Annotated in this window: 188 protein-coding genes and 3 tRNA genes (2 of these 191 only partly in view); 104 read left to right on the top strand and 87 right to left on the bottom strand. The window is 58.2% G+C overall.

Annotated features, from left to right (window positions below; translation table 11 throughout):
* The 13 genes from ilvA to F1C16_RS10945 all read left to right on the top strand — a co-directional run.
* Positions 1-566 carry the final stretch of a threonine ammonia-lyase IlvA gene (gene ilvA / locus F1C16_RS11005; protein ID WP_185280708.1) on the top strand. 709 nt of this gene lie to the left of the window's left edge, so the window shows 566 of its 1,275 coding nt (coding positions 710-1,275); its start codon lies beyond the left edge, outside the window; the stop codon is at positions 564-566.
* A 234-nt stretch (positions 567-800) separates the two neighbouring features.
* Positions 801-3,383 carry a M1 family aminopeptidase gene (locus F1C16_RS11000; protein WP_185280707.1) on the top strand — a complete coding sequence of 861 codons (2,583 nt, stop codon included), beginning with the start codon at positions 801-803 and terminating at the stop codon, positions 3,381-3,383.
* A 177-nt stretch (positions 3,384-3,560) separates the two neighbouring features.
* On the top strand, positions 3,561-5,006 hold the full coding sequence (locus F1C16_RS10995; protein WP_185280706.1) for an alpha-L-fucosidase: 1,446 nt from the start codon (positions 3,561-3,563) through the stop codon (positions 5,004-5,006).
* Between the two features lie 206 nt (positions 5,007-5,212).
* Positions 5,213-7,099, top strand: coding sequence for a beta-galactosidase (locus F1C16_RS10990; RefSeq protein ID WP_185280705.1), 1,887 nt, complete (start codon positions 5,213-5,215; stop codon positions 7,097-7,099).
* A gap of 150 nt (positions 7,100-7,249) precedes the next feature.
* Complete coding sequence (locus F1C16_RS10985; RefSeq protein WP_185280704.1) at positions 7,250-9,637, top strand: glycoside hydrolase family 3 N-terminal domain-containing protein; 2,388 nt, start codon at positions 7,250-7,252, stop codon at positions 9,635-9,637.
* Between the two features lie 55 nt (positions 9,638-9,692).
* Positions 9,693-10,730 carry an exo-alpha-sialidase gene (locus F1C16_RS10980; protein ID WP_185280702.1) on the top strand — a complete coding sequence of 346 codons (1,038 nt, stop codon included), beginning with the start codon at positions 9,693-9,695 and terminating at the stop codon, positions 10,728-10,730.
* A 319-nt stretch (positions 10,731-11,049) separates the two neighbouring features.
* On the top strand, positions 11,050-12,300 hold the full coding sequence (locus F1C16_RS10975; RefSeq protein WP_185280701.1) for an ROK family protein: 1,251 nt from the start codon (positions 11,050-11,052) through the stop codon (positions 12,298-12,300).
* Between the two features lie 110 nt (positions 12,301-12,410).
* The gene (nagB, locus tag F1C16_RS10970; RefSeq protein ID WP_185280699.1) at positions 12,411-14,330 is read left to right on the top strand and encodes a glucosamine-6-phosphate deaminase; all 1,920 of its coding nucleotides are present in this window, start codon (positions 12,411-12,413) and stop codon (positions 14,328-14,330) included.
* A gap of 213 nt (positions 14,331-14,543) precedes the next feature.
* Complete coding sequence (locus tag F1C16_RS10965) at positions 14,544-15,431, top strand: ROK family protein (protein ID WP_185280698.1); 888 nt, start codon at positions 14,544-14,546, stop codon at positions 15,429-15,431.
* Between the two features lie 35 nt (positions 15,432-15,466).
* Positions 15,467-16,753, top strand: a complete 1,287-nt coding sequence (locus F1C16_RS10960) for a sugar MFS transporter (protein WP_185280696.1) — start codon at positions 15,467-15,469, stop codon at positions 16,751-16,753.
* Between the two features lie 58 nt (positions 16,754-16,811).
* Entirely contained in the window at positions 16,812-19,454 is a 2,643-nt protein-coding gene (locus F1C16_RS10955; protein WP_185280694.1) for a glycoside hydrolase family 2 TIM barrel-domain containing protein, read from the top strand.
* 184 nt (positions 19,455-19,638) lie between these two features.
* The gene (locus tag F1C16_RS10950; RefSeq protein WP_185280693.1) at positions 19,639-21,930 is read left to right on the top strand and encodes a family 20 glycosylhydrolase; all 2,292 of its coding nucleotides are present in this window, start codon (positions 19,639-19,641) and stop codon (positions 21,928-21,930) included.
* 32 nt (positions 21,931-21,962) lie between these two features.
* Positions 21,963-24,284: a GH92 family glycosyl hydrolase gene (locus tag F1C16_RS10945; protein ID WP_185280692.1), complete on the top strand. Its 2,322-nt coding sequence runs from the start codon at positions 21,963-21,965 to the stop codon at positions 24,282-24,284.
* Between the two features lie 149 nt (positions 24,285-24,433).
* Here the strand turns inward: F1C16_RS10945 and F1C16_RS10940 are convergent, their stop codons facing one another.
* Positions 24,434-25,498 (bottom strand): LacI family DNA-binding transcriptional regulator, encoded by a 1,065-nt coding sequence (locus F1C16_RS10940; protein WP_185280691.1) that lies wholly within the window; start codon positions 25,496-25,498, stop codon positions 24,434-24,436.
* 1,145 nt (positions 25,499-26,643) lie between these two features.
* Here F1C16_RS10940 and F1C16_RS10935 point away from each other — a divergent pair.
* From F1C16_RS10935 to F1C16_RS10925, 3 genes are all read left to right on the top strand, one after another.
* Complete coding sequence (locus tag F1C16_RS10935) at positions 26,644-29,745, top strand: SusC/RagA family TonB-linked outer membrane protein (protein WP_185280690.1); 3,102 nt, start codon at positions 26,644-26,646, stop codon at positions 29,743-29,745.
* 9 nt (positions 29,746-29,754) lie between these two features.
* Positions 29,755-31,356, top strand: coding sequence for a SusD/RagB family nutrient-binding outer membrane lipoprotein (locus F1C16_RS10930; RefSeq protein ID WP_185280689.1), 1,602 nt, complete (start codon positions 29,755-29,757; stop codon positions 31,354-31,356).
* Positions 31,357-31,464: 108 nt separating this feature from the next.
* The gene (locus F1C16_RS10925; protein ID WP_185280687.1) at positions 31,465-32,577 is read left to right on the top strand and encodes a carbohydrate-binding family 9-like protein; all 1,113 of its coding nucleotides are present in this window, start codon (positions 31,465-31,467) and stop codon (positions 32,575-32,577) included.
* A gap of 164 nt (positions 32,578-32,741) precedes the next feature.
* Here F1C16_RS10925 and F1C16_RS10920 read toward each other — a convergent pair whose 3' ends face one another.
* The 3 genes from F1C16_RS10920 to F1C16_RS10910 form a co-directional block, all read right to left on the bottom strand.
* Positions 32,742-34,076, bottom strand: coding sequence for a vanadium-dependent haloperoxidase (locus tag F1C16_RS10920; protein ID WP_185280686.1), 1,335 nt, complete (start codon positions 34,074-34,076; stop codon positions 32,742-32,744).
* Positions 34,073-37,336 (bottom strand): VCBS repeat-containing protein, encoded by a 3,264-nt coding sequence (locus F1C16_RS10915; RefSeq protein WP_258048876.1) that lies wholly within the window; start codon positions 37,334-37,336, stop codon positions 34,073-34,075. The genes F1C16_RS10920 and F1C16_RS10915 overlap by 4 nt, the downstream gene beginning before the upstream one ends.
* 196 nt (positions 37,337-37,532) lie before the next feature.
* Positions 37,533-37,865 (bottom strand): hypothetical protein, encoded by a 333-nt coding sequence (locus F1C16_RS10910; protein WP_185280684.1) that lies wholly within the window; start codon positions 37,863-37,865, stop codon positions 37,533-37,535.
* 283 nt (positions 37,866-38,148) lie between these two features.
* Between F1C16_RS10910 and F1C16_RS10905 the strand changes: the two genes are divergently transcribed.
* From F1C16_RS10905 to F1C16_RS10880, 6 genes are all read left to right on the top strand, one after another.
* Entirely contained in the window at positions 38,149-38,823 is a 675-nt protein-coding gene (locus F1C16_RS10905; protein ID WP_185280682.1) for a hypothetical protein, read from the top strand.
* Between the two features lie 78 nt (positions 38,824-38,901).
* Entirely contained in the window at positions 38,902-39,282 is a 381-nt protein-coding gene (locus tag F1C16_RS10900) for a hypothetical protein (protein WP_185280681.1), read from the top strand.
* Between the two features lie 85 nt (positions 39,283-39,367).
* On the top strand, positions 39,368-41,662 hold the full coding sequence (locus F1C16_RS10895) for a GH92 family glycosyl hydrolase (RefSeq protein ID WP_185280680.1): 2,295 nt from the start codon (positions 39,368-39,370) through the stop codon (positions 41,660-41,662).
* 21 nt (positions 41,663-41,683) lie between these two features.
* Positions 41,684-42,196 (top strand): hypothetical protein, encoded by a 513-nt coding sequence (locus tag F1C16_RS10890; RefSeq protein WP_185280679.1) that lies wholly within the window; start codon positions 41,684-41,686, stop codon positions 42,194-42,196.
* Between the two features lie 281 nt (positions 42,197-42,477).
* The gene (locus tag F1C16_RS10885) at positions 42,478-42,957 is read left to right on the top strand and encodes a hypothetical protein (RefSeq protein WP_185280678.1); all 480 of its coding nucleotides are present in this window, start codon (positions 42,478-42,480) and stop codon (positions 42,955-42,957) included.
* Between the two features lie 217 nt (positions 42,958-43,174).
* Complete coding sequence (locus tag F1C16_RS10880) at positions 43,175-44,011, top strand: bacteriorhodopsin (RefSeq protein ID WP_185280677.1); 837 nt, start codon at positions 43,175-43,177, stop codon at positions 44,009-44,011.
* Between the two features lie 76 nt (positions 44,012-44,087).
* On the opposite strand, the gene F1C16_RS10875 is transcribed toward F1C16_RS10880, so the two are convergent.
* Complete coding sequence (locus tag F1C16_RS10875; protein WP_185280676.1) at positions 44,088-44,894, bottom strand: thioredoxin family protein; 807 nt, start codon at positions 44,892-44,894, stop codon at positions 44,088-44,090.
* Between the two features lie 219 nt (positions 44,895-45,113).
* On the opposite strand from F1C16_RS10875, the gene F1C16_RS10870 reads away from it, so the two are divergent.
* The 5 genes from F1C16_RS10870 (at position 45,114) to F1C16_RS10850 (ending at position 55,903) form a co-directional block, all read left to right on the top strand.
* A complete protein-coding gene (locus F1C16_RS10870; protein WP_185280675.1) occupies positions 45,114-46,343 on the top strand; it encodes a PQQ-dependent sugar dehydrogenase in 1,230 nt (409 codons plus the stop codon).
* A gap of 616 nt (positions 46,344-46,959) precedes the next feature.
* The gene (locus F1C16_RS10865; protein ID WP_185280674.1) at positions 46,960-50,034 is read left to right on the top strand and encodes a TonB-dependent receptor; all 3,075 of its coding nucleotides are present in this window, start codon (positions 46,960-46,962) and stop codon (positions 50,032-50,034) included.
* A gap of 126 nt (positions 50,035-50,160) precedes the next feature.
* On the top strand, positions 50,161-51,705 hold the full coding sequence (locus F1C16_RS10860) for a RagB/SusD family nutrient uptake outer membrane protein (RefSeq protein WP_185280673.1): 1,545 nt from the start codon (positions 50,161-50,163) through the stop codon (positions 51,703-51,705).
* A gap of 175 nt (positions 51,706-51,880) precedes the next feature.
* Positions 51,881-53,455: a glycoside hydrolase gene (locus F1C16_RS10855; RefSeq protein ID WP_185280672.1), complete on the top strand. Its 1,575-nt coding sequence runs from the start codon at positions 51,881-51,883 to the stop codon at positions 53,453-53,455.
* Positions 53,456-53,488: 33 nt separating this feature from the next.
* Entirely contained in the window at positions 53,489-55,903 is a 2,415-nt protein-coding gene (locus F1C16_RS10850) for a sugar-binding domain-containing protein (protein ID WP_185280671.1), read from the top strand.
* Between the two features lie 90 nt (positions 55,904-55,993).
* On the opposite strand, the gene F1C16_RS10845 is transcribed toward F1C16_RS10850, so the two are convergent.
* Positions 55,994-56,527, bottom strand: a complete 534-nt coding sequence (locus tag F1C16_RS10845; RefSeq protein WP_185280670.1) for a fasciclin domain-containing protein — start codon at positions 56,525-56,527, stop codon at positions 55,994-55,996.
* A 402-nt stretch (positions 56,528-56,929) separates the two neighbouring features.
* Between F1C16_RS10845 and F1C16_RS10840 the strand changes: the two genes are divergently transcribed.
* Positions 56,930-58,204, top strand: coding sequence for a glycoside hydrolase family 2 TIM barrel-domain containing protein (locus tag F1C16_RS10840; protein WP_185280669.1), 1,275 nt, complete (start codon positions 56,930-56,932; stop codon positions 58,202-58,204).
* A gap of 198 nt (positions 58,205-58,402) precedes the next feature.
* Here the strand turns inward: F1C16_RS10840 and F1C16_RS10835 are convergent, their stop codons facing one another.
* The 11 genes from F1C16_RS10835 to F1C16_RS10785 form a co-directional block, all read right to left on the bottom strand.
* Positions 58,403-59,512 carry an efflux RND transporter periplasmic adaptor subunit gene (locus F1C16_RS10835; protein ID WP_185280668.1) on the bottom strand — a complete coding sequence of 370 codons (1,110 nt, stop codon included), beginning with the start codon at positions 59,510-59,512 and terminating at the stop codon, positions 58,403-58,405.
* A 61-nt stretch (positions 59,513-59,573) separates the two neighbouring features.
* Entirely contained in the window at positions 59,574-62,831 is a 3,258-nt protein-coding gene (locus F1C16_RS10830; protein WP_185280667.1) for an efflux RND transporter permease subunit, read from the bottom strand.
* A gap of 131 nt (positions 62,832-62,962) precedes the next feature.
* On the bottom strand, positions 62,963-64,417 hold the full coding sequence (locus F1C16_RS10825) for a TolC family protein (protein ID WP_185280666.1): 1,455 nt from the start codon (positions 64,415-64,417) through the stop codon (positions 62,963-62,965).
* A gap of 218 nt (positions 64,418-64,635) precedes the next feature.
* Positions 64,636-66,021 carry a sensor histidine kinase KdpD gene (locus F1C16_RS10820; protein WP_185280665.1) on the bottom strand — a complete coding sequence of 462 codons (1,386 nt, stop codon included), beginning with the start codon at positions 66,019-66,021 and terminating at the stop codon, positions 64,636-64,638.
* The gene (locus tag F1C16_RS10815; RefSeq protein WP_185280664.1) at positions 66,021-66,695 is read right to left on the bottom strand and encodes a response regulator transcription factor; all 675 of its coding nucleotides are present in this window, start codon (positions 66,693-66,695) and stop codon (positions 66,021-66,023) included. Before F1C16_RS10815 ends, F1C16_RS10820 begins: the two co-directional genes overlap by 1 nt.
* Before the next feature lie 121 nt (positions 66,696-66,816).
* Positions 66,817-68,277, bottom strand: a complete 1,461-nt coding sequence (locus F1C16_RS10810) for an alpha-L-fucosidase (protein ID WP_185280663.1) — start codon at positions 68,275-68,277, stop codon at positions 66,817-66,819.
* 284 nt (positions 68,278-68,561) lie between these two features.
* Positions 68,562-69,437 carry a DNA/RNA non-specific endonuclease gene (locus F1C16_RS10805; protein WP_258048875.1) on the bottom strand — a complete coding sequence of 292 codons (876 nt, stop codon included), beginning with the start codon at positions 69,435-69,437 and terminating at the stop codon, positions 68,562-68,564.
* A 241-nt stretch (positions 69,438-69,678) separates the two neighbouring features.
* Entirely contained in the window at positions 69,679-71,322 is a 1,644-nt protein-coding gene (locus F1C16_RS10800) for a M28 family peptidase (RefSeq protein WP_185280662.1), read from the bottom strand.
* Between the two features lie 65 nt (positions 71,323-71,387).
* Positions 71,388-71,750, bottom strand: coding sequence for a hypothetical protein (locus F1C16_RS10795; protein WP_185280661.1), 363 nt, complete (start codon positions 71,748-71,750; stop codon positions 71,388-71,390).
* 81 nt (positions 71,751-71,831) lie between these two features.
* On the bottom strand, positions 71,832-73,106 hold the full coding sequence (locus F1C16_RS10790) for a PAS domain-containing protein (RefSeq protein WP_185280660.1): 1,275 nt from the start codon (positions 73,104-73,106) through the stop codon (positions 71,832-71,834).
* 141 nt (positions 73,107-73,247) lie between these two features.
* The gene (locus F1C16_RS10785; protein ID WP_185280659.1) at positions 73,248-74,390 is read right to left on the bottom strand and encodes a Gfo/Idh/MocA family protein; all 1,143 of its coding nucleotides are present in this window, start codon (positions 74,388-74,390) and stop codon (positions 73,248-73,250) included.
* A gap of 370 nt (positions 74,391-74,760) precedes the next feature.
* Between F1C16_RS10785 and F1C16_RS10780 the strand changes: the two genes are divergently transcribed.
* The gene (locus F1C16_RS10780) at positions 74,761-76,428 is read left to right on the top strand and encodes a M28 family metallopeptidase (RefSeq protein ID WP_185280658.1); all 1,668 of its coding nucleotides are present in this window, start codon (positions 74,761-74,763) and stop codon (positions 76,426-76,428) included.
* A 188-nt stretch (positions 76,429-76,616) separates the two neighbouring features.
* On the opposite strand, the gene F1C16_RS10775 is transcribed toward F1C16_RS10780, so the two are convergent.
* Positions 76,617-78,161, bottom strand: coding sequence for a hypothetical protein (locus F1C16_RS10775; RefSeq protein ID WP_185280657.1), 1,545 nt, complete (start codon positions 78,159-78,161; stop codon positions 76,617-76,619).
* Positions 78,162-78,316: 155 nt separating this feature from the next.
* Between F1C16_RS10775 and F1C16_RS10770 the strand changes: the two genes are divergently transcribed.
* The 5 genes from F1C16_RS10770 to F1C16_RS10750 all read left to right on the top strand — a co-directional run bounded on the left by F1C16_RS10770 (position 78,317) and on the right by F1C16_RS10750 (position 83,684).
* Positions 78,317-79,483, top strand: a complete 1,167-nt coding sequence (locus F1C16_RS10770) for a 2-isopropylmalate synthase (RefSeq protein ID WP_185280656.1) — start codon at positions 78,317-78,319, stop codon at positions 79,481-79,483.
* Between the two features lie 185 nt (positions 79,484-79,668).
* The gene (leuC, locus tag F1C16_RS10765; protein WP_185280655.1) at positions 79,669-81,078 is read left to right on the top strand and encodes a 3-isopropylmalate dehydratase large subunit; all 1,410 of its coding nucleotides are present in this window, start codon (positions 79,669-79,671) and stop codon (positions 81,076-81,078) included.
* A 190-nt stretch (positions 81,079-81,268) separates the two neighbouring features.
* Positions 81,269-81,865 carry a 3-isopropylmalate dehydratase small subunit gene (gene leuD / locus F1C16_RS10760; RefSeq protein ID WP_185280654.1) on the top strand — a complete coding sequence of 199 codons (597 nt, stop codon included), beginning with the start codon at positions 81,269-81,271 and terminating at the stop codon, positions 81,863-81,865.
* Entirely contained in the window at positions 81,853-82,977 is a 1,125-nt protein-coding gene (gene leuB, locus F1C16_RS10755) for a 3-isopropylmalate dehydrogenase (RefSeq protein ID WP_185280653.1), read from the top strand. Before leuD ends, leuB begins: the two co-directional genes overlap by 13 nt.
* Positions 82,978-83,255: 278 nt before the next feature.
* The gene (locus F1C16_RS10750) at positions 83,256-83,684 is read left to right on the top strand and encodes an EamA family transporter (protein WP_185280652.1); all 429 of its coding nucleotides are present in this window, start codon (positions 83,256-83,258) and stop codon (positions 83,682-83,684) included.
* A gap of 12 nt (positions 83,685-83,696) precedes the next feature.
* On the opposite strand, the gene F1C16_RS10745 is transcribed toward F1C16_RS10750, so the two are convergent.
* The 3 genes from F1C16_RS10745 to F1C16_RS10735 form a co-directional block, all read right to left on the bottom strand.
* A complete protein-coding gene (locus tag F1C16_RS10745; RefSeq protein ID WP_185280651.1) occupies positions 83,697-84,134 on the bottom strand; it encodes a hypothetical protein in 438 nt (145 codons plus the stop codon).
* A 98-nt stretch (positions 84,135-84,232) separates the two neighbouring features.
* Positions 84,233-84,952, bottom strand: a complete 720-nt coding sequence (locus tag F1C16_RS10740; RefSeq protein WP_185280650.1) for a haloacid dehalogenase type II — start codon at positions 84,950-84,952, stop codon at positions 84,233-84,235.
* Between the two features lie 35 nt (positions 84,953-84,987).
* Positions 84,988-85,437 carry a GNAT family N-acetyltransferase gene (locus F1C16_RS10735; protein WP_185280649.1) on the bottom strand — a complete coding sequence of 150 codons (450 nt, stop codon included), beginning with the start codon at positions 85,435-85,437 and terminating at the stop codon, positions 84,988-84,990.
* Positions 85,438-85,540: 103 nt separating this feature from the next.
* Here F1C16_RS10735 and F1C16_RS10730 point away from each other — a divergent pair, with 103 nt between their 5' ends.
* From F1C16_RS10730 to F1C16_RS10720, 3 genes are all read left to right on the top strand, one after another.
* The gene (locus F1C16_RS10730; protein ID WP_185280648.1) at positions 85,541-86,521 is read left to right on the top strand and encodes an aldo/keto reductase; all 981 of its coding nucleotides are present in this window, start codon (positions 85,541-85,543) and stop codon (positions 86,519-86,521) included.
* A 134-nt stretch (positions 86,522-86,655) separates the two neighbouring features.
* Entirely contained in the window at positions 86,656-87,972 is a 1,317-nt protein-coding gene (locus F1C16_RS10725; RefSeq protein ID WP_185280647.1) for a cytochrome P450, read from the top strand.
* 358 nt (positions 87,973-88,330) lie between these two features.
* Complete coding sequence (locus F1C16_RS10720) at positions 88,331-89,095, top strand: SDR family NAD(P)-dependent oxidoreductase (RefSeq protein WP_185280646.1); 765 nt, start codon at positions 88,331-88,333, stop codon at positions 89,093-89,095.
* 197 nt (positions 89,096-89,292) lie between these two features.
* On the opposite strand, the gene F1C16_RS10715 is transcribed toward F1C16_RS10720, so the two are convergent.
* The 7 genes from F1C16_RS10715 to F1C16_RS10685 form a co-directional block, all read right to left on the bottom strand.
* Complete coding sequence (locus F1C16_RS10715; RefSeq protein ID WP_185280645.1) at positions 89,293-89,862, bottom strand: LUD domain-containing protein; 570 nt, start codon at positions 89,860-89,862, stop codon at positions 89,293-89,295.
* A 107-nt stretch (positions 89,863-89,969) separates the two neighbouring features.
* Positions 89,970-91,337, bottom strand: coding sequence for a lactate utilization protein B (locus tag F1C16_RS10710; protein ID WP_185280644.1), 1,368 nt, complete (start codon positions 91,335-91,337; stop codon positions 89,970-89,972).
* Positions 91,334-92,074, bottom strand: coding sequence for a (Fe-S)-binding protein (locus F1C16_RS10705; RefSeq protein WP_185280643.1), 741 nt, complete (start codon positions 92,072-92,074; stop codon positions 91,334-91,336). Before F1C16_RS10705 ends, F1C16_RS10710 begins: the two co-directional genes overlap by 4 nt.
* Before the next feature lie 182 nt (positions 92,075-92,256).
* A complete protein-coding gene (locus F1C16_RS10700) occupies positions 92,257-93,150 on the bottom strand; it encodes a rhamnogalacturonan acetylesterase (RefSeq protein WP_258048874.1) in 894 nt (297 codons plus the stop codon).
* A gap of 374 nt (positions 93,151-93,524) precedes the next feature.
* Entirely contained in the window at positions 93,525-93,734 is a 210-nt protein-coding gene (locus tag F1C16_RS10695; protein WP_185280642.1) for a zinc ribbon domain-containing protein YjdM, read from the bottom strand.
* Positions 93,735-93,807: 73 nt separating this feature from the next.
* Complete coding sequence (ychF, locus tag F1C16_RS10690; RefSeq protein WP_185280641.1) at positions 93,808-94,908, bottom strand: redox-regulated ATPase YchF; 1,101 nt, start codon at positions 94,906-94,908, stop codon at positions 93,808-93,810.
* Positions 94,909-95,166: 258 nt separating this feature from the next.
* A complete protein-coding gene (locus tag F1C16_RS10685) occupies positions 95,167-95,502 on the bottom strand; it encodes a DUF3276 family protein (RefSeq protein WP_185280640.1) in 336 nt (111 codons plus the stop codon).
* A gap of 239 nt (positions 95,503-95,741) precedes the next feature.
* Here F1C16_RS10685 and F1C16_RS10680 point away from each other — a divergent pair, with 239 nt between their 5' ends.
* Entirely contained in the window at positions 95,742-96,653 is a 912-nt protein-coding gene (locus F1C16_RS10680) for a DUF58 domain-containing protein (RefSeq protein ID WP_185280639.1), read from the top strand.
* A gap of 176 nt (positions 96,654-96,829) precedes the next feature.
* Here F1C16_RS10680 and F1C16_RS10675 read toward each other — a convergent pair whose 3' ends face one another.
* The 4 genes from F1C16_RS10675 to ltaE form a co-directional block, all read right to left on the bottom strand.
* Positions 96,830-97,456 carry a DNA-3-methyladenine glycosylase gene (locus F1C16_RS10675; RefSeq protein WP_185280638.1) on the bottom strand — a complete coding sequence of 209 codons (627 nt, stop codon included), beginning with the start codon at positions 97,454-97,456 and terminating at the stop codon, positions 96,830-96,832.
* A complete protein-coding gene (locus F1C16_RS10670; RefSeq protein ID WP_185280637.1) occupies positions 97,443-98,099 on the bottom strand; it encodes a metallophosphoesterase in 657 nt (218 codons plus the stop codon). The genes F1C16_RS10675 and F1C16_RS10670 overlap by 14 nt, the downstream gene beginning before the upstream one ends.
* 89 nt (positions 98,100-98,188) lie before the next feature.
* The gene (locus F1C16_RS10665) at positions 98,189-99,469 is read right to left on the bottom strand and encodes a sodium:proton antiporter (RefSeq protein ID WP_185280636.1); all 1,281 of its coding nucleotides are present in this window, start codon (positions 99,467-99,469) and stop codon (positions 98,189-98,191) included.
* 80 nt (positions 99,470-99,549) lie between these two features.
* Complete coding sequence (gene ltaE / locus F1C16_RS10660; RefSeq protein ID WP_185280635.1) at positions 99,550-100,596, bottom strand: low-specificity L-threonine aldolase; 1,047 nt, start codon at positions 100,594-100,596, stop codon at positions 99,550-99,552.
* Positions 100,597-100,682: 86 nt separating this feature from the next.
* On the opposite strand from ltaE, the gene F1C16_RS10655 reads away from it, so the two are divergent.
* Positions 100,683-100,985: a hypothetical protein gene (locus tag F1C16_RS10655; protein ID WP_185284418.1), complete on the top strand. Its 303-nt coding sequence runs from the start codon at positions 100,683-100,685 to the stop codon at positions 100,983-100,985.
* A 280-nt stretch (positions 100,986-101,265) separates the two neighbouring features.
* Here F1C16_RS10655 and F1C16_RS10650 read toward each other — a convergent pair whose 3' ends face one another.
* Entirely contained in the window at positions 101,266-101,772 is a 507-nt protein-coding gene (locus F1C16_RS10650) for a metallophosphoesterase (RefSeq protein WP_185280634.1), read from the bottom strand.
* Between the two features lie 239 nt (positions 101,773-102,011).
* Here F1C16_RS10650 and F1C16_RS10645 point away from each other — a divergent pair, with 239 nt between their 5' ends.
* Complete coding sequence (locus F1C16_RS10645; RefSeq protein ID WP_185280633.1) at positions 102,012-102,701, top strand: NUDIX hydrolase; 690 nt, start codon at positions 102,012-102,014, stop codon at positions 102,699-102,701.
* Between the two features lie 175 nt (positions 102,702-102,876).
* Here F1C16_RS10645 and coaD read toward each other — a convergent pair whose 3' ends face one another.
* The 3 genes from coaD to F1C16_RS10630 all read right to left on the bottom strand — a co-directional run bounded on the left by coaD (position 102,877) and on the right by F1C16_RS10630 (position 104,995).
* Positions 102,877-103,341: a pantetheine-phosphate adenylyltransferase gene (coaD, locus tag F1C16_RS10640; RefSeq protein WP_185280632.1), complete on the bottom strand. Its 465-nt coding sequence runs from the start codon at positions 103,339-103,341 to the stop codon at positions 102,877-102,879.
* Between the two features lie 180 nt (positions 103,342-103,521).
* Positions 103,522-104,406 (bottom strand): DUF3822 family protein, encoded by an 885-nt coding sequence (locus F1C16_RS10635; protein WP_185280631.1) that lies wholly within the window; start codon positions 104,404-104,406, stop codon positions 103,522-103,524.
* A gap of 82 nt (positions 104,407-104,488) precedes the next feature.
* A complete protein-coding gene (locus tag F1C16_RS10630; RefSeq protein WP_185280630.1) occupies positions 104,489-104,995 on the bottom strand; it encodes an NUDIX domain-containing protein in 507 nt (168 codons plus the stop codon).
* An 85-nt stretch (positions 104,996-105,080) separates the two neighbouring features.
* Here F1C16_RS10630 and F1C16_RS10625 point away from each other — a divergent pair, with 85 nt between their 5' ends.
* Together F1C16_RS10625 and F1C16_RS10620 are read left to right on the top strand one after the other, a co-directional pair.
* Complete coding sequence (locus F1C16_RS10625; protein WP_185280629.1) at positions 105,081-105,509, top strand: PaaI family thioesterase; 429 nt, start codon at positions 105,081-105,083, stop codon at positions 105,507-105,509.
* A gap of 121 nt (positions 105,510-105,630) precedes the next feature.
* Entirely contained in the window at positions 105,631-106,641 is a 1,011-nt protein-coding gene (locus F1C16_RS10620; protein ID WP_185280628.1) for a pectinesterase family protein, read from the top strand.
* Positions 106,642-106,685: 44 nt separating this feature from the next.
* Here F1C16_RS10620 and F1C16_RS10615 read toward each other — a convergent pair whose 3' ends face one another.
* Complete coding sequence (locus F1C16_RS10615) at positions 106,686-107,636, bottom strand: MBL fold metallo-hydrolase (RefSeq protein WP_185280627.1); 951 nt, start codon at positions 107,634-107,636, stop codon at positions 106,686-106,688.
* A 92-nt stretch (positions 107,637-107,728) separates the two neighbouring features.
* Between F1C16_RS10615 and F1C16_RS10610 the strand changes: the two genes are divergently transcribed.
* On the top strand, positions 107,729-108,352 hold the full coding sequence (locus F1C16_RS10610) for a DUF4202 domain-containing protein (RefSeq protein ID WP_258048873.1): 624 nt from the start codon (positions 107,729-107,731) through the stop codon (positions 108,350-108,352).
* A gap of 62 nt (positions 108,353-108,414) precedes the next feature.
* Here the strand turns inward: F1C16_RS10610 and F1C16_RS10605 are convergent, their stop codons facing one another.
* The 9 genes from F1C16_RS10605 to F1C16_RS10565 all read right to left on the bottom strand — a co-directional run bounded on the left by F1C16_RS10605 (position 108,415) and on the right by F1C16_RS10565 (position 116,742).
* On the bottom strand, positions 108,415-108,918 hold the full coding sequence (locus F1C16_RS10605; protein ID WP_185280626.1) for a hypothetical protein: 504 nt from the start codon (positions 108,916-108,918) through the stop codon (positions 108,415-108,417).
* Positions 108,919-109,030: 112 nt separating this feature from the next.
* Positions 109,031-110,392 (bottom strand): M28 family metallopeptidase, encoded by a 1,362-nt coding sequence (locus F1C16_RS10600; RefSeq protein ID WP_219733328.1) that lies wholly within the window; start codon positions 110,390-110,392, stop codon positions 109,031-109,033.
* A gap of 124 nt (positions 110,393-110,516) precedes the next feature.
* Positions 110,517-111,812 (bottom strand): beta-ketoacyl synthase N-terminal-like domain-containing protein, encoded by a 1,296-nt coding sequence (locus tag F1C16_RS10595; protein ID WP_185280625.1) that lies wholly within the window; start codon positions 111,810-111,812, stop codon positions 110,517-110,519.
* The gene (bioA, locus tag F1C16_RS10590; protein WP_185280624.1) at positions 111,805-113,127 is read right to left on the bottom strand and encodes an adenosylmethionine--8-amino-7-oxononanoate transaminase; all 1,323 of its coding nucleotides are present in this window, start codon (positions 113,125-113,127) and stop codon (positions 111,805-111,807) included. Before bioA ends, F1C16_RS10595 begins: the two co-directional genes overlap by 8 nt.
* Positions 113,128-113,362: 235 nt before the next feature.
* Positions 113,363-113,992: a dethiobiotin synthase gene (gene bioD / locus F1C16_RS10585; protein WP_185280623.1), complete on the bottom strand. Its 630-nt coding sequence runs from the start codon at positions 113,990-113,992 to the stop codon at positions 113,363-113,365.
* Positions 113,993-113,996: 4 nt separating this feature from the next.
* Positions 113,997-115,154 carry an 8-amino-7-oxononanoate synthase gene (locus F1C16_RS10580; RefSeq protein ID WP_308461631.1) on the bottom strand — a complete coding sequence of 386 codons (1,158 nt, stop codon included), beginning with the start codon at positions 115,152-115,154 and terminating at the stop codon, positions 113,997-113,999.
* A gap of 155 nt (positions 115,155-115,309) precedes the next feature.
* Positions 115,310-116,314 (bottom strand): biotin synthase BioB, encoded by a 1,005-nt coding sequence (gene bioB / locus F1C16_RS10575; RefSeq protein ID WP_185280622.1) that lies wholly within the window; start codon positions 116,312-116,314, stop codon positions 115,310-115,312.
* A gap of 191 nt (positions 116,315-116,505) precedes the next feature.
* Positions 116,506-116,578: transfer RNA gene (locus tag F1C16_RS10570), tRNA-Lys, on the bottom strand.
* 91 nt (positions 116,579-116,669) lie between these two features.
* A tRNA-Lys gene (locus F1C16_RS10565) sits at positions 116,670-116,742 on the bottom strand.
* A 78-nt stretch (positions 116,743-116,820) separates the two neighbouring features.
* On the opposite strand from F1C16_RS10565, the gene F1C16_RS10560 reads away from it, so the two are divergent.
* Positions 116,821-117,531, top strand: a complete 711-nt coding sequence (locus F1C16_RS10560) for an SH3 domain-containing protein (RefSeq protein ID WP_185280621.1) — start codon at positions 116,821-116,823, stop codon at positions 117,529-117,531.
* A gap of 134 nt (positions 117,532-117,665) precedes the next feature.
* Here F1C16_RS10560 and F1C16_RS10555 read toward each other — a convergent pair whose 3' ends face one another.
* Positions 117,666-118,472 (bottom strand): SDR family oxidoreductase, encoded by an 807-nt coding sequence (locus F1C16_RS10555; protein WP_185280620.1) that lies wholly within the window; start codon positions 118,470-118,472, stop codon positions 117,666-117,668.
* Positions 118,473-118,655: 183 nt separating this feature from the next.
* Here F1C16_RS10555 and F1C16_RS10550 point away from each other — a divergent pair, with 183 nt between their 5' ends.
* The 3 genes from F1C16_RS10550 to F1C16_RS10540 all read left to right on the top strand — a co-directional run bounded on the left by F1C16_RS10550 (position 118,656) and on the right by F1C16_RS10540 (position 124,502).
* Positions 118,656-122,054, top strand: a complete 3,399-nt coding sequence (locus F1C16_RS10550) for a gliding motility-associated C-terminal domain-containing protein (RefSeq protein ID WP_185280619.1) — start codon at positions 118,656-118,658, stop codon at positions 122,052-122,054.
* Positions 122,055-122,270: 216 nt separating this feature from the next.
* Positions 122,271-123,683 carry a 23S rRNA (uracil(1939)-C(5))-methyltransferase RlmD gene (gene rlmD, locus F1C16_RS10545; protein WP_258048872.1) on the top strand — a complete coding sequence of 471 codons (1,413 nt, stop codon included), beginning with the start codon at positions 122,271-122,273 and terminating at the stop codon, positions 123,681-123,683.
* 444 nt (positions 123,684-124,127) lie between these two features.
* On the top strand, positions 124,128-124,502 hold the full coding sequence (locus F1C16_RS10540; RefSeq protein WP_185280618.1) for a hypothetical protein: 375 nt from the start codon (positions 124,128-124,130) through the stop codon (positions 124,500-124,502).
* Positions 124,503-124,649: 147 nt separating this feature from the next.
* Here the strand turns inward: F1C16_RS10540 and F1C16_RS10535 are convergent, their stop codons facing one another.
* The 4 genes from F1C16_RS10535 to F1C16_RS10520 form a co-directional block, all read right to left on the bottom strand.
* Positions 124,650-125,201: a sugar O-acetyltransferase gene (locus tag F1C16_RS10535; RefSeq protein WP_185280617.1), complete on the bottom strand. Its 552-nt coding sequence runs from the start codon at positions 125,199-125,201 to the stop codon at positions 124,650-124,652.
* A gap of 81 nt (positions 125,202-125,282) precedes the next feature.
* A complete protein-coding gene (locus tag F1C16_RS10530; protein WP_185280616.1) occupies positions 125,283-126,017 on the bottom strand; it encodes a YebC/PmpR family DNA-binding transcriptional regulator in 735 nt (244 codons plus the stop codon).
* A 260-nt stretch (positions 126,018-126,277) separates the two neighbouring features.
* The gene (locus F1C16_RS10525) at positions 126,278-127,273 is read right to left on the bottom strand and encodes an MBL fold metallo-hydrolase (protein WP_185280615.1); all 996 of its coding nucleotides are present in this window, start codon (positions 127,271-127,273) and stop codon (positions 126,278-126,280) included.
* Positions 127,274-127,468: 195 nt separating this feature from the next.
* Positions 127,469-128,977 carry a malate:quinone oxidoreductase gene (locus F1C16_RS10520; RefSeq protein ID WP_185280614.1) on the bottom strand — a complete coding sequence of 503 codons (1,509 nt, stop codon included), beginning with the start codon at positions 128,975-128,977 and terminating at the stop codon, positions 127,469-127,471.
* Positions 128,978-129,192: 215 nt separating this feature from the next.
* Between F1C16_RS10520 and F1C16_RS10515 the strand changes: the two genes are divergently transcribed.
* Both F1C16_RS10515 and F1C16_RS10510 read left to right on the top strand, forming a co-directional pair.
* Entirely contained in the window at positions 129,193-129,624 is a 432-nt protein-coding gene (locus F1C16_RS10515) for a BLUF domain-containing protein (RefSeq protein WP_185280613.1), read from the top strand.
* 116 nt (positions 129,625-129,740) lie between these two features.
* Entirely contained in the window at positions 129,741-130,832 is a 1,092-nt protein-coding gene (locus F1C16_RS10510; RefSeq protein WP_258048871.1) for a spore photoproduct lyase family protein, read from the top strand.
* 192 nt (positions 130,833-131,024) lie between these two features.
* On the opposite strand, the gene F1C16_RS10505 is transcribed toward F1C16_RS10510, so the two are convergent.
* Both F1C16_RS10505 and pncA read right to left on the bottom strand, forming a co-directional pair.
* Positions 131,025-131,531, bottom strand: coding sequence for a 2'-5' RNA ligase family protein (locus F1C16_RS10505; protein WP_185280612.1), 507 nt, complete (start codon positions 131,529-131,531; stop codon positions 131,025-131,027).
* A gap of 11 nt (positions 131,532-131,542) precedes the next feature.
* Positions 131,543-132,154 carry a bifunctional nicotinamidase/pyrazinamidase gene (gene pncA, locus F1C16_RS10500; protein ID WP_185280611.1) on the bottom strand — a complete coding sequence of 204 codons (612 nt, stop codon included), beginning with the start codon at positions 132,152-132,154 and terminating at the stop codon, positions 131,543-131,545.
* A gap of 247 nt (positions 132,155-132,401) precedes the next feature.
* Between pncA and F1C16_RS10495 the strand changes: the two genes are divergently transcribed.
* Positions 132,402-133,388: a hypothetical protein gene (locus F1C16_RS10495; RefSeq protein WP_185280610.1), complete on the top strand. Its 987-nt coding sequence runs from the start codon at positions 132,402-132,404 to the stop codon at positions 133,386-133,388.
* Between the two features lie 14 nt (positions 133,389-133,402).
* Here the strand turns inward: F1C16_RS10495 and F1C16_RS10490 are convergent, their stop codons facing one another.
* The 5 genes from F1C16_RS10490 to F1C16_RS10470 form a co-directional block, all read right to left on the bottom strand.
* Complete coding sequence (locus F1C16_RS10490) at positions 133,403-134,377, bottom strand: hypothetical protein (RefSeq protein WP_185280609.1); 975 nt, start codon at positions 134,375-134,377, stop codon at positions 133,403-133,405.
* Positions 134,378-134,460: 83 nt separating this feature from the next.
* On the bottom strand, positions 134,461-134,943 hold the full coding sequence (locus F1C16_RS10485; RefSeq protein WP_185280608.1) for a hypothetical protein: 483 nt from the start codon (positions 134,941-134,943) through the stop codon (positions 134,461-134,463).
* Between the two features lie 479 nt (positions 134,944-135,422).
* Entirely contained in the window at positions 135,423-136,142 is a 720-nt protein-coding gene (locus F1C16_RS10480; RefSeq protein ID WP_185280607.1) for an outer membrane beta-barrel protein, read from the bottom strand.
* A 182-nt stretch (positions 136,143-136,324) separates the two neighbouring features.
* Positions 136,325-136,549, bottom strand: coding sequence for a hypothetical protein (locus F1C16_RS10475; protein ID WP_185280606.1), 225 nt, complete (start codon positions 136,547-136,549; stop codon positions 136,325-136,327).
* Between the two features lie 266 nt (positions 136,550-136,815).
* A complete protein-coding gene (locus F1C16_RS10470) occupies positions 136,816-137,367 on the bottom strand; it encodes an RNA polymerase sigma factor (RefSeq protein WP_185280605.1) in 552 nt (183 codons plus the stop codon).
* Between the two features lie 147 nt (positions 137,368-137,514).
* Between F1C16_RS10470 and F1C16_RS10465 the strand changes: the two genes are divergently transcribed.
* Together F1C16_RS10465 and F1C16_RS10460 are read left to right on the top strand one after the other, a co-directional pair.
* Positions 137,515-138,315 carry a PhzF family phenazine biosynthesis protein gene (locus F1C16_RS10465; RefSeq protein WP_185280604.1) on the top strand — a complete coding sequence of 267 codons (801 nt, stop codon included), beginning with the start codon at positions 137,515-137,517 and terminating at the stop codon, positions 138,313-138,315.
* An 85-nt stretch (positions 138,316-138,400) separates the two neighbouring features.
* Positions 138,401-140,068, top strand: coding sequence for a PNGase F N-terminal domain-containing protein (locus F1C16_RS10460; protein WP_185280603.1), 1,668 nt, complete (start codon positions 138,401-138,403; stop codon positions 140,066-140,068).
* Between the two features lie 84 nt (positions 140,069-140,152).
* Here the strand turns inward: F1C16_RS10460 and F1C16_RS10455 are convergent, their stop codons facing one another.
* The 3 genes from F1C16_RS10455 to ruvC all read right to left on the bottom strand — a co-directional run bounded on the left by F1C16_RS10455 (position 140,153) and on the right by ruvC (position 142,993).
* Positions 140,153-140,773 (bottom strand): hypothetical protein, encoded by a 621-nt coding sequence (locus F1C16_RS10455; protein WP_185280602.1) that lies wholly within the window; start codon positions 140,771-140,773, stop codon positions 140,153-140,155.
* An 80-nt stretch (positions 140,774-140,853) separates the two neighbouring features.
* The gene (locus tag F1C16_RS10450; protein ID WP_185280601.1) at positions 140,854-142,146 is read right to left on the bottom strand and encodes an LVIVD repeat-containing protein; all 1,293 of its coding nucleotides are present in this window, start codon (positions 142,144-142,146) and stop codon (positions 140,854-140,856) included.
* Positions 142,147-142,372: 226 nt separating this feature from the next.
* Positions 142,373-142,993, bottom strand: a complete 621-nt coding sequence (gene ruvC / locus F1C16_RS10445) for a crossover junction endodeoxyribonuclease RuvC (protein WP_185280600.1) — start codon at positions 142,991-142,993, stop codon at positions 142,373-142,375.
* 147 nt (positions 142,994-143,140) lie between these two features.
* Here ruvC and F1C16_RS10440 point away from each other — a divergent pair, with 147 nt between their 5' ends.
* The 6 genes from F1C16_RS10440 (at position 143,141) to F1C16_RS10415 (ending at position 148,723) form a co-directional block, all read left to right on the top strand.
* Positions 143,141-144,181, top strand: coding sequence for a lysylphosphatidylglycerol synthase transmembrane domain-containing protein (locus F1C16_RS10440; protein WP_185280599.1), 1,041 nt, complete (start codon positions 143,141-143,143; stop codon positions 144,179-144,181).
* Entirely contained in the window at positions 144,178-145,368 is a 1,191-nt protein-coding gene (locus tag F1C16_RS10435) for a glycosyltransferase (RefSeq protein WP_185280598.1), read from the top strand. The genes F1C16_RS10440 and F1C16_RS10435 overlap by 4 nt, the downstream gene beginning before the upstream one ends.
* A gap of 86 nt (positions 145,369-145,454) precedes the next feature.
* The gene (locus tag F1C16_RS10430; protein WP_185280597.1) at positions 145,455-145,970 is read left to right on the top strand and encodes a cytochrome c; all 516 of its coding nucleotides are present in this window, start codon (positions 145,455-145,457) and stop codon (positions 145,968-145,970) included.
* A gap of 44 nt (positions 145,971-146,014) precedes the next feature.
* The gene (locus tag F1C16_RS10425; RefSeq protein WP_185280596.1) at positions 146,015-146,302 is read left to right on the top strand and encodes a hypothetical protein; all 288 of its coding nucleotides are present in this window, start codon (positions 146,015-146,017) and stop codon (positions 146,300-146,302) included.
* A gap of 2 nt (positions 146,303-146,304) precedes the next feature.
* Entirely contained in the window at positions 146,305-147,498 is a 1,194-nt protein-coding gene (locus F1C16_RS10420; RefSeq protein WP_258048870.1) for an ABC transporter permease, read from the top strand.
* Positions 147,491-148,723 carry a PP2C family protein-serine/threonine phosphatase gene (locus F1C16_RS10415; RefSeq protein ID WP_185280595.1) on the top strand — a complete coding sequence of 411 codons (1,233 nt, stop codon included), beginning with the start codon at positions 147,491-147,493 and terminating at the stop codon, positions 148,721-148,723. The genes F1C16_RS10420 and F1C16_RS10415 overlap by 8 nt, the downstream gene beginning before the upstream one ends.
* Positions 148,724-148,862: 139 nt before the next feature.
* Here the strand turns inward: F1C16_RS10415 and F1C16_RS10410 are convergent, their stop codons facing one another.
* Together F1C16_RS10410 and F1C16_RS10405 are read right to left on the bottom strand one after the other, a co-directional pair.
* Positions 148,863-150,335, bottom strand: a complete 1,473-nt coding sequence (locus F1C16_RS10410) for an O-antigen ligase (protein WP_185280594.1) — start codon at positions 150,333-150,335, stop codon at positions 148,863-148,865.
* 2 nt (positions 150,336-150,337) lie between these two features.
* A complete protein-coding gene (locus tag F1C16_RS10405; RefSeq protein WP_185280593.1) occupies positions 150,338-151,414 on the bottom strand; it encodes a hypothetical protein in 1,077 nt (358 codons plus the stop codon).
* Between the two features lie 166 nt (positions 151,415-151,580).
* Between F1C16_RS10405 and F1C16_RS10400 the strand changes: the two genes are divergently transcribed.
* The 9 genes from F1C16_RS10400 (at position 151,581) to F1C16_RS10360 (ending at position 160,525) form a co-directional block, all read left to right on the top strand.
* Positions 151,581-153,008 (top strand): oligosaccharide flippase family protein, encoded by a 1,428-nt coding sequence (locus tag F1C16_RS10400; protein WP_308461659.1) that lies wholly within the window; start codon positions 151,581-151,583, stop codon positions 153,006-153,008.
* A 90-nt stretch (positions 153,009-153,098) separates the two neighbouring features.
* Positions 153,099-154,229 (top strand): glycosyltransferase family 1 protein, encoded by a 1,131-nt coding sequence (locus F1C16_RS10395; protein WP_185280591.1) that lies wholly within the window; start codon positions 153,099-153,101, stop codon positions 154,227-154,229.
* 163 nt (positions 154,230-154,392) lie between these two features.
* The gene (locus F1C16_RS10390; RefSeq protein WP_258048869.1) at positions 154,393-155,037 is read left to right on the top strand and encodes a polysaccharide deacetylase family protein; all 645 of its coding nucleotides are present in this window, start codon (positions 154,393-154,395) and stop codon (positions 155,035-155,037) included.
* Positions 155,038-155,179: 142 nt separating this feature from the next.
* A complete protein-coding gene (locus F1C16_RS10385) occupies positions 155,180-156,277 on the top strand; it encodes a glycosyltransferase (RefSeq protein ID WP_185280590.1) in 1,098 nt (365 codons plus the stop codon).
* Between the two features lie 126 nt (positions 156,278-156,403).
* Positions 156,404-157,219 carry a RagB/SusD family nutrient uptake outer membrane protein gene (locus F1C16_RS10380; RefSeq protein WP_185284295.1) on the top strand — a complete coding sequence of 272 codons (816 nt, stop codon included), beginning with the start codon at positions 156,404-156,406 and terminating at the stop codon, positions 157,217-157,219.
* Between the two features lie 275 nt (positions 157,220-157,494).
* The gene (locus tag F1C16_RS10375; RefSeq protein WP_185280589.1) at positions 157,495-158,208 is read left to right on the top strand and encodes a GAF domain-containing protein; all 714 of its coding nucleotides are present in this window, start codon (positions 157,495-157,497) and stop codon (positions 158,206-158,208) included.
* Positions 158,209-158,306: 98 nt separating this feature from the next.
* The gene (locus F1C16_RS10370) at positions 158,307-159,074 is read left to right on the top strand and encodes a TatD family hydrolase (protein WP_185280588.1); all 768 of its coding nucleotides are present in this window, start codon (positions 158,307-158,309) and stop codon (positions 159,072-159,074) included.
* A 143-nt stretch (positions 159,075-159,217) separates the two neighbouring features.
* On the top strand, positions 159,218-160,297 hold the full coding sequence (locus F1C16_RS10365; RefSeq protein WP_243900201.1) for an asparaginase: 1,080 nt from the start codon (positions 159,218-159,220) through the stop codon (positions 160,295-160,297).
* Between the two features lie 140 nt (positions 160,298-160,437).
* A tRNA-Ser gene (locus F1C16_RS10360) sits at positions 160,438-160,525 on the top strand.
* A gap of 270 nt (positions 160,526-160,795) precedes the next feature.
* On the opposite strand, the gene F1C16_RS10355 is transcribed toward F1C16_RS10360, so the two are convergent.
* The 5 genes from F1C16_RS10355 to F1C16_RS10335 all read right to left on the bottom strand — a co-directional run bounded on the left by F1C16_RS10355 (position 160,796) and on the right by F1C16_RS10335 (position 164,507).
* The gene (locus tag F1C16_RS10355; RefSeq protein WP_219733327.1) at positions 160,796-161,653 is read right to left on the bottom strand and encodes a CPBP family intramembrane glutamic endopeptidase; all 858 of its coding nucleotides are present in this window, start codon (positions 161,651-161,653) and stop codon (positions 160,796-160,798) included.
* 164 nt (positions 161,654-161,817) lie between these two features.
* Complete coding sequence (locus F1C16_RS10350) at positions 161,818-162,087, bottom strand: BPTI/Kunitz domain-containing protein (RefSeq protein WP_185280587.1); 270 nt, start codon at positions 162,085-162,087, stop codon at positions 161,818-161,820.
* Between the two features lie 168 nt (positions 162,088-162,255).
* Complete coding sequence (locus F1C16_RS10345) at positions 162,256-162,582, bottom strand: iron-sulfur cluster assembly accessory protein (RefSeq protein WP_185280586.1); 327 nt, start codon at positions 162,580-162,582, stop codon at positions 162,256-162,258.
* A gap of 179 nt (positions 162,583-162,761) precedes the next feature.
* Entirely contained in the window at positions 162,762-163,178 is a 417-nt protein-coding gene (iscU, locus tag F1C16_RS10340; RefSeq protein WP_185280585.1) for a Fe-S cluster assembly scaffold IscU, read from the bottom strand.
* A 114-nt stretch (positions 163,179-163,292) separates the two neighbouring features.
* Positions 163,293-164,507 carry an IscS subfamily cysteine desulfurase gene (locus F1C16_RS10335; RefSeq protein WP_185280584.1) on the bottom strand — a complete coding sequence of 405 codons (1,215 nt, stop codon included), beginning with the start codon at positions 164,505-164,507 and terminating at the stop codon, positions 163,293-163,295.
* A gap of 145 nt (positions 164,508-164,652) precedes the next feature.
* On the opposite strand from F1C16_RS10335, the gene mce reads away from it, so the two are divergent.
* From mce to F1C16_RS10315, 4 genes are all read left to right on the top strand, one after another.
* Positions 164,653-165,090: a methylmalonyl-CoA epimerase gene (gene mce / locus F1C16_RS10330; protein ID WP_185280583.1), complete on the top strand. Its 438-nt coding sequence runs from the start codon at positions 164,653-164,655 to the stop codon at positions 165,088-165,090.
* Positions 165,091-165,259: 169 nt separating this feature from the next.
* Positions 165,260-165,832 carry an L-threonylcarbamoyladenylate synthase gene (locus tag F1C16_RS10325; RefSeq protein ID WP_185280582.1) on the top strand — a complete coding sequence of 191 codons (573 nt, stop codon included), beginning with the start codon at positions 165,260-165,262 and terminating at the stop codon, positions 165,830-165,832.
* 95 nt (positions 165,833-165,927) lie between these two features.
* Entirely contained in the window at positions 165,928-166,197 is a 270-nt protein-coding gene (locus tag F1C16_RS10320; protein ID WP_185280581.1) for a hypothetical protein, read from the top strand.
* Positions 166,198-166,323: 126 nt separating this feature from the next.
* Positions 166,324-167,739 (top strand): CCA tRNA nucleotidyltransferase, encoded by a 1,416-nt coding sequence (locus F1C16_RS10315; RefSeq protein WP_185280580.1) that lies wholly within the window; start codon positions 166,324-166,326, stop codon positions 167,737-167,739.
* A 341-nt stretch (positions 167,740-168,080) separates the two neighbouring features.
* On the opposite strand, the gene F1C16_RS10310 is transcribed toward F1C16_RS10315, so the two are convergent.
* The gene (locus tag F1C16_RS10310) at positions 168,081-170,774 is read right to left on the bottom strand and encodes a GIN domain-containing protein (protein ID WP_185280579.1); all 2,694 of its coding nucleotides are present in this window, start codon (positions 170,772-170,774) and stop codon (positions 168,081-168,083) included.
* 51 nt (positions 170,775-170,825) lie between these two features.
* The gene (locus tag F1C16_RS10305; protein WP_185280578.1) at positions 170,826-171,179 is read right to left on the bottom strand and encodes a PadR family transcriptional regulator; all 354 of its coding nucleotides are present in this window, start codon (positions 171,177-171,179) and stop codon (positions 170,826-170,828) included.
* Positions 171,180-171,484: 305 nt separating this feature from the next.
* On the opposite strand from F1C16_RS10305, the gene F1C16_RS10300 reads away from it, so the two are divergent.
* Complete coding sequence (locus F1C16_RS10300; protein ID WP_185280577.1) at positions 171,485-172,588, top strand: PorV/PorQ family protein; 1,104 nt, start codon at positions 171,485-171,487, stop codon at positions 172,586-172,588.
* A gap of 44 nt (positions 172,589-172,632) precedes the next feature.
* Positions 172,633-177,147: a C25 family cysteine peptidase gene (locus tag F1C16_RS10295; RefSeq protein ID WP_185280576.1), complete on the top strand. Its 4,515-nt coding sequence runs from the start codon at positions 172,633-172,635 to the stop codon at positions 177,145-177,147.
* Positions 177,148-177,320: 173 nt separating this feature from the next.
* On the opposite strand, the gene F1C16_RS10290 is transcribed toward F1C16_RS10295, so the two are convergent.
* The 3 genes from F1C16_RS10290 to F1C16_RS10280 all read right to left on the bottom strand — a co-directional run bounded on the left by F1C16_RS10290 (position 177,321) and on the right by F1C16_RS10280 (position 180,212).
* Positions 177,321-177,806: a dihydrofolate reductase gene (locus F1C16_RS10290; RefSeq protein ID WP_185280575.1), complete on the bottom strand. Its 486-nt coding sequence runs from the start codon at positions 177,804-177,806 to the stop codon at positions 177,321-177,323.
* A gap of 127 nt (positions 177,807-177,933) precedes the next feature.
* Entirely contained in the window at positions 177,934-178,896 is a 963-nt protein-coding gene (fmt, locus tag F1C16_RS10285; protein ID WP_185280574.1) for a methionyl-tRNA formyltransferase, read from the bottom strand.
* A gap of 95 nt (positions 178,897-178,991) precedes the next feature.
* On the bottom strand, positions 178,992-180,212 hold the full coding sequence (locus F1C16_RS10280) for an exo-beta-N-acetylmuramidase NamZ domain-containing protein (RefSeq protein WP_185280573.1): 1,221 nt from the start codon (positions 180,210-180,212) through the stop codon (positions 178,992-178,994).
* Positions 180,213-180,262: 50 nt separating this feature from the next.
* Here F1C16_RS10280 and F1C16_RS10275 point away from each other — a divergent pair, with 50 nt between their 5' ends.
* The gene (locus tag F1C16_RS10275; RefSeq protein ID WP_185280572.1) at positions 180,263-181,480 is read left to right on the top strand and encodes an FtsX-like permease family protein; all 1,218 of its coding nucleotides are present in this window, start codon (positions 180,263-180,265) and stop codon (positions 181,478-181,480) included.
* A 157-nt stretch (positions 181,481-181,637) separates the two neighbouring features.
* Here the strand turns inward: F1C16_RS10275 and F1C16_RS10270 are convergent, their stop codons facing one another.
* Positions 181,638-182,333: a peptidoglycan DD-metalloendopeptidase family protein gene (locus F1C16_RS10270; RefSeq protein ID WP_185280571.1), complete on the bottom strand. Its 696-nt coding sequence runs from the start codon at positions 182,331-182,333 to the stop codon at positions 181,638-181,640.
* 197 nt (positions 182,334-182,530) lie between these two features.
* Here F1C16_RS10270 and F1C16_RS10265 point away from each other — a divergent pair, with 197 nt between their 5' ends.
* From F1C16_RS10265 to thiL, 11 genes are all read left to right on the top strand, one after another.
* The gene (locus F1C16_RS10265) at positions 182,531-183,640 is read left to right on the top strand and encodes a ferredoxin--NADP reductase (protein WP_185280570.1); all 1,110 of its coding nucleotides are present in this window, start codon (positions 182,531-182,533) and stop codon (positions 183,638-183,640) included.
* 31 nt (positions 183,641-183,671) lie between these two features.
* The gene (locus tag F1C16_RS10260) at positions 183,672-184,310 is read left to right on the top strand and encodes an NUDIX hydrolase N-terminal domain-containing protein (RefSeq protein WP_185280569.1); all 639 of its coding nucleotides are present in this window, start codon (positions 183,672-183,674) and stop codon (positions 184,308-184,310) included.
* A gap of 92 nt (positions 184,311-184,402) precedes the next feature.
* A complete protein-coding gene (locus tag F1C16_RS10255; protein ID WP_185280568.1) occupies positions 184,403-186,145 on the top strand; it encodes a M3 family oligoendopeptidase in 1,743 nt (580 codons plus the stop codon).
* Between the two features lie 267 nt (positions 186,146-186,412).
* A complete protein-coding gene (locus tag F1C16_RS10250) occupies positions 186,413-187,087 on the top strand; it encodes an LEA type 2 family protein (protein ID WP_185280567.1) in 675 nt (224 codons plus the stop codon).
* Between the two features lie 243 nt (positions 187,088-187,330).
* Positions 187,331-189,463, top strand: coding sequence for a TonB-dependent siderophore receptor (locus F1C16_RS10245; RefSeq protein ID WP_185280566.1), 2,133 nt, complete (start codon positions 187,331-187,333; stop codon positions 189,461-189,463).
* Positions 189,464-189,511: 48 nt separating this feature from the next.
* Positions 189,512-190,147 (top strand): HmuY family protein, encoded by a 636-nt coding sequence (locus tag F1C16_RS10240; protein WP_185280565.1) that lies wholly within the window; start codon positions 189,512-189,514, stop codon positions 190,145-190,147.
* A 98-nt stretch (positions 190,148-190,245) separates the two neighbouring features.
* Positions 190,246-191,076: a hemin ABC transporter substrate-binding protein gene (locus tag F1C16_RS10235; protein ID WP_185280564.1), complete on the top strand. Its 831-nt coding sequence runs from the start codon at positions 190,246-190,248 to the stop codon at positions 191,074-191,076.
* A gap of 214 nt (positions 191,077-191,290) precedes the next feature.
* The gene (locus F1C16_RS10230) at positions 191,291-192,385 is read left to right on the top strand and encodes an iron ABC transporter permease (RefSeq protein WP_185280563.1); all 1,095 of its coding nucleotides are present in this window, start codon (positions 191,291-191,293) and stop codon (positions 192,383-192,385) included.
* 190 nt (positions 192,386-192,575) lie between these two features.
* Complete coding sequence (locus F1C16_RS10225) at positions 192,576-193,376, top strand: heme ABC transporter ATP-binding protein (protein ID WP_258048868.1); 801 nt, start codon at positions 192,576-192,578, stop codon at positions 193,374-193,376.
* A 115-nt stretch (positions 193,377-193,491) separates the two neighbouring features.
* Complete coding sequence (locus tag F1C16_RS10220; protein ID WP_185280562.1) at positions 193,492-194,535, top strand: hemin-degrading factor; 1,044 nt, start codon at positions 193,492-193,494, stop codon at positions 194,533-194,535.
* A gap of 153 nt (positions 194,536-194,688) precedes the next feature.
* Positions 194,689-195,717, top strand: a complete 1,029-nt coding sequence (gene thiL, locus F1C16_RS10215) for a thiamine-phosphate kinase (RefSeq protein ID WP_185280561.1) — start codon at positions 194,689-194,691, stop codon at positions 195,715-195,717.
* Between the two features lie 189 nt (positions 195,718-195,906).
* On the opposite strand, the gene F1C16_RS10210 is transcribed toward thiL, so the two are convergent.
* The 3 genes from F1C16_RS10210 to F1C16_RS10200 form a co-directional block, all read right to left on the bottom strand.
* Complete coding sequence (locus F1C16_RS10210) at positions 195,907-196,881, bottom strand: transglutaminase family protein (protein ID WP_185280560.1); 975 nt, start codon at positions 196,879-196,881, stop codon at positions 195,907-195,909.
* Positions 196,882-197,043: 162 nt separating this feature from the next.
* Positions 197,044-197,979 carry an alpha-E domain-containing protein gene (locus tag F1C16_RS10205; RefSeq protein ID WP_185280559.1) on the bottom strand — a complete coding sequence of 312 codons (936 nt, stop codon included), beginning with the start codon at positions 197,977-197,979 and terminating at the stop codon, positions 197,044-197,046.
* A 101-nt stretch (positions 197,980-198,080) separates the two neighbouring features.
* The gene (locus F1C16_RS10200) at positions 198,081-199,589 is read right to left on the bottom strand and encodes a circularly permuted type 2 ATP-grasp protein (RefSeq protein WP_258048867.1); all 1,509 of its coding nucleotides are present in this window, start codon (positions 199,587-199,589) and stop codon (positions 198,081-198,083) included.
* Positions 199,590-199,790: 201 nt separating this feature from the next.
* On the opposite strand from F1C16_RS10200, the gene F1C16_RS10195 reads away from it, so the two are divergent.
* Positions 199,791-200,855, top strand: coding sequence for a putative zinc-binding metallopeptidase (locus F1C16_RS10195; protein ID WP_185280558.1), 1,065 nt, complete (start codon positions 199,791-199,793; stop codon positions 200,853-200,855).
* Positions 200,856-201,010: 155 nt separating this feature from the next.
* On the opposite strand, the gene F1C16_RS10190 is transcribed toward F1C16_RS10195, so the two are convergent.
* Positions 201,011-203,203: an ATP-binding protein gene (locus F1C16_RS10190; protein ID WP_185280557.1), complete on the bottom strand. Its 2,193-nt coding sequence runs from the start codon at positions 203,201-203,203 to the stop codon at positions 201,011-201,013.
* A 182-nt stretch (positions 203,204-203,385) separates the two neighbouring features.
* Here F1C16_RS10190 and F1C16_RS10185 point away from each other — a divergent pair, with 182 nt between their 5' ends.
* From F1C16_RS10185 to F1C16_RS10150, 8 genes are all read left to right on the top strand, one after another.
* On the top strand, positions 203,386-204,045 hold the full coding sequence (locus tag F1C16_RS10185; RefSeq protein WP_185280556.1) for an MBL fold metallo-hydrolase: 660 nt from the start codon (positions 203,386-203,388) through the stop codon (positions 204,043-204,045).
* 159 nt (positions 204,046-204,204) lie between these two features.
* Complete coding sequence (locus F1C16_RS10180) at positions 204,205-205,803, top strand: YdiU family protein (RefSeq protein ID WP_185280555.1); 1,599 nt, start codon at positions 204,205-204,207, stop codon at positions 205,801-205,803.
* A gap of 351 nt (positions 205,804-206,154) precedes the next feature.
* Complete coding sequence (locus F1C16_RS10175; RefSeq protein ID WP_185280554.1) at positions 206,155-206,955, top strand: HipA family kinase; 801 nt, start codon at positions 206,155-206,157, stop codon at positions 206,953-206,955.
* A complete protein-coding gene (locus F1C16_RS10170; RefSeq protein ID WP_185280553.1) occupies positions 206,933-207,319 on the top strand; it encodes a DUF3037 domain-containing protein in 387 nt (128 codons plus the stop codon). Before F1C16_RS10175 ends, F1C16_RS10170 begins: the two co-directional genes overlap by 23 nt.
* A 27-nt stretch (positions 207,320-207,346) precedes the next feature.
* On the top strand, positions 207,347-208,672 hold the full coding sequence (locus tag F1C16_RS10165; protein WP_185280552.1) for a leucine-rich repeat-containing protein kinase family protein: 1,326 nt from the start codon (positions 207,347-207,349) through the stop codon (positions 208,670-208,672).
* Between the two features lie 123 nt (positions 208,673-208,795).
* Positions 208,796-209,710 (top strand): AraC family transcriptional regulator, encoded by a 915-nt coding sequence (locus F1C16_RS10160; RefSeq protein ID WP_185280551.1) that lies wholly within the window; start codon positions 208,796-208,798, stop codon positions 209,708-209,710.
* A gap of 71 nt (positions 209,711-209,781) precedes the next feature.
* Complete coding sequence (locus F1C16_RS10155; protein ID WP_185280550.1) at positions 209,782-210,243, top strand: hypothetical protein; 462 nt, start codon at positions 209,782-209,784, stop codon at positions 210,241-210,243.
* A 12-nt stretch (positions 210,244-210,255) separates the two neighbouring features.
* Positions 210,256-210,576, top strand: a complete 321-nt coding sequence (locus F1C16_RS10150) for a DUF3817 domain-containing protein (protein ID WP_185280549.1) — start codon at positions 210,256-210,258, stop codon at positions 210,574-210,576.
* Between the two features lie 2 nt (positions 210,577-210,578).
* On the opposite strand, the gene F1C16_RS10145 is transcribed toward F1C16_RS10150, so the two are convergent.
* Positions 210,579-211,283, bottom strand: a complete 705-nt coding sequence (locus F1C16_RS10145) for an SGNH/GDSL hydrolase family protein (RefSeq protein ID WP_185280548.1) — start codon at positions 211,281-211,283, stop codon at positions 210,579-210,581.
* Positions 211,284-211,524: 241 nt separating this feature from the next.
* Between F1C16_RS10145 and F1C16_RS10140 the strand changes: the two genes are divergently transcribed.
* The 3 genes from F1C16_RS10140 (at position 211,525) to msrB (ending at position 213,282) form a co-directional block, all read left to right on the top strand.
* Positions 211,525-212,514, top strand: a complete 990-nt coding sequence (locus tag F1C16_RS10140; RefSeq protein ID WP_185280547.1) for an ATP-binding cassette domain-containing protein — start codon at positions 211,525-211,527, stop codon at positions 212,512-212,514.
* Positions 212,515-212,617: 103 nt separating this feature from the next.
* Positions 212,618-212,758 (top strand): hypothetical protein, encoded by a 141-nt coding sequence (locus F1C16_RS10135; RefSeq protein ID WP_185280546.1) that lies wholly within the window; start codon positions 212,618-212,620, stop codon positions 212,756-212,758.
* 14 nt (positions 212,759-212,772) lie between these two features.
* The gene (msrB, locus tag F1C16_RS10130; protein WP_185280545.1) at positions 212,773-213,282 is read left to right on the top strand and encodes a peptide-methionine (R)-S-oxide reductase MsrB; all 510 of its coding nucleotides are present in this window, start codon (positions 212,773-212,775) and stop codon (positions 213,280-213,282) included.
* Here the strand turns inward: msrB and F1C16_RS10125 are convergent.
* Both F1C16_RS10125 and F1C16_RS10120 read right to left on the bottom strand, forming a co-directional pair.
* Positions 213,230-213,757, bottom strand: coding sequence for a DUF421 domain-containing protein (locus F1C16_RS10125; protein WP_185280544.1), 528 nt, complete (start codon positions 213,755-213,757; stop codon positions 213,230-213,232). The genes msrB and F1C16_RS10125 overlap by 53 nt on opposite strands.
* Positions 213,758-213,853: 96 nt before the next feature.
* Positions 213,854-214,414 carry an O-acetyl-ADP-ribose deacetylase gene (locus tag F1C16_RS10120; protein ID WP_185280543.1) on the bottom strand — a complete coding sequence of 187 codons (561 nt, stop codon included), beginning with the start codon at positions 214,412-214,414 and terminating at the stop codon, positions 213,854-213,856.
* Positions 214,415-214,570: 156 nt separating this feature from the next.
* Here F1C16_RS10120 and F1C16_RS10115 point away from each other — a divergent pair, with 156 nt between their 5' ends.
* From F1C16_RS10115 to F1C16_RS10090, 6 genes are all read left to right on the top strand, one after another.
* Entirely contained in the window at positions 214,571-214,852 is a 282-nt protein-coding gene (locus tag F1C16_RS10115; protein WP_185280542.1) for a 2TM domain-containing protein, read from the top strand.
* 175 nt (positions 214,853-215,027) lie between these two features.
* Positions 215,028-215,498: a RimK/LysX family protein gene (locus F1C16_RS10110; RefSeq protein WP_185280541.1), complete on the top strand. Its 471-nt coding sequence runs from the start codon at positions 215,028-215,030 to the stop codon at positions 215,496-215,498.
* Positions 215,499-215,576: 78 nt separating this feature from the next.
* Positions 215,577-216,509, top strand: coding sequence for a 30S ribosomal protein S6--L-glutamate ligase (gene rimK, locus F1C16_RS10105; protein WP_185280540.1), 933 nt, complete (start codon positions 215,577-215,579; stop codon positions 216,507-216,509).
* 233 nt (positions 216,510-216,742) lie between these two features.
* Positions 216,743-217,726, top strand: a complete 984-nt coding sequence (locus tag F1C16_RS10100) for a succinylglutamate desuccinylase/aspartoacylase family protein (RefSeq protein ID WP_258048866.1) — start codon at positions 216,743-216,745, stop codon at positions 217,724-217,726.
* Positions 217,727-217,964: 238 nt separating this feature from the next.
* Positions 217,965-218,612, top strand: a complete 648-nt coding sequence (locus F1C16_RS10095) for an OmpH family outer membrane protein (protein WP_185280539.1) — start codon at positions 217,965-217,967, stop codon at positions 218,610-218,612.
* Between the two features lie 178 nt (positions 218,613-218,790).
* Positions 218,791-219,180, top strand: a complete 390-nt coding sequence (locus F1C16_RS10090) for a hypothetical protein (RefSeq protein WP_185280538.1) — start codon at positions 218,791-218,793, stop codon at positions 219,178-219,180.
* Between the two features lie 74 nt (positions 219,181-219,254).
* On the opposite strand, the gene F1C16_RS10085 is transcribed toward F1C16_RS10090, so the two are convergent.
* The 6 genes from F1C16_RS10085 to F1C16_RS10060 form a co-directional block, all read right to left on the bottom strand.
* Positions 219,255-220,271 (bottom strand): LacI family DNA-binding transcriptional regulator, encoded by a 1,017-nt coding sequence (locus tag F1C16_RS10085; protein ID WP_185280537.1) that lies wholly within the window; start codon positions 220,269-220,271, stop codon positions 219,255-219,257.
* A 193-nt stretch (positions 220,272-220,464) separates the two neighbouring features.
* Positions 220,465-221,487 carry a PmoA family protein gene (locus F1C16_RS10080; RefSeq protein ID WP_219733326.1) on the bottom strand — a complete coding sequence of 341 codons (1,023 nt, stop codon included), beginning with the start codon at positions 221,485-221,487 and terminating at the stop codon, positions 220,465-220,467.
* A 196-nt stretch (positions 221,488-221,683) separates the two neighbouring features.
* Positions 221,684-223,039: a Gfo/Idh/MocA family protein gene (locus tag F1C16_RS10075; RefSeq protein WP_185280535.1), complete on the bottom strand. Its 1,356-nt coding sequence runs from the start codon at positions 223,037-223,039 to the stop codon at positions 221,684-221,686.
* A 151-nt stretch (positions 223,040-223,190) separates the two neighbouring features.
* On the bottom strand, positions 223,191-224,570 hold the full coding sequence (locus tag F1C16_RS10070; protein ID WP_219733325.1) for a DUF1080 domain-containing protein: 1,380 nt from the start codon (positions 224,568-224,570) through the stop codon (positions 223,191-223,193).
* Between the two features lie 108 nt (positions 224,571-224,678).
* Entirely contained in the window at positions 224,679-226,289 is a 1,611-nt protein-coding gene (locus F1C16_RS10065) for a RagB/SusD family nutrient uptake outer membrane protein (RefSeq protein ID WP_258048865.1), read from the bottom strand.
* Positions 226,290-226,401: 112 nt separating this feature from the next.
* Positions 226,402-229,446 (bottom strand): TonB-dependent receptor, encoded by a 3,045-nt coding sequence (locus tag F1C16_RS10060; RefSeq protein WP_185280533.1) that lies wholly within the window; start codon positions 229,444-229,446, stop codon positions 226,402-226,404.
* 335 nt (positions 229,447-229,781) lie between these two features.
* Between F1C16_RS10060 and F1C16_RS10055 the strand changes: the two genes are divergently transcribed.
* Positions 229,782-230,686 carry the 5' portion of an FAD:protein FMN transferase gene (locus F1C16_RS10055; protein ID WP_185280532.1) on the top strand. Its footprint extends 100 nt past the window's final position, so 905 of the gene's 1,005 nt are visible here — the first part of the coding sequence; it begins with the start codon at positions 229,782-229,784; its stop codon lies off the right edge, out of view.

Raw genomic sequence — 230,686 nt, 5'->3', positions numbered from 1 at the left:
ACACTATCGAGAGCTTCGTGGACGGCGCGGCTGTGAAGTGCCCCGGCGAGCTAACCTACCAGCTCTGCCGCGAGCTGCTCGACGACGTGGTATTGGTACCCGAGGGCCAAGTGTGTGCCGATTTGCTGAAGATGTACAACGAGGAAGGCATTGTGTTGGAGCTTGCCGGTACGCTCAGCATCTCGGCCCTGCGCCAGTACGCCGATGAAATCAAAGGCAAAAACGTAGTGTGTGTCATCAGCGGCTCCAACAACGACATCACCCGTATGGAGGACATCAAGGAGCGCGCCCTGCGTTTCCAGGGTCTCAAGCACTACTTCATGGTGACCTTCAACCAGCAGCCCGGCGCCTTGCGCACCTTCGTCAACAACGTGCTGCAACCCGAGCAGGACATCATCCACTTTCAGTACATCAAGAAAAACAACAAGGAAAAAGGTCCGGTCTTCGTGGGTATCGAAGTGCGGCAATCCGGTGATGAAGAGCTGATTAAGGCCCGCATGGTGGAAGAAGGCTTCAGCTACGAATACCTCAACGGCAAGCCCGATTTCTTGGCCCTACTGGTGTAGGGGCGGCTTGCAGCCGCCCATCGTTGCTGAGGCTGGGGGTAGGGTAGATGAGCATTTGTTATAACTGTCATCCTGAGCTTGCGAAGGACCTTCTCACGCGAGAACGATTATCGAAACAACGACTCGTTCTCGCGTGAGAAGGTCCTTCGCAAGCTCAGGACGACAGTATGTTTGTCTACCCTAACGTCACTCTTCACTAGCCCTATCGTACTTTCGGCGGAAACCACACCCGCTATGCTCTCCGCGAAACACCTGCTGCTATTGCTTCCTTTTCTCCCCACCCTCGGCCACGCGCAAACGCCAGCCATTACCACCGGCGTTTCACAGGAACTGGCGCAGCACCGCGCACAAGTGTTGCGGCAGGTGGCGTACAAGCTGCATTTCAACGTTCCGCCGCAGGTGACGGAGCCGATTCCGGCCACGGAGGAAATCACGTTTCAGCTGCTCGACAACGCGGCGCCGCTGCAACTCGATTTCAAGGAGAAGCCCGACCATGTGGGCCGCATCACCGTGAACGGCCAGCCGCAGCCACTGACGGTGCAGCAGGAGCACCTGGTCATCCCCGCATCGGCGTTGCGGGTAGGGGAGAACCGCGTGGCCATCGACTTCACGGCCGGTGACTTGTCGCTGAACCGCAACCCGGAGTATCTCTACACGCTGCTCGTGCCCGACCGCGCCCGCACGGTGTTTCCCTGCTTCGATCAGCCCGACGTAAAGGCCGTGTTTCACCTCACGCTCACGGTACCCGCCGAGTGGCAGGCCGTAGCCAATGGTCCGGTGGCCGATTCGAGCAGGGTAGGGGCACGGCAGACCTACCGCTTTCAGCCCTCCGATACCATCAGTACCTACCTGTTTGCCTTTGTGGCGGGCAAGTTCCGGCGCACGGTGCGCCAGCCGGAGGGCCGCCCGATGCACCTCTATTACCGCGAAACTGACCAGGATAAAATCAGCCGCAGCCTGGGGCCAATCTTCGATATCCAGGCCGGGGCATTAAAGTTTCTGACGGACTACACCCAGATTCCTTATCCCTTCCGCAAGTTTGATTTCGCGGCCCTGCCCGATTTCCAGTACGGCGGCATGGAGCACGCGGGCGCCATCGACTACAAAGCCAGCACGCTGTTTCTAGACGAGGGCGCCACCCGCGACCAGCTGAACGCCCGCGCCAACCTCCTGGCCCACGAAACGGCCCACATGTGGTTTGGCGATTTGGTGACCATGCGGTGGTTCAATGATGTGTGGACCAAGGAGGTGTTTGCCAACTTCATGGCCGACAAAATCAGCGAGGTGACCCAGCCCGATGGCAATTTCGACCTGAAATTCCTCACCGACCACTACCCTGCTGCCTACGCCGTAGACCGCACGGCTGGTGCCAACCCCATCCGGCAACCACTGGATAACCTGCAGGATGCGGGCTCGCTCTACGGCAACATCATCTACCACAAAGCGCCCATTATGATGCGGCAGCTGGAGCGGCTAATGGGCCAGGAGGCCTTCCGCGACGGCCTGCGCACCTACCTCAAACGCTACGCCTACCACAACGCCACCTGGCCTGACCTCATCCAGATCCTCGACGAGCGCACGCCCACCGACCTGCAAGCCTGGAACAAGGTGTGGGTGAACGAGCCCGGCCGCCCGCAGTTCGATTACTGGCTACGCGTGCAGAACGGTAAAATCAAGCGCTTCAACATCGACCAAAAAGGCGAGGAAGGCAGCCGCCGCGTGTGGCCGCAGCAGTTTGAGGTAGCGCTGGTCTACGCCGACCACGTGGAGGAACTGACCGTGGACATGCGCGCCGATAAGGTGCGCGTGCGCGAAGCCGAGGGCAAGGCTGCGCCGCGCTTTATCGTGTTCAACTCGTCGGGGCAGGGCTATGGGCTGTTTCCGGTGGATGAGCAAAGCCTGTCCTACCTGGGGCAGCTGCAAAGCCCGGTGATGCGCGCCGCCGTGTATATCAACCTCACGGAGAACATGTTATCCGGCCGGGCTGTGTCGCCTGCGCAACTGCTGGCGCTGGTGCGGCCATTGCTGGCGCAGGAATCGGAAGAGCTGAACCTGAACCTGTTGCTTGACCAGCTCACCACGGTGTTCTGGCGCTTCACGCCGCCGGCCCAGCGCCCTACCCTGGCCGCTACCCTGGAGCCGGAGCTGTGGCAGGCTATGCAGCAGGTAGGGGCTCCGAACAAGAAAAAGCAGCTGTTCAAGACCTACGCCAGCATTGCCCTGAGCCAGGCCGCGCAGGACCGGCTGCACACTATTTGGCAAACCAAGCAGCCGCCTGCCGGCGTGAAGCTCTCCGAAGACGACTACACCGACCTGGCGGCCGTGTTGGCCCTGCGCGCCTACCCCGGCCACCAGCAAATCCTGCAAACGCAACTCCAACGCATCCAAAATCCCGACCGGCGCCTGCGCTTGCAGTATCTGTTGCCGGCGCTGTCGGATGACGTAGCCACGCGGGATGGCTTTTTTGCGGGCCTGGCTGAGGAGAAAAACCGCGAGAAGGAAGCCTGGGTGCTCTCGGCGCTGGGCTACCTGCACCACCCGCTGCGCGCCGCTACGTCCGAAAAATACCTGCCGCAAAGCTTGGCGCTACTCGAAACCATTCAGCGCACCGGCGACATTTTCTTCCCGCAAAGCTGGTTGCAGGCCACGTTTCGGTGGTACCAAACGCCGACCGCTGCTACCATCATTCGCGACTTTTTGCAGGGAAACCCTACCTACAATCCGAAGCTGAAAGCGAAGGTGTTGCAGGCGGCTGATAACGTGTTTCGGGCAGAGAAACTAGTAGGCGAAAAGGGCGGTACTGCAGCTGGTCAGTAACAGCATTTTATGGATTGCTGATTTAGGGTTGTTTGCACACAGATGCGGTGCGTTTGCGCGCACATTTTTGATTTTGGCAATACTTTGTTGCAATGCTTTGCTATATTGGAAGCAAGTAGGCGAAACCTATAAGTTTCGCTTCACCACTTTTTGCCCGCAATTCAACCGCCCTTCCCTATGAATCTGTTTACTCGTACGCTGGCTTTGGCCTCTCTTTCTGTGCTCTGTGCCCGTGCCGGGCAAGCGCAGGAACAAGGCATTCACCAGCAGTCAACGCTGTACGAAGCGCCCACCGATCCGCTGGTCAAGAAGAAGCTAGACAAGTGGCAGGACCAGAAGTTTGGGCTGATTCTGCACTGGGGGTTGTACGCGGTGCCGGGCATTATTGAATCGTGGCAGCTGTGCTCCGAGGATTGGGTGGAGCGCGACAGCACCGTTGCCTACAACGACTACAAAAAGTGGTACTGGGGCCTGAACAAGGACTTCAACCCGGTGAACTTCAACCCCGAGGAGTGGGCCAGCGTGGCCAAAAAAGCCGGGATGCGCTACCTGGTGTTCACCACCAAGCACCACGACGGCTTCAACATGTTCGACACCCAGCAGTCGGATTTCAAGATTACCAACGGCCCGTTCAAGGACAATCCCAAGGCCAACGTGGCCAAGTATATCTTCGACGCCTTCCGGAAGCAGGACTTCATGATTGGCGCCTACTTCTCGAAGCCCGACTGGCACTCGCAGGACTTCTGGTGGTCGAAGTACGCCACGCCCAACCGCAACGTGAACTACGATATCAAGAAGTTTCCGTGGCGCTGGAAAAACTATCAGGACTTCACTTACAATCAGATAAGCGAGCTGATGCACGACTACGGCGCCATGGATATTCTGTGGCTGGATGGCGGCTGGGTGCGCCCCCGCGAAACCGTGACCGACGAGGTGCGCGCCTGGGGTGCCCCCATTCCCGAGTTCAGCCAGGAGGTGAACATGCCCCGCATTGCCACTATGGCCCGCCAGGCCCAACCCGGCCTGCTGATGGTAGACCGCACCGTGCACGGCCCCTACGAGAATTACCAGACGCCCGAACAGCGCGTGCCCGACCATAAAATCGACAACCCCTGGGAAAGCTGCCTGACGCTGGCTAACAACTGGGGCTATGTGCCGAACGACCAGTATAAGTCGCCCACCAAAGTCATTCACTCGCTGGTAGAGGTGGTTGCCAAAGGCGGCAGCCTGCTGCTAGGGGTAGGCCCCAAGCCCGACGGCACCCTGGACAACGAAGCCGTGACGCGCCTCACGGCCATTGGCAAGTGGCTGGACGTGAACGGTGACGCCATCTACAGCACTCGCGCCACCGACCGCTACCAGGACGGTAGCACCTACTTCACCCAGGGTAAAAAAGGCACGCGCTACGCCATTGCCCTCCTACCCGAAACGCAAGCAGCCCCCACCACCATCGCCTGGACCGGCAACCTGCCTAAGAAGGGTAGCAAAATGACCTTGTTGCAAACCGGCAAATCGGTGAAATGGACCCGCGCCGGCGATAAGGTGAGCGTGACACTACCCGCTTCACTTGCCAAGCAAGCGGGCGCCTACCCGGCGCTGGCGTTTGCCTACGCGGCGGAATAAACAACGATTCACCCCACCCCCCCGGCCCCCTCCCCTCCGGGAGAGGGGGAGCCTTTACCGGAGCTGTTAGCTGGCTACTAGCCGATAGCTCGGTTCTAGAAAAAGCTAACAGCCAACAGCTACTAGCTAACAGCTAAATCATCAGGCTCCCCCTCTCCCGGAGGGGAGGGGGCCGGGGGGTGGGGTCTCACACTAGAACAATCGCCATGACCATCCTCACCCGCTCCCTGCTCGCCCTGCTGCTGCTTGCCAGCCTACCCACCCAGGCGCAGAAGAAACACACGTTTATTATCAAAGACGGGCAGTTTCTCTACGACGGCAAGCCTACCCAGATTCATTCTGGGGAGATGCACTACGCTCGCGTGCCGCAGCCGTACTGGCGGCACCGGCTGAAGATGATGAAGGCGCTGGGCCTCAATACAGTAGCCACCTACGTATTTTGGAATTATCACAACACCGCGCCCGGCGTGTGGGACTTCAAAACCGGCAACCACAACGTGGCGCAGTTCGTCAAAACGGCGCAAGAAGAGGGACTGTTTGTGATACTGCGGCCGGGACCGTACGCCTGCGCCGAGTGGGAGTTTGGAGGATACCCGTGGTGGTTGCAGAAAAACAAAGATTTGGTGATTCGGGCCAACAACCAGCCGTTTCTGGATTCGTGCAAGGTCTATATCAACAAGCTGGCCGGGCAGGTGAAGGACTTGCAAGTGAGCAAGGGCGGCCCCATCATTATGACGCAAGTGGAGAATGAGTTTGGCTCTTATGTGGACCAGCGTAAGGATATTCCGCTGGAAGAGCACCGCAAGTACAACGCCGCCATCAAGCAGCAACTCATCGAAGCTGGGTTTGAGGGTCCATTTTTCACCTCCGATGCGGCTGGGCTGTTTGAAGGCGGGGCCACGCCGGGCGCCCTACCCACCGCCAACGGCGAGGGAAACGTGGAGGCGCTGAAAACGGCCGTGAACCAGTACCACGGCAGCCAGGGCCCCTACATGGTGGCCGAATACTACCCCGGCTGGCTCGACCACTGGGGCGAGCCGTTTGTGCGCGTGCCTACCGAGCAGGTGACCCAGCAGGTGGAAACCTACCTGAAAAACGGCATCAACTTCAACTTCTACATGGTGCACGGCGGCACCAACTTCGGCTTCACCTCGGGGGCCAACTACAGCAAGGAGCACGACATTCAACCCGACATCACCAGCTACGACTACGACGCGCTGATTAGTGAGCCGGGCTGGGCCACACCCAAGTACACGGCCGTGCGGGCCCTGATGCAGAAGTACGTGAAGTACGCCGTGCCGGCCGTGCCCGCTCAACTTCCCGTGGTGACGATACCCGACATCATTCTGGAAAAATCAGTGGATGTGTTTGATCTGAAAAACGACATTCAGCCGGTGAGGAGCATCCAGCCGCTGTCGTTTGAGGAATTGAACCAGGGGTCTGGCTACGTGCTGTATAGCCGGCGGTTTGGGCCGGCGGCGCAGGGCCAGCTGGCGGTGCCAGGCCTGCGTGATTACGCCACAGTGTACGTGAACGGCCAACTGGTAGGGGAGCTGAACCGCCAGGACAACCGCTACACGTTACCCGTGCAAATTCCCGCCAACGGCACCCTGGAGTTGCTGGTCGAAAACATGGGCCGCATCAACTACGGCGCTGAAATCGTGCACAACGTCAAGGGTATCATTGAGCCCGTAACCCTCGATGGCTCGGTCCTCATTGGCGACTGGCAGATGTACAAAATGCCCTTCGACAAGGTGCCCGACCTGACCCGCTACATCTCCAAAAACAAGGAAGGACGCCCTGCCCTCTACACGGCTAGCTTCGACGTGATGCAGCCCGGCGACACGTTTCTGGACATGCGCGACTGGGGCAAGGGCATTGTCTTCGTGAACGGCCATAACCTGGGCCGCTACTGGAAAATTGGCCCCCAGCAAACGCTCTACGTGCCCGGCTGCTGGCTCACGAAAGGCAAGAACGAAGTAGTGGTGTTTGAACAGCAAAACAAGAAGCTGCAACAAGCCCTGAAAACCGTTGACAAGCCGATTCTGGACGAATTGCTGTCCGCGAAACCAGCAAAAACTTCCACTCCATAGCGAATGCCCGACATGGGTTTCGGGGGCTGTAGAGACGCATAGTTGCGTCTCGTCATTGAACGTCCACCGCCTGAATCGTTCAACGACGAGACGCAACTATGCGTCTCTACAGCGACCCGGCAGAATATTTCTTCTTACTTCTACCCTAACATGCTAAAACCTCTTCTCTTCAGCCTTAGCCTACTCAGCATAACCCCGGCAGTTGCGCAAAAACCGCTCTACAAAGACCGCAACGCCGCCACCGAAGCGCGGGTGAAGGACTTGCTAGGGCGTATGACGACGGAGGAGAAGGTAGGCCAACTAGGGACGCTGCTGGGCTGGGAGATGTACGAGAAAAACGGCCAGCGCGTGGGTACCAGCGCCGCCTACCGCAAGGCCATAGACGAGCGCCACATCGGTGCCCTGTGGGCCACCCTGCGCGCCGACCCCTGGACCCAGAAAACCCTAAAAACCGGCCTGAACCCGGCCCTGGCCGCCGAGGCCACCAACGCCCTGCAAAAGTACACCGTGGAGCACACCCGGCTGGGCATTCCGCTGCTGCTGGCCGAGGAGTGCCCGCACGGCCACATGGCCATTGGCACCACCGTGTTTCCTACCTCCATCGGGCAAAGCAGCACCTGGGACCCGGCTCTGATTCGGCAGATGGCGGCGGCTATTGCCAGTGAGGCACGGGCACAAGGTGCCCACATTGGCTACGGGCCGGTGCTGGACCTGGCGCGGGAGCCGCGCTGGTCGCGGGTGGAGGAAACCTACGGGGAAGACCCTGTGCTCAACGGCCAAATGGGCGTGGCCATGGTGCAGGGCTTTCAGGGCGATAATCTGAAAAGCGGTGCCAACATCGTGTCCACGCTCAAGCACTTCACGGCCTACGGCGTGCCCGAGGGCGGCCACAACGGCGGCAGCATCAGCACCGGGCAGCGCGAGCTGTACCAGAGTTTCCTACCCCCCTTTCGGGCGGCGGTAGGGGCAGGGGCGTTGTCGGTGATGGCGGCCTACAACTCCATCGACGGCGTGCCTTGTTCGGCCAATGAGTGGTTACTGACCGATTTGCTGCGTCAGCGCTGGGGCTTTCAGGGCTTCGTGGTGTCGGATTTGAACAGTGTGGTAGGGGTGATGAGCAACCACCACGTGGCGGCCACGCCCGCCGCTGCCACTGCCCTAGCCCTCAACGCTGGCCTAGATAGCGACTTGAGCAGTTACGGCTATGACAAGGCCCTGCTCGCGGCCATCGACCAAAAGCTGGTGTCGTCGGAAGTGCTGGACCGGGCCGTGGGCCGGGTGTTGCGCCTCAAATTTGACATGGGCCTGTTCGAGAATCCGTACGTCGATGCCAAGAAGGCGGCCCGGCAGGTGAAGACGGCGGCGCACGTGGCACTGGCCCGGCAGGTAGCGCGCGAGTCCATCGTTCTGTTGAAGAATGAGAACAACGCCCTACCCCTGTCGAAGTCGTTGCAGCGCATTGCCGTTATCGGCCCCAACGCCGACAACATCTACAACCAACTGGGCGACTACACCGCGCCCCAGCCCGACGAAAACATTGTGACGGTGCTGGAAGGCATCAAGGCCAAAGTAGGCAAGGGCACGCAGGTCACCTACGTGAAGGGCTGCGCCATCCGGGACACCACCACGGCCGACATTGCGGCGGCGGTAGCAGCGGCCAAACAGGCCCAGGTGGCGGTGGTGGTAGTGGGCGGCTCCAGCGCCCGCGACTTCAAAACTGAGTACCAGAGCACCGGGGCCGCCACCGTAACGGCTGCCAAGGGCAACCAGCCCATCAGCGATATGGAGAGCGGCGAGGGGTACGACCGCGCTACCCTCGATTTGCTGGGTAAGCAGCTAGAGCTAGTGCAAGCCGTGGCCGCTACCGGCACGCCGGTAGTGGTGGTGCTCATCAAAGGTAGGCCGCTGAATCTGAACTGGTTGGCTGAACACGTGCCGGCTATGGTAGACGCATGGTACCCCGGCCAAGAGGGCGGCAACGCCATTGCCGACGTGCTGTTCGGTGACTACAACCCCGCCGGCCGCCTACCCATCTCGGTGCCGAAAAGCGTGGGACAGCTGCCAGTGTACTACAACTTCAAAAGCCCCAACAAGCACGATTACGTGGAAATGGATGCTAAGCCGCTCTACAGCTTCGGGCACGGCCTGAGCTACAGCACATTTGCGTATTCTGGCTTGCAGGTGAGCCCCACGGAAAGCAACGGCGTCGTGCGCGTACAAGTGCGCTGCACTATACAAAACACCAGCACCCGCCCCGGCGACGAAGTGGTACAGCTCTACCTCAATGATAAAATAAGCTCCACCGTAACGCCCGCTAAGCAGCTCAAGAAATTCCAACGCATCACCCTGAAAGCCGGGGAGCAGCGGGAAGTGACATTCGAGCTAACTGCCGAAGACCTGAAGCTGCTCAACCCAAAGATGGAATGGGTAGTAGAGCCTGGCGCCTTCACCGCAATGGTAGGGGCTTCGTCGGAGGATATCCGGTTGAAAGCTGATTTTGAAGTGAAGCAGCCTATTAGGCTGTCGACGGCGCAGTAAGGATCTTGTTCTTGTTTTGAACGTCAGCATGACGTTCAATGACTGCTTCTACTCTATGAAACTCCCCTTTCTACTCGCCGCCACCTTCCTACCCTTGTCCGTTTCGGCCCAGTCCAATTGGGTGAAGCTGAAGGAAGAGGTGCTGTTCACGAATCCCCCGTTTCGGCAATGCCATGCCTCTACGCTAGTGGAGGTAGGGAACGGCAACCTGCTGGTGTCCTGCTTTGGCGGCTCGGGAGAAGGCAAAAAAGACGTGGCTATCTGGCTGGCTTCCATCGACAAGCAAGGTCAGGTGTCGGCGCCGCAACGCGTGGCTGAGGGGGTAGGGAATGACACAGTGCGCTACCCGACCTGGAATCCAGTACTGTTCAAGGAGCGCGGTGGCAAGCTGTTCCTGTTCTACAAGGTAGGCCCCAACCCGCGTGAATGGTGGGGCATGGTCAAAACCTCGCTGGATGATGGTAGGACGTGGACCACCGCGCACCGCCTGCCGCCCGGCATTCTGGGACCCATTAAAAACAAGCCCATCCAGCTCGCCAACGGCACCATTCTGGCGCCTTCCAGCGTGGAGGAAAGCACAGAGCGCTGGAAAGTGCACCTCGAAAAATCCACCGACCGCGGCCAGACGTGGCAGCGCATCCCCGTGGATACGTCGTCGGCCTTCGACGTAATTCAGCCCAGTATTCTTCAATACCCCGGTGGTCGGCTGCAGCTGTTGTGCCGCAGCAAGCAGGGGAGCGTGGTACAGGCCTGGTCGACGGACAATGGCAACACCTGGGGCCAGCTGTCGAAGACCGCCCTACTCAACCCCAACTCCGGTACCGACGCCGTGACGCTGCGCGACGGCTCCCAACTCATCGTCTACAACCCCGATGTGCCCGGCAAAGACTGGTTCAATGGCCGCGGCAAGCTGCGCGTGGCCCAGTCGGCAGACGGACAGAAGTGGAACGACATAGCCGTGCTCGAAAACGGCGATAAAGAGGAATACAGCTACCCCGCCATCATCCAGACCCGCGACGGCCGCGTGCACATCACCTACACCTACGACCGCAAAAACATCAAGCACGTGGTGTTGCAGGGAGGAGGGAAGTAGGCGGCTGCGTTGAAGTAGTAGACCGTCATGCTGAGCTTGTCGAAGCATCTCTACAGTTTCGATAAAACGTCATTTCGACCAACGGGAGAAATCTCGCGTGCTGATGTCTGGTTAAGGCGAGCATGGCGGAGTTGAGATATCTCTGCTGAAAGGAAGTACCATCAAGCGAGATTTCTCCCGTTGGCCAAAATGACACCCTCTACAGTTCTACTATTCTTTATATATATAAGATAGTCTTTTGTTAAAATTTTAGAAAAGTGCTTTGACTTGTTGAAAAAAGTGGGCTTCTTGAGACATCATTCAGAGAAAACCCGCTGCCATGAGTTCATTATTAGCCTTGGAGGATACGTTTCTGGCCGGGCTGAATAATGTCGAACGGCGGAAATATGTACAGAAGATAAAGATTGTCAAGCACTTGTATGTAAAGGGTGCCAAGACAAATGCTGATATCTGCGGCCGTTTTCAGATTAGCGCCCCTACCTCCACGGCCATGCTGAACGAGCTGATTGCCGAGGGCTTGGTGGAGAAACAGGGGAGGGGCAAATCCATCGGCGGCCGCAAGCCAGAGTTGTATGGATTAAAGGATAAGTCGCTGTTTGTCTTGAGTATCCACATGGAGAAGTACAAGGCGCGCCTGGCTATTTTCGATAATAACAACAGCTCCGTAACCGGCGTGCAGACCTTCCCAATTGAGGTGACGCAGGACCTACAGGCCGTGGACCAGGTGCACGAGCAGGCCATGCGCCTGATTGAGGCGGCAGGCATCGACCCGCAGAAGCTGATTGGGGTAGGCATTAATATGCCGGGCCTGGTGGCGTCTAAAGAAGGCAACAACCACACCTACCTGCGCGTGCCAGAAGGCGCGGAGTCGTTGCAACAACTGCTAGAGCACAAGTTTGGCAAGCCCGTGTATATCCAGAACGACGTGAAAAGCGCCACCCTGGCTGAGTACCGCTTCGGGCTGGCCCACGGCCGCCGCGACGTGCTAGTGCTGTCGATGGACTGGGGCGTGGGCCTGGGCATGATCCTGGACGGCAAGCTGCGCAGCGGCACCTCGGGCTTTGCTGGCGAGTTTGGGCACATTCCGTTGGTAGAGGATGGCCGCCTGTGCCACTGCGGCAAACGCGGCTGCCTGGAAACCGTGGCTTCGGGCAGCGCCCTGGTGCGCAATGCCCAGGAAGGCATCCGGGCTGGCGAGAACACCCTGCTGCAAGCCCTGTCGGAGCCTGAGATTGAACAGTTAGAGGTGGAGCAGGTCATCCGCGCCGCCCACGACGGCGACCAGTTTGCCATCAACATTCTGGCCGAGGTAGGGCTGAATCTGGGCAAAGGCATTGCCATCCTGATTCAGCTATTCAACCCCGAACTGATTATTCTGGGCGGCGAAATTGCACAGGCCAAGCCCTTTGTGCTGCCTGCCATTCAGCAGGCCATTACCATCTACTGCATGAAGCAGCTGCGCGAAAATACCCGCATTGTGGTGTCGGAGCTGGGCCGCGACGCCATGATTCTGGGCTCCGTAGCCACGGTAATGGAGAACGTATTTGAAACGCCCCTAGACCTGACCTAAACTCGACTGCCTACCTACTTTTTACTACCGCTTTCTTTCAAGATTTCCCCGCTCCGTCCCGCAAACCTCAACCGCCTAACAACCCTTTTACCCCCTCACCTACACCGCTTATGGCACGATTAAACCTACTCGAAGAAACTCGTTTTGAGAAGCTGCCGGTAACCGTTTACCCCGATAAGCAGACTGCCTCCGTGAAGGTGGCCGAGCGCATTGCGCGCCTGATCCAGCGCAAGCAGGAAGCCGGCGAACAGGCGGTACTGGGCCTAGCCACTGGCGCTACCCCGGTGGGCGTGTACGAGGAGCTGGTGCGCCTGCACCAGGAGGAGGGCCTAAGCTTCCAGAACGTGGTGACGTTCAACCTGGACGAGTACTACCCGATGTTGCCCGACGCGCCGCAGAGCTACGTCACGTTCATGAACGAAAACCTGTTCGACCACATCGACATCAAGCGGGAGAACATTCACATTCCCGACGGCACCCTGGCGCCGGAAGAGGTAGCAGCGTTTTGCTTGAATTATGAGCGGCAGATTGAGGAAGTAGGCGGGTTGGATTTACAAATTCTGGGCATTGGCCGGACGGGCCACGTGGGCTTCAACGAGCCGGGCTCGGCGCCCAACTCGGGCACTCGCCTGGTAACCCTGGACGACCTCACGCGCCGCGACGCTTCCCGCGACTTCGGCGGGAAGGAAAACGTGCCCACCAAGGCCATTACCATGGGCATCGGCACTATCTTCAAAGCCCGCGAAATTGTGCTGATGGCCTGGAGCGGCAAGAAAGCGCCCATCATCAAGAAAGCGGTGGAAGGCGAGGTATCGGGCGAGGTGCCGGCTACCTACCTGCAACTGGCCGATAACGTGGAGTTTGTGCTGGACGCCGACGCCGCTTCCGAGCTGACGCGCTTTGATACGCCCTGGCTGGTGAAGGACTGCGTGTGGGATGAAATGCTGATCAAGAAGGCCGTGATTTGGCTGTCGAATACCCTGTGTAAGCCTATTTTGAAGCTCACAGAGGAAGACTACAACAACAACGGCATGGCCCAGCTGGCCACCGAGCGCGGCCCGGCCTACAACATCAACATTCAGATTTTCAACAAGCTCCAGCACACCATCACGGGGTGGCCCGGTGGCAAGCCCGGCGCCGACGACTCGCAGCGCCCCGAGCGCGCACTTCCGGCCAAAAAGCGCGTTATCGTATTCTCGCCCCACCCCGACGACGACGTGATTTCGATGGGTGGCACCTTTATTCGCCTTATCGACCAGGGCCACGACGTGCACGTGGCCTACCAGACCTCGGGCAATACGGCGGTGTGGGACGACGACGTGCTGCGCTACATGGAGTTTGCCATTGACCTGGAAAACAGCCTGGGCCGCGACAGCAGCGAACTGCAAACGGTGTATGACAACATGCGCGAGTTTATCGAGCAGAAGCAACCCAACCAGGTAGACACGCAGGAAATCCGGAACGTGAAGAGCTACATTCGGAAGAGTGAAGCCATTGCGGGCGCCCGTTATGCCGGCCTACCCGACAGCCATATTCACTTCCAGGCCCTACCATTCTACGAGTCGGGCAAAACCTCGAAGTACCCCGTAACGGACGCCGATATTGAGCTGACGATGGAGCTCCTGCAAGAGGTGAAGCCCCAGCAGGTGTTCGTGGCCGGCGACTTTGCCGACCCCAACGGCACGCACATCGTGTGCTTCAACATTATTGCCGAGTCGTTGCGCCGCCTGAAGCAGACCGAGGAATGGGTGAAGGACTGCTGGGTGTGGATGTACCGCGGCGCGTGGCACGAGTTTAAGCCCTACGAGATTGAAATGGCTGTGCCGCTGTCGCCGTTGGAGGTGATTCGCAAGCGCAACGCTATCTTCAAGCACCAAAGCCAGAAGGACACGCCCGTGTTCCCCGGCGACGACTCCCGCGAGTTCTGGGTGCGCGCCGAGCAGCGCAACCGTGAAACCGCCCTGCAATACGACAACCTGGGCCTAGCCGACTACGAAGCAATGGAGGCTTTCGTGCGCTGGCACTTTTAGGGGGTAGGGCAGTTTTTTTCGCTGTCATCTATTTATCTGTCATCCTGAGCTTGCGAAGGACCTTATGCCAGCTGAACGAGTCGTCGGTACAGCTGTCGTTCCTGCGTGAGAAGGTCCTTCGCAAGCTCAGGATGACAGATAAATGGATGGTGAAGCTTTTCGCCACACGCATACAGCAGGCCGCTTTCGGGTAGGCACGCAGAAGCAAATAGAATGACCCAAACCAACTACATCGGCATTGACATCGGGGGCACCAAGGTGCACATCGGCGTGGTGCAGGATGGGCAAATTATAAACGAAGTTCGCTTCGAAACTTCGGCACAGGCGCCACAGGAGCAGATTCTGGGCGAGCTAGTACGGCATATTCAGCTGATGCTGGATACCGCCGACGTGGCCGGTATTGGAATTGGTGTGCCAGGGCTGGTGGATGAGCAGCAGGGCGTGGTGCACAACGTGCAGAACATACCCTCGTGGCGGGAAGTACGGCTTAAGGAACACCTGTCCGGCCACTTCGCGCAGCCCGTGTACATGACCAACGACGCCAACGCCTTTGCCGTGGGCGAGAAAATCTTCGGCCAGGGCCAGCCCTACGCCAACCTGGTGGGCATTACGCTGGGTACGGGGCTCGGTGCGGGCATCATCATCAACCACGACCTCCACGCGGGCGTGCTTTCCAGCGCCGGTGAGTTCGGCTGCATTCCCTACCTCGACAAGACCGTGGAGGATTATTGCAGCGGTAAGTTTTTCGCGCAGCACTACCAGCAGGAGGGTAGCACCCTGCACGCCCTGGCCCGTACCGGCGATGCGCGCGCCCTAGAAGCGCTGGCCAGCTACGGCCGCCACCTGGGCAATGTCATCAAGATTATCCTGCACACGCTGGCGCCGGAAGCCATTTTCCTGGGCGGGTCGGTGAGCCACTGCTACGAGTTTTTCCGGGAGGCTATGGAAGCCAGCATCCGCGAGTTTCCCTTCCGTTTGGTAACCGACCGCTTGGTGGTAGCGCCCTCTGAGTTGCGCAACGCGGCCGTGCTGGGCGCGGCCGCGCTGTGTAAAATGAAGCAGGAACTCAGCCCCGCTACTCCCCAAACATTGCCCCTCTAACTGCCTATTTCAGCCTCCTTCTCAAACCCTACACCATGACGAAAGCAGCTACCACGTCTCCGGCGACCGTGCCCACGGCCAACACGCAGCAAACCAGGTCCATTGTCATCATTGGAGCGCTGTTCTTCATTTTCGGCTTCGTGACGTGGCTGAACTCGGTGCTGGTTCCCTACTTGCGGATTGCCTGCGAGCTGAGCAACTTTCAGGCGTACTTAGTCACCTCCGCTTTCTATATTTCCTACCTCGTGATGGCCATACCATCAGCGTGGGTATTGGAAGCCACGGGTTTCAAGAAAGGCATGTCGGTAGGGTTGCTAGTGATGGCCGTGGGGGCACTGGTTTTTATTCCGGCGGCCTACACACGTACCTATGGGTTGTTTTTGCTAGGCCTGTTTATTCTGGGCTCGGGGCTAGCATTGCTGCAAACAGCTTCCAACCCTTACATCACCATTCTGGGGCCGCGCGAAAGCGCTGCCAAGCGTATTAGCGTGATGGGCATTTGCAACAAGGTAGCTGGTGCGCTAGCTCCCGTTGCCCTTGGTGCGGTGGTACTAAAAGATGCCGATTCCTTGGTGGCGCGCCTCAAAACGATGAATCTGGCCACCAAAGCCGCCGAGCTTGACGCACTGGCCGCCCGCGTGGTGACCCCCTACCTGTTGATAACGGCCGTACTGGTGCTCCTGGCTGTGCTCATCTACTTTTCTTCCCTACCCGAAATCGACACCGACCACGAGGACGAAACCGTAGCGGCTGCCAATACCAACAAAACCAGCGTGTTGCAATTTCCGCACCTGCTACTGGGGGCGCTAGCTATGTTTTTCTACGTGGGCGTGGAGGTTATTGCTGGCGATACCATCATCAGCTATGGTAACGCACAGGGTATTGCGCTGGAAACGGCCAAATTTTTCACCACGTTTACGATGGGTGCCATGATTGTGGGTTACCTCATCGGTATTGTGGCCATTCCGAAGTTCATCTCTCAGGAAAAGGCGCTGCAACTGTTTGCTGTGATAGGAGTGGCGTTTGCTTTGGGGGCGCTGTCTACCAGCGGCATCACGTCGGTACTGTTCATTGCGTTGCTCGGGCTGGCTAACTCGCTCATCTTCCCAGCCATCTGGCCGCTGGCTATTGCGGGCCTGGGCCGCTTCACCAAGATTGGCTCGTCTTTCCTGATTATGGCCATTGCCGGCGGGGCCGTGTTGCCGCCCCTCTACGGTGGTCTGGCCGATGCGTTCAGCCCCCAACAAGCGTACTGGCTGGTGATTCCCTGCTATTTGTTCATTCTCTACTACGGCCTGGCTGGGCACAAAGTCCGCCGGTAAAACCTCACCCCCGGCCCCCGCTTCCGCTTACCAACACCTACGTCTGCATCGTTCTCGCATGTCACCACACAAACTCCTACTCCCGCTTCTACTGCTTGCTACCCCGCTACTTGCGCAGCAGCGCTACGAGCTGAACACCGGCTGGCAGGCCACGCCCAAAGGTAAAGTGAGCGTAGAAGGAACCGCGCTTTCGCAGCCTACCTACGCCCTGAGCGGGTGGCAGCCCGCCGTGGTGCCCGGCACGGTGCTTACTACCCAGTTGGTTAACAAGCAAGTGCCCGACCCGTTTTACGGGATGAACAACAAGCAGATACCTGATATTTACAAGACAGGTAGGGACTACTACACCTATTGGTTTGCCAAGGATTTCACGGAAAAGGCTAGCGGCGACGAGCAAGTGTGGCTGCACCTGCGCGGCGTGAACTACAGCTGCGACGTGTTTTTGAACGGGCAGAAGCTGAACGCGCAGACCCACCACGGCATGTTTCTGCGCCAGACCTACAACGTAACACCCTACCTGGCCAAGGACGGCAAGAACCGCCTGGCCGTCATCGTGTACCCGCCCGACCCCGTGGGCAACCCCAACGGCGGCCAGGGCGGGGACGGCACCATTGCCCGCAACAACACCACGCAATACACCGCCGGCTGGGACTGGATTCAGCCCATTAGGGACCGGAATACCGGCATCTGGGACAAGGTGACGATTGAGAAAACCCAACAGATCAACGTCAAGAATCCGCACATCATCACCCGCGTGCCGGGCAAGCGCAAGCCTACCGGTCCGCAGGCGCCGGCTACCGTGCAGGTGTCGGCCGAGCTGGAAAATCCGACAGCCCAGAAGGTAGCGGGCGTGTTGCGCTACACCATTGATGGCCGCACGGTAGACCAGAAAGTCACCATTCCAGCCCGCACTACCCAGCAGGTGAGCCTCAAAGATCTCAGCCTACCCAACCCCAAGCTGTGGTGGCCCAATGGCTACGGCGACCAGCCACTGTACGAATCGAAGCTACAATTCCTGGTGAAGGGCAAAACCGTGTCGGATGAGGAAACGGTGCAGGTGGGTGTACGCGAGATTCAGCGGGAGTGGAACACCACCACCCAGAGCATGGAGGTGCACCTGAATGGGCAAAAAATCTTCATCAAGGGCGGCAACTGGATTATTTCTGATGCCATGCTGCGCTTCACGGATGCTCGCTACGACGCGGAAATCCGCTTCCACCGCGACATGAACCTGAACCTGATTCGGGTGTGGGGCGGTGCGCTGGTAGAGCGCCCCGAGTTCTACCAGGCCTGCGACAAGTACGGCATGCTGGTGATGCAGGACTTCTGGATGTCGGGCGATGCCAACGGCCGCTGGGTGGACCCCATGAAGCTGGAAGACCAGTGGACCCGCCGCAAGTACCCCAACGACCACCAATTGTTCATCAAGTCGGCGGCCGACCAGGTGAAGATGGTGCGCAACCACGCTTCGCTGGCTATCTGGTGCGGCGGCAACGAAATCACTCCGCCCAAGGACATTCTTACTGCCTTGGAGGATTCGGTTTTGCCCAAGTTGGACGGCACGCGCTGGTTTGTGCCCTACTCCAACTCGGATAGCATGTCGTACAACAACCAGGGCGGCAACGGCGACGGGCCTTACGGCATTCAGAACCTGCGCAGCTTCTGGGAGCACCGCACCTACCCCTTCAACTCGGAGGTAGGCTCGGTAGGGGTAGGCGATGAGGAGTCGCTGGCGCGGTTTGTTCCGCCGGCCAACATGGTGCCCCCGCGCTACCTCGGCGCCGATAAAAAGCCCACCGAGGCCGTGGATTCGGTGTGGCAGTACCACCTCTACATTGGCTACGAAGACCATTTGCTACCCTACGGCGCACCCAAAACCGTGCGCGACTTCGGCCTGAAAGCCCAGCTGGTAAACTACGACCAGTACCGCGCTCTGATGGAGGGCTTTAGCTCGCACATGTGGGAGTGGTACACGGGCAGCATCATCTGGAAAACCCAAAACCCTTGGACTGCCCTGCGCGGCCAGATGTACGACTACTACCTCGACCCCAACGCCTGCCTCTATGGCCTGCGCACCGGCAGCGAGCCGCTGCACGTGATGTATAATCCCGTGGATAGCGCCGTGGTATTGGTGAACAACACCTTCGAAACCAAGCGCAACCTGATGCTGGTGGTAGACGCCTACGACATGGCCGGTAAGAAAACCAGCCTGACGCAGGTAATCGTGGAAATCAACCCCTCGCAAGCCAAAAAGTACCTACCCATTGCCGGCGCGATGCGCAAGCTGGCGCGGGAGAAAGGCACGTTCCTGATGCTGCAATTGCAGGATCTGAACAAGCAGCCCGTAAGCCAGAACTTCTACTGGATACCCGATGCCAAAGGGCAGTACTCGGGCTTGCAAACCATGAACAAGGCGCCGCTGGGCCTAACCGCCCGCCAAACCGCGCCCGGTAAGGTAGAAGTAACCCTCACGAACCCCGCCAACCAACCGGTGGCTTTCTTCAACCGCGTGTCGCTGGTGAACCAGCAGACCCAGAAGCGCGTGCTCCCTACCTTCTACAGCGACAACTACGTGTCGGTGCTGCCGGGGGAACGCAAAACCGTGACGCTGGATTATACGCCCGGCGCGGAAGTCGGCACGCCGGCCGTGTCGGTGGAGGGCTGGAACGTGGCGAAGCAGGTGGTGCCGGTGGCACAGTAGGGGAGACCCCACCCCCCAACCCCCTCCCCTCCGGGAGAGGGGGAGCCGTGACAGGAACTGTTAGCTAATGGCTATTAGCCATTAGCATTATTCAAACTAGAAAGCTGTTAGCCAAATCGTCCGGCTCCCCCTCTCCCGGAGGGGAGGGGGCGGGGGGGGTGGGGTGAATCGTTGAACTACACCTATGACTAGATTTCTGTGGTTGATCTTCCTACTCCTCATCACCGGTACAGCGACTGCCCAAACCGCCCCCGAGCGCTACCCGCTGATTCCCTACCCTGCCTCTTTGACACCGGCAACGGGCACCTTCACCATTACCAAAGCCACCCAACTGGCCCTACCCAAAGAGGGCAAACATTTCGAAAAGGAAGCCGAGCAACTACAAGCGTTATTGCGCAATGGGGTAGGGGCGCCGCTGAAAACCACAAAGAAACTAGTCGCTAACGGCATTGAGCTACGCTACGATGCCTCGATAATGGCCCCAGAGGGCTACCGCCTGACCATCACACCGCAGCAGATGACGCTGGCGGCCAAGGAGCCAGCGGGTATGTTCCGGGCAGTGCAGACGGTGCGGCAGTTGCTGCCGGCTACTATCGAAAAGGCCGGTAAGAGTGCCGCGCCGATGACGCTGCCCGCCGTGCAGATTGAAGACCAGCCGGCCTACGCCTGGCGCGGTATGCACCTGGACGTGTCCCGCCATTTCTTCGATGTCGCTTACCTCAAGAAATACATGGACTTGCTGGCGCTCTACAAGTTCAACAAGCTGCACCTGCACCTCACCGACGACCAGGGCTGGCGCCTGGAAATCAAGAAGTACCCCAAGCTGACGGAGGTAGGCGCCTGGCGCACCTTCAACAACCAGGATTCGGCGTGCATCAAGAAGTCAAAGGATAACCCCGATTTTGCCCTGGAGCCCAAGCACCTACGCCAGCGCAACGGCCAAACAGAATATGGAGGCTTTTACACTCAGGATGAGATGCGCGGCATCATTGCTTATGCTATGGCGCGTCACATCGAGGTCATCCCCGAAATCGACATGCCCGGCCATATGATGGCTGCCATTCGGGCCTACCCCTTTCTTACCTGCAACGGCAAAAACGACTGGGGTAAGCTGTTTTCGACCCCCATCTGCCCCTGCAACGAAAGCACCTACGAGTTCGTGGAAAACGTGCTGACGGAGGTAGCCGCCCTGTTTCCGAGTCCCTACGTGCACATCGGTGCCGACGAGGTAGACAAAGCCAGCTGGAGCACGACGGCCTGTACCGAGCTGATGCAGAAGGAGGGCATCAAGGACGTGAACGGCTTGCAGAGCTACTTTGTGCGGCGCATTGAGCGGTTTTTGCAGAGCAAAGGCAAGAAAATGATTGGCTGGGACGACATGCTGGAAGGCGGCATCGACCCATCGGCCACCGTGATGTACTGGCGCAGCTGGGTGAAGGACGCCCCCGCCAAAGCCATCCGCAACGGCAACCCGCTCATTATGACGCCGGTGAGCACGCTCTACTTTGACAACCTGCCAGATAAGAATTCCCTGGAGAAAGTCTACGACTTCGAGGTAGTGCCCGCCGACCTAGACGCTACCACCGCGAAAAAAGCCATTCTAGGTGCCCAGGCCAACCTCTGGACCGAACAAGTGCCCTCCGAAAACCGCGCCGGCTACATGGTGATGCCCCGGATGACGGCCCTGGCCGAGGTGGTGTGGACCAACAAAAAACAGTACGCTTCCTACCTCACCCGCCTGCGCCAGCACTACCCCCGCCTGGCCCTGCTGAACGTGCACTACCGCGTGCCCGACCTGGCAGGCTTCTCCGAGGAAAGCGTTTTCACCGACAAAACGTCTTTGCAGGTCGAGAAGCCGCTCGATAATCTGATCATCCGTTACACCACCGATGGTAGCATCCCCACGGACGCTTCGCCTGTGCTGCCGGCTGCCTTACCCATCACCCAGCCTATTACCGTGAAGCTGGTGGCTTTCACGCCGGAGGGGCTGCGGGGCGATACATACGCCATCCGGTACAAGCAGCAAGCCTACGCCGCACCCGTATCGGCAAAGGCGCCGGCGCCGGGCCTCACGGCTACGTACTTCACTGGTTACTTCAAAAAATCGGCGCTGATGCAGCAGGCTAAGGCCAACGGTAGCACCACCGTAACCAGCGTGCAGGTACCCAAGCAGGCAGAGGCCGACCAGTTCGGGGTGCAGTTTCGGGGCTACCTCGACGTACCGGAAACCGGCATCTACACGTTCTACCTCACCTGCGACGACGGCGGCACCCTACGCCTCGCCGACCGCATGGTAGTCGACAACGACGGCCTGCACTCGGCCATTGAGAAAACCGGACAGGTAGCCCTCACGAAAGGGTTGCACCCTATCGCCCTCGATTTTGTAGAAGGTGGAGGCGGCTACACGCTGCTCCTCAAATACAGCAAAGACGGCAGCGAGCCGCAGCAAGTGCCAGCCAATTGGCTGAAGCACTAAAAGCACACGACAATTCTAACCTCTGTAGTTTAATGAAGATACAACCCACCCGCTCTATCTGGTCTATTGTGGCGCTGGCCGGTAGCGTTGCCGTGTTCAACGCCTGTTCTGGTACTACCAAGGTAGCCAGCGGATCTACTGCTCCCGCTGCCATTCCGGCCCCCACAGGCCTCACCCGGTTCGTAGACCCCTACATTGGTACGGGCTTCCACGGGCACGTATTCATGGGGGCCAACGTGCCCTTCGGAGCGGTGCAGCTGGGGCCGGTGAACATCTCCGAGGGCTGGGATTGGTGCTCGGGCTACCACTATTCCGATTCCACCATCATTGGCTTTTCGCACACCCACCTCAGCGGCACCGGCATCGGCGACCTGGGCGACGTGGCGGTGATGCCCACTACAGGAGAGGTGCAGGTGATGCGCGGCTCGGTGAAAAACAAGAGCCGTAGCTACGTATCGGCGTTTTCGCACGAGGACGAAACCGCCCGCCCCGGCTACTACGCCGTGCAGCTGAAGCGCTACGGCATCCGGGCCGAGCTGACGGCATCCGAGCGGGTAGGCTTTCATCAGTACACCTTCCCTCAGGCGAAAGATTCGCACCTGATTATCGACTTGCAGCAGGGCATCGGTTGGGACCAGGCCACCGATACGCACCTGGAAAAGCTCAACGATAGTACCCTGGTAGGGTACCGCTTCTCGAAAGGCTGGGCCAAGGATCAGCGCCTGTACTTCGCGGCGGTTCTCTCGAAGCCTATGCGCGAGTTTGCCAGCGTGCAGGTTGTGGATTCGTTGGGTAATACCACGCCGGCCACCAAGGGCACCCGCCTGAAAGGGGTAGTCACGTTTGCCACCAAGGCCGGCGAGCAGGTGAAACTGAAGGTAGGGATTTCGCCCGTCAGCACTGAGAATGCGCTGGCCAACATCCAGGCTGAGATTCCGCACTGGAATTTCCAGAAGACCGTGGCCGCCGCCGATGCCGCCTGGAACCAGGAGCTGGGCAAGGTGCAGATCAAAACCGAAAACCAAGACCAGCAAAAGGTTTTCTACACGGCGCTTTACCACACCATGATTGCGCCCTCGACCTTCAACGACCACAACGGCGACTACTGGGGCACCGACAAAAAAGTGCATAAAAACGCGTCCTTCACCAACCTCACTACCTTCTCGCTGTGGGATACCTACCGGGCGGCGCACCCGCTGTTCACCATCCTGCAAACCAGCCGGGTAAACGACATGGTGAACACCATGCTGGCCATCTACCAGCAGCAGGGTAAGCTGCCCGTGTGGCACCTGATGGCCAACGAAACCAACACGATGGTAGGCTACAGCGCCGTGCCAGTGGTAGTAGATGCCTACCTCAAAGGCTTCGACGGCTTCGACGCCAATCTAGCCTATGAGGCTATCAAGACCACCGCCATGCGCGACGAAAGTGGCCTGAAAGCCGTGAAAGAGCTGGGCTTCATCCCCGCCAACAGCGAGGTAGAGAACGTGTCGAAAGGCTTGGAATACGCTGTGGACGACTGGTGCATTGCCCAGATGGCCAAGAAGATGGGTAAGCAGGAGGACTACGCCTACTTCAGTAAGCGCGCCAAAAACTACCAGAACTATTTCGATAAAAGCGTGGGCTTCATGCGGGGACGCGTGTCCAAAACCGAGTGGCGCACGCCGTTCAGCCCGTTCCAGTCGGTGCACATGAAGAGCGACTTCACAGAGGGCAACGCCTGGCAATACACCTGGCTGGTACCGCAGGATGTGGAAGGCCTAGTTGGCCTGCTGGGCGGCGAGAAGCGCTTCACGCAGAAGCTCGATTCGCTGTTTACGGTGCAGGGCAACATGGGCGAAGAAGCCTCGCCCGACATTTCGGGTCTCATTGGGATGTATGCCCACGGCAACGAGCCCGGCCACCATATCACCTACCTCTACAGCTACGTGGGCCAGCCCTGGAAAACCGCCGAGAAGGTGCGCTTCATCATGGACCAGTTCTACACCACCAAGCCCGACGGCATCATCGGCAACGAGGACGTGGGGCAGATGTCGGCGTGGTACGTGCTGTCGGCTATGGGCTTCTACCCTCTGAACCCCGCTAATGGTGCCTTTGTGTTTGGCAGCCCCATGGTGCAGCAGGCCACGCTGGCCCTACCCAATGGCAAGTCGCTTTCCATTGAGGCCAAGAATAATAGCGCCACCCATAAATACATCCAGTCCGTGACCCGCAACGGCCAGCCCTACCTCAAGTCCTACATCACCCACCAAGATCTGATGCAGGGCGGCACATTGGTGCTGGAAATGGGACCTAAGCCCAGCCCTACCTGGGGCGTAGCGCCGGAAAACCGGCCGCGCTCCGTAATGCAGTAAGCCGACCTACCTCACCCTAACTTGGTGCATGCGTCTACACCTCGCGTGCCGTTCGCAAAGCCGGCTGCCTCAGGCAGCCGGTTTTCTTTTTGGGTGGTGTAGTAGGCGATAAACTGCCCGCTCATGCCCATCGCATGGGTAAGGGCCGACTATTTTTCTACGTAGTAGTGTAAATTTTCTTTTGCGATAATATCCAGCGGTAAGTACTTGAAGGGAGATACTTCCTTTTTGAAAACAAGCTGATCGGCCAGGGCATACAAGCCATAATATCCCTGTTCCTTAGGGTTCTGATTGATCAGGAAGTCAATAGTCCCTTCTTGCAGGTACTGAATGTTTTCTTCCAGCAAATCGTAGCCTACCAAGCGAATACGGTGGGCATAGGGTTGGAGGTAGGGCGCAATAGCATACGCCCTGGATGTACTGACGAAGATGCCCCGCAACTGCTGATCCTGCGCCAACAGCTCGGTGAGTTGGCAGGCAAAGGTAGACTCGGTGGGGTAGGGGAGGTCGATGCTGCGAATGGTGTTGCCGGCTGCCTGCGGGGCGGGCAGTTGGGCAAAGTAGTCGCGGAAGCCTTGTTCTTTCTGCGTTACGTGCACGGAGTTGGCAATGTCCTCGGCAATGTGGGCAATGAGGTAGGTGCCCGGCTGCATTTGCCCAAACTGAAGCAGCTTGCCAGCCAAGTAGCCACTCTGATAAGAGTCCTGCCCCACGTAGCTCAGCGGGTTAATTTCCGTGATATAGGTGTTGAACAGCACGTACGGAATCTTGGCGTGCTGCCACCGCTCAAAAAACGGCAACGATTCGCGGTAGAACAGTGGCGCAATCACAATGCCATCGGGTTGGGCCTGCGTGGCCAACTCTATCTGCTCCAGAAAAGACTCCACCCGCGACATATCGTAGGGGTATACCGTGAGCACCACGCCGTACTGCTGCAACTCCCGGGCTGCCTTGTTGATGCCCTCCCACGGGGCCTGCCAGTAGGGGTCCAGCGTGTGGCTGGGCTGAATAGCTGCTAGCCGGTACGTGCGGTTGGAGCCCAGCGTACGCGCAATCATGTTGGGCTCGTATTCCAGCTCCTCCATCATCAGCAGCACCTTTTGGCGCACGTCCTCGGCCACCCGGCCGCGGTTATGCAGCACCCGGTCTACCGTGCCCACCGAAACGTTTGCCTTCGCTGCTATATCCTTAATGCGTACCGCATTCTTACCCATAACTATACTTTATATGTAAGTGAAACCTGATGATCTGCATCATGTGAAAAAACGGCTGACAATACGAGCTGATACCGAAGTGGCCATCATGCGTGCCTACAGCTGAAACCAGCGAAGCCAGGTCTGTACGTTTGCCAGAGTGCATGGCCGTAGCCACAAAGCATGCCACCACACGAAGTAGTTGCTGCTAGAAAGGTCGGTTAAATCCAAGCGCCGTTGCAATGACACGTTGGTAAATAGTGGGTAACTCTCTACGAAGGGTAGAAAATGCAGCGTAGTACGGCTGGTTCTGCCAAAAATAGGGGGCACTGTTAAAAGAAAAAGGGCTAGATCATGTGCTATTTATCTACCATCAAGCTTCTACAATCGGCTGAGACTCGTAATAGTGAAGATTTACTAGGTTTTGTCCTAAAAAGAAGTCTAAAATACAACAATAATACATAGAAGAAATATCTTTTTGCGTGTGCGCACACTTGCTATATTCAGCTCTGCGTGTGCCCACACATTTTTATTTTATATTATTTGCTTTATAATTAAGCGATGATTACGTTTGAGTTAAGCCAACGAATTCAGCTTCTTAAAATGCAGTTCGGTATAGCTTGCCGTGTTCAGTTGGGAACCTGACTGGTAGCACAACTGCAACAACATCTGTAAACCCTCCAGCTTGTACTGGGTAAGGGAGTTGGATAGGTATGCCGCCAAATTGAAAAAGTTACATTTCAAGGCCGCAGTATGGTAACTCGCGGTATTGTGTGATACAAGTAAAAAATAGCACAGAAAGCGAAACAGTTTTCGCGTGTACGCACACATTTCTTTTCTTTGGTTTTGATTTAGTTGATGTGGTTTAGTATGTTTGAAAGGAACTAAATACTTCCTGTTGGGAAAATCTTATTTCTCAACAGGCTAAAAAGCACCTTTACTAATACGCTTTCCACTCGTTGCTGCTACACTGCCACGAAGTACAACCGATTGTGTAAGGTCCGTCTGCTGCCGTCCTTTCCCGCCCTTTCCACCAATTTTCTTTCGCTGCTATGCTGCATTACCTGATAAGGTAAGGTAGGAAGCAGCTAGTGCATTTTAGCGGGTCCGATTCGTGGGCTGCTCAACGCAAGTAACTCATCTTCATTCCTCTCACTCCATACACCATGATAAGAAAAACTCTACAATTATTTGTACTGCTCTTGCTGCTGTGTCAGGCCCAGGCCTGGGCACAGGGGACGAAGGTCTCGGGCAAGATAACCGACAACTCCAATGAGCCGCTCATTGGGGTGAGTGTAGTGGTAAGCGGTACCACGCAAGGCGCCACTTCCGATGTAGACGGCAACTACACCGTAACGGCTCCCGACGGTGCCTCGCTGGTGTTCTCTTACATTGGCTACATCAGCCAGACGGTGCCCGTGAACGGCCGCTCCTCCATCAACATTATCCTGGCCAACGACACCAAGCAGTTGGGCGAAGTAGTGGTAACGGCGCTGGGCATCAAGAAAGATGAGCGCAAGCTGGGGTATGCCGTGACAACGGTAGACGGCGAAAAGCTGAACGTAGCCCGCGAAACCAACGTGGCCAACTCCCTACAGGGCCGCGTGGCGGGCTTGAACGTGGGTGGCACCAGCGGCGGCCCCGGCTCCTCGGCTCGGCTCAACATTCGCGGCGTAACGTCCTTCTCGGGTGCTTCGCAGCCGCTGATTGTTATCAACGGTGTGCCTATGGACAACTCTGTGCGCGGTAGCTCCGGTGAGTGGGGCGGCGCCGACCTGGGCGATGGTATCAGCAACATCAACCCCGACGATATTGAGTCGATGACGGTGCTGAAAGGCTCGACTGCCTCGGCCCTGTACGGTGCCCGCGCCGCTAACGGCGTGATTCAGATTGTGACGAAAAGCGGTAACCGCGGCAAAACCACCATTGAGTACAACACCAACCTGCAATTCAGCCAGGCAGTAGACAACACCGACTTCCAGACGGTGTACGGCCAGGGCAGCCAGGGCGTGCGTCCTTCTGACCGGGCCTCGGCCATCAACTCGGGCAACACGGCCTGGGGTGAGCGGCTGGACGGTCAGCCCACCATCGGCATCGACGGTCAGGAGCATCCTTACTCGCTACAGAAGAACAACATCAGAGACTTCTACCGCGTTGCCCCGTCCTGGACCAACACGCTGGCCGTGTCGGGTGGGGGCGAAAAAGGCACCTACCGCCTGTCGGTATCGAACCTGGACGCCAAGTCGATTCTGCGCAACAGCGGCCTGGACCGCCGCACGGTGAACTTCAACACCCAGTATGACCTGACCAAGAAGCTGAGCTTCAACCTGACGGCCAACTACATCGACCAGAAGGACAACAACCGTCCGCAGCTGAGCGACTCGCCGCTGAACGCCAACAACATCACCTTCCTGGCACCCAACATCGACCAGGCTACCCTGCGCCCCGGCTACGACCCCAGTAACAACGGCCTGGAAACAGCCTGGAACAACGATAGCTACGCCTCCAACCCATGGTTTGTGGTGAACCAGTTCAAAAATGACCTCTCGCGCAAGCGTCTGATTAGCGCCCTGTCGGCCCGCTACGCTTTCACCGACTACCTGTTCCTGCAAGGCCGGGTAGGCTACGACTACTCCAGCGACCGGCGCTTCAACGTGACGCCCTACGGCACGCTGTACTCGTCTAACGGTGAGGGCGGACTGGAGAACCTGACCCTGGGCTCGCGCCTGGAACTAAACACGGACGCACTGCTGTCGTTCAGCAAAGACCTAAACCAGGATATTTCCGTGAGTGCCAGCGTAGGCAGCAACTTCCGCCGCAACAACTTTGAAGCTACGCGTTTGTATGGCGGGCAATTCATCGTGCCCTACCTGTACACGCCTTCCAACCTGCGCACTCCTTCGCAGGAGTATCAGTACAGCCTCCTAGAAACGTTCTCGGCCTACTACACCGCAGATGTTACTTATAAGTATCTGACGCTGAGCACAACCGGCCGTTACGACCAGTTCTCTACCCTGCCGCGCAACGACCGTAGCATCTTCACGCCTTCGGTAGCTGCCAGCTTCATCTTCTCGGATCTGCTGCAATCATCGGTGCTGAGCTACGGTAAGCTGCGTGCTTCCTACGCCGAAACTAGCGGCGAGCCGGCTCAGCCCTACCAGACGGGCTTCTACTACAACATCAACCGCTCCATCAACGGCATTCCGCGCGCCTCGTTTGATTCGCGTCAGCCCAACGCCAACCTGAAACCCTACAGCCTCAACGAGTATGAGGTGGGCACAGAGTTGAAGTTCTTCCAGAATCGCATTGGCTTAGACGTGGCGTACTTCCGCCGCAAAACCGATGGTGAGATTGTAGGCGCCAGCTTGTCACCGGCCACCGGTTTCAATAGCCGATCGGTGAACCTGGGCTCTACCCTGAACCGTGGCGTGGAAGCCGCCCTGACCGTGACGCCGGTGAAAACGGGTGCCTTCACCTGGACGTCGTCGTTCAACATCACCAAGCTGAAAAACGAAGTATTGGACATTGACAACGGTGCCAACAACCCGTTGCAAACGGGTACCTACCGCCCTGGTGCCAACGGTGGTGCCAACATTGCCATTGTGAAGGGGCTGCCGATTGCCCAGATCCGGGCGTACGACTTCATGCGCGATGCCAACGGCAACGTGGTGATTGGAACCGATGGCGTACCAGTACGGGGCGAGTTGAAGCCGATGGGCTCGGGCATTGCTAACCTATTCGGCGGCTGGAACAACGATTTCAACTACCACAACTTCAGCCTGTCGTTCCTGATCGACTACAAGTTCAACAACAAGGTGCTGTCGGCTACGGAATACTACTCCTACACGCGTGGTCTGAACAAAGCCACCCTGGAAGGCCGCGAAACCGGCATTGTAGCAGAAGGGGTGAAAATGAACAGTGACGGAGATGTAACAAATGAAGTCAACGACATTGTGGTGCCGGCTTATGTGTACTACCCCAAGCTGATCAACAACGTGGATGCCCTGGCTGTGCTGGATGGCAGCTTCATCAAGTTCCGTCAGCTCACGCTGGGCTATACCCTCAACCAAGCCGTACTGGCAAAAACACCTTTCCAGGCTGTGACGCTGTCGTTAGTAGGTCGTAACTTGTTCACGATTATGAAGCGCACGGATAACATAGATCCGGAAAATACAATTTCTCCTCTGGTGGCGTACGCTGGGGTAGAAGGCGGTTCCCTACCATTTGCCCGCACATACGGCTTCACGCTCAACGTAAAATTCAAGTAATACAGGAATATGAAAAAGCCATTCCTATTTATAGCACTCACTGCGGCGCTGTGGAGCAGTTCCTGTTCCGAAGACCGCTTCGACGACGTCAATACCAATCCCAACGCGGCTTCAGCTGAGAACCTCAACCCCAACTACCTGCTCACCGACGGCCAGTTGGGCTACGCCAATACGGGCTATGCACAGTTGCTGTACCAAGCTCCGGCCATTCAGGCGCTGGCCAGCACGTTCAACTACTACGGCAACGGGGATAAGTACGTTAACGCGGGTGGTTTTGGGGGCTATCAGGCCCTGACCTTCAATAACTGCTACACGGCGCTGAGCCGCTTAGAGCAGGCCATTAGGGTAGCCAACACGCAGAGCCCTGAGCGCTTTGCCAACGTCATTGCCATCAGCAATATCATGAAGGTGATGATCTATCAGCGCCTCACTGATACCTACGGGGATATTCCGTATTCGGAAGCGCTGATGGCGCAGGAGGGTATTACGGCCCCCGCCTACGACAAGCAGGAGAACATTTACCCGGCTTTGCTGACGCAGTTGGAAGCAGGCATCAATAGCTTGAACACCACGGCCCCATTGGCTACCGGCGACCTGCTGTACGGCGGTAATGTAGCGCAGTGGAAAAAGCTGGGCTACTCCCTGATGGTGCGCGTGGCCATGCGCATGACCAAGGTGAACCCTACCCTGGCAAAAACCTGGACCGAGAAAGCCGTGGCTGGCGGCACCATGACAGCTACTAGCGACAACGCCATTGCCCAAACCGACGCCTCGCAGGGCGACATCCAGAATGCGACGTCGGGCGCCCTGCTCACGACCGATGACTTCCGGGAAGTGAAGTGGAGCAAGACGCTGATTGACTACCTGCGCACCAATGATGACCCACGCCTGGGCGCTATTGCCGAGATTCCGCAGGCGGGTGCTACCAACAACGCTAACCAGGGCCTGACTGGCAACACCGACCCCGCTGTGCAGCGTGGTCTGCCGAATGGCTACGACCTGGCTGGTGGAGATTTTGATATTCGGAAGCGTGCCGACTATCCGGGGCCTACGGGCGCCGCTGGCAATATTGCCCCGTTGGGTAATTATTCCCGCCCCCGCGTGAACGTGTACATCAAGCGCAACGCTCCTAACTTCCTGTTGACCTACGCCGAAACGGAGTTCCTGCTGGCCGAAGCCGCTACCCGCGGCTGGAGCGTGGGCGCTACGGCTGCCACGCACTACGCCAATGGCCTGCGCAGCGCCATGGAATCTCTGACGCAGATGGACGCGGCGGCTACCATTCCGGCCGCTACCATCACCGCCTATGTAGCTGCTCACCCGCTGACCACAACATCGGCAACGGACGCCTACCAGCAGATCAACAACCAGTACTGGCTGGAAACGTCCACTACCTTCAACTTTATTGAAGGCTGGTTTAACTGGCGTCGTTCGGGCTATCCCATGCTGACGCCCGTGAACTACCCTGGCAACGTGACTAACGGAACCATTCCGCGTCGTCTGCCATATCCGGCCGCTGAAATCTCCAACAATCCCGCTGGGTACCGGTCTGGGGTAGCCAGCCTGAACGGCGGCGATCTGCTGACCTCGCGGGTATGGTGGGATAAGTAATAGTGTATTTTTTGCACAGGTAAAAGAGAGGCTTTATCCCGGACGATGGGGTAAAGCCTCTCTTTTTATAGAACACGGTAAATCAGTTTCTTCGGAAGAATCATACGCATGCAGCATCTTTTCAATTTCAAAACTCTCGCAACCATAACGCTCCTGCTCGGCGGGGTAGGGCTATCGGCTTCGGCACAGGACCAAAAAGCATTTCAGGGGATGGAGCACCTCTTTACCCTGCCCAAAGGCTACGTAGTGCAGCACACTGCGCAGCCCCTAACCATGGACGGCAACCTGCGGGAAAGCGCCTGGCAGCAAGCCGCTTGGACCACCGATTTTGTGGATATTGAAGGCTCGGCCAAGCCGCTGCCTACCTACCAGACGCGTGTGAAAATGCTCTGGAACGACTCCACGCTGTTCATTGCCGCTACCTTGCAGGAGCCGCACATCTGGGCCTACCAAACCCACCACGACGACATCATCTACAAGGACAACGACTTTGAGGTGTTTATCGACCCCGACGACAATACGCACCAGTATTTCGAGGTGGAGGTGAATGCCATCAATAAGATTTTCGACCTTTTCCTACCCAAGCCCTACCGCAACCACGGCGACGCCCTCATCAGCTGGGACGTGGCCGGCCTACGCTCCGGCGTAAGCATCAACGGCACGCTCAACCAACCCAAGGACCAGGACAAAAGCTGGACCGTGGAAATGGCTATTCCGCTGAAAGCCGTGCGTATGGGCTTCCCATTTAATGCCCCCACGGAGGGCACTTTGTGGCGCATCAATTTCTCCAGGGTGGAGTGGGACACGCGGGCGGCCAACGGCAACTACGTAAAGCAGCAGGACGCCGCCGGCAAAGACCTGCCCGAGCACAACTGGGTGTGGTCGCCGCAGGGCGTGATTAATATGCACTACCCCGAGCGCTGGGGATACTTGCAGTTCACGCGCCAGGCTAAGGCGCCGGCTTTCGAGCTGCCTACCTCCGAGCTGCGCCGCCGCTACCTGTGGCTGGTGTACTACCGCCAACAGCAGTACCGCGAGAAGAACGGCCGCTACGCCGCCTCGCTGGCCGAGCTGAACATCGCGCCGCAAGTAGACGTGGCCGGGAAATCCAATCAGTTGGCGCTACTGGCCACGCCCGAGCAGTTCACGGCTATCCTTGCGGCGCCGGGCACTGCTACGCTGCGCATCAATGATGAGGGGCTGGTGGAAACGGTGAAGTAGTAAGGGTAATAGAAAAACATATTGAAGATTTTCCGCTTTTCTGTCATCCTGAGCGGAGCGAAGGACCTTCTCACGTGGGAACGGCAGGCGTAACAACGACTCGTTCCCACGTGAGAAGGTCCTTCGCTCCGCTCAGGATGACAGAGGAGTAACGTTCCGGTTTCCTACCTACTCGCCAGCGGCTTTACGCCGGCGTTGCGGAGCTTGGTTACCAGGTAGCGGCCTATTTGCCTGCCCTGCTCGTTGCCGTTGTTGACGCTCTCCATGTAGTGAATGCCGCCGTAGAAGCGCGATACGGAAGCTTCGCCGGCGGCCTGTCGGAACGAGGTGAAGGCCCGCTCGCCGCTGCCGAAGGGAATTTCGGTGTTGTCGAGGTAGGCAATATTGTCACCGAGCAGATAGGTCAGCATTTCGGCCACGGCATTGGAAACGACGGCGTGGCCGCTGGTATACTCCGGGAAAGGCGGCGTTTGTAGGAGCGGCTGCCATTTCACGTCGATGAAGCGGTTGATGTAAGTTTCGGGGCGGATGCGGTTGGTGGCGTATTTGGCCTCCCAGCAGCTGATGAAGGCGTCCATCAACGTTATACCCTCCATAGCCAGTACTAGTACCGTTCGGTCGAAGCCTACCTTTTTTTGCTGCGCCACCAGCGCCCCAATATTCATCCAGTGTCCGCCGGGGCTGATTTTTTTGAACCCGATGGACATGTGTCCCGAGGTGTTGACCGCAAACGGGTTGCAGTCCCAGAACTGGGCAATCTGTAGCTGCTCGTCGGTGAGGTGCTTTGCGACGTTGTATACGGCTACTACCTGCTTATGAAAGGCCGACGTCGTGTCTTTGCTGAACGGCACCATCGGGGCCGGCCGGAACTGTGCGGCCGAGTCTATCATGAGGGGCCGGATGGTCTTCCAGTTGGGCTCCACCGCTTCAATGTACGCGGGAGGGGTAGGGTACCAAGCGCCTTCCGCTTTCAGGGGAGTATAGCGCTTCAGAGCGCTCAGGCGGTTGTAGCGGTCTGCCTTGGAGAAAGCTACGGCCGCTTTTGCCGCCAGCTTTCCTACCCGCACCGACTGCGCTAGCACGGCCGGCTTCACGCCTTGTTTCTCCAGGCCACGCACAAATTCCTCTTCCTCCCCGGCCAGGTTTTCGCCAGAGGGTAGCAGCAAGCGCGCCGATTCTAGCATACTGTAGTAGGCCGCTATCTGGTAGTCGTATTTGCCCTTCACCGTATCCAGCCGCAGGTCGGTGGTGTAGCCAGTGATGAAACGGGTAGGGGCGGGCAGACTCTTGTTGTGGGTCGATACAATGGCGTAGGCGCCCAGCGTGGTGTACGCATAGTAGCGCGCTGCCACCGGAGGGGCCACCACATCGTGCACCAGCGTCATGTTGATGGCATCTAGGGCCTTGCCGGGGTTCAGGGGGGTAGGGGGCGCGGCAGCGCAGACCGATGCGTGGCCGCCCAGCACCAGGCTCATTAGGAAGAGGACCTGCTTTTTCATTTTTGCTTCTTGTAAAACTGTACGGCGCCGTTGCTCACGCCCACCACCAGGTAGGGCTGCTTACCAACCGTTATTTCGCTCACTGATTTCACGTCGCCCAGCACGCACAGACCGGCTTGGGGCTGGGTCACGTAGCGGAACTCCCCCTTGCCGTTGCCTTGCAGCAGGCAGCCGTAGTTGGCGTCGAAGCTGCCCAATTTCAGGCGGTTGTCGGAGTGGTTCCCCAGCAGGAGCAGGTCGGGGTGGCCGTCGTGGTTGTAGTCGCCGCTGGCAATGTGCGTTACGGCCGAAAACTGCGCCTCGGTGGGTAGGGGAGTGGCTGCAAATTTACCGTTCTGGTTGAGGTAGAGCATGGTGCGCATCTCATTCACTGTCAGCTTACTGGCCTTGCTCAGTTCCTCGGCCGGAAAAATATCCTGCATGGTGGCGTCGGCGTAGGCCTTATAGGAGGTGAAGCGCCGGCGCATGGGGTAAATTTCATCGTTCAGCTCGTCGCGACTTACAAAGGGGTAGCTCTTGCCGTCGAGGTAGAAGTTGAGGAAAGGGTCGATAGAGCCATTGTTGTCAAAATCAGCATAGTACAGTTCGGCTGGTTGCTGGGCTGTGGCCCGTATCTGCGTGTTCAGCCCCAGGTTGCCGGCCACAATGTCGGGCTGACCGTCACCGTTCACGTCGGCTACATGCAGGCTGAACCAGAAGCCCTGCTGTGGGGTAGCAAAGTAGTCGGCTGTCTGATCCTTGAAACCCTGGGGCGTGTTGATCCAGACGGTGAGGGGCATCATCTCGCCGCACAGCACCAGGTCGGGGCGCTTGTCCTTGTTCAGGTCTACCCACTGCGCATCCGTCACCATGCCGGCATGGGCAAAGGGCGCGTCGGCCACGGCCGAAAACTTGCCTTTGCCATCGTTGAGCAGCAAGTAGCTGGGCGGCGCCAGCGGGTACTGGCCGGGAATCACGCGGCCACCCACGAAGAGGTCTTGGTCGCCGTCGCCGTCTATGTCGGCCACGCGCACGCAGCCTTTGCTGCTGCCGTGGAGTGAGGGTAGGGCGTTGGGGGCCAGCACCAGGCGGCCTTTGCCGTCGTTGAGATACAGCTCATCCTGCAAATCGGGGGTGCCGGCTTCGTAGAGCGCATAGCCGCCTTTGGCCAGGTAGAGGTCGGGGTAGGAGTCGCCGTTGGCGTCGAAAAAGGTGGCGGCGGCCACTGTGCCCGCGGCCGGCGTGGCGCTGCCCGCCAGCGCCTGCTCCCGGAAGGTGCCGCCCGGCTGCTGCACGTACAGGCGGCCTAGCTCGCCGGGCGCACCGCTCACGAATAAGTCGTCCAAGCCGTCTTTATTCACATCAGCCTGCGTGAGCACCGGGGCGGTTTTGGAATACATAAACAACATCAGCAACTGGCGCTTAAAGTCGTTGAGGGCTACCTCCTCAGGCTGAAAAGCAAACAGCGGCGTGGCCGGCTGAAACATGGTTTTCGGGGTAGGTGCCGGGCGAGCCGCCAGGTTTTTACCGGCGGCTGGTGCAGTCAGCTTCAATAGCTGATTAGCCTTCACCTTAGTCAGCAGCTGCCGGCTCTGGTTGGGCCAGATGATGCGTACCGAATCTGCCACTTGGCTGCTGCCCAACCCAAAATGCAAGGTAGTAGGCACGCATGAGAGGTAGCCCCGGTTGGGGTTTACCTCTTGATACTGCTGATTGCCAGCAGCATACACATACACCTTGGCACCCACAGCCTGGGTGTTCTGGCCCGTGCCAGCAAGCTTCACGGCTAGGTAGGCCGTGTGCTGGTCTTCCACGCTGCGGTTGCGGTAGATACTGGCCGGCTGGTTTATCGTGTTCACAATCAACTCCAAATCCCCGTCATTGTCGAGGTCGGCGTACACGGCGCCGTTCGACATATTGGTTTGGTTCAGGCCCCAGTCGGTTTGCTTGTTGGTGAAGGTAAGGTCGTGGTTGTTGCGGAAGATATAGTCGGGTACGGCCGTGGAGGGCATAGCCGTCACGAGGTCCATCAGCAGGAAGGGCTCCCGCGCCATGGCCTTTTTGATCTTGTAATCGCCCCAATAGCGTAGGAAATCCTTGTTGGTGTAGTCGCGCAGGTAGCCGTTGGTGATGAAAATATCTTTGTAGCCGTCGTTGTCGAAATCGGCTAGGAGGGGGCACCAGCTCCAGTCGGTGTTCGATACGCCGGCCAGCTGCCCAATCTCGCTGAACGTGCCGTCGCCGTTGTTGAGGTGCAGCATGTTGCGCATGTACTGGTGGTACAAGTCCTGTTGCAGCATCAGGGCAAACGACTCGTAATTCTCCTGCAACTGCAAGGACTTCTGCCGGTGGTTGTCGGCCGGTATCATGTCTAGCGTCAGGATGTCGGGCCGAGCATCGTTGTTGAAATCGGCAATGTCCACGCCCATCGAGAAGTGGGAGTGGTGGCGCAGCACCTGCTTCGACTGGTCCGTAAAGGTGCCGTCGTGGTTGTTGTGGTAGAGGTAGTCGGGCTCGTTGTAGTCGTTGGTGACGTAGATATCCGCCCAGCCGTCTTTGTCTACGTCGGCCACGGCAATGCCCAACCCAAACGTGAGCGGGTTCTGCACAATGCCCGCGGCCTTGGATACGTCGGTAAAGTGGCCCTTGTCGTTGCGAAATAGTTTGTTGCTCGACAGTACATCGGCCTGTCCTTTCAGGCTGGCAAAGGCCATGTTGTCAATCTTCTTCGTGCTGTGATTGAGCAGAAACATGTCCAGGTCGCCGTCGTTGTCGAAGTCGAAAAAGGCGGCCTGGGTGCTGTAGCCGGGGTCGTCGAGGCCATAGGCCTGGGCTTCCTCCTTGAAGGTAGCGTTGCCTTGGTTGATGAACAGCTGGTTGCGGCGTATGGCCTCGTCTTTCTTGCCCGAGTAGCAGATGTAGAGGTCCAGCAGGCCGTCGCCGTTCACATCGGCCATGGTCACGCCGGTTTTCCAGCTGTCCTTGCGACCTTCCAGCAGCGGCGAGGCCTGACGGGTGATGTCCTTGAACTTGAAATTGCCCTGGTTCAGGTAGAGTCGGTTGGGCCGCATGTTGCCGGTGAACAGCAAATCGGGTAGCCCGTCGTTGTTGATGTCGCCCACGGCCACACCGCCGCCGTTGTAGAAATACTCATACGACAGCACGTTCAGCGCCTCGGTTTCGCTGACGTCGTTTTGGAAGGTAATGCCGGTTTCCTTGGGGCTGAGCAAGCTGAACAGTGGCTGCTGGGCGTTGGCAGGAGAAACAATACTTAAAAGCAACAGTAGTACAGTCGTACAAGTGGTGCTAGTAAAGCAGTTACACATGGTGCGAAGAAATAAGAGGCAGGACGTAGCAATCGACTAAGTTAAGATACTGTTGTGATTATTAGATCTTTTTCCGGCTTAAATAGTAAAAAAGAAAGGCTAGCGTGCATCGCAGACGCACGCTAGCCTAGTAGTGCAGTAAGGTGAACTGCTATTTTGGCTTCACTTTTTGTAAGCGCTCCTTAGGCAGTGGCGCAATAATACCCTTGGCAGCGGAAGTAGAAGGGCGTGCACGAGGAAGAGCATGTTTTGTTGAATCTGGAACCAGAATGCGCAGCGCATGAGGCTTGCTTTGATAAACACCTGGGGCCGGCAATTTATCGGCGCGCTGATGTGCAGCAGATTCTGGCGGAATGACAGTTTGTACTGAAACGATTGTCTCAGCAGGGCCTTTGTCAGCGGGCTTCGCTTTATCAACGGTCCGAGACTGCGCCCACAAAGTGCAGGGCGTTAAACACGTGATTAGGAAGAGGGTAGCGTTCATAAGGCGTTGGGGTTAGTCAGCAATAGCTCTAACTTATAAAAGATAATAAAAACATAGTTTCGTAAATAATTGAAATTCAAAAAATAACACATTTCCTAGCAATCTATACCGTAGACAGGTATTAACAGAATAGCGTAGGAAAGGTCGTTCTCGCGTCCTTTTCTCCTAACTTACCAGCTTCAACGCCCCTTCTTGAAGCTGATGAAACGCCAGAACCTAACTACTGGAATATGTTGAGAGTTGCTACTTGGATTATACAGGCTGGCTTATAGTAATGATAAATATGAAGCTTTCTGTAAGGGCTCAGCAATATATTCAGAAACAAGCGCGTAAAAAACACTGGCTAACTGCACCAAGAATAGTTGACTACTATTTGAAAATACAAAAAGTAATTATTGCACCTGATGTGCTTCTATTTCAAGAAAATTACTCAGGATATGTTTTAACTATCAGAGGAAAGCCACGTGAGACATTTAACGCAAGGCTTTTTTCAGGGGGTGATATTGCTTGGAATAGAAAAATCGAATTAATAAATGTGGCAGAACGCTATGTATTTGATTGCGGTTTTCATGCTACGGCGCAGTTTAGCTTCTTCATAACGGATAAAGGTGAAATATGTACTTGGGAGGAAGATGATAGTCTGAATATTTTATATTCTTCTTTTGATAAATTTGTGGAAGAATATGCTCTTCGTGATGAATTAAGTGATTGGTATGAATATTCAGGGTATTATGAATTACTCGATGTTAAAATGCTTAATGATTACGTAGATAATAGCTATAAATTGATCGAAGAGAGCAGTGATGCTTATAATTCATGGTGGACTAATGGCGAAATAATAATTCGAAAAGGTGTTTGGTTGGATAGAACTGATTTCTATATTCATGTTTATGCTAAAATGGAAAAGAGGGTTGTAGAAATAGTGAAAGAGTTAACAAGTATGGGTATAGTGAAGTAGGAGCTAGCTAAAAGTGAGAATTTTTTCGATTCATCATTGGGGTATATTCATGACGCTCACCAATATATTTGAACTGTTATGCAAGTATATACTGAGAAACAACGTGTTTTCTTATCTAATCTAGAAAAGGTTGTTTTTAATTTTACAGCTTCACGTATTGCCTGCGAACAAACGAAATTCAGGATAATTCTAATAGACGAACCGGGGAAACAAAATACATCTATTGATGATTTGATGAATAATGTAATTTTTAGAAAATCTAATTTTGCAGGAAGGAATTTTGGTGCTGAAGAAGTAGTTAAATTACTCACAGCTCCTATTGATAAGTTTCCATTATGGATTAAAATTAGACTAGGTGAGGATATGGTCTGCGAACTATCAATAAGTAAACGCTTCAGACCATTTAGGGAGTTGCTTCATCAAGAAACTGGGCATCCCCCGTTCTGCCTTTGCGAGTGAAACAATTAAGTCATAGTCACAAAGATTCGTTGATTTCTCTTTAGGGCTATTAACTTCCCAGCTTCAACGCCCCTACCTGAAGCTGATGAAACACCTGACCCTCACGACTCTTCTTCTCGCCTCCCTACCTTCTTTCGCTCAGAAAGCCTCTACCGAAAACCTCGTGCAGTATGCCCACCCGCTCGTGGGCACAGCCAAGATGGGGCACACTTACCCCGGCGCCACGGTGCCCTTCGGCATGGTGCAGCTCTCGCCCGATACCGATACCATCAGCTACGAGCAAAACGGCAAGTACAACCCGCGGGTATACGAGTATTGTGCTGGCTATCAGTACGCTGATAAAACCATCGTAGGCTTCTCGCACACCCACTTCAGCGGCACTGGCCACTCCGACCTGGGCGATTTTCAAGTGATGCCTACCACGGGTCCGCTTCAGCTCAACCCCGGCACTGCTGACCAGCCCGAGAAGGGTTTTCGGTCCCGGTTTTCGCACCAGAACGAGGTAGCCGAGCCCGCCTACTACCGCGTGAAGCTCGACGACCACAACATCCTGGCCGAGCTGACGGCCTCCAACCGGGTAGGGATGCACCAGTATACCTTTCCGCAGTCCGATCAGGCGCACATCATCCTCGACCTCACGGCCGGCATCTACAACTACCCCGATAAGAACGTTTGGACGTTTGTGCGGGTCGAAAACGACTCGCTGATAACCGGTTACCGCCAAACCAACGGCTGGGCGCGCACCCGCGTAGAGTATTTCGCCATGGCGTTTTCGAAGCCGTTTGCGAGCTACGGCAGCCGCAACTACTCCAAGAAAGAGGTATACCGCGGCTTCTGGGGCCGCTTCGATCAAGCCCACAACTTTCCCGAATTGGCCGGCGAGCAGCTGCGCCTGTACTTCGATTTCAAGACGGCGGCCAACGAAAAAATCAAGGTGAAAATGGCCTTGTCGGGCGTGAGCACCGAGGGGGCGCTGCGTAACCTAAAGGCCGAAATACTGGGCTGGGACTTTGAGGCGGTGAAGCGCCAAGGACAAGCGCAGTGGCAGGAGCAGTTGAGCAAAGTCGCCATTGAGTCGCCCAAAAAGGTAGACAAGGAGAACTTCTACACGGCCATGTACCACGCCGCCCTCAGCCCTACCACCTACATGGACGTAGACGGCCAGTACCGCGGCCTCGACCAGAACATTCACCAGGCCAAGGGCTTCACCAACTACACCACCTTCTCGCTCTGGGATACGTACCGCGCCCTGCATCCGCTCTTTAACCTGCTGGAACCCAAGCGCAACGCCGACATGGTGCAGTCCATGCTGGCACACTACGACCAGAGCACCCTGCACATGCTACCCATCTGGAGCCACTACGCCAACGAGAACTGGTGCATGATTGGCTACCACTCGGTGCCGGTGATTGCCGATGCCGTGCTGAAAGGTGTGGTGCCCGCCGACCAGGCCCAACGCGCCCTCGACGCCTGCGTGGCTACCGCCCACCAAAAGCGCTACGACGGCATTGGGTACTACGAGCAACTAGGCTACGTGCCCGAGGACAAAAGCGGCGCCTCGGTGTCGAAAACGCTGGAGTATGCTTTCGATGATTGGTGTATTGCGCAGCTAGCCAAGAAGCTAGGCAACAAAGAGATAGAAGCCGAGTTCAGCAAGCGTGCCCAGAACTGGCAGAACGTCTACGACCAGCGCATCGGCTTCATGCGCCCCCGCCTCGCCGACGGCTCGTTCCGCAAGCGCTTCGACGTGCTGAGCACCAACGACCAGGGCTTCATTGAGGGCAACGCCTGGAACTACAGCCTTTATGTGCCGCAAGACCCGGCCGCGCTCATCGCCAAAATGGGCGGCGAGAAGAAGTTCATTCCCCACCTGGATTCGCTGTTCACCATGCACCTGCCCGACGAGTTCTTCGCAGAAACCGAGGACATCACCCGCGACGGTATCATCGGCAACTACGTGCACGGCAACGAGCCCGCCCACCACGCCGCCTACCTCTACAACTGGACCAGCCAGCCCTACAAAACCCAGGCCCGCGTGCGCATGATCCTGCCCAAAATGTACCGCCCTACCCCCGACGGCCTCGGCGGCAACGACGACTGCGGGCAGATGTCGGCCTGGTACATCTTCTCCTCCCTGGGCTTCTACCCTGTGGCTCCCGGCTCGCCGGATTACGCACTCGGCAGCCCCGCCGTGCACGGCGCCACCATCAACCTGGAGAATGGCAAAACCTTCCGTATCAAAGTCAAAAACCAGAGCGACAAGAACGTGTACGTGAAGGAAGCGCGCCTCAACGATCAGAAGCTCACGCGGCCGTTCTTGGCGTATGCGGATGTGGTGAAAGGCGGGGAGTTGGTGTTTACGATGGCGGGGAAGCCGTGAAATAGAATATGAAAATTATTTATGAATTCAACGACACTGTCTGATACAGATGATATCGATTTGATTCTAACAATGAATCCGCATGGTTGGAGTACCTGCTTTATCTATGTAAAAGGAAAGCCTTATGAATTAGCAATAACTCATATTTTTAATGACCCTTATGAAGACCTTATTCAGTCGCTTATTAGCCTGCTACATAGCGAGAAGAATACGGAGTTCTTTTGGTATGGCGAACCAGGAGGCGAGAGAATAACAATAACTAGGTTGGAATCTTGTCACGATGCAGTACTAGTTGATGTGCAGGGTTTTCGTGAGGAATGGGGTAGGAAAATAACTAGTTTTGAACGGACAGTCAGCTTTGAAATTAAACTAAAATCATTGCTGGCAATATTTTATATGCAATTGAAGAAAATATTTATTCTATTAAAAGGAAAAAGTTATGCAAAAAATAGGCATAGCGACTTTCCTTTTCAGAAGTTTATAGAATTTGAAAAATTGGTTATTTCTTTTCTTGCTAGAGAATTCAAAGGTTGAGGTATATAGTAACTGTTGCTTTAATAGTAAAAACATAAACTAAAGCGTGGCCTTGAAGCACGCTTTCCGGCTTCGTGTCTCCAACGCAACTTGTCCGCGCCGCGTGTTTCTATTGTGCGAACGTACTCGTCGCAAACACTAAGTTGACAGGAAAGTAATGAAATATATGAAATGTTAATCAAGGTTTCACAATAAGAGGGTATTACGTTCCTCCATTTCAAGTAAGACCAGGAAAGCTTGTTCGTATTTATATTCCTAATTTTTCTGTAACAAATGAAAAGTTGGGATTTGACCTGGCATTAGAGTTAGTTGATTTACTTTCTAAAAATAAAGTAGTAGCTGGTTTAAGCATTTCGGTGCCTGTGCCACATGCTAAAAATTATCAGCAAAACTTTCTGGAAAGAAATATTTCAATTAAAACCGCAAAGCAGTATTTGTTGAAAAAATTTAATATTGTGTCAAGTCGAGCTGATAATATTTTAGATGATCTTGGAATAAGTGCTAACGAGCGTATTAGTTGGCTCAAATGGAGTAAGCGAAAGGCTTTAACTATAAAAGGATTACTTGCGAATAACAATATAATATCTTTTGACTACTACGGTATAAGTGCTGATAGTATAGACTGGATAAATGACATTATACAGCATGAATTGAATAAAGAAAAATGTTTCATAGGATTTAATAATTTACAATATATGGAGGAACAAGAGCCTTATGATAATTTTGAACGGATAGTAGTTGCATATAATGGTAAAATATAAATACCAAGCTAGTACGCACCAGAAAACTGCCAGAAAATACGCAAAAATAAGAATGTAGTACAAATTTCAGGCAATTCATCAAACCTTCACCTAACTATATTAAGTGTCTGCTGAATAATAAATTATATAATAAATATCGCTAATTCGTCTTATTCTGAATACCGAAGAGTGCGTAGAAGAGAGGTATATTCTTTCCTCCACCAAACCCTCTTCTTTCATGCACCTTTCCGACATCTTTATCCCCACGGCAGCCAATGTAGGCGTCCTATCCATGGTCGTGTACTTCTTTATGCTGGTGGCCATGTACGCTTTTCTGGCCAACCTGATTTTCACACTGACCACCCACAGCAGCATCGTGCCCGAGCACCGCATCACGCGGGTGATGGGCGCCATTATTGCGGCCGTGGCGGGCTTGTCGTACTACTTCATTCAGGACTACTACCGGCACATGCTGGCCGATTTGTCGGCGCTGGGCACGGAGGCGGAGCGTCAGGAGCTGATCCGCACCAGCTACAACGCCATTGGGCAGTACCGCTACATGGACTGGGCCGTAACCACGCCACTGCTGCTGCTGAAAATGGTGTCGATGCTGCGCGTAGAGCCTTCTAAGGCCAAAGGGGCCATCACGGCGCTGTTGCTGGCCGACTTCTTTATGGTGCTGACCGGCTACATTGGCGAGCAGCAGCTGGATGCTGCCGGACACATTCTGGTAGGACCGAAGCTGTTCTGGGGCGCCGTATCTACGGTGGGCTACCTAGTGGTGCCGTTTGTGCTGTACCGTCTCTGGAACCGCTTCAAGGACCAAGCCAAGCCCATCGAGCGCAAGTCGTTCAAAATCATTGCACTGTCTACGGTTACCACCTGGGGCGTGTACCCGCTGGGCTACGTGCTGTCGGTGCTCGACATTGATATGAACTGGATTCACCTGTCGTTTTCCGTGGCCGACATCATCAATAAGGTAGGGCTATCGGTGGTCGTGTACCTGGCCGGCAAAACGCTCCTCGACGAGCGGGTGCCCATGGAGGCTACGCAACCAGCCTATCAAATCAACTAGCTACCCAGCACGACAGTATAGAGAAGAGCGCCATGTTGCTGATTGAGCAATATGGCGCTTTTGGCTTTTGGCGCATCTATGGTGTAGCGTCAGCACCAGCATCTACAGCCAGGCTCGCCGCGCCTACAATGCGCCGCGATGCAGTTTCCTGCACCAGCACAACGGCACGCACCTCCGCAGCTTGCCACTGCGCTGCCAACTGTAGTGGTACCGTAGCGGCGAAACTGCCCGCGCCGTCTACCGTTCCCACGGTGCGCAAAGCCCGCACGACGGGCGCGTGGTGCAGCAAACGCCCGGCATTTTCGCCCCGCCCTACCTGCGACGACAGCCCCGTTTCGGTGAGGGCCAGCAGTACCTGGCTTTGCTTTGCGCCGGTGGGTAGGGAGGACACTTGCACGTGTATGCTGGTCGGGTTGGGGCGCGTGAGGCGAATGGTGGCGCGTGGAGCCGTAGCGGCCTGCGCTATAGCCGCCGCGAGCTTCTGCCGCTGGCTGCCTACTAGCTCCGTTTGGCCATTCACCACGGCCTGAGGGGTGTAGGAGCCGGTGCCAAACCGGGCGGCATACTGCCGTTGCCGCTCCGTAAACTGCGCCGATGAGAAAGCGTCTTTCCACCCCAGGCGGTTCCAATAATCCACGTGTTCCCCCAGCGCCACTATCTCCACACCGGGCACCGACTGCGTGGCAGCCAACTCGCGCAACGTGGCGTCGGCGGCGGGGCAGCTAGAGCATCCTTCCGAGGTGAACAGCTCCACAACCACGGGCACGCGAGCAGCGGCTGGCAGGGTAGGAGCACTAGTTTTGGGAGCTAACTTGCTGGCATAGGGTAGGGCCACGCTGGCCAACACACCCGCGCTGAGCAGCGAAAGGAAAACGGTTTTCATAGACTATACACTGCTGAGAAGTATACAGAAGACAGCCATTCATGGCGGGCAGTTCATTGCTGCTTTCTGGCGCCAATGGGCTTACGTGGAGAATAGTATGGAGGCGTTTTCCTACGAACTGTGCTGATCAACGTAGACGAGAAACGGTAAGGCCGTATCCGGAGTACGAACGATACTACTCCTACTCAACGGGCCGTTTCTCCACTTCACTCTGCTTCTATGAAACATCGTCTGCTTTTTCTGCTTGGTTCTTCTTTGGTCTTGCTCTCGTGTTCAGATGAGAAACAACAGGTTACCGACCCGGTTACGCCTGGCCCTACCACAGAGCCTGTGGAAACCAAGGCCCCCAACACCACTTACAAGCCAGCTTTTGCCGGGCAAACCAGGGTAGGGGGCGTGACCACCACCGCCAGCTACCGTGCGGATGTCATCACGTCTTCCCTGACCAGTCCGTGGGGCATCACCGGGCTACCCGATGGGCGCGTGTTAGTGACCGAGAAGGCCGGGCGCATGCGCATCGTTACGGCTTCCGGTACAGTCAGTGAGCCGATTACGGGCATTCCGGCGGTGAACCCAGCTGGGCAGGGCGGACTGATGGGCGTATGCCTCGACCCTGCTTTCGCCACGAACCGGATGGTGTACTGGTCTTTTTCGGAAGCCCGCCCCGGCGGCAACGTAACGGCCATTGCCAAAGGCAAGCTGGCTACCGATGAACGAACGATTGAAGGCGCCACCGTTATTTACCGGGCCGAGCCGGCCTATGCCGGCACACTGCACTACGGGGGTAGGGTGGTGTTTGACCGCACCGGCAACCTGCTGGTGAGCACCGGCGAACGGTCGGATTTGGTGACCCGGCCCCAGGCGCAGTTGGTCACGTCGGCTCTGGGCAAGATTATCCGCATCACCAAAGACGGACAACCCGCACCCGGCAACCCGGTGTTTGCGCAGGCCGGCGCCCTACCCGAGCTGTACTCTATCGGGCACCGGAACCCGCAGGGACTGGCTATCCACCCCGTTACCGGTGAGGTGTGGCAGAGTGAGCACGGCCCTCGCGGCGGCGACGAAATCAACCGCCTGCAAGCCGGCGCCAACTACGGCTGGCCTACCATCACCTACGGTATCGAATATAGTGGGCAGCCCATTGGCGGCAGCATGCAGCAACAGGAAGGATTGCAACAGCCCGTGTATTACTGGGACCCGGTGGTATCGCCCAGCGGCATGACCTTTTACAGCGGGAATCGAATAGCGGAGTGGCAGAACAATCTGTTCATCGGCTCGCTCAGCGGTATGCACATTGTTCGCCTGGTTATCGACAACAACCGGGTAGTAGGCGAAGAACGGTTGCTAGCAAGCGAGGAGCAGCGATTCCGCGCCATCACCCAGGGTAGCGACGGCGCCTTGTATGCCATTACCGATCAGGGCCGGTTGTACCGGATTGATAGATCGTAGCACTCTTTTTCCAGGCTTCGCGCCGCAACGCAGTAAGCGCAGGGTAGGGACGCTTTAATAATCGACTACCCGCTTCCTATCTCCACCAAGAAACCTGCTCTTGATAAACGGAATCTTCCGTTCGTCAGGAGCAGGTTTTTTTGGTGGCAATGGGTAAGGAAGGCTAGCGTACGTCTGCGCCGCTGCCCCATCCGAAACGTTCGGCCTGATTGCGCGACCGTGCGCGTTCACAGATGCGGAACCGGTAAGTGCGCGCGCCAGGGATAAACGCCAGCAGAGCAGTAGGCACCCTGTGATGGTATGCGAAAATGACGGCTTCAAATAGTTGTTAGATGCACTCAGGACCTAAAATACCCCCGCCTTTTCACGAGAATACCCCCGCCCGTAGACGGCAGGAGACCGTAGTTTTGCTTCTGAAAACGCCTTGGTACCGTGTGTTTTGCAAACGATTGCGAACGGTAGGGCACGTCTTATAAGCTGCTCTAAAGCGGCATGCTGCTTCTCTAGGGTAGGCGAATAAATGGAAAGTGGTAGACAGGATTCACTTGCCGAAGAGTCGCCGCCGCGCCGCCTATAGTTGCATTCAATCTTCTCCTAAATCCACCAACTCACCTGTATGAAAAACTTCTTCCCCCCGCGATGGTACGCCGCGTACCTACTGCTTTTCTGCCTGTCGATTACGGCAGCCTTTGCCCAATCTGCCACGGTGCGGGGCACCGTGCGCGATGAAACGGGCACCGGCCTACCCGGTGTAACGGTGCTGCTAAAAGGCACCACCACTGGCACCGCCACGGGCTCCGACGGCAACTTCTCCTTGGATGTGCCCGATGCCAACGCGGGAGTATTGCAATTCTCCTTTGTGGGCTACAAGCAGCAGGAGGTAGCCATTGGCGGCCGCACTACCCTCAATGTGTCGCTGGGTACGGATAACCAGGTGATGTCGGAAGTAGTGGTGGTGGGCTACGGCAGCCAGGAAAAGCGTACCCTCACCAACGCCGTGACGACGGTGCAAGGCGAAGAGCTGAGCAAGCTGACCGTGGCCGACGTGGGTAGCGCCCTGCAAGGCAAAGCCGCCGGCGTAACGGTGGTAGGCGCGGGCTCGGAGCCCGGCTCGGCCCCGCAAATCCTGATTCGCGGTATTTCGACCATCAACGGCAACAGCCCGCTTTATGTGGTAGATGGCCTCCCGGTCGCCAACATCGACTACCTCAACCCCAAGGACATTGCTACCCTGAGCGTACTGAAAGACGCGGCTTCGGCGGCTATCTACGGTTCGCGGGCAGCCAATGGCGTGGTGCTCATCACCACGAAAGCCGGTGTAAAAGGCGAGCCGCGCATCACGGTAGACGGCACCTTCGGCGTATCGAACCCAACCAACGTACCCAACATGGCCTCGGCCAGCGAGTATGCCCGCATCATGAACCTGGCGGCTACCAACTCGGGCAACGCCGCCGTGTACCCTAACCCCGAGCAGTACACCCAGACCACCGACTGGTGGAAGCAAATTGCCCGGCGTGGCATCACGCAGAACTACTCGGTGGGCCTCTCCGGTGGCAGCGACAAGGTGGTGTACTCTACTGGCCTGAGCTATTTCAAGGAGCGCGGCTTGGTGCAAGGGTCGGATTTTGATCGACTAGCGTTGCGCATGAAATCGGAATACCAGGCCACCAAGCGCCTGAAAATAGGGGAGGACTTCAACATCTCGATGACCTCGCGCAACTACCTCAACAGCGGCTCGCTGTTCCGCGACGCCTTCAACGACGACCCCATCACGCCGGCCCGCGTGCCGGGCACCTCGGGCAACCCCTACGACTACTACGGCGCCTCGCCTACTGACGTGGGCAACCCGCTGGCCACCGTGGAGCGCAACGACGACAAGCGCAAGCAATACTTCCTGGTGGGCACGGTGTACGCCAACTACGAGTTCATTCCGGGCCTGATTGCGGAAACACGCTTCGGTACCAACAACAACGTGTACCGCCGCAACAACTTCAACCCGTTTTACACCATCGACGCCAACGAGCGCAATCAGGTGAACTCGGTGGTGCGGGAGCACAACATTGAAATCAACTGGAACAACACCAACACGCTGAACTACACCCACGCCTTTGGCGACCACAACGTGTCTGCACTAGCGGCCGTGACGCTGGAGCGCTTCCAGACCACGACCAACTCCACCTCGGGCCAGGGCATCCCCAGCAACGACCCCAGCCTGCGCTACCCCGCCGCGGCTACCACGGGCTTCGCCATTGGCGGCAACACCTACACCAATACCATTGCCTCGCTGATTGGACGCGTAAATTACGACTACCGCGGCAAGTACCTGCTGGGCGCCAGCATCCGCCGCGACGGCGCCTCGGTATTCCCGACGGATAATCGCTGGGGCACGTTCCCGTCGGTGTCGGTGGGCTGGCTGGTGTCGGAGGAGAGCTTCCTGAAAAACCAGAACGCTCTGAACTTCGCCAAGCTGCGCGCCAGCTGGGGCCGGGTAGGCAACCAGAACATTGCCAGCCTGACCAACAGCGCCTACACCGGCACCATTGGCCGCACCTACTACGTAACTGGCCCCGACCGCACCCTGCAGCTGGGCGCTGTGCAGGGCAACGTGCCCAACCCCAACGTGAAGTGGGAAACCGTGGAGGACTACGACATTGGCGTGGACCTGGGCCTGTTGCAGAACCGCCTCACGCTGACCGCCGACCTCTTCCGCCGCAACACCTACGACATGCTCATGTTCCAGTCGATTCCGGGCCATGCGGGCTACGGCTACAACAGCCCCGTGACCAACGTGGGTAGCATGAATACCAACGGCCTCGACTTCACGGTGGGCTACGCCGAAACTAAGGGTGATTTCACTTATGGCCTGAGCGTGAATGCCACCCGCGCCATCAGCAAGATTGACAAGCTGGCCAACGGGCAGGCTATCTACTCGGGCAACACGCCCATTTTTGGGCGGCCTTCTAAGACTGAGGAAGGTGGCTACGTAGGCGCGTTCTACGGCTACCAGAACACGGGTATTTTCCAGAATCAGGGTGAGGTAGACGCCTACCGTTCGGCCGGCGGCACGCTCATTCAGCCCAACGCCAAGCCCGGCGACTTCCGCTTTGCCGACCTGAACGGCGACGGCGTGATTGACGAGAAAGACCAGAAGTATATCGGCAACCCTACCCCCGACCTGACCTTCGGTGTGAACCTGACCATGGGCTATAAGGGCTTCGACCTGCAAGCCTCGCTCATCGGCAGCCTCGGCAACGACATTGTGAACGCCAACAAGGGCTGGTGGTACTCGGGCAGCTACAACTACAACAAAATAGCTGGCCTCGAAAACATGGCGTGGAGCGGCGAGGGTACTTCGAACTCGGTACCCCGCATTGTCGCCAACGACAACAACCAGAATCTCACGCGCTTCTCCAACTTCTACGTGGAGAATGGCTCCTATGCACGTCTGCGCAATTTGCAGTTGGGCTACACCTTCACCAAAGGCGTGAATACCATGCTGCATACCAGCAGCCTGCGCCTCTACGTGAGCGCTCAGAACCTGCTGACTTTCACCAACTACAGCGGCGTAGACCCCGAAATTGGGTACGGCCGCTCCTACACTGATGGCGCCTCGGCCCTGAACCGCGGCGTGGACCTGGGCAACTACCCCACGGCCCGCACCTTTTTGGTAGGTGCTAACATCGGCTTTTAATTTTCTAAGCTGTTAGCTGATAGCTGTTGGGTATTAGCTTTCTACTGGCTGATAAACAGAAGCTTGGCTTGCATTCTGATGAAAAAAGCTAATAGCTAACAGCTAAAAAAACTCCCGCACTGTATCATGAAAAATATCCGCTTTACTCTTACCCTGATGCTCGGGCTTGGCCTGGGCCTGCAAGGCTGCGAATCGTTCCTGGACAAGCCCCCGCAGGGCCAGCAGAACGTGAACAACTACTACTCCAATGCCGAGGAGTGCAAGGCGGCCGTGATGGGCTGCTACGCCACCGCCGACCAGGACGATTGGTGGAAGATTGACCGCACCCGCATGTTCGGCGACGCCGGCTCGGACGACGCCTGGAAGGGCAACGCCATTGCCGGCGACCAGCGCGAGTTTGGCGACTTCGCCCGCTTTTTCTGGCTGCCCAACAACGAGTGGTTCGACAACCGTTACACCCACATCTACCAGTCCATCGGCAACTGCAACGCGGCGCTGGTGGGCATCGAGTCGGCCCCCATTGATAACACGCTCAAGCAGCAGCTCATTGGCGAGGTGAAGTTTATTAGGGCCTACAATTACTTTGAGCTGGTGAAGGGCTACGGCGGCGTGCCGCTGGTGCTCACGCCAGTGTCGCCGAGCGAGTCGATAACACTGACGCGCGCTACCGCCGCTGAGGTGTACGCGCAGGTTATCAAGGATTTGCAAGAGGCCGCCGCCGCCCTACCCCTCAAGAGCGCCCGCGCCACCGGCGACCTGGGTCGCGCCACCAAAGGTGCCGCCAACGGCTACCTGGCCAAAGCCTACCTCTACACCGAGCAGTGGGCACAGGCCCAGCAGGCGGCCGAAACGGTGATGGCCTCCAACGAGTACAACCTGAGCACGGACTTCAGCAACATCTGGACGGTGGGCAACGTGGACGGCCCGGAGTCGCTGTTTGAGCTGAACTACAGCCCCAACCAGACGTTCAACCTGGGTACTTCGATGACGGTGATTATGCGCAGCCGGGCCGATGGCGGTTGGGGCTTCAACACGCCCAGCAGCAACCTGGAGCAGGCCTTTATCCGCGAAAACGACCCGCGCCGGCAGTGGACCATCATCCGGCAGGGCGACAACGTAGGACCGAAAACCGCCAACTTCGATTACTCCAACTACGACACCAAACCCTCGGAAAACGAGTCGGGCCGCATGAGCCGCAAGATTTTCCTACCCCTGGCCGACCGCCCCGCTAACGAGCGGGAGCACGCCCCCCTCAACCGTATTGAGCTGCGCTACGCCGACCTGCTGCTGATGCACGCCGAAGCGTCGTTCCGCCTGGGGCAGGAGGCCAAAGCCCTGTCGTCGCTGAACCTAGTGCGGGCCCGCGCCAACCGCTTGCAGCCCGGCACCGTGCTGCCGCGCACCTCCACGGGCACGGACCTGCTCAACCACATCTGGTTGGAGCGCCGCCTGGAGTTGGCCATGGAAGGCCACCGCTACTACGACCTGGTGCGCCAAAAGCGCCTGGTAGCCGTGATACAAGCCTTCAACGCCGCCCAGCTCACCAGCACCGACCCCTACGACAAGGGCAAAGTGAAAGATCAGATTTCGGAGAAAAACAACCTGTTCCCCATTCCTACCCCCCAGATTCAGCTCTCGGGAGGCAACGTGGTGCAGAACCCCGGGTACTAAAGGGCACTCGACAAACGACACACTGTTTTGTGTCTCGTTTGTCGGACCGGCACCCAGCCGCGACTATTCAGTTCACCCCAGTGGGTCACGCTTGTCGTGGTTCTACTGGGGTGATAAGCGTTTCAGGATGCAGCCGCCACTCCGGTCGCCTTACCACAATACTTAGCGGAAGTATATGAAAAACAACGTAATATGGCCTTTTCGACTAGTGCCTGCCTACTGCTCGGGCGCTTGGGTAGCAGCCCTCCTGCTAAGAGCTGCCACCGCACATGGCCAGTCCTCGACGGCAACAACTGTCGCCATCGACCCGGCTAAAACCTACCAGACTATCGACAACTTCAGCGCTTCTGATGCGTGGTCGTGTCAGTTTGTGGGGCAGTGGCCCGAGGCCAAAAAGAACGCCATGGCCGACTGGCTATTCAGCACGGAGGTAGGGCCCGGCGGGCAACCCAAGGGCATTGGCCTGTCGATGTGGCGCTTTAATATCGGCGCGGGAAGCGCGCAGCAGGGCGAGCAAAGCGGCATCAAGGATGAGTGGCGCCGCGCCGAGTCGTTTCTGACTTCGGCCAACACCTACGACTGGACCAAGCAAGCCGGCCAGATGTGGTTTCTGAAGGCGGCGCAGCAACGCGGCGTGCGGCAGTTTTTGGGCTTTCTGAATAGTCCGCCCGTGCAATACACCGTCAATGGCAAAGCCTACGCCACCGATGCCAAGACCAACCTGGCACCCGAACACTACGCCGACGCGGCCACCTACATGGCCAAGGTAGTAGCCGGGGTAAAACAAACAACTGGCATCACCTTCGACTATCTGAGCCCCGTAAACGAGCCCCAATGGGATTGGAGCGACGGCGGCCAGGAAGGCACGCCTTTCCGCAACGCAGAAATTGCGGGTCTTACGAAGGCGCTGAACGCACAACTGGTGCAACAAAACCTGCCTGCCAAGATTCTGTTGACGGAAGCGGGCAAGCTGAATTACCTGCTGGCAACGGAAGACAAACCCGAGCGCGGCGACCAGATCAACGCGTTCTTTAAACCCAGCTCGCCTACCTACGTGGGCAACCTGCCGCGTGTGGCCCCCATCATTGCCGGGCACAGCTACTTCACCACCTCGCCCTACCCCCAGGCCGTGGCCGTGCGGCAGCAGCTAGCCGATAAGGTGCAGCAGATGCAAGGTCTTCGTTACTGGCAATCGGAGTACTGCATTTTGGGTGATAACGCGGGCGAAATCAACGGCAACAAGCGCGACCTGGGCATCGGGCCGGCGCTGTATTTGGCGTGCACCATCCACAATGATTTGGTGGTAGCCAACGCCGCAGCTTGGCAGTGGTGGGTAGCCATTTCGCCCTACGACTACAAAGACGGCCTTATCTACATCGACCACAACAAAACCGACGGCGCCTACCACGACAGCAAAATGCTGTGGGCCTTGGGTAACTACAGCCGGTTTGTGCGCCCCGGCGCGGTGCGTGTAGCGGCACAACTAGCCCAGAAAGCCACGCCGGAACAGCAACTATTAGTATCGGCGTACCGCGATGCGGCCAGCAAGCAACTCGTGGTAGTAGTGGTCAACTCGAGTAACGAAGCGGCGGCGCTGAACCTCCAGCTGGATAAGAAAGCCTGGCTTCCGCAACGCACCTATACCACCTCCGCCACCGCCAATTTGGCGCCTACCCCCGCGCCGCGCGCCAAACAGCCGGTGCGGGTAGCGCCGCAGTCTATCACTACCCTCATCGGCAACCTACGCTAAGCACTACCTCCACCTAGCTACTCTTCCTTTCCCATGACCCGTACATTCCTACTTACACTGCTTCTGCTAGGGGGCTGGCTTGCCGCTACCAGCGCCCACGCGCAGGAGCGCCGCACGCTCCTGTTCAACGACGACTGGCGCTTTCACAAAGGCGACGTGGCCGCGGGCGAAACCACTGGCCTCGATGACCACGCGTGGCACACTGTGCTGCTCCCCCACGATTGGAGCATCGAAGGGCCATTCAGTCAGGAGTGGGCCAGCGCCACGGCGTTTTTGCCCGGCGGGGTGGGCTGGTACCGCAAGTCGTTTGAGGTGCCCGCTGAGATGCGCGGCAAGAAGGTATTCGTGTATTTCGATGGGGTGTATAAGAACAGTGAAGTGTGGCTCAATGGCCACTCGTTGGGCAAGCGCCCCAGCGGCTTTGCCTCCTTCGAATACGAGCTGACGCCCTACCTGAACTCGAATGGTAAGAACCTGCTGGCCGTGAAAGCGGAGCACAGCCAGGTAGCCGATTCGCGCTGGTACACTGGCTCGGGCATCTACCGCAACGTGTACCTGGTAGGCACTGCGCCCGTGCACGTGGCGCGGTGGGGGGTAGGCTTCACCACGCCCGAGGTAACGGCGGCAGCGGCTACGGGGCAGGTGACGGTGGCCGTAACCAACGCCAGCACCACCGCTACGCCGGTGCTGGTAAAGGCCATATTAGCAGATGCCAAAGGCAAGGTAGTAGCCACGATGCAGCAGCAAGTACAGGCCCAGCCTGGCACCGATACGCCGGCTGCTCTCACGCTGAAAATCAACAAGCCTACCCTGTGGTCGGTGGAGAATCCAAACCTGTACAAGCTGCGTGTGGCGTTATCGGTGCAAGGCAAGCCCGTGGATGGGGTAGAGGAGGAGGTAGGCGTGCGCACCATTCGGTTCGATGCTGCGCAGGGTTTCTTTCTGAATGGCAAGAACCTCAAGCTCAAAGGCGTGTGTCTGCACGACGATGCCGGCGCGCTGGGCGTGGCCGTGCCGTTGGAAGTGTGGGAGCGGCGCCTGAAAGCACTAAAAGAGGTAGGCTGCAACTCCATCCGTATGAGCCACAACCCCCACGCCGACTACTTCTACACGCTCTGCGACCGGATGGGCTTCCTGGTGATGGACGAGGCCTTTGATGAATGGGAGGTAGGCAAAAACAAGTGGGTGGAAGGCTGGAACGTGGGCACACCGGCCAAGTTCGGCTCGCACGAGCACTTCCAGGAGTGGGCCGACCGCGACCTGCGCGACATGATTCTGCGCAACCGCAACCGGCCGTCCATTATTATGTGGAGCATCGGCAACGAAATTGACTACCCCAACGACCCCTACTCCCACGAGGTGCTGAACACCGGCCGTAATCCGCAGATCTACGGCAAAGGCTACCTGCCCGACCACCCACCGGCTAGTCGGCTGGGCGTGCTAGCCCGGCACTTGGTGGAGGTAGCCAAGCAGTACGACACCTCGCGGCCCATTACGGCGGCGCTAGCGGGCGTGGTCATGTCCAACTTCACCGACTACCCCGATGTGCTGGACGTGGTGGGCTACAATTATCAAGAGTTTCGCTACCCCGAAGACCACCAGAAATACCCCAACCGCATCATCTACGGCAGCGAAAACGGCATGGGCCGCGACGCCTGGGCGGCAGTGGATTCCAACGCCTATATCTCGGCCCAGTACCTCTGGACTGGCATCGACTACCTGGGCGAGGCCGGCAAGTGGCCCCAGCGCAGCAACGGCGCGGGCCTGCTGGATATGGCCGGTTTTCCGAAACCCGAATACTACTTCCGCCAAAGCCTCTGGACTACCAAGCCGATGACGTACGTGGCCGTTGCGCCCGCGCCCAAAGCCGGCGACTCGCCCAACGTAAACCACCGCCGCATTCAGCCTACCTGGAACTGGCCGGCCGGCGAGCAGGTGCGGGTGGTAGGCTTCACGAACTGCGAGGCCGCGGAGTTGGTGCTGAATGGAAAATCGCTGGGCCGCAAAACCGGCCGCGAAGTGTATTGGGACGTGCCCTACCAGCCGGGTACCCTCTTACTCAAAGGATACAACCAAGGTAAGGAGGTCAGCCGCACCGAGCTACACACTGCCACCGCGCCGCACGCGCTGCAAGCCACGGCCTATCAAACCAAGCTCGCAGCCAGCACCCACGAGCTGGCGCAGATGGAGGTGCGCGTGGTAGACCAAAGCGGCAACCTAGTGCAAGATGCCACCCACGAAATTAGCGTGTCGGTGCAGGGTCCCGGCAGGGTGGTGGGCATCGAAAGCGGCGACTTGGCTAGCCATGAGGACTACCAAGCACCCAAGCACCGTGCTTACCACGGCAAGCTATTGGTGTTTGTGCAGCCCACTGGCGCGGGGCGTATCAGTGTGCAGATGCAGGCGCCAGGGCTGCAAAGCCAGCAGGTAACGCTGCAAGCGAAATAACGGCAGAAGCTGCCGCGTTTATGCTAAAAGGCCCGGCGGGTAGCAATACCGGCCGGGCCTTTAATATGCAGCAAGTGACGGGAAGCCTGATTACTTCGTGGGCATCAGCACCGCATCAATGGACTGTACAATGCCGTTGGAAGCCACAATATCGGTGTTGACCACGTTGGCAGTGTTGCCTTTGGCGTCTTTAATCATAATGGACTGGCCCTGGCGCATCACCGTGAGCGTTTCGCCCTGTGCTGTGGTAAGCGTCTGACCGTCTTTCAGATTGGCCGCCAGATAGCTGCCGGACACCACATGGTAGGAAATCAGCATTGCTAACTGCTGCTTGTTGGCGGGTTTCAGCAGCTCATCTAGTTTGCCGCTGGGCAGCTTGTTGAAGGCTGCGTCGGTAGGCGCAAAAACGGTGTATTTGGTGGTGCCGCGGGCCTTATCGTCGAGGCCAGCCGCTTTCACGGCTTTCATCAGGGTGTTATGGTTGGACGAAAGCCGCGACATATTGAGCAGATTGCCGTTGGCCTGATTGGTAACCGGGGCGCCGGTTTGCGCGAGGGCAGCTGTATCAAGACCGGCAACCAGCAGGCCGCAGCAAAGAGCAGAAGTGAAAAGCAGATTTTTCATAGGTGTTTGCAGTATTTGTAAAGAGCTTATAGATATATACTTACGGGGGTAGTAGGATAGGGTTCGTATAGTGACGCATTCATCTGACCTAGCTGGCAAGACTACTGTTTAGTTTTCTTGGGTAATCAGATCTACCACCAGCGTTGCCATCATGACCTTATCCTTGGGCTTGCTTTCGGCGATGAGTAGGGTAAGGGCACTAAGCCATTATCGGCGAGAACCGTCGGGCGTATGTCAGTGAGAATTTCTTATTGATTGCCTTTTCTAGCAATCTATTTTTCCTGTAACTACGCCTGCCCATCGGGCTACTGATAGAACAAAACGTCTTGGGTAGTAGACATAGGATAGGGAAGCAAAATACGGTTAAATTTAGGCACCCTGACCTCACCCTTTTCCTACCCCATGAAGCCCTATCTCACGCTTACCCTTCTTGCCCTAACCACGGTCACGTATGCCCAAACCAAACCCGTGAAAGTAGAAGTCAAACAAACTAATGGCCGTTACGAACTGCTGCGCGGCGGCCAGCCCTACTTCATCAAGGGGGCCGGCGGCGGACAGTTTCCCGAGCGTGTGAAGGCCTACGGGGGCAACTCCATTCGTACCTGGACTACCCAGGGCGGGGAGCAGGTGCTGGCCGAGGCCAACAAGAACGGCCTCACCGTGATGATGGGTCTCGATGTGGTGCGCGAGCGGCATGGCTTCGACTACAACGACTCGACAGCCGTAGCTGAGCAATTGCAGCGTCTGCGCACCGACGTAATGAAATACAAAGACGACCCGGCCTTGCTATTCTGGGGCATCGGGAACGAGCTGAACCTCGAGTACAAGAACCCCAAGGTGTGGGACGCTGTGCAGCAGATTGCCCAGATGATTCACGAGGTAGACCCTAACCACCCCACCAGCACGGTACTGGCCGGCCTCAACCAAGCCGAGGTAGACTACATCAAGGCCAGGTGCCCGGCGGTGGACATCCTCAGCATCAACACCTACGCCGGGCTGGCGGCCATTCCGCAGCAGGTGCGCACCACCGGCTGGACTGGCCCGTACGTGGTGGCCGAGTGGGGGCCCACCGGCCACTGGGAAAGCCCCGTCACGCCTTGGAAAGCTTCAGTAGAGGAAACCAGCAGCCAAAAAGCCGCCGTGTACAAGAGCCGCTACGAGGCCTCGGTGGCGAAGGATAAAACCCAGTGCCTGGGCACCTACGTGTTCTTGTGGGGCCAAAAGCAGGAGCGCACGCCTACTTGGTACGGGCTGTTTACGGAAGACGGGAAGGAGTCGGAGGTAGTAGATGTGATGCAGTACCTGTGGAGCGGCAAGTGGCCGAAGAACCGTGCCCCACACTTGGCCGCGTTCCGCTTGGATGGCAAGTTGGCTACCGATTCGGTCTACCTCGAACCCAACCGTTCCTACACAGCCCTTGTGACCGTGACAGATCCCGACAAAGACCCGCTCACCTACCGCTGGGAGCTGCTGCTGGAAAGTACTGACCTCAAATCGGGCGGCGACCGGGAAAGCCGCCCCGCCGCTATTGCTGGCTTGATTCCGGCCAACGCCAAAAACCAGACTACCCTTAAAGCGCCTGCCCAGGAAGGCGCCTACCGCCTGTTCATCTACGCTTATGATGGGCATGACAACGTAGCCACAGCCAACATTCCGTTTTATGTGAAAGGGAAATAAGCAGGTAGCCAGCGGGTTGTTAGGCTAGACAGGATAGCAGCTTCGCAAACAACAGGTTTTGTAAGAATCTATTTGAGTTGAATCGGCTGATCGTCTAAAGGGATGTAGAGACGCATACTTGCGTCTTATCGTTGAACGATTTCGGCCACCTGACGCGGACGACGAGACGCAAGTATGCGTCTCTACATCGTGCAACTTCTAAGGCGCTTCTTTTGCCAGTTCCACCCGTAAGGGCTCTTCGTTCGTGATTTCCTCATTGCCGGCTTTCAGCACTACGTCGCCTATCTTCAAAGGGCCAAAGACCTGAATTTGGCCCATGGTTTCGTCGCCTTTCTGCACGTCCACTAGCTCGGCGCGGCCATCTTTCACCCGGATAACGTAGGTGCGCTCGGTCGTGCTGACCACCGCCGAGCGGGGCACGAATAGGCTGCTTTTGGCGGCGTCTACGGGTACGGTGGCGGTGGCAAACATGCCCGGCCGCAGCCGGTTTTTGGGGTTCGGAATGTCGATTTCGATTTGCTCGGAGCGGGTTTCGGGCCGCACGCTGTTTGCTACGCGGTTGATGGTGCCCATGAAGGTTTCGCTCGGGAACGTGCGGACCATGAAGCGCACCGTGTCGTGCACGTGGATGCTGCCCACGTAGGCCTCGGGTACGGCCAGGCGTAGGCGCAAGCGGCTGAGCTGACGGATTTTAAAGATGGGCAAGTTGGTCTGGCCCCCCGGCCCCACGAACGCGCCGGGTGCCAGATTACGCTCCGTGACCACGCCCGCAAAAGGAGCCGTGATGCGCAGGTAGCCGGCCATCTGGCTGGCGGCCTCGTAGTGTGCCCGGCCGGCCGTTACCAATAGGCTGTCCGATAGAGCTTTGGCGTGCGCCTGCTCCAAGTTGAGCGGCGACACGGCGCCGGCCGTGCGGCTCGTAACCAGCAGGCGGTGGTAGGCGGCGCGGCTGGAGCTGTAGCTGGCCTGCGAAGCTTTCAGCTGCGACAAGGCTTCGCTGAGGGCCGCCGTTAGCTCCGGCGCTTCCAACTCGGCCAGTAGTTGCCCCGGCCGCACCGCATCGCCAATATCGGCGTGCAGGCGCTTGAGGTAGCTGTTCACGCGCGGGTAGATGTCGGTTTGGTAGTAGCTGTCCAGCTCGCCGGGTAGGTTGAGGGAGCGGGTGGGCTGCGCGGCCGTCACCTGCACCGCATCGTAAGGCAGGTCGGCGGGCTCTTCGGTCACCACTTCCTTGGTGTCGCCGTTGGAGCAGCCACCAAGCAGGCCGGCAGCCAGGCAGAGTGTTAAGAAAGAGCGAACAATAGTCATGGATTGAGGCAGAAGTAGGAATTTCGGTGAAGGAGAAGGCCCCGCCAGGCGGAGCAGTGACCTAGGCGTGCACGGGCTCAGCCAGCGCCGCACGCGCCGCGGGGGCGTCGGCGGCATCGTAGGTGTTGCTGTCCGGGTCGTCGGGGTCGAGCGAAACGGATTCGAAAGAAGTTTTGCGCTGCACGGCGGCAAAGGCCACGGGCAGGATAAACAGGGCTGCCACGGTAGAAGCCAGCAGGCCGCCAATCACGGCCCGGCCCAGCGGCGCGGTTTGTTCGCCCGCATCGCCTAGCCCCGAGGCCATCGGAATCATACCGAACACCATAGCAATGGAGGTCATCAGGATAGGCCGCAGGCGGGCAGCGCCGGCATCGCGGGCGGCCGATACGGCGTCGCGGTAGCGCAGGCGCAGGCCCTCGGCGTTGGTCACCACCAGCACCGCATTTGCCACCGACACGCCCACCGACATAATCAGACCCATATACGATTGCAGATTCAGGGTCTGACCCGTACCCAGCAGCAGCATGAGCGCTCCGGCCAGCACGGCCGGCACCGTTACGAGGACTACCCCCGCTACTTTCAACGACTGATAATTAGCCGCCAGCAGCAGAAAAATCACCACCACAGCCAGGCCCAGGCCGGTTTGCAGGCTACCCATGGTTTCCTGAAGCAGCTGCGAGAGACCGCGCAGCTCCACCACCGAGCCCTTGGGCGGGTCGCCCACGTCGTCGATGGCGGCCTGCACGGCGCGGGTGGCCGTGCCCAGGTCCTGCTGGTGGATATTGGCCGAAACCGTCACGATGCGGCGCGGGCCAATGCGGTCGTACTGGCCGGGCTGGGTGGCGGGGCGCAGCGTGGCTACGTCGGCCAGGGTAGGGCGTAGCTGGCCGGGCACCAGCGGAATGTTCTGCATGTCAGCCTTAGAGCGCATTTGTTGCGCTTCCATCTGCACCTGCACCTGGTAGGCAAAGCCCTTGCTACGGTCGAGCCACAGGTTTTTGGCCGTGAAGCGGCTACTGGAGGTAGCCGCCACCAGCGAGCGGGCAATCTGATCGGGGGTGAGGCCGAACTGCGCCGCCCGCTCCCGGTCGATGTCTACCTGCATGGTCGGGTAGCTCAGGGGTTGGTTGATGCGCACGTCGCGCAGGAAGGGCACCTTTTGCAGGCGGCGCACCAGCTTTTCGGCGTACTGCTCGCCCTCGCCCAGGTCCTTGCCCCCCACCAGAATCTCAATGGGCGTTTGGGCGCCCTGGCTCATGATTTTGTCGGTGAGGCTGATAGGCTCAAACGTAATCGTAACGTCGAGTAAGTGCTTTTTCACGGCGGCTCGGATTTGCTCTTTCAGGGCATCCATCGACTCTACCTCATATTTCTCGGCCAAGCTCACCTGCAACACGGCCTCATTGGGACCAGAATTGAACACGTACAGGGCGCTGGTGCCGTAGCTGGAAGGCGTCATGCCCACAAAAGCCGAGCTGATGGCGATATTCTTGGGGCCTACGATCTGCTCAATCAGTTGAATTACTTCCTTGGTGCGCTGCTCCGTACGCTCGATACGCAGTCCTTGGGGCGCTAGAATACGCATTTGAAATTGCCGCGAGTGCGTGATCTGGGGCATCATGTCTTGACCAATCGACATGAAACCCCAGCCGATCAGGGCTACGCAGGCCACTGCGTAAATCGTCAGGGTAAGGGCACGATGAGCCAGCAGGCCGTCGAGCAGGCGCAGGTAGCGCACTTTCACTCTCTCGAAACCGCTTACTTTCTCAGGTTGGCCGGCATCGTGGTGCGCCGGGTTGGGCGCTTTCGCTGGTTTGCCGGGGGCATGTGCCGGGGCATCCTCGTGCGGGTGGTCTTTCAGCCACCAGTTGGCCACCACCGGCACAAACACCTGCGACAAGAGGTAGGACACGATAATGGAAAAGCCTACCGACAGCGACAGCGGGATGAACATACCGCGCGGCACACCCGACATCAAAAAGGCGGGCGCAAACACGGCCAGGATGCTGAGCGTGATGAGCAGCAACGGAAACGATACTTCCTTCGACGCATCCAGAATGGCCCGCGCCTTGGGCTTGCCCATCTCCAGGTGCTGGTGAATGTTCTCAATCACCACCGTACCCTGGTCAACCAGGATACCAATGGCCAGGGCCAACCCGCTCAGGGTCATGATGTTGATGGTTTGGCCCGTGAGCTGAAGCATGAGCACGGCCGCCAGCAGCGAAATCGGGATGGTCAGGATGACGATGATGGAGCTGCGGAAGTCGCCCAGGAACAGCAGCACTACCAAGCCGGTAAGCAGGGCCCCGATGCCGCCCTCCACCAACAGGCTATGCACGGCCTGCTCCACGTAAATGGATTGGTCGAACTCGTAGCTTAGGCGAATATTGTCGGGCAGCAGGCTTTGCATCTCCGGCAGCTTGGCCTTCAGGTCGTTTACCACGCTCATGGTGGAGGCGTCGGCCGATTTGGTGACGGGGATGTACACCGAGCGTTTGCCGTTGATGAGGGCGTAGCCCACGGGTACGTCGGTGGCGTCTTCCACCGTGGCTATGTCGCGGATGAACACAGTTGGCCCTACCCCTTGCCGCAGTGGTACGTCGAGGAAGTCGCCTACCTTGTCCATCACCGAGTTGCTGGGCGTCATAATCATATAGTCGCCGATGCCCACCGAGCCGGCCGGCGAAATCCGGTTGTTCTTCACCACAGCCTCCACAATCTCGTCGGGCGTCAGCTCGTAGCTTTTCATGCGCTCGGGGTTCACCCGAATCACAATGGTGCGCTCGTTGCCGCCAAACGGCGACGGTGCTGAGGCCCCCGGAATCTGCGAAAACAGCGGCCGGATGCGCGTAGAGGCCAAATCCTGCATCTGCCCCAGCGTAGCCGAGCGGCTGCTGAACACCAGCTGCCCCACTGGCAGGCTAGAGGCATCAAAGCGCACCACGGTAGGCGGCACCGAACCGGGTGGCAGGTAATTCACCACGCGGTTTACCTGGCTGGCTACCTCGCCAGCGGCCTGGGCCATGTTGGTGTCTTCGTAGAACGTACACTTAATCAGGCACAAGCCCTGAATGTTCTTCACCTCCACATCCTTAATACCCGACACGTACAGCATCTGATTTTGGTAGCGCGTCGAGATGAAACCTTCCATCTGGCCGGGCGTCATGCCACCGTAGGGTTGCGCAATGTAGATGGTGGGCAGGTTGAGGCGCGGAAAAATATCAATGGGGATGCGCCCCAGGGACAGCCCCGCAAACACGAGGATGCCCAACAGCGCCACTATCACGGCAATCGGTTTGGATAAGGCAGCTTTTATCATGAGGAAAAGAGGAATAATGCGAGGGAAACCCCACCCCCGTCCCCTCCGGGAGAGGGGTGCCAGACGCGAGTTGTCGTTGAACGCACCCCTCTCCCGGAGGGGACGGGGGTGGGGTGGCCGAGGGTAAGATTCTACAGCTGTTCTAGCAGCACGCCCAGGTCGCCGTTGGTGGCGGCGCGCAGGAGCAGGGCGCGCCAGAGGTTGTTCACGGCTAGAGCCTGATCGGTTTCGGCGCGGTTGAGGGTAAGGGCGGCTTGCGTAAGTACCACCAGATTGTCGAGGCCGGCGTCGTAGCGGGCTTTGGCCTGCACGAAGGCACGCTGGGCGGCATCTAGCTGGCGTGGGGCCTCCTGGGCCGTCTGGTTGGCCAGCTCCAGTTGCAGCACCGCGTTTTGCCGCTCGGTTTGCAGCAATAGTACCTGCTGGCTGTATTCAGCCTGCGCTTGCTTCACGCGCTGCTGCTGGGCTGTGGTGGCGTAGGTGGTGCGCCACAGCTCCGTAATGTTCCACGACAACGCCCCGCCCAGCACATAGTTGTAGGCCTTAAAGGGTAGGCCGGCCCCCAGCGACGCATTGATGGGGTAGGTGCCATCGAGGCCGGTGCGGTTGCCGATGCCCGAACCACGCCCCCACGTGGCCCCCACCAGCGACAGGGTAGGGCGCTTGTTCATGAGCAGCAGGTTGCGCTGGGCCTCGCTGGCCCGCACGCGCTGCTGGGCGGCCCGCAGAATGGGCGGCTGGTGCGTGGTGTCGGAGTATACGGCCGGAGCAATGTTGGGCAGCTTGGTATAGAACTCCATCGAGTCGAGCTGGATGGCCTGCATGGGCGTGCCTAATAGGCTGGCCAGCTGCACGCGCTGTTGCAAAGCCTGCTGCTGGCTGGTGAGGAACTGCAACTGCGCCCGCGAGTACTCGGCATTCGTAGTAGAGCTGTCGATACCCGGCCGGATGCCCGACATGGTGCCGGCCCGTATCACCCGCCGCAACGACTGCGTGCGTTGCAAGTTGGCCCGTTGCAGCGCCACCGACTTTTGGGCTACCAGCGCCAGCATAAAGGCATCGGCCACGCGCACCTGGTGCGCAAACAGCTCCTGCTCGTAGTCTGCCTGGGCCTGGTTGGTGGCGGCGTTGGCGCGTTCTAGGGTAGCGCGGTAGCGTCCAAACGTGAGCACCGGCCACTCCACTACCAAGCCACCTTGGCTGGTCCAGGTGGTTTGGCTGCTGAAATCGGGCCGCACCCCAGCAATACCGAGGGCGCCGCCTGGCAGCACCGCACCGCGCACTTGGTTGGCGGTGCCGTGCGCGGCTTGCACCTGGGCCGTAATCTGGGGTAGGAAGTTGGCCCGATTCGTCCGTACATCGGCGGCGGCGGCCTCCACGGCGGCCTGCCGCGCCCGCAGCGCCGGGTAGTTGGCGCGGGCCAGCTCCAGCGCCTGGGGCAGTGTGAGCGGCGACGAAGGCACGGCCTGCGCCTGGGCCACGGCAGGCTTGGAAATGGCTATACCTAGAAAGCCAACCGCCAGTAGCACCAGGAAGCGGCAGCGGTCAGATGGCAGTAAATACAGGGAGGAAAGCGTTGCTAGCATGATGCCAGTAAAGCTAGAGCCGCGGTATTAGACTGATGTTAGTGATAGATTAGAAGTTATTAGAGTGTCTTTTAATAAGGCTTCTGGGCTCACGCTGCCAACAAATGAGAAGTACGCTTGAGTGAGAAATCAAGCGAAGAGACCAGCATGCTTCAACTCTGCGCCGCATCACGCCTAAAGGGTAGCCACTGCTTCCAAGGCAGCCACAGGTCTATCTGCTACCCTTTCAGTAGGGGTAGGCTGACTTCGGCAATGGTGCCACCACCTGGCCGGGGTAGCAGCTGAAGCACGCCTTGGTGCAGCTGCAAAATCTCGTGGGCCAGCGTCAGCCCAATGCCGAAGCCCTGAATATGTTGCGTGTTGCTCCCGCGAATCAGCGGCTGAAAAATAAATTGCATATCGGCGGGCGCTATGCCAACTCCCTGGTCTTCAATATACAACCGAATGCCTTGGTCGGTGTTCATGGTCAGGCGCAGGGCCACTGGCTGCTCCGCCGAGTATTTGCAGGCGTTGTCTACCAGATTCACCAGGGCCGTGCGCAGCAGGTGGCGGTTGCCGAATACCGTGGGCGGCACCGCTTGCCGCTCCACGCCCTCGCCCACGTCCAGCGACAGGCGCTGTTGGGGGCGCTGGTGCTGCACAGTGTCAATCACATCCAGCAGAATGTCCATCACTTCTAGCGGCTGGCGGTCGAGGTGGGGTGTGATGCCCCCGAGACGCGCCAGGTGCAGCAGGCCGTTGGTCAGCTCCGTGAGCTTGTCCAGCTCGTGGGCGGCGTGGCTGATGCCTTCCTTTAAGCTGGTCACGTCCGAATCGTAATCCAGGGAAGTTTCCAGCCAACCTTTGATAGTGGTGAGGGGCGTGCGCAGCTCGTGCGAGGCCTGCGCAATAAAGGCCTGTTGACTGGCGGCCAGGGCTTCTTGCCGCGTCAACAGGTCGTTGAAGGCCATTGCCAGCACGCCTACCTCGTCGTGGGGGTTGGAGGCCTGCAGGCGAAAACTAGCCGCCTGGGAGCCGGGTGCCCGCAGCTGGCGAATCAGGAAATTCAAGGGGGCCAGCGCCCGGCTGGCGAAAAGCAGCCCCAGCCCGGCTACCAGCACCACGGCCATCAGGTTGCCGTAGAGCAGCGAATTCAGCAGGGTGTATTGGCGGGTGTAGCCATTGCTGTCGTAGGCCGTCACAATGGCTACGTACTCACCGGGGGCATCTGGAGAGTGATAGGTGATGGCCACGCCATCTTTGGGGTACTGATGGCTGGGGCTGCTGAACGAAAAAGCATATTCCTTTTCCTGCCGCACCTGCGCCAGGAATTCCGGGGTAGGCTGAAAGTCCTGCCCGTGTAGGCTGCTGTAGAGCGGCGTATTGTCGGGGGCGTAGAGGTACTCGGCCTGCTCGGGTAGGGAAGCCAGCACATGGCTGACAATGGTGTCGCCAAGCACCTGGTGGGCCACGTTGGCCTTGCGCGTGAGGCGGGTAGTGAAGGAATCCTGGCGAAAATCAACGTAGCTCAGGTACACGTAGGTGGAGAAGGCCAGCAAAATCAGGCCCACCAAACCGCTGAACCACAGCAGGAGCTTGTGCTTGATCTGGAGCCGCGCCGCCATTAGCCCTGCATCAAATAGCCCATGCCTACCACCGTGTGCAGCAGCTTCTGCCCGAAGTTCTTATCAATTTTCTTGCGCAAGTAGTTGATGTACACGTCAATCACATTGGTATTGGTGTCGAAGTGCAGGTCCCACACCTTCTCGGCAATTTCCACCCGGCTCACGGTTTTGCCCTTGTTCACCATCAGAAATTCCAGCAGCGCATACTCGCGGGTAGTCAGCTCGATGCGCTGCCCGGCCCGGCGCACCATGCGGGCGTCCACGTCCATTTCCAGGTCGGCTACCTGCAACAGGGCGTGCTGGCCGGCGTAGGACACGCTGCGGCGGGCCAGCGCCCGAATACGCAACAGCAGCTCCCGAAACACGAAGGGCTTCACGAGGTAGTCGTCGGCGCCCGCCCCGAAGCCGCTTTCCTTGTCCTGCATGCCATCGAGGGCCGTGAGCATAAGTACCGCTTGGCGCGGCGAGTGCTGCTTGATGTAGCGGCACAGCTCGAACCCGTTGATGTGCGGCAGGTTCACGTCCAGAATCACCACGTCGTAGGGGCGCTGCTCGAACATGCGCTGGCCCATTAGGCCATCGTAAGCCACGTCCAGCTCATAGTTTTCGCTTTCGATACCCTTGCGGATAAACGAGGCTAGGCTTACTTCATCTTCGACGAGGAGAATTTTCAAGACAACGAATTTTCAGGATGCAAGAAAGAATGTCGGCGCCGGCACGATGGGACTACCCGCAAGTGAGGGGGTAGGGCGAAGTCGCCCGCACCGCGTCAGCCTGAGAAAACAAGCCGCGCCTTCAGCGGCCGGCGGCGGGTAGTGCCGCACCGCCACTGATTTTGAATACGTACGCCAGCGGCGAAGGGATCTGCGCCGGACTTAGGGTAGGCGGCTGAATGGTGAGCTGGTTGCCTTTGGTGGTGGCTTTCACTGGTACCGGGCTACCCAACAGCGTCACCTGGGGCGGCTTGCGGGTAGGGCGCACGCCGGCTACCACAAAGGGAGCGGCAGGCCAGGCCGTGGCCAGCACGTACAGGTCGTTGCCCTTGGCGGTGTAGTAAAGCGTTTTGTTTTTCTCGTCTTGAGCAATGCCTGGCTCCCATATGGTGGTGCCGTAAATAGACTCGCCGTTGATAGCCAGCCACTTGCCAATGTCCACCAACCGTTCCTGCATCAGCACCGGAATGGTGCCATCGGCCGCCGGGCCAATGTTGAGCAGCAGGTTGCCGCCCCGGCTCACAATGTCGATGAGCTGGTGCACGAGTTGGGCCGAGGAGAGGTAGTCGTCGATGTTTTCGGCGCGGTTGAAGCCGTAGGACTGGCCCATGCCGCGGCTTTCCTCCCATGGGTGGTGCGCGCCTACCTTGTCGTTGTCGCTGGCGTACTCGCTGGTGTAGTAGCCGCCGTGCTGGCTGCGGGTGTCGCGGCCCCACCGGTCATTCACGACCACCTCCGTTTTATTGGGGGCGTTGTTGTAAAGCCATGCCAGAAACTCGCGGCTTTTCCAGTACTTGGCGGGCCGGTCCCATTCGCCATCGGCAAAGAGCAGGGCCGGCTGGTAGCGGGTAACCAGCTCCTTGAGCTGCCACAGGGAGTTCTGGTCTACGTACTGCGCGTCGGGTATCTGGTACTTCGCAATGTCGGCGGGCGGGAGGTAGTAGCCGCCGGGTCGGCTGGTGGTAGGAGTGCTTTCCCACTCCATCAGCGAGTAGTACAGGCCCATTTTTAGGCCGCGGGCGCGCACGGCCTGGGTTAGCTCGCCCACCAAATCGCGCTTCGGCCCCACGGCGCCGCTGTTCCACTGCTGCTTGTAGGGGGCGGTGGTGGGCCACAGAGAGTAGCCATCGTGGTGCTTCGAGGTGAGCACCACGTAGCGCGCGCCGGCCCGCACAAACAAATCGGCCCAGCGGGCGGGGTCGAACAGCTCAGCCCGAAACAGCGGCCCAAAGTCGCGGTAGGTGAAGGTGGGGCCGTAGTTTTTGTTGTGAAAGCTCTCACGCAGCGCCGCATTGCCGTACACATCGGCCCCGTACCACTCGGCGTAGGTTTCGTAGGGGCGGGGACTCACGGGTCGGTAGGCTGGCACCGAGTACACGCCCCAATGAATGAAAATGCCAAACTTTGCATCCGTAAACCACTGCGGCACCGGGCGCTGATCCAACGAAGCCCAGGTAGGCTGGTAGGTGGACTGAGCTTGGGCTTGCGTTGCGGCGGTTATGCCTGCCAGTAGCAGCCAGGGCGCGTAATGGATGAACGGCATAAGAGGCGTGGTTTAGGAGGAGTTGCTAGGTTCTCAGCGGAGTGTATATGGTAGAAACACAATACGTTGTGTCTCGTCGTTGAATAACTCGCATCAGTAGACGATGAAGATACTCGGAAGCTGTTTGGGTTAAATAGTGAACGGTATAGAGACGCATACTTACGTCTCGTCGGTTGCGCCGTGTGGGCGAAATCGTTCAACAATGAGACGCAACTATGCGTCTCTACACCGTTCTAGCAACATCCAATGGATAAACTTCAATCTCAGCAACAAGGAGACAACACCTACTGCGTGGGGCCATTGTCTACCCGCGCCTCTATGGTGGCTTGCACGGCGGTGGAAACCGCCGAGAGCAAATCCAGCCCCGTGGCCTGCTCAATGGCGTCTACGGAGGTGCGGTAGCCAGCCCAATCCGAGTTCAGGTCATTTCGGTTGGGGGTGTTGATGGCGATGACGCGGGTATCGGCAGAGACGCGGCGGGCGTCGTCGGTGCCTACTGGTAGCACCACCACTACCTTCCAGCAGCGGGCAGGCACGGTCACGCGGCCGTCGTCGAGGGTGGTGGCGTAGCCGTTGCTGCCGGTGCCACCCCGGCCGTAGCTACCGCAGATGATGTACAGCTCATTGCCCTGGTCAACTAGCGTGCGGCAGTAGTTTTCCAGCCCTACCCATGTGCGCTGGTTATTATTGGGCGCCTGGGGCATGATGTTGGTCATCAGGAAGGTAGCCGAGTTGTCGTCCAACGTGCGGGTGCGGTCGGCGGAGGGGCAGTTGTGGCCCCGGTCGAAGCCCGAGCCGGTGTAGCTGCCGGTCGTGACCTGGTACCAGCCGCGGGGTAGGGCCGCGTCGGTGCGGAAGTCATCTTGGCGCGGGGCCGAGCCTAGCCAGGCGCTGCTCAGGTGCCAGCTCACCCAGTTCGGGATGCCCCGGTCGCGGTGGTAGCTGAGCGCAAATTGGGGCTTGCTTAGCAAGTAGTTGGTGGGCTGCTTCTCGTCGGTCGTGGCGCCGCTGGGGTTGCCCAGAGCCAGATTATCGTCGCGGGTAGGGGCAGTGGGGTCTGGCTCATCGGTGCAAGCGCTGGCGCTCACCAGGCCGGCCAGTAGCAGAAAGCGCAGCGCCCGACGCAGGGAAAGAGTAGTGCAGAAGGGTAGGAACATCATGGTGCAAAGCTACGCGCTGGCCCGCGGAACCCGCGCCGCTGCCCGTAGCGCTAGCATGTTCTGATGTAGCTAGTAGGTCGATTCACATCAGTTGTCGGTTGCAATTACTAGAAAGGTCGCTGGAACAGTGTAGAGACGCATACTTGCGTCTCATCGCTGAACTCGTGTTAGCACTGTTCTAGCAAACTATATCAGCAACGACGAGACTATCTTCCGAAACGTCCTACTGCAATAATCAAAGTTATTTCTTCCCAAACCGCGTCCCGAAAAAGTCGCCCTGGTTCCAGGTAGGGCGTTGCGGGTCTTGGGCCACCTGGTAGCCAATGAGGAAGTTAAGCTGGGCATATCGGCGGCCGGCTTCAAAATCGAAGGTGCCGGAGGTATCGTCCTGGGGCTTGTGGTAGGTGGCGGCGCGCCACACCTGCACCTGCTCGCTGAGGTTGTTTTTGCCGTCGGCGGTTTTGTTGCCGTACTTGATATGCAGGGCCGGAATGCCCTGCATCACAAAGCTGTATTGGTCGGAGCGGATGAAGCGGTTTTGCTCCGGCTCGGGGTCCTGCTCCAGCCCGATGCCCAGGTAAGCGGTAGCCCGCTCCACCGGCCCCATCAGCGACGAGTGCTGCGCCCCCAGCGCCACCGCCGACAGCAGCGGCGCAATAATCGTGGGCATGTCGGTATTGATGTCGGCCACGATATTTTCCTTAGGCACAGTAGGGTGGCTAGCGAAATACGCGGAGCCTAATAGGCCCAATTCTTCGCCCGTTTGCAGCACAAACAGCACCGAGCGTTTCGGCTGGTCCCTGCCCTTCAGCTTGCTGTAGATCTTGGCGATTTCCAGCACCGAGGCCACGCCCGAGGCGTTGTCGTGGGCGCCGTTGTAGATGGAGTCGCCGCGCACGGACGCGCCTACCCCCAGGTGGTCGAGGTGGGCGCTGTGCACCACGTACTGGTCGCGCAATTGCGGGTCGGCACCGGTCAGCTTGGCCACCACGTTGTAGCTCTCAAAATCATGGTAACCCGATTGATACGTAGCTTGCAAGGTGCCTGCAAGGGCTTTGGAGGCCGGCTTGCCACTCTGCAAAGCCGGCAGTATCTGCGTGGTGTCCAACTGCGATGCAACCAACAACGCCTGAAAAGCAGGCGTGCTCAGATTGCCTACCACTTGCATCCCCTTCAAAAACGTGCGCGAGTTGGCTACTTGGCCCTGCGCATCCAACACATTGTAGGTCTGGCGCTTCACAGTGGATGGGGTAGCAGGCGCCTTCGGGTTGGTACTACCCACCAGCACACCCACGGCACCGTGTTGCAAGGCCGTTTGCATCACCACCAGCAAATCCTGGCTGGCCGAAGCCACCGTGCTGGGAAAACTGCGGGGTGCCCCGCGCACCACTACTACTACCTTGCCCTTCACGTCGAGGCCGGCGTAGTCGTCATAGCCCAGTTCGGGGGCGCTGATGCCGTAGCCAGCAAAGGCCAGCGGGGCGGTTACGGAGCTACTGGGCGCGCCAGGGTTGGGGTTCAGGGTGAAATCGGGGCCGTAGGTAAGGGGACGGCCATTAATGCTGAGGGTAGCGCCGGGTAGGGTAGTGGCCCGGCGCAGGCGCACGGTTTGAGTGTAGGTACCGTTGTCGCCAGCAGGCTGCATGCCGAGGGCTTTGAGCTGCCCTACCACGTAGTCTACGGCCATCTGGTAGCCGGGTGTGCCGGGCTGGCGGCCACGCAGCTTGTCGTCGGCCAGATACCAGATATGTTTTTTAACGTCAGTGGGTTGCACGGAACGTAACGCCCGGGCCACTGGCTTGTCAACAGTGAAAGACTGCGCCGAAGCAGCCGGCGCGGCAAGCAACAAGCCGCCGAAAGCGGTGAGAAAAGAACGGAAAAGCATACGCAAAAAAGCAACCCCGAATCACGTGATTCGGGGCGCACAAGTTGCAAAAAAGACGGCGGTGCTTACGCGGCAGCGCGGGTACTTTGTTCCAGCTTGAGCAAGAGCGTCTCAATCTGAGCCGCGTACTGCTCCACTTTTTCCAGGCCGGCGCGGGCCTGCTCAATCTGGTCGCGCTGGTATTGGCGCACTAGGTCGCGGCCCGTATCGAGCATGGTTTGCATCGTTTGCTCAATGGCGCGCACCTCAGGAAAGTCGTTGTATTTCGGCTTTACCACCGTGTAAAGCCACTGTCCCAACGGATTTTCGCGCAGCACAAACAGGGTGTCTTCGGGCTCGCGCACGCCGTAGAGCACGGAGCGTAAGCGCGATTTGAAGAGCACCAGTTTGATGCGTGCCTGTTGAAAATCCAGTGTGCTTATATCCATGCAAGGGGAGAGGCGGCAAAAATGCTACCGGGAGAGTCGGCTTTAAAAAAGAACAGCCGCGGGCGGCGTGGCATCTTTCTACTACTTGCGGGCACTCACTAAGTCCGTTACGTCATACGCAAATACGGTGATGCCCGCTTTCTGGCCATTTTCCTTGAAGAGTTGATACGTGAAGTTGAAGTAATGCTTACGCAGCTCGCTGGAGCCTTCCTGGGCCAGCAATATCTCGATTTCGTTGCCAATAAACGGCTCACCGGTTTCGTATACCTGGTCCAGCAACTGCTGAATGCCCTGGTCGGCTAGCTCGGGTAGGGCTTCCAGCACGGTATTGCCTACCAGCTGCCGATTCGGAAACAGGCGCTGATATTCCGGGTTCACAAACTCGTACCGGTGCTCGGCTCCCCGCAAGATGCAGATAACGGCCGGGGCCGTCATGAGTAGATTGTTGAGGGTGAGGCGCTGACTTTCAGCCAACTGATATGCCTGGTAGGCTTGGTCCGAAAGAGCAGCCTGTTGCTCGTTAGTCACCAGGAGCTCTTCTACCAGCTGCTTTTGGGCCTGAATATCAATGCCGCAGCCAATCCACATGCTCACTTCCCCTTCTGGCGTGAAGCGGGGTAGGGCCTGCACCAGCAGCCAGCGGTACTGCCCGTCGTGGCGGCGTAGGCGGTATTCAATCTGAAACAGCGCCGGTTTAGCTACGGCCTGTTTCCATTGCTGCGCCACGCGCGGCGCATCCTCGGGGTGTAGCAGGGCCAGCCAACCTTTGCCCGCTACTTCCTGCTGCGAAGCGCCCGTAAATTCCATCCAGCGAGCGTTGAAACTTTCCGGAGTGCCATCGGGGCGCGTAGTCCAGATCATCACCGGCAACGACTCCACAATGAAGCGCGTGCGCTCCTGTTGCTCCGCCAACTCGCGCTGCATCTGCTGATTGCGCAAGAAGGTTCGGTGCTGCTCGGTTACGTCTTCTGTCTTTTGCAAAACGTACAGCAAGCTGCCCTGCTCATCCAGAATGGGGTAGTGCGTGGCCTGCCAGTAGCGCTCCTCAAAACCGCCGCCTTGCTCAGCCGGACGCTCCAGATCGTACCGAATTAGGGGCATGGTGTGCGGGGTGCGGTGCTGGCGTACGTGGGCGTGGGAGCCAGCCAGAATATCGACTTCATTCTGATCTGCCACCGGGTAAGCCTCGAACAGCGGCTTGCCTACCACCTGGCTTCGGCTTTTCAACGACACAGCCACGTGGCTATCGGTGTTGTCCAGCACGGTGGCCTCCTCGTTGGGGGCCATCAGCAGGAAGTTATCGGGTAGGGCGTGAAAAAGCTTCTGGTAATCGATGGGCAGGGTGGGAGTAGACATGAAGCTGGAGCGCAGAATGACGGATACAGCGCGAATACGTAGGAATATCAGTAAAGATACACCTATACCGCAATGCGCACCAGCGTTGGGAGTCGCGCAAAAACCAAGAGTATGTCAGCTGCCGCCCGCGGGTAGTAGAGGCTACTTATTTACGTGGTCGAGAATCTGCACTATGTCTTTGGTTGATACGGCTTTGCCAGTATCGGCGGCGCGGTAAATGGCTTCCAGGAGCTGCACATCGCGCAGGCCCATTTCGCCAGGCACGCGGGTGGGTTTGTTTTGCAAGATGCAGGTAGCAAAATCGTCCATCTGCCGGGCCTGTTGGTTCACGTTCTGCTTGTCCATCTTGCCCTTGCTGGTTTCGCCCTTCAAGCCGCCATAGCCGAAAGCTGGTTGCAACTCAAACCAGCCGTTGGCTGCTTCAGCGCGCAAGCGGCTCATGCTTTCGGTGTAGCTGGTGCGGCAGTCAGCCGTAGAGCCATCGGCAAACTTGAATTGCCAGTTGATAGATTCTTCTACCTCGTTGAACTGCTCGGGGCGCGTTTCCTTGGGGTAGTTGGCCGTTACGGACACGGGTAGAGCACCTTTTGTATAAATCACGCCTTGCACCGAGTAGATGCCCATATCCATGAGCGGCCCGCCGCCCGAGAGCTTCTTCTGAATGCGCCACGGCCGCTCGTTCTTGCCCATCGTGAAACCGTTGTCTGATTCCAGCTTTTTAACCGGACCAAATACCTTCTGCTGACCCAAGCGCATCATTTCCAGGTTGTGCGGGTCGAAGTGCAGGCGGTAGCCGATGCTGAGCTTTTTGCCGGCCGTGCGGCATGCCTCAATCATGCGGCGGCAGTCGGCGGCGGAGGTAGCCATGGGCTTTTCGCAGATAACGTGCTTGCCGGCCTTGGCGGCCCGCACCACGTACTCGGCGTGTAGGGCGTTGGGCAGCACTACGTACACAATATCAATGGCCGGGTTGTCCTTAATCTGGTCGAAGGTCTCGTAGGAATAGACGTTCTTCTCCGGAATGTTGTATTTCTGGCGCCATTCGGGCACCTTCTCCGGCGAGCCCGTCACGATGCCGGCCAGATAGCAATTCTTAGTTTCCTGTAAAGCGGGCGCCAGCTGCCCTTTGCTGTAGCCGCCCAGTCCTACCAGCGCGATACCTAGCTTGCGCCCCTGCGGCCGGGCTTCCGATAGCAAGGGTAGCCCCAAGAAAGCAGCACCCAGACCCAGCGACAAACGTTGCACAAACTGGCGGCGGTGGGTAAGAAAGTCAGTGGTTTTCATCGGCGGAAAAGATAGCGAGTTGGAAAGAATAGCGGCGTGGAGTAAAGACACACAGTTGTGTCTCGTTGTTGCTGAGGTTGGTTGTGTTAGATAGGCTTTATGTAACGAGCGCCTGTCGGTCCGACGCCGCAGGCGCCCGACCGGTTGCCGGCTACTAACGCCCGCGCCGTATGCGCAACGCGTAGGCAGCCATCAGCACGAGGCTCGTTCCGACCGGCAGGTGCCCACCTGCGAGTCGTGCCGCTTGCGTGAGTAGTTACTGTCTTCATGGCAGGAAGGTTATGGTGCAGCGGACCCACTGCGGAGCTGCACCAGTGGGCCGGACCACGTTCTTTGCTTACTATTGTGAACCTCCTTTGGTCTTTTATATATGAAGCTTTCCTACCCTACTTACTTGTTGCCTGCGCTGGCACTGCTGGCCGCTTGCAATAGCCAGCCCACTACCACGGCCAGCACCGCCGCCACCAAAACCACCGCCGCAGGCGCCGACAGCATCACGGCAGCCACCATCGGCGGCTACCTTCGCGAAGTGTCGTCGAATGAGATGATGGGCCGCAAACCCTTCACGCAGGGCGAGGAAAAGGCCACCGCCTATCTGGCCGCGCAGTTCAAAGAGCTTGGCTTGAAGCCGGCTCCATCGGGCAGCTACTTCCAGCCCGTGCCGATGGTGGAAATCAGCGTGAAACCCGCGCCCACGGCCCAAATTGCCGGCAACGGCAAAAAGCTGACGTTGAACTACAAAGACGATTACGTGGTGTTCAGCCAGCGCGAGCAGCCCACCGTATCGGTGCAGAACTCGCCGCTGGTATTTGCCGGCTACGGCGTAGTAGCGCCCGAGTATGGCTGGGACGACTACGCAGGCCTCGACGTGAAGGGCAAAACCGTGGTGGTGCTCGTAAACGACCCCGGCAACGCTGGCAACGACACTACCTTCTTCAAGGGCAAGGCCATGACCTACTACGGCCGCTGGACCTACAAATACGAGGAAGCCGCCCGCCACGGCGCCGCTGGCCTGCTCATCGTACACGACACCAAGCCGGCCGCCTACCCCTGGTCGGTGGTGCTGAGCGGGGCGGTAGGGCCCAAGCTGCGCCCCCAAACCGAGGACAAAGGCGCCAGCAAGTGTGCCGTGGAAGGTTGGCTGACTCTCGACGCGGCCAAACGCCTCTTCAAGGCCGCCGGCCAGAACTACGACCAGCTCTACACCGCCGCCAACACCAAGGGCTTCCGGGCCCGGCCGCTGGGCGGCCTAACCTTCAGCACCAGCCTGCAAAACCAGCTGCGCCGCCAAACCAGTAAAAACGTGCTGGCCGTGCTGCCCGGCACCACCCGCGCTGATGAGTACATCATCTACTCGGCCCACTGGGACCATTTCGGGGTAGGCAAAGCCATTGCCAACGACTCCATCTACAACGGTGCCGTGGACGACGGCACTGGCTTGGCGGCGCTGCTTAGCATTGCCAAGGCCTTCACCGAGGCCCCGCAGAAGCCCGCCCGCAGCATCGTGTTTCTGGCCGTGACGGGGGAGGAGCAGGGCCTACTCGGCTCGGCCTACTACGCCCAGCATCCGCCGTTCCCGCTCAACAAAACCGTAGCCGACCTGAACATGGACATGCTCTGGCCCTTCGGCAAGATGAAGGATCTGACGGTCATCGGCTACGGCCAATCGGAGCTGGAAAGCTACGCGCAGGCGGCGGCGAAAGCCCAAGGTCGCTACATCCTACCCGATCAGCAGCCCGAAACCGGCATGTTCTACCGCTCCGACCACTTCAGCTTTGCCCACGTGGGCGTGCCCTCGCTCTACGCCAGCGGCGGCTACGAAAGCCGCGAGAAAGGCAAAGAATACATCGCCCAAAAGCGTCAGGAGTACACCACCAACTACTACCACAAGCCCGCCGACCAGTTCGACCCCAGCTGGGACCTGTCCGGCATCGCCCAGGACGCGCAACTCTACTTCGAGGTAGGCAAGAAACTCGCCAGCGAAACCACCTTCCCGCAGTGGAAAGAGGGTTCGGAGTTTAAAAGCGTGAAGCGGTAAAAGGTGAAGTGGTGAGTTTGTGAAGTTGTGAATGAGAAAACGTTTGTCATCCTGAGCGGAGCGAAGGATCTTATCACGGTAGAACGAGTCGTTGTTACGATAGTCGTTCGACTGGCATAAGGTCCTTCGCTACGCTCAGGATGACAAACGTTTTCTCATTCACAACTTCACAAACTCACCACTTCACATTATTTCATCGCCCGAAACTTCCGCTGCATAATCTCCTGCACCGGCACATTCTCAATCTTGCTTTCCAGCCAGGAAATAATGTCGAGGTAGAGGAAAGGCCGGCGCTCCAGTGGGTTCACGGCAATGGCGATGAGTTGGTTTTTGAGGTTGGTGAACGCGCCTTTCAGTTCGCCGGGCGTGAGGTCGCCCACAGTGCGCAGGAAGCGGAAGATGGCCACTTGCATTTGCTGCTGCTCGTTCATCTTGCCTAGGAAGCGGTACACCGACTTAATCTGATAGTCCAGGGCCTCATCTTGGCCGGCTTCGTAGTGGGCAATCAGGTTTAGGATGCGGGCAAAGCATTGGATGTCCTCGCGCAGGCTCACCTCCTTGAATTGGATGATTTTGGTGAGGTACTCAATGGCCTTCTCGTTGTCGCCACTGCCGAAGTAGAGGCTGGCAATCTTGTAGTAGAACACCAGGCGGCGGTGCATGTCGAGTTGCAGCCGGTACTCGTCTAGCTGCCCCAACAAGCCCGGAATCAACGTCAATCCCTCTGTGAAGCGACCTTCCAGGAAGTGCAGGTTGATTTCGTTGGTGGCGATGTACTGAAACAGCAGCGCCTCAATGTTGGGGGTAGAGCGCCGGTTAGGGTCGGCGGCAAACGCTTTCAACGTAGCCAGTACTTCCCGAAAACGACTATAGTATAAGGTGTTGAACAGATACGCCAGCAGGTTGTGCACGCCCTTGATGTAGAGCATGGTCTGCTGGTTTTTCATATCCGGCGTGTGCTCAAACAACTCTACCCACTTGTAGGCGTAGCGGTAGCCAGCTCTGAAATCCTGCACAATGGTGTAGTACCACACGTGCGCCTGGTAGTAGTATAGCTGCTCAAAGAAGCCACCCCGCTGCACGTTGGTAGGAAGTAAGGTGGTCCGGAAAAACGCCGTTACCTGCTCGTAGTCCTGCTGGTTGCGGGCATGGCCGGTTTTCAGGTAGAGCCCATACATCTGCAACGCCGCATTCGACAGTGTGTGCAGCTGGCTCACCTGCCCCGCCGTACCGGCCGACTCACTCGCCAATTCCTCAGCCCTACCCTCTAGGCTACGCGTGATGAACTGCGATTCAATCAGCTTCTCGAAATCCAAGGCCAGCAGGGCAATGTGGGAGAGTTGTTGTTGGTAGGCAATATTCTTCACCTTGTCCAGCATTTTTAGGCTCTGTTGATAGAAGCCTTTGTTGTAGAGCACGCGGGCGTAGCCCAACTGCTCGTGCAACTGAATATCCACGTTCTGGCCCGCGTGGTAGAGGCGCAAATCGGACAATAATTGCCGGTAAAGATTAGCCTTGAGGTTGGCGAGTTGCACCTTTTTTATGGCTGGTGCCAGTGTCAGAATTCGTTCTTCGTCGTAGTGTGGGAGCTGATCGAGAGCGTCGAACAACTGCAAAAACTTCAAATCTTCGGCCGCCCCGGGGCGGTCGGCCGACAGTCGGAAATGCCGTTTTTCGGAGCGCGTCAGCGACTTGATGAGCTGAAATACCGATTCGCCTGCTTCGTTTGGCATTGTAAGAATGCGGAAGTTAATAGTATGGTAATCAAACGCTTTTGGAAATGTTCAAGGCATTAGAAATAGTAACAATTTCCAATATCCTTTTCCGAAGCCCAACTTTCCCGCCGTAGTTAGTAGACTGAAATCTGCTCACAATTTTCGCATCTACTATGGGAGCGCACAACATCCAGATATTTGATACCACGCTGCGCGACGGCGAGCAAGTGCCGGGCTGCAAGCTAAACAAGGAAGAGAAACTTGTAATTGCCCGGCAGCTGGAACTACTCGGCGTGGATGTTATCGAGGCGGGCTTTCCAGTGTCGAGTCCTGGCGATTTTGCCGCCGTGGAGGCCATTGCCGCCCAAACCCGCGAAGCCACCGTGTGCGGTCTGACCCGCGCCGTGGAAAACGATATTCGTGTGGCCGCCGATGCCCTGCGCAAGGCCCGCTACCCCCGCATTCATACCGGCATTGGCACCTCCGAGCTGCACGTGCTGCACAAGCTACGCACCACCCAACAGGACGTAGTGGAGCGCGCCGTAGCCGCCGTGAAACTGGCTAAATCTTTTGTGGAGGACGTGGAGTTCTACGCCGAAGACGCTGGCCGCACCGACAACGAGTTTCTAGCTCGTGTGTGCGAAGCGGCTATCAAAGCCGGCGCCACTGTCCTCAACATCCCCGACACCACCGGCTACTGCCTACCCTCCGAGTACGGTGCCAAGATTAAGTACCTCGCTGATAACGTGCGCGGTATCGAAAACGTCACGCTTTCCACCCACTGCCACAACGACCTGGGCATGGCTACGGCCAACTCCATTGCGGGCGTCATCAACGGGGCTCGGCAGATTGAGTGCACCATCAACGGGGTAGGGGAGCGGGCCGGCAACACGGCCCTGGAAGAAGTGGTGATGGTACTGCGCCAGCACGGCGACCTGGGCCTGACTACAGGCGTGAACACCAAGCTGCTCACCGAAACCTCGGCCATGGTGTCGCACCTGATGCAGATGCCGGTGCAGGCCAACAAGGCCATCGTGGGCGCCAACGCCTTTGCGCACTCCAGCGGCATCCACCAAGATGGCGTGATTAAGCACCGCGCTACCTACGAAATCATTGATCCGCAGGAGGTAGGTGCCCCCGACTCGGCTATTGTGCTTACTGCCCGCTCAGGCCGCGCCGCGCTGGCCTACCGTTTGCAGAAGCTCGGCTACGCCTTCGGCGGCCAGTCGCTCAACAAAGCTTACGCCTCGTTCCTGGTGCTGGCCGACTGCCAAAAGGAAGTGCAAGACCACGATTTGCACGCGCTGGTAGAGCAGGAGAAGTTGGTGGCCGTTGAGTAAGTTTTTGAAGTGAAGTAAGAAATAAAGCAGAGCAAAGCAGCCCGTCATGCTGAGCGAAGCGGAGCGTAGTCGAAGCATCTCTACCGTGAGTAATCATACTTGACTATAACGAAGCGGTAGAGATGCTTCGACTACGCTCCGCTTCGCTCAGCATGACGGGCTGATGGAATAGACCACCCCACCCCATGCCCAAGTCCTTATTTGATAAAATCTGGGAGGCCCACGTAGTCAAAACCGTGGGCGATTTGTCGGTGTTTTACATCGACCGCCACCTGATTCACGAAGTAACCAGCCCGCAGGCTTTCGACGAAATCGAGGCGCGCGGGCTGCCACTTTTCCGGCAACAGCAGATTATAGCTACTGCCGATCACAACGTGCCTACCCTCAACCAGCACCTACCCATCCAGGAGCCGCTTAGCCGCTCGCAGGTAGATAAGCTGACTGAAAACTGCGCTAAATACGGCGTGGAGCTATATGGCCTGGGGCATGAGCGCCAGGGTATTGTGCACGTCATCGGGCCGGAGTTGGGCCTAACGCAGCCGGGCATGACCATCGTGTGCGGCGACAGCCACACGTCTACCCACGGCGCGTTTGGCGCTATTGCCTTCGGAATTGGTACCAGTCAGGTGGCGCAGGTGATGGCCTCGCAGTGCCTGCTCATCGACCGGCCCAAACGCATGCGCATTTCCGTGGATGGCGACTTGCGGCCGGGGGTAGGCGCCAAAGACCTGATTCTCTACGTGATTGCGCAGCTGGGTACCGGCGGAGGCACGGGCTACTTCGTGGAGTATGCGGGCAGCGCCGTGCGCAGCCTGAGCATGGAAGGCCGCATGACGGTCTGCAACATGAGCATCGAAATGGGTGCCCGCGGCGGCATGATTGCCCCCGACCAGACCACCTTCGACTACCTGCAAGGCCGCCCCTACGCGCCTCAGGGCGAGCAGTGGGAGCAGGCCGTGGCCTACTGGCAGACGCTCTACTCCGAAGACGGCGCCGAGTTTGAGGCCGAGCACCACTTCGACGCCGCCAACATCACGCCCATGATTACCTACGGCACCAACCCCGGCATGGGCATTCCGCTAGGCGGCACCATTCCGCTGAATGTGGTGCCGAGCGAAGCTGCTGGCTTCAGCAAATCGTTGCAGTACATGGGCCTGGCGCCGGGCGAGTCGTTGCTGGGTAAACCCATTGACTATGTGTTTATTGGCAGCTGCACCAACTCCCGCATCGAGGACCTGCGCACCGTGGCAGCCTACGTGCAGGGCAAGCACAAAGCGCCCCACGTGGAGGCCATCATCGTGCCTGGCTCCAAGCAGGTAGAAAAGCAGGCGAAAGAGGAAGGCTTAGATAAAATTCTGGCCGCAGCCGGTTTCGAGTTGCGTGAGCCAGGGTGCAGCGCCTGCCTGGCCATGAACGAAGACAAGATTCCGGCCGGCGCCTATTGCGTGTCTACCTCCAACCGCAACTTCGAAGGCCGCCAGGGACCCGGCGCCCGCACGCTGCTGGCCTCGCCGCTGGTAGCGGCCATTGCGGCGGTAGAAGGCAAAATCAGCGCCGTGCCTGCGTATGCCGAGCTAGAGCTGGTAGGCGGGTAAGTAGCTTACCCACTTGTTTGCCCACTTGTCATCCTGAGCTTGCGAAGGACCTTCTCACGCAAGAACGACAAGCGTAATAACGATTCGTCCACGCATGAGAAAGTCCTTCGCAAGCTCAGGATGACAGGCGGGCAGACAAGCAGATTCTTTCTATCTCCAAATTTTGGCCTGATCTCAGGCTACTCAATACATGGAAAAATTTCAAGTCCTACGTTCCACCGCGGTGCCCCTACCCAACGAAAACGTGGACACTGACCAGATCATACCAGCACGCTTTCTAAAGGCCACCACTCGCGAGGGATTCGGTCAGAACCTGTTCCGCGACTGGCGCTACACAGCCGACGGCCAGCCCAAGCCCGACTTTGTGCTGAACAACCCGCGCTATTCTGGCCGGATTTTGGTGGCAGGTCAGAACTTCGGGTGTGGTTCCAGCCGGGAGCACGCCGCCTGGGCTATTTTCGATGCGGGTTTTAAGGTGGTTATTTCCAGCTACTTTGCTGACATATTTCGGGGCAATGCGCTGAACAACGGCTTGCTACCCCTGCAAGTATCGGAGGAGGTGCTGCAACGCCTGCTGGCGCAGATCGAGCAGGACCCGCAGATGGAGTTAGTGGTAGATCTGGCCGCGCAGACACTGAGCGTGCCCGTGTGGGAGGAGAGCATTCCGTTTGCCATCGACCCCTACAAAAAAGAGTGCCTGCTGAACGGGTACGACGATATTGATTTCTTAGTAAGCCAAAAAGAGGCCATTGCCGCCTACGAAACATCCCGACCATGGACGTATTAAAAAAGAAAATAGCAGTGCTGGCCGGTGATGGTATCGGCCCAGAAGTGTGCCGCGAGGCCATTAAGGTGCTAGAGGCCGTAGCCGAGCGCTTTGGCCACCAATTTACCTTCGATCAGCAGCTGATGGGGGCCTGCGCCATCGACGCCACCGGCGACCCGCTACCCGCGCAAACCCTGGATGCCTGCTTCGCAGCCGATGCTGTGCTGCTGGGTGCCATCGGCGACCCAAAGTACGATAACAACCCAGCCGCCAAGGTGCGCCCCGAGCAGGGCCTGCTGCGCCTGCGCAAGTCGCTGGGCCTGTACGCCAACATCCGGCCCGTGACGGCTTACGACGCGCTGCTGGCACATTCGCCGCTGAAACCGGAGCGCATCAGCGGCACCGATATGCTAATTTTTCGGGAGCTGACGGGCGGCATCTACTTCGGCGACAAGGGCCGCACGGCCGATGGGCAGGGCGCCTACGACCACTGCACCTACTCCCGCGAGGAGGTAGCGCGCATTGCCCACCGCGCTTTTCAGGCTGCCGAAACGCGCCGTGGCAAGCTCACGCTGGTAGACAAGGCCAACGTGCTGGAAACCTCGCGCCTGTGGCGCGAAGTGGTGCAGCAGATTGCCCCGCAGTACCCCGAGGTGCGCGTCGATTATCTGTTTGTGGACAACGCGGCCATGCAGGTGATTCTGAATCCCAAGCAGTTCGACGTAATTCTGACCGAGAACATGTTCGGCGACATCATTTCCGACGAAGCCTCCGTTATTGCCGGCTCGCTGGGTTTGCTACCCTCCGCCTCCGTGGGCGACCAAGTGGCCCTGTTCGAACCTATCCACGGTTCGTTTCCGCAGGCCAAGGGTAGGGGCATTGCCAACCCCATTGCCACGATTTTGTCGGGCGCGATGATGCTGGAACACTTTGGGTTGCAGGAAGAAGCCGATGCGGTGAAAGCCGCCGTGCAAGCCGCCCTCGACACCAACATCCTGACACCGGAGCTGAATGCCCTCACCCCATGTAGCACCGAGCAGGTAGGCAACTTTATTGCCTATCAGGTAGCGGGTGGCATCGATTGCCAGATGTACAAAGAAAATATTGCTGTGGGCATGAGCACTATTATTTAGTGGTGGTGCTACCGCTTTCCGGAAAGCAACAACAAAAAAGTCTGCTAGCAATCAGCTAGCAGACTTTTTTGCGTTAAGATCACGCATGTTTGCCGGGTACAAGCGGAGTGGTTTACCGAGCATGTAGGACTTGTTATTTCAATAGTAGAAAGCAAGCAGGAAACTCATACCTAGAAAATAACCTTATCCTCTGAACCTGCGTCAGAGAAAGCAACTATAGCCGGCGCCCAACGTCTCCTATCGGTAACCTCACCGAACGGTTTCTACCCAATAACCTTATGTGGATTGTTTTTTCTTTGTTGGCAGCCTTGTCGGCGGCGGCGGTAGTAACGTTGTCAAAAATCGGGATTAAGAATATCGAGTCGAGTGTGGGGTTTGCTGTTCAGTCGGTGCTGATTGTGATAGTAGCCTGGAGCTTCGTGTTTTTTCAGGGACATTTCAGCGAGGTGCAGCGCATTGACCGCCGCTCCTGGATGTTTCTGGTAACAGCCGGCATTATTACGTGTATGTCCTCGCTGTTTTCGTTTCAGGCGCTCAAGATGGGCGAGGCCTCCCGCACCAGCTCGTTCGACAAAGTTTCGCTGGTGTTCTCCGTTATTCTGGCTATTGTATTCTTGAAAGAAAAGCTGAACTGGCAACTGGCAGTAGGCGTCACGCTGATGGGAGCCGGCGCCATCTTCATCGCGTACTCCGGCGACACGAAGTAGGTAGGGTAGTACCTACGGCTGCATAGGCCGCTGCCGCACCAGCGCCTTCCACTGCCGATGATACCACCAGAAGACCAACCCGCCGGGCAGAAATACCAGCCCTACCGACCAGCTAGCAACGGTTAGAAAAGAGAAGCGAGGCTGGTGCGAAAGCACTTCGGCTACCAGCCCCACGTACAGCTCCATTACCGACCAGTACATACCATAGTAATGCCACGTGAGCCACGCAGAAGCGGGTTTCCTGATGATTACCGGCATCATACCGGCCAACAGGGTAGCCAGTGTGAGCAGCGCGGCGTAGTGAAAAACGCCGAAAGCGTGGTATACACGGTACACGCCGAAGGCCGTAACCAGCATCACCACCATGCTGCCGAGGTAGGCATACCCCAACCGTTTGTGCGAATAGGTGCCCCACCGGCCGGCCAGCAAAACGGATGGCCCCAGCAGCAAAGCTGAAATAGCGGCTACGAGATGCAGAAAGCCCGGAAAGCTGTAAAAAAAGCGTTGGCATGTCCAACCAACTAGTAACAGAGAGAATAGTTGGGTTTTCAGGCTCCTAGCTGTGCCGCTAACTCGTGCAGGTCGTGGGCTATGTAGGTGAAGGCGTGCTCCGGGTGCAGATCTGCGGTTTGGCCGGGGCCGTGTTCCAACGGGCGCGCAACGAAAGCCGTTTGCAGGCCCTGAGCTCCGGCAGCCACCAAATCCTCGTTGTGGGCTGCTACCATCAATACCTCGTGTGGCGTGAGGCCCAGCGCCGCAACGCTACGAAGGTAGGCTTCGGGCTGCGGCTTGTAGTGCTGCGCCACCTCGGCGCCCAGAATGACGTCCCACGGCAGGTTGGCAAACTTGGCCATGTGTACCGCCAGCGCAATATCAGCGTTGGAGTTGGGGGCAAGGATGAAGCGCGTTTTCAGGCGGTGCAGGCCGGCTACGGTATCGGGCCAGGGTAGGAGGTGGCGCCAGGCTAGGTTGAACGCATCGCGCTCGGTTGCGGGCACTTGTTGCAAGCCAAAATCGGCCAGCACAGTATCCAACGACTCCCGGTTGAGGATTTCCAGGCGCGTCCAGGGGCGTGCGCCGCTGCGCACACTCGTGAGTTGGGGTTGGTATTGGGCTCGCCAGGCATCAGCAAACGCTGCCCAGTTGGTATCCGGTAGGCCAAGGCGCTGGCCCAGTGCCTCGCCGGCCTTTGTGATGCCGGTACGCCAGTCGACGCACGTACCAAACACGTCAAACAACAGGGCTTTGGGAAGAGGTGCTACGGGCATACAGGCAGAGTGGCAAGGCTGAAAATTGCTTGCTTTTACGGCCGCAACATATAAATGTGCTCAATACCATCCTCTAAATACACGTCGCCTTGCTGCGCAAAGCCGAAGCTTTCGTAAAATGCCTTCAGATACAGCTGCGCCCCAATTTTGATGGGCTGCGGCCCAAAAGCCCGTTCGCAGGCGTTGATGGACTGGTGCATCAGCTCCTGGCCCAAACCGGAGCGGCGATAAGCGGGCGACACCACCACGCGCCCAATACTCACTTGCGCGTAGCAGTCGCCCGCGTCGAAAAGACGGGTGTAGGCGGCTAGCTCGCCGGTTTCGGTGCGGCCTAGTAGGTGCAGGGCGGTTTGGTCTTGGCCGTCAATATCCTGAAAAGCACAGGTTTGCTCCACCACAAATACCTCGCTGCGAAGTCGTAGCAGGGCGTATAACTCTTCCAGGGAAAGGGTAGGGTAAGGCTTGAGGGTCCAGTTCAGCTTCATGGTAAAAGTGCGGAGAAGGTCTAATCGAAGGCGCAAAGATTGCCGTAGTAAGGGAAACAATTGCGTTGCCCGCCTGGGCGACCCCACATCTACGACAAACTGTATGGACTATATCCGACTGGGCAACACCGGCCTGCACGTCTCTCGCATCTGCCTTGGCACCATGACCTACGGGAAGCCCACCGAGCGCTGGCCCTGGGCCCTGGACGAAGAACAAAGCCGCCCCTTCATCAAGCAAGCCCTGGAAAAAGGCATCAATTTCTTCGACACCGCCGACGTGTACGCCGACGGGGCTAGCGAGGAAGTGGTAGGACGCGCCTTGCGCGACTTTGCCAAGCGCGACGAAGTAGTGTTGGCCACCAAAGTATTCAACCCCATGGGACCAGGCCCCAATAATAAGGGCCTGTCGCGCAAGCATATCATGAGCGCCATCGACGCCAGCCTGAAGCGTCTCGGTACCGATTACGTGGACCTCTACCAGATTCACCGTTGGGATTATAACACGCCCATTGAGGAAACGCTGGAAGCGCTGCACGATGTGGTCAAGGCTGGTAAAGCACGCTACATTGGTGCCTCCAGCATGTACGCGTGGCAGTTTGCGCAGGCGCTCTATCTAGCCGATTTGCACGGCTGGACGCGTTTTGTGAGCATGCAGCCACATTACAACCTAGTGTACCGCGAGGAGGAGCGCGAAATGCTACCCCTGTGCGAAGACCAGAAAATTGGCGTGATTCCGTGGTCACCGCTGGCGCGGGGGCTGCTCACGGGCGGCCGCAGCAAGGAGCGAAACGAAACTGAGCGCGCCAAAACCGATGCCTTTGGCAAGAGCCTGTACGGCCGCGACGATGACTTTGCCGTTGCCGACCGCGTAACGGAAATTGCCGAGGAGCGCGGCCTACCCGCCGCGCAAATTGCGCTGGCGTGGGTGCTGTCGAAGTCGGTCATTACTGCACCCATCGTAGGCGCCAGTAAGCCCGGACACCTCGATGATGCCGTGGCCGCCGTGGGCGTGACGCTTTCTCAGGACGAAATCAAGCGCCTGGAGGAGCCCTACCAGCCACATCCGGTGCTGGGCTTCTCGTAAGGCTGTTGGTCATGCTGAGCGGATCGCGTGCTGACGAAGGTTACTATCTATCGTCAGCACGCAAGATGCTTCGACTCTGCTCAGCATGATATGCATAAACCACTCTATTCCTACCTACTACAACCAATCAGACGATGACTGCTATTCCCAAAGACAAAGCCCTCGATAGTACCCTGAGTTTTCTGCGCGAAGGCTACCATTTTCTGCCCCAGCGGTGGAAGCGCCACCACTCCGATATTTTCCAGATGCGCCTGATGGGCGAGAAGGCCGTGTGCTTGAGTGGTGAGGAAGGCGCGGCCTTGTTCTACAACCAAGAACACTTCCAGCGCGAAGGCGCCCTACCCCGGCGCATCCTCACTACTCTTATGGGGCAGGGCGGCGTGCAAACGCTGGATGATGCTGCCCATCAGCACCGCAAAGCGTTGTTTATGTCTTTGATGACGCCCGGCAGCTTGCACCAGTACAGCACGTTGGTAGCCGAGAATTGGCGTGCCTATTTGCGCCGCTGGGAGCAGCTGGAGCAAGTAGAGTTATTTCCGGAAGTGGAGGAAGTGCTGTGCCGGGCGGCGTGCGCGTGGGCCGGGGTGCCCTTCGAGGAGAAGGACATCAAGCCCCTGGCCCGCGACCTGAGCGCCATGATTGACGCGTTTGGTGGGGTAGGGCCGCGCCACGCCAAGGGCAAGCTGGCCCGCCACCGCGCCGAGCGGTGGGTAGGCAAGATGATTGACAACGTGCGCGCCGGCAAGCAGTACGCCGTAGAAGGCAAGGCACTGCACGCCATTTCCTGGCACCGCGAGCTGGATGGTAAGCTGTTATCTACGCACGTGGCCAGCGTGGAGCTGTTGAATCTGATACGGCCTATTGTGGCCATTGGGCACTACGTGGTGTTTGAAGCGCTGGCCCTGCACGAGCACCCGCGTTGCGCCGAAATGCTGCGCAACGGTCCTGCCCAATACCCCGAGTGGTTTACGCAGGAAGTGCGCCGTTTCTACCCCTTCACTCCCCTGCTGGGCGCCCGCGTGCGCGCCGATTTCGAGTGGCACGGCTATCGTTTCCGCAAGGGCACGCTCACGCTGCTCGACGTGCACGGCATCAACCACGACGAACGCCAGTGGGAGCACCCGCACCTGTTCCGTCCCGAGCGGTTCCGCGACTGGAACGGCAGCCCATTCAACTTCATCCCCCAGGGCGGCGGCGACTACGCCCACAACCACCGCTGCGCCGGCGAGTGGCTCACCATCGAAACCATGAAAACCGCCGCCGTGCTGCTGGCCACTAGCATGACCTACGACGTGCCTGAACAGAACCTGAGCGTGGACATGACCCGGATGCCAACGCTGCCCGCTAGCGGCTTTATTATCCGCAATGTACGGGCCGCAGCTACAGCCGTAGCGCCCATTGCTACTGCGCCAACCGTTGCGGCCGCCGCTGCGGGCTGCCCATTTCACTAATGCAGTTGTACTGAATGGTGTCTCAAGGTAAGATGCGCGCACAAGGCGTCATTCGTATTCGTGCGGGTGGCGCTTCTGCGTATCAGCCAAACTATGCTTATTAGTGCATAGCAGGAGAGTGCGGGAGGGTAGGGCGCCGGAAATAGTGCAGCTTTGAAGTAGGCTATTGTTCCACAAACGCATGGTCGGATGCCGGTGCTGCGGCCGTGGGAATCCGTAGTGCCACTACCCTGACCACGCGCTTTGTTGGCGCCTTTTATGCGCTATCTTGCAACGCCTGCATAGCATGCGATTCTCCCTAAAACCATTTTTAGTATCCGCATGGCGGCTCAGAAGCCACCTAACCTAGTAGATTTTCATGTTCAGCTTAACAGGAAAAAGTGCTGTAATTACCGGCGGCGGTAGTGGTATCGGCCAAGCAATGGCCCAACTATTTGCCAAGCAGGGCGCTACCGTACACATCATTGAATTGAATGAGGAAGCCGCCCGGCAAACCGTAGATACCATTGCGCAGGCCGGCGGCCAAGCCCAGGCGCATCACCTCAATATCAGCCAGCAGGCGGAGGTAGTGCGGGTATTTCAGGAAATAGGGAAAATTGATATTCTGGTGAATAACGCCGGTATTGCGCACGTGGGCAATGTGGAAAATACCACCGAAGCTGACTTCGAGCGTGTGTACCAGGTGAACGTGAAGGGCGCCTACAACTGCCTCTACGCCGCCCTACCCATCATGAAAGCCCAGGGTAGCGGGGCCATTCTGAACCTGGCTTCCATCGCCGCCGTGGTAGGCATCACCGACCGGTTTGCCTACTCCATGAGCAAGGGCGCCATCTACGCCATGACGCTCTCCGTGGCCCGCGACTACCTCGACGCCGGTATCCGGTGCAACAGCATCTCGCCGGCCCGCGTGCACACGCCTTTTGTGGATGGCTTCATCGCCAAAAACTACGCCGGCCGTGAGGAGGAAATCTTCGATAAGCTGTCCAAAAGCCAGCCCATCGGCCGCATGGGCAAGCCCGAGGAGGTAGCCGCCCTGGCCCTCTACCTCTGCTCCGACGAAGCCGGTTTCGTAACCGGCTGCGACTACCCGCTGGACGGCGGCTTTATCAAGCTGAATAACTAAGAAGCCGTTGGAACGATGTAGAGACGCATACTTGTGTCTCGTCGCATGCGCCATATGCCCGAAATCGTTCAACGACGAGACGTAAGTATGCGTCTCTACATCGTTCACTAGCTAGCGCAAACGGTCTTTAAATAATTAGGCTAGATAAGCGAGACGGGGTAGCGAGGCCACAAAGTGTCGCTACCCCGTTCTGCTATTTATACTAACAATACCACCAAACTGCGCGCCCCGTGCGCCCCAATCACCAACGACTGCTCGATATCCGCCGTTTTAGAGGGGCCGGCCAGGAACGTGCCGTAGCCGCCCACCGAGGGGATGCGGGCGTAGGCTTGGTGCATGGTAGCTACTAGATTGCGCCGGTCGAGGACCAAGGCCAGGTGTTGGGTAATCATGGGTAGGGCGCGGTGCAGCATATTGGCTTCCGGCACCCAGATAGACCCGTTTTCGGCCACGCCGAACTCACCTTGCAACACGGCCAAGTCCACGGCTGCAAGCACCTCAATGGACGTTTGCGCATCTATGGGCACGTTGGCTTCCGGCAGCAGGGGAGAGGCAATACGGTAGTCGGCCGGAAACAGCTGGTGAATCACTTCCGGCAGCCGGGTAGCATCCAGCACGTCTACCACTGTGCCGCCTATGCCTTGCACGATGCTGGTAAACTTCTCCACCGATTCGTCGCCCTCGAAAGACGGCACGGTAGGCAGCGGTAGCTCATCGGGCTGGTTGGCGCGCACGGCGGCCAGTATTTTCTCGCGGGAAGAAGACAAGAGGTGAAAGTATGAAGTTGTGATTTTGGATTAGGTGCCTCATTGAACGTCATTCCTCGACAAGCTCGGAATGACGTTCAATGAGGTATGACATTCATATGGATGTTCTATTTCACCGCTTGCTGGGCGTACCACTCGCGGAAGCTCTGCTTCGGCGGTTCGGGCAGCTCGCGGGCTATGGCCCAGGGGTTGTAACCCTTGCCGTGGGTGAGGCCGTGGGGTAGAAGGCGCAGGCTTTGGCGAGCTATCTTGCTGCCCAGCCCATACACGGCAGGCTTAGCCAGCACGCGGCTCAGTAGACGCATGCTCCACTTCTTGCTGGCCGGAATTTCGCCCGCCTGTCCCAGCACCTGCCGCCACTTATACAGCTGGGTGTGAATGTCGATTTTCACTGGGCACACATCCGTGCAAGAGCCGCAGAGCGTGCTGGCGAAGGGTAGGGAAGCGTGCTTGCGCATATCAATATTGGGCGATAGAATCGCGCCAATCGGTCCCGGAATGGTGAAGTCGTACGAGTGGCCGCCGCTGCGGCGGTACACGGGGCAAGTGTTCATGCAGGCCCCGCACCGGATGCACTTCAACGACGCCCGAAAATCGGGGCGACCGAGTTGCTTGGTGCGCCCGTTGTCTACAATTACCACGTGCATTTCCTTACCCTCAGCGGGCTTGCTGAAGTGGGAAGTGTAAGTAGTGATAGGCTGGCCGGTGGCGCTGCGCGTGAGAATGCGCGTGAATACGCTCAGATCAGAAAGGCGCGGAATCAGCTTTTCCATGCCCATGCAGGCAATGTGCACCTTGGCCAGGTTCACGCCCAGGTCGGCGTTGCCCTCGTTGGTGCACACCACCACCGAGCCGGTTTCGGCCACCGCAAAGTTGACGCCCGAAATGGCGACTTCACTGACCAAAAACTTCTCGCGCAGGTGCTGGCGAGCGGTTTCAGTGAGCTGCTGCGGGTCGTTGTTGCCTTTTTCGGTGCCCAAGTGCAGGTGAAACGTGTCGCCTACATCCTCTTTTTTCAAGTGAATGGCGGGCAGCACCACATGGCTGGGCGCCTCATCGCGCAGCTGAATAATCCGCTCGCCCAAATCCGTGTCAATCACGTCTACCCCGTGCTTGATAAGGTAGGGATTGAGGTGGCATTCCTCCGTGAGCATGGACTTGCTCTTAACCACGCGGGTGGCGTTGTGCTGCTTCAACAGGTTGAGCACAATCTGGTTATGCTCGTGCGCATCGGCGGCCCAATGCACCTGTACGCCGTTGCGGCGGGCGTTTTCCTCGAACTGTTGAAGGTAGAAATCCAGCCGGCTGAGGGTGTGGTCCTTGATATCGGAAGCCAGCTGACGCAATTCCTGAAACTCGGGCGTGGCGTACACGGCCTTATCGCGCTTCTGCCGCACAAACCACAGCGTTTCGTCGTGCCAAGTGGTGCGCTCGGCATCAAGCAGAAAGATATCGGAACGTTGGGAATGACTCATAGAACGGCGCCGTTTAGGATTTCGGCCGCGTGCATCACTTTGATAGGCAGCTTGGCGCGGCGCACAATGCCTTCCAGGTGCATTAGGCACGACATGTCGCCGCCCGTGAGCACGCGGGTGCCGTTGCGAACATGGTCGGCTACGCGGTCCTGGCCCATCCGCGCCGAGATACCGGCCTCGCTCACGCAAAATGTGCCGCCAAAGCCGCAGCACTCGTCGTTGCGGTCCAGTTCGGTCAGCTCCAGGCCCTGCATGCTGCTGAGCAACCGCCGCAGCTGCCCGTCGCGCACGGGCGTCATCTCCGATTCGTTGGCCTGGTGCAGGCCGCGCTGGCCGTGGCAGCTCAGGTGCAGCCCTACCTTGTGCGGAAAAGAACCAGGTATTTCGTTGATGTCGAGAATGTTGAGAATGAAATCGAACAGCTCGTAGGTATTGGTGCGCACGTGCTGCACGGCTGGCGTTTGGTCAATAATGTCGAAGTGCTTACGGACGTGGTAGACGCAGCTACCGGCCGGCCCCACCACGTACTCATAGCCATCGAACGCATCCACAAAGTTGTGGTACACCGGAATGGCGTCCCGCTCGCAGCCGCTGTTGGCCATGGGCTGGCCGCAGCAGGTCTGTTGCTTGGGGAAATCGGCCTGCACGCCCAACTTCTCTAGCAGCTGTAGGGTGGCAATGCCCACCTGCGGGTAAAACTGATCGACGTAGCAGGGTACAAAAAGGGCTACTTTCATAGGTTACTCTAAACGTCATGCTCCATCTGGCGTCCGCTTGTCGAAGCAGCTCGTGTGCTGACGACAGATACTATCGATATCGAGCATCAGCAAGCGAGCTGCTTCGACAAGCGGACGCCAGATGGAGCATGACAACGAATCTAAGCTGTTCAGTTGAATAACAACTGCGTTTTTTCCAGGCTTTACCCTGTTCCAGGTGAATGAGGGCGCCCAGGGCGGTGGCTTGCGACACCTCTAACGTACGGTTTTTTTGCTTCGGGGAAGTTCTGGCCCAGCAGCTGCATGAACAGCGGGTTGCGGGCAAAGCCGCCGTCCACGTAAATCAGCTTCTCGTTCTGCCGCACTAAGTTGATAGATTCGGTAAGAATGTTCATCAACCCGTGCATGAGGTGCTGGTATGCGTCGGCGTCGGTGCTGAATCCGCTCAGGGCGTGCCCTACTCCATGTGGTCTAGGTACAACTTGCCCGTGGTCGATAACAGGCATAACAGCACCTGCGCCAGTTGCTGGTAATCTAACTCGACTTTGCGAAAAAAATCTTGGATCCCGAATGTCATCCACCACAGAAGCGGCGTTGAGGCGGGCGCCGTCGGCATTGGTGTGAGTATAGTCGCCAGGAAAAAAGCTACTGACCTTTTCCGATCCAAGATGGTTGTATTGCGCTGCTGTAAGGCCATTCAGGTCGATGAAGGGCACACCTTCCTGGCGGGCAACCTCGGCGGCCCAGCGCCCAAAATCCTGATCGGCTAGCACTACCTTACCGTCCTTCCACTCGTTGCGCGGAATCATGGAAGCGATGATAGGTTTGGCGCCCTTCGCCTTGGCCCCGCGCACAAACTGGCGCAGGTACCAGCCGTAGGTATGCACCGTTTCATGGTGGCCAAGTTCCTTGGTTTCGTTGCCGGTACCGCGTAGCACGCCGCGCCGGCCGGCCTTGGTGGTATCGGGCACGCTCCCCTCGTTGTGCCCAAACTGCATCAGCAGAAAGTCGCCTGGTTTCAACAGCGAATCTACCTGCTGCCAACGTTGCTCTGACACAAACGTACGGGTGCTGCGGCCTGCCTTGGCACGATTCACAATATGCAGGCGAGTAGCATCAAAAAAAAGTCGGCAAAGCGGCTCCCCAGCCCATTTGGGGCGTGTTGCTATTGTTGACCGTCGAGCCGCCGATAAGGTAGAGGGTAGGGCGCGGGGTAGGCTGTAGGGTCACACTTGTGAGCAGCGTTACGAGAAATGCCAGCCCTATAACTACTCGAAAGTGAGTGAATAAGCGCCTAGAAACTAAGTAGTAAGGAAAGAACCCAAGTACGCGAAAGCGCTAGGCCAATCCCTCCTGCACCTACCCGTTGCGCTGGTAGGCGCCTAATGCGGTAGTTCTAAAAAGCAAAGCGCTCCGGTAGAATATCGACCGGAGCGCTTCAGGATAAGCAATGGCACCGAAAACAGTGCCGTTACGCCTTCTTCAAAAACTCGGTTTTCAGCACCATGGTGCTACCGCCGGCGCGTCCTTCAACTTCGGCGGGGCTGTTGGTAAGACGAATGTTCTTCACCAGCGTGCCGCGCTTAAGCGTCTGCGACGAGCCTTTCACTTTCAAATCCTTAATCAGCGTTACCGAATCGCCCTCGGCGAGTAGGTTGCCGTTGCTGTCTTTTACGTCCATGAGGGTAGGGAAACGAAGATGCGGGTAATCGCACCGTCCACAAAATCCGTGAAATCCGAGCGAATACGTGATTTTAGACGTTGAAGCGGAAGTGCATGATGTCGCCGTCCTGCACCACATATTCTTTGCCTTCTACGGCCATCTTGCCGGCTTCTTTGATCTTGGCTTCCGAGCGATACTGCTCGTAATCAGCCAGTTTAATTACCTCGGCGCGGATAAAGCCTTTCTCGAAATCGGAGTGGATAACGCCGGCGGCGGCGGGGGCTTTGTCACCGCGGTGCACGGTCCAGGCGCGCACTTCCTGCACGCCGGCGGTGAAGTAGGTAATCAGGTTCAGCAGTTCGTAGCTAGCGCGAATCAGGCGGTTTAGACCCGACTCGGTGAGGCCGTACTCACCCAGGAACATTTCCTTTTCCTCGGCATCTTCCATCTCCGCAATCTGCGACTCGATGGCGGCCGATACCACTACTACCTGTGCGTTTTCGTTTTTTACATGGTCCCGCAGCGCATCCACGTAGGCGTTACCGTTGTTCTGAATGCTACCCTCGTCCACGTTAGCCACGTAGATAACCGGTTTGATGGTCAGCAATTGCAGATCTTCTACGGCCTCCAACTCGTCTTCGCTGGCGCCCAGCGAGCGGGCGTTGTGGCCGGCTTCGAGGTGGTCTTTGAAGCGTTGCAGAGCCGCTACTTCCTTCTTGGCCTTGGCGTCGCCGCTCTTGGCCGAGCGCTCCGACTTGGCCAGCTTCTTATCGATGCTTTCCAGGTCCTTGAGCTGCAACTCGGTATCAATCACGTCTTTATCGAATACCGGATCAACGCCGCCTGCTACGTGCACGATGTTGTCATCGTCGAAGCAGCGCACCACGTGAATCACGGCGTCTACCTCGCGGATGTTGGCCAGGAATTTATTGCCCAGGCCTTCGCCCTTGCTGGCGCCCTTCACGAGGCCGGCAATGTCCACAAACTCCACGATGGTAGGCACCACGCGCTGGGGCTTCACGATTTCCTCCAGCACTTGCAGGCGCGGGTCGGGCACGGTAATCACGCCCACGTTGGGCTCGATGGTGCAGAAAGGATAGTTGGCCGATTCGGCCTTGGCATTCGATAACGCGTTGAACAGCGTGGACTTACCCACGTTCGGCAGACCGACGATTCCGCAGCGGAGACCCATACGGTGAAATGGTGAAGTTGTGAGATGGTGAGTTGACGTACGCTCAGCGTGTCAATTCGGGTGCAAAGGTAAGGGTTTTGTAGGGGCGCGTTGCACGCGCCCTTCGTCGTTTATCTACGACGAAGTAGGATAGTGCTACTTAGGCAGCACGCTTGATAACCAAAAAACGGCGCGCATCAGCCTGAGCCGATGCGCGCCGTTTTGAACAAACCGAGTAGCAAAAAGGGATAGTAGGGTCTGTTTCGCTAGGCTGTTGGGTTAGTAGGTGTCGGTGCTATTATTGTACGAATCGTTGTCGTAGGCCGGACGGGGGCGGTCCAGCTCGGCTACTTCCTCGGGCGAAAGCAGTTCTTCGCGCACATAATCAACGGCGTCTTGCAGGGCATCGACAAACTTGGCAAAATCTTCTTTGTAAAGGAAAATTTTGTGTTTTTCGTAGGAAAAGGTGTCATCATCCCGGAGACGACGCTTGCTTTCCGTAATAGTGAGGTAGTAGTCCTGCCCGCGGGTAGCCTTCACGTCGAAGAAGTACGTGCGCTTGCCGGCTTTAATGCGTTGGGAGTAAATTTCTTCTTGATCGTGACGGTCTTCCACAGAATCTTCAGTAAGAGTGAGTTATTCCAAAATGAACTTTTTGTAGGCTCAAAGTAAATCAGATACAGCGAATATAAAAATATGGAGTCTGGCTTTTTTTATATAAAAAAGTACCATTTTGGGAAAGTAACCAGGCGTGGCTGTTATCGACTACGCTATGGTGGCACTGTTTCTTCTATTTTTACCGTTCGTATACTTCAGGCTCCCTTTGGTGTCGTTCACTTTTTTGCATGTACCCTATGGCGCTCGATCTAGCCGCAGTTCGTTCCTTCGAAAATCTGGAGTTTCTGGCCCGCCAGTTGGTCGAAGGGTTCATCACGGGCTTGCACCAATCGCCCTACCACGGGTTTTCGGTGGAGTTTTCGGAGCACCGCCTCTACAACCCCGGCGAGAGCACCCGCCACATCGACTGGAAAGTGCTGGCCCGCACCGATAAGCTGTTCGTGAAGCGCTACGAGGAAGAAACCAACCTGCGCTGCCACCTGCTGCTCGACGTGTCGCCCTCCATGTACTACCCCGCGCCCGACCACGATAAGCTGCGCTTCAGCATCCTGTGCGCGGCGGCCCTCATCACGCTGCTGCAAAAGCAGCGCGACGCCGTGGGCCTTGTCACCTTCGCCGAGCAGATTGAGCTGCAAACGCCGGTGCGCTCCACCAGCACGCACCGCCACACGCTGCTGCTCACGCTGCAACAGTTGCTAGAACGCCCCGCCGCCGCCCGCCGCCCTACCGATGTGGCGGGCGTGATTCACCGCATTGCCCAGCAGATTCCGAAACGCTCGTTGGTGGTACTTTTCTCCGACATGCTGGGCCGGGCGCCCGAGGAGCAAACGGCGGCGCTGGCGGCCTTGCAGCACCTGCGCCACCAACAGCACGAGGTATTGCTGTTCCATGTGATGGACCGCGCCACCGAATCGAACTTCGATTTTGCCGAGCGGCCCTACCTGTTCGAGGACATCGAAACGGGCGAAACCATTAAGCTGCAACCCGCCCAGGTGCGCGAGCAGTACCGCGCCGCCATGCGCGACTACGAGCAGGAACTGGCCCTACGGTGCGGCCAGTACAAGATTGATTTCGTGCCGGTTGACATTCGGGAGCCGTTCGATAAGGTGCTTTATGCCTATATGGTGAAGCGGGGGAAGGCGAAATAAGTAAGTGGTGAGATAGGGAGGTAGTGCGTAGTGAATGAAAAGTGCGTGTGTCATCCTGAGCTTGCGAAGGACCTTATGACGTGAGAACGAAAGCCGTAACAACGACTCGTTCTGCGGGCATAAGGTCCTTCGCAAGCTCAGGATGACACACGCACTTTTCATTCACCACCTCCCCACTAATCTAAGCTCCGCCACAAATACTTGCATGCCACTGACCGATACGGCCGCCAGGTTTCGGCAATTTCCGTCATGCGGCGGAGTAGGGCGCGGCCGGTTTCTTCCAGGCCGTAGTGCTTGCGCATAGCGTTCTGCACGCCCAGGTCGCCTTCCGAAAACACGTCGGGTTGGTCGAGGGCGAACATCTGAATCATTTGGGCGGTCCAGCGGCCTACCCCTCGTATCTGGGTGAGGTGCTTGGTGAAGTCTTCCTCTGAAAGCTGGCTGAGGTGAGCGTGGTCGAGCTGGTCGCGGAGGGCAAACTCCGCAATAGCGCGCAGGTAGCCGGCTTTCTGGTAGGAGAGGCCGGCGGCGCGTAACTCCTCGTCCGGCATGGCCACTAATACTGAGGGCTCGGGGTAGCCATCGGGTAGGAACAGGCCCTCTACCTTGCGCCAGATAGCCGCTGCTGCCTTAGTCGAAATTTGCTGGCTGACGATGGCGCGCAGCAAGGCTAAGTAGATGTCCTCGTGGGCGCTGGGCTGCACGGGCGGCACCTTCGCGATGATGCGCGCCAAAACCGGATCGGCGGCCGAGAGGTAGGCGCGGGCTTCGGCGTAGGGCTGGGCGTCGTCAGGCAATGTCATCGGCTTGGGTAGGGATGGTGATGGTGTCGAGCAGGTCGCCGGTGGGGGAGAGGCGAATGGCCGTGAGGCCCCGCCCGTCGTAGGCACCCGTGTCGAGGTAAAAGACGTTGGCGGCCTCATCAAAGATGGGCGTGCCATCGGGGGTAGGCGTGTGGCCTACCACTTGCCGCCGCCCAATGTTGTGCAAAGGGCCACGGCGCCACAGAATTCCATCGGGGTTGTTTTCATCGAGTGGCTGCGCCGTGTCGGCCAGGCCGGCGTGGCTGATGAACAGGTGCTTGTTTTCCCAGTAGAGCGGCAACTGGCTCAGCCACGCGGCGTGGTGGCGTAGCGTAGCAGGCGAGTGCATCTGATACTGAAACAAGGTGCCGCGCCCGCCCCATTGCAGCCAGGGAGGGTAGGGGCCATCGGGGCCGCAGTGCTGCCAGAGGCTGGCCTCGTGGTTGCCTTTTAGGAAGAAAGCGGTGTCGGGGTGGCGCTGGCGCAGGCTGATGGCGGAGGCAACGGTAGCAGGCGCGAAATTGCCGCGGTCCACCAAATCGCCTACCTGAATCAGCAGCTCTTTGGCTGGCTGCCAGTGCCGGAGCAGTTGCTGCCACGTGTAGTAGCACCCATGCACATCCCCAACCACAAATAAATTCATACAACTATTATTTCTGTTGCCTGCGCTCAGGCAGGCAGTATGCATCAGCAGGTGTGTAGCCTGCAACGTTTTGGTTAGGTCCTACAAAATTAGTGCTGCAAAGGCTCGGTCTCGCTGGGCGCTACGCTCAGGCCCAGGCGCTTGACGAGCGGTCCGATGCTCAGGCCCTGCACAATGATGGAAAAGACCACCACCACGTACGTGACGGCTACCAGTAGCTCCCGGGCTTCACCGTCGGGCAACGACAGCGCCAGGGCCACAGAAATGCCGCCCCGCAGGCCGCCCCAAGTCAGCACTTTCACGGCGTGCTGAGGAAAGGACCGACGCAGGTTGAGCAGGCGTAGCGGAAGAGCCACGGCTATGAGGCGGGCCAACAACACAATAACGATGGTGCACAGGCCCACTAACAGATACACCGTTTCGAAGCGCAGCACCAAAATCTCGAAGCCAATCAACACAAACAGGATAGCATTAAGAATCTCGTCGAGCATTTCCCAGAACTTATCGACGTACTCACGGGTGGTATCCGACATGCCCAACTGCCGCCCTTGCTGCCCGATAATCAGGCCGGCCACCACTATGGCCAGCGGCCCCGAGGTGTGCAGCGCGGTAGCCAGCGCCGTGCCGCCTGTTACAAGGGCCAGCGTGATGAGCACCTCCACCTGATAATTGTCGATGGATCGGAGCATGCGGTAGCCCACGTAGCCCAGCACGGCGCCCAACACCAAGCCGCCCACGGCTTCCTGCAAAAATAACGTGCCGATGCTGTGTCCCTCGGGCGCTGCCTCGCCAGTGGTAGTAGCAAACTGAGCCAAGCTCACAAAGACCACTACTGCTACGCCATCATTAAATAAGGATTCGCCCACAATACTGATTTCCAATTGCTTAGGAATGCGAGCTTCTTTCAGAATGCCTAAAACTGCAATGGGGTCGGTGGGAGAAATGAGCGAGCCGAACAGCAGGCACCACATAAAGGGTAGCGACAGGCCGAACTGCGGCAGCAGCCAGTAGAGCATAGAGCCCACCAGACACGTGGAAAGGAGCATGCCCACGGTGGCCATTGTGAAAACCGGTACACGCTGCTGGCCCAGCTTCTGGGCGTCTACGTGAATAGCGCCAGCAAACAGCAGGAAGCTTAGCATCACCTGCATCAGAATGGTTTGAAAATCAATCTGCTTTATTGCATTGATGATGTTTGAAACATTGACTATTTCAAAACGCCCTAGCACCACCAAGCCAACGGATGATACCAGCGCCAGCACCATGAGACCAATAGTAGAAGGCAGGCGCAAAAATCGGTGGTTGACATACCCAAACAAGGCGGCGACTACCAGCAGCAGCGCCAGAACGTTGTATAAGCTTAAATACATAAAGTGTGGACTATACAAGTGAAGCGCACCCCAGCTCACCAAGGGCAGGGACTGACGCAGGTAGTCTTGCTACGAAAAAACTAGCCGGGCAGACTAACAGCAACATCAGTTAGCGCCTCCGCTACCCGTTGCACCATGGCATCGTCTACGTCCAGATGTGTAACAAAACGAATCATCTGCGGCCCAAACGAGGAAGCACGGATGCCCTGTTGCTCCAGGTGCTGAAGGAAAGCATCGGCGGGCATTTCTGGCTTTAGTTTGAAGATAACCAGGTTGGTATCGGGCGGCAACACAAACTCTGTGTAGGGCTGCGCGGCTAGCGCATCGCCCAACTGGCGGGCACGGCGGTGGTCGTCGGCTAGGCGGTCTACGTTGTGCTCTAGGGCATAGAGGCCCGCCGCCGCCAGAAAACCGGCCTGCCGCATGCCGCCGCCCATAGCTTTACGGATGCGGCGGCACTTATGAATGAACGCCTTGCTACCCAGCAACACTGAGCCGACCGGCGTACCCAGGCCTTTGGAAAGACACACCGAAATCGTATCGAAATACTTGCCGTAGTCCTCGGCGCGCTGGCCAGTGGCCACCAGGGCGTTGAAGATGCGGGCGCCATCGAGGTGCAGGGCCAGGTTGTGGCGTTGGGCCACGTCGGCAATGGCGGTAATCTCATCCATGGCGTAGCAGCTGCCGCCACCGCGGTTGTGGGTGTTTTCCAGGCAGATCAGGCGCGTGTCGGGGTAATGCACGTTGTCGAGGGGGCGGATGGCGGCCTCTACTTGCGCGGCCGTGAGGCGGCCCCGGTCGCCGGGCAACAGCGCCACCGAGGCCCCCGAGTGAAACGCAATGCCGCCTACCTCCCACAGGTATACGTGGGCCGTTTGCTCGCAGATAACTTCTGATAAAGGCTCGGTGTGGGCCTTAATGGCAATCTGGTTGGTCATGGTGCCGGAGGGGCAGAACAGGCCAGCTTCCAGCCCAAACCGAGCGGCAGCTTGTTCTTCCAGCGCCCGCACGGTGGGGTCTTCGCCGTACACATCGTCGCCGACCTGCGCCTGAAACATGGCTTCCAGCATGGCGGGGGTAGGGCGGGTAACGGTATCGGAGCGGAGGTCGATGGTTGGCAAGGACATAAAGAAGAGGGCTAAAGGTTTTCGAAGTCAAAAATAAGACTTACTTTTGCCCCTCATTCAAAAAATGACATTCAACCGACCCGGATATGACTGCTACCCGTCTAAAGCGGAAACACCGCAAGAACATTGCCCGCGCTAACAACAAGCAGCGCGTGATCAAGCAACTGCTCGCTACCCCCGTTCTAAAAAACGTGGATACCGACGAGCTGAAGGCCCGCTTCAATGGTGGCACGGCTCCTGCCGCTACCTCGGAGACGACTACTTCGCCCAACATCGCTAAAGTAAACCAAACCGGCACCGAAGGCTTCGATGAAGCGGAGGCTGTGGTAAAAGAGGTGAACAGCGACGGCCAGGAAGGCGAAAAGCCCAAGCCCGAAATCGCGCTGTAAGTAAGTCGCCACCGGCGTCGGTTGGCCTTTGCTTTATAGATTTGAAAACGCCTTTCTGCTACGGCAGGAAGGCGTTTTTGCGTTTGGGGGAGTGAGAGGGTCGGAGGCGTGGGGGTGTGAAGTGTGTTATCCTGAGCACAGCGAAGGACCTTCTCACGGCAGAACGAGTTGTTGATACGTCTGTCGTTCTGCCGTGAGAAGGTCCTTCGCTGCGCTCAGGATGACAGATGCTTTTCCACCTCACTTTTCTACCCTCCTACCTTCCTTTGCCCACACCCTCCTACCCCCGCTCGGTGCGCGGCCCCAGCTCGATGGCTTGCAGCTGCTCTACCTTGCCCCGGTTGATTTGAAAGCGCAACATAGTGCGTACGGTATGAAAGCCGTGGCGGCCGGCCGCGCCGGGGTTTAGGTGCAGCAGATGATTGCGCTTATCGGGCATCACTTTGAGAATATGCGAGTGGCCGCTGATAAACAGGCCGGGCTTGTACTCGGCAATAAGCGGCTTGGCGGCGGGGGTGTAGCGGCCGGGGTAGCCACCAATGTGGGTCATAAGCACGCGCAGCCCTTCAATTTCAAAGGCCTGTACCAGTGGCTCGGTGGCGCGCACGTCCTGGCCGTCGATGTTGCCGTAGACGCCGCGCAGGGGGGCTATGGCCTCCAAGGTATCGGCTACAGCCACGTTGCCGAAGTCGCCGGCGTGCCAGATTTCGTCGCAGGTGCTGAGGTGGTGCAGGATACGCTCGTCGAGGTAACCGTGGGTGTCGGAAAGCAGGCCAATGGATTTCACAGAGTAGGAGGTAGGGTAGGAAGGGCTAACCCGCGCCGGTGGCTGCAGGTTTCGGAAAGCCAGAAGCAACGCGGACGGCCAGTGTGGCCACAACAGAACAAGGCGCAAGGTAACTACCTCGGCTGTTCCCCGTATCTTGCCCCACGCGGGTATTTCCGTTTGCCGATAATTATGCTGTGTTTTGCAGCTGCACTTCGGTCTATTTTTGCTTTCTTGCCCTCCCAGAAGACAACTCCGCGATGAACGTTTTCATCAATGATATCCCGCTGATTATTAAGAAGAACAGCGAGAAAATATACAAGCACCGCTACGACCTGATCCTGAATCCGGAAGACGAATTCTCGTCCAAAGATTTGGTGGGCGATGTGCTGGTGCGCGACGTGACGGACGTGTTCATCGACCGACTGCTGCGCATGATGGAGGTGAAAAAGCTGAAAAAGCTAACCTCTCTCACGCTGCTGGCCCGCAAGAAAAAACGGCTGATTCTGCACCTGAAAGACCAGTTCCGCATCGTGAAAGCTGCCGGCGGCCTCGTAACAAGGGATGGCATGGTGCTGATGATTTCGCGCTTCAACAAGTGGGATTTGCCCAAGGGCAAGCTCAAAAAAGAAGAAGACCCCGGCATTGGGGCCCTGCGCGAGGTAGAGGAGGAGTGCAACATCAAGGTGTCGTTGGGCGAAAAACTGCCCAGCACCTGGCATTCCTACGCCTACAACGGCAACAAAATCCTGAAGAAAACCAACTGGTACACCATGCAGTGCCTCGACGACTCCCTGATGAAGCCCCAGGCTGAGGAGTACATCGAGGAAGTGCGCTGGATGACGCCCCAAGAGGCCCTAAGCGTGCTCGACGACTCCTACGCGTCTATTGCGCTGGTCGTGCGCCACTTCCTAAGCGAAACAGCTGGCGAGTCGACAGTGGGCAGTTAAGTAAGAGGGAAGAATTGACAAGCGCCTGTTTTTTTCTGTCATCCTGAGCTTGCGAAGGACCTTATGCCAAGTGAACGAGTCGTTGTTACGCTTGTCTTTCTCACGTGATAAGATCCTTCGCAAGCTCAGGATGACAGAAAAAGACAGGCACTTGTCAATTCTTCCCTCTTAATTCCTAACTAACTGCTGGTAGCGTAAACGGCACGAAATCATCCACATTGCCGCCAAAACGGTGAATCTCGCGGATAATGGTGCTGCTGATGGCTGCGAGAGCCGGGGAAGTAATCAGAAAGACGGTTTCTAGTTCGGGGTTAACGTGGCGGTTGGCTTGGGCAATGGTGTTTTCGTACTCGAAATCGGTGGTGTTGCGCAGGCCGCGCAGCAGGTAGCGGGCTCCTACCTCGCGGGCGAAGTCGGCAGTGAGGCCTTTGTAAGCCTGCACGCGCACCCGCGGCTCATCCCGAAATACCTCGGCAATCATCTCCAGCATCTGCTCCACGGGCAGGTAGCGGGTTTTGCTGCTGTTGTTGCCCAGGGCAATAATCACCTCATCAAACAACTGCGTGCCTCGCCGCACCACATCGAGGTGGCCATTCGTGAACGGGTCGAAGGAACCAGGAAACAGCGCAATACGAGCCATGAGGTGGAGAGTAGTGAAATTGTGGGTAGTTGAGTGAGAAACTACAAAAGCCGGCTGTCATCCTGAGCACAGCGAAAGACCTTCTCACGCGTGAACGATGCCCGTAACGACGACTCGTTCAAACGATATAAGGTCCTTCGCAAGCTCAGGATGACACGCGTTTTCCGACCGTACTCTGCCCTATTCGCACAAGTGCAGCGCGTATAGGTCGAAGTAGCGGTACTCGGTGAGGTCGTTGAGGCGGTAGCTGTAGCGCAGGTCGAACGGCCGGTTGCCGAAGCGCAGGTGACGAATGTACTTCCGCAGGACGGAAAACAGCTCCGAGTCGTGCAGCAGGTCGCCCCACACAATCACGGGGTCCTGGTCGGGGTTGAGCTGCAACTCCTGCATCACCAGGATAGTGTAGTAAATCAGGTCTTCGGGGGTAGTGAAGGCGAAGACGTTGCACAACTCGGGGCGCTTGCTGCGCATCACCAATACGGTTAGCTCCTGGTGGCCAATATTGAGGTAGACCCGGCGCGGCGCGGCGGCCTCGCTCTGGTGCAACACGCCTTCGAGCAGGGCGCTGGTCTGGTGCAGCAGCCGTCCGGTAGGGTAGGCGTGCCGAAACCAGTCGGCCAGCGGGCGGTCGGCGGCAAATACGCTCACGATGTCCAGGCCGGTGTGGCGGTAGGCGCAGGCCGTTTCGGTGGGGGCGCAAGCGTGGTGCAGCTGCAAATAGGTGGTCTCGTCGCCGGGGGCAAACAAGGGAGCGGGCAGCAGTGTGAAAGCGCGGTTGTGCACGGCCAGGCGCACCTTGTTCCAGCCCGGGAGCGACAGCAAATCGTGCTGGGTGGCCAGTGCCTGCAACTGCGCTGCGGCGGGTAAGCCCGGCTGGGTGGCATAGTCTTCCAGGGCCACAAACTTGTTGCGCTGCACGTCGGCTATGCCCACACGCACGCCGGCCGCACCCACCGTGAGGTAGAGGTTGTAGGCGGCTAAGCGGCTGGCATCCAGCGTTTCGTCGCGCAGGTGGGCCAAAACGGTAGGGGCAGCAGAAGTGGTAGGGACAAGCGTAGCAGACACAAGCAGAAGCGGGTTGAGCCGCTAAAGGTAACATTTATCGAGCGGCTGTGCTAGGGCGGCGCGCTACGGGGCAGGGCGCAGGCTAGGGGGCAAACCGCAACTGCGGGATGAAAATATCGTCGGGGCTGATGATCTGGCGCAGTACCGGGTGCACCTGCTGCATGGGTAGGGCAATGAGCTGGCGGGGCGTTAGGAAGGCCAATTCCGTCAGGATTTGGGCATCGGCGGCGTGCTCGGGGTCGGTACCGAGCTGGGGTAGGGCAGCAGGGTCGGCGGCCGTCACCTCAAAAAACATTTCCAGGGCTTGCAGCGTGTCGGTCTTGAACTCGTGCAGGTGCAGGAAGCGGCCCACGTTCACCGTCAGGCCGGTTTCCTCCCGAAACTCCCGCCGCAAACACTCGTGCAAACTTTCTCCAAACTGCCACCCGCCACCCGGCGGTGACCAAAATGGCGCGCCATCCGGCAGCAAACCCCGGTGGGCGGCCAGCAGCAACGCACCTTCGTGAATGAGCAAACCACAGGGCCGGACGCGCACCTGGTGGGCATACGCAGCTAGGAGGGAAGAATCTTGAGTAGGCGTATCAGGCATCGAAAACAAATAGGCGACGGGTAGCCTATACGGCAGTAAGCCGAAAAGGTGCGGCTCACATGGCAGGTGCCACTACCTTTGCCCCATGCCTGACCTCCCTACCCCCACTCCCGAAGAGTCCCTCGAAGCCCGCATCCGTCGCAAGCTGGTGCGCCAGAATTTTATGCATCTCATCGGTGCCGACCTCACCCGCATCGAGCCGGGTAGGGTAGAGGCCGAGCTACTACTCGCGGAGAAGCACCAGCAGCACCGGGGCTTTGCGCACGGCGGCCTGGTGGCTACCATGGCCGACTTGGTGGCGGGCTTCGCGGCCGTCACGCTGGTACCGGAGGGTACGGGTGTCGTCACAGCCGAAATCAAGGTTTCCTACCTGCATCCGGGGGTAGGTGCGAAGATGCGCGCTGTAGGCTGGGTGCTGAAAGCCGGCCGGCGCCTGCATTTCTGCGAGTCTGAGGTGTGGTGCGATGATAAGCTGGTGGCCAAGGCAACGGCCACGATGGCGGTGGTAGAGTAGAGATGAAAGTAGGTGGTTACACACAAGTAGCCGCTGTGTTCAACCAAGTGCCCGGCCACTTGCTATCTACCATGTCATTTACTGCTATTAAGCAGAGCTGTTTATCTGCTATTCGTTGACTATGAATATTCTATCTCTCTCCTTGATCAGTGGCTTACTGCTGACCGCGCCTACCCTCTACGCTCAAACAACACTCCCAGCAGCCCAGTCGAAACCCGCCGAAATACCGTCCTTCAACAAGCCGGTGCGCCTGGTAGTAGCAACGGATGGCTCCGGCGACTATCGCACTGTGCAGGAAGCCGTGATGGCCGTGCGCGACTTTATGCAGGTAGAAGCCACCATCTTCATCAAGAATGGCATCTACAAAGAAAAGCTGCTGATTCCGTCCCAGAAAACGCACATCACGCTGCTGGGCGAAAGCAAAGAGGGCGTCGTCATCACCTACGGTGACTACTCAGGCGACGCCGAAAAGCACACCACCTACACGTCCTCCACGGTGCGGGTGCAGGGCAACGACTTTCGGGCCGAGAACATCACCTTCGAAAACTCGGCCGGTAGGGTAGGGCAGGCCGTGGCCCTGCACGTGGAGGGCGACCGGGCCACGTTTCGCCACTGCCGCCTGCTAGGCAACCAGGATACACTATTTTTGGCCATCGAGAACAGCCGCCAGTACTACCAGGGCTGCTACATCGAAAGCACTACCGACTTCATCTTCGGCGCTAGCACGGCCGTATTCGACCGTTGCACCATTTTCAGCAAGAGCAATTCCTACATCACGGCCGCTTCTACCACGCCCCGGCAGCGATTTGGGCTGGTGTTTTTGAACTGCCAGCTCACGGCCGCACCCGAGGCCCAGAAGGTGTATTTGGGGAGGCCCTGGCGCCCACACGCCCGCACTGTGTTCCTGAACACGGACATGGGCAGCCACATCACCCCCGCCGGCTGGGACAACTGGCGCAACCCAGAAAACGAGCAAACAGCTTTCTACGCCGAGTATCAGTCGCGCGGCCCCGGTGCCAACCCCAAAGGCCGGGTGGCGTGGAGCAAGCAGCTCACCAGCAAAGAAGCCAAGCAATACACGCTGAAAAACATTTTCGCGGGTACTGAACCATGGGTGCCTCAGAGCAAGTAAGTTCTCTGATTACAGGTAGATAAGTACTGTTGGGTAGGAATGCCCTACAACCCAAAGGCCCGGCCCTGCTCCGGGAAAATAAACCGAAGGCGCAGCGAATTCGCGTCTTCGAGCTGCTGCCTGATTTGGGTGAGGTTATCGGCGCTGGGCTTGCTGTGGGTTACAACCACAGGCAGATTGCCCATAGCATCAGGCCCAGCGAGCCGGGCCAGCGCCAACAGCTCGTATTGAAGCCAGCGGGGCGTGAGGTGACCGAACAATAGGTTATCGGGCTGGGCATTGGGGTAGGACACCTCCGCGAAAATACCCCGCAGCGTACCAGCCCGCACCAGCGGCGCTACCGCCTGCCACAGACTAGCCAGGCGGGTGCTGTGCTCCACCGCATCGGGGCCAGTGTCGCCGAGATAAAGCAGGTAGCTGTTGCCATGGCGAAGCAGGAAAGCCGCGCTTTCGTAGCCGGTGCCATGGCTGAGTGGAAAGGCCTGTACCAGGAGTGCGGTGCCGGCCACGGCAGTTTCGGGCGTGCCGGGTAGTAGGGGCTGATAGTGGTACTTGCCTAACACGGGCGGCGTGCCGGCGTCGCCGAAGTTGGGCCAGCTCTGCCAGTTGAAGTAGTGCTGTTGCAGGGTAGCGAGGCAGCCAGGTAGGCCGTACAGGGTTTTGCTGGTGTCGTCGGGGGCGTTGAGCAGTAAGCCGGCTACGTGGTCGAGGTGGGCGTGGGAGAGTAGGTAGGCTTTGATCTGGCGGCGGATTACCTGATCGGCAGTGCCGGAAAGTGCCCCTTGCGCCACGGCCTTCGCTACCCCAGCCCGGATGGTACCAGCATCCAGACAGGCATACGCAGCAGAACCCGTAGGAGCCACTAGGTAGGCCGAGAGGTTGCTCTCATCCAACCCACCGCGCACGCCCAGCGGCACCACGCGAAATACGGGCTGTTGGGCCACTGCTTGGTAGCTCAGCAAAAAGACCAGAAGGCAGACAAGGAGCTTATGCATGTACCGCTAATCAAACAACAGAAATAGATAGACCAAGCTAAAGGTAGCAGGGGCGAAAGAACAAGACAGTTACGCCTATTCTATCTTTACCCTTGCTACCCAACCCACACACCCGCATGATTCTCAACCAAGCCCGCTTCGACGAAGCCATCCGCCTGTTCGACGCTGCCAACAGCGAAGACCCTCACCAGGAAATCGTAGACGGCCAGCCCTACCCCAAGGAACTGCTCTACGGTCAGCGCATGAGCGCTTGCCTGCACGCGGTGGCCCCCAATGCCCCCGAGGCGGTGCAGCTGGCCGCCCGCTGCCAGCACATCCGACGCTGGACCATCCCGCGCCAGGACTTCCCCATGGACCGCCCCGGCTACCACAAATGGCGCAACACGCTCAAGAAATTCCACGCCCAGCTAGCCAGTGAAATCCTACAGCAAGTAGGCTACGACGCCGAAACCATCCAGCGGGTGCAGGCGCTCCTGCAAAAGCAGCAGCTGCACCTCGACCCTGAAATGCAGCTGCTGGAAGACGTGATATGCTTGGTGTTTTTGCAGTATTATTTCCTCGATTTCGCCGCCCAGCATCCCGAAGAAAAGATCATCGACATTGTGCAGAAAACCTGGCGCAAAATGACGCCCGAAGGCCACCGGCTGGCTTTGCAGCTGCCCCTAGCGTCCGAAGCACAAGAGCTGATTGGTAAGGCCTTGGGCGGAGGAGAGTAATACGGAAGCCCGTTCCGTGCTAATCATCATATAGATGAGGTTACGCTTGATTGATGAGCCAGCTAGTCAGCAAATACCGGCCGGATTTTATCAATCTGCCAGCGCATATCGTGGCGCGACAAGTCGAGGGCTAGCCCCGTGCGGGGCGTTTGGGCGTAGTTTTGCTGCGGTAGCACTACCTGCGCTGAGTCAGCCGTTTGGCGCAATAGGCGTGGTGTAGCACGTAGCAGCTCCAACAATTCATCGGAGTCTTGAGAAAAGATGATAGGGTCGTGGTCAAATCCTGGGGGTGGACCATCATACTGCGGGTGTAGTCGTAGCGTATCGGCCCATTGTTGGAACCCTGCCCGACGCGCTGCGATGTAAGCAGTCGACACGTAGCCACTCCCGCGCAAAGTAGCCAGGTAGGAATCTGCGGCTTTGAAGTCAACGGCGTAAACGTCAGTGCTATCTTCAGAATAGGCCGCGGGCACCAGCGGCAGTTGGTTCAGCTTATCAACCCGTGGCGCATACCAACGCAGAAATTGCTGCACCACATCTACTGGCGCGGCGGCCGAGTCTGTCATAGTAGGGGTAATAGTTAGCTGTTCCGCTCCCAAAGCAGTAGTTTCTTCGGGAGCGGAATGCGTGCAGGCGCAACTTAGGAATAGAAAAAGACTCCAATAGTGCCGCATCCTGCTACCGTACCGGCTTCGGAATCACGGGCAGGCTCTCGTGGCCTTGAGCATCCACGGAGGCTACTCCGAAAATGTAGTTGTCCTTGCTCTGGGTGAGGTCGGCTTTGGTGTCGGTCACAAACACCTTTTGCTCCCACTTAGGCGAAGTGGTTTCGCGGATAAGCACGTAATAGCCAGTAGGTTTTGGACCGGCCGTAGGGGCATCCCACTTAAGCTGTGTGCGGTTGGTGAGTTGGGCCGTCAATACCCCCACATTTTGGGGAGCAGCCGGGGCCAGGGCCAGTTCGGCCAGGGTAGCCAGGTTCACGCCGGTGTTCTTGCGCAGGTAGCCAAAATCCATAAACTTGGCGTGGTCGCCGTACTCCACGCCGTTTTCGGTGCGCAAATCCTGGTGCTGATGGCGAAAGTCCTCATTCATTTCCGTGAAGCGTACCGCCGTGAAGCCCTGCTGATTGAACGGCGTATGGTCGCCGCCGCGCAGGAACCGGTCGGGGCGGTAGACCACCACCACATCGAGGCCATCTACGTAGTCCTTAGCGGCTTGCTGGGCGTAGCGGGCTAGCTGGCGAGAGGGTGAGTCGTTTTCCGACGACAACGTGCGACGCACGCGGCCTTCAGCCTCGGTTTCGGTGGCAGGCACACCCTCACTAAACACGCGCAGGTGCTTGGCATCATCCACCGAAGGGTCGTTGCCGTGCGAGTTGCCCACGATGTCGTTGTTAAGCATGGCCACCAGGTTCCAGCCTTCGGCCTTGGCGCGCTTAGCCAAGTGCGTCGAGCCGTAGAGGCCCTGTTCCTCGCCCTGCACCGCCACGAAAATGATGGTAGCGGGGTATTGCTGCTGCGACATCACGCGGGCCAGTTCCATCACGGCCACCGTGCCCGAGCCGTCGTCGTTGGCGCCGGGCGCATCGGCGGTGGCGTTCATCACGTCCGATACCCGCGAGTCGATGTGCCCGCTCACGATGAAGACGCGCTTGTCGTTGGGGTCGGTGCCGGGTAGGGTCGCCATCACGTTGGCCATCACCACGGGCTTGTCGATGCGGCGGCCGTCGGGCTTGACGGTAAACGTATCTTGCTTGACTACCAAGCGGTTGCCGCTGGCTTTGCTGTACTTCCGAAACTCGTCTTCCACCCAGTTGCGCGCCGCCCCAATGCCGCGCTTCTTGCTTTTGGTGTCGCTTAAAGTATGGCGTGTACCGAAACTCACAAGTTTATCAATATCGTCTTTTAGGCGCTTCTCCGAAATCTCATTCACCATCTTTTTGATGGTCGGGTCGGGGGTAGTAGAGGGCTTGTTTTGCGCCAACAAAGGCAGCGCGGGGAGAAGAAAAGCTGCGAATAGGGTAGAGCGAAGCGTCATGCGGAGGTTGGTTTGGTTAAGGGCAAGCTACAGCTTGGTTGTTGGTTTGTAGAGGTTCGTACCACTAAAGAACGTCATTTCGACCGCAGGGAGAAATCTCGCATGCTGACCAGCAACGATTGGCTCATAGTAAAGACACCAAGGCGCTAGCCGCGTTGCCGCCAAAACCAGCGGCATTCACCAAAATGCGCCGGATAGGCTGCTCCGTTGCCGTGGCGAGGTAAGTGGAAAAGGGCGCCACCGGCCACTGCTGCGTCTCCAGCACCTGCAACGCAAAATCGAGGTTGAGAGCCGCCGAAGCGCCCAAGGTGTGGCCCACCAGCCACTTATTGGATAGCAAAAGCGGTTGCTTCTCGCCAAAAACTGCCCGTACGGCTGCTAGCTCGGCGGCATCGCCGGCCGGGGTGCCGGGGCTATGCAGTACCAGCGCGTCTACCTCCGAGGGTTTTCTGCCGGCTTGCTGCAACGCCTGTTGCATGGCAGTCTGGAAATGCCGCCCATCGGGCGAAATACCCGTTTTGCTGCCGATAGCTTCAAAGCCAAATCCTACGCTTTCCAATCGAAATAGTGGCTGCTGCGGTGTCGTAGCTACTTCGGCTGCTGCGATATCAGCCGCTACTTTCTCCAGCGCAAATACGGCGGCGCCTTCGCCCAGCGTGAAGGTAGAAGGCCGCCCAGCGCCCGGCCGGCAGGGCCACGCGTCCGCCGCAAAAGGCGAATAAATACCGATGGCCTGCATCTGCGCTAGCGTAAACTCGGTGAGGGGAGCCTCAGCTCCACCAGCCAAATAGCGTTCTGCCATGCCTGCCCGTAGCCAGGCCACCGCGTTGCCCAGCGCCTGAAACGCACTGCTGCACGTACTGGAATGACTTAGCACGGCCCCATCAGTACTACCCGCGTCGAAGGCTACCCAACTGGCCACGTTGCCCAATGTAGTAAGCGGAGACGCGGCTGCCGGCACGCTGCCCTCGCGCAAAAACTCCTCGTGGTAGTGCTCCAGGTGGTGCGTGGCCCCTCGGCTACTGCCTATGCTGACGGACAGGGAAGGTGGATTGCCTTGACACCACCCCTCCGGGAGAGGGGTGCCAGTCGTAAGATGTTGTTGAACGCACCCCTCTTCCGGAGGGGAGGGGCTGGGGGTGGGGTCACGCACTGTGCGCCACCCCGCTGCCGCGGCGGCTTGGCGGGCGGCCAGCATGGCCAGCAGCACGGTGCGGTCGAGTTGGCGGTAAGCAGGGTGGGCGCGGCGCAGCTCTGCTACGGCCGCTTCGGTGGCGGCGGGTAGGGCGGCTACAGGCAGGCCGTTGGGGTGAATGGAAAAAGGCGAATCCGAGGAAGCTGGAAACGCCTGCTCGCCCAGTGCCGACACCCTGCCCCGGCCGCGGATGATGATGTATTCGTCGGCGTTTCCCTTAGTCATGCAGGTACTCGGGCAGGGTAGGGGCGGGGGAGAAGTTCAGTACCAGTTCGCGCATCTGGCGGAGCACCTGGTAGAGCAGTTCCAGCTCGGCGTCAGTGGTGCAGTAGGGCGGCAGCAAGTACACTACGTTGCCCAAGGGACGCAGAATCACGTGGTTGTCGAGAGCCAATTGGTAAAACGCGTCGCGGAGGCGGCTGAAGTAGCTGGTGCCTTCGCCGGGGTCGTACTCTACAGCCAGCACCGTGCCCACATGCCGCACCGCCCGCACGCCGGGCTGGCCTTCTAGTTCTGCCTTGAATGCGGCGTGGGCGGCGGCAATGCGCTGGCGCTGCTGCGTGCAGGCGTCGGCGCGGGTCAGCTCCAGGCTGGCCAAAGCGGCGGCACAGGCCACCGGGTTGGCGGTGTAGGAATGCCCATGAAACAGCGCCTTCATCTTGTCGTCGCTCAGAAACGCCTCGTAGAGCGGCGCGGCGCAGGTAGTCAGGCCCATGGCCAGGGTGCCGCCCGTCAGGCCCTTCGAGAAGCACATAATATCGGGCTGCTCCTGCAACTGACTGCTGGCAAACAGCGGTCCGGTGCGGCCGAAGCCGGTCATTACCTCATCGGCAATGCACAGCACGCCGTGCTGGTGGCAGCGACGCACCATCTCATCCAGTACCTCGGCTGAGTAGGCCACCATACCCGCCGTGCCCAGCAGCAGCGGCTCGAAGATGAAACCTGCCACCTCTGGGTGCTGCAAAGCAGCATCCAGCTGCGCCAGCACCTCCGCCTCGCGGCCCGGTACCGGCACATCAATAAACTCCACCTCAAACAGCAACGGCCAGAACGGCTGCGTAAATGCCCCCCGGCTACTCACCGACATGGCCCCAAACGTGTCGCCGTGGTAGGAGTCGCGGAAGCAGAGGAAGCGCCGCCGCTCCGGCTGGCCTTGGTTGTGGAAGTATTGCAGCACCATCTTCAGGGCTACTTCCACGGCCGTCGAGCCGTTGTCGGAATAGAACACGCGGGCCTGGTTGCTGGGTAGGAGTTCGAGCAACTGCTCGGCCAGCTCCACGGCCGCGGGGTGGGTGAAGCCGGCAAACAGCACGTGCTCCAGGGTGCGAAGCTGCGCGCTCACGCGCTCGGCAATGTGGGGGTGGGCGTGGCCGTGCAAATTCACCCACCACGACGAGATGCCGTCGAGGTAGCGGGTGCCGTCGTCGGCCATCAGCCAGGCGCCCTCTCCGCTAACGATAGGCACCGCCAGCGGGGCAGTTTGCATTTGAGTGTAGGGGTGCCACAGCACGGCGTGGTCCCGTTGGGCAAGCGTAGACATACGGCAAAGGTAGCACCAAGCGCCGTAGGGGCGCGTTGCACGCGCCCGTCGTAAGGTGGTCCCGCGCTATTTAGATTGTTCTGCCGGGGCGCTTCAGCCCCTCTCCGAAAAGGAGAGGGAGTACCAGACGACTATAATTAAGTTAGCTTCTTTCTCTTAGGCAGGGCTTGGCATAACGCAAGTTAGTCCAGTATTGATTTGTGTGTCCTGCGCAACGGGCGGCTGCAAGCCGCCCCTACCTGCCCGCGTTTGCGAACCACTCCCGAAACTCTTCTGCATACCGCCGTATTACCGTTGCATCCAGCACCGGCTCGGCCAGCACGCGGGGCATGATGGGCACGCCGGTGTGTTGGGCAATAAAGTCCTCGGTGGCCGGGGTAGGCTCACCATTGAACACGAGGCCGCGCACCGGAACCTGCCGTTGCCGTAGCGCCTCCAGCGTCAGCAGGGTGTGGTTGATACTGCCCAGGTAGTTGCGCGACACCACCACGGCCGCTAGGTCCAACTGCGCCAGCAAATCCACCATCAGAAACCCCGGCGCCAATGGCACCAGCAGGCCGCCGGCGCCTTCTACCACCAAATGGTTGTCGGTGTGGGGTAGGCGGAAGGCACTAGGCGTAAGCGCGATGCCCTCTGCCGCCGCCGCCGCGTGGGGCGAGGCAGGTAGGGCCAAACGGTAGGCTTCGGGGTGGAATTGAGAATCCGCGTTGCTGACCAAACTGCGCACGGTGGCGGCGTCGGTGGTAGGCGTGAGGCCGGCTTGCACGGGCTTCCAGTAGTCGGCGCCCAGGGCCTCGGTGAGAATGGCGGCTACGACGGTTTTGCCTACGTCGGTGCCGATGCCGGTGATGAAGAGGCGTTCCAATATTCTACAAATCTGTGTGAATTGAAATTTTTCCCAATACTCCCGCCAGCCTATCAATCTCCGCTTCTGTATTATACGCGTGCACAATCAGCCGGAGGCGCTCGGTACCAGCGGGTACGGTAGGGGCCACAATGGCCCGCACGTCAAATCCGGCAGCTTGAGCGGCGCCGGCTACTTGTTTCACGGCCTCGGGGCCGGGGGAGGTAGGGAAGAATACTGGGTGGATGACGTGGCTATTGGCGGGCACATGCAGGCCAGGTACCGCGTTCAAGGTACTTTTTAAGTAATCTGATAACGCAAACAGCCGCTGTCGCTCCGTATCCAGGGTAGGGAGCAGTTGATACGCTGCGGCCAGGGTCGCTACCGTGTAGGGTGCCGGGGCGGTGGTGTAGATGAAGGGGCGGCTGAAGTTCAGGAGGTAGTCGTGCAGCACGGCGGGGCCGGCTACGGCGGCGCCCTGGCTGCCCAGAGCCTTGCCAAACGTGAGGACGCGGGCAAATACGTCGTTTTCCAGGCCCAACTCGGCTACTAGGCCGGCGCCGTGCGGGCCGTAGAGGCCGTTGGTGTGGGCTTCGTCTACTACTAGGTACAGTTCCCGTTGCTGGCATAAGGCGGCTAGCTCGCGCAACGGCGCTATGTCGCCATCCATGGAGTAGAGCGCCTCCACGGCCACAAACACGGCACCCGTGGCGCGGGGTAGGCGGCGCTCCAGGTCGGCCACGTCGTTGTGGCGGAAGCTGTAGGCCGTGGCAAAGCTGCCGCGGATGCCATCCTTCACGGAGGCATGCGAGGCTTCGTCGTAGAAAATGGTGTCGCCGCGGCGGGGCACGGCGGCGAAGAAGCCCAGATTGGCCGCGTAGCCCGAGTTGAAGAGTAGGGCTGCTTCGGCTCGGTGGAACTGCGACAGATGCGTTTCCAGAGCTTCGGCCGCCGCCGAGTTGCCGGTGAGCAGGCGGGAGCCGGTGCTGCCGGCGTCTTCCTGCTGCATGCCAGCTTGCAACGCCTGCCGTAGAGTAGGGGAGCGGGCCAGGCCGAGGTAGTCGTTGGAGCTGAAATCGACGAGGTTTTCCGAGGGTAGCGAAAGGCGGCGGCGGGTGCCTTCGGCTTCGCGCTTGGCGAGGTGGGTGGCGAGGCGTTGGTGGAGGGGAGAGGTAGTAGACATGATAGACTACAAAACGCGTGTCATCCTGAGCCTGTGAAGGACCTTGGCATATAGAATGAGTGATATATTAAGGACTCGTTCCACTGCTACAAGATCCTTCGCAGGCTCAGGATGACACGCGAAGGCTTAACAGACAAAATGGGAAATTATTTCCCTTAAACAGTTGCTGCTTCTTGTTTCCCTAATACCGCGGCCCCCTGCGGCACGTCCTTAAACGCCTTGCGCGGCTTCAAGCCCAGTAGCTCAAACATCTGCTTATCGGCGTCGAAATCGGGGTTGGGGGTAGTGAGAAGTTTTTCGCCGGAGAAGATGGAATTGGCTCCAGCCAGGAAGCAGAGTGCTTGCTCGGTTACGGGCATTTCCTGACGGCCGGCCGAGAGGCGCACAATGGTTTTGGGCATCAGCAGGCGGGCCGTGGCAATCATGCGCAGCATTTCCCATACACTCACGCGGGGCTGCTCGGCCAGGGGCGTGCCCTCTACCGGCACCAGCGCATTCACCGGCACCGACTCAGGGTGCTGGGGTAGGGTAGCCAGCGTGTGCAGCATGGCCACGCGGTCCTCGTCCGTCTCGCCCAGGCCGATGATGCCGCCCGAACACACCGAAATACCGGCTTTGCGCACGTGCTCCAGCGTGTCGAGACGGTCGTCGTAGGTGCGGGTAGTGATGATGTCGTTGTAGTGCTCGCGGCTGGTGTCGAGGTTGTGGTTGTAGGCGTAGAGGCCCGCTTCTTTCAGGCGCTCGGCCTGGTACTCGTTCAGCATGCCCAGGGTGCAGCACACTTCCAGGCCAATATTGTTCACTTCGGTCACCATGTTCAATACCCGGTCGAAGTCGCGATTGTCGCGCACCTCGCGCCAGGCGGCGCCCATGCAGAAGCGGGTAGAGCCCGAGTCTTTGGCACGTTGGGCCGAAGCCAGCACTTCGGCGTCGGGAAGGAGTTTGTGGGCTTGCACGCCGGTGTGGTAGCGAGCGGCCTGGGGGCAGTAGGCGCAGTCCTCGGGGCAGCCGCCAGTTTTCACGCTCAGGAGCGTGCATACTTGCACCTCGCCAGTAGCCTGAAACTCGCGGTGCACAGCCGCAGCCTGGGCTACCAGCTCCAGCACGGGTTGGTGATAAATAGCGTTTACTTCGTCGAGGGTCCAGTCGGTGCGCAGCATAGGAATTGCCGGTTGTGAGTTGCCAGTAAGTCAGATTTTAGAACGCTTCGTCATGTGAAAGTGACGTTTGAGCGGTTTGCAAGATACAAAGTAGTCGGTTTTGCGCGACTTTTCCGCAGTATTGGGCTTGCCCTGGCGCTAAACAAAACAGCCCCAAGCAACTAGTGCCTGGGGCTGTTCAACGATTTGTGTGATCCCGCTGGGATTCGAACCCAGGACCCGTACATTAAAAGTGTACTGCTCTACCAGCTGAGCTACAGAATCAGAAGAAATAAAAGCTCTCATGCTGGTGCCGATAGGGCTGTGCCTACCTTCATGAGAGACGAAAAAGCCCCGCCAATTGCGAGGCTTCGTGTGATCCCGCTGGGATTCGAACCCAGGACCCGTACATTAAAAGTGTACTGCTCTACCAGCTGAGCTACAGAATCAAATTGCAATAACAGGAGCGTTTTCCGTTATTGTGGCACAAAAGTAGGGAGTTGACTCCTGATTGTCCAAATATTTTGTTGAAAAAGGCCTTATTTTTTTCATTTTTGGCGCTGCTGGGTAGCCAACCAATTCTGGCTCAAAAAGATACTGAGGCGCTGCAAAAGGCAGATTCTTTATTCGCCGCCGACTCGATAGAGGCTGCCTACCCTTTTTACCGGCAAGTGCTACGGCAGCAAAAAGTCTACTCGCCCCGCATGTTGCTGCGCATGGCCTATGTGCAGGAGGGGCTAGGGCACTACCCAGCGGCCCTCTACTACCTGAGCCTGGCACAAGCCCGTCAGCCCCGGCGCTCTACTTGGGCCAAGATGGCGAGTCTGGCCCAACGCCACCGCCTCACGGGCTACCCCGATTCTTGGCGGCAGCAATTGCGCATCGTGTTTCGGCGCTACTACTACCGTCTGTTGCAGGCCGCATTGCTAGTGGCGGTGGTAGGCGGCACGGTGTTGTGGCTGCGGCGCCGCGAGCGGCGAGGTTGGTGGGTAGCCTACGCCGCGTACGTGCTGGCCACAGCGGCTTTTCTGAATCTGTTACGCCCTGAACGTAGCGGCCTAGTGGCCCGGTCGCGCGCGGCCCTCATGGCAGGCCCCAGCCCCGGCGCCACGTGGCTGACTACCGCCGCCGTCGGAGACCGACTGGTTGTGCTGGGCAAGCAAGACGTATGGTACCGTGTGCGCTGGCAGGGCAAAGACGCCTACATCCGGCAGCACGACCTGCTGGAAGTGCAGTAGGGTAGGAGTATAGGAAGTGTGTCCTCCTGGGCTTGCGAAGGGCCTTCCGAGCCATTGATACGCTCGTTGTTCTCCTGTGAGAAGGTCCTTCGCAAGCTCAGGAGGATACACTTCCTTGTAACTGCTCTATAAACTTACAGCGAAAAATCAGCTTCTTCCTTGCGGAAGTGATTGAGCACCAGTTTATCAGATAAGCCGGGTAGGATCTTATTCAGAAAGACCGTGAGCTTGCCCATACTGGTGAGAACCAGGTCGCGGCGGCGTTGCTGCACGGCGCGCAAGATATGACGGGCCACTTCTTCGCTGCTCATCATCTTCTGCTCATCGCGGGGCGACTCGCCTTGGGCAGAACCATCGGCGGCCAGGGCGGTCTGGCGAATGTTGGACGCCGTGAAACCGGGGCAGGCCACTAGCACGTGCACACCCTGGGGTAGCAATTCTGTGCGCAAGGCTTCCAAAAAGCCTTGCATAGCGAACTTAGAAGCCGAGTAGCCCGTGCGGCCGGGTAGGCCCCGGTAGCCGGCAATGCTAGAAATACCCACAATAGAGCCTTTGCTAGCCACAATATGGGGTAGGGCAAACTTAGTGGTGTATACGGTGCCGAAAAAGTTGGTCTGCATCAGGCGCTCAATCACGCTCAAATCAGCATCGGCAAACTTGGCCCGCATGGAAATGCCGGCGTTGTTGAGCAGCACATCGAGACGGCCGAACGCAGCTATGGCTTCGTCTACGGCGCGAGCGGCATCGGCCTCCACCCCTACGTCGGCGCGCACGGTGCGGTGCGTAATGCCCAACTGCGTGAGCTGCTGCGCAGTGTCAGCGAGGCGGCTTTCGTCGCGCCCGGTTACAACGATGCTGGCGCCGGCCTGCCCAAACGCCACGGCGCAGGCCCGGCCAATGCCGGAAGTGCCCCCGGTAATAAGTACAACTTTTCCTTTCATAACAGTCAACCAAAAACGGCGGTGGATATGGTCGGCAAAGCTACTGCTTTCCGGTGGGAGGGGCGGCTGGGCGAGTAAGGAAATAATCCGGTTGATTCTGCGAGGAAGGAGCAGGAAAATGTCTCTACTTTAGTCCGTACTATCGGCGAGTTAGGCCGATTCTTTTATTTTCACTTATACCGTATGCGTTCAAGTTTACTGTGGGTAGTATGGCTAATGCTGGTGCTGGTGGGCACAGCCGGGCAATCTGCTCGGGCGTCGCACCTGTTGGGCGGTGAAATCAGCTACCAATATTTGAACGCCAGCGGCCCGGCAGCTACGCCCTACCAGTACCGGTTGTCGATGGTCGTTTACTTTAATGCTGATGAGCAGACCTCACAGGTACCGGGTGGACGGGTGTCGGAGTTGGTGGGCATCTACAGCCGCACGACGGGGCTGCTTGTGCGCTCCATCACGCTACCCCGTACACAGAACACGCTTATCAAGCCGGCCAGTAATGGCTCTTGTACCACTGCGGGCAATACGGCGGTGAAGATTCGGCTTAACCGATACGAAGCCACAGTGGCGCTGCCCGCTGATGCCCGTGGCTACTATGCGTTTTTCTCCGAAACGGCCCGCAACAACGATGTAACCAACATCATACGGCCCAACAACGAGGGCATGACGCTGTATGCGGATATGGCGCCGCCCAGCATTCCCAATAGCTCGCCCAACTTCTCAGATACGGCTGTGGCCGTTGTCTGTCAGGGCGATACGTCCATCATCATCAACAATGCCTATGACCCGGACGGCGACCGGCTGGAATATTCCTTCGGTACGCCCTACGGCGGTACGTATCGTACACTGCCTACCTTCTTCGCCCCGCCGCCCCAGCTGATTACCTACCCTGCGCAGTACAGCGCGCAGCAACCTTTTGGACCGATAGCGGGCAGCTACGCGTTTCTGGATAAGAATACGGGCCTTAGCCGCTACGCGGCGCCCGCGCTGGGCAAATACGTTATAGCGGTGGATGTGCGTGAGTATCGCCGCATTGCCGGGCGCGACAGCCTGGTGGGCACTACCCGGCGCGACGTGCAGCTGGTAGCCCGTGCCTGTGAGCCCAACAAAGCCCCCGAGTTTAGCGGCAGCAGCACTATAGCGCAGGAATACACTGTACTGGAAGGTCAGGCATTAACATTGACCACTACCGCTACTGACCCGGAAGACCAACGTATTGTCCTGCGCGCTGCCAGCGTGCTGCTGGATGGCGCCGGGGGCTTCGATGCTACCTTCAACAAGGACCCCGGCACGGTGGCTACCCCTGGTGGCACGGGCACGGCTGTAGTTACCGGTGCGGGCAGCGTCACGGGTACGTTCCGCTTTGTGCCGGCCTGCGGCTCGGCCCGCACCGAGCCGTACGACGTGATTGTAACGGCCACCGACAACGCCTGCAACAGTAAGAGTGCGGCGGTTATTTACCGCGTGCGGGTAGTGGCTGCCCCGGCCGTAACGGCTGGCCCCGACCGCACGGTGTGCTCGGGCGAGGCAACGCAGTTGGGCGCAGTGGCCGTGGCGGGCATCAGCTACCAGTGGAGCCCGGCCGCCGGCCTCAGCAGCGCCACCGCCGCCAACCCTACCCTCACGCCTACGAACCCCGGCACAGTACCTATTATAGTGCCCTATGTGCTGACGGCTACCTCGGCCGGTGGCTGCACGCAGCAGCGCACGGTGCGCATAACGGTGAACCCCACGCCGGCGCTGGATACCATTAGCGGCAGCCGCTCGGTGTGCCCTACGGTGCAGGGCGTCACGTACAGCGTCCGCAACCCGCGCAACGCTACCTACCAGTGGACCGTGACGGGTGGCACCATTGCCAGCGGCCAGGGCACCAGCAGCATTTCGGTGAACTGGGGAACAGCCAATGCGAATGCCAGCGTGCAGGTGCTGGGTACTACGGCGTATGGGTGCCCGGCGCAACCAGTTACGCTGCCCGTGGTTATCAATCAGCAATTAGCTACTGAAACGCCTACGGGGCCGGTACGGGTGTGCCTGGGGAGCACCTACACCTACCAAACACAGTATACCAACGGCTCCAGCTACGCCTGGCAGCTTACAGGCGGCACGCAGGCGAGCACCAACCTGGCTACCGTGCAAGTCACCTGGACGCAGCTGGGCACTACCTGGTTGCAGGTCACGGAAACCAGCAACCCCGGTGGTACGGTGCGGTGCCTGGGCGTGAGCGCGCCTTTGGAGGTAGAAGTGGTGGCGCCACCTGCTACCACTCTGACCATTGCTGGCCCCGACCGTGCCTGTGTGGGTAGTAGCCCTGTCACGTTTTCGCTGCCGGGTTTTGCTACCTCTACCTATCAGTTTACGCTGCTGAACACGGCTACGCAACAGTCGACTACGCTCACGCCAACGGGCAACAGCACCACGTTTGCGGTGCCTGCCGTGGGCACCTACACGCTTACAGCCCTCGAAACCAGTGCTTGTGTGGGGCCGCTTTACGCCAAGCAGTTTGTAGTAGATCCGCTGCCGGTGGCGGTAGCTATTGCTGGCCCTACCCGCGTGTGCCCCGAGAATCTAACGGGTCTGCGCTACTCGCTGACGGGACTGGCGGGCTCTACCTACCAGTGGGCCGTAACGGGCGGCACCATCACCAGCGGCCAGGGCACCGGCAGCATCACCGTCGACTACCCGAACAACGCCAGCGTGAAGACCGTGCAAGTGCTTGAAACCTCGCAGTACGGTTGCGCTGGCCCGGAAAACACCCTGCAAGTGCGCCCCGACAACGTCAGCCTCGATCTGCAAGTAGCCAGCGTGAGCCTAACGGACGACCGTCAAGTACAGCTCACGTTCCAAGCGCCGATAAATGCTGATAATGCTCAGCGGATCATCATCCAGCGCCGCATTGCCGGCACCACCGGCAGCTTTGCCCGGGTAGGCGATGTGCCCAACACTGCCACTACCTACACCGATGCCTCCGCCGATACCGATACGCAGTCCTACGAATATCGCTTGGCCCTAGCCAACGCCTGCGGTACCGAACTCACCAGTCCGGCACATACCATCATCCACACCACCGCTGTGGCTACGGAGGCAGCCGGCGGCCGCGCCGAGGGCTCGGTGCTGGTGCAGTGGAGCGCCTACCAGGGCTTTGCCGTGCAACAGTATGAGGTGTACCGCGTAGCCGACCAGGGTGTGCCTACCCTGGTAGCTACTGTGCCGGGCGCTACTCTGCGGGCGTCGCTTGCGACCAGCGCGGCGGGGTTCAATCAGTGCTTTCGGGTGAAGGCTATTGGGGCGGGTGTGCTGGCCTCGTACTCCAACGACGCTTGTGTAGACTTCGCCAATAAAATCCTGCTGTACAACATCATCACCCCCAATGGCGACGGCCTGAACGACGTGTTTTTCGTGGACAATGTGGCCCTCTACCCCGGCAACACCCTCACTATTTTCGACCGATGGGGTAAGGAAGTGTACTCCGCCCGCGACTACCGCAACACCTGGGGCGGCGAAAAAACCGGTCCTGGCACGCATTACTACCTCTTCAAACTAGCCGATGGCACGCAGTACAAAGGGTGGTTTGAAATTGTGAAGTAAGCTCACGGACTTTAGCGAATTAGACGAATTGATCGGATTTTGTAGGCGGGCCTGTTATCCCAGGGCTGACGCCTTGGGCTACTGAGCATCTACCGTTACGTTTCCACCAATTAGCCTAGGGCTTCAGCCCTGGGAGGCGGAGAAATCGTTCACAAAATCCGTGTAATCCGGAAAATCCGAGCGAATCCGTGGTTCAGACGAATTATCTTTGCCCTTGTGAACAAGACTGCAAAGAAAATTCCGGCGGAGGCACTCCGCGAAGTAGAGATTCAGGACATGGTGGCCGAGGGCAAGTGCATTGTCCGCCACGAAAACCTCGTCATATTCGTGACCCAGGTAGCACCCGGCGACGTGGTGGACCTGCGCGTTACCAGAAGCAAAAAGAACTTCCTGGAAGCCGTGCCCACGCACTTCCATAAGTACTCTGAGTTGCGCGTAGAGCCGTTTTGCCAGCACTTTGGTACTTGCGGGGGCTGCAAGTGGCAGCACCTTGGCTACGACACCCAAACCAAGTACAAGCAGCAGCAAGTGGAAGACACCCTGCAACGCATTGGCAAGGTGCAGATTCCGGAAGTGCTGCCCATCGCGCACTCGCCAGCCCTACAGTACTACCGCAACAAGCTCGAATTCACGTTCAGCTTTATGGGCTGGCTGACGGAAGAACAAATTAAGAGCGGGGCCGATTTTGACCGCCGCGCCCTCGGTTTCCACACGCCCGGCCGCTTCGATAAGATTATTGATGTGGAACACTGCTGGCTACAACCCGAGCCCAGCAACGCCATCCGCCTCGCCATCCGCAACTACGCGCGCGAAAACGAACTGCGCTTCGGCAACATCATCAAGCAAACCGGCTTGCTGCGCAACCTCATCATCCGCACTGCCGAAAGCACCGGCGAGCTGATGGTGATTTTGCAGTGCTACCGCCAGCACCAGGCCATAGAGCCGCTGCTGGACTACGTGTACGAGAAGTTTCCGGAAATTACCTCGCTCAACTATGTCCTCAACGACAAGGGCAACGAAACCTTCCACGACCTGGAAGTAGTGTGCTACAAGGGCAAACCCTACATTGAGGAGGAGATGGAAGGCCTGCGCTTCCGGGTAGGGCCGAAGTCGTTTTACCAAACCAACTCGGCGGGCGCCTACAACCTCTACAAGATTGCCCGCGACTTCGCGCAATTATCTGGCAATGAGTTGGTATATGACCTTTATACCGGCGCCGGTACCATCGCCAACTTCGTGGCCCGCCAAGCCCAGCATGTGGTAGGGGTAGAGTACGTGGAGCAAGCCGTGCAAGACGCCCGCGTGAACTCCGAAATCAACGGCGTAACGAACACCGAGTTCTACGCCGGCGACATGAAGGACGTCCTCTCCGCCGACTTCATCCAGCAGCACGGCCGCCCCGACGTGGTCATCACCGACCCGCCCCGCGCCGGCATGCACGTAGATGTGGTGCAGCGCCTGCTGGAAATGCGCGCCCCGCGCATCGTGTACGTCAGCTGCAACCCCGCCACCCAAGCGCGGGATTTGGAGCTGCTAGACGAGGCATATAAGGTAGTGAAGGTGCAGCCCGTGGATATGTTCCCGCATACCCACCACGTGGAGAACGTGGTGCTGCTGGAGCTGCGGTAATATGGTAATGATACCAACGAGAAAGAGCTATTTTCTTAATTCTTTCTCCGCTATGATTGTTGGTTGGATAGCTATGCAAGTAGCGTTTATAGTAGGAATCAAGTTTTTATATAATTATTCATTTGGGAAAGATATATTATGGTTTAGTTGCTTCTCATGGTTTGTCAGCTTAATCTTTAATATTCTTTTTATTCAATTACCGAGACAATATGTCAAAACAATATATGCTAAGCTAAACTCCTTTCAATTTATTACAGCCATTACTGTTTATGCATTACTGATTACTATAGCATTTTTCTGTTTTTTTGTGTTCAATATTTACTCTGAAAATTCCTCTGAGAAAATGCATTTTACCATATTATTGTTAGCAGGAGCAATTATTAATGGATTTTTCTTCGGAATAACCTTCCACGCGCTGTGGAAATCTACTGAAAAAGCATAATTATGGACTACGCCAACGACCCCGAATTGAACGGCAAATACCTCGGTACCATCACCAAGGATTTCGCTTCCGTTTCCGATACGCTGCAGGAGGCTTCCTCTCAAATCCGGAAGCGCGATATTTCCAAATACCCGGTATTCATCTTTGCCCGGCAGGAGGTGCCGCTGGGAAGCTTGCTGGTGAATGCTGATGAGGCGGGCCTGGAGTGGCACGTGTTTGCTTCCTACCTGGAACTGCTGGTGCAGCAGGGCATCGTGGGTGCGGAAGGCATAGAAGCGTTCCAACAGACGTACAAAGACGCCGACGAATTTTGCTGCTTGTTTGTGGTGGATGAGGAGTTCACCAATTTCGTGTTCATTCCCTACCCAGAGGATTAGGGTAGGGGTGGCATCATAGAAATATAGTGTCATCCTGAACGCAGTGAAGGACCTTCTCACACCAGGACAAGTCGTTGTTAGGGTGTCGTTCTGGCGTGAGAAGGTCCTTCACTGCGTTCAGGATGACACTTTTTTTGAATAGCCTGCCTACCTCTCTACCACCTTCCGCAGCACCCGGCAGGGGTTGCCTACGGCTACCACCCCCGCCGGTACGTCGCGCGTGACTACGCTGCCCGCGCCAATGACCGAGCCCGCGCCGATGCTGATGCCGGGCATGACCAGCACGCCGGCGCCCAGCCACACGTTGTCGCCGATGGTGATGGGGCGGGCAAACTCCCAACCGGCAATGCGCGGCCCTACCTCTACGGGGTGGCCGGCAGTGGTAAGCACCACATTGGGCGCTATGAACACGTTGTCGCCGATGGTGACGGGGGCGCAGTCTAGTACCACCAGGTTGTAGTTGGCATAGAAATTCTGGCCTAGTTGGATGTTGTAGCCGTAGTCACAGCGGAAGCTGGTTTCGATATGAGCGTCGGTTTCATAGCCAAGTAGTTCGGCTAGTATCTGCCTGTTCAACTCTATCGGTTCCTGGTTATAGCGGTGGCAAAGCTGCTTGGCGCGGAGGCGTTCGGCTACCAGCTCGGGGTCGTTGGCCTGGTACAACTCGCCGGCCAACATCTTTTCTTTTTCGGTGGGCATGGGGGAGGGGATAAGGGGTAGCCAATAAAAACGGGCCACCCCAGGGTAGGAGCGGCCCGTTTTGCAAAATGCGGAAGGGGATTAGCCCAACGTATGGTACACGGCCTGTACGTCGTCGTCCTCCTCAAACCGGTCGATGAGCTTGAGCACTTCCTCGGCCTGCTCCTCGTCTAACGATACGGTGGTGTTGGGCACGCGCTGCAACTGTGCGCTAATTACGTTAACGCCTTTTTCTTCTAGTGCCTTTTGCAACTGGCCGAAATCGGGGAACGCGCATTCCACCACCATCAGGTTGGTTACGTGGCCGTGCTCGTCCTCCTCCTGGTCTTCGTACACGTCTTCGGCGCCGAAGTCAATCAGCTCCAACTCCAACTCGTCGCGGTCGAGACCCTCGGCAGCCAGCTTGAACACGCCCTTGCGGGTGAAGGTGTAGTCGGAAGAGCCGGAGGTGCCCAGCGTGCCGTTGCCGCGGTTGAAGTACATGCGCACGTTGGCCACAGTGCGGGTAGGGTTGTCGGTGGCAGTTTCCACCACAATAGCCACGCCGTGCGGTGCGTAGCCTTCATATACAACTTCTTGATAATCTTTTTCTTCGCGGCTGCTGGCCCGCTTAATAGCGGCGTCTACCCGGTCTTTGGGCATATTCACGCCCTTCGCGTTCTGAATGGCCGTGCGCAGGCGGGAGTTGGTATCGGGGTTGGGGCCGTTTTCCTTCACGGCCATCACGATTTCCTTGCCGATACGGGTGAAATCTTTGGACATCCGGTCCCAGCGCTTCATTTTGCGACCTTTGCGAAATTCAAATGCGCGTCCCATCTATAGTGAAATTATGAAATGGTGAGTGGTAGATTTTTGCGTTCGATATGAGGTCGAACGGGGTTGCAAGTTAGCAGAAAGCCGGGCGGGGCGCAATGTTGGGCGTAGGTAGGCGGCGCAAAGTAGATGCTCAAACTGACTGCGCTACTGCTGGCAGGGTAGGGAGAGGCACGCAAGAAGAGTCACCAATACGGCCCAACGGCGCAGCCGCGGTTAGTACACCACAGTTGCGCCGTTGGGCCGTAGCAAGCCAGCAACTCCTATTCCCAGGTGCTGGCGCTTTGGCGCCGGAATTTCTTGGGCGTTTTGTGTGTGGGACTTTCCGGTTTCACCCGCTTGGCTTTTTTCTTCTTTTTGTCGAACAGGAACGTGAGGCCGACGGCTAAAAGGCCTGCACCCGCTACGGCAATCAGCTTTTTGGGGAATTGGTCGGGTGGGGCAACGGGCAGGTGGGCCACCCCGTTCTCGTCGAGGCGGGCAGGCGTGTAGGCATAGCGGCCATAGAGCGGCAGCGGAAACTCATCGGCCAGGCGTTGGAGGCCCATAGTGGCTTCCAGACCCGTAATCACGGGGCCGTGGCCGCAGCCGATGGCTTGTGGCTGTAACTCCGCTAGTTGGCGCACGGAGTCGCGCACCTGTTGCCAGTCGTAGTTGAAGGGCGCGCCGGCCACACTGATACAGGGCCGTTGCAACAGCAGCGAGGGCACCGACTCGTGGTTGGCCGTCGCAAAGGCATCGCCACCAAGCAGGGTACGGTCTTTTTCGCGGAACAAGGCTACCTGACCGGGCGCATGGCCTGGCACATGGTACCACTGCCAGTCGGGCAGGAAGGGTGGGTCTACGTCGTTCTCGGGTAGAGCTTGCACGTTGGAAAGGTGGAACGACTGCGGCGGGAAAAACCGGCTGACGAAGGCCAGCGAGCCGCCCCCTTCCACGGTAGGATCGGCGGGTGGATACACAGCTTTGCCTGTGAGAAACGGTAGCTCCAACGGATGGGCCAGCACCGGCACGTTCCAGTGTTCCGACAGCGCCTGCGCCGAGCCGGCGTGGTCCATGTGGCCGTGGGTGAGGATGATAGCCTCGGGGTGTGTGCCGGGGTAGAACAGCTTATCAGCCGCTTCGATAATTGCCTGTTTAGAACCGGGTAGGCCGGTGTCTACCAGCACCCACTCGCCGGGCGTGCCGGTTTCGACAAAGTATAGATTAACGAAGCGTTGGATGGTAAGCTGGTGTACACCAGGGGCTACTTGTTGCATAACAGTCAGGAAAGAGATGAATGGGAGGTACCGTATACGGAAAGTTGCTGAGCAGGGTAGGGATATGCAAGAAAAGCCCCGCCCTGCTTTCACACTGGAAAACAGGACGGGGCTGTAAGGGCGTTGTCATTTCGAACGCAGTGAGAAATCTGGTATCAGTTAACCAGATTTCTCACTGCGTTCGAAATGACACTACTACTGCGCTACGGCTTCCAGCTCCAGCACCTCGCTGGTTTTGGCCCGAAGCTCCTCGCACAAGGCTGGGTTGCTGGCCAGCTCCTGCCCGAAGGAAGGAATCATGGCTTTGAACTTCGCCTGCCACTCGGGGGTAGCAGCTTGCTCAGGGAAGCAGCGCTGCACTAGGCCCAACATGATGCTTACGGCTGTAGAAGCGCCGGGCGAGGCGCCCAGCAACGCGGCAATGGAGCCATCGGCGGCCGCCACTACTTCGGTACCGAACTCCAGAACGCCGCCTTCTTTGGCGTCTTTTTTAATCACCTGCACGCGCTGGCCAGCCACTTCCAGCTCCCAGTCCTCGGCGCGGGCGGTGGGCAGGTAGTCGCGCAGGGCGTTCAGGCGGTCTTGCGGCGACTGGCGCACCTGCTGAATCAGGTAGCGGGTGAGGGGTAGGTTTTTGGCGCCCGCAATCAGCATAGGGCGCACGTTGCCAGCCCGAATAGACTTCAGCAAATCCAGGTAAGAACCCTTCTTGAGGAACTTGGTGGTGAAGCCGGCATAAGGACCAAACAGCAACTCCTTGCGGCCGTTGATCTGGCGCGTGTCCAGGTGCGGCACCGACATGGGCGGCGAGCCCACGGCGGCTTTGCCGTATACTTTGGCGCCGTGCTGGGCAATTACGTCGGGGTTGGTACACTTCAGCCACTGCCCGCTCACCGGGAAACCGCCAAAGCCGTGGCCCTCCGGAATATCCGATTTTTCGAGTAGGGGGAGGGAGCCGCCGCCCGCGCCGATAAACACGAACTTACCGTATACCTTGCGCGAGGTATCGGCGGCCCGGTCGCGCACGCGAATGCGCCACGTGCCGTCGGGCTTCTGCTTCAACTTCTCTACCTCGTGGTTGAGGTGAAACGATACGCCCGGCATCTCTTGCAACCGCTCGAACAGCGTGCGGGTGAGGGCGCCGAAGTTGACATCGGTGCCGATGGGCATGTAGGTAGCCGCCACGGGCGTTTGCGGGTCGCGGCCTTCCATCACCAGTGGCATCCAGTCGGCCAGCTGCTGCCGGTCCTCGCTGTATTGCATACCCGCAAACAGGGGCGACTTGATAAGCGCGTCGAAGCGCTTTTGCAAGAAGTCCACGTTGTTGCTGCCCCACACGAAGCTCATGTGCGGCACTTGCTGAATGAATTCATGCGGTTCGGGCAGCACGCCTTTCTCTACAAAGAAAGACCAGAACTGCTTGGACTGCTCAAACTGTTCGGCAATTTTCACAGCCTTGCTGATGTCCACGGAGCCGTCGGGGCGCTGGGGGGTGTAGTTCAGTTCGCAAAAGGCCGAGTGGCCCGTGCCGGCGTTATTCCAGGCATCGGAGCTTTCGGCGGCCACCAAATCGAGGCGCTCGAAGATGGCAATGGTCAGGTCGGGTTGTAATTCCTTGAGCATCGTGCCCAGTGTGGCGCTCATGATGCCTGCGCCAATCAGAATTACATCAACAGAAGAAGTTGGAGAGAGCGAAGGGCTCATAGATAAAAGGTACAGAGCGAGAAATCAGGTAGAAAACGCAAAAGTATCCGAGTTGTTCGGTTTATGCACACGAAAACCTGTTAACCACGGCAGTACGGCCTACCCCAAACGGTGCGCTAGCAGCTCAACAATACCCCAAGCAAACGGTTGAAAACGAACATTTTTCCCCAGAGACGTGTATTAAGCACGACATTACAACATTAGCTTGGTTGCGCATGCCCCTACACTATATTGTCTACACGAGTGTGGCCGAGAAGCCTTTCACCCCGGCAGAGTTGGAGCAGATTCTGGTCCGGGCGCGGGCAAAAAACCACACGCTCCGCGTGACGGGCATGTTGCTGTACAGTGCCGGCCAGATTTTGCAGGTGCTGGAAGGTCCGCCCGAGGCCATCGAGCAGCTGTACGGTACCATTGCTACTGACCCCCGCCACTACCACGTTGCAACGGTGGCCGAGGGTACCAGTGAGCGACGCCTGTTTCCGGACTGGAGCATGGGATTTGGCGAGGCTTCGGCACCGGAATTTGCCCGCTTGGCTGGCTACGTCGACTCCAGCCGTACCACTTTTTTGCTGCCGCGCGCCCACAATCTGCCCGTAGAGCTGCGCGATATGCTGGTGCGTTTTGTGAGCAAGTCAGGCGAGGCATAAATAGTTTTGTTTTTGTGTTTAAAGTATTGATTTATAATAACTTGACTATGTATAGAAAGCTGCTTCTAATAGGCTGATAAGGACCTTTCTACCCTGGGTTGGTGTTGTGCTAAGTGATGATCGACTTACCGCAACTTCCGCTTTTCGATACCGCTCCCGTTCGTACGCACGCGGCCAAAATCTGGCTGCCCAAGCGCGTAGTATTCACCCCCGATGCCCTCGACGAAGAGTTTGGTCAACAGATTCTGAGCCGCGTCGAGGCCCACGGCCTGGAGGTGGAGCTGCTGAAAAGCAACCGCATCACCAACCTGCGCGGCGCCGATACCGCCGAAACCTACCGCCGTGCCAAGAGCACCCTGGCCGTGGTGAAAGCTCCACCCAGCGCCCTGCGCCTGCAACCCACGCCGCCTTCCGCCGACTGGCAGATGAACCTGGCCGAAGGCTGCCCTGCGCACTGCCAGTACTGCTACTTAGCCGGCTCGCTTTCGGGGCCGCCGGTGGTGCGCGTATTTGCCAACCTACCCCAATTGCTGGAAAACACGGCGCAGTATGAGCAGGCCGGCCGCCTCACCAGCTTCGAAGTGAGCTGCTACACCGATGTGCTGGGCATTGAGCACCTGACGGGTAGCTTGGCCGAATGCATCCGTTACTATGGCCAGCGCGAGGGTGCCCGCCTGCGTTTCGTGAGCAAGTACGACCACGTGGAATCGTTGCTTTCCCTACCTCACCACGGCCACACCCGTGCTCGTTTCAGCCTGAACGCCGAGCCGATAGTGCGGCGGCTGGAAGCCGGCACGGCCTCGCTGGAAGCGCGCCTGCAAGCCTTGCGCCGGCTGGCCCTACCCGTCACCGAAGGTGGCGGTGGCTACCCGGTAGGGGTGGTGCTGGCCCCCATCATGCCCATTCCCGACTGGCAGCAGCACTACACCCACCTGCTCGACCGCCTAGCCGCTACCCTCAATTTTGACTGCGACCTGACGGTGGAGTTCATCAGCCACCGCTTCACGCCCGGCTCCAAAGACGTGCTGCTACAGTGGTACCCCAACACGTCTTTAGACTTCGACGAAGCCACCCGCGCCGTGAAGCGCAATAAGTTCGGCGGCCACAAATACGTGTACCAGCCTGACGACATGCGCACGTTGAAAGAGTGGTTCTACCAGGAATGGCAGCGCCGCTTCCCACACGCGCCTATTAAGTATTGGACGTAGGGAGAAAGGTGAAGTGGTGAGGTTGTGAAGTTGTGAATGAAAAACGCGGCTGTCATCCTGAGCGCAGCGAAGGACCTTCTCATGCTAGAACGAGTCGTTGTTACACCCATCGTTCTGACGTGAGAAGGTCCTTCGCTGCGCTCAGGATGACAGCCGCGTTTTTACTCACAACCTCACCACTTCACCATCTCCCTACCCCAAAAACACAAACTGCCGCACCGATTCCCAGGGGCCGCCGCGGTACGCCCACAGGTGCATACCCTTACCTTGGGCCTCGAAGGGCTGAAACGACGCGCTCAATTCTTCGTGCAGTGCCCGCGCTACCTTCGGGTCTACTTTGTTTTGAATAGTTACGTGCGGGCGACGGCGCTGCTGATCCTGGGGCGTGAGGTAGGGCTTCCACTCCGTCTGCAACTCTTGGTGCAAGGCTTGCAACGCCGGGCTTTCGAGGGAATAGGCCACGCCGCGGCCCAGAAACTGCACGCCTGTTACACTCAGGGAAAGGGGCGTCATGTGGCGGGCACGGGTTGCTAGCTCCCGCGTTATGGCCTCAAGTTGGTCGCCGGGTAGGTGGTGAAACAGCGTGAGGTGAGCCGCCAGGTAGTTACGCTCGGGCGGGAAATGCTCCTCGCGCAGGCGATTGAAAAACTGCTGTGCGTTGGCGTCGAGCGTGAGCGTCAGGATAAGGGGCGCGTCCAAAAAGGTATACGTTACGGGAGCAGATCGGCGCTTTGGATCAGCTGGCCGCCACGGTGCTGCACGTCGGCGCGGGCGCCGGCGTAGCCCTCCGCATCAATGGCGCGGGTGGCATCCTCGATTACATACGTGGCAAAGCCTTCGGTCAGCGCATCTTTCGCCGTGAAATACACGCAGTAGTCGGCGGCTAGGCCGGCTAGGTATACCTCCGTTACGCCCCGGCCGCGCAGATAGTCGGCCAGGCCGGTGCTTTTCAGGTGGCCGTTGTCGAAGAAACCGCTGTAGCTGTCAATTTCCGGATTGGTGCCTTTGCGGAAGATGGCCTCAATGCGGTGCTGATCCAGCTGCGGGTGTAGGGCGGCGCCGGGCGTGCCCTGTACGCAGTGGTCGGGCCAGAGCACTTGCTCGTGCCCGTGCAGCGAAATGCGGTCAAACACGGCGTGGCCAGCGTGGCTGCTGGCAAAGCTCTGGTGGCCGGCTGGGTGCCAGTCCTGGGTAGCTACCACCAGCCCAAAGTGCGGCTGTAGCGCATTAGCCAGCGGAATAATGGTATCGCCGTCGGGCACCGGCAGGCGGCCACCCGGCACAAAATCAGGCTGAATATCGATCAGAAGAAGTGCTTTCATACAGCAAACGAAACAGATGTGGTAGGCTAGCTCAGTGAAATAGAGTAGAGCGCTGGGAAATATACTGCCCACGGCAAATTAGGTGACCTGCTGGAAATCATGGCGCAAATCTGGCAAGACTTCGCAGAAAAGATCAGCTTATAGGTTATACAAGGAGTGAGATGAGCGCCGGATGTTACGTGAATTATCACCGAACACCCTGTACCTTGCCGCCGGTATGCTGGTAGGCAGCACGACCAGAGTTAGCATGAAACAAAGAACAGTATTGGGCGTCGTAGGGGGTAGGGTAGGGCTTATCGTAAGCTTCGGTTTGTTGATAGGGCACACAGCAATGGCGCAGTTGCTAAGCAAACCTTCTGAAGCGCCGGCAGCGGAAGCCCTACCGGCTGGCTACGTACGGATACCCACTACGCGTCTGCTGCTATTGCCCCCGACTGGCTTCGGCACAGCGCCGGGCTTCGCGGGCCTGCGCCGTGGCAACAATGCCGTGCAGGTCTACGAGCTGCCGACCACCAACTACTACACCAACGCGGCCAGCTTCGGCCCAACCAAGATTACAGCCCGTGGTGGCAAGGTGCTGACCGACAATGCGGTGCAGGTGCAAGGCTACCCAGCCCGGCTGATCTGGGCCGAGCCGCAGCCTGCCCGCCGCAGCTACCAGTTGGCGTTCGGCGACTCTACCTTTGCCGTGCTACTCACCACTACGCCCTACGCCGCCGCCGATACGGCCACCGGGGCAGCGCTACGGCAGGCCTTGCTCTCGGCCCGCTACGAACGTGGGGCTGCCCCAGATCCTTTTGCCCGCCTCGGCTTCACGCTCGACGATAAAGCCTCGCGTTTCACTTTTGCGCGGCAGATGGGCAACCAGTTGATTTACACGCTGGATGGCGGCCGCGCCGAACCGTTCGGCAACGAGCCCGTCCTGACGGTCATTCCCATGCCCTTCAGCTCGTCCATGACGGCTGCCGACGTGGCCGATGACCTCATCACTACCCTACGTCAGTATGGCCTCACCGACTACACCGTGCGCCGCACCGCCACTACGCACCCCCACGAATTGGAAAGCTACGAGGTAGAAGCCTACGGCAAACTGCGCGGCCAGAAAGTGCTGATATTTCAGCAAGTAACGGTGCTGCGCAACACCGCTATTGCCCTGGAAGGCATCGCCCGCGACGAGTACGAGGCGAACTTAGCGGAGTTCAAAAAGCTCACGCATTCTATTCAAAAGAAGTGATGATGGGCAAAAAGCTATTGTGCTGCTTGACGGATGCGCGTGATAATGGTGGCGGCGGGTAGGGCCGATAGTTTTGGGGTGAAGGTGAAGGGCCCCGTGACAGTGGCAGTTTGCTCGCCGTAATAAAACGTCTGGTCTTTCGTAACCCGCACTACGATGGCGGTGACGCGGGCACCACTGAGGATAGGTAGTGTTGCAAGACCCTGATCCGACATGTATGGGGTGTAATCAAGGCTGTTCAGGTTATTATAGACCATGAAAACGTGCGTGAAATCACCTTCGCTGGTATTTTGACTCGTTGCCTGCACCCGCACAGGAATAATTGATCCGGGTACCAAGCGGCTACAGGAGAGCCATCGTCCGCGGTTAAACGCTTTGCTTCCTACTGTAACCACGAACCCTGTGTTAGTTAGGTTAGGCTGAATAGTGGATATGGAATCATTTGGAACTGACTGCCACCCAAAATCCTCGGCTGGCCCAAGAAAGCTGCTGAATAACTGAATACCTGTAGAAGTGCTCAGTTTAGCAGAATTCCGAGTTGTTATCTGTACTACCTCGCCGGAGGCAAGTTCGAGAGGCTTATCATCCTGATAAGCCCGCACCCGTATCATTCCTGCAGATTCAAGAAGTTGAGAGCCTTCCCATTCAACGGTGACTGTAGGTAAACGCGTGAAAAGGAAGTCAGCTCGGTCGTTGGCCTCCTCTACCTGCAGCTTGATGGGCGAGGAGGACATATTGCTTGCGTCGAATCGCACAAAAGAGCTGCCTCTCACGGTGACTATATTGCCGTGGACAGTAGTAAGGCGAGTAGGAGTAGTAGAAGGTGATAAGTCGAAGGATTGCGCCGCAGCTGCATTTTGCTGTATCAGCGTGTACAGCAAGGGGGTGCTACCATCGTCAGTAGTCGCATTCGCAGCAACTATGTCTGACTTCTCACAACTGGTTAAAAGTCCAAGCAGTAGGCAGGCAATCAGCAGATAATGTCTCATAATACTAAGTAGAAAAAATTAAAGGATAGCCAGTGGAAACCGGCGTATATCGTTGCTCTTTGCGTCTGGTGCCGTTGCAGCCGTTATAGCTTTCGAATTGCTTCTGCTATGGCTTCCTCACTCATTTCCGTGAGTACGGGGCGAAGGGGAGTGGAAGTGCCAGTGGTGCCGGTTTGTGTACCATAGTAAAACTTGCCGTCATAGTATTGCAGCGCCACCGCAGTAAGGGATAAGTTAGCAGGCGCATCAGCTGTTTCCCAATCGGCAAGCGAATTGGAAGAGGTAGGGTAGGCGCGTAGTGCAGCGTTCAATGAGTTAAACAGAACGTACACCTGCGTCTCGGCCTGGCCGGTAGTGGACAGGCCCTGTGGCTGCACTTGGACCGGCGCAGTGCTATTCGCATATACAAACCGGTCGCAGTTAAGCCAATTGACCCGGTACTGGGCTAGATAGGAAGTACGAGTCACCAGTGAATTGCCGCTGCGAATGACAGCAGTGGAATCAGGAGAAAGACTCCACGTGAATTGGCCAGGCACAGTGGTCGTGTCAGATAAGAAAGTTCTCATCCCACTCGTAGTACTAGTTGCTGTGGGTACGGCATTGCGTATTTCTATTTCTGCGCCATTGTTGAGTTCTACGGATGGGGTAAGTGAACGGAGGAGAAACATGCCGCCCGACTCAATTAACATATTATACGCAGCAGTTGGCGTGCCGCTCAGGACCATATCACCCCGATTTAACACTTCCCGGAATTCCAGTTGAACGGTTGGGACAATGCTTCCATTGGCGTGCCGGAAGGCAGCTGGTGGAATGGTGAGTACTGTGCCACGCCGGCTAGTGAACGTGTTGGTAGAATCAGCTGTATAGGTGAAAGAGTCGATGGGTGCTGCGTGTCGGGCCAGAAAATCAGACAAAAAACCGTTGCGGGTGGAGCAGTATATCAAATCAGCCTCCCTCTGACAGCTGGCTAATCCTAGCAGTAATCCGCATAGCAAGAATATGAGACGCATGTTCATGGTAGTGATAAGCAATATGGTGGAAGATGTTAGGGTAAGTCCAATGAAACGCCCGCTTGCAAGGCTGCTCCCCACGGCCGACGACGAGGCAAGCCCGTGCCCAACTGGGTGGTAGGCGTCAAGAAATACTGGAAAGAAGGCTGCACCAAGAGGCTCCAGCGGGCATTCAGGCGGTAGGCTGCTTGCGCACCTACGTGCACGCTCAGCCCAACGCTACGGTAGGCAGCAGTGGAATCTTTGGAGGTGATAGGCTGCTGCTCGCAGGCACAGGGCACTCCCTCGGTCGTGCGACCACCGAGCAATACGTTCAGGGTAGCACCACCCACAACACCGTAGCGCAGGACGCCCCATTCCCCTACCCAGTACCGCACCTGCACGGGTACTTGCAGAAAGCGGTACACGTCGCGGCTGCGCACGGCCTGCACGACGCTATCGTTTTGGAGTTGCAGCTTCAAGCGAGTCGCATATTCAGCGTAGCCCAGGCCAGCAGTAACCAGCAGGCGCGACGAGAAACTATAGCCTACCTGCAACTGGCCCTCGTAGGCCAAGGCTGGGCGCTCTAGGCGCGATACGCTACCTGCCGGCGCAGCGCCCAGCGTCCGATAGGTAAGCGCTGGCCCAGCCAATACCTGCACCACCCAGCCGCGTTCTATAGCCGAGTCCCGTGGTGTTTCAGGCACCCGCTGCGGCTGTGCCGGGGTGGGCTGGTCTACTGGTATCGGCCGTGCTGGCAGAGTAGTTAGCAGCAAGGTAGGAGCAGGTGAAGTAAGTGGTAGTGTAGGTGCGCTGCTGATACGGTCTGTGACCACATTTGTGGTAGAGGCCGCTGATACGCCAGAATGCGGATTTTGACGAGTGACCGTAGATGTGCTAATGTGCTTCGCTACGCGATGAGTAGCAGTTGTTTTATTGGATAAAGCGCGCCGAGCAGCTACCGCTGCCCGCATTGCCTGCCAGCTGCTAGCACGCGTTTGCTGCTGAACTGCTGGCGTTTCAACTGTGGCCGGCCCCGCAGCAGGAGCAAGTAAGTGGCTGCCTCCGGAAGAGGCAGTAGCAGCTTCCCGAGTAGCCGATGATTCGGCAACTGGTTCTGGTTGGCTTGCCAGCGGTACAGCTGGTTGGCCGGTAGGCGCGTTGCTCTCAGTAGTTGGGCCATCAGTGGCTGTAATAGCCTTCGGTTTAGATGAATGATCTGCCTGATTCTGCGATAACAAAGGCCCTCGTACGAGCAGGAAAGTCAGTAGGCTCAGCACTCCTGCTATTAGTAGGAGATTGCGCGGGCGTAGTAGCCACGCGGCGGCTCGCGGCCGGCGGCGGGTCGCCAAGTGGCGCTGCACGCCTGACCACACCGCCGGTGGCGGTGGACTTTCGTAGTCAGCCAGCTTGCGGCGCAACTCACTGTATAACTTATCTTCTTCGGGCTCAGTCATGGTAAAAATGCGTGTTGTTGGTGAACAGGCGCTCCTCCAGCAGCCGGCGCGCCCGCGAAAGCTGCGACTTGCTGGTGCCTTCCGAGATGCCCAGTAGCTCCGCTATTTCGGCGTGCGAATAACCTTCCACAGCGTAGAGGTTGAGCACCGTGCGGTAGCCCAGCGGCAGCGTATGGAGTAAGCGCATAAGCTCCTCGGCCGACAGCAGTTCCAGCGGGGTAGCGTCGGTAGTGGGTAGCTCGGCGGCTTCTTCGCTGTCGAGGAAGGTGCCGCGCTGCCGGTGTTGGTGCCAGGCGTTGAGCGAGGTAGTAACGGCAATGCGCCGCGCCCACGCCTCAAATGGTCCCTGGCCACGGAACTGATCGAGGCGGGTGAAAATCTTGACGAACGCCATCTGCAACGCGTCCTCCGCTTCGGCCTGGGAAGGGCAGTATCGTAGGCACACGCCCATCAGCCGCCCCGCCAGCAAATCGTAGAGGGCCTGTTGGGCCGCCGGCCGTTGGCGCCGACAGCCCGCCAGGATATCATCAATAGATTGCGCCATGCATAGAAATAAGATGAAAATAAGAACCGGTGAATAAGCAGCGTAGCGTTCTATGGGCATGACCGGCGCCGCCCGCTGTGGGTTGCGTGGGGTAGAAAATATAGTTCTGGTATCGCATCTTTGTCCTCTTCACCAGTCTTCCTTGCCATGCTGCTGCCGCTCTACCAAATCGACGCCTTCACAGATACATTATTTGCTGGCAACCCCGCCGCCGTGTGCCCCCTCAGTGAGTGGCTGCCCGCCGATACTATGCAGGCTATTGCCGCCGAAAACAACCTGGCCGAAACCGCCTTCTTTGTGCCGCGTGATGGCCAGGAAGGCGAATATGAAATCCGCTGGTTTACGCCGGCCGTGGAGGTAGAGCTGTGCGGCCACGCCACGCTGGCCTCGGCCCACGTGCTGCTGCGGCATCTCAATTTCAAGAGTGACGCGCTGACGTTTCACTCTAAAAGCGGACCGCTACGCGTAAGCCGGCACGAGAGCGGCCGCCTCACGCTGGACTTCCCAAGCCGCCCACCTCAACCGCTCGACGTGGTGCCAGAAGGGCTAATTGCTGGGCTAGGCGCCACCCCGCAGCAGGTACTGGCTGGCCCCGACTTGGTAGCGTTATTTGATTCGGCAGAAGAAGTGACGTCCCTGCAACCCAATCAGGCCGCATTGCTGCAAGTGCCCTACCGGGGCGTTATTGCCACGGCGCCGGGCAGCGGGGAAGTCGATTTCGTATCGCGGTTTTTCGGGCCGCGGGTAGGCGTGCCCGAGGACCCTGTAACTGGTTCGGCGCACACCACACTGGTGCCTTACTGGGCCGAACGGCTAGGCAAAACCGAACTACGCGCACGGCAAGTCTCGCCCCGCGGCGGCGACCTGTGGTGTGAGCTGCGCCAGGACCGGGTGCTCATCAGCGGCTACGCCGTGACGTACTTGAAGGGGGAGATTGAGATAGGGTAGATAAACAACTGGCAAGAAATGCTGAACCAAGCTAAATCCGCTTGCTACCACGCCGCTGGTTAACTTGCCCGACAACCTGATTCGAATGAGATACGCCTTTCTGCTTGCCTGCCTACTGTCTGCCGTGACTGGCTATGCCCAACGCCGTGCGACCATCACCTATGATGTAACCTACCACGGAAAAGCGGTGCCCGAAGGGCGCCTACAGTTGTTTATCGACGGGCCGCGGGTGCACCTGCAACGGGTGGCAGATGCGCAAGCGAAAGAACAACAGTACCTAGACTACGATGCCCAGCGCACGTTGCAGGTGCTCACCTTGCCCAATGGGGGCCACGTCACGCAGATGAAGGACTTTGCTGCGTACGAACAGCCAGAGCTGCTACCCGATACGGCCACCATTTTGGGCTACCCCTGCAAGAAGGCCAAGGTCATTATTCGCTCCAATACAGTGGAGGTGTGGTATACCAACGCCCTACCCCTGAAAGGCACGCCCAGCATTGGGGTAGCGCCCGGCTTGGGGCTGATCCTGAAAACCGTCCGCAACGGCGAGCAGGCCGTCACCGCGACCCAGATCAAGCGGGGCTCCATTAAAAGCGCCGACCTCGCCTGGCCTACCCCCGCCACAATGGGCCCGGTGGTAGATGCCGCGACCTATAACCGCCAAGTAATTGACAGCCGGTTTACGACCGTCTCTGTATTTCAGCAGGAACAAATTTCGTTCGGCAACGACCAGCCGAATCCGGCCGCCGGGCAGGCGAACGTCACCTACCACTACGCCGGCGGCACCGTTATTCTGAAGAAAATACGATTGCCCGAGTACAGCGCGGGTACACAGATTCTGGCCGAGCTGTCGCAGTATTCCAACGGCGATGCGTACGACCGCACGGGGTCGGTGTTCCTGATTCCTTTGAATAAGCAGCAGTCGTTTTTGAACGGTCTGCAACAGGGCGTGAAGGCCTTACCTGTGTATAAAGAGAAGTACCAGGGTGTGGTGGCTACCAACCAGTACCTACCCCCGCTAGAACTGATGCGCTTTTTTACCCCCTTCGGCGTGCGGGCCTACAACGCCGCTTCCACCATCAAAGGCTATAACTGGGCCGATTCGGCCGTGTTTCGGCAAGATGTAACGGAGCTTGCTCCCCGCATGCAGGGCGAAGTGTGGGTAGGCGTATTTATTGGCAACTACGACAAGGGCGGGCACAAAGTAAGCCTGAACCTCAAGTACTACCCTGGTGGCAAATCGGGCACGCCAATGCCGGCTCCCGCGGTGTTGCCACTTTTCAACACCACCAACCTTATGGAAATGGCCGGGCAGGAATACGGGACAATGTTCGGGCAGGACTCGCTCACCGTCACGGTGAACATTCCACGTGCCATGCAGAACGTGCAGCTGCGCTACATCACCACGGGCCACGGGGGCTGGGGTGGCGGCGATGAGTTCAACCAGAAGCTGAATGAGCTTTTTCTGGATGGAAAACGGGTCTATCACTTCATTCCCTGGCGCACCGATTGCGGCACGTACCGGCTGCTGAACCCGTCGTCCGGCAACTTCGGCAACGGCTTGTCCTCCTCCGATTTGAGCCGTTCCAACTGGTGCCCCGGCAGCCTGACGCCACCAGTGTACATCCCGCTGCCCGACCTGCCGGCCGGGCAGCACACCTTCAAAGTAGCTATTCCGCTCGGGAAGCGGGAAGGCAGCGCCTTTAGCGCCTGGAATGTATCGGGGTGCCTACTGGGTACCACCAAGGAGTAGGGCTGTATCAGCCTTGAGGCTGGTGAACCAGTAGAATGCTCACCAGCCGCGGCGCCGAAACGGCCCCGCGGCTTGCGCAACAACCTACAATTGCACGCCAATCTTAACGCCAGCCGGGAAATAGAACCCCCGGTGCCCGTAATCGGAAGTGCCGCTCTTGAATTGAGCTATTGCGTCATCCGACTGATTGTGTCGCTGCCGCCAGCCTACGCCTGCGTACAGGTCCAGGAAAACCCGGCCGGGGGGTAGGGGCGCCTGGTAGCCCACAGTGGCCGCCGCGCCATACCGGTTGATGGTGGTCGTGTTTGGAATGCGGCCGTACTCCAGGTACTCCAAGCCGTTGGGACCTTTCACTTCGCGCCAGCCCAGGGTAGGGTAGGTCATGCGAAAATGCTGAAAGCTTGGTCCGTAGCTGACGTAAAAGCCCGTAGGGTACGCCTGGCGGGGTGCTCGCAAATACAGGCGGTGTCGCAACTCCGCGCCCACGCCTCGCACCGATTCGCCGGGGTCGGATGCGGCGTAGCCCGGCGTGTTGGGGCGCCCGGCAGGTCCGTGATATAGCTGCGCTGTGAGCGCCACGCTTTGGTGCGCGTGGCGCGGCAACCCATACTCTGCTTCCACCCAATAACCACTCAGTACTAGGTGTTGCGGTACCACCTTAATCGCTAAAAAGCGAGTAGTGGGGGTAGGAACCTGCTGAGCCACGGTGGGTAGTACCCGGCAGACCAACAAGCCCGCGCATATCCACAACCATACCGGGCGCCTGTGACAAAACAGCGCGCGCACTAGGGTAGGGGCGTAATAGGCAACAAGCTCAGCTGTTCGAGCTTCGTGCCGGTGTAGCGGTACTGGTAGAGGCCGTCGGCGCCGATAGCCAGCAGAAGGCCGGCGTGCGGAATCACGTCGGTCACCTTCACCTGAAAGTGCTCTTGCAGCGTGAGCTGCGGCGTCTGTTGGGTGGAGAAGGTTTTCAGGCCGTCGCTGTCGCACACAAAAAGCTGCCCATTGTCTACCCCCAGGCCCTGTGGCCCCGTCATGGGGTAGGTTTGGGCCAGGCGGGGCTTGTCGAGGGCAGTAAGGTCGATAACCTGGAGCTGGTTGGGGCCGCCCCCGCAGAACCGGCCGCTGCGTAGCGTTACGTAAGCGTAGTTGCCATCCACTACCACCGGGTCGCAGCTTACTACGTGCTGATAGTAGGATACTTGACGCGGGGCTTGGGGCGTGGCGGCATCAAAAATATACATGCCGCGCTGGGTGCCCAGGAACAGGTAGTGGTCGTAAGGGAATATCGTTTCAACGCCAAATGCCAACTCTATCTTGGCGCCTGCTACGGGAGATGAGGGCGTGCGCAGGTCAAACAACCGCAAGCTCTGGTTATCAACCGTGTACAGCATCTGATTGAGGATGGTGAACCGGGCCAGCGACCCGCTTTTCCCGGTCAGGTTGCCAGGTGCCGCCGAGGCAGTACCGGCGCTATTGCTGAAGAATACGCCCCTGTCCCACAAGCCAGGAAAAGGCGTGCTCCCGCCAGGTGCCGGAATATCGACGTGCTGCCAGCCCACTACCACCGTGTTTTCGGGACGAGTGGAAGCGCAGTTGTATGCCACGTACCCCATCGGCGGCAGCAACTCCCGGAAAGCGTTGCGCACGCGGCTGGTGATGCGGGGAGCTTGTATGTTGCTCACGTCCAGCGTTACTAGGTCAGGGCCGTTGTCAACGTAGAGGTAATTGTTTTGAATGGCGAGGTCTACGTTACCGGGTACACGCAGAAAGCCGATCGGTTTTGGCTTACTGGGATCTTGATTATCAATGATATGCAGGCCTTCGTACAGTTCATTAATGAAGATATACTTTCCCCACAGGTAAATTTTGCCGGTCTGGTGCATGGCCCGCGCCGGTAGCACCGTCACAGACTCTTCCAGCGCCGTGCGCGTCATGAGCTGCGGGCAGTACCCGTAAGCAGAATTGCTCCAGAAGGTATCTACGATGGGTTCAGGTTCCTCTTTGTCGGCAGAAGAACAGGCCAGCAAGCCGCTCAGCAACAAGCAGCCAAGCCAGCGAGTATAGGTACGAATCATGCTGATAATGAATGAAGAGTGAAATAATAAGCCCTGCTTTTTTTGGTAAGAGGCAATTGGTAAGGTAATGGTTGCAGGCTTTTGACTGGGGTATAGATTATTTTATATATAACAAGCTTTACCGCGCATAGAAACGGCTCGGGATAACCCCAAGCGGCAATAAACAGCAGAATACTAGTTAGCGCGATCTGTGCGCAGGCTGGCAAAGCGCTGGGCCAGGCAGGGATTACCCCTTTGTTCGGACCGCCTTTTTGCCCGCCACCGGCGCGGCCAGCTTGCCGGGGTTGTCGGCCAGAAACTTGCCCCAGCTTTTGCCGCCGGCTTTCTGGTTGTTGCCTTTCTGGTAATGGTGGCACATGGCCACGGCCAGCGCGTCGGTTGCGTCCAGGAACTTGGGCGCTTCTTCAATGGGGGGCAGCTGCAAAGTCTGGCGCAGCATGTGGGCCACCTGCTCCTTGCTGGCGGCGCCGGAGCCTGTCACCGACTGCTTCACCTTGGTAGGCGCATACTCTACGTACGGAATCTGGCGCGACAGGCAGGCGGCAATGGCCACACCCTGCGCCCTACCCAGCTTCAGCATACTTTGGGCATTCACGCCATAGAAAGGGGCTTCAATGGCCAGTTCGTCGGGCAGAAACTCGTCAATAAGCTCCACCATGCGGTCGTAGATGCGCTTGAGCTTGAGGGCGTGGTTGGCCAGCTTTTTCATCTCAATCACATCGTAGCGCAGCACCTTCACTTTGGAGCCCTGCACCTCAATCATAGCATAGCCCATGATCTGCGTGCCAGGGTCGACCCCCATGATGATCTTGGGAAGTAAATCGGTGGCGGCGAGGGGTGCGAGCATGAGCTAAGTGGGTTTCAGAGTCGGTTATCAGTTGGAAGCAGGTAGTTATCAATTTTCAGGTAGCCGCATCTCATAGAAACCAGCCCCTGACAACCAACAACTAGCAACGGACAACTAACTTGCCGGGCCAACAAGCTACTTCCTCTTTTGCCTCCCGACCCTCTACAAAATTACGCCCAAAAGCCGGATAATGTCGGCCGGCGGCGCAAATGGCTAGTGCTGGCGGGCAAATTGCTCGTGACGCTGCTCACGCTGGGGTTGCTGTACTACTCCGTATTTGCCGATGCCGCCACGGCCGCCGCCTGGCGTCAATTATTAGCAACCTCGCTTACGGGCGCTGGCCGCGGGCCGGTGCTGGCGGCTTTGGCGTTGGTACCCGTCAACTGGGGCCTGGAGGCTTGGAAATGGTGGCGCCTGGCCCGGCATCTGGAGCCTGTTTCGTTTCGGCGCAGTTACCGGGCCGTGCTGGTAGGCCTCACCCTGGGCTTCGTGACGCCCAACCGGGTAGGCGACTACGCCGGCCGCATCATCGAGCTGAAAAGCCGGCGGCTAGATGCGCTGGGAGCCGTGTTTCTGGGCCGCTACTGCCAGCTGATTGCGACGGTGGCCGCCGGCTCGGTGGGCATTGCCTATTTTCTGCTGCGGTTTTATCTGGTGGGCTACCCGGCCACGCAGGTAGGCGTGGTGGCGGCCGTGCTGCTGCTGAATGCGGCCGTGCTGCTGCCGTACTACCGCTCGCGCCTGCTGGTGGCGGCCTTGGGACTGGTGCGGCCATTGCGTCGCTTTCGGAGGTTTCTGGCCGTTATGCCCAGCTACTCTGCCCGCGCCCTCACGGTGGTGCTGGCCATTGCCGGGCTGCGCTACCTGGTGTTCTGCGTGCAATTTGGCCTGTTGCTGCTGGCCTACGGTGCCCGGCCGGGGATAGGCGAGGGGCTGGCGGCCATTGCTGGTACGTTCCTATTTAAGTCGCTGGTGCCCTCGCTCAACGCCCTGGCCGATGTGGGCGTGCGGGAGTTATCGGCCACACATTTGTTTGGGTTGCTGGGCCAGCCGGTGCTGCCGGTGCTCAGCGCCAGCCTTAGCCTGTGGGTTGTCAATATTGCGCTGCCCAGCGCGGTAGGGCTATTGTTTGTGCTGCAAGTGAAGGTGTTCCGAAAGAAAAAAGCCCACCGGGCGACGCATCCATGAAAACGAAATGGCTGGGGGTAGGGCTATTGGTAGCGCCGTTGGTGTATGCCGGTGTGATGGTGGCCCTGCGCCGGTCGTGGGGTAAGCAAGCTGTTAGCTGTCAGCTATTGGCTGATAGCTTTTTGCCTGACATAGAAGCGGACAGCCAGCAGCCAACAGCTAATAGCTGTTCTGTCCGCTTCTCCGTCCTCATCGCCGCCCGCAACGAAGCCGATACCCTCCCGCATCTGCTAGAGGACTTGCGCCAGCAAACCCTACCCGCCGCGCAGTTTGAGGTGCTTCTGGTTGATGACCACTCCACTGATGCAACGGCGGCAGTAGTGCAGGGCACCGCAACGGATTTTTCATTGCGTCTCATCCAACTAGCCCGGCAGCCCGGCACGCCCACCGGCAAAAAAACCGCCCTGCAAGCCGCGCTGGCCGTGGCCCGTGCCCCTTGGGTGGTGTGTACAGATGCCGATTGCCGCCTCGGCCCCGACTGGCTCCGCAGCTACGCCCTGCTTATCCAACAGGCACCCACCACGCGCTTTATCAGCGGCCCCGTGCTGCTCACCGGCCCCGATACCGTGCTGCACCGCCTGATGGGGCTGGAGTTTGCTGGGTTAGTAGGGGTAGGCGGCGCGTGCATCCAGGCCGGTTTCCCGACGATGTGCAACGGCGCTAACCTCGCCTACCGCCGCGACTCCTTCGCGGCCGTGCAGGGCTTTGCCGGCAACGAACACCTAGCCAGCGGCGACGATGAATTTCTGCTCCATAAGCTGCACGCGGCCTACCCCGGCAGCATTCGGTTTTTGCAGGTAGAGGCGGCCGTGGTGCGCACGGCCGCGCCGCCTACCCTGGCGGCATTGTTGCAGCAGCGGGTACGCTGGGCTAGCAAGTGGCGCCACTACCAGGCCGCCGCGCCGCAACGCCTAGCGGTATTGGTACTGCTGGCGAATGTGTCGTTGGCAGTTGGGCCGGTGCTGTGGCTGCGGCAGCCGGGCCTGGGGCCGTGGGTAGGCGCGGCGTGGGCACTCAAGCTTGGGGGTGATGTGTGGTTTCTCCGTCCCGTACTGCGCCTGCTGCATCGGCAGCGGTGGCTGCGCATGGTGCCACTGTTGCAGCTGGCCTATGCTCCCTACACGTTGGGGGTAGGGCTGTTGGGCCTGCGCGGCGGCTACCAATGGAAGGGAAGGCAGGTGAAATAAAAAGCGTTTTTTACTTGAGAATACAGCGCGCCTGACGGTACTTGAGTGGATCAGAAAATAACAACCACCACTTTATTAAACATACTATGAGTCAGGCATCAATACGCGGCGCATTAACGGTAGGGATGGGGGTAGTGGCGTGCGCTATAGGCACAGTTTTTTTATCAGCCGGAGGGCTATTGCACGAGCCGGAAGAGGTGGAAATGGTTGAGGTCGGGCAATATGAAGTGACGAATACACTTGCCGCGCAGGAGGTGGAGCTGCCTGCACTGGTTCCAGAGGAAATAGCGCGCTACACGGCCGGAGACGCGCTGTTTAAAGGCAACTGTGCCCAATGTCACGCGGTGAATGAAGTAGTAGTGGGTCCTGCGTTAGCAGGAATAGCTAAGCGCCGGCCTGAAAAATGGATTGTGCGATGGGTGCAAAATTCTTCAAAAATTATTGCTAGTGGCGATGAGTATGGAGTGAAATTGTATGAACAATATGGCAAGCAAGAGATGCCCAGCTTCCGACTTTCCGAGCAGGAAATCAAGGATATTTTACTTTATACCGAAAGTCAGAAAGCTCCCATCGTCAACGCCGGAGGTGGCATCTATGACTAAGCATACAAACGCTTCCCTAACTTTCTCCGGCCTCAACCTTATATTTGCTACCCTCCCCGACCTACACCATCCCCGTGACCGACGCCGAATTCGATATTCTCGACGAACTATATTTCGTCACCTCTTTTACTGAGTTGAGCCGCAAAACCGCCCTTGCCGCTCCTGTTGTGGAAGAAAACCTGCGCAGTTTGCTGGAAAAGGACCTCATCCGCAGCTTCTGGCCCGATGCCGATACCGAGCTGGCCTACGAGCCCACATCGTTCGGCGCCATCTGCCGCGATGCATTCTTTCTGGCCTCCAAGGAAGGGCTGCTGCAACACAACACCCGCTAACTGTGGCCGCACCTACCGCTTCCGCGCCCACTGTAGCGGCAGCCGCCCGGCCGCCCAGCTACTACGTGCGGCAGCGGTTGCTGCAAAACCGGCCCGCTATGTTTGGGCTGGCATTTATTGGGCTGTGCACGCTGCTGGCGCTGCTGGGCTACTGGGTGCTGCCCGACAACTCGCCCAACGCCAACAACGGCCTGGTGCAGTTGCAAAAGGAGTCGCCGGGCTTTCAGGTTACCATCTTGAAGCTGCCATTGCCTACAGCCGCCCGCGCCGCCGCTACCAATAACCCGCTGCGGACGTGGTGGCAGGGCAGGAGCCGCCGGTTTCAGGAAATCCCGGTGGGCGGCCGCCCTACTTTCACCCAGGATTCGGCCTTTTTCCCGGCTTACCAAAACTACAGTGCCCTGCCCGACCCACCGCGCCGCTACGGGCTGCGGCAGTTGGCCGGCAAAGACGGCTCGCCGGCCGAGCTGAAACAGTTCATCCTCGATGAGCGCGTGGAGCAGCGCACCTACTGGCTGGGCACCGACAAAGCTGGCCGCGACGAGCTAAGCCGCCTGCTGCTGGGCACGCGCATCTCCCTGGGCATTGGCCTGGTTGCCGTCCTAATTTCGCTGGCTCTGGGCATGCTCATCGGAGCCGTGGCGGGCTACGTGGGCGGCTGGGTCGATAGTGTGTTGCTGGGGCTGATGACGGTGGTGTGGAGCATCCCGGGTATTATGCTGGTGATTGCTATATCGCTGGCTCTCAATAGTAAAGGTGTGTGGGTGTCGTTTGTGGCGGTGGGCCTGACGATGTGGGTAGACGTAGCTCGTGTGGTGCGCGGCCAAATGCTGAGTCTGCGCTCTGCAACGTTTGTGGAGGCCGGACGCGTATTAGGCCTACCCCAGCGCCGGCTGATAGCCCGCCACTTGCTTCCTAATATGATTGGCCCGTTGATTGTGCTGGCGACCAGCAACTTCGCCGCAGCTATTCTGCTGGAGGCTGGACTAAGCTTTTTGGGCCTGGGCGTGCAGCCCCCAGCCCCGTCGTGGGGATTGATGGTGAACGAGGGCTTTCAGCTCCTGGGCACCGAGGCCGGCTTGTGGCTCACACTGCTGCCGGGCCTAGCCATCAGCCTACTGGTGCTGAGCTTCAACCTGCTCGGCAACGGCCTCCGCGACGCCTATGACCCTAAAACACCCGTAGCCAATGTCTAACTATATCTCTCCCGAAAAGCGTCTGTTTCTGAAAGAGCGTGAGCTGGGTGCCCTACTGGAAATCACCCAGGCCATCACGCTCGACTCGCCGGAGGCCGCGCTGTACAAAATATTTCAGTTCACCCTGCTTGGTCAGCTCAACATCCGACGCATGGTGCTCTATGTGAAGGAAGAGGGCCAGTGGCAGTGCGTGGTAAGCTTTGGCGGTGGTCTGGTCGATTTTCATCGCCTACCTCTACCTGACCATATCCTGGCGCATAGCCCTACCCAACCCGTGCCCGTGGCCGACCTGGGCCTGGGCGAAGAGTGGCACCAACTGGAACTATTGATTCCGGTGCAGCACCGGGGCGAAACCCTGGCCTACGTGCTCATCGGTAACGTGCACGACGATTACGTGCCCGAGGAGGCCACCAAGTTTCTGGAAACACTGAGCAACATCCTGATCGGGGCGGTAGAAAACCGCCGCCTGGGCCGGCAACGCGTAGCGGCGGCGGCTATGCGAAAGGAAATCGAGATTGCGCAGGAGGTGCAAACCATGCTGTTTCCGCGCAGCCTACCCAACGACGAGGACGTGGCCGTGCACGCCAGCTACGTGCCGCACACCGCCATCGGGGGCGACTACTACGACGTAGTACCAATCAACAAAGAACGGTTCCTGTTCTGTGTGGCTGATGTGTCGGGCAAGGGCGTTCCGGCCTCGCTGTTGATGTCGAACTTCCAGGCGGGCTTGCGGACGTTATTGCGCCAGCAGGCCGATCTGGCGACCATCGTGGCTGAGTTGAACAACCTGATTTACCGCAATGCCGTGTCGGAGAAGTTCATCACGGCTTTCTTTGGTATTTACAACCGCACTACGCGCGAGCTGGAGTACGTGAATGCGGGCCACAACTCGCCCATTCTGCTCTGCGACGACCACCACCACGAGTTGCTGGCCGATGGCACCACCATGCTCGGTATTTTTGAGGAACTGCCCTTCCTGAAAGTGCAGCAAACCAAAGTCCCCCCCCGCTCTCTACTACTCACCTACACTGATGGTCTCACGGAAGTGTTCGACCAAGAGGTAGAAGAGTTCGGCGAAGAAGGCGTGCTCAACTTTCTTCGTCGTTCGCGCTACGTGCCCCTGCCTACTCTACACCGCGAACTGCTTCAGGAAATCGAAACCTACAACAGCGAAGGCAGCCACTTCGCCGACGACATCACCATTCTTACCTGCCGGTTTAAGTGAAACGGTGAGTGGTGAGTGAAAACAGGACTGTCATCCTGAGCAGAGCGAAGGACCTTATGACGTGAGAACAAGTCGTTGTTACGCTTATCGTTCAACTGGCATAAGGTCCTTCGCTCTGTTCAGGATGACAGTCCTGTTTTCACTCACCACTCACCGTTTCACCATTCACTATTTCGCCACTCAGCCACGTCTGCATCCGAATTAGAATAGCGAGGGCGATGAAAAAGAACGAGCCGATTTTATCGACTTCGATCAACTCGTTAAGAAACAGGTGAAAGATGATGATGACTAGCGACAAGCTAGCGGCCAGTACGATATGCCGGTTTTCGGGGCGGGCGCTTTGATGGTAGAGCCGCTCGCAGAGAAGCAGTGCAGCGGCTAGTACCAGCGCAAACAAAACAAATCCCGGAATGCCCTGCTCAGCTAATAGCAGCAGAAAGTAGTTGTGAGTGGTAGAGCGCTCGGGGTTATCGCTCACGTAAGTGTGGAAGCTCCAGACCGTGTAGCGCTTATACTCGGGGTAGAAAGTGCTGGGGCCACTGCCGGTCAGGGGCTTATCATCAATCATGCGGGCAGCGGCTACCCAACGGTACACCCGCTCCATACCCGACATGTCCTCTAGTTTATAGGTAGCCTCCAGGTGCTTGCTGAAGTTCTTACCATTGAAAACAGTCTTCTCAAAATCGGGCGCGTAGAGCATGTAGTTGTTCTCGTGCACAAAATAGAGCACCGCCGACAGCGCGCCCACCACGGTACCCAGCAGTACTAGGCGCGTGAGGCGGTAGCGCAACACGAAGTAGTACAGGCCCGCAATCGGCACCGACAGCAGGGAGGCCCGAGTGTACGTCACCAGCAAGCCCATAAACAGCAAAGCGGCCGCCCCGCTCCAAGCCCAGCGCCCAATGCGCTGCTGGGCTGCCCGCGCTCCGTAAATCGTGTATGGGAGCAGCAGCGCCAGCACCGTGGCGTACGTCACGTGGTTAAAATAAAAAGGCTCTACTGACCAGTTGATGCTATCAAAGGTGAACCCGCGGGTGGCGTGGCGTACCAGGCTATACACCACCGTAACGCAAACCCCTGTAACGTATAGCCCGCTGATGCGCCATACCATAGCTCGATTGCGCAACAGAAGCAGCGTACCGAACAAAAACGGTCCAATGTACCAGGTTTTGGCCAGTAGAAATTTCACTGATTTCAGCGTATCCACCGAGAACAGCGTGGTGGCCCCTGCCCATATGTAGCCTAAGCCCAACAGGATTACCAGTGGGTGTAGCACCTCGCGGCGGGGTAGGGCGTCGGGCTGTAAAATGAGCGTGACAGCTACGCTGCCCAGCAACAGCAGCATGAGCGGCTCGGAGGGCATATCCATGCTGAAGCCGCCGCCTATACTAATCTCGCGCGAGAAAGCCAGAACTAACAGAAACAGGTAGTAAATCAGGCGCCACTCAATGGCTAGCACGGCCACACCCAACACCGCCACCGCCGGCAGCAGCGTCAGCGGCGAATCGGCCAGCGGGATGAGCGCACCCCCACCAATAAGCAGCAGCACAAACAGCAAAAAGATGCGCTGAAGCTCATCGGCTGGGCGTAGCCACTGCAACAATCGAATCATTATTAGTTGGTTACTAGGTGGTGGCGGTTGGCGCGGTACAGCTCCAGCAGCACAATCAACAACACCGACAGCACAAACGTTAGGAATACTGCCGATACCACAATCAACCAGCGTACGGGCTCTGCCTGCTTGGTAGCAGGTAGGGCCGGCTGCACGATATAAAGTGACGATACTTGGCTCTCCAACGATACTTTGGCAGTTTCGTAATCGCCCTGCGCTTTCACCAAGCGCCGGCTCAAGTCCTCGGTGCGGGTAGTGAACAGCTCTAGCGAGTCGATGCCCTGCACGTAGTTTTCCAGGTTGAGCACGTTGCCACCATCGGCGCGGGTAAGGCCGGTCAGGGCCCGCCGCAACCCGGCAATGGTAGCTGCCGAGGCGCCGCTGCCCTCCGCCTCACGGAGCTTCCGCTCGGTTTTCAGAATCTCCTTGGCTAAATATTTAGACTCTTGTTCCAGCCCGTAGATACCGTAGCGTCGCCGGGCGCTTAGTAACTGCTGCCGAGCCTGGGTGAAAGATTTCGTCATGGCCTCATACTGCTGCCCGTAAAGCTCTACCACTCGCCGACGATTGGTAAGGGTGAGCTGCTGGTTCACAGAGTCAATCATGGCTACCAGGGCATTCGCTACGTTGGAGGCCAGAACTTTGTCCTCATCCTTGAATGTGAGCTCAATAGCATCGCGCTCATTGTGCACAATAGACATATTGTTAGTAAACTCGCGCAGCACCGCGTTGTCGGCTTTGTCGTTGCCGGGCGTGCCCGCGTTATAGTGCTCATAGAGATGAAAGCGCCGGATAATAGCCTCCGCAACGGGCTGCGACTGGCCGATGGTGATAACGCGGTCCAAATCTTCGCCGCGGCCTCCCGGCGCTAGGCGGCTACCCTCCACCATAATGCGGTCGGGGTCCGTGGTTTCGGGGTTGGTAGGGTAGAAGATGGCCGTGGACTTATAGATATTAGGCAACAGCAAAGCCACTATCAGGCTGACTACCAGCGCCGAGCCCACAGCTACGCCTACCAGCCGCTTCCAACGGTTTATAATGGGCCATATATCAAACAGTGAATACGATCGAACAGCCATACCTGCGGTAGAAAGGGGGAAAAGGTCAACGATAAACAGAAAAGCAACGGTAGAAACCGGGTAAAGATACAGGGAAAGTTGATGGTGCATACCACTAGCCACTGCGCCGCTGGAGATTGTTTTAGTAGCTTAGTGGCCACTTTTTGCGGTTTATACCTTCTTTCTCATCAAACGCTTCCTCGGAAATATCAGCTTTGTAGTGCTGCTCAACCTGCTGGTGAAGCCAGGGTGGGTGGTAGTCGAAAACATGGTGCAGAACCGGGTAGGGCACGCCAACTACGGCTTGTTTGCCGCCTTGCTCAACCTGGCGCTCATCACGGCCGTGGTTGCCGATCTAGGCCTGGCCCAGCACACCACCAAGCGCATCGCCATCACGCCCGACTACCTAACGGAATACTTTCCTACGGTGCTACCGCTCAAAGCGGTGCTATCAGGGCTATTTCTGGTAGCCACGGTGGCAACAGGGGCGCTCCTGGGCTATCAGGGCCACACGCTTACCCTGCTGGCGCTTATCGCGAGCGTGGTGCTGCTCACGCAATTCACAGGCTTCCTGCGGGGGGCACTGCAAGGTTACCAGCGTTTCAATACCGACGCCGTGCTGTCGGTGCTGGACAAAGGCTTGGCCATGCTGCTGGTGCTGGGCGCGCTGGGGGTAGGCACAGCCCTGACGCTAAGCGGCTACGTGTTGATTCGGCTGGCAGCGGCGTTGTTCACCTTTGTGGTGCTGTACGCGCTGCTAGCGCGGCTCTACGGCCGCGTGCGTTACCGTCCGCGCCTAGCCCACGCGCGGCTGGTGCTGCGCGAAAGCCTGCCCCTGGCGTTCATTGCGCTGCTCTACGGCCTCAACGAACGCGTAGACGGGCTGATGCTGGAACGCCTAGTATCAGCTAAAGAAGCGGGCTACTACGCCGGCGCCTACCGTTGGGTGGATGCCGTGATGATGTACCTGTGGACGATCCTACCCTTGTTCTTCGCCAAATTTGCTCACGCCATTGCTCGCCGCGACGAGCAGCGCACCTTGCTCTGGTTCGGGCAGCGCATCGTGACGGTGCCGCTGCTGCTGATCTGTGCGTTCGTGTTGTTTCGAGGCGAGGTATTGTTCTGGCAGTTCACGCGCAGCACGCCCGCCGAGTTGCTGCGTATGACGTGGTGCGTGAAGCTGCTGTTTCTGAACGTGCTGGTACACGCGTTTTTTGCTATTTATAGCACCCTGCTTACTAGCACCGGGCATGAGCGTCCCGTAAGCTGGCTAGTAGCGGGTAGCATTGTGCTCAACATTGGCCTGAACCTGCTGCTGCTTCCGCGATACGGCGCCCTGGCCGCCGCCGCCGATACCTTGCTGTGTGCGGTTTTCATATCGGGAGGCTATGTGTGGCTGGTGGCACGCCGGGCCAGGTTAGCCGTGCCGTGGGCTACACTGGCGCGGCTGCTGCTGGCCTTTGGGCTGCTGTGCGCTGTGTGGTGGGGCCTGCGCTGGTGGCTGCATACGTGGTGGCTGGAGGCAGGGCTGGCGGGCGTCATGTACGTCGGAATTCTGTTTCTAACCGGCAATGTGCGCGTAGCGGAGCTACGGCAGTTGTTGCAACGTAAATAAAAGAAGTTACGGGTCATGAGTTGCCAGTCGTCTGGTAGCCGTATAAGTACTCACAACCCGCGCTCCGCAACTCACAACTCAAATACAGTCTTGAACATTGCCGTTAACGTCCGTTTTCTGCTGCCCGGTGACAAGCTGGAGGGCATTGGCCGCTTCACCTACGAAGTGCTAAAGCGGATCGTAGTGGCGCACCCCGAGCATACGTTCCACTTCCTCTTCGACCGGCCCTACGACGAGCGGTACCTATTTGCCGATAATGTGGTGCCGCATGTGCTATTGCCACCGGCCCGGCACCCGTTTTTGTTTGTGGCTTGGTTTGAAGGCGCCGTGGCGCTGTGGCTGAAAATGAACCGCCCCACTGCGCTGCTCAGTACCGACGGCTTCACTACCCTAACTACCCATGTGCCGCGCCTTACCGTGATACACGATCTGGCATTTGAGCACTATCCCGAGAATATGTCGGGGCTGGAATGGCGCTATTACCAATACTTTGTGCCGCGCTTTGCGCGTGCTTCGGAGCGGCTGGTAGCCGTGTCGGAGGCTACGCGCCAGGATATTGTGCAGACATACGGCATTGCGCCCACCAAAATCAGTGTGGTCTATAATGCTGCCGATGCCTGCTTTCGACCCCAGCCCCAGGCTACGCAGCAGGATACCCGCGACCGATTTAGCGCGGGCAAGCCGTATTTTCTGTTTGTGGGCGCGTTGCAGCCGCGCAAAAACCTAGTGAATCTGCTGCGCGCCTTCGACCAGTTTAAAACTGCTACTGGTTCTCCTATGAAGCTGCTCATTGTGGGGCGCACCGCTTGGAAAGCCGGGCCTATCTTTGAGGTGTACCAACAACTGCAACACCGCCACGATGTGCACCTCACCGGCCGCGTGACCGATGTCGAGCTGGTGCAGCTATATGCCGCCGCGCTGGCTACCACCTATGTGCCGTATTTTGAAGGCTTTGGTATCCCTATTGTGGAGGCGCAGGCCTGTGGTTGCCCGGTTATAACCTCCAACATCAGCTCCCTACCCGAGGTGGCCGGCACCGCCGCCCGCCTTGCCGACCCGTTTTCTGTGGATAGCCTAGCCACGGCGCTAATCGAGGTGGCAGGCAACGCCAACCTACGCGCTACGCTGGTGGCGCAGGGGCTGCAAAACGCCCGTCGCTTCTCCTGGGATGCTAGCGCCGCCGCGCTGTGGACCGCGCTCAGCGAAATGCTGAACGAATAAGGAGAGGTGAATAAGTTGATTGGCGCAGGAACACAAGCTGTTATAGCTCGTCGATGCTGGCGCTGTTTGTTTCATCTTTGCTCAGTCAACGAGGAGACCCAACTATCATGTCTTGAGCGCATACACCGACAACGTACTACCTTTAGAATAACGACTACAGCCTATGCGTATATTCCGAATGCCTGCGTTGGTTCGTCGTCTGGTGCCGCAGGGACAGTGGCAAATGCCAGTAGCTGCCGGAGAAAAGACGCTCTACCTCACTTTCGACGACGGCCCTATCCCCGATGAAACGCCCTTTGTGCTGGAGCAATTGGCCGGGGTAGGAGCGCAGGGTACCTTCTTCTGCGTAGGCGACAACGTAGCGCGCTACCCCGACGTGGCCCGGCAGGTGCTGGCTGGCGGCCATCGGCTCGGCAACCACACTTACCACCACCTCAACGGCTGGAAAACGACTCCGGCGGAGTACCTCGCCAACGTAGCACGCTGCCAGCAAACGCTCGATAGTCTGGCCCCCCCTGTTATTGCGGAGGGGCGGCCGCTACTGCGGCCGCCCTACGGGCGCATCACCCGGCCATTGGCCCACACCCTGGCTGCCACGCATCAACTCATCATGTGGGATGTCTTAACCTACGATTTCGATGCCACTTATGCCCCCGAGCAGTGCCTACGCACTGCCTTACGCTACTCTCGGCCGGGTGCCATCGTCGTATTTCACGACAGCCTGAAAGCCAGCCGCAATCTGCGCTATGTGCTGCCGCGCTACCTGCAACATTTCGCCGAGCGAGGGTATCAGTTTAAAGCGTTGTAGATGAGGGTAGGGGTATGCGCTGGGTAAACATTCGTACCACACCCAATCAGTAAAAATCAGCTTATAGAGCAACTGCGTAGCAACCGACGGCGATACCAACCCAACTACCATCCTGCTACTGCTCCGCAACTTGGACTACGATATGATCTGGCTGATTTCCTATTTTGTCTTCTGGTTTTTGCTGATGGGGGTGTCTATGGGGGCGTTGGCGTGGCGGCGCGGAAGCCAGCCCCAGCCGTTGCCCAATGCGTTGCCTCGCGTAAGCATCCTGATTGCCGCCCGCAACGAGGAAGCATCGCTGGGTCGCTGCCTGCAGGCCATCCGGCAACTCCACTACCCCGCGCACCTAGTAGAAGTGCTGGTAGGTGATGACGGCAGCACCGACCGCACCCATGCTGTGGCCGAGGCTGCTATGCAAGGCTACACGGGCAGCTTCCAGTGCCTTCCTATTGTTGATACGCTGGGCACAGCCCGCGGCAAGGCCAACGTACTGGCCCACCTTACCCGCGCCGCTACCTCTGATTACTTCTTCATCACCGACGCCGACATTGCCGTGCCGCCTACCTGGCTCACAGGCCTGCTGGCCCATACCGCGCCGGGGGTAGGCACCGTCACGGGCCTCACGCTGGTGCAAGGGCCGCGCCTGTTCGACCAGTTACAGGGCTTGGACTGGCTGATGTCTCTGGGGCTGGTGCAGGTAGTGTCCGACTGGGGCGTGCCCGTGACGGCCATGGGCAACAACATGCTGGTGACCCGCGCCGCCTACCAGGCCACTGGCGGCTACGAAGCGCTACCCTTTTCCGTCACCGAAGACTATGCGCTGTTCAAGGCCACATTGCAGCATGACTTCGGGTACCGCATTCTGTTTCGGCCGGAGGTACTGGCCGAGTCGTTGCCGCAGCCCACGCTGCCGGCCTTGCTGCACCAGCGGCGGCGGTGGATGCGCGGAGTAGAGCAATTGCCGTGGTGGCTGCAAGCTAATCTATTGCTGTACAGCGGCTTTTATCCGGCGCTGGCAGTGCTGTTTTGGCTGGCTGGGCCGGCCGCCGGATGTAGCGTATGGGTAGGCAAACTACTACTACAGGGAGTGTTAGCGCAGGTGTGTTACCGGCGGGCGAGGCGCCCAGCGCCGCTCCTGCTGCTGCCAGCGTTCGAGCTATACACGCTGCTGGTGGCCGGCTGCCTGCTGGTCTTCCGGCTATTGCCCGTGCCGTTTGTGTGGAAGGGTAGGAAATATTGAGTGCTGAGTAGATAAGTGTTGAGCCTTGATTGGCGTCCAAAATACTCCTTGGCTGCGTTACGGCCAGGGCTACGCGCGCTGGGTTCCCTGTTGCTAAAGGCTGCACCTACCCCAAACTAGTCTCCTCTGGGCAGAACTGCCACTGCCATAATTAGCTCTAACCAGGATATTGGCGAGAACAGCAGCGAGTCGCTGTTCGAAATTCAGTTTGGTACCTCCAACTTCGGCTACGGCCCCATTTCGGTGGGCACCACCAGCAATATTTTCCAGAACAACCGCAACACGTTTGGCTATGGGTTCAACAACCCTACCCAAGATCTGGTCAATGAGTTTGAGGACAACGACCCACGTCTTGAAGTAACCGTTATCAAGGACGGCGACATTGTGCTGGGTATCCTCAACAAGGTCGACCTCACGCAGAATGCCACTGGCTACTTCAACCGCAAGGCCGCCATCATTGCCCCCGCTGCCCCAGAGTCGGGACCCCAGAACATCCGCAAGCTGCGCTACTCCGACATCTTGCTGATGAAGGCGGAGGCTGCTGCCCAACTCAACAAACCCGCCGAGGCCGTGGCCCTGGTCAACCAGGTGCGGCAGCGCGCCCGCATGTCGACACGCCCGCCCGGCACCACCTTGGGTACCCTCACCTACGCTCCTGCCAACACGCCGCCCGGCACCCTACCCGACCTATCGCCGGGCTTGTCGGGCCAGGCGCTGCTAACGGCTATTTGGCATGAGCGCCGGGTGGAATTTGGCGAGGAATCGCTACGCTTCTGGGACCTGGTGCGCACGGGCCGCTACCTAGGCGTGTTGCCCGCCGACGTGCGGGCGCGGGCCGCGTCGCACGTCACCACGGAGGCGTCGGTAAACCCCACGCCCCTGTTGCCCATTCCCCTAACGGAAGTGCAGAGCTGGAATGTACCCCAAAACCCTGGGTACTAAACCGCCAGCCTACGCAAAACGAAGCCGGCCCGCAGATAGCGGGCCGGCTTTTTTTAGTCGGTCCTAGCCTACGGCCAGCGCGGGATATGGTGCCGGTGCAATACGCGGCTGGCTACTACTACAATACTGCGGACTAGTGCCGGCAAATACCACGGCGCCTGCTAGTAAAAGCATCCGGATGGTGCTACGCGAAGATAATGTTTGATTGTATCCGGAAAACAGTTAAAAATCAATCGGATACAAATATCTTGTTACCAGGTAATTATATCATCGCTATGCTAGCTATTTCTCCTTTCCTGATTCCGCCAGACGATGCTGCCCGCATTGCCACGCTCCGGCATTATGATATTCTTCATTCTCTGGATGAGAAGGTATTTGACGGATTGGTGGCGCTAACGGCACGTGTGTTCAGCCTCCCTATTTCCCTAATTGCCCTTGTTGATGAAACAGAGGTGCAGTACATCGCCAATTACGGTATGCCGGGCAACGATGTGCAGTCGCGGCAGGAAGCGCTGTGCTCTACAGTTATTTTACACGATAAGGCAGTAGTATACAAAGATTTATCGACTGAGAAAGAGCCGTTCATCACAGAGCAGGCGGCTCAGGCAGCCTATCATAGCCAGGTAGCCTTCTACGCGGCCGCTCCATTGCGAATGCCCGATCAGCGCAACATCGGCACGCTGTGCATCATCGACTCTCAGCCCCGTATGCTCAGCGAGGACGAGCAGCGTATGCTGGAACAACTAGCCGCCGTGGTGAGCCACACGATTGTAGTACGCCACCAATGCCGAACTCACGGCGCTGCGGGTGAGTTGCAGTGGCAGACCATCCAGACACACTTAACAGCAGAAATACAGGGCCTTACAGCACTGGTGCGCTACATGCTGACGCGCTACGGCGTGCAAGTGCCTCTCTCAAACGATATTCTGGCCCAGATAGGGCGGCGGCTGCCCGATTTGCACGAGGTACTGAAGCCTGTGAGTGAGTGAGTGAGTGAGTGAGTGAGGGTAGGAGGATAAGAGGGTAGGCAGGATGCTCTACCTTTGCACTTCGTTGCTTCCCATCTCACGCTTTATTTCCTTCCATCGTGCACCTCACCGATTCTCACGCCCATGTCTACTCCGAGCAGTTCAAGCCCGACCGCGACGAGATGCTGCACCGGGCCTTCGAGGCCGGCGTAACTACTATCGTCATGCCCGCTATCGACCATACTACCCTCGATAGTATGCTTGAAACGGAAGCCCGGTTTCCGCAGCAGTGCTTTGCCATGATGGGGCTGCACCCTACCTCTGTAGATCAGCACTTCGAGCGTGAGCTGTACGCCGTGGAGGAGTGGCTGAACAAACGGCCGTTTGCGGCGGTAGGAGAGTGCGGCCTCGATCTGCACTGGGATAAAACCTACTTTGCCCAGCAACAGGAAGCCCTGCGCGTGCAGATCGACCTGGCTAAAAAGCACAACCTGCCCTTGGTGCTGCACACCCGCGACGCCTTTCAGGAAACTGCCGACCTCATCGAAGCTGCCCAGGATGGTACGCTACGCGGTGTGTTTCACTGCTTTTCGGGAAGCCCTGCCGAGGCCGACCGCGCCATTGCGCTGGGTTTCAAGCTGGGCATAGGCGGCGTAGCTACCTTCAAAAACGGGGGCGCCGACAAGGTGCTGCCCGGCCTGGATCTGGAGCACCTCTTGTTGGAAACTGACTGCCCCTACCTGGCACCAGTGCCGCACCGCGGCAAGCGCAACGAGCCAGCCTACCTACCGCTTATTGCGCGTCGGGTGGCCGAGTTGCTGGGCAAAGAGGTGGTAGAAGTAGCCGAGGCTACTACCCGAAATGCCCAGACACTGTTCAGCTTGTAGCGTCGAGCACTGTGTAAGGGGTATGTTGTTGCAGTTAGGGTAGACCAAAAGAATAGCAGACTAGGGAAAGTGCCGATTGCCTGCTAGCTTGCCGATTCGGCTGCACGATTGTGTGGCTGGTTCCGCGCCACTTTCTCTCGCCTTTGGACTCTTCTTACTTCAACATTGATACGGCTGCGCCGGCCACGCCCGAGGTTTCGGTACTTCTGATTTACACTGGTGGCACCGTGGGCATGGCCTACGACGACGATGGGTCGCTGGTGCCCATGAAGTTTGCCAGCATTATGGGCAATCTTCCGGAACTGCGCCAGTTTCGGATGCGCCTGACGGTGCACAGCCTCCCCACACCCATCGATTCTTCCAACGTGACCCCTACGGTGTGGGCCGATCTGGTACACATTATCACCCACAGCTACGACGAATACGATGGCTTTGTGATTCTGCATGGCACCGATACAATGGCCTACTCGGCCTCGGCGCTGAGCTTTATGCTGGAAAACCTAACCAAACCCGTCATCTTCACCGGGGCACAATTGCCCATCGGCCGCATCCGCACCGATGCCCGCAAAAACCTGCTTACGGCGTTGCAACTGGCCTCGGCCCGTCACAAAACCACTGAGGCGGCCCGTATTCCCGAAGTGTGTATCTATTTCCATAATGTGCTGCTGCGCGGCAACCGTGCGAAGAAGGTAGAAAGCGGCCATTTCGATGCGTTTAAAAGCGAAAATCACCCGCCGCTGGTGCGCGCCGGCATCGACCTGGAGTTTAATGATGCTGCCATCCGACCCCTATCAGCGTTGCCTCGTAAGTTTCACCAGCACCTCGACGAGCGGGTGGTAATTCTAAAGCTGTTTCCGGGCATCAGCGAACAGGCCGTGCGCGGCATCTTGGCTATCGACAATCTACGCGGCTGTGTACTCGAAACCTTTGGCTCGGGCAATGCGCCCACCGCTTCGTGGTTTACTACTGCCCTACGCGAAGCTCTGGATCGGGGCCTGCATATTCTCAACGTAAGCCAGTGCGACGAAGGCCGCGTGCAGCAAGGCCGCTACGAAACCAGCGCCCACCTGCGCGACCTAGGCATCATTGGCGGCGATGATATCACCACCGAAGCGGCCGTAGCGAAGCTCATGTTTGTACTGGGCCTAAACCAGGATGCCCCTACCACGCGCCGTCTGCTGGCCCGTGACCTGCGCGGCGAAATTTCCAACTGGGAGGAGTAGCCGCATGGCGTTCTACGGTGTGAATGTGGAATGAAAAGCAAGCCCTTTACTCCTTACATCGGGCAGCACGCAAAACGCAACATGCCGAAAGGTTTGCGTTTCTGGTAAAAGCCGCGTTTCTTTGCGCCACCATTAGCCCTAGAGAGGTGTCCGAGTGGTCGAAGGAGCACGCCTGGAAAGTGTGTATAGCCCAAAAGGTTATCGTGGGTTCGAATCCCATCCTCTCTGCATGAAGCCCCGTTTTCAGCTTGAAAACGGGGTTTTACTTTTCAGGAGCGCCATCTATAAGCACAAGTGCGGATACTCGCTCAAGTTTCTAGCACAGAAACACACAGTACTATCCTGCTGTATTCTTTCTGCATAGGCTCTATAGCTACTATATAAGTCAGGCTATGTATCTGAGAAACCAATCTGAACCAAGTATTAGCTTACTTTAAATAGATAAAAGGCCCGCACCATCTACTGATTGTGCGGGCCTCTGTGCTTACATTGAAAAAGTTATACGGCAGCGGGTACGCTTAGGCCTTCATAGGTCCGCGTGCGTTTGTGGATTTGCCAAACAATGAGCACGACTAGAAGAACGCTTATTAATAAGGCCAGTCCAAATAGAAGATCTGCCCCAAAGATTTCCCGCATCGTTTCCTTCTTGCTGAGGTCGGTGTCTGTCATCGCAAGGAAGGCCAGTAGATTATTAAACATATGCGCTACAATGCATAGACTTAGTGACCTGGTTCGGTAATACAGCCAACCAAATAGCAATCCTATCAGGCCAGTTCCTACTATTTGCGCTGGATTCATATGCATTAGCCCAAACAACAAAGCCGACTGGCTAATAGCTACCCAGGGTCGATAATTACGTAGCAGACCCGTTAGCATAACGCCACGGAAGATAAGCTCCTCTAATAGAGGCGCTGATACACAGAAAAGAAACAGGGCGAGCAGCGGTTGCTTCACTAAATCACGGAAGGTTGTTTCCATCCAATTAGGTAGATGGAATAGTTCGACCAGCGTCGAAGCCACTATACCATAGGCAATTACTAGGATGGGCAGGGCCGCATAAATCCATGGCTTCGCTTGGCCTTTCCATTGTATTCTTGCCCACTGCCTGCCTGCTTTACGGCGCAAGATAAGCATCAAAGCCACGTTTATTAGCACGGATAGAATAGCAGCGTTGGTCTGCTTGCCCACATGCAGCAGCTTATCTAGTACTAAGTAAGTGGGTATTCCTACAAGCAGGGATAAGATTAGAAACCAGCCCAATACGCCCCAGCTTTGAGCAATGGTAGGGTAAGCCGAGCGAGTTACGGTTGGCGGGACCTCGGGCAGGATAGGAGTAGAAATAACGGTAGTTTCCATTGAATAGAGTAGAAGGAACGATAGATGGTCATAATGATAGCAAAAAGCCTCAATGTCCAGGCCTTTTTTATGTTTAGAGAGAAATAGCTGGTTTTCCAGATGCAGCTAGTAGACCCGCACAATGCGCTTCTGGCTTGCTAAAGCACTGTGGGAAGATGTACTCTTTACTTGCAGCCGCAGTCCTTGCACTCCTGTAGCGTGTTGAAGGGTACTATTCCGCCGCAGCCGCCCCAGGTAAACGCCTTACACTTCTTTTCTCGCGGATCGAAGTAATAGCGCACGAAGGCAGCATTACAGAGGCCCGCATCCGGCACGAGTAGACAAAGAGGAGTGGGTTCAATAGCGGGTTCGGGCTCTGGATCATTGTCCTTTTGGCTGCAAGTAGCAGAAGAGAGTAGGGCTGTGGCCGAGAACAATAGTAGCGTCTTTTTCATACCGCTAGGAGCCTACTTTGTAGGCGATAGTTGCAATGGTGTGTCTCGAAAAATGCCGTGTCGTATAATGTTCGAATAGATTGGGTTATTTCCAACCAACAAATAGTGTCACAAAAAAGGCCCTAACTCTCAAAAGAGTTAGGGCCTTTTTTGTGCGAAATCGTATTTTTATACAGAGAAGCTTTCGCCGCAGCCGCAGGTACGGCTGGCATTAGGGTTGTCAAAATAGAAGCCTTTGCCGTTTAGCCCATCCGAGAAATCAAGTTCAGTGCCGGCTAGGTAAAGGAAGCTTTTCATGTCTACTACTACCCGGACGCCTTTGTCTTCAAACTCCTGGTCCATGGGCTTCACCTCGTTGTCAAAGTCTAGCTTGTAGGACAGGCCCGAGCAGCCGCCGCCTGCCACCGACGCACGCAACCGGTAGGTAGCATCTAGTTCGGCATCGCGCATGAGATGTTCGATTTTATCTTTTGCCTTGTCAGAAACAGTAATCATGGCAGTAAGGGTAGGGGTAAGCGAAGCTAGCCGATGTGGCCATTTCTATTACAAAAGTACACCCTGAAAGGTTTAGTTTATCTGATACGTTTCTAAATAATAAAAGGTAGGAAGCACCAACTATTTCAGCTGCTTCCTACCCTCTACAACGTTATGCACCCGGTAGGACCGGAGCTAACTTAGTGGTGCGACTTTTCCATCTCCAGAGCGGGCAAACCGTTCTTCACGCGGTAGTCCGAAATGGCCATTTTGATAGCGTCTTCTGCCAGTACCGAGCAGTGAATTTTCACGGGCGGCAGGGCCAACTCTTCCACAATCTCCATGTTGTCGATAGCCAAGGCCTCATCCACGGTTTTGCCTTTCAGCCATTCCGTTGCCAGCGATGAAGAGGCAATAGCCGAGCCGCAGCCAAACGTCTTGAATTTGGCGTCGGTGATGGTGTTGGTGGCTTCGTCTACCTCGATTTGCAGGCGCATTACGTCGCCGCACTCAGGAGCGCCTACCAGGCCAGTACCTACAGTTTTTTTGCTTTTGTCCAGCGTGCCCACGTTGCGGGGGTTGCTGTAGTGGTCAATTACTTTATCAGAGTAAGCCATGACGTTGTCAATTAAGAATTAAAAATTAAGAATTAGAAAATTGAGTTTCAAATCAAAAGAGGACTATAATAGCGAACTGTCTTTTAATTTTTAATTCTCAATTTTTAATTGATTCTAGTGTTCTGCCCACTCAATGGAGCTGAGGTCGATGCCTTCTTTGTGCATCTCCCATAGCGGCGACATTTCGCGGAGCTTGGTTACGGCTTCTTTTACGTGGCCGATAGCGTATTCAATTTGCTCGTCGGTGGTGAAGCGCGACAGACCAAAGCGTAGCGAGGAGTGTGCCAGGTCGTCGCTCAGGCCTAGGGCCTTCAGCACGTAGCTGGGCTCCAACGAGGCCGACGTACAAGCCGAACCCGACGATACCGCCAAGTCCTTCACGCCCATCATCAGGCCTTCGCCTTCTACATACTTGAAGCTGATGTTGGCTACGTGAGGTAGACGGCGTTCCACCGAACCGTTTACGTAGCTTTCTTCCAGCGTCAGCAGTTCTTTTTCGAGGTGGTCACGTAGCTTGCTTAAGCGCTCTGCGTCCTGTGCCATTTCGAGGCGGGCCAGTTCACAAGCCTTGCCAAAACCTACGATGCCGGGTACGTTCAACGTGCCAGAGCGCATGCCGCGCTCGTGGCCGCCGCCGTCCATCTGGGCCGTCACCTTCACGCGAGGCGACTTACGCCGCACGTACAACGCGCCTACCCCTTTGGGGCCATACATTTTGTGAGCCGTGAAAGCCATCAGGTCGATGCCATCGGCGATAACGTCTACGGGAATCTTGCCTACTGCCTGCGTACCGTCGGTCATGAACAGCGCGCCGTGCTTGTGGGCAATCTTGGCAATTTCCTGGATGGGCTGGATGGTGCCGGTTTCGTTGTTGCCGTACATGATAGTCACCAGAATCGTTTCAGGTGTCATGGCGGCTTCCAGGTCTTCTAGGCTAATAAGGCCTTGCTCGTTCACGGGCAAGTAGGTAACCCTGCCGCCTAGCTTTTCGATATGCTTGCAGGTGTCGAGCACGGCTTTGTGCTCGGTGGTAGCCGTGATAACGTGGTTGCCCTTCTGAGAATACATCTCGAACACACCCTTAATAGCTAGGTTGTCCGACTCTGTGGCGCCCGAAGTGAAAATAATTTCCTTTGGGTCACAGTGAATCAATTGCGCGATTTGCTCGCGGGCGTAGTCCACGCCTTCTTCCGCGGCCCAACCAAAGGGGTGATTGCGAGACGCCGCATTGCCGTATACTTCTGTGAAGAACGGTATCATGGCATCCAGCACCCGCGGGTCGAGAGGGGTAGTGGCGTTGTTGTCGAGGTAGATAGGTAGCTTGAGCATGGCTCGGAGTCAGTGAGTTCAGCGGAGAATCATTCGCATCTAGAACAGCAAAACTACTAAAGAGGTTTTACTTTGTCAGTAGAAATGTCTCTATAATCCTAATACTGCTATAGAAGCCTTCTATGGCTCCTTCTTACAACCACCTATGCTCACAAACCTCGAACATTTGGGCTTGGCCGTCCACGACCTGGAAGCGGCCACGGCCCTTTATACCACGCTGCTCGGCGTGGCACCCTACAAGCAAGAGCATGTAGCCAGCGAAGCCGTAGATACCGTGTTTTTTAAAGTAGGCGGGTCCAAAATTGAGCTGCTAGCCGGTACTTCTGCTGATAGTGCCATCACCAAGTACCTGCTTAAAAAGCCCGAAGGCATTCACCATGTGGCGTTTGAAGTAGATGATATTCGGGCTGAAATGGCGCGGCTGCTGGCCGAGGGCTTTGCACTACTCAATGAGGAGCCCAAGCGCGGCGCCGACAACAAACTCGTTTGCTTTGTGCACCCGAAAAGCGCTGCCGGCGTGTTGGTAGAGCTGTGCCAAACGATAGGGAGTAGTGAAATTGCGGAACCGGAACTGTCATCCTGAGCATTCTGCCCATCAAGCGGCGACGAAGGACCTTCTGCCAGTTGAACGAGTCGTTGTTACACTTGTCGTGCCGGCGTGTGAAGGTCCTCTGCAAGCGGACGCCAGATAGAGGATAACAGTTCCGGTTTCACCACTCACAATTTCACAACCTCACCACTTTACTATTTCCATGAATCTATTCCAACAAGAAGTGGAAGCGGCCGTAGACGCGCTGCTGCTGCAACAAGTCATTCTCTACCCTACCGATACAGTGTGGGGCCTGGGCTGCGATGCCGAATCGACAAAGGCTGCGGAGCGGCTCTACAAGCTGAAGGGTAGGCCCGAGGGCAAGCCCAGCATTGTGCTAGTGGCCGATGAGACGATGTTTGCTCGCTACGCAGCTACCGTGCCCGACAATTTAGCCGAGCTGCTGACGGCCCAAGAGCGACCCACTACCTATATAGTAGCTGCCAGCCGATATGTGGCGCCGCAGCTGGTAGGGCCAGATGGCACGGTGGGCCTGCGCATTCCGCGCGACGAGTTCTGCCACAAGCTGGTGCGCCGGCTGGGGCACGGGCTGGTGTCGACCTCGGCCAACCGCAGTGGGGAGCCGGCGCCGGCCATCTACAGCGAAGTAGACAAGCAAATTGACCGTGCCGTAGACTACGTAGTGAGTTGGCGACAGGACGACGACACGCGGGTAGCTCCTTCGCGAGTGGTACGAGTAAAGGAGGATGGCACGTTGGAAACGATACGTAGCTAACCAGAGCATAAAAAAAGTAAGCACGACAGCGGGTTACATTTGACAGGGTAGCGGTATGAAGTCTAAACTACACCTTCACCTTTTCACTTTTGACCATGAAATTCTCCTTCAAATCACTGCTCGTTCTGGCTGCTTTCGCTCCTTTCGCTCTGGCCTCTTGCTCGGAGAAAACGCAGGAAAACGCTGAGGCTACCGCCGAAAGCGCTGCTACCGATGCTGCTAACGCAACTGAAAACGCTGGCGATGCCATCGAAAATAGCACCGACAAGGCTGCCGCTGAAATGGCTCCCGAGAATGGCGATACAGCTGTAGTGCGCGATGTACCGGCTGATAAGATGGTAGAAGAAACTCCTGCCAAGCAGTAATTGCCTGGTAGGCTACTACCTACGAAAAGCGCCTTCGGAAATCCCGAGGGCGCTTTTTTTGTGATAGCACGTTGGTTTGGCGTGTCGGCAAATGCGTCATTCTAGGGGCGTTGCTACCTTTGCGGCATGAACAAGCCGCAGCTCCCCGACCTTCCCCTGTTTCATACCATTGCCGAAGCCGCCGGTGAGTTGGACTACCCCGCCTACGTGATTGGGGGCTACGTGCGCGATTTGGTGTTGGCCCGGCCCAGCAAAGATGTAGACGTGGTGTGCGTGGGCGACGGCATCCGGCTGGCGCAGGCCGTGGGCCGAAAGCTGCCCGGGCGGCCCCGCGTCACGGTGTTTAAGAACTTCGGTACGGCCATGCTGCCTACCCCCGAGATTGAGGTGGAGTTTGTGGGCGCCCGCAAGGAAAGCTACCGTGCCGAGAGCCGCAAACCGGAGGTAGAAGCCGGCACGCTGGAAGAGGACCTGGCCCGTCGTGATTTCACCATTAATGCGTTGGGCATCAGTTTGAATCCGGCGGATTTTGGCGCGCTGGTGGACCGCTACGATGGTATGGGCGACATCCAGCGCAAGACCATCCGTACCCCCCTCGACCCTGATATTACGTTCTCCGATGACCCGCTGCGCATGTTGCGCGCCATTCGGTTTGCTACCCAGCTTGATTTCGATATTGAGCCGGATACCTACGATGCCATTGCGCGCAACAAGGACCGCATCAAGATTGTGTCGCAGGAGCGCATCACCACCGAGCTGAACAAGATTATCCTGGCCGAGAAGCCCAGCTATGGCTTCAAGCTACTGTTTCAGTGTGGGTTGCTGCAATTGATTTTTCCGAAGATGGCCCAATTGCAGGGCGTGGAAAGGGTAGGGCAACATGCACACAAGGATAACTTCTACCACACCCTACAGGTGCTCGACAATGTGGTGGCCACCGGCGCCGACCTGTGGCTACGCTGGGCCGCCATTCTGCACGACATCGCCAAACCTGCTACCAAGCGCTACGATAAGCGCGTAGGCTGGACTTTCCACGGCCACGAGGACAAAGGCGCCCGTTGGGTACCGCAGATTTTTGCTGATCTGAAACTGCCCCTGGGCGAAGAAATGCGTATGGTGCAGAAACTAGTACGTCTGCACCTGCGGCCCATTGCGCTGGTAAAGGAAATTGTGACCGACTCGGCCGTGCGCCGCCTGCTGTTCGAAGCCGGCGACGACATCGACCGCCTCATGCAGCTCTGCCGCGCCGATATCACTAGTAAGGACCACCAGCGCGTGGCGCGCTACCTGCGCAACTTCGATGTAGTAGAAGAAAAGCTGAAGGAGGTAGAAGAGAAAGACCACTTGCGTAACTTCAAGCCCGTCATCACCGGCGAAATTATCATGGAAACCTTCGGCCTGAAGCCAAGCCGCGAGGTAGGCGAGCTGAAGGAAGCCGTGCTGGAAGCCATCCTCGACGGCCGCGTGCGTAATGAGTACGACGAGGCCTTTGCGATGCTGCTGGAGCTTGGCGAGAAGAAAGGATTGGTAGTGGTGAAATAGTGAGGGGGTGAGGTGGTAAAGGAGTGAGTGAATAAAAGCGTCTGTCATCCTGAGCTTGCGAAGGACCTTATGTCAGTTGAACGAGTCGTTGGTACGGCTGTAGTTCTCGCGTGATAAGGTCCTTCGCAAGCTCAGGATGACAGACGCTTTTATTCACTCACTCCTTCACTACCTCACCCCTTCACCATTCAAAAAAGAGAAAGCCCTTTGCCCTTCCGTTGCAGCGGGGTAGGGAAAGGACTTTCTCGGGTCACGGGCTCACTCACCACAAACCAGCGACCCACTGACGGATTGTATTAGGGTAGATGGCGGTAGCCGCCAAAGCGTTGCCTGAGCGATAGTTATTCGCGGATAGGAACCAGGGAGGAGCCACGGCTTACTTCCTTGGAGATGCGGCTGGGGTTGCCGGCATATTGCACCTCGCTGGCGCCGCTGAGGTCTACTTTCAAACGTTCCTGCACGCGGGTTTTAGCGTTGCTGGCCCCCGATAGGTCAAAGTCGGCAGTGCGCGCGGTCATGCCCAGCGCGTCTATCTCACAGGCGCCGGAGCCATCCACGACCAGGTCGTTGGTTTGGCCGCGCAGGTGGGTTTGGCAAGCGCCGCTCAGGTCCAGCGACAGGCGCGTTGCGTTTACATCGAGGGTGGCGGCGCAGGCACCATTTTGCTCCACGTTTAGATTGCGGGCGTCGCGGAAGCCGGCTACATCGGCCTGGCAAGCGCCGTTCAGCTCCAATTTATCTAGGGTAGGCATTGTCACGCGTACCAGCACGGGGTTGCGGTTGCCCTTCCAATTCGACCAGAACCCGCGCTGTTGGTGCCGAATCAAGAGTTCGTCGCCGCTGGTTGACACCTGCAAATCGCGCAGGTCGCGGTCTTCGCCGGCTGCTTCTATCTTAAACTCGCTACCCTGGCGCACCAATACCCGGTAGGCGCCGTTGGCTTGAATGGTGTGGAAATCGGTGAAGGAATACGTGCGGCGGCCGTCGCCGTAGGAACTGAAATCGGTTGGAAAATCTGCCTTCGGGATGTCAATGTTCACTTTCACATTGCCGTTTTCATCGGTATCAGTATTGATACGAACACCACCTTCGGATTCGTTGACGCGCACGTCTATGCCGTCATTCTCATCGGTGTCCTGCTCGTCATCATTGGTGAAATCAGAATCAGCACACTCAAGGCAGCGCAGTTGGGTGCCAATGAGTTCGTAGGTGTGTGTGTCCGCGTTTTCAGGCTTTTCGTTGTTCACGAAGTTTTCGCTGTCCAGACGGTTCGCAAACTCCTTGCTCAGGCGGTAGCGCTTGTTTTGGGGTAGGCGCAGGGTCACGTCCAGGTCCTGGTCGCGGAAGCGGGCATCGGGTTGAAACGTGAAGAAATCATCGAGTACCAGTGTGGCGTTGTCGGTGGCGCGAGCGGTGTAGCGGATAGAGGTGCTGGCCGTACGAATGGCTTCCTGCTCCGTGGCGCCGCGCGCCGAAAGGTACTTCACCAGTTCCACCACTTGCCCGCTGTCGGCTTCTGTCAGGTTCAGATCCACCCATTTGTGGCCATCGTTGTGCGTGGTATGGTTGTCGAGCAGGATGGTGCCGGCCGTGAGGGTAGGGAACCGCTCGGTCTGCGTCACCTCGCCTTCCATCTGGAAGTCGCGGCTGATGCGCACACCGGCTGCGCTGGCTCCTACCACGCTCAGTAACCACAGCCCTAGTAGGGAAAGGCCTGCAATGCGGCTCAGAACAGGCCGGCGCAAAATCAGCCCCAAGCCCAGCAGGAACATGGCCAACACCGGAATGGCCCCGGCGGCATAGAAGGCCAGCAGCGCCCACGAAGGCACGCTATTGGTGAACAGGTAGGGAGGAAATGGACCGGTATGGATGAAGCCTTGCGACTCGGGCAACACGCCCAGACCCACGCCCAGTGCAATGGTGAAGGCCAGCAAAAAGCCAAACCCAGTTATTACTAGCAGTGCCCCAGCTACTACCCGAATCAAGGTGCCCACAAAGCCCACAGCAGGACGCAGATTGCGGCCGGCGCCTTCAATGAACGTACCGATAGGACGGCTACCGGGCGTAACTGCACCTTCTTCCGAAGCACGCAGGTTGCTGTCTAAGGCAGAGAGCGTCACGGCATCGCCACGCATCCGAAGACGGTCGGAGGCCGTTTTGGCCTCCGGTACCAGAATCCACAGAATGATGTAGAGGATGAACGTGAATCCTCCCACGAAAAGGCCTGCCAGCAACAACACCCGAATCAAGACAACATCGGTACGGAAGTAGGCCGCCAAACCAGCCGACACGCCGCCGATTTTACCGCTGTCAACGTCGCGGTAGAGCTTGCGGAAGTTGGGGTCTTCATCGCTCAGCACATTATCGTAGCGCTTGGGCAGTGCAATCCAGAGCACTATGTAGGCAATTACAGAGAAAGCCGATAGTTTTTCGCCCAACTCATCCAGCCAGCTGATATCGTCGAGAACAGGACCAGCGAGCAACACCCCTACAAACGCCAGCCGGAACCACAGCGGGTTGACGGTGAAGTAGCGGCCCAGGCCGGCGGCTACCCCAGCCACCTTGCGATTGGCCATGTCGCGGGAGAGGCGGCGGGGTTCGTCGGTAGCGGCGGTGGCATTGCCAGGGTCAGCGGCATTTTTTGTGCTGCCGGTGTAGGCCCGGCCGCTGGCGCTGTTTGTGCTGCTGCCTGTAGTGCCGGTGTAGAAGCCTTCGGCGGTGCCGCTGGCCACGGCCGAGGCCAGAATTTCTTCGTCTTCCTCGGCCTCATCGGCGGCCTGAAAATCGCGTACGCGGCCCATCTTCGCTACCATCTGCTCCACGTCTTCCAGCGAAATAATCTGCTTGCTGGGCGAAAGCCGCGATACAAACAGCTCGGCAATGCGGCTCTCAATGTCAGCCACGATTTCCTCGTGTCCGCGGTAGCCAGAGAAGTGGGCTTTCACCTCGGCCAGGTAGCGGCCAAGGACTTCGTATCCATCTTCCTCGATGTGGAAGATGATGCCCTGAAGGTTGATGCTGATGTTCTTTTTCATCTCAGTGCTGCAACTAGTTCAAGTGAAAGGGAGTGGGGAGAGGGAGGCGGACTAGGCCGCGTCGGAGGAGGGGGTAGGCGAGTGAGAGCGGATAATCCGAATGGACTCCTCTACTTCCTCCCAGGTCAGGCGTAGCTGGTGCAGAAACTCCTGCCCGGCCAGCGTGAGCGTGTAGTACTTGCGGGGCGGCCCGCTCGTCGATTCCTTCCAGGTATAATCCAGAAGGGCGGCATTCTTGAGGCGGGTGAGCAGCGGGTAGAGGGTGCCCTCCACCACAATCATGCGGGCTTGCGTGAGCTCCTCCAACATGTCGGAGGCATACACCTCGCCGCGGGCAATGATTTCCAGGATGCAGAATTCCAGAATGCCCTTCCGCATCTGCACTTGGGTGTTCTCTACTTTCATGGGCTGAGGACAGATATCGGTGAAGAATGAGACAAAGGTAACAGAAGGTACTATGTAACACAAGGTACTGTGTAAATATATTTTTGGTTGTCATTTCAGAAGAATTTTTTGTTCGGAAATGAGAGACTAGACCCAGCGTGTTAATTACCAAACACTCTGACTATCAGTTAAGAAAGCACAACACTATGCATCGGCCCGATTTGTGCTAAACGCCAGTTGGTCGTTTTTGCCGAAAGCGCATAAGAATGAAGTAACTTGCGTTTCGGTCGTGGTCACGGCTTGCCATTTTACCCTAGTAGGATACTATGATGCACTTCTCCCGTTTCGCTACTCTCGGGTTGTTATTGTCTGGGCTAGCCTTGGGGCAAACTGTTAAGGCTCAGAGCACAACGCCAAAATACAGCAACGAATTTCTGAATCTTGGCGTGGGTGGCCGGGCGCTGGGTATGGGCAATGTGCAGGTGGCTCTAGCCTCCGATGCCACCGCTGGCTACTGGAACCCGGCCGGCCTCACGCAGCAAAAAAATAAGTACGACGCCGTGCTCATGCACTCCGAGCTGTTCTCGGGCATCATCAAAAACGACTACGCCGCTTTCTCCATGCCCCTCGACGAGCAGAGCGCCATCGGCGCCAGCCTCGTGCGGCTGGGGGTAGACGATATTGCCGACACGCGCAATCTGGTGAACGAGTACGGCCAGATCGACTATGGCCGCATCACCTACTTCTCCATCGCTGATTATGCCATGCTGCTGTCCTACGCCCGCAAAATCGGGAGCGTGGAGGGCTTGTCGGTAGGGGCGAATGCCAAGATCATCTACCGCAATGTGGGCGATTATGCCAATGCTTGGGGCTTTGGTATCGACGCGGGTATGCAGTACAATCACGCCGGCTGGCAACTGGGCCTGATGGCCCGCGACATTACCACTACCTACAACGCTTGGTCTATCAACGCGGATAAGTTTCGGCAGACGCTGGTGCCCGGTGAGACCATGCCCAAGGGCGGCCCCGAGGTAACGCTGCCCCGTTTCATTCTGGGCGCCGCCCGCCTGATTAAGCTGCCAGGTGAGTTCACAGCCCTACCGGCCCTAGACCTGGAAATGACCACAGATGGCCAGCGCAACACCCTGATTTCGTCCAGCACCGTGAGCATCGACCCGCGCGCGGGTATTGAAATTGGGTACAGCAACCTGGTGTACCTGCGCGGTGGGGTAGGAAATTTTCAGAAGATCAAGTCCTTCAAAAGTACTACGCAGGAAGATTGGCACGCCCAGCCCAGCCTGGGGGTAGGGGTGGCCCTCAGCGGCCTGCGCCTCGATCTGGCCCTCTCGCGCCTGGCCGTGGAAAACACGGGTGGCAGCGCTTCCCAGACCAACTCTGTTATCGTGTCGCTGGGCTACGGCTTCAAATAAACGCGACTTCGACTTTTAGCTACATGATAGATTATCTGGTTTCTATGAAACACGCATACGTTTGGAAGGTACGTGGGCTGTGGCAACGCTTGTTACTGGTGTTGGTGTTTCTGCTGGGCGCTCAGCAGCTGCTAGCCCAATCCGGGGCCTACGGCAACGAATGGATTGTATCCGGGCAGCAGTATTACAAGATACAGACCGTGCGCGACGGCCTCTACCGTCTCGACAATGCCTACCTCGCGCAAGCTGGCATTAACGGAGTAAATCCCAGTCAGTTTCAGCTGTGGCGGCGCGGTCAGCAAGTGGCTATATACGTGGGCGGCAACGCCACCACGCAAGATGCCAGCACCTATATTGAGTTCTTTGGGCAGGGCAACGACGCCAAGCTAGACCGTGGTATGTATAAGAGGGCGATTGATCAAGCACAACCCTATTACAGTCTCTTCACTGACACGGCTGCGTATTTTTTGACGTGGTCGGGCGTTACCCAAGGTAAGCGTATGACTCAGCCAACGCCTGCCGTGCCAGGTACGGCCGCACCGTATTGGCTTCGACCCGAGTTGCAGATACACGGCTATGATTATAACAACGTAGATGAGGTAAGCTCTGTATTTCAGCCTTGGGGTGAGCCTTCAGAGGGCTTCTTCTCAGGACAGATCAATACAGGCGGCTACACTTTTTCCGTAGGTACAGAGCAGCGAAAAGGTGGTAATGCACAACTGGAAGTGCGCCTAGCGGGTAGCTCTAGAGTTGGGCACGTTGTTGAAATGGCAATTGAGCAGCCAGGCGGTACTCGGCGTTTGTTAGGCACCGAGCGTTTCAATACGTATGAAAATAGAGTAGTAAAGTATGTCTTACAACCAGCAGATATACAACCCAATGGGACTGTACGTGTACAGATAAAGCCAACCGCAGCAGGGGATGTTGTTCGGATTGCATATATCAAAATTACATATCCACAAACTGCACGCTGGATAGCCAGCCGCGAGAGTCGTTATTTCACAAACGACTCTACGTTGAATGCGCCGGCTTACTATGTACTCGATAGCATTCCAGGCAGCGTATATGGATATGATGTAACGGATCCTTATAGCGTACAGCGCATTACAGGCACGGTCACTACTAGTACAAGACGAGGTTTCTACTTCCCAACTGCCAGTAGCAATAATACTAGGCAGTTGCTATTGGCAGATACTGAAAAACCTTTGAAGCCCACCCTACCGGCTCGACGCGTCAATTTCGTCTCGTTGCAGCCTACAGCCGCTGATTTTATCATTATTACGAGTCCTGTAATGATGCAGGCGGCGGGAGGGACGCCTAATGCAGCCCAGGCATATGCCGACTACCGGGCCTCCACTATCGGCGGTAAACATGATGTGCTGATGGTAACCAGCCAGCAGTTGTTTGATCAGTTTCATTACGGAGAAAAATCGCCGCTGGCACTACGGCATTTCACTCTGTGGATGCTCACGGATAAAAGTCGGGAGAAATACTTGCTGCTATTAGGGAAAGGATACTCTGTTAGTCAGAGAGAAGGTAATTACGTACGTAACATACCCGGTGTTGATCATGTGCCGACTAGCACTCGCGCGGTGTCGGATTTGTTTTACTCTGCTGATTGGGAAAACAATAACTATGTAGGTGGTTTAGCCACCGGCCGTATTGTGGCTAGAAATGCCCAAGAGGTGATGAACTACCTCAATAAGCTGAAAGACCACGAAGCACTGGGCGTAGAAGGGTGGCGAAAAAATGCTGTGAATATGGTAGGCGGCCAAAATGTTGCCGACTATTCAGAATTCAATAGCTATATGGAGAAATACAAACAGCTAATAGAAGCGCCGTGCTTTGGTGGGAAAGTAATTAAGACCTATCGACGCTCGGAGCTTGGCACAGTTGGCTCATTCCCGGTTGGTGTGAGCATTGCTGACGAACTGAACAAGGGCGTGTCGTTACTTACGTATTTTGGACACGGTTCGCCCTCCGTTCTTGATGTTGACTTTGGAAACATCAATGACGCCACGAAAAATTATCGGAACAAAGGGAAGTATCCGGTGATGTTCGTAAACGGTTGCTCTGCGGGCAACGTGTTCGTTTTCTATTATGCTTTTAGCTCAGAATGGGTGTTAGCACCCGACAAAGGTTTTGTGGGCTTCATGTGCGAATCAGGTTTTGGCTTCTCCAACGACTTGGACGAAAGCCAAACGCTGATGTACAAATTACTACTTAATGACCCGGTCTGGTATGGTAAGCCCGTGGCGCGGGTGTGGAACGAGGTGGCGCGCCGCTTACAACCCATTGCGCAGTACAGCCCTTCCACGGCATCTGGCCTAATGTGCACCATCTGGCAGGGCGACCCAGCCCTACGGCTATTCTCACCCGCCAAGCCCGATCTGGTCATCACCAACGACAGTCTGCACATCCCCGCAGCAGCCAACGGGCAGCCCGTGCTAGCTTCGGCAGAGTCGTTTAAGCTCGTTATTAATGCGGGCAACCTAGGGAATCTATGCGGTGCCGAGAAAGTGGACGTTTGCGTGACGCGCAAGTACCCCGCTACCTCTGGCCGCAAAGACGACGCGTATAGCTTCTCCTTCACCTCTACCCAGCGCGACAACACCTACACGGTAGACATTCCGAATACAGGCGATGTGTTCGGGGAGAATACGTTTGTTGTGAAGCTCGATTGCAACAACCTAATTGATGAGCTGGATGAAACTAACAACGAAGCGCAACTGAAGTACAACTTCCTGCGGGGCGGCGTTACGGCCCTTACGCCCACAGAGTTTGCTGTTGTGCCCTCGGGGGCGGTGCGGCTGGTAGGGCAGAGCAATCTGATTAGTGCCGAACCGCGTCTGTTTGATATGGAGCTGGATACGGTGCCTACCTTCAACAGCCCCTTGGTACAGCGCAACAACACGGTTTCGGGGCGGCAGCTGGCCAGTTGGGCAGCTACTGTGCCTACCATTGCCGGGCGCGACAGTGTGGTGTGGTACTGGCGCCTGCGCCTGCAAACGCCACAGTCTGAAGAAAGTAATGCCTGGGCTACCAGCTCGTTCCGGGTGATTCCGGGTAGTGCGGGTGGGTGGTCGCAGAGCCATTACGGGCAATTTGAGCGCAACACGCAGCAGCGCGTAACCGCGGCGGCGCCCAATGGCCGTTGGAGCTTCGCGGAGGCCGATGGCGGTAGTGGGGTAGTAACTTCTACCCTTATCGGGCCGGCGCAGCAGTGGACCACTCTGTTTCATACCGTACGCACGCAGGAAAACGACAGCTACACATTGCGTCTGCTGGGCGTAGATGCTACAGGTGCTACCACCGTACTGAATCCTGATGTCACTAGCCGCGCCCACTCGCTGGCCGATGTATCTGCTGCGCGCTATCCCTACCTGCAACTGCAAGTGATACTGCGCGATACCCTTAACCACACTGCACCGCAGCTCAAGCAGTTGTTGGTAACGTACCAGGACGTGCCCGAAGGCGTGATACGCCCTGATTTGGCTGCCACGGATGCCTACACAGCCGCCACGCTCACTAAACAGGCTACTAGCGGCACGCTTAGCTTCCCGGTATACTTCCAGAATATTTCTACCACGGATTTTGGTACACCGCTGAAGGCGGAGGTTACTCTGCGGGATGCTGCCAACCGTACCAGCACTACGCTGGTAGAATACAAAGGAGGCGTACTGAAAGCCGGAGAAACTGCTAAAATTGACGTGACAGCCAACGTAGTGAACCTGGCTACCGGCGTCGTGACGGGCTCCATGAACGTAAACCCCCGCCTGCTGCCCGAGCAGTACTACTTCAACAACCAGCTAGTGCTGCCAAGCTTCAACGTGAATAACAGCAGCACGCCGCCTACCCTCGATGTAGCCTTCGATGGGCAGCACATCCTGAATGGCGATATTGTATCGCCCGCGCCGGTGGTGACAGTGCAGCTGCAAAACAACAACCTGCTACGGCCGGTGAAGGAAGCCAGCAACTTCAGCCTGTTTTTGGTGAAGCCAGGCGAAAGCAACGCCACGGAGGTTAACATGAACTCGTCGGCGGTGGCCTTTTTGGCCGATTCAGCGAAGGGCTTGGCGCGCATTGAGTACCGCCCTAGCACGGCGCTGGCCGATGGCAAATACACGCTTATCGCGCAGGGCCGCGACGCCTCCGGTAGTGCGGCGGGCAGTCAGGAATACCGCGTGACGTTCGAAGTCATCAACGAATCGACCATCACCAACGTGTATCCCTATCCCAACCCCATGACCAGCAAGGCCAAGTTCGTCTTCACGCTGACCGGGGCGCAGGTGCCGCGCAACATGAAGATTCAGATTCTGAGCCTCACGGGCCGGGTGGTGCGGGAAATCATGATGGCAGAGCTAGGCCCGCTGCGCATCGGCAACAACATCTCCGACTATGCATGGGACGGCACCGACGAGTTCGGCGACCGACTCGCCAACGGCACCTACCTCTACCGCGTGGTGCTCGACGACCCCAACAAAGACTTCCAGCACCGCACCACCGCCGGCGACAAAGCCTTCAAGAAAGACTGGGGTAAAATCGTGCTTCTGCGGTAAGAGGTGAAATGGTGAGTTGAAAAACGCGTGTCATCCTGAGCGGAGCGAAGGACCTTATCACGCCAGAACAACAAGTGTAACAACGACTCGTTCAACTGGCATAAGGTCCTTCGCAAGCTCAGGATGACACGCGTTTTTCAACTCACCATTTCACTATCTCACCATTTCACCTCTTACCTCCTCCGCAACGTCACGAAGCTGTAAGCGAAGGCGTGCTTGAGGTCAGGCTCGTGCCGTTCGCGGGTTTCTTCCTGCCATTCGGTGCGGTTGAGGTCGGGGAAAAGGGCGTCGCCCTCCACAGTTTGGTGCACCTCTGTGAGGAAAATAGTATCGGCGGCGGGTAGGGCTTGGCGGTAAATTTCAGCTCCGCCGATGATGAAAATGTCGTCGCCGAAGGTCTGGGCTAACTCCACCGCGGCGGGTACAGAATTCGCCACCTCACAGCCTGTGGGATGCCAGTCCGTCTGCCGCGTCACCACGATGTTTTGACGGTTGGGTAGGGGCTTGCCAATCGACTCAAACGTGCGTCTCCCCATCACGATGGGGTGGCCCGAGGTAAGTTGTTTGAAATGCTTGAGGTCGTTGGGTAGGTGCCAGGGTAGGGTATTGTCTTGGCCGATAACGCCGTTTTCGGCTACGGCTACGATGAGGGCTATCATGCGATGGGATAATGAGATAGTGAGTAGTAAAACGACTGTCATCCTGAGCAGAGTGAAGGACCTTCTCACATGTGAACGACAAGCGTACTAACGACTCGTTCTCATGTGAGAAGGTCCTTCGCTCTGCTCAGGATGACACGCTTCTTTCGTTCAACAGCTCACTGTTGAACCCACGCAGAAAGTCCTGCACAGGCATGCGTTTTTTGCCTTCCAGTTGCACATCGAGCAGGTCGAGCATGCCGGCGGTGGTGGCAAGGCGCAGGTAGGTGCGGCCATCGGTGGCCCAGGAGCCGGGTACGGCGGGTTGGGGAGTAACGGCTTCTTCGGGCGTAACCACGCGGGCGCGGAAAACCTTGAGGGTGCGCCCATCGGGCAGCTGCGTGAAAGCCGTGGGGAAGGGTGATAAGCCGCGAATGCGGTTTACCAGCGCCAGCGCGGGCTGCTGGAAATCCAGGCGGCCGGTTTCCTTATTAATCTTGGGAGCCGTGCGCAGGGTAGGACTGTGCGACTGGGGCGTGGTGGGTACGTTACCGACGGCCACGGCCTGTACCGTGCGCAGGGCCAGCGCCGCGCCGGCTACTTTCAGCTTTTCGTAGAGCGAACCGAAGTCGTCCTCAGGCTTGATGTCGACCACATCCTGCAAAATCAGGTCGCCGGTGTCGATTTCATGTTGTAGGAAAAAGGACGTGACGCCGGTTTGCGTTTCGCCCTCAATAAGTGCCCAGTTGATGGGCGCCGCGCCCCGGTACTGAGGTAGGAGCGAAGCATGAATGTTCAAAGAACCCAAACGAGGCATGGCCCACACGGCCTCGGGCAGCATCCGAAACGCTACGACCACCTGCAAATCGGCGGCGTAGCTGCGCAACTCCTCCTGAAACGCCGGCGACTTCAGGTTGGTGGGTTGTAGCACCGGCACGCCGTGCGCCACCGCTGCCTGCTTCACCGCCGACTCTTGGAGCTGTCGGCCGCGCCCGGCGGGTTTGTCGGGCGCCGTTATCACGGCTACCACTTCGCAGTCGGGCCAGGAAAGCAGGGTTTCTAAAGTAGGCACCGCAAAATCGGGGGTGCCCATGAAAATGATTCGAAGCATAGGAGGTAGGGGCGCGTTGCACGCGCCCATCGTTGAACGAAAGGTTTGAGAGGGGATGTGACGCGGCGCGGACGACGGACGCGTGCAACGTACCCCTACGATTCAGGATATAGCAAATACTTCTTGCGCAACTGCTTATACTGGCTCAAGCCCGGCTCCCACGACTTGCGGATTTCTACCTCCGACTTGCCGGCGATAATCTGCTGACGCAGTTCCTTCGTACCGGCCAGCCGTTCGAAGTTCTTGTTGAAAAACTGGTCTTTGGCAGTGCTTTGCTGGTAGAAATCGAGCAGGTAGCGGAGCGTGAAGTTTTCCACCTTCGCATCACGCAGGTTCACACCGCGGCAGGTTTGGCCTTTCTGGGGTGGGTCGGTGGAGCCGGCGTTGGGGGTAGGCACAAACGTGAAGGACCGTGAGGCCGGTTGCTTGGGACTGCCCAGAATCTCAAATGGCGTGCTGGTGCCGCGACCCACGCTCACGTCGGTGCCCTCAAAAAGACACAGCGAGGGGTAGAGCGCCACGCTCTGCGCGGTGGGTAGGTTGGGGGAGGGACGCACCGGTAGCTCGTAGCGCGTGGCGTGGGTGTAGCCCGCCACCGGCACCACCGTGAGCTTGCACTGTACGCCGCCGGCCAGCCACTTCTCGCCGTTCAGCATCTGTGCCAGCTCGCCTACCGTGAGGCCGTGCACGATGGGCAACGGGTCGAGGCCGACGAAGGACTTGAGCGCTGGGTCTAGCATGGGGCCATCCACGTACCAGCCGTTGGGGTTGGGGCGGTCCAGCACCACTACTTCCTTGCCTTGTTCGGCGGCGGCTTCCATCACGTAGTGCAGCGTGCTGATGAACGTATAGAAGCGCGTGCCCACGTCCTGGATGTCAAAAACCAACACATCCAGGTCTTGCAGCATCTCGGGGGTCGGCTTTTTGGTGGCGCCGTAGAGGCTGCGCACCGGCAGGCCGCTGCGGGCATCTTTGCCATCCTTGATGGTCGCGCCGTCGGCTGCCTCACCCCGGAAACCGTGTTCCGGTGCGAAAATCGTTTTCACGCCTACCCCCTGCGACAGCAACGTGTCCACGAGGTAAGCCTGGCCCACACGTGAAGTTTGATTGACTACTAGGCCCACGTGCTTGCCCTTCAGCTGGGGCAGGTAGCGTCCGAACTGCGCGGCTCCTACCTGCAACGCGGGGGCCACGGGAATTGCGCTAGCCTGCGTCGGCGGGGTAGGCGGGGTGGCCGTGGCGGGCGGGGTGGTGCGGCTGCAATCGGTGGCGAGTAGGGCGAGGCTCAGCAGGCCAGAAAGAAAGGATACTGTCATCAGAAGAAAAGGGGCTAGAAAACTGCCCGCAGACGCGTAGCTTTACGGCAGTGAACGTCTCGCAGTACATATCCCACAAAATTGATGGGGCCGACTCAGGTTCTTTTACCTCGTCGGTGACAAAAATAGCCATTATCAGCATTGCCATGGGCTTGGCGGTGATGATTGTGTCGTTTGCCATCTTGGAAGGCTTCCGCAACGAAATTCAGAACAAGATTTTTTCGTTCGGGGCGCACCTGCAAATCACCAAGTACGATACCAACAACTCGCTGGAAGTGGCGCCCATCAACGGGCAGCGACTGACGCAGGAGCTACGTACGTTTCCGCAGGTGAAAACCGTGCAGCCGTTTGCCATCAAAACGGCCATCATCAAAACCCGCGACGAGGTACTGGGCGTGGTGCTCAAGGGCATCGACGAGCCGCAGGCCGGTAGCTCGCCTATGCGCCAGAACCTGGTGGCCGGCAAGTTCCTGACCTTTCCCGATACGGCGGCCAGCGACGACGTGCTGCTCTCGCGCAAGGTGGCCGATAAGCTACGCCTGAAGGTAGGCGATGAGGCACTGTTCTACTTTATCCAGAACCCGCCCCGTATCCGGCGTTTCAAGGTCAGCGGCATCTACCAGACCGGCCTCGATGAGTTCGACGAAGTATACGTCATTGGCGACATCCGGCAGATTCGGGACCTACGCGCCTGGCCCGATTCGCTGGTGGGCGGTATGGAAGTGGTGCTGCGCGACTTCCAGCAGCTCAACCCGGTGGCCGACAATATGTACGAGCAGCTGCCCTACGACCTAAAGCTCGACAAAATCACGGAGCAATATCAGCAACTATTTGACTGGCTGAAGCTGCTCAACCGCAACGTGGTTATCTTCCTGGTACTCATTATCGTAGTGGCAACGTTCAACATGATTGCTACCATCTTCATCATGATCTTGGAGCGCACCAACATGATTGGGGTGCTTAAGGCCATTGGGGCCACCGACAACCAGATTCGCAGCATGTTTTTCTTCCGCGGCCTGAGCCTCACGGTGCGTGGCATGCTCTGGGGCAACGTGATTGGGCTGGGATTCTGCGCGGTGCAGTACTTTTTCCACGTCATCCCCCTCGACCCCGAGAACTACTACATGGACCGTGTGCCGATTCACTGGGACCTGTTTATCATTGTGGTGCTGAACGTGGCCACCTTCTTGGCCTCGCTGCTGGCCGTGCTGGTGCCTACCTACCTTATCTCGCGGATTCGGCCGGTTACAGCCATCAAATTTGATTAGTGTAAGTCTTTATTCTGACACAAAAACGAGCCAGCCGCTGAATGCATTCAGCGGCTGGCTCGTTTGTAATAAAGGCAAGGAGCCAGCTTTAAATGGGTTAGGGGGCCGTCATCAATCCAGGAACTCAATCGACTTTCCTACCCCTATCCAACCAAACTTACAGCCATTGGCTTTGCAAAACCAGGTTGGGATCGGGGCAAAGCGCAGCCCACTGGTCACGCTCTGCCGGCGCGGCCACGCCGGGAAAGTCGCCCTGGCGGCCTTGCATATCAGCAATAATCTGAAAGTGCAGATGCGGCGGCCAGTCGCCATTTTCGGGCGGAGGGCCTACCTCCGCGAAGGTGTCGCCCTGGGCAACGGTCATGCCGGGGCGGAGCAGGGTCGTTTCGCGGCGAGTCAGGTGGCCGTAGAGGGTGTAGAAAACTGTGTCTTCGAGTTGGTGTTGCAGAATGATGGTAGGGCCGTAGTCGCCAAAGTTTGCGTTGTCGGCCAGGCTGTGCACTACGGCATCGAGCGGCGCCAATACGGGCGTACCGGCGCGCAGCCACACATCCACGCCTAGGTGCAGGGAGCGGGCCGGAGCGCTGTCGTCGGCGAAGAGGGTAGGGCTGCGGCGGTAAATCACGCGGTTTTCGAGGTAGCCGCCTACCCCGATATCGGCTTGCTGGGCAGCCAGCAGGCGGGCTACCAAATCAGAAAAAGCCGCAGTGTCGCGTAAATCGGCATCCTCCAGAAGCGGATTGGCGGCAGTGAAATCGAGGCGGGCCACGTCGGGCGCGCTCAGATCGACGGGTAGCACCGGCCCAAACGCGTGTTGGTGGCGCTCCAGCAACTCGGCAAGAAAAGAAGCCATATGGTAGAAGACTTGAAAAGCAAAGGAAATGTAAGCGGGCCGATTTAGCAGCGAATGCCGCACCAGTTGCCCGCAAAGCACGTAAATACGGACATAAGCTACGCCATCCGCCGCGGAATCCCGTACTTTGTGCGCCCCAAGCGGTTGGCACACGCCGCCGTTTTTCATTGAGTTTTCAAGTTTCTAAGTTCCCCCGCATGTCTTACCTCACGCTGAACGTCGTTGACCTGACCCAGGAAACGTCCGACGCTGTTACCATTCATCTCGAAAGCCCCGACCGCCAGCCTATTGCCAGCCAGCCCGGCCAGTTTTTGACCCTGATTCTGCCCTGCGGCCCCGGTGGCAAAAAAGAGCGCCGCGCCTACTCGCTCAGCAGTACGCCCACCGAGGCGCCACGGCTGGCCGTTACGGTGAAGCGCGTAGCGGGTGGCTTGGTTAGCAACTATTTGCTGGATACGGTGCGGGTAGGGCAACAGCTGGAAGCCATGGCACCCCTGGGCAACTTTGCCTTGCAGCCCAACCCCAGTGCAGCGCGCTCCTTAGTATTGGTTGGTGCAGGCAGCGGCATCACGCCCCTCATGAGCATGTTGAAAGCCGTGCTGCGCGAGGAGCCCCAGAGTCGTGTGCTGCTGGTATACGGCAACCGCACCGAGGAATCGGTGATTTTCCGGCAGCAACTGGCCCAATTGGAGGCGCAGTCGGGCGGGCGCTTGCAGGTAGAGCACGTATACAGCCAGCCGCACACGCCCGCCAGCGGCAAGCCGCACCAGTACACTGGTCGCCTCAACCGCACCATGCTGCTGCGTATTCTGGAGCAGCGCCACGCCAGCGCCCCGGCACAATCGGAGTACTACATGTGCGGACCGGAGGGCATGATGGCGGAAGCTCGTGCCGCCCTGGATTTGCTGGGCGTACCCGCCGCGCAGATTCACCGCGAAAGTTTTGTGGCCGCTGCTGAGTCGGCTGAAACTGCCGCGGCCCAGCCCAACGGCCACGGCGACGTATCCACGGCCGACGACGATGACGCTTCGGCTACCCGCAAAGTAACCGTGCAGTACGAAGGCAGCGAGTACCAGTTCGACGTAGCGCCCGACCAGACCATTCTGGAAGCAGCTCTGGACTTGGATATCGACCTACCCTACTCCTGCCAGGCAGGCCTGTGCACCGCCTGCCGTGGCAAGTGTTTGAGTGGCAAAGTACACCTCGATGAGCGCGAAGGCCTGTCAGATTCCGAAATGGAAAAAGGCTACGTGCTGGTGTGCGTGGCGCACCCGCTCACCAAAGATGTGGTGATTGAAATAGATTAGCAGTCGAGCTAGCATTTGCTTACCTTCCACTATGGATACAACCACGTGGCTGACCGTTGCCCAGCGCTTGCAGGCGCTGGCGCAAACGGGCCTGGAATACTCGAAAGACAGCCCTTTCGACCTGGAGCGATACGCTGAAATCAGGGCATTGAGCGTGCAGATGGTAGCCGGGCTGACGGATGAACCGCTGGAAAAAGTAACGGCTTTTTTCACCTCCGAAACTGGTTATCAGACGCCTAAGGTGGATGTGCGGGTAGTAGCATTCCGGGGCACCGACGAGGTGCTGATGGTGCAGGAAAAAATGGACCACAACCGCTGGACCCTACCCGGCGGCTGGGCCGATGTGGGCCTGACACCCTTTGAAGTAGCCGAGAAAGAAGCCGAGGAAGAAACCGGCCTGCACGTGCGCGCCGTGCGCCTGTTGGCCCTGTTCGACAAAAAGCAGCACGCCCACCCGCCGCAGCCCTGGTACGTCTACAAGTGCTTTGTGCTGTGCGAGGTGGTGGGCGGCGAGCTGGGCAACAAGAATGTGGAAACCGCTGGCGCCCGCTGGGTGCGCGAGGCCGAGCTGGAAGCGCTAGACTTATCCACCGACCGCGTCACGAAGTCGCAGGTGGCCACAATGTTTGAGTTTGCCCGTCAGCCCGAAAAACCTACCCTTTGCGACTAAACCCGTAACCCTACCTCTCGGTTGTATACCGATAGCCTAGCGACCAACGTTGCGGGCTTATTTCCCTTCCGAATCACGATAAGATACCTACTATGAATATTGCTCCTGCGCCGGCACATGAGTTGGCAACTGATACGCAGCGTCCCGCGCGCCGTTACCTGCCCGAGACGTTTGCGGTAACAGACTGGGCCTCGCTGGAATCGTACTTCGAAGAGTTGCGCGACCGGACCATTGCTTCGGCTGAGGAGTTGGAAAACTGGCTGCTCGACCGCTCGGAGCTGGAATCGGTGCTGAGTGAGGACCTGGCGTGGCGCTATATCCGCATGACGTCGGACACGCAGAGCCAGGAGCGGGCCGAGGCATTTCAGTTCTTCGTGAACGAAGTGGAGCCGCAAGCCGCGCCCTACGACCACGCCCTCAACGAAAAGCTTATGGCCTCGCCCTACCTGCCGGAGCTAAACCAAGACCGCTACCGCGTGTTTCTGCGCTCGGTGCGGCAGGCGCTGGACATTTACCGCGCCGAGAACATTCCGCTGAAAACCGAAATCAGCACCAAGCAGCAACAGTACGCGGCCACGGTAGGCGCCATGACGGTGACCCTGGATGGGGAGGAAATAACCCTACCCCGCGCTGCCGACAACCTCAAAAGCACCGACCGCACCGTGCGCGCAACGGCCTATCAGGCCATTCAGGAGCGGCGCTTGCAGGATGCCAAAGCCCTCGACCAACTTTTCACGGAGCTAGTAGACCTGCGCGACCAGATGGCCCGCAATGCTGGTTTCGCCAACTTCCGCGACTATATGTTTGCGGCGCTGGGCCGCTTCGACTACACGGCCGAGGACTGCTTCGACTTCCACCGCGCCATCCGTGAAACCGTGGTGCCCCTCATCGACGACCTCGACCTGGAGCGCCGGCAAGACCTGGGCCTACCCGAGCTACGGCCCTGGGACTTGGACGTGGACACTTCCGGCAAAGCACCGTTGCGACCCTTCGAAACAGGGGAGGAGCTACTGGAAAAGACCATTACCGTGTTTCAGCGCCTCGACCCCTTCCTGGGTGAGTGCCTGCGCACCATGCGCCAGATGGGCCACCTCGACCTGGAGTCGCGCAAGGGCAAAGCGCCGGGCGGCTACAACTACCCGCTGGATGAAACGGGTGTGCCCTTCATCTTCATGAACGCCACCGCCTCCCTGCGCGATGTGGTGACGCTGCTGCACGAAGGCGGCCACGCGGTGCATTCCTTCCTCACGCGCCGCCTACCCCTCTCGGCCGACAAGCACCCGCCATCCGAAGTGGCCGAGTTGGCTTCGATGAGCATGGAGCTGATGAGCATGGATTACTGGGACGAGTTCTTCCCAAATCCCGACGAGCTGCGCCGCGCCAAGCGTACCCATCTCGAAGGCGTGCTGGAAACCTTCCCCTGGGTAGCCACCATCGACAAATTTCAGCACTGGGTGTACGAGCACCCGCAGCATACCGAAGCCGAGCGCCATCAGCGCTGGAAGGAGATATTCGACGAGTTCAACCAGCGCACCGTGAGCTGGCAGGGCCTCGATACCTACAAGCCCTACCTCTGGCAGAAGCAGCTGCACCTCTACGAAGTGCCGTTCTACTACATTGAGTACGCTATGGCTCAGTTGGGCGCCATTGCCGTGTGGCGCAACTACCGCCAAGACGCACAGCAAGGCCTGGATGCGTACAAGCGTGCGCTGGCGCTGGGTTACACCGCGCCCATTGGCGAGATTTACGAGGCGGCCGGTATCCGTTTTGATTTCAGCACCGAATACCTGCGCAGTCTGGCCGATTTCGTGCGCGAGGAAATGGCGAAGCTCTAACTGCTCACAAACTACTGCTGACGACAACGCCCACCTTGCGCAAGGTGGGCGTTGCTTGTTTTTAGGGGGTGATTTCGGAACCCCTTGCCAGTATGAAAACCTGTGTAGCGGGTTGGATAAGGGCTTTTGGGCGAACGGATTCGCAAGGCATAGCAGGCGTGAAATTTCCTGATCGACAGCCTTTCAGCCACTACAAGAGGCTAAATAGTAACTCGTTGAAACTGTAACAGGTATAGCTAGTCAACTCTCACCCGTTCGCCCCTCTATATGTCGCGCTTACCTTACCCCACCAAACACCGTTTCCCGCTGGCCGTTCTGAGCCTGCTTCTGCTCCTGAATTTCACCGGCTGCGGCATCTCCGAACAGGTGCAGCAAGCCAAAGCATTCGAGAATGCCCAGATTCGCCTGGCATCGGTGCAGCAAGCCACCGTGGCCGGCATCGACATCATGCAAATCCGGCAGCTCAGTGACCTGAGCACCGTGGACAAGGCCCGTCTGGCCGCTGCCTATGCCGCCGGCAACCTGCCCCTGCGCATGCTAGTGAATCTAGAAATCCGCAATCCGAATGCTGAGATGGCTGCCCTGAATGAGCTGGATTACATTGCCCTCATCGACGGTAAGCAGGTAGCCAAAGGCCGCTCTACGCAACGGATTGAGGTAGCGCCCAACGGTGGCACTACCCTGGCACCCATCACGGTGGAAAGTAATTTGCGCGAGGCTCTGAGGGAGGAGTCGGGTGAAGCTCTGGCCGACCTAGTGCTGGGCTTTGCAGACCGCGACCGTCAGCCCGTACGTCTGACCATGCGCGTGCGCCCTACCTTCGTTACCAACAATGGCCGCCGTATTACACCTGCAGGCTACATCAATCTGAGTAAGGAATTTACTGCCAGTCAATTGATTGACGCCATAGAGAAGCGTGATTCGTTAAACACACGCCCGTAGCCGTAGCACTCTTGTAGGCTACGCTGCACTACCTAGCCGGCTCGATCTTTCGGGCCGGCTTTTGTATGTACTGTATACTTATTTATTTAAATAAAATCTAAATAAGACTTGCATCTGAAACTTTGAAGCATACTTTTGCATCACTGTTTAGAATACTTCTAAACAGTGGTTTGGTGACCATCGGGGCTATTCGGCGGAATAGTCCCGAGAATCCAACCCGCATTCGCAACTGCTTCTTTCTTTATGCCCTGCGCTCGTCTTTGTCTGCTTTTGCTGATTACCCCGCTGGCCACGTTGGCCCAGCGGCCGGTAGCACCAGCAGACACGGCCCGGCTCCGGGGGCGCACCTTGGATGAGGTAGTGGTGACAGCCACCCGCACCGAAAAGTCCCTGACCGAAGTGCCGATTCCGGTGACAGTAGTAGGCAAGGCCCAGATTCAGGCTATGGGCTCGTTGCGCCTCAACGATGTGCTGGGCGAGCAAACCGGCCTTACCCTAGTAGCCGACCACGGTCGGGGCGTGCAGCTGCAAGGCCTGAACCCCGAGTACACGCTGATTCTGGTGGACGGTGAGCCGTTGATTGGTCGCACGGCCGGCACGCTGGAGTTGTCGCGGCTGGCGGTGGGCAACATCGAGCGGATAGAGGTAGTGAAAGGGCCGGCCTCGGCGCTGTGGGGCTCGGAGGCACTGGCGGGTGTGGTCAACATCATCACCCAAAAGCCCCAGCCCGGCACCCGCGGCGATGTGCGCCTACGCTACGGCTCCAACCAGACCACCGATTTGAGCGGTACGTTCAATACCAAAGGCGAGCGGCTGGGCCTTACGGTTTTCGGCAACCGCTACAGCTCCCAAGGCTATACCCTGCAACCCGCAAGCGGCACGGCCACGGTGCCGCCCTTTGCCAGCTACACAGGCCAGTCGCGCCTCACCTACAAGGTAGGGGAGCGCACAAACCTGAGTGTGTCGGGAAGGTATTTCATTGAAAATCAACGAAGCACCATGCCCGTGACGGGCGAAGACGGTACTACGGCCGACGTGCGTAGTGCGGGCCGGCAAACGGATTACAGCGTGAATCCGGTGCTGACCCACACATTCTCCGACAAGCTCTTTGGCACGGCGCGCTTCTACTACGCCGGCTACCAAACCCGCGAAGACTACACCTACACGGCCACCGGCGCGCCCTACGACGCCAGCTATTTCCACCAGACCTTCACCCGTCCCGAGGTGCAGCTCGACTGGCAGCTGCACCCGCGCCACCTGCTTACGGTAGGCGGCGGCTTCCTCACAGAAATCGTGGAAGCCACCCGCTACGACCAGCGCCAACGGATGCGCTCGGGCTACGGCTTCGTGCAGGACGACTGGTCGCCGGTGCCGGGCCTGAACCTGGTGGCCGGTGCCCGCTACGATGGGCACAGCCAATACCAGGGGCAGCTCAGCCCCAAGCTTTCGGGACGCTACCAGGTGCGGCCGTGGCTGGCGGTACGCGGCTCGGCGGGTAGGGGCTTTCGGGCGCCGGATTTTCGGCAGCTCTACCTCAACTTTTCCAATCCGGTGGTAGGGTATAGCGTGTTCGGTACGCACCAGGTAGGGGAGAAGGTGGCGCAGCTGGCGCAGCAAAACCAGATTGCCCGCGACGCGGCTACGGGCGAACTGCTCATCAACCAAACGCTGCTCGACCAAGCCAGCGGCCTCACCGCCGAAAGCTCCCGCGCATACAATGTGGGCGTGCAGCTCACGCCGGGCAAGAAGCTGAACCTAACGGTGAACTTCTTTCACAACGACCTTGAAAACCTGATTGAAACGGCGGCCGTGGCGCAAAAAACCAACGGGCAATCGGTGTTTTCTTACCGCAACGTGAGCCGGGCCTATACCCAGGGCGCGGAGGCGGAAGCCAGCTACCCACTGCTGCCGGGTCTCACGCTGAGCGGTGGTTATCAGTACCTGATTGCCAAGGACAAGGACGTGGTAGAACGCCTGAAAGCCGGCGAAGTCTACCGCCGCGACCCGACTACCCTCGCCACCGAGCGGGTGCCCGTGGGCGACTACGGTGGCCTGTATAACCGCTCGCGCCACTCCGGCAATGTGAAGCTGTTTTATCAGGACATGCGGCGCGGCTATTCGGCCAGCTTGCGCGGTATCTACCGGGGGCGCTACGGCTTGCAGGACCGCAACGGCAACCAGGTTCTGGACGCCGACAACGAATACGTAGCGGGCTACTGGATCTGGAACGTGGCCGCCAGCAAAACCCTGCACCAGCGCTACACCGTGCAAGCCGGCATCGACAACGCCCTCAACTTCACCGACGCGGCCAACATCAGCACGCTGCCGGGCCGCCAGTACTACGCCAGCCTGGTAGTGGCTATCGGGGCGAAGTAACGGTATCTCAACGATTTCTCTTTCCTAATCACTATACCCTGCTTTCTGATGAATGCTTTGTTCTCCCGTTTTGCCCTGCTGACCCTGACCACGGCCACCCTGGGCCTGACCGCCTGCTCCGACGACTCAGACGATACCAATGCCGTGGCGCCTGCGCTGGAAGTGAAAACCGCCAGCAACCTAATGCCTGCCGCTGGTGGTACCACCAGCACCGGCCAGCCCGCCACGCCCAAGCACTACGCCTTCTACAGTCTGGCTACTGGCAAAGAAGTGTCCTACACCGACTCAGCTTCCACGAAGTGGGACATTGCCGTGCGCAGTACCACTATTCTGGTAAACGGCGGCACCAGTGGCCCTGGCAAGGGTAGCGCTCAGGTGGTGGATGGGCTGTTTACGGAAATCACCGAAGCGCCCGCCACGGGGTACAAGCAGGATACCAACACCGGCAAGGCCATTCCGACGGGCTCGGGCAATGGCTGGTACAGCTACAACTCTACCACGCACCTTATTACGCCCATTGCTGGCAAAGTCATCATGCTGCAAACTGCCGATGGCAAATATGCCAAGATGGAAGTGGTGAGCTACTACAAAGACGCGCCCGCCACGCCTACCGCTGCCAGCCCCAGCGGCTGCTATACCTTCCGCTATATGTACCAGCCCGACGGCTCGCGCAACCTGAAATAAAGTCCGGTCTAGGTGGGTAGGTGCGGCGATATGGAGCGCTAACCCTACCTGCCTGGTGCCGGCACAACTCAATCATCAACCAATCAGCCCTACCCTTTATGCCCAAGCAAATCTTGAAGCTGCTCTTCTTACTTCTGCTGCTGGCCGCTACCAAACTGGGGCAGGCCGCCGCGCCTGCCCGTATCGTGTCGCTGAGCGGCACCATCAGCGAAATGGTGTGCGACCTGGGCCACCAAGCCGATTTGGTAGGCGTGGACGTGACCAGCACCTACCCCGCCGCGTTGGCCAAGCTGCCCAAGGTAGGGCACACGCGCAGCATCTCGGCCGAAGGTGTGCTGGCCTTGCGCCCTACCCTGATACTGGGCACTACGGAGTCGATAAAGCCGGAAGTGGCCTCGCAGCTGCGCTCGGCGGGGGTGTCGGTGCAGCTATTCAAGCAGGAGTATTCGGTGGCCGGCACGAAGAAGCTGGTGCAAGAGGTAGCCTCTCTATTAGGCGCCACGGCCCAAGTGCCGGCTCTCACCAAGAAGCTCGACGCCGACCTCACGAAGGTGCAAAAGCCCACGAAAGCGCCCAAAGTGCTGTTTGTGTACGCCCGCGGCACAGGCACCATGATGGTGGCCGGGCAGGGTACCTCGGTGGAAAAGGTGATTCAGCTAGCCGGTGGGCAAAATGCGGCTGTTGGCTTCTCTGACTTCAAGCCCCTCACTGCCGAAGCCCTGGTGGCCGCCAATCCCGACTACCTGCTGCTGTTCGATAGCGGCCTGGAGAGCTTGGGCGGCAAAGCGGGCCTGCTGCAAGTGCCCGGCGTGGCCCAAACCACCGCCGGCCGCACCGGCCACATCATCGAGATGGACGGCCAATTGCTCACGGGCTTCGGGCCGCGCCTGGGCCAGGCGGCCGCCGAACTGGCTCGTTTGACGAAATAGATGCCATTGTTCTGGTGTGGGCCTCACCCCCCGGCTCCTCTCCGAAAAGGAGAGGGGAGCCGAACGATTAAGGTGCTAGCGGTTTGCTAGTGGCTTTTGATAAAGTAAGAGCCATTAGCCAGCAGCCAACCGCTAACGTCTGGCACCCCTTCTCTTCGAAGAGGGGGCCGGGGGGAGGCCCACACCAGAACAACTCCACTTACTACCCTTTCCTATGCCTACCCTCGCTGCTCCGTCTGTATCTACCGTGCCTACCCGCACCAGCACGGCTACCCGCCGCCGATTGATGCTGCTAGCCGCGGCGGTGCTACTGGTAGCGGCTGTGGTAATAAGTGTAGGAGCCGGAGCCATGCGCATTGCCCCAACGGCGCTGCTCGGTATCTTCCTGGCGAAGCTGGGCATGTCGACAACGCTTGGTTTTGAGCCGCAACAAGAGGCTGTGCTGTGGGCTATCCGGCTGCCGCGAGCTTGTTTGGGTGTGCTGGTAGGCGCTAGCCTGGGATTGGCAGGAGCGGCTATGCAAGGCCTGTTCCGCAACCCCCTGGCCGATCCGGGGCTAATTGGCGTATCGGCGGGGGCGTCGTTGGCAGCGGTGGCTACCATTGTGCTGCAAGCCACACTGTTTCAGACAGCAGGCGAGTGGCTGGGGCTATATCTGCTGCCGGTAGCGGCGTTTGTGGGCGCGTGTGGCACCACGCTGGTTGTGTATCAGCTCTCGAAGGAAGGGGGTAGGGCCGTGGTCAGTACCATGCTGCTGGCGGGCATTGCCATCAACGCGTTGGCGGGTGCCCTCACCGGCCTGCTCACCTACGTGGCCACCGATGCTCAACTGCGCAGCATCACGTTTTGGGGGCTGGGCAGCCTGGGCGGCGCCTCGTGGCCTGTTATCCTGAGTATCCTACCTTTTCTGGTGGTGCCGTTGCTGTGGCTGCCCCGCTTAGGCAAACAACTGAACCTGTTGGCATTGGGCGAAGGCCCGGCCGCCCACTTGGGCCTGCCAGTAGCTTCGCTCAAGCGTCAGCTCATCGTGCTCAGCACCCTGGCCGTGGGTACGTCGGTGGCGGTGGCGGGTGCCATTGGTTTTCTGGGACTAGTGGTGCCGCACTTGGTCCGCTTAGTGGCCGGCCCCGACCACCGGGGCGTGCTGCTGGGCTCGGCGTTGGGCGGCGCGGCGGTACTCACGCTGGCCGACACGCTGGCGCGCACCGTAGCGGCCCCCACCGAGCTGCCCATCGGTATCCTAACGGCCCTGCTGGGCACGCCGGCTTTCATTGTGATTCTGCTTCGCGAAAAGCGCCGGCTGTTTTAGCATTGGTTGTTGCACGATGTAGAGACGCATACTTGCGTCTCGTCGTTGAACGATTTCGGCCATACGGCGCGGACGACGAGACGCAAATATGCGTCTCTACATCGTGCACTAGTTAGTAAAAATAACGTCCTGTTACTGGTTGATAATCATTATAATATACAAGTGTTATAGACTTAGTTAACGTCAATTTTTGAAATCCCTACCCATGTTCGACGTACAACATATAAGCTATCAAATCGGGAGAAAAATCCTGCTGCAACAGGTTTCCTTCCGCGCCCGCCCCGGCGAATTGATGGTGATACTAGGAGCCAATGGGGCGGGCAAATCTACCCTGCTGCGCCTACTCAGCGGCGACTTGCTACCCAGCGGCGGCAGTGTCTCGTTTCGGGGACAGCCCTTGGCAAGTCAGCTGCCGGGCGAGCTGGCGCGGCACCGTGCGGTACTCACGCAGCAGCACACGCTGGCGCTGGCTTTCTCGGTGGAGGAACTGGTGATGATGGGCCGCTACCCACGTTTCCGGGGGCAGCCTAGCGCCCACGACCACTTTGTGGTGCGGGCGGCGCTGGCGATGGTAGGCCTAACCGACATGGCCCAGCGCAGCTACCCCACGCTCTCGGGTGGGGAGCAGCAGCGGGTGCAGTTGGCGCGGGTGCTGGCCCAGGTGTGGGAGGCCGACCCCGGCTACCTACTCCTCGACGAGCCCCTCACCGGCCTCGACCTGCACCACCAGCACCGCACCCTGGCCGTGGCCCGCGAGCTGGTAGGCAAGGGCTTTGGGGTAGTGGCCGTGCTCCACGATCTGAACCTGGCCGCGCAGTTTGCCGATCAGGTGCTGTTGCTGCATCAAGGAAAGATGTTGGCCTACGGCCCGCCTGCCCAGGTGCTGACGGCTGCCAACATCCTTGCCGGCTTCGACTTGCCCGTGCAGCTCGTGCCGCATCCTCATCACGATTGCCCGCTCATTGTACCGTGCCCTACGGTGAATTGGTAGGGTGGGGATGAGCCCTGTCTTCGTGTGTCATCCTGAGCGGAGCGAAGGATGACACACGAAGACAGGAAAGGCCGATACTTCACAACTTCACAAACTCACAACTTCACCATTGCCTATGTCAACCATCACGTTTTCAACTGAAACCCTCGCCCAACGCTGGGCCGAATACCGCCAGCAACATCCTAAAAACCGTATTCGCAATGCTGCCGACGACCTGGGCGTGAGCGAAATGGAGCTGCTGGCGACCCAGTGCACCGGCCAGCCCGACGCGCCCGTAACGCGCCTGCGCGCCGAGTTTTCGAACATTCTTCAGCAAGTGCCTACCCTGGGCCGCGTGATGGCCCTCACCCGCAACAACAGCGTGGTACACGAGCGCAAAGGTCCCTACCTCGACGTATCGATAAATGGCCCCATGGGTCTGGTGCTGGGCGAAGACATCGACCTGCGCCTGTTTCTGATGCACTGGCAGCATGGTTTCGCGGTGAGCGAAGACGGTCGCCGCAGCCTTCAGTTTTTTGCCAACGACGGCGAGGCCGTGCACAAAATCTACCTCCTCGAAGACAGTAATGGTGCTGCCTACGACGAGCTGGTGACCCAGTTTACAGCCGAAAACCAGTCGCCAGACGTGACGGTAGAGCCCGCGCCTACCCCCGCCGCCGAGGCTGCCGACGATACCATCGACGTGGAAGGCTTTCGGGCGGCGTGGCGGGCGCTACCCGATACGCACGCGTTTTTCGGGCTGCTGCGCAAATTCGGCGTGACGCGCACGCAGGCCCTGCGCCTGGGGCCGCCCGAGCTGGTGCGCCAGGTAGGAAACGACGCCATAGCGCAAGCGCTACATGCAGCCGCGGCGGCGCAACTGCCCATTATGTTGTTTGTGGGCAGCCGCGGCTGCATCCAGATTCATACCGGTCCCGTGCAGCGCATTGTGCCCATGGGGCCGTGGCTGAACGTGCTCGACCCAAACTTCAACCTACACCTCAAAGCCGAGGATGTGGCCGAAAGCTGGGTGGTGCAAAAGCCTACCACCGACGGTATTGTGACCTCGCTGGAGCTATTTGATGCGCAGGGCAACAACCTGCTGCTGTTTTTCGGGAAGCGCAAGCCGGGTATTCCGGAGCAGGACGCGTGGCGCGAGCTGGTGGCGGGGTTGAAATAGGGTAGGGCACGGGGCGCCACCGGTGCCGGCCATTGCGTAGAAGGAAACGCCCTGGTCCGGCCGCGTGTTGTGGCTACCTTTGCCAGTGCGTGGGCCGTTTGGGCAATCCAATGTCCAAACGGCTGGCCCTACCTTCTTCAAGATTTCTGCCCTATGAGTTCCGTTACCCCCCTGAACGCCCTCGGCGAGTTTGGCCTGATCAACCGCCTCCAGCAAACCATTACCCTACGTCAGCCCAGCACTACGCTCGGCATCGGCGACGACGCGGCGATTCTGAGCCCAACTGCCGGGCAGGATACTGTTATCAGCACCGATCTGCTGGTAGAAGGCGTGCATTTCGACCTCACCTTTTGCCCGCTGAAGCACGTGGGCTATAAGGCCGTGGCGGTGAATGTGTCGGATGTGGCGGCCATGAACGCCACGCCTACCCAGATTGTAGTGGGTATTGCTGTGGGCGCGCGCTACTCCGTGGAGGCCATTGAAGAAATGTACGAAGGTATGCGCCTGGCCTGCGAGGCCTACAATGTGGATCTGGTAGGCGGCGACACCACCGCCAGCCGCGGCGGCCTCACCATCAGCGTAACAGTGTTGGGCCAGGTAGCCCAAGGCCAAGCCGTGCGCCGTAGCGGGGCCCAGTCCAACGACTTGCTGTGCGTAACCGGCGACCTGGGCGGCGCCCTGCTGGGCCTGCAAGTGCTGGAACGCGAAAAACAAGCCTGGCAAGCCGACCCCGAGTTTCAGCCTGAGCTGGAAAAGTATAGCTACGTGGTGCAGCGCCAGCTCCGGCCCGAGGCCCGCATGGACATCATCTACGAGCTGCGCGAGCTGGGCATCATGCCTACTAGCATGATTGATATTTCGGACGGGCTAGCCTCCGAAACCCTGCACCTGTGCCAGGCCAGCGGGGTAGGGGCACGCATCTTCACCGAAAATCTGCCCATCGCCAACCCTACCCTGGAAGTAGCCGAGGAATTCAACCTCGACCCTATTATGTGCATGCTCAACGGTGGCGAGGACTACGAGTTACTCTTCACGGTGCCCCTCGCCGACCACGACAAAATCAAAAACCACCCCGATATCACCATCATCGGCCACATGGTGCCCCAGAGCGAAGGTGCCAACCTCATCACCAAAGCCGGCCAGGCAGTGCCCCTGCAAGCGCAAGGCTTCAAGCATTTCTAGCGGGTAGGGAAAGCGCCTGTCACCAGAACGGCGAAAAAAAAGAACGTCATGCTGAGCGTAGGCGCAGCCGTAGTCGAAGCATCTCTATCGCAATGGTAATCCTAATCGGCAGGAATTACTCACGGTAGAGATGCTTCGGCTACGGCTGCGCCTACGCTCAGCATGACGTTCTGGTTATTAGCCCCTTTGCTACTGTTGTTGCTGTTGCTGTTGCTGTTGCTGCAAATCCAGATACTTGCGGTAGGAGTTGACGGGGGATATAGGCGCAGCTACCTCCTGCATGTAGATAGGCTCAACGGGGGTAGGGGCAGCCAGAGGCGTGCCGTTTTCGATGTGCACGGACACCTCCAGGCGGTGGGCGCTGGTGCCTTTGTAGGTGCCCTTCACAGGGGTGCAGTCCATGAAATTGCGGCCAATGGCCATGCGCACGTGGCCATCATTCACGATGCAGTTGTTGGTAGGGTCGAGGCCCAGCCAGCCGTAGAACGGAATGTAAGCCTCCACCCAGGCGTGGGTAGCGCCGGTGCCGCGCACGCCCTCGTCCTTGGGACAGATATAGCCGCTCACGTAGCGCGCCGGAATGTCGTAGAGGCGTAGCATAAACAACAGGATGTGCGCAAAATCCTGACAGACACCAGCTTGTAGCCGCCAGATTTCTTCGGTGGGCGTTTCCACGTTGGTCACGCCCTGCTGATATGCAAAGTGGTCGTAGACGTATTCCGACAGCACCAAGGCATTTTTCAGCGGCTTCTCCGTGCGGTTCACCACGGTATCCAGGGTAGCGCGAATGGCTTCGGTAGCGGCTGAGGGCTCCCGGGTGAGGAAGTCGAAGAACTCGGCGTCGCCGCGCAGGGCGCGCAGGTGCTGCCACTGCTCGGGGGCCGGTTGCTCGTCCATCGGGAATTGGATGGGATGTGTCACCACTTCCGCCAGCGAGTCAATCAGCAGCTCCGAGTGCGGGGCAATCACCGAAAACACACCCACTTGGTTGCCGAAATAATCGGTGAAAACCTCCACCTCTGGGGCGTGTGAGATAATCAACTCGTGCTTCTTCACCTCCAGCCGGTCATCGGATAGGGGGTACACCATCACTTGGTTGGCGCAGTCAATAACCGGCGCGGCGTAGGCGTAGCGGGTGCGGTGCTTGATGGTATAGGCAGGCATGGGGGTAGGGATAGGAGGGTAGGAAGTAGAAAGTCTGTCATCCTGAGTGGAGCGAAGGACCTTCTCACGTTGAAAGGCAATCGAAACAACGACTCGTTCTCACGTGAGAAGGTCCTTCGCTCCGCTCAGGATGACAGACTTTTTCGAGTGGCTTAAATAGATTTAGTTATACCCAAAATAAGACGTGTTCAGCGCGCTGGCTACGTCCAGCAGCTGTTGGCGGGTTTGCAGCAGGAAGCTGGTGAGCTGCTCGGGCTCTTGGGCCGAGAGGCGGCTGTAGCGCACGGCCGTGCGCACTTTGCCAATCAGAAACGCAACGTGCGCGTGGCTTTCGGGGAGGCTCTCGGGTTGCAGGCGGCCGAAGTAATACGCCAACTGATCGAGGCTGTAGAGCAACGCGTGCGGAAACTGTGTGTTGTAGACAATGAATTGCAGCACGTTATCGGTATTAAACGTGCCCTTATACGTCTTGATATACTGCTCGTAGCCCACCAGCGAGTACAGCAGGTAGCGCAGGGCCGGCGCATCGAGTGGGTGCACGGCGTACTCCTTCACGGTGGCCCACCGCACGCGCAGAATGTCGGTGGTCTGGATGGCGCGCTCCAGGCACTTACCGATGCCGAGGTAGGCGTAGCCCTCGTCGCGGGGCATGGTGTGCTGCACGGTGCCGGCATAGAGCAGCGCCTGTCGCAGCAGTGTATCCAGGCCCGAAATGGGGTCTTCGTGGGTGATTTGCTGCCCTACCTCCGGGTCGCGGATAACGTGGTAAAAGTCGTTGAGCGACTGCCACACTTCTTTGGTGATGTGGTCCTGCACGGCGCGGGCATTCTCGCGGCCCTGCAAAATGTTGCGGTAGGCCGAGGCGCCGTTGTTGCGGTCCAACACCAGGTGCGTCAGAATGGGGGTAGAGTGGCCGTCCAGCTGCGCCAGCTCGTCCGGCGTAAGGTCACCGTAGAGCTGCAAAAACGGCCGCCAATTGAAATCATAGATTTCGTTTTGAGAGGCAATGTAATTCGTGCGAATCACCTGAAGCATCGACTGCGTGCGCTCCATGTAGCGCGCCAACCAGTAAATCGTATCCGCAACGCGACTAAGCATAATATTGTAAGCTGTTAGCTGCTAGCTCGTATTTGAAAAAGTAGTGTGGCAGGAGTTGAAGGAAAGCTAACAGCTATCAGCCAATAGCTAACAGCCAAATCCTACTCACCAAGCACCCACGTGTCTTTGCTGCCGCCGCCCTGGGAGGAATTCACCACCAAAGAGCCTTCCTGCAACGCTACCCTGGTGAGGCCGCCGGGCACGATGTCGATGCCGGAGGGGCCGTAGAGCGCGAACGGGCGCAGGTCCACGCGGCGGGGCTGGAGCACGCCGTTGAGGTAGCACGGCGTAGACGACAGGCTGATGATGGGCTGGGCGATGAAGCTGCGCGGGTCTTCCAGAATGGCCTTGCGGAAGTCGTCCATCTGCTCTTCGGTGGCCGCGCTGCCAATCAGCATGCCGTACCCGCCCGACTCGTTGGTACGCTTAATCACCATGCGATCCATCTGGCTGAACACCAGCTGGCGCAAGTCGGGGTCGGCCATTTGGTAGGTAGGCACGGTCTTCAGAATCGGCTCCTCGTTGAGGTAGTACCGAATCATCTCGGGCACGTAGCTGTACACGGCCTTGTCGTCGGCTACGCCGTTGCCCATGGCATTTACAATGGCCACGTTACCCTTGCGGTAGGCCCAGTACAGCCCCGACACGCCCAGGGCGCTATCGGGCCGGAACGCCAGCGGATCCAGAAACTCGTCGTCGACGCGGCGGTAAATCACGTCCACGCGTTGCAGGCCCTTGGTGGTTTTCATGTACACGAAGTGGTTGTGCACAATCAGGTCGCGGCCCTCTACCAGCCGGATGCCCATAAGGCGGGCTAGCGTGCTGTGCTCAAAGTAGGCCGAGTTGTAAATGCCCGGCGAGAGCAGCACCACCGTGGCGTCGCTATCCTGGCGGCCGGCGAGGGCCAACAGGTTGCGGTAGAGCAGATCGGGGTAGTCCTTCACTGGCTGCACGTTGTTTTTGGGCAGCAGGTCGGGGAAGATGCGGTATGTGATGCTGCGGTTTTCCAGCATATACGACACCCCCGAGGGCGTGCGCAGGTTGTCTTCCAGCACGTAAAACTGCCCGTCGTTGTCCCGAATCAAATCCACGCCCGCAATGTGCGTGTAGATGTCGTGGGGCACGTCTACGTGCATCATCTCGCGCAAAAACTGCGGACACGAGTACACCAGCGAAGCCGGAATCAGCCCATCTTTCAGGATAAACTGCTGATGGTAAATGTCTTTCAGGAAGATATTGAGGGCGCGGAGACGCTGCTTGATGCCGGCCTCAATGTGCAGCCACTCCCGGTGCTGAATGATGCGCGGGATAATATCAAACGGAAATATCTTCTCGATGCCCTCGCCGCTGCTGTACACCGTGAAGGTGATGCCCTGGCTCATAAACAGCTTCTTGGCCAGCTCGTCCTTGCGGGTCATCTCGGAGGCGGGCAGGTTCTCAATGGCCGTCACAAAGTGGGTATACTCCGGCCTGATGCCGTCGGCCCCAAACATTTCGTCCCACACCTGCGGCTGTTCCTGGTAGGCTTTTAGTAGCGAATCGTCCTTCATACACAGAATAGGTAGGCGGTAGGGTAGGGGCAGTGCACAATCGGCCGAAAGGGCACCCACGCGTCAGGTAGTACGGCAAACTACTGAAAAACCGCTAAGGAAGTGCGTCGAAGGAAAGAGATATTCATAAAAAAGTGACGATAATTCCACGAAAATAACAAACAGTAAGGCGCCTCAACTTATCTAAATATTCTCCGTTTGATAGGCCACGCTACCCGGCTGGTACTTGCAACCAACTAGCCCTTAGCCGCCTACCCTCCTATGCGCCTCTTCCACTGCACCCACTGCGGGCACCTGCTCTACTTCGAAAACAACCGCTGCGAAAAGTGCGGCTACGTGCTAGGTTTCGATGCGGCTCAGCTTCAGCTATTTCCGCTGGTAGAGCAGCAGCCCGGCATCTTCGAGCTGTACGACCAGCCTGCCCACGGCACCTACCGCTACTGCGCCAACCACGCCCACGACGTGTGCAACTGGCTGGTGCCCACCACCAGCGACAACACGTTCTGCCAGGCCTGCGACCTAAACCACACCATTCCCAACCTCAGCAAGCCCGAGTACCTCACGCGCTGGCGTACCATTGAAACAGCCAAGCACCGCCTGGTGTACACGTTGCTGCGCCTGGGCCTGCCCGTGGTCAGTAAGCGAGTAGAGCCAGAAACCGGTCTGCAATTCGACTTTAAAGCCGACGAAAACCCCGACGGCCAGCAGGGCGAAAAAGTAATGACCGGCCACGCCAACGGGCTCATCACCTTAAATATAGCTGAGGCCGACGACGTGGAGCGCGAAATGGCCCGGCAGTCGATGGGGGAGCTGTACCGCACCATGCTGGGCCACTTCCGCCACGAGGTAGGGCACTACTACTGGGACCGGCTCTTGGCCGACTCGCCCTACCTGCCCGAGTATCGCCGCCTGTTCGGCGACGAGCGCCAAGACTACGGCGAGGCCCTGCAACGCCACTACGACCAAGGCGCCCCCGCCGACTGGCCCCAGCACTACATCAGCTCCTACGCCACTATGCACCCCTGGGAGGATTGGGCCGAAACCTGGGCGCACTACCTGCACATCACCGACACGCTGCAAACCGCCCACGCTTTCGGCCTGCGCATCAACCCGCAAGAGGCCGAAACCGAAGCCAACCTGCGCGCCACCATCCAAGACCCCTACCAGCTACAGGATTTCGACGAAATTCTGCGCCAGTGGCTACCCCTCACGTTCGCCATGAATAGTCTCAACCGTAGCATGGGTCAGCACGACCCCTACCCGTTTGTGATTGTACCGGAAGTGGCGGAGAAGCTGAGCTTTATTCATAAAATGGTGAGGTTGTGAAATGGTGAAATTGTGAGTTTTCGTTCTGTCATCCTGAGCGCAGCGAAGGACCTTCTCACGCTGGAACGAGTCGTTGTTACGCCTGTTGTTCTATCGTGAGAAGGTCCTTCGCTGCGCTCAGGATGACAGCCGTTTTGCATTCACACCTTCACAATTCATTTCCCTGCCAGATACACCCGGAACGTAGTGCCCTCGCCTACTGTGCTTTCCACTACAATGCGGCCGCCGGCTTGTTCTACCAGTCGGTTCACCAGGTAGAGGCCCACGCCGGTGCCGTGCACGTGGTCGTGGAAGCGGCGGAACATCTGGAACAGGTCGGCGCCGTAGCGGGCCAGGTCCATGCCCAGGCCGTTGTCTTGCACCACCAATATGGGCATGCCTTCCGGCGTACGTTCCGTCGCTACCCGAATGAGGGGCGGCCGGTCGGGGTGGGCATATTTCAGGGCGTTGCTGAGCAGGTTATAGAGGATGCTTTGCAGGCTGAGTTGGGCAAAATCGAGGGTAGGTACCTCGTCGAACTCAAGGGCAAACACGGCGCCGGAGGCAGCTACCTGGTGGTGCATGCTCTGGATAATGGCCTGCGTGAGCGGTAGCAGCTGCACCGTGTCGGTGAAGAGCTGGCCGTGGTAGCGCTCTACCTGCACAATTTCGGCCAAGCCTCCCACAGTACTATGAATCTGGGTGAGGGCACTCTCAAACATACCCAGTAGCAGCGGCGCGTCGGGGTCGTGGAAGGTGGCCGTGCGCTTCAGCTCCTCAAAGATGCCCGCCATGTTATTAACCGGCTGCTTGAGGTCGTGCGAGGCCGTGTATACAAAGTTGTCGAGGTCTTGGTTGATGCGGGTGAGTTGCTGGTTGGTGGTGCTCAACTCGCGGTTAGCCTCGTCAATTTGGTTGCGGGCTACCACCTGTTCGGTTACCTCGTAGGCAAATGTCATAATGCCATCAATTGTCCCGTCGGCTCCGTGACGCGCCTGATACACGAAGTTGAAATAGATATCTTCCATTGGCCCATCATCCGTGCGCGCCGCCCGAATCAGCCATTCATTTCCTTCATACGGCTCCCCCGTCTGATACACGCGCTGCAAGATTTGCCAAACAGACTGCTGGGTTAACTCCGGAATGGCCTCCGAAATGGGTAGGCCCAACAGGCGGCGCCCCGGAAAAAACCGCTGATAGGCCGGGTTTACCAGCTCGTATACCAGCTCGGGGCCATTCAGGATACAGATAGCTCCGGGGGCCTGCATAAACAGCCGCTCCAGACGGGCGCGCTGCCGCTCGGCCTCGGCCTGGGCCGCCTGTAGCTCGCGGGTGCGGTGCTGCACCCGGCTTTCCAGCTCCTGGTTGAGGCGGCGCAATGCCAGCTGCGCGCTGAATAGTGCGTCGTTATTGGATCTGATTTCCTCATTGGCGGCCTGCAATTCTTCGTTGGCGGCCGCCAGTTCTTCGTTTAGAACGCGTTGCTGCTGCTCGCTGGCTTCTATGCGGAGGCGGGCCACTACCTGCGCCGTTACCTCGTAGGCAAATACCTGAATACCATCAATATCGCCCTTGTGGTTGTGCGTGGGCTGGTAGATGAAGTTGTAGTAGTTGTGCCCCAGCGTGCCGGAGTTGCCGTGGTCGAGCTGCACCAGCATCTCAGTGGCGTGAAACGGCTCACCGGTCTGGTACACTTTGTCGAGCAGATCAAAGATCGGCTGCCCCTGCAACTCCGGCATGGCATGGGCAATGGGCTTGCCCAGTAGGGCACGCGGTCCTACCAGTTGCTGGTATAAGGGGTTCACCAGTTTGAAAATATGGTTGGGGCCCTCCAAAATGGTAATCATGGCTGGGGCTTCCATAAACAGCCGCTCCAAGTGGCTGCGCTGGGTTTCAGCATCGGCCAGGGCGGCCCGCTCGCGGGCCTGGCTTGCACGCAGCGCTTCCTCAATGCTGGTGCTGCTATAGGTTACGCTATTGCTAAAGCTCACCAGTAGTCCCTCGCCGGCCCGGCGGGCCGAGAGGTAGAAGGGAGTAGTAGTATTAATTTGATAATCAAGGTGATGCTTTCCGGGCTGCTGTGTGAGAAAGGTGCGGCAGTAAAAGTCGAACACGCCATTGAGGCGACTCTGTGGGTAGAGGCCTAGCTGCGTGCCCGTGGGCTGCGCCGGGAGCTGGAGCATCTGCTGCGCCATGGTATTGAGCAGCACAAACTCGAAGTCAACAAGGGTAGCATTTTCGGCCCACACTGGCTTCAACAGCAGAATGCAGGTATGCGAAACTTCCAGCAGGCCCACCAGCAAGTCGTCGGCAGAGAAGGTCGGCTGCAGGTTGGCAGTAGAGAAGGCAGCGGAGTCGGGTGTCGGCATAACAAGCAAATAAGAATCGATAGCAGCGGACAACCAAAGAGGATACGACTGGGTAGAAAGTAGAGGTGCTGCCAGCTATTGAACAAGCAAAATAACGCAAATCCGGCGCGTTGGTCGATCCAAGACTTTATAAAAAGTCTAGTGGTGAGGCATCTCGCCACTCCTTATCTACATCCTACGCTATGAAAATCACGAAATACATCCACTCCTGTTTGCTGTTGGAGCAAGACGGCGAGCAGTTGCTCTTTGACCCTGGCACGTTCACGTTTGCCGACGGGGCAGTAACGCCCGATACGTTTAAGAATGTGTCTACCGTCGTCATCACCCACCAACACCCCGACCACCTCGACGTAAAAGCGCTCCAGGAAATCGTGCGCCTAAGCGGTGCCGCGGTGCTATCGACGCCGGAAGTAGCCGATCAGTTGAAGCCCTACGGCTTGAAGGTGCAAGTGGTGGAGGACGGTTCTTTGCAGGTAGGCGCCTTTCAGCTGGAAGCCGTGAGTGTGCCCCACGAGCCTATTCTGGACAGCGAGTTGCCTCAGATGCTGGCCTTTTTCATCAACGGCAAAGTGCTGAACCCCGCCGATTCTTTCTCTCCTATTCTGCAAAAGTTCAAGCGGGTAGAGCTGCTGATCTTGCCCGTGATGGCGCCCTTCCTCACCGAGCTACGGGTAGCTGAGTTTGCCCGGCAGCTAGAGCCGCAGCAAATCCTACCCGTGCACGACGGCTACGCGAAAGACTTTTTTGTGGAGCAGCGCTACGACACCTACGAGCCGCATTTTGCGGAGCAAGGCATTCAGTTTCACCGACTGAGCCAGCCAGGACAGTCGGTTACGGTGTAATTTTTCAAGGAATATTGGGCGCCGTTGGAAACCTGCGTGCCGGCTGGGTGTTGAAGGTGTTTCAGTACCTATAGCCTGTTGCGCGTCATCTGGCGTCCGTTTGTCGAAACCTGACAGGTCACTGATAACACCTCCTAACTGGTTCGCGCCTCTTTCTATATGTCTTATTCCACTGTTTCCGTCGATCAGGCTTCGTTTCGCAACTCTTTTGCCGAGGAGCTGCGCGGCGATACAGCCGGCGACCTGGGCCCGCGCCAGGTGCCCGGCTACCACTTCTCGCACGTGGCGCCTACCCCCGTGCACGACCCGCACCTGCTGGCCTGGTCCGATGAATTGGCTGATTTTCTGGGTCTGACGCGCCCGACTGAGCGTGGCCCTGCCGTGGAAGCACTAGCCGGCAACTTGGTTACGCCCAGCATGCAACCGGTGGCCGCGCGCTACGGTGGGCACCAGTTTGGCAGCTGGGCCGGGCAGCTCGGCGACGGTCGCGCCATTTCCCTGGGCGAGCTGATGGCCCTAGACGGTACCAGTTGGGAAGTGCAATTGAAAGGGGCCGGCCCCACGCCCTACTCGCGCCGCGCCGATGGTCGGGCCGTGCTGCGTTCCTCGGTGCGGGAGTTTCTGTGCAGCGAAGCCATGTACCACCTGGGTGTGCCTACTACGCGGGCGCTCAGCCTGGTAGGTACCGGCGACGAGGTGGTGCGCGACATGTTCTACTCGGGCAACCCGCTGCCCGAGCCGGGCGCCATTGTGGCGCGGGTGGCGCCGTCGTTTGTGCGGTTCGGGAGCTTCCAGCTGCTCACGGCCACCGGCGAAATCGACAACCTGCGGGAGTTGGCCGACCACGTGATTCGGCACCACTACCCCGAGCTAGGCGCGCCCTCGCCTGAAGTGTACCTGAGCTGGTTCGCGGAAATATGCCGGCGCACGGCCGTGATGGTGGCGCACTGGCAAACCGTGGGCTTCGTGCACGGCGTGATGAACACTGACAACATGTCTATTCTGGGCCTCACCATCGACTATGGCCCCTACGGCTGGCTGGAACCCTACGACCCCGACTGGACCCCCAACACCACCGATTTCGGGCAACGTCGTTATGCCTTCGGGCAGCAGCCCCGCGTGGCCCTCTGGAACCTGATGATGCTGGCCCAGGCCCTGGTGCCCCTGGTAGGCAGCGCCGATGACCTAACGCCGGCGCTCAATAGCTACGCCGGCACGTTCACCAAAACCTACCGCACCCTGCTGTTCCGCAAGCTCGGTCTCACGCCCCAGCCTACCGACTTAGAGCTCTTGTCGGCCCTACCCGACGCCCTAACCGTCGCCGAGGCCGATATGACGTTGTTTTTTCGTGGACTCTCGTACGTAGCCCCCATGCTTTTGGAAAACAGCGCCGCAGAGGAACAAGCCGTGCAGGATTTGCTGGAAGCTGCCACCTACACCGCCCCCGGTAGCCCCGCCCACGAGCCGCTACAACAATGGCTAGGTCAGTACCTGACGCGCCTACGCCAGGAAACGGCAACACCCGCCGCCATCCGCGAGCAAATGCTGCAAGCCAACCCCAAGTACGTCCTGCGCAACTACCTCGCCCAGCAAGCCATCGAAGCCGCCGAAACCGGCGACCTGTCGTTGCTGAACACCTTGCAGCACGTCCTGCGCACGCCCTACGATGAACACCCCGAGCACGAGGCCCTGGCCGCCAAGCGCCCCGAGTGGGCCAGCACCAAGCCCGGCAGCGCCACGCTCTCGTGCAGTTCGTGAGGGTAGGAGGGTAGCAGTCTCATGCTATATCCTGCTTGCGGGTTGCCAGAGCGGTGTAGAGACGCATACTTGCGTCTCGTCGTTGAACGATTTTGGGCGGCCGGCTGCACCATCAAACAGCAGTAAATGATGGCGCAGGACTGTGCCCCGTGCCGATTATTGGCAGGCCTCTGGCCTGCTAGTAGTTCGCGCCGTTGGAGATGTTCAGGTAAGTCGTTCTAACGACGCAGGCCAGAGGCCTGCCAATAATTGACACGGGGCAAAGCCCCGCGCCATCGGTGCGCCCGTAGCCCAGCAAAAAGCCCTGCGCCTGCGGGCATTGCCCAATAAATCCCGAACTATGCACCCATAATGGAAAGCAAACTCGAACTGCGCACCGTGGAGGTGACGCGCTACGTGACGCCGCTGCGCGAGGGCGGCTCCCTACCCGCGCTGGTAGAGGCCGACGACGGCTTCCTGTACGTGCTTAAGTTTCGGGGCGCGGGGCAGGGGCTAAAGGCCCTGATTGCTGAATTGATCGTAGGCGAGTTGGCCCGCACCCTGGGCCTGCGCGTGCCCGAGCTGGTGTTTTGCCAGCTTGATGAGGCCTTTGGCCGCACTGAGCCCGACGAGGAAATCCAGGACCTGCTGCGCTTCAGTACGGGCCAGAACCTAGGCCTGCACTACCTATCCGGCGCTGTCACCTTCGACCCCCTGGTGAACCAAGTAGCGCCGCACTTGGCCTCGCAAATCGTGTGGCTGGATGCCCTCACGCTGAACGTGGACCGCACCGCCCGCAACACCAATATGCTGATGTGGCACCAGGAACTGTGGCTGATCGACCACGGCGCGGCCCTCTACGTGCACCACACCGGCCCCGACTGGGCGCAGCCTGGCCGCCAGCGCACCTTTGCACAGGTGAAAGACCACGTGCTCCTACCCCAGGCCAGCGAGCTAGCCGCCGTGGATGCCGAGTACCGCGCCCGCCTCACACCCGAGCGCATCCGCCAGGTCGTAGACCTGGTGCCCGAAGAGTGGCTCCTAGCTGATGCCTCCACCACCGCCCCGCCCGCCGAGCAGCGCGAGAATTACGTCCGGTTCCTGACTGCCCGTCTGGCCGCATCCGAAACCTTTGTGCAGGAAGCCAACCATGCCCGACAAGCACTTATTTGAGTACGCCGTGCTGCGCGTGGTGCCCCGCGTGGAGCGCGAAGAGTTTCTGAACGTGGGCGTTATCCTGTATTGCGCCTCCCAAGGCTTCCTGCAAGTGCGCTTCACCGTACCCGAAACGCGCCTGCAAGCCTTCGCCGGCCCGAGTCTTGACTTGGCCGACCTGCACGCCCGGCTGCACGCCTTCGAGCGTATCTGCGCCGGCCGCCGCGCGGGTGGCCCCATTGGGCAGCTGCCGGTGGCCTCGCGCTTCCGCTGGCTCACGGCCATGCGCAGCACCATCGTGCAAACCTCCGCCGTGCACCCCGGCCTCTGCACCGACCCCAATGCGACGCTGGATCGATTGTTTGGGGAACTGGTAGCTTGACAGTGCTTTCTTTCCAGTTCCCTATCCATGCACACCCTCGACCAACTCCGCACCGGCCAGCTTGCCGGCATCCAGCGCCTCGACCTCTCCTGTGGCCTCACCGAGTTTCCCCGCGAAATCTTCGACCTGGCTGACTCGCTGGAAATACTGAATCTTTCCGGCAACCAGCTGTCTTCCCTACCCCATGACTTGGGGCGCCTGCACAAGCTGCGCGTGCTTTTTTGCTCCGACAACCTGTTTACCGCCGTGCCGGAGGTGCTGGGCCAACTGCCCCACCTGAGCATGATTGGCTTCAAAGCCAATCAGATTCAGACATTGCCCGCCGCTGCCCTGCCGCCCCGGCTGCGCTGGCTGATCTTGACGGACAACCAACTGGCCGCCGTGCCACCAGAACTGGGCAATTGCCGGGAGCTGCAAAAGTTGATGCTGGCCGGTAACCAGCTCGCCGAGCTACCCGAAACCATGGCCGCTTGCACCAACCTAGAGCTGTTGCGCATTGCCGCCAACCGCTTCTCAGCCTTACCCACGTGGCTGCTGAGGCTACCCCGACTGAGCTGGCTGGCCTACGCCGGCAACCCCTTCTGTGACGAGATAGAAGCCCGCGTGGTGGCCCAACACCCCATCCGCAGCATTGAGTGGCAGGCGCTGACCATACAGCAACAGCTGGGCGAGGGTGCGTCGGGTGTGATCTACCGCGGCGAGTGGCAACAAGAGTTGGGCGCAGCGCAGCCAGTGGCCGTAAAGCTGTTCAAAGGCGCCGTCACCAGCGACGGGTTGCCGCACAGCGAAATGTCGGCGTGCATCAGCGCCGGCCGGCATCCCAATCTGATTGCCGTGGAAGGCAAGATCAGCCACCACCCCGCCCAGGTCGAGGGGCTGGTGCTGGAGCTGATTGACCCCGCGTTTGGTAACCTAGCTGGCCCGCCCAGCCTCGCTTCCTGCACCCGCGACGTGTACGCCCCCGGCACCACGTTCAGCCTACCCGCCGCCCTGCGCCTAGCTCACGGCATCGCCTCGGCCACCGCCCACTTGCACGCCCAGGGCATCCTGCATGGCGACCTGTACGCGCACAACATCCTGAATACCACTGCTGGCGAATGCCTGCTAGGCGACTTCGGCGCGGCTTGTTTCTTCAATTTGGGTACGGCCATGGCGCCTGCCTTGCAACGGCTGGAGGTACGGGCCTTCGGCTGCCTGCTGGAAGAACTACTAACCCACGCCGAGGCCACGGCCGAAACGGCGGCGACGGTAGAAGCCCTCACAATCTTGCAGCAGCGCTGCGTACAGCCAGAGGTTTCGGCCCGGCCGTTGTTCGTGGAGATAGAGCAGGTGCTGGCTGGTTTACAGGTATAGTCCGCTGACCAATGGTAGCTTGCTGGATTTTTGATAAAATGCTTATTAAAGGCATTCTGCTGAAGGTATTAAAGCAAGATGGATTTACTATTTGCTGAATCACCGCGCAGGTAGCCCATTACTATGGCACAGCCAGCACCTATTCCTACCTCCGATTCTCCTGAATTTTTGCGGCGGCACATGCCGCACAATCCGCCTCTGGAATACCTGCTGACGACCGGCTCGGAAGCATTTTTTGTGGTGCCAGTGGAGCAGATGTACCAGCACATTCCACGGGCTGTGCCGCCCACGCGGGCCATAGCGCATTCCTGTTTGTTTCTCACCTCTGGTACGGCCACGATGCGTGTCGGCACCGATTCTTACACTATCCAGGCAGGTGAGCTGTTGATTGTGCGGGCGGGGCAGGTTTTTTCCTTTGCCCCAGGTGATATAAACACCGGCTTTCTCTGCCACTTCCACCCCGATTTTCTACTGGGCACCGCTGCCAGCGGAGTAGGGGTAACCTACGAGTTTCTGCAATTCTGGGGTAAGCCCTATCTGTCGCTCGATACTGCTACAGCTGGTTTCGTGCGTCAGTTGCTGCACCGGTTGCTGGTTGAATATCAAGAACATCGGCTAACATATCCCGATGTGCTGCGGGCCTACCTGCTGGCCCTGCTCAGTGAGCTGAACCGTGCCTACGCGGCTAGCTCACCAGGTACCCCCACGGCGGCTACCCAGCTCACCAACTGCTTCAAGCAATTGCTGGCTACTTCGTTACGCGAGCTGCACCAGGTAGGGGAGTACGCCGAGCGCCTGCACGTGACGCCCAATCACTTGGCCAAAGCAGTGCGAACAACCACGGGAAAGTCGCCCGCTCGCTGGATTGAGCAGACCATTGTGCTGGAGGCCAAGGTACTGCTGTATCAAAGCCAGCTAACCATCAGCGAGATAGCGCAGGAGGTAGGCGTAGCCGATCCTTCGTATTTCAGCCGCTTATTCAGAAAGCACGAGGGCGTAACGCCGCTGGGCTTTCGCAAAAGGATGGCAACGTCCTAGTTTCGGCGTGGTTTGTCCTACTCTGTGGGCACCCTGGCGCCGACCTTTGCGGTCGTACGCAATGCAAGAAGATGTACTTGTTTTTTCTAACGCTGCACTCCTGGTTTCGCTGGGTGGTGCTGCTGAGTTTGGGGCTGGGCCTGTACCGGTCGTACCGAGGGTGGCCGGGGCAGCACGCTTTCACGCCGCTCGATAATACAATCCGCCATACCACAGCAACAATAGCCCACGTGCAGCTGATGCTGGGCTACGTGCTCTATTTTCAAAGCCCAACGGTCAGTCAGTTTCTGGCCCACCGCCACGATGCTACCTACGAGCAGCAACCCTTGTTCTTCGGGCTGCTGCACGTGGTGCTGATGACGGTAGCTATTGTGGTCCTGACCATTGGCTCGTCGTTGGCTAAGCGTCGCCCTACCAGCCCAGCGAAGTTCCGCACCATGGCGCTGTGGTTTACGGCGGCGCTGCTACTGCTTTTTCTGGCTATTCCATGGCCTTTCTCGCCCCTGGCGAGCCGGCCCTATTTCCGCTTTTAAGTTTTTCTGCACATGAGTATTTCATTGAAAAGCCCTGTGGGCCGGTTGCGCTTGTTGGGCCTGTTAGAGGGTATTTCGCTGCTCGTGTTGGTAGGCGTGGCCGTACCGCTCAAGCATCTCTACAACAACCCGGCGCTGGTGCGCACGCTGGGCCCCATACACGGCCTGTTGTTTCTGCTCTTTGTGTTGAACACCTTGCGCGTAGGGGTGGAGTACCGCTGGAAGTTCAGCGAGACTACCTGGAAAGTACTGCTGGCCTGTGTCATTCCGTTCGGCACGTTTTATATCGACCGAACCATTCTGGCCACGCTGCCACAGCACAGTCCAGAGTAGCGCTATTTGCTTTTTTGCTTTAGCGCCTTAGCCACGGCCTGGTTCAGCAGCGGTTCCATCACGCGGTAGCCGGCCAGGGTAGGGTGCACGCCGTCGTTGGCATATTTAGCAGGCAGGCCCTGGCGCTCGTCGGCAAGAGCCATGTGGTAGTCGAGGTACACGAAGTTGTGCTGCTGGGCGTAGGCTTTGATTTGCTCATTCAGAGCAATGATCTTAGGAGCGGGCGTGAGGCCTTTGCGCCACGGAAAATCATAGGCGGGTAGCACCGAGCACAAAATCACCCGTACCCCGTTGGCCTGCGCCAGTTCCGCCATCGACTTGATGTTGTTTAGGGTGGCCTGTTGGTCGTAGGGCCCAGTGTTTTCGGCCACGTCGTTGGCACCTGCGAGAATAGCTACCACAGTGGGGCGCAGATTTAGCACATCCTGCCGGAAGCGCAACAGCATTTGTGGGGAGGTCTGTCCACCAATGCCGCGCCCAACGTATTCGTAGGGCCGGCCGGCAAAAAAGGCTGAGTCGGTGCGGGGCCAGGCGTCGGTGATGGAGTTGCCCATCAGCACCACGCGGGGCGTGCCAGTGTTGGGGGCTTTTAGCTGCTGGTTGGCGGGCGCGTAGCGTTTCAGGTTGGCCCAGTCAGGGTTTTGCTGCGCGAGCAGGGGCGTAGTGAGTAGGCTAAACGCCAGCGCAAGCAAGGGTAGGGTTTTCATGAGGGGAGGGAAAAGAGTAGGATGAGGCCTGAAGGTAGCAAATGTGTAAAGGACGTGCCGCACGCGACTACCGTTGCCTGCACTTCGCACCAGCGCTTGCCCCACAACGCGAATAAGAGTCAGCGGCACCTAACCTGTGCCGAAGTCCGGTATAAGTGAGTACTTCGGCCCGAAAAGCACCTAACTCGCAAACCACTCCATAGCCCAGGGGCGCAACACTGGGCCGGCAGAATAACTACAAATGAGCTTACTGACTGTATCAGACATCCGGCTGGAGGAGCAGGGCAACCTCGCGTTGCAAGACATTAGCTTCACGCAACAACGCTTCCAGAAGCTGGCCGTGGCCGGCGAAACGGGCTCTGGCAAAAGCACGCTGCTGCAAACCATTGCCGGGCTGGTGCAGCCCTCCGCGGGCACCGTGCTATTTGAGGGTAGCCGGGTGCGTGGTCCGGCTGAAAAGTTGATTCCCGGCCAGGCCGGCATTGCCTACCTCTCGCAGCAGTTCGAGCTGCCGCAGTTTTTGCGGGTAGAGCAGGTGCTGCGCTACGCCAACAAGCTCCGGGGCAACGCCGCGGCCGATCTGTACGAAGTTTGCCGCATCAACCACCTCATGCAGCGCCGCACCGACCACCTCTCCGGCGGCGAGCGGCAGCGCATTGCTCTGGCCCGTCTGCTGCTGGCCGCGCCGCGCCTACTCCTCCTCGACGAGCCCTACTCCAACCTCGACCGCGTGCACAAGCAGATTCTGAAGGACGTAGTACGCGACCTGGGCGAGCAACTAAGCATCACCTGCACCCTCGTCTCGCACGACCCCTTGGACACGCTTTCTTGGGCCGATGAGCTGCTGGTGCTGCGAGCAGGGCAGCTGGTGCAGCAAGGCCCACCCGTGCACGTCTACCAGCAACCCACCGACGAATACACCGCCTCCCTGTTCGGCGACTATCACCTACTGACTGGCCCGGCAGCCCGCGCCCTCACCAAAGCCGCCGGCCGCCGCCTACCGAAAGGCAAACAGCTACTGCTACGCCCCGAACAGGTGGAGCTGACCACCGCGGCTATCGAAGGAGCTACCGTGGCCACCGTGCAGGCCGTACGGTTTTTCGGTAGCTACTACGAAACGGAATTGGAGTTGCTAGGCAGCCGCTTCACGGCCAAAAGTAGCACGCCCCCCGCTGCGCCGGGCGATGCGGTAGCGGTTTTTTACCCTGGCCTGCAGATGTGGTTTCTGTAGTTGATAGCGCCGCACTGCGCCTACCCCGGCAAATCGAACTATCTGCTGGGGCACCTACGTATGAAGATGGACAGTTTCCTTCCCGCTTATTCTCGTATCACGCATGAACCTTCCCGGACTAAAGATGCGGCGCCGCACCGGCGGTGCCCCCCAGGAACCCGACAACTACAGCAAATGGGGCTGGTACGCCATGGCGGTCCTCGCCTTGGTCTGGATTGTCTACAACCTGTTTTTTGACAAATAGCCACCGCCGAGCTTATGCTGCGCTGGCTTGATGTGGTCACCTTTGCCCGGTACGGCAACCCCGAGCCGCCCCGCCGGGTAGAAAAATCAGCGGCGGAGTGGGCGCAGTTGCTGCCACCCGAGCAGTTTCGGGTGCTGCGGGAGCAGGCCACCGAGCCGCCCTACCGCAACGCCTACTGCCGAGCCTACGAGCCGGGTGATTATGTGTGCGCCGGGTGCGATAGTCTGCTGTTCAGCGCTGCCACCAAGTACCACGCTATTTCGGGTTGGCCCAGCTTCACCCAGCCCGCCCACAAAAATGCCATCTGGTACCGCTTCGACCACAGCCACCACATGCAGCGGGTAGAGGTGCGCTGCAACGTGTGCCAGGGGCACCTGGGCCATGTGTTTGCAGATGGCCCCGCGCCCGGCGGGCTGCGCTACTGCATCAACTCGGCCAGCCTGCGGCTCGTGGCGCCGGAGCAGGAAGATGCTAAGTCAGCGGTTTCTCTGGGGGTGGATTCTGTTCCTCCTCAAAGCGAATGATGCTGATACGCCCTGAAGGCTCCATGTAGGCTTCTTTGATGCTGGATATGTCTGTCAAGCCGTTGGTGCGCAGTTCGCTCATTAGCTCGCTGCGGGTTATCAGCTCCTTGCGCATGTTGTCTTTTTGCATTTGCCCGTTTCGAATCAGCAGAAGCTTGTCGGGCTTTATCAGTCGCTGAAAGACAGGGTAATGAAAACCCAGCCAGTTCAAGCAATAGCTCCAAAGAATAATAACGCCCACTAGGAGAATGCCTTCCGTAACGGAGCGGTACTCGCCGGCCATGCCATTCTGGGAGGCGTCGGCAATCATCACCACAAACAGCATGTCGGTGATACCCAGCGTGCCGGACTCGCGCTTCAGCACCACGCGCAGCAACAAAAACAGCCCTAGGTAGATAAGCGTACCCCGCACGACAATTTCGAGCAAAGGTGTGTTGGGCACAAAGATGGCATGCCAGTCTACTTGGTCAAACATGGTGCGTTGGGTTGAAGTTTACCTACCCCATACGTGCGGTGCGGGCCAGCGGCTGTGCCTGTGCTTCAAGAAGAGTAGGGTAGTGTCAGGCCGTCTCTACTTCAGCAATTCCTGCTCGTACACCCAGCGCGCCTCTTCGTCGTAGGCCACAAATACCACGGTAGCCGGCAGCTCATTTTCTTTCAGGAAGGTCTGCACCTCGCGCACGGCAATGCGGGCCGCATCGGCCTTAGGGTAACCGTAGATGCCGGTGCTGATGCCCGGAAACGCCACGCTGGTAAGCTGGTTCTCGGCCGCTAGGCGCAGACTGTTGCGGTAGCAATTGGCCAATAGCTCGGCTTCACCCTTAGTACCGCCATTCCACACCGGCCCTACCGTGTGAATCACGTAGCTGGCCGGCAGCGCGCCACCCGTTGTAAGTACGGCTTCGCCGGTAGGGCAGCCACCCTGCCGCGCCCTAATCTGGCGGCACTCCTCCAGAATGGCCGGCCCGCCGGCCCGATGGATGGCTCCATCTACGCCGCCCCCACCCAGCAGGGAAGAGTTGGCGGCATTCACAATGGCGTCGGTATCCACCCGCGTGATGTCGCCCTGGTAGAGCAGGATGCGGCCGAAGGTTTGGGCGTCGGGGCGCCAGTTAGAAGCAGTAATAGCCATAGCAGGAAGCGTAAGTAGGGTAGGATGGCAGCGCCATTCATCCCTGTTGTAAGACGGTTCGGCCCAAAAAGTTGCTGGTTCGGTAGGAAAGAATTGTGCTCGGGTAGGCAATCGGCTACTTTTCATGCACTGTTTCACCACGTTATCCTCTTTACTATGGAACCCATTAACCGCGACCCCCAACTATGGCGCCAGGCCAAAGCCCGCGCCCGTTTCAAGGCCAGTCTGTTTACCTATTTCTGGGTGAATTCCCTGCTCTGGACCATCTGGGCCCTCACAGGGCGCGGCTCCTATCCTATTCCGTGGCCGCTGTGGGCTACCTTCTTCTGGGGTATTGGACTGGTAGCGCAGGGGGTAGGCGTGTATGGCTTGTGGGGTAGAGACCGGCTAGTGGAGCGTAAATACGAGCGGCTACTACGGCAACAGAAGGAATTATGAAGTAAAAAGTGCGTCTGTCATCCTGAGCACAGCGAAGGACCTTTTTACGTGTAAACGACGGGCGTACCGACGACTCGTTTAGCCGTGAGAAGGTCCTTCGCTCCGCTCAGGATGACAGACGCCTTTTTACTTCATAATCTCACAACTTCCCCTTCCACCCCTTACCTTCGCTTCAATGAAAAAGATGCGAATTCCGAAGCGGGTTATAGGGCGGCGGGAGCTGGTCGATTTTCCGGCGTTTGGGCTGCAAGGCATAGAGGCCAAGGTAGATACCGGCGCCTACACGGGCGCCATCCACTGCTCCGACATCCACGAGGAGCGCCGCGCCGATGGGCAAATTGTGCTGCGCGTGCTGCTTCTTGATCCGTCGCACCTTAACTTTGACGGCCGGCCGCTAGAATTTACCACGTTCTCGCGGCGCGACATCCGAAGCTCGAATGGCGATGTGCAGGAGCGTTACGTGGTAGCCATGGTAATCCGCCTGTTCGGGGAGGATTTTGCCACCGAATTTTCGCTTTCCGACCGTTCCGATATGAAGTATCCTGTTCTCATTGGCCGTGCGCTGCTGCGGCAGGGGCGCTTTGTAGTGGACGTAGGCCGGCGCAACGTTTCCTACAAAGCGGCTGCAACGCAAAACCCCTCCTGATACATTAGCTGAATTCGCACACCCGCCCCATTCGCTTTTTACAACCACCCGTCGACTGCCCCATCCTCTGTGTCATCAATGAAGTTAGCGATTCTATCGCGCGAGCCGAAACTATACTCTACCCAGCGTTTGGTAGAGGCCGCCCAGCAGCGTGGCCACGAGGTGCTGGTGCTAGACCATTTGCAGTGCAATCTGGTACTGGAAAAGGGGACGCCGGGTATTATTTACAAGGGCGAGCGACTGCATGATATTCAGGCCATTATTCCGCGTATCGGAGCTTCTGTCACGTTCTACGGCACGGCCGTAGTGCGGCAATTCGAGATGATGAAAGTGGCTACCGCCGTGAGCAGCCAGGCCATTGTGCGCTCGCGCGACAAGCTGCGCTCGGTGCAAATCCTGAGCCGGGCGGGGGTAGGAATGCCCAAAACGGCCTTCACCAACTTTTCCGCCGACGTGCCTACCATGATTGAGCACGTGGGCGGTGCCCCCGTCATTATCAAGCTGTTGGAAGGCACGCAAGGTCTGGGCGTAGTACTGGCCGAGTCGGCCAAGGCGGCGCAGTCGGTGATTGAGGCGTTTCACAACCTGAAAGCGCGCATCATTGTGCAGGAGTTTATTGCTGAGAGCAAGGGCGCCGACCTGCGCGCCTTTGTGGTGAACGGCGAGGTAGTAGGCGCTATGAAGCGCCAAGGCAAGGAAGGCGAATTCCGCTCGAACCTGCACCGCGGCGGCACCGGCAAGCTGGTGAAGCTGAGCCGGGCCGAAAAGGCCGCTGCTCTGGCCGCTGCCAAAGCGCTGGGCCTGGGCATTGCGGGCGTGGATATGCTGCAAAGCAAGCGCGGCCCACTGGTGCTGGAAGTCAACTCCTCGCCCGGTTTGGAAGGCATCGAAAAAGCCACCGGCCTCGACATCGCCGGCAAAATCATTGCCTACACCGAAGACCTGGTGAAAAAGCGCAAGAGGGCCGAAACCACCAAAAAGCGCAAAGCCACCGAAACCGACGAAGGGTAGGGGGTAGCGAAGGCTAGAATTTAAAAAGCTGGTTCCCCTCCTTTTTCAAGGAGGGGTGCCCGCAGGGCGGGGTGGTAAAACCGTCAGAACGATACTAGCTTCTAGTTTTCTAGCTCTAGCCGAACCACCCCGCCCTGCGGGCACCCCTCCTTGAAAAGGAGGGGAACTAGCTTTTTAGCTCTAGCCTGCTTCCAGTCATACAACAACTAGGTACCACGCATCATTTCAATTACTTGCAGCTAAACGGCCTCACTATCCAACCCGGCGAGCGGGTGATGACTCGCCTGGTTATCTCCCGCCTACCCTCGGGCACCATCATCGACGTGCCGGTGCACGTGTTCCGGTCGCAGGAGCCGGGGCCGACGGTATTGCTGATGGCTGGTATGCACGGCGACGAAGTGAACGGCGTGGAAACCGTCCGGCGCCTGATTCAGCAGGATTTGCTGTGGCCTTTGCGGGGCACCATCATTGCCATTCCGCTGCTCAACATCTACGGCTTCCTGAACTTCTCGCGCGAAGTGCCCGATGGCAAGGACGTAAACCGTTCGTTTCCCGGCAACCCACGCGGCTCATTGGCCAGCCGGGTAGCGCACCGCTTCATGCGCGAAATCATGCCGCTGGTCGACTACGGTATTGATTTTCATACTGGTGGCGCCTCTCGCAGCAACCACCCGCAAGTGCGCTGCCTGCTCGACCACGAGCCCAGCGCCACGCTGGCCCGCACGTTTGCGGCTCCCTTCACACTGCACGCCAAGCTGCGCCGCGGTTCCCTGCGCGAAGCGGCGTTTGGATTAGGCAAATCCATTATTGTGTATGAGACCGGCGAGTCGCTGCGCTTCGATGAGGCGGGAATTGAACTGGCTGTGGCCGGTACCTACCGTGTGCTGCACCACCTGGGCATGGTAGCAGAGGCCACGCCAGCCATCCAGCCTAGCATTGTATGCTGGCGCGGACGCTGGCTGCGGGCACGCTTTGCGGGCCTATTCCGCAGCCAGGTGCGCAAGGGCGACTACATCGAGCAAGGCCAGGTCTACGGCATCATCACCGACCCCTACGGCGAAATGGCCGTGCGCTTGGAGTCGCCGGTGAGCGGCTACGTGGTAGGGCTCAACCATATGCCCGTAGTCAACCAGGGCGACGCGCTCCTGCACATCGGCCTGACGGAGCCAGCACCCGGTCCCACCGAGGACGCAGGTGCCCCCGCCCCGGCTGTGTGAATGATGTTTAGTTGTTAACATCTGTCATCCTGAGCTTGCGAAGAACCTTCTGCCCGTTGAACGAGTCGTTGTTACGATGGTCGTTCAACGGGCAGAAGGTTCTTCGCAAGCTCAGGATGACAGTCTTCTGCGACTGACAATTACCAACTACCAACTCACAGCTAAAATAACCCGCGGTTTTTCTGTTTCTTTGTTCCGCCCGTAACGGGCTGATCTACCTATTCTCCTTTTTCTGCGAATGAATAAGTCCACTCAACTCATTGTCAACGCCGTTTTGGTTCTGGCCGTCGCCGTTCTGTTTTACCTGCACTTCTCCTCCCGCCCCGCTGCTGCCCCGGTAGCCGCTACCCCCAAGGTGACCATGGCGGCTGATTCTACTGCTGATGTGGCCGTAGACGAGGTAGCCACCGTGGCTAGTGCTGATACCAACAAAGTGGCCTACGTAGAGTCGAACAAGCTGCTGGAAGGCTACAAGGGAATGCAGGTAGCCCGCAAGAACTTCGAAGGCAAGGCCAAAGGCTGGCAGGCCCAAAACGATGCCCTGGTGCGCAACTTCCAGGCAGCCGTGCAGAAGTATCAGCAAACCGCCCAGACGCTCACCAACGAGCAGCGCGCCGCCACCGAGCAGAGCCTGCAACAGCAGGAAGCCCAGGCAGGTCAGAAGCAGCAGCAGTTGCAGCAACAGGCGGCCCAGGAAGAAGCCAAGATGACCAAAACCGTGCTCGACCGCGTGGATAAGCAAATTGAGAAATACGGCAAGGAGCACGGCTACCGCATGATCCTGATTTCCTCGCCTGGTGGGGCCATTGCCTACGCCCGCAAGGAGCTGGACATTACCGCGCCCGTGCTGAAGTACCTCAACGACGAGTACAGCGCCAAAAAGTAATTCTTGCTTCAAGCAAGACCCCGAAAGCCCGGCAGATAGCCGGGCTTTTTTTGTGGTCGTCAGGATGTTTTAGGGACTATTCGTAAGGGCTGATTAAACCTTTGGCGGTGGCAGGCGTCTAATAAGTATACTATCAACTTAAACGCGGTAAGTCCCTGACGAGCTGCACTATTATACCATGAAAAAATTCCTGAAAATACCCGTTTTACTTTTCCTGTTCGCCGCTGGTACTTTGCTTAGCGGCTGCACCACCTCAGCCGGTGTTGGTTATGGCTACGGCGATGTAGGCCCGTACTACGGTGCCGGTCCTTACTACGGTCGCGCCTACCCATACTACGGCCGGGCCTACGGCTACCGCCCTTACGCACGACCCTACTACCGCAACCGTACGGTAATCGTAACGCCTGCGCCGCGCCGGGCGCCACGTGGGGTAGTACGGGGCAGCCGCAGCCAGGTGCGACCCAATACCACGTACCGCCGTGCTCCCCAGGCCTCGCCTCGCAGCAATAGCATGCAGGGCCGCAGCCAAGGTAGCGTGCAAGGCGGCAGCCGTGGCCGGGTACGCTAAGCACCCGATAAGCAGTAAAAAGCCCCGGGCAACTGATGTTGCCCGGGGCTTTTTCGTGTTGCGTAGTCACGTAGTTATGTGGTTGCCGTCGATTTGCGTTGTATCAGAGTTGACTTCAGCTCCTGACTTTGAGTAGGAAGAATGGGGCGGTTCTTGAGAATGGATTTGAACAGGATACGTGCTGCTTCCCTACCCATTTCGTAGGCCGGCTGGGCAATGGTGGTGAGGGGCGGGTCGAGCAGATCGGCAATTTCCAGGTTGGAAAAGCTGATGATCTTCACGTCTTCCGGAATGCGGCGGCCTAGGTGCCGGCATGCCAGGTAGCTGCTCATGGCCAGCGTTTCTACGGAAGCAAAGATACCGTCGATAGCCGAGTTTTGCTGTAGCAATTCCTGAATCAGGGTTTGGTTACGGTCTTTGTTGGAGGTGCCGCGCAAGAGCAGGGCCGGGTCGGGCGTGAGGCCGTGGGCCTGTAGGGCGTCGAGGTAGCCTTGCAGCCGCTTCTGCCCGATGGATAAGTGGTCGGAAATAAGCAAGTGGGCGATGTGGCGGCAGCCCGTATCCAGCAGGTGCTGGGTGGCCTGGTAGCCGCTGCGGTAGTCGTCGGTCGTGATTTTAGCGGTAGCAAACTCCTCGCATACTCGGTCGAAAAACACCATTGGGATATGACGCTCTTGCAATTTGCTGAAGTGGGAGAAATCCTGCGTTTCGCCTGCCAAAGAGGCCAGAATGCCATCTACCCGGCCGCTCGCGAAATGCTGCACAATGGTGGCTTCCTGCTGGGCATCATCGTGCGTGAGGTAGATGAGCACGTGGTAGTTATTCTCGCGGGCTACTTCCTCAATGCCATTGATAGCCAGAGAAAAGAAGTTATTGGCCACTTCCGGAATTACCACGCCAATGGTTTTGCTTTTCTGACGGCGCAGGCTACTAGCGTAGGGGTTGGGCTCGTACCCGAGCTGTCGGGCCAGCTGCTGTACCTTGGCTTTGGTGGTCGCGCTTATCTCGTAGCTGTCGCTCAGCGCCCGCGAAACTGTTGAGACGGACAGATTTAATTCCTGAGCAAGCTGTTTAAGATTAACGGGATTCATCCCGAAAAATAGCCATTATTCACATCTCTCCCCGAAACTGGATTATGGGGAAGGATAAGGGCTAATCTGCTTAGTAAGAACCTCTCTACGTCAACGGCCTACCCAATTGGGTAGGCCGTTGACGTAACAAGTGATGGAAAGGGTAGGGAGCATACAAGAAAGATGCTTCTACGCGGCAGCTTTGTATCCTAGGTTATTTACGCATCGCCACGCGCTTCTTGGCAAAGCTGGTAGCTACCTCGTCTAATTGCGCTGAAGCCAACACTTTAGCCCCGTTGTTGATGACAACGCGGTAGCGGAAACTCACCGACTCACCCTTTTTGAGCTGTAAGTTTTTAGCCGATTTTCCATTCGTGAAAGCCTTTTCCCCCAGCGGGTTGGCAGCAAACAAGCCGTAACCTCGGGCGTGCCAGAAGGTAGGGTAGTTGGGGTTGGCCGGGTGGTCGATGATGGCGACGCTGACGGAATCGTTGCCCATTTTGCCGTAGGCCATGCACCAGGCGGCGCGGGTGCTCCAGGCGTCGTTGCCGCGCTTGCCGGTGCTGGTGAGGTAGTTGCCGTTGGCTACTTTGTCGGTGCCGCCCTTCACCACGGTCACGTTGCCTTTGTCGTCGGTGAACTTCTGGTCTTTCGTCTCTGGAATTTGCAGGGCGTGGGCCAGCCGCAGGCCCAGCATGCCATCTTTGGCATCGGTGAAGGTGACGGTGGTATTCGCTTTCAGCGTGGTGTAGCGGTCGATGATGCGCTGCTGGGCCGTGCCGCTGAACTCCAGGCGGGTGGTTTCCTCTAATAGCACGTCGCGTTGTTGGTTGGTCCAGTTGGCGTGGTAGGCGAGGGTGCCGGTAGAGCCGTTGGTGGTTTCCAGAATCTTATCCGTCCGAATCCAGCCGTAACCGGCTTTCTTTTCGGCCGGAATAGCGTAGGAATTGTTCCAGAAATCCAGGCCGTTCACGTTTTCAAAGTTGAACCACAGACCCAGGTGGTGCGGGTGGTCGGTAGGGTCGCCGGGCTGGGGCGAAACGGGAAAGCCGCGGGTAACCACCGTGCCGTTGGCCGCATGCAGGGGGTAGAGCACGGGCTTCTCCAGTGTGTCGGGGTAGAGAAAGCTGGTAAACAGCTGCTTACCCACAAATACATCCACCTTCTGGGCGTTGCTGCTTCGGGCCAACCGCACGGGCTGCTGTTGGGCTTGCGCGTGTGCACCGAGGCCACTCAAGCAAAGTAGTAATAAGGTGAGGCCTGTCCTCATAAAAGCTGATTTAGGTACGCAATTAAAAGAGAGCAGAGAAGCACAAGCCGCTTTGCGGCCCCGGCGTCCCAGGGCTGAAGCCCTGGGCTAATCAGCGCGGCAGTACAGAAAGCCACTCCGTAGCCCAGGGCTTCAGCCCTGGGACGCCGGGGCCACAATTTCGTTACAGCGTAAACACCTTGCCGCCTACCATCACTTCCTGCGTCTTCTCGTCGAAGGTGGCTTTCAGGCCGGTGTGGCTGGCCGCGGTGGTCATGATGTTGGCAATGGAGTGGCTGTAGCCGGCCTCCACGGGCGCATTGGTTTCCTTGCGGCTGCGGATGCACTCCATCCAGTTGCGCACGTGGTTGGAGGTGAGCACGTCGCCGCCGGTGTTGGCCGAGGCAACGGCCGCTTCGGTGTTCGACAGGCTGAACTCCTGCAACAAGTTAGGCTGCATGTGCATGGCCTCGGCGTGGCGTTTGGTGAGGCCGCCGGTAGGCGACACCTTATTGGTAATCAGGTTCAGCTCGCCGCCGTTGGAGTAGTAGATTTCGGCCGGGCGCTCGTCGCCGTTGTGCATGCGCGAGGCAAACGCCACTTGAAACCCCTGCGACAGGTCGTTTTCGGGGCCGTAGTCGAACACAGACGTGATGGTGTCCCAGTTGCGGCGGCCGTCTTTCCACATGTAAATGCCGCCGTTGGCCACCACGCTGCGCGGGTGCTTCAGGCCCGTAAACCAGTGCACGGTGTCGATCTGGTGCGACATCCACTGGCCGGGTAGGCCCGAGGAGTAGGGCCAGAACAAGCGGTATTCCAGGTACTTGCGCGGGTCGTAGGCTTCGTTGGGGCGGTTCATCAGGTAGCGCTTCCAGTCAATGTCTTCCTGGCGCAGTTCGCTCACCAGCTCCGGCCGCCGCCAGCGGCCCGGCTGGTTCACGTTCCAGCTCAGCTCCACCATCGTGATAGGCCCAAACTTACCCGATTTGATGTACTGCTCGGCCGCTTTGTAGTTGTCGCCGCTGCGGCGCTGTGAGCCAATCTGGATAATCTGCTTCGAGGCCTTCACCGCCTTCAAGGCCGCGCGGTTGTCCTCCATCGTCTCGGCGAAGGGCTTCTCCACGTAGGCGTCGCAGCCGGCTTTCACCGCCTCAATGGTGTGCAGGGCGTGCTGGAAATCGGCGGTGCCGATAAACACCGCGTCAATGCCCTTGCTGGCATACATTTCTTCGTTGTTGCGATAGGCCGTCACGTTGTGACCCATTTTCTCCTTCCACATGGCAGCTCCTTCTTCGCGGCGGCGCTTCCAAATATCGGATACGCCTACCAGGTCGAAATTCAGCTCTTTGTAGTGGTTCAGAAAGCAAGGCATGTGGGTGTTGCGGTGGCGGTCGGAAAAGCCGACGACGCCTACCCGCACCCGGTCGTTGGCACCGATGATGCGCTTGTAGCTGCTGGCCGACCATGCCACCTGCGGCAGCATGGCGCCGGCACCGGCAACGGCTAATTGTTGGAGAAAAACACGGCGGGGAGTAGACATGATTTTAGCTGTTAGCTTATCGCTGGAAGCTGCTGGCTTTTTGTGGGAAGCTGCTGCCAGCTGAAAATGTATAAATAATAGATTTTTAGATCGTTGGATTTTGCTTTTATAAGCTATCAGCTAATAGCTAAAAGCCAACAACTCAAAAAATCTACTTCAATTCCTTGATCTTAATGCTGCGGAAGGAAACACGGTTGCCGTGGTCTTGCAGCAGCAGGTGGCCCTTGGGCGCCTCCCCGAAGTTCGGCCACACCTTGTATTTGCTGATGGCTACCAAATCGCGGAATTCCTTGGAGCCGCGCTCGTATTCCAGCACCTTCGAGCCGTTGAGGTAGTGTTCCACGTGGTTGTTGGGGTAGACCACCACGCGGCCCACGTTCCACTCGCCGATGGGGTGAATAAAGCGCGGCGACTTATCTGCCTTTTTCAGGTCGTAGAGCGAAGCCAGCGTGCGGTTGCCGTCGCGGCCGAGCTTGGCATCGGGGTGCAACTCGTCGTCGAGGACCTGGTATTCCAGGCCGATGGCCGAGCCCTGCGTTTTCTCGTCCAAGGTCACGAAGTACTTCACGCCGCTGTTGGCGCCGGGCGTCAGCTTGAACTCAAACGACAGGTCGAAGGCGCTGTACTGGTCGTCGCTCACAATGTCGCCGCCGTTGGCCGCTTCCTTGCCCTCCGACGACAGCACCGTCATGGTGCCATCCGTCACCTGCCAGCCCTGGGCCGGGAAAGCCCCGCCTTTGGCGCTGTGCCAGCCCTTGTTGGTCTTGCCGTCGAACAACAGCTTCCAGCCGCCTTTTTTCTCGCTGGTGGTGAGCGTATTCGGCTCAAAATTCACCACATACACATTAGCCGGGAAGGGCGTGGGTTGTAAGTTGGTAGTCTTGATTTTGATATCTTTGAAGTAGATTTTCCTGCCTTCCTGCGCCTTGTCGGAGATGCCGTGCACCTGCAGGCCAATGAAGCCCTTGGGGTCGATGGGGTCTACCACGTAGGCCACGGGCGTGTTGTTGAGCCAGGTTTTGGTCTCGTTGCCAATGCACTCAATCTTGAGGTGGTTGTACTGCCCGGCCTTATAGGCTGTTTTAGCCTCGGGGTGCAGATCTAGGGGGTAGAGCCACTGCCGGCGCGCTTCGTCGTAGATGCCGCCCGACCAGCTCCGCGCCGTTGGGTCGATTTCCACTTGGCGGCCGTACACCTTGCCCTTTTGCTGGGGCGAATCAAAGTGGCTGCGCGTTTGCACGCCGGAATTGCCGTCGGTGCTCTCCATCTTGATGTCTAGCTCCAGCACAAAGTCACCGTACTCCTTCTCGGTCACCAGAAACGTGTTGCCGGAGTTCATCACGGTAGTGCCCACAATGACACCGTTTTCCACCTTATAATCGGCAGTGCCGGCCAGCTTTTTCCAGCCTTTCAGCGTTTTACCATCGAACAGGTTTTGCCAGGTATCGGCGGCCTTGGGCGCCGGCGGGTGATGAAAAGCGGTCAGTAGAAAAGTAGCGGCGCAGGTGGTAAGAAAGACTGTTGGTTTCAAGGGTAGGAGAGTGAAGTGGATGGGTTTGTTGTGGGAGTAAGCTACTCTTTTTTAAGAGATTTGGCAGTCAGCTCTTCTCAATAGAAGCGCTGACTGCCAAATGGTTGCTTAATAGCCAGGATTTTGGGGGAAAGCGCTGGCGCCGCCCGCCGTGCGGTCAATCTGGTTTTGCGGAATGGGCCGCAGCACGTGGTAGTCTTTGATGTTGGGGGCGCCATCGGGGTTGTAGAGGCGTACGCGCTCTACCAGCTTGCCCCAGCGCTTCAAGTCAAACCACCGAAGCATCTCGCCCAGCAACTCCCGCTCCCGCTCCTCCATCATAAACTCCATCGTCAGCTGATCGGCCGTGATTTGCATGGCGGCCTCCTTGCCCGGAAACGCTGCCCGCCGCCGCACCGCGTTGATATAGGGTAGGGCCTCGTTCACCTTGCCTTGTTTCAGCAGCGCTTCGGCCGCAATCAGGTGGGTTTCGGCCAGCCGGAACATCAGGAAGTCGCGGCTGCCGTTCAGGTAGGACAAATCGGGCCGCAGGGCATCCAGAAACTTAGTGAGGGTAGGGAAAAGGCGCGCACTATAGAGGCTGGGCACCAGCACCTGGTAGGGCTTGCTGGCGCGCTTGGCCCGCGACCATTCCTCGCCGGGCAGGTAAATGGCCGTGTCGCCGAGCTGGTAGGTAACGCGCGTTTTGGTGTTGTCGAAGAGGTTGGTGTAGGTGCCGGGCTTGTTGCTGAGGTAGGTGCTGCGGAAGCTTTTCTGGTAGCGCGCGTCGTTGGTGCGGTCCTTAAAGATGGTGTTCAGCGTGTAGTTGGTCGGCCGGAAACGCTTGTAGGGGCGGCCGTAGAAAACGTCGCGCTGCATGCCGGCCACCACGTCGTACTCCATCAGAAAGTGGATGTGCGTTTCGTTACCGGGGCCGTTGGTGGTAGGGTCGGAGGTGTACTGGGTCGCAAAAATCACCTCGTCGTTCACCTCGCCCGCGCCCTGCGCAAATACGTTGGCAAAGTCGGGGAGCAACTTATAGGAGTAGTTCTTGATGACGTTTTGGGCGTAGGTAGCGGCCTGGGCGTAGTCGTCGGCGGCAGCGGCTTCGGAGGTAGCTTTAGTGAGGTACACCCGGGCCAGCAGATGCTCGCAGGCACCCTTGGTCACGCGGCCGTAGTCGGTGGTGGAGGTGAGGTCGGGTAGGGCTTCCTGCAAGTCCTTCACAATGGCGGCGTACACCTCGGGCACCGGCGTGCGCGAAGCCTCTTTGTTGGCCACGCTGTTTTGCTCCAGCACCAGCGGCACCGCTCCAAACATCTGCACAAGAACGAAATAGTGGTGCGCCCGCAAAAACTTCACCTCGGCCACGCGGCGCTTTTTCACGGCTTCTTCCAGGCCCGTCACGTTCGGGGCCTGGGCCACTACCGCGTTGGCCGTGTTGATGCCCAGGTAGAAGGCGTTCCAGATGTCGTTGAGGTAGCCTGTGCGGGCGTCGAGCTGGGCCGTGTACTGGTTCACAAACTTGTAGCCCCCATCCGACCCCATGGTGTAGGTGTCGGTGCCAAACACGGTCATAGTCATGCCGCTTTCGCGGCCGTAGTAGTCGCGCAGGGAAGCGTACACGGCCTGGGTGGCCGCGTTGAAGCCGGCCGGACTAGTAATGTATTCGGAGCCTACCTGCGAAATGATTTCCTCTTCCAGCAAATCATTGCACGAGGAACTAGCTGCCAGAATCATAGCGGCTGCAAGCAACCTGCTGTATGTCAAGAATTTCATAAGAATACGTCGGAGTAGTTGAAGAACAGACTACCGCATGGCACCGCGGCCGGCAGGGTAGGGGTAGGAAGGCCTAGAGCTTGGCGTTCAGGCCGAAGGTGATTTGCCGCACCGACGGAATCTGGCCCGCATTCACTTGATCGTCCACTTCGGGGTCGATGCCCTTGTATTTGGAGCGGTAGGGGGCAAAAATGAAGGGCTGTTGAATGCTGGTGTACAGGCGCAGCCCACTCAGGTGCAGGCGCTGCACCACGGCCGGCGTGAAGTTGTAGCCTAAGTTGATGTTACGCACCTTCACAAACGTGCCGTCGAAATACTGGAGGGTAGAGCCGTAAATGGGTTCTTCCTGGTTCACGTTGGGCCGCGGGAAGTCGTTGGTGGGGTTGTTGGGCGTCCAGTAATCGATATCCAGGTTGTTGTAGCGGCCCGCTAGCCGGTTGTACGCCGTGTGAAACTCGCTGCGTATCATGCTGCCTACCCGCGCATAGACAAAAAACGAAAAGTCGAACCCCTTGAATTCGAAGCGGTTGGTGATGCCGCCCGACCACTTCGGTACCTGGGAGCCCAGCACCACACGGTCGTTGGCATCAATGCGGCCGTCGCCATTCTGGTCTTTCACTTTAATCTGGCCCGGCGCCTGCCCAAAGCCTTTGGCCTGGTCGGCCTCGTCGGTCTGCCAAATACCAATCTTCTCGTAGTCGAAATACGCCGTAATCGGCTGCCCGATAAAGCGCCCGCTGCCCACATCGTCTACCTTGCCGTTGAACAGCTCCAGAATGGCTTCGCGGTTGCGGGTGAACTGCACGTCCGTCGACCAGCGGAAACCACCAGCAGTGTTCAGGTTGACGGTAGACACCGTGGCTTCTAGGCCGCGGTTGCGGGTGCGGCCCACGTTGCGCAGCACCTGCGTAAAACCGTTGGAAATGGGCAGCTGGTCGTAGAGCAGCAGGTCGCTGGTATTGGCCTGGTAAGCTTCCAGGGAGCCCGACAGGCGACCTTTCCACAGGCTGAAATCCAGGCCGATGTTGCCGGTGGCGGTGGTTTCCCAGCGCAGGTCGGAGTTGCCGAGGCTGCCTACCCGGTAGCCGTAGGCGGGATTGTTGCCGAAGGCATACGTGGTGCGCGACAACAGGCTCTGGGTCTGGTAGGGGTCGATGCCCGTGTTGCCGATAACGCCGTAGCTGGCGCGCACCTTCAGTTGATCCAGCCACGACACGTTCTTCAGAAAGGCCTCGTCGCTGGCATTCCAGCCCAGTGCCACCGATGGGAAGAAACCGTATTTGTTGTTGGCCCCGAAGCGGGAGGAACCATCATAGCGGCCCGTGAGCGTGAGCAGGTAGCGGCCCTTAAAGTCGTAGTTCACGCGGCCCATGAAGGACTGCAACGTCCAGGTACGCAGGTCGGTACCGGGCGTGTTGAAGGTGCTGGCCTGGCCCAGGTTGTAGAACTCCTGCGTTTCGGCCGCCACCCCGTTCACGTCGATAAAGGCCCGCTCGTACCGGTCGCGCTGGATGGAATGCAGGGCCGTGACGCCCAACGTGTGCACATCCTTGAACGTCTTGTTGTAGGTCAGAATGTTCTCTAGCGTGTAGTTGAAGCGTTGGCCGTACTCGGTGCGGGCGGTGGCCGGTGCCAGTCGGCGGGCGTTGGTTTTGCTCCCCGTGAAGCTGCCAAACCGCTCGTTGGTCAGGTCGGGGCCGAAGTTGAGGCGGTATTGAAGCCCATCCGTAATCTTCCAGTTCGCATAAATGCTGTTGAACAGGCGCACCGTGCGGGTTTCTACAATGTTGGCGCCCGGCACTACTTCGGCTGCGGGGTTGGAGCGCAGGCCGTCGGGGGTAGGTAAGAAAATGAGGTTGCCGTCCTCGTCGTAGGGCTTGCCCAGCGGATTTTCGTTGAGTGCCCCGCCAAAGGGACTAAAGCGTCCCCCTCCGTACACGGGGCTGTCGTTGCCGTTGTTGAGGCTGTATACCCCCAGGGTAGAAGTACCTACCTGGAAGTGGTCGTTGATCTGGTGTTCGAGGTTGATGCGGAACGTAAAACGCGTGAAATCAGTGGTTTTCAGAATGCCGTTTTCCTTGAAGAAGTTACCCGAAACAGCAAATTGCGTTTTCTCGCTGCCGCCCCGCACCCCTACCTGGTGGCTCTGGATGCCCGCCGTGCGCAGCAGCATGGAAGGGTAGTCGATGCTGCGGCCCTGCTCAATTCCTTCCAGCTCCACGGCCGAGAACAGGCGGCGGTCCGCCGCGGCCGGGTCGGAGTCGTCGTAGTTGCCCACGGCCCGGCGCGACTCCCGCTTCATTTCCGCAAACTCTGCTCCGTTCATAATATCCACCCGGCCCAGGGCCTGCGAGAAGCCGCCGTAGGCGTCGTAGCTCACCACCGTTTTGCCAGCCGTGCCCCGGCGCGTCGTCACCAGCACCACGCCGTTGGCCCCGCGCGAGCCGTAAATAGCCGTGGCCGATGCATCTTTCAGCACCTCCATGGAGGCAATGTCATTGGGGTTGATGTCGTCGATGCCCGCGGCCAGCGGAATGCCGTCTACCACGTACAGCGGTTCGTTGCTGGCATTGATGGAGCGTCGACCCCGAATGCGCACCGTAACGCCCTGACCGGGGCGGCTACCCGCTTGTGTTACGTCCACGCCGGCGGCCCGCCCTTGCAGCGCCCGGCGCGGATCGGATATGGGCAACTCGCTGATTTCGCGGGAAGTAACCGAGGAAATTGCACCTGTGGTCTGGCTCTTTTTTTGGGTGCCGTATCCTACCACCACCACGTCGTCCAGGGACTTCACATCCTCCTGCAACGTCACGCTGAATTGCCGCCGACTACCGATGGTCACGGTTTGCGGCGTGTAGCCAATCGAGCTAATAACCAACTCGGTAGCGGTAGGCGGGGCCTGTAGCGTAAAGGTACCGTCGGGGCCGGTGCTGGTGCCAGTGGTTGTGCCTTTCACCTGCACCGTAACGCCGGGCAGTGCAGACCCTTTTGCGTCCACGATCTTGCCGCTGATGGCGTTGCCCGGCTGTTGGGCTACCAGCCTAGTAACCGTTGCTGCCAGGAGCAGTAACAATAACAGGATAGCCTTGGGTAGGCAATTAGTATAAGGTGTTGTCATAATAGGTAGGGAATAGGGTGTGGGACAGAGGGAAGCCAAGCGAAAGCCTGAAGTATGCAGACGTGTGTGCCCTAGAGTTGCTAGTGTTATAATCGAATAGATATTGCTAAATCGTTTGCGCTAACGTTTGCGAGATTGACGCGCAAATTCAACCCTTTATACAACTAATTATCGTATGCCTGAGGCACTTAGTGGTGTTGGTAAACCTATAAAAAGGGATTAGCACTTCAAAAAAATAGCAGATTAATCTATGCAAACGTTTTCGTAATTACTGAACATAAAAAGCTGGAATTATGCTAAAGGGCTGTAGCTTGTCGGCTGCTTCTTTTTAGCATATGATTATTCAACTTCTACTTGCTGTTATAGTATCTCTATGGACGCCGGCGCCGGCCCCAGTGCAAGCGTTTCACTTGCACGGCTATGCGCAGGGCACTACGTACACCCTCACGTATTACGCCGCTGATAGCGTGGTGAAGCAGGCTGAAGTAACCCAACAGCTAGAAGAAATCGACGCCTCGCTGTCGCTCTACCGGGCGGGTTCCCTCATCAACCAGTTCAATGCAGCCCCGCGGGGCGTGCGCGCCGATCAGCACCTGCAACGCGTAGTGCGTAAGGCGCTGGAAGTGTACCGCGCCACTAATGGCCTCTTTGACGCCACCGTGGAGCCGCTGGTGCAGGCCTGGGGCTTCGGGCACCAGCCCGCAGCCGGAGCGCCTACCCCGGCCGCCATTCAGGCTCTCTTGCGCCGCGTAGGGTCCGACAAGCTGACGCTACGCGGCGACTCCCTCCTGAAGCAAGTTCCTACCCTGCATCTTGACCTCAATGGTATTGCCCAGGGCTACACCGTGGATGTGCTGGCGGTCCTGCTGGAGCGCCACGGCATTCGGGACTACGTGGTGGAGCTGGGCGGTGAGCTGCGGGTGCGGGGCCACCGGCAGCCGGGCGGCGAGCTGCTGCGCATCGGCATCGAGCGGCCCGATACCAGTGCGTTTGCACTGCCCGTGTTGCAACAGGTAATTAACCTCACGGCGGGCGGCGTCACTACCTCCGGCAACTACCGCAAGTTTCGGCGGGTAGGGGGGCAGCAGGCGGCGCACCTCATCAATCCTAAAACAGGGTATCCATTTCGTAATGAGTTGATTAGCGTGACCGTAGTGGCCCCCGATGCCCTCACGGCCGATGCCTACGACAACGCCCTAATGGGCATGGGCCTGGACCGCGCCCTCTCGTTTCTGCGACA

It is taken from the genome of Hymenobacter sp. NBH84 (genome assembly GCF_014217645.1).
Taxonomy (GTDB): domain Bacteria; phylum Bacteroidota; class Bacteroidia; order Cytophagales; family Hymenobacteraceae; genus Hymenobacter; species Hymenobacter profundi.
The sequence above is the reverse complement of the archived record's forward strand: the minus strand, read 5'-3'. Positions and strand labels throughout refer to the sequence as shown.

Bases quoted from the DNA above. Each gene is read 5' to 3' on its own strand.
- F1C16_RS11000 (WP_185280707.1), top strand. From the start codon at position 801: ATGCTCTCCGCGAAACACCTGCTGCTATTGCTTCCTTTTCTCCCCACC.
- F1C16_RS10995 (WP_185280706.1), top strand. From the start codon at position 3,561: ATGAATCTGTTTACTCGTACGCTGGCTTTGGCCTCTCTTTCTGTGCTC.
- F1C16_RS10990 (WP_185280705.1), top strand. From the start codon at position 5,213: ATGACCATCCTCACCCGCTCCCTGCTCGCCCTGCTGCTGCTTGCCAGC.
- F1C16_RS10985 (WP_185280704.1), top strand. From the start codon at position 7,250: ATGCTAAAACCTCTTCTCTTCAGCCTTAGCCTACTCAGCATAACCCCG.
- F1C16_RS10980 (WP_185280702.1), top strand. From the start codon at position 9,693: ATGAAACTCCCCTTTCTACTCGCCGCCACCTTCCTACCCTTGTCCGTT.
- F1C16_RS10975 (WP_185280701.1), top strand. From the start codon at position 11,050: ATGAGTTCATTATTAGCCTTGGAGGATACGTTTCTGGCCGGGCTGAAT.
- nagB (WP_185280699.1), top strand. From the start codon at position 12,411: ATGGCACGATTAAACCTACTCGAAGAAACTCGTTTTGAGAAGCTGCCG.
- F1C16_RS10965 (WP_185280698.1), top strand. From the start codon at position 14,544: ATGACCCAAACCAACTACATCGGCATTGACATCGGGGGCACCAAGGTG.
- F1C16_RS10960 (WP_185280696.1), top strand. From the start codon at position 15,467: ATGACGAAAGCAGCTACCACGTCTCCGGCGACCGTGCCCACGGCCAAC.
- F1C16_RS10955 (WP_185280694.1), top strand. From the start codon at position 16,812: ATGTCACCACACAAACTCCTACTCCCGCTTCTACTGCTTGCTACCCCG.
- F1C16_RS10950 (WP_185280693.1), top strand. From the start codon at position 19,639: ATGACTAGATTTCTGTGGTTGATCTTCCTACTCCTCATCACCGGTACA.
- F1C16_RS10945 (WP_185280692.1), top strand. From the start codon at position 21,963: ATGAAGATACAACCCACCCGCTCTATCTGGTCTATTGTGGCGCTGGCC.
- F1C16_RS10940 (WP_185280691.1), bottom strand. From the start codon at position 25,498: ATGGGTAAGAATGCGGTACGCATTAAGGATATAGCAGCGAAGGCAAAC.
- F1C16_RS10935 (WP_185280690.1), top strand. From the start codon at position 26,644: ATGATAAGAAAAACTCTACAATTATTTGTACTGCTCTTGCTGCTGTGT.
- F1C16_RS10930 (WP_185280689.1), top strand. From the start codon at position 29,755: ATGAAAAAGCCATTCCTATTTATAGCACTCACTGCGGCGCTGTGGAGC.
- F1C16_RS10925 (WP_185280687.1), top strand. From the start codon at position 31,465: ATGCAGCATCTTTTCAATTTCAAAACTCTCGCAACCATAACGCTCCTG.
- F1C16_RS10920 (WP_185280686.1), bottom strand. From the start codon at position 34,076: ATGAAAAAGCAGGTCCTCTTCCTAATGAGCCTGGTGCTGGGCGGCCAC.
- F1C16_RS10910 (WP_185280684.1), bottom strand. From the start codon at position 37,865: ATGAACGCTACCCTCTTCCTAATCACGTGTTTAACGCCCTGCACTTTG.
- F1C16_RS10905 (WP_185280682.1), top strand. From the start codon at position 38,149: ATGAAGCTTTCTGTAAGGGCTCAGCAATATATTCAGAAACAAGCGCGT.
- F1C16_RS10900 (WP_185280681.1), top strand. From the start codon at position 38,902: ATGCAAGTATATACTGAGAAACAACGTGTTTTCTTATCTAATCTAGAA.
- F1C16_RS10895 (WP_185280680.1), top strand. From the start codon at position 39,368: ATGAAACACCTGACCCTCACGACTCTTCTTCTCGCCTCCCTACCTTCT.
- F1C16_RS10890 (WP_185280679.1), top strand. From the start codon at position 41,684: ATGAATTCAACGACACTGTCTGATACAGATGATATCGATTTGATTCTA.
- F1C16_RS10880 (WP_185280677.1), top strand. From the start codon at position 43,175: ATGCACCTTTCCGACATCTTTATCCCCACGGCAGCCAATGTAGGCGTC.
- F1C16_RS10875 (WP_185280676.1), bottom strand. From the start codon at position 44,894: ATGAAAACCGTTTTCCTTTCGCTGCTCAGCGCGGGTGTGTTGGCCAGC.
- F1C16_RS10870 (WP_185280675.1), top strand. From the start codon at position 45,114: ATGAAACATCGTCTGCTTTTTCTGCTTGGTTCTTCTTTGGTCTTGCTC.
- F1C16_RS10865 (WP_185280674.1), top strand. From the start codon at position 46,960: ATGAAAAACTTCTTCCCCCCGCGATGGTACGCCGCGTACCTACTGCTT.
- F1C16_RS10860 (WP_185280673.1), top strand. From the start codon at position 50,161: ATGAAAAATATCCGCTTTACTCTTACCCTGATGCTCGGGCTTGGCCTG.
- F1C16_RS10855 (WP_185280672.1), top strand. From the start codon at position 51,881: ATGAAAAACAACGTAATATGGCCTTTTCGACTAGTGCCTGCCTACTGC.
- F1C16_RS10850 (WP_185280671.1), top strand. From the start codon at position 53,489: ATGACCCGTACATTCCTACTTACACTGCTTCTGCTAGGGGGCTGGCTT.
- F1C16_RS10845 (WP_185280670.1), bottom strand. From the start codon at position 56,527: ATGAAAAATCTGCTTTTCACTTCTGCTCTTTGCTGCGGCCTGCTGGTT.
- F1C16_RS10840 (WP_185280669.1), top strand. From the start codon at position 56,930: ATGAAGCCCTATCTCACGCTTACCCTTCTTGCCCTAACCACGGTCACG.
- F1C16_RS10835 (WP_185280668.1), bottom strand. From the start codon at position 59,512: ATGACTATTGTTCGCTCTTTCTTAACACTCTGCCTGGCTGCCGGCCTG.
- F1C16_RS10830 (WP_185280667.1), bottom strand. From the start codon at position 62,831: ATGATAAAAGCTGCCTTATCCAAACCGATTGCCGTGATAGTGGCGCTG.
- F1C16_RS10825 (WP_185280666.1), bottom strand. From the start codon at position 64,417: ATGCTAGCAACGCTTTCCTCCCTGTATTTACTGCCATCTGACCGCTGC.
- F1C16_RS10820 (WP_185280665.1), bottom strand. From the start codon at position 66,021: ATGGCGGCGCGGCTCCAGATCAAGCACAAGCTCCTGCTGTGGTTCAGC.
- F1C16_RS10810 (WP_185280663.1), bottom strand. From the start codon at position 68,277: ATGCCGTTCATCCATTACGCGCCCTGGCTGCTACTGGCAGGCATAACC.
- F1C16_RS10805 (WP_258048875.1), bottom strand. From the start codon at position 69,437: ATGATGTTCCTACCCTTCTGCACTACTCTTTCCCTGCGTCGGGCGCTG.
- F1C16_RS10800 (WP_185280662.1), bottom strand. From the start codon at position 71,322: ATGCTTTTCCGTTCTTTTCTCACCGCTTTCGGCGGCTTGTTGCTTGCC.
- F1C16_RS10795 (WP_185280661.1), bottom strand. From the start codon at position 71,750: ATGGATATAAGCACACTGGATTTTCAACAGGCACGCATCAAACTGGTG.
- F1C16_RS10790 (WP_185280660.1), bottom strand. From the start codon at position 73,106: ATGTCTACTCCCACCCTGCCCATCGATTACCAGAAGCTTTTTCACGCC.
- F1C16_RS10785 (WP_185280659.1), bottom strand. From the start codon at position 74,390: ATGAAAACCACTGACTTTCTTACCCACCGCCGCCAGTTTGTGCAACGT.
- F1C16_RS10780 (WP_185280658.1), top strand. From the start codon at position 74,761: ATGAAGCTTTCCTACCCTACTTACTTGTTGCCTGCGCTGGCACTGCTG.
- F1C16_RS10775 (WP_185280657.1), bottom strand. From the start codon at position 78,161: ATGCCAAACGAAGCAGGCGAATCGGTATTTCAGCTCATCAAGTCGCTG.
- F1C16_RS10770 (WP_185280656.1), top strand. From the start codon at position 78,317: ATGGGAGCGCACAACATCCAGATATTTGATACCACGCTGCGCGACGGC.
- leuC (WP_185280655.1), top strand. From the start codon at position 79,669: ATGCCCAAGTCCTTATTTGATAAAATCTGGGAGGCCCACGTAGTCAAA.
- leuD (WP_185280654.1), top strand. From the start codon at position 81,269: ATGGAAAAATTTCAAGTCCTACGTTCCACCGCGGTGCCCCTACCCAAC.
- leuB (WP_185280653.1), top strand. From the start codon at position 81,853: ATGGACGTATTAAAAAAGAAAATAGCAGTGCTGGCCGGTGATGGTATC.
- F1C16_RS10750 (WP_185280652.1), top strand. From the start codon at position 83,256: ATGTGGATTGTTTTTTCTTTGTTGGCAGCCTTGTCGGCGGCGGCGGTA.
- F1C16_RS10740 (WP_185280650.1), bottom strand. From the start codon at position 84,952: ATGCCCGTAGCACCTCTTCCCAAAGCCCTGTTGTTTGACGTGTTTGGT.
- F1C16_RS10735 (WP_185280649.1), bottom strand. From the start codon at position 85,437: ATGAAGCTGAACTGGACCCTCAAGCCTTACCCTACCCTTTCCCTGGAA.
- F1C16_RS10730 (WP_185280648.1), top strand. From the start codon at position 85,541: ATGGACTATATCCGACTGGGCAACACCGGCCTGCACGTCTCTCGCATC.
- F1C16_RS10725 (WP_185280647.1), top strand. From the start codon at position 86,656: ATGACTGCTATTCCCAAAGACAAAGCCCTCGATAGTACCCTGAGTTTT.
- F1C16_RS10720 (WP_185280646.1), top strand. From the start codon at position 88,331: ATGTTCAGCTTAACAGGAAAAAGTGCTGTAATTACCGGCGGCGGTAGT.
- F1C16_RS10710 (WP_185280644.1), bottom strand. From the start codon at position 91,337: ATGAGTCATTCCCAACGTTCCGATATCTTTCTGCTTGATGCCGAGCGC.
- F1C16_RS10705 (WP_185280643.1), bottom strand. From the start codon at position 92,074: ATGAAAGTAGCCCTTTTTGTACCCTGCTACGTCGATCAGTTTTACCCG.
- F1C16_RS10695 (WP_185280642.1), bottom strand. From the start codon at position 93,734: ATGGACGTAAAAGACAGCAACGGCAACCTACTCGCCGAGGGCGATTCG.
- ychF (WP_185280641.1), bottom strand. From the start codon at position 94,908: ATGGGTCTCCGCTGCGGAATCGTCGGTCTGCCGAACGTGGGTAAGTCC.
- F1C16_RS10680 (WP_185280639.1), top strand. From the start codon at position 95,742: ATGGCGCTCGATCTAGCCGCAGTTCGTTCCTTCGAAAATCTGGAGTTT.
- F1C16_RS10675 (WP_185280638.1), bottom strand. From the start codon at position 97,456: ATGACATTGCCTGACGACGCCCAGCCCTACGCCGAAGCCCGCGCCTAC.
- F1C16_RS10670 (WP_185280637.1), bottom strand. From the start codon at position 98,099: ATGAATTTATTTGTGGTTGGGGATGTGCATGGGTGCTACTACACGTGG.
- F1C16_RS10665 (WP_185280636.1), bottom strand. From the start codon at position 99,469: ATGTATTTAAGCTTATACAACGTTCTGGCGCTGCTGCTGGTAGTCGCC.
- ltaE (WP_185280635.1), bottom strand. From the start codon at position 100,596: ATGTCCTTGCCAACCATCGACCTCCGCTCCGATACCGTTACCCGCCCT.
- F1C16_RS10655 (WP_185284418.1), top strand. From the start codon at position 100,683: ATGACTGCTACCCGTCTAAAGCGGAAACACCGCAAGAACATTGCCCGC.
- F1C16_RS10645 (WP_185280633.1), top strand. From the start codon at position 102,012: ATGAACGTTTTCATCAATGATATCCCGCTGATTATTAAGAAGAACAGC.
- coaD (WP_185280632.1), bottom strand. From the start codon at position 103,341: ATGGCTCGTATTGCGCTGTTTCCTGGTTCCTTCGACCCGTTCACGAAT.
- F1C16_RS10630 (WP_185280630.1), bottom strand. From the start codon at position 104,995: ATGCCTGATACGCCTACTCAAGATTCTTCCCTCCTAGCTGCGTATGCC.
- F1C16_RS10625 (WP_185280629.1), top strand. From the start codon at position 105,081: ATGCCTGACCTCCCTACCCCCACTCCCGAAGAGTCCCTCGAAGCCCGC.
- F1C16_RS10620 (WP_185280628.1), top strand. From the start codon at position 105,631: ATGAATATTCTATCTCTCTCCTTGATCAGTGGCTTACTGCTGACCGCG.
- F1C16_RS10615 (WP_185280627.1), bottom strand. From the start codon at position 107,636: ATGCATAAGCTCCTTGTCTGCCTTCTGGTCTTTTTGCTGAGCTACCAA.
- F1C16_RS10605 (WP_185280626.1), bottom strand. From the start codon at position 108,918: ATGACAGACTCGGCCGCCGCGCCAGTAGATGTGGTGCAGCAATTTCTG.
- F1C16_RS10600 (WP_219733328.1), bottom strand. From the start codon at position 110,392: ATGACGCTTCGCTCTACCCTATTCGCAGCTTTTCTTCTCCCCGCGCTG.
- F1C16_RS10595 (WP_185280625.1), bottom strand. From the start codon at position 111,812: ATGACTAAGGGAAACGCCGACGAATACATCATCATCCGCGGCCGGGGC.
- bioA (WP_185280624.1), bottom strand. From the start codon at position 113,127: ATGTCTACGCTTGCCCAACGGGACCACGCCGTGCTGTGGCACCCCTAC.
- F1C16_RS10580 (WP_308461631.1), bottom strand. From the start codon at position 115,154: ATGTCTACTACCTCTCCCCTCCACCAACGCCTCGCCACCCACCTCGCC.
- bioB (WP_185280622.1), bottom strand. From the start codon at position 116,314: ATGCTGCGCACCGACTGGACCCTCGACGAAGTAAACGCTATTTATCAC.
- F1C16_RS10555 (WP_185280620.1), bottom strand. From the start codon at position 118,472: ATGAAAGGAAAAGTTGTACTTATTACCGGGGGCACTTCCGGCATTGGC.
- F1C16_RS10550 (WP_185280619.1), top strand. From the start codon at position 118,656: ATGCGTTCAAGTTTACTGTGGGTAGTATGGCTAATGCTGGTGCTGGTG.
- F1C16_RS10540 (WP_185280618.1), top strand. From the start codon at position 124,128: ATGGACTACGCCAACGACCCCGAATTGAACGGCAAATACCTCGGTACC.
- F1C16_RS10535 (WP_185280617.1), bottom strand. From the start codon at position 125,201: ATGCCCACCGAAAAAGAAAAGATGTTGGCCGGCGAGTTGTACCAGGCC.
- F1C16_RS10530 (WP_185280616.1), bottom strand. From the start codon at position 126,017: ATGGGACGCGCATTTGAATTTCGCAAAGGTCGCAAAATGAAGCGCTGG.
- F1C16_RS10525 (WP_185280615.1), bottom strand. From the start codon at position 127,273: ATGCAACAAGTAGCCCCTGGTGTACACCAGCTTACCATCCAACGCTTC.
- F1C16_RS10520 (WP_185280614.1), bottom strand. From the start codon at position 128,977: ATGAGCCCTTCGCTCTCTCCAACTTCTTCTGTTGATGTAATTCTGATT.
- F1C16_RS10515 (WP_185280613.1), top strand. From the start codon at position 129,193: ATGCCCCTACACTATATTGTCTACACGAGTGTGGCCGAGAAGCCTTTC.
- F1C16_RS10510 (WP_258048871.1), top strand. From the start codon at position 129,741: ATGATCGACTTACCGCAACTTCCGCTTTTCGATACCGCTCCCGTTCGT.
- pncA (WP_185280611.1), bottom strand. From the start codon at position 132,154: ATGAAAGCACTTCTTCTGATCGATATTCAGCCTGATTTTGTGCCGGGT.
- F1C16_RS10495 (WP_185280610.1), top strand. From the start codon at position 132,402: ATGAAACAAAGAACAGTATTGGGCGTCGTAGGGGGTAGGGTAGGGCTT.
- F1C16_RS10490 (WP_185280609.1), bottom strand. From the start codon at position 134,377: ATGAGACATTATCTGCTGATTGCCTGCCTACTGCTTGGACTTTTAACC.
- F1C16_RS10485 (WP_185280608.1), bottom strand. From the start codon at position 134,943: ATGAGAACTTTCTTATCTGACACGACCACTGTGCCTGGCCAATTCACG.
- F1C16_RS10475 (WP_185280606.1), bottom strand. From the start codon at position 136,549: ATGGCCCAACTACTGAGAGCAACGCGCCTACCGGCCAACCAGCTGTAC.
- F1C16_RS10470 (WP_185280605.1), bottom strand. From the start codon at position 137,367: ATGGCGCAATCTATTGATGATATCCTGGCGGGCTGTCGGCGCCAACGG.
- F1C16_RS10465 (WP_185280604.1), top strand. From the start codon at position 137,515: ATGCTGCTGCCGCTCTACCAAATCGACGCCTTCACAGATACATTATTT.
- F1C16_RS10460 (WP_185280603.1), top strand. From the start codon at position 138,401: ATGAGATACGCCTTTCTGCTTGCCTGCCTACTGTCTGCCGTGACTGGC.
- F1C16_RS10450 (WP_185280601.1), bottom strand. From the start codon at position 142,146: ATGATTCGTACCTATACTCGCTGGCTTGGCTGCTTGTTGCTGAGCGGC.
- ruvC (WP_185280600.1), bottom strand. From the start codon at position 142,993: ATGCTCGCACCCCTCGCCGCCACCGATTTACTTCCCAAGATCATCATG.
- F1C16_RS10435 (WP_185280598.1), top strand. From the start codon at position 144,178: ATGAAAACGAAATGGCTGGGGGTAGGGCTATTGGTAGCGCCGTTGGTG.
- F1C16_RS10430 (WP_185280597.1), top strand. From the start codon at position 145,455: ATGAGTCAGGCATCAATACGCGGCGCATTAACGGTAGGGATGGGGGTA.
- F1C16_RS10415 (WP_185280595.1), top strand. From the start codon at position 147,491: ATGTCTAACTATATCTCTCCCGAAAAGCGTCTGTTTCTGAAAGAGCGT.
- F1C16_RS10410 (WP_185280594.1), bottom strand. From the start codon at position 150,335: ATGATTCGATTGTTGCAGTGGCTACGCCCAGCCGATGAGCTTCAGCGC.
- F1C16_RS10405 (WP_185280593.1), bottom strand. From the start codon at position 151,414: ATGGCTGTTCGATCGTATTCACTGTTTGATATATGGCCCATTATAAAC.
- F1C16_RS10390 (WP_258048869.1), top strand. From the start codon at position 154,393: ATGCGTATATTCCGAATGCCTGCGTTGGTTCGTCGTCTGGTGCCGCAG.
- F1C16_RS10385 (WP_185280590.1), top strand. From the start codon at position 155,180: ATGATCTGGCTGATTTCCTATTTTGTCTTCTGGTTTTTGCTGATGGGG.
- F1C16_RS10375 (WP_185280589.1), top strand. From the start codon at position 157,495: ATGCTAGCTATTTCTCCTTTCCTGATTCCGCCAGACGATGCTGCCCGC.
- F1C16_RS10355 (WP_219733327.1), bottom strand. From the start codon at position 161,653: ATGGAAACTACCGTTATTTCTACTCCTATCCTGCCCGAGGTCCCGCCA.
- F1C16_RS10350 (WP_185280587.1), bottom strand. From the start codon at position 162,087: ATGAAAAAGACGCTACTATTGTTCTCGGCCACAGCCCTACTCTCTTCT.
- F1C16_RS10345 (WP_185280586.1), bottom strand. From the start codon at position 162,582: ATGATTACTGTTTCTGACAAGGCAAAAGATAAAATCGAACATCTCATG.
- iscU (WP_185280585.1), bottom strand. From the start codon at position 163,178: ATGGCTTACTCTGATAAAGTAATTGACCACTACAGCAACCCCCGCAAC.
- F1C16_RS10335 (WP_185280584.1), bottom strand. From the start codon at position 164,507: ATGCTCAAGCTACCTATCTACCTCGACAACAACGCCACTACCCCTCTC.
- mce (WP_185280583.1), top strand. From the start codon at position 164,653: ATGCTCACAAACCTCGAACATTTGGGCTTGGCCGTCCACGACCTGGAA.
- F1C16_RS10325 (WP_185280582.1), top strand. From the start codon at position 165,260: ATGAATCTATTCCAACAAGAAGTGGAAGCGGCCGTAGACGCGCTGCTG.
- F1C16_RS10320 (WP_185280581.1), top strand. From the start codon at position 165,928: ATGAAATTCTCCTTCAAATCACTGCTCGTTCTGGCTGCTTTCGCTCCT.
- F1C16_RS10315 (WP_185280580.1), top strand. From the start codon at position 166,324: ATGAACAAGCCGCAGCTCCCCGACCTTCCCCTGTTTCATACCATTGCC.
- F1C16_RS10310 (WP_185280579.1), bottom strand. From the start codon at position 170,774: ATGAAAAAGAACATCAGCATCAACCTTCAGGGCATCATCTTCCACATC.
- F1C16_RS10305 (WP_185280578.1), bottom strand. From the start codon at position 171,179: ATGAAAGTAGAGAACACCCAAGTGCAGATGCGGAAGGGCATTCTGGAA.
- F1C16_RS10300 (WP_185280577.1), top strand. From the start codon at position 171,485: ATGATGCACTTCTCCCGTTTCGCTACTCTCGGGTTGTTATTGTCTGGG.
- F1C16_RS10295 (WP_185280576.1), top strand. From the start codon at position 172,633: ATGAAACACGCATACGTTTGGAAGGTACGTGGGCTGTGGCAACGCTTG.
- F1C16_RS10290 (WP_185280575.1), bottom strand. From the start codon at position 177,806: ATGATAGCCCTCATCGTAGCCGTAGCCGAAAACGGCGTTATCGGCCAA.
- fmt (WP_185280574.1), bottom strand. From the start codon at position 178,896: ATGCTTCGAATCATTTTCATGGGCACCCCCGATTTTGCGGTGCCTACT.
- F1C16_RS10280 (WP_185280573.1), bottom strand. From the start codon at position 180,212: ATGACAGTATCCTTTCTTTCTGGCCTGCTGAGCCTCGCCCTACTCGCC.
- F1C16_RS10270 (WP_185280571.1), bottom strand. From the start codon at position 182,333: ATGGCTTCTTTTCTTGCCGAGTTGCTGGAGCGCCACCAACACGCGTTT.
- F1C16_RS10265 (WP_185280570.1), top strand. From the start codon at position 182,531: ATGTCTTACCTCACGCTGAACGTCGTTGACCTGACCCAGGAAACGTCC.
- F1C16_RS10260 (WP_185280569.1), top strand. From the start codon at position 183,672: ATGGATACAACCACGTGGCTGACCGTTGCCCAGCGCTTGCAGGCGCTG.
- F1C16_RS10255 (WP_185280568.1), top strand. From the start codon at position 184,403: ATGAATATTGCTCCTGCGCCGGCACATGAGTTGGCAACTGATACGCAG.
- F1C16_RS10250 (WP_185280567.1), top strand. From the start codon at position 186,413: ATGTCGCGCTTACCTTACCCCACCAAACACCGTTTCCCGCTGGCCGTT.
- F1C16_RS10245 (WP_185280566.1), top strand. From the start codon at position 187,331: ATGCCCTGCGCTCGTCTTTGTCTGCTTTTGCTGATTACCCCGCTGGCC.
- F1C16_RS10240 (WP_185280565.1), top strand. From the start codon at position 189,512: ATGAATGCTTTGTTCTCCCGTTTTGCCCTGCTGACCCTGACCACGGCC.
- F1C16_RS10235 (WP_185280564.1), top strand. From the start codon at position 190,246: ATGCCCAAGCAAATCTTGAAGCTGCTCTTCTTACTTCTGCTGCTGGCC.
- F1C16_RS10230 (WP_185280563.1), top strand. From the start codon at position 191,291: ATGCCTACCCTCGCTGCTCCGTCTGTATCTACCGTGCCTACCCGCACC.
- F1C16_RS10220 (WP_185280562.1), top strand. From the start codon at position 193,492: ATGTCAACCATCACGTTTTCAACTGAAACCCTCGCCCAACGCTGGGCC.
- thiL (WP_185280561.1), top strand. From the start codon at position 194,689: ATGAGTTCCGTTACCCCCCTGAACGCCCTCGGCGAGTTTGGCCTGATC.
- F1C16_RS10210 (WP_185280560.1), bottom strand. From the start codon at position 196,881: ATGCCTGCCTATACCATCAAGCACCGCACCCGCTACGCCTACGCCGCG.
- F1C16_RS10205 (WP_185280559.1), bottom strand. From the start codon at position 197,979: ATGCTTAGTCGCGTTGCGGATACGATTTACTGGTTGGCGCGCTACATG.
- F1C16_RS10195 (WP_185280558.1), top strand. From the start codon at position 199,791: ATGCGCCTCTTCCACTGCACCCACTGCGGGCACCTGCTCTACTTCGAA.
- F1C16_RS10190 (WP_185280557.1), bottom strand. From the start codon at position 203,203: ATGCCGACACCCGACTCCGCTGCCTTCTCTACTGCCAACCTGCAGCCG.
- F1C16_RS10185 (WP_185280556.1), top strand. From the start codon at position 203,386: ATGAAAATCACGAAATACATCCACTCCTGTTTGCTGTTGGAGCAAGAC.
- F1C16_RS10180 (WP_185280555.1), top strand. From the start codon at position 204,205: ATGTCTTATTCCACTGTTTCCGTCGATCAGGCTTCGTTTCGCAACTCT.
- F1C16_RS10175 (WP_185280554.1), top strand. From the start codon at position 206,155: ATGGAAAGCAAACTCGAACTGCGCACCGTGGAGGTGACGCGCTACGTG.
- F1C16_RS10170 (WP_185280553.1), top strand. From the start codon at position 206,933: ATGCCCGACAAGCACTTATTTGAGTACGCCGTGCTGCGCGTGGTGCCC.
- F1C16_RS10165 (WP_185280552.1), top strand. From the start codon at position 207,347: ATGCACACCCTCGACCAACTCCGCACCGGCCAGCTTGCCGGCATCCAG.
- F1C16_RS10160 (WP_185280551.1), top strand. From the start codon at position 208,796: ATGGCACAGCCAGCACCTATTCCTACCTCCGATTCTCCTGAATTTTTG.
- F1C16_RS10155 (WP_185280550.1), top strand. From the start codon at position 209,782: ATGTACTTGTTTTTTCTAACGCTGCACTCCTGGTTTCGCTGGGTGGTG.
- F1C16_RS10150 (WP_185280549.1), top strand. From the start codon at position 210,256: ATGAGTATTTCATTGAAAAGCCCTGTGGGCCGGTTGCGCTTGTTGGGC.
- F1C16_RS10145 (WP_185280548.1), bottom strand. From the start codon at position 211,283: ATGAAAACCCTACCCTTGCTTGCGCTGGCGTTTAGCCTACTCACTACG.
- F1C16_RS10140 (WP_185280547.1), top strand. From the start codon at position 211,525: ATGAGCTTACTGACTGTATCAGACATCCGGCTGGAGGAGCAGGGCAAC.
- F1C16_RS10135 (WP_185280546.1), top strand. From the start codon at position 212,618: ATGAACCTTCCCGGACTAAAGATGCGGCGCCGCACCGGCGGTGCCCCC.
- msrB (WP_185280545.1), top strand. From the start codon at position 212,773: ATGCTGCGCTGGCTTGATGTGGTCACCTTTGCCCGGTACGGCAACCCC.
- F1C16_RS10125 (WP_185280544.1), bottom strand. From the start codon at position 213,757: ATGTTTGACCAAGTAGACTGGCATGCCATCTTTGTGCCCAACACACCT.
- F1C16_RS10120 (WP_185280543.1), bottom strand. From the start codon at position 214,414: ATGGCTATTACTGCTTCTAACTGGCGCCCCGACGCCCAAACCTTCGGC.
- F1C16_RS10115 (WP_185280542.1), top strand. From the start codon at position 214,571: ATGGAACCCATTAACCGCGACCCCCAACTATGGCGCCAGGCCAAAGCC.
- F1C16_RS10110 (WP_185280541.1), top strand. From the start codon at position 215,028: ATGAAAAAGATGCGAATTCCGAAGCGGGTTATAGGGCGGCGGGAGCTG.
- rimK (WP_185280540.1), top strand. From the start codon at position 215,577: ATGAAGTTAGCGATTCTATCGCGCGAGCCGAAACTATACTCTACCCAG.
- F1C16_RS10095 (WP_185280539.1), top strand. From the start codon at position 217,965: ATGAATAAGTCCACTCAACTCATTGTCAACGCCGTTTTGGTTCTGGCC.
- F1C16_RS10090 (WP_185280538.1), top strand. From the start codon at position 218,791: ATGAAAAAATTCCTGAAAATACCCGTTTTACTTTTCCTGTTCGCCGCT.
- F1C16_RS10085 (WP_185280537.1), bottom strand. From the start codon at position 220,271: ATGAATCCCGTTAATCTTAAACAGCTTGCTCAGGAATTAAATCTGTCC.
- F1C16_RS10075 (WP_185280535.1), bottom strand. From the start codon at position 223,039: ATGTCTACTCCCCGCCGTGTTTTTCTCCAACAATTAGCCGTTGCCGGT.
- F1C16_RS10065 (WP_258048865.1), bottom strand. From the start codon at position 226,289: ATGATTCTGGCAGCTAGTTCCTCGTGCAATGATTTGCTGGAAGAGGAA.
- F1C16_RS10060 (WP_185280533.1), bottom strand. From the start codon at position 229,446: ATGACAACACCTTATACTAATTGCCTACCCAAGGCTATCCTGTTATTG.